We start from the raw sequence: 225,425 nt of genomic DNA on the forward strand, positions 1-225,425 counted from the left end.
GCGGCCAAGCCGGCTGCGGCCAAGCCGTCTGCCGCGGCTGATCCGGAGGATGCGAAGCCTGCGGCGGCGCCGAAGGCTGACCTGTCGAAGCCGAAGGCCGTTGCGGCCAAGCCGGCTGCGGCCAAGCCGTCTGCCGCGGCTGATCCGGAGGATGCGAAGCCTGCGGCGGCGCCGAAGGCTGACCTGTCGAAGCCGAAGGCGGCTGCGGCCGAGCCGGCCGAGGACAAGTCGTCTGCTCCCGCGGTCGAGCCGGAGGATGCGAAGCCCGCGGCGGCGGCCAAGGCCGACCTGTCGAAGCCCAGAGCGGCTGCGGCCGGGGACGGGCCCGCCGAGGCCAAGGGCGCTGCGGAAGCCGTCCGGACGACGTCCGGGAACCCCGTCATCGACAAGGCCGACGCCGTCGCCGCCGCAGTCAAGGCCGCGGCCGCCAAGGCCGCCGCGGCCGCCGGCGCGGAGGGCCGCCTCCTCGCGGGCCGCTACCGCCTCGGCCAGGTCCTCGGCAAGGGCGGCATGGGCACCGTCTGGCGGGCCGAGGACGAGACCCTCGGCCGCACCGTCGCCGTCAAGGAACTCCGGTTCGGCAACGGCGTCGACGAGGACGAGAAGCGCCGCCTGATCACCCGTACCCTCCGCGAGGCCAAGGCCATCGCCCGGATCCGCAGCGGCGGCGCCGTCACCGTCTTCGACGTCGTGGACGAGGACGGCCGCCCGTGGATCGTCATGGAGCTCATCGAGGGCCCCTCCCTCGCCGAGTTCATACGAGAGCAGGGCCCGCTGACGCCCCACCGCGCGGCCGAGGTCGGCCTCGCCGTGCTCGACGTGCTGCGCGCCGCCCACGACCAGGGCATCCTGCACCGCGACGTGAAGCCGTCCAACGTGCTCATCGCCTCCAGCGGCCGGGTCGTCCTCACCGACTTCGGCATCGCGCAGGTCGAGGGCGACCCCTCGATCACCTCCACCGGCATGCTCGTCGGCGCCCCCTCGTACATCTCGCCCGAGCGCGCCCGCGGCCAGAAGCCCGGCCCGCCCGCCGACATGTGGTCGCTGGGCGGCCTGCTGTACGCCGCCGTCGAGGGGGTGCCCCCGTACGACAAGGGGTCGGCCCTGGCCACCCTCACGGCGGTGATGACCGAGCCGGTGGACCCGCCCCGCAACGCCGGCCCGCTCACCGAGATCATCTACGGCCTGCTGGTCAAGGACCCGGCCCGCCGCCTCGACGAGGAGCGCGCCCGGGCCATGCTGACGGCCGTGGTCAACGCGCCCGAGCCGGAGCCCGCCGCCCCGGTCCTCGCCGCCGAGGTCGAGGAGACCCGTCAGATCTCCCTGTCCGCGGCCAAGGAGGCGGCGGCCAAGGCGGTGGCGGACAAGGCCGCGGAGAAGGCGGAGAAGAAGGAGCGCGAGCGGCGCGAGCGCGAGCAGCGCGAACGGGCCCGCGCCGCCCTCAAGGCGGCCCGCAAGGCCGCGGCGACGGCGGGCGCCGCCACGGTGGCGAACGCGTCGACGGCAGCCGCCGCCCCCGCCGGGGCTGCGCCGTCCGGCCGGACCGGGCCGGTCGCCGCGCCGCTCACCGACGTCATGTCCCGCCGCACCATCGGCCTCGCGATCGTCGGTGTGGTCGTCGCGCTCGCCGCCATCGGCTCGCTGCTCGTGTACGCGTTCAGCGGCGGCGGCCCGGGCGGCAAGAAGGACCAGGGCAAGACCGGTCAGGACACGAGGTCCTCCGGCAACCCGACCCCGGGCCCGTCCGGCAAGACGGGCGAGACCGCCGCCACCGCGGGCCAGACGGCCGGCGCGAGCACCGACCCGAACCAGGGCCAGACGCCGAACGGCCAGCAGAGCCAGGGCCAGGGCCAGACCCAGGGTCAGGACGGCGGCCAGACGAGCGGCGGCGGCCAGGGGCAGGGCCAGGGCAACGCGCCCGGCGGGCCGGCCGCGGGCCTCCCGGCGGGGTACGCCGTGGTGACCGACCTCGGGTTCCACTTCTCGATGGCGATGCCGCAGGGCTTCCGGCAGACGGACACCGCCGGCGAGAACTCCGGCGCCATATACAGCCGCGACGGCGGCTTCCCGCGCATCCAGGTCGACTTCACCGACAAGCCCGGCGACGATGCGCGCAAGGCCTGGGCGCTGCTCGCCCCGGCGGTGGCGGGCAGCAGCTCGGGCTACAAGCAGGTCCGGATCGACTCGGTGTCGTACCGGGACTACCCGACCGTCGCCGACTGGGAGTTCGAGCGGGACCAGAAGGGCATCCGGGTCCGGGTGCTCAACCGCGGCTTCAAGGTCGACGCGAAGCGCGGCTACGCCATCATGATCAGCTGCCCGGCGGACCAGTGGGACGGTCCGGAGTGCGCGACGATGCGGAACGTGGCGTTCCAGACCTTCCAGCCGCTCGCCTGACGGGGCTTCACCGCCTGACGAGCCTTCACAGGCCCGGGACGCGGGTGCCCCCGGCCACGTATCGTGTCAGCGGGGCAGCGGGGAACCTGCCCCCGCAGCGCACTCGGGGGAGGCGGAGTGGACGACTACGCGGGTCGGATCCTGGCCGGCCGCTACCGTCTGCCGCTGCCGCCGTCGGACGAGTACGAACTGGTCGAAACCCGGGCCTTCGACACGCGCAGCGGGCAGGAAGTGCTCGTACGGCAGGTGCCGTTACCCGAGATCGTGGACGCGGAACTGCTCGACGAGGAGTCGGGCGGGGCAGGTGCCGCCCGGGCCGGAGCCCGGGCCGGTGCCGGCGGCGGTGGCGTTCTTCCGGCGGGGGAGCTCCCGGCCGTGCGCAGGGCCATCGCGGCGGCGCAGGCCGCCGCGTCCGTCCCCGACCATCCGCGGCTGGACCAGGTCTTCGACGTGTTCGCCGAGGGCGGGTCGCTGTGGATCGTGAGCGAGCTGGTGCCGGCCCGGCCGCTGGCCGCGCTGCTCGCCGACGAACCGATGACGCCGTACCGGGCGGCGGAGGTCGCCGCCGACGTCCTGACCGCGCTGCGGGTGCTGCACGCGCACGGGTGGACGCACCGCAACATCACGGTCCGGACCGTCCTGATATGCGATGACGGGCGCGTCGTCCTGACCGGCCTGGCCGCCGGGGCCGCGGAGGACGCGCTGTGCGGGTACGACCCGGTCCCGCCGGAGGACGACACCGCGGACGCGGGACAGGGCTGGGGCACCCCGCCGCCGCCCGGCCGCGAGCCCGCCGGCCTGCCGCCGGTGGCCCCGGGCTACGAGACGGGCCCGCGCCGCGCCGACCGCATCCCCCTGGACGGGCCGCCCGCACCGGGAGCCGCCGACGCGCCCCTGGTGGCCCCGGGCTACGAAACGACCCCCCGGCACCCCGACGGCGCCCCGGCGGGCCCGCACCATGCCGACCACACCACCCCCGCCCGGCAGCCGGCCCCGCCGACCGCGGGCCTCGGGCACGGGTGGGAGACGGCCGACGGCGACGTGACCTCCCCGCACCCCGGGCCGCATGCCCCCGGTGCGGACGCCCCCGCCCGGACCGTCGGCCCGCGGTACGCCGACCGGATCACACCGGACCGGCAGCCGGAGCCCGTTGCCGCAGGGGACGGGTGGGAGGCGGCCGACGGCGATACGGCCTCCCCGGGCCCCGCGCCGGGCGACCCGGGTCCGGGCACGTCCGGGCTCGTCGGCCCGCGGTACGCTGACCACATCACCCCCGGCCGGCCGTCGGAGCCGTCGGCCTCGGGCACCGGGTACGGGCGGGAGACGGCCGAAGGCGGTGTCGCCTCGCCGCAGCCCGGGCCGGGTGCTCCCGGTACGGGCGCGCCCGGGCTCGTCGGGCCGCAGTACGCGGACCACATCCACATCACCCCCGGCCGGCCGGATCCCGCGGCGGCTGCGCGGGCCGGCGTGCTCGCCGCGTACCGGGCCGGGTCCCGGGCGGCCGTGGCGCGGGTCGCGGAGGAGCGCAAGGCCGCGGCAGCCGGTGCGGCGCCGGCACCGGAGCGGCAGCCGCAGGGGTCGAACCTGCCCCAGGGGTACTCGTACCCGTACGGCACCCCCGGGACGACCGGCCCCGCCCCGGGAACCGCCGAGGAGACCACCCCGGACACCGCTCCCGCCGCCGGCCGGGGCCCGGAGCCCGGTGCGGACTACGCGGCGCCGGAAGCGGGTCCGGGCGTCGCGACCGGTCCCGCGGAGCCGGTCGGCGACCTCGGCCACGCAGCCGGATCCGGCGTGGCCGGCCTCGCCGCCGCGGACTCCGGAGACGCCACGTCCAACGGCGTCGGCACGGGCGCGTACGCCGGGGCGGGGAGCGCGGCGGCAGTCGGCACCGGCGGGGGAGCCGGTGGCCAGGACATCCCGGACGGCGGGGTCGCCTGGCACGGTGCGACGCCGCGTCGGCAGGTCGCGGCCCTGCCCGCCGGGCAGCAGCGTCCGGAGGCGGGGCAGCCGGTGCTGCCGGCGCAGCTCGCCCTGCCGCAGGGGTACCGCCAGGCGGAGGACGCCACCGCCTACCTGCGCCCGGGCCAGCCGGGCCAGCCCCGGCCGGTGCCCGCGCACATCCCCGTCCCGAAGTCCCCGACTCCGCCCGCGCCGACGCCGAAGCCCGCGCCGCCCGTGCCCGCGCACATCCCCGTCCCGAAGTCCCCGACTCCGCCCGCGCCGACGCCGAAGCCCGCGCCCCCCGCCCCGCACCCCGTCACGTCCGCGCCCCCTGCCGCCCCGGCGAACCCGGCACGGTCCGGCTGGGGCGGGGGCGGGGGCGGGGGCGCGGGCTTCGGGCCGTCCGGCGGGCTTGATGCCGAGCGGGCTCGGCAGACGCGGATGGCGGTGGTCGGGGCCGTCACCGAGCGGTGGGCGCCGGAGCAGGCGGGCACGGTCAGCGGGCCCTGGCAGCTGGCGGCCCCGGTCGGGCCGGCCACCGACCTGTGGGCGCTCGGCGCGCTGCTCTACCGCGCGGTGCAGGGCCACGCCCCGTACCCGGAGGACAGTGTCGCCGAGCTCGTCGAGATGGTCTGCGCCGAGGCCCCGGCCTTCGCGGAGGAGTGCGGTCCGCTGCGCCCGGTCGTGGAGTCGCTGCTCCGCCAGGACCCCACCGAGCGCCCCGACTTCGAGGAGCTCCGCGGCTGGCTGCGCTCGCTGGTCCGCTCCGCCCCCGAACCGGATTCCGTCCTCGGTGCGGCCCTCGGCCAGGGGCACTGGCCCGGTGCGGCGGCCCCGCCCCCCGAGCCGGATCCCGCCCGCCTGCCCGTGGTGCGCCGCCGGGGCGAGCTGCACGGGCGGCACCGCAGCCCGGCCCCCGCCCGCAGGCCCCGAGCCCTCGGCCGGAACCTGCTGCTGGGGGTCCTCGTGCTGATGGCCGGGGCGGTGGCGTACGCGATGCTGTTCCTGCCCGGCGACAGGGGCGAGGGCGACCGCCGCCAGGACACGGCCTCCCGGACCCCGGTGGCCGGGACGCAGGCGCCCGCCCCGCAGGCTTCGCCGCCCGCGTCCGGGGGGTCCCGGCCCCCGTCCGGCGCGCCCGAGTCCCCGGCGGCCCCGCAGCCCGCGGCGCCCGCACCGCCCGGCTACACGATGCAGCAGGACCCGGAGCACTTCGAGATCGCGGTGCCCGCCGGCTGGGAGCGCCGCGGCATGAACGAGGCGGGCCAGGTCCGCTACACCGACGGCGCGTACGTCCTGATCGTGGTGCCCGGCCGGGACAAGGTCGAGGGCAACCCGGATCCGGCGACGTACCAGAAGGACAAGGAGCCGGAGCTGGCCCCGTACCGCTCGTCGACCTGGGCCAGCGGCGGCGATGTGAAGACCACGAAGGTGGGCCAGCAGCTCCGCGTCACCGGCCGGTACACGTGGATCGACGGCAACGGCCGCAGCGTCGTCGCCCGCAACTTCGTCGTGGCGCTCGGCGGCAGCTACCACATCGTCATGGTGACGGGCCCGCAGGACGGCGAGGGCAAGGTGACCGAGGTCTTCGAAAAGGCCACGGGGAGTTACAAGTCCGGTGGGTGAACGCGGACTGACGGTGACTCAGTACGGCAATTGCGTCACAGTGCTGCCCGATCCGCGCCTCTGCGGTACCGGCCGTGCCGGGCTCTTCGTAGTCTGGCCCGAAGTGCAAACAGTGGCGGGGATTCGTGGAACAGCAGACAGGTGCGGGCGCAGTGCTCGCCGGCCGGTACCGGCTCGTGGAGCCCATCGGCAGCGGCGGCATGGGCAAGGTGTGGCGCGCCCACGATGAACTCCTGAACAGGACCGTCGCCGTCAAGGAACTGACGGCGGCTCTGTTCGTCGCCCAGGCCGACCGGGACGTCCTGCACGCCCGGACGCAGAAGGAGGCCCGGGCGGCGGCCCGCATCCAGCACCCGGGCGTCGTCACCGTCCACGACGTGCTGGAGCACGACGACCGGCCGTGGATCGTCATGGAGTACATCGACGGCCCCTCCCTCGCCGAGGCCGCCAAGGCCGCCGGCCGCATCGAGCCCCGGGAGGCCGCCCGGATCGGGCTGCACGTCCTGGGCGCGCTGCGCGCCGCGCACGCGGTCGGCGTGCTGCACCGGGACGTCAAACCCGGCAACGTGCTGCTGGCCAAGGACGGGCGGGTCCTGCTCACCGACTTCGGGATCGCCGCGATCGAGGGCGACTCCTCCATCACGCGCACCGGCGAGATCGTCGGCTCCATCGACTACCTGGCCCCGGAGCGGGTCACCGGCGGCACCCCCGACCCGGCCTCCGACCTGTGGTCGCTGGGCGCCACCCTGTACACGGCGGTCGAGGCCCGCTCGCCGTTCCGCCGCACCTCGCCGATCTCCAGCCTGCAGGCCGTCGTCAACGACGAGCCGCCGGCGCTGCGGCAGTCCGGGCCGCTGGGGCCGGTCATCACCGCGCTGCTGCGCAAGGACCCCAAGGAGCGGCCCTCCGCGCAGGAGACGGAGCGGATGCTGCTGGAGGTGATGGAGGGCCGGGAGGCGAAGGCCGCGCAGGCGTACGTACCCACGCGCGCGGTGACCCCGCAGGAGCTGGCCGACGTGCGGGAGCCCGAACCGGACTGCGCGGCGCCGCCGGACCCCGCACGGACGTCCGAGCTGCCGGGCCGCCCGGAGCCGGCCGCCCGGCCGGGCCCGACCGCGGGCCGGATCAAGCGGGCCGCGGCGGTGGCGCTGGTGGCGGCGCTGGTCGGCGGCGGTGCGGTGTTCGGGCTGCTGAAGTACACCGGGGACGGCGACCAGGGCGGCGGATCCGACCAGAACGTGAGCGCCCCGGACCAGCAGAACGGCTCGGACGGCACGGGCGGCTCGGACGGCAAGGCGGGCAAGGACGCGACCCTGCCCGCGGGCTGGACCGAGGTCACCGACCCGGCGGGCTTCACGCTGTGGGTGCCGGACGGCTGGAAGCGCCAGCTGGACGGCAACCAGATCGACTACACCCCGGACAACGGCAAGCACTTCATCCGCATCGCCGTCGACCCCACGCCCGACTACGACACCGCGTACGCGCACGTGCTCGACCTGGAGAAGCAGGTGCGCCAGCGCACCGACTACAAGCGGCAGAAGCTGAACCCGAACACCTTCCGGGACAGCACCCGCGCGGCGATCTGGGAGTTCACCTGGACCGAGAAGGGGGTGCACGCCGGTCCGCGCCGGTCCATCGAGCAGATGTACATCGCCCCGGACGGCGCCGAGTACGCGGTGTACATGTCGGGGCCGGCGGCCGACTGGGCGACCACCCGGGCGCAGTTCGACACCGTGCTCACCGGCTGGGCCCCGTCCGCCAAGAAGGGCTGACCCCGCCCGCCCCAAGGGGCTGCCCCCGCCCGCCCCGCCCCCTCGGGCATCCTGCCAGCGTTCACTGGCAGATATGGCAAAATCCGGTTACCGACGGGTACCCAAAGGCCGCCGGGACCAATACGCTCACCGCCATGACGGACACGCAGGCCCCGGCCCCCCTCCGCAGCGCACCGCAGCCCACCAACCCGGTCGCCCCGGCCCCGGCAGGAGCCCGCACCGCGGCCGACGTGGTGACCCCCGACCTGGTCGCCCGGCTCACCCGCGGAGTGATCGGCTCGGGCCGCACCGCGAACCACACCCCCTTCACCGGGGACAAGCTCGCCGACCTGCCGGAGGCCACCCCCGAGGAGGTCGCCGAGGCCTTCGCCCGGGCCCGCGCAGCCCAGGCCGCGTGGGCCGCCGTCCCGGCGCGCCGCCGGGCCGCGGTCCTGCTCCGCTTCCACGACCTGGTCCTGGACCGCCAGGCCGAGGTGCTCGACCTGATCCAGCTGGAGACCGGCAAGGCCCGCCTGCACGCCCACGAGGAGGTCCAGGCCGTCGCGGTGGCCGCCCGCCACTACGGCCGCAAGGCGCCCGCGTACCTGCGTCCCAAGAGTCACACCGGTGCCATGCCCACCCTGACCAAGGTCACCGAGCTGCGCCAGCCGCGCGGTGTCGTCGGGCAGATCGCGCCCTGGAACTACCCCCTCGAACTCTCCGTCGGCGACGCCCTGCCCGCCTTCGTCTCGGGCAACGCCGTCGTGATGAAGCCCGACACCGAGACCGCCCTGACCGCCCTGTGGGCCCGCGACCTGCTGGTCGAGGCCGGGCTGCCCGCCGAGGTCTTCCAGATCGTCCTCGGGGAGGGGCCCGTCGTCGGCCCCGAGGTGGTCCGGCACGCCGACTACGTCTCCTTCACCGGCTCCACCCGCACCGGCCGCGAGGTCGCCCGGGGCGCGGCCGCCCGCCTCGTCGGGGTCTCCCTCGAACTCGGCGGCAAGAACGCCATGCTCGTCCTGCACGACGCCGACATCGAGAAGGCCGCCGCGGGCGCCGTCCGCGCCTGCTTCTCCTCCGCCGGCCAGCTGTGCATCTCGATCGAGCGGCTCTACGTCCACGCTTCGATCGCCGACGCGTTCGTGGAGCGGTTCGCCGCCCGCACCAAGGCGATGCGGCTCGGCAGCTCCCTCGCGTACGGCGCCGACATGGGCTCGCTGGTCGGCGAGCGCCAGCTGGAGACCGTCACCCGGCACGTCGACGAGGCCGTGGCCAAGGGCGCCGTCCTCGTCGCCGGCGGCACCGCCCGCCCCGACATCGGCCCGCTGTTCTACGAGCCCACCATCCTCGACGGCGTCGAGGCGCCGATGGCGGTGTGCGGCGAGGAGACCTTCGGCCCGGTCGTCTCCATCTACCGGTTCACCGACGAGGACGAGGTGATCGACCGGGCCAACGCCACCGCCTACGGCCTCAACTCCAGCGTCTGGACCAAGGACGCCCGCCGCGGCCACGCCGTCGCCGCCCGCCTGCGCACCGGCACCGTCAACATCAACGAGGGCTACGCCCCGGCCTACGGCAGCGCCCAGGCGCCCATGGGCGGCATGAAGGACTCCGGCCTCGGCCGCCGGCACGGCTCCGAGGGCATCCTCAAGTACACCGAGGCGCAGACCGTCGCCCACCAGCGGGTGCTGCCGATGGCCCCCTCGCTGGGCATGGACGACGAGCGGTACGCGGCGTTCATGACCCGCAGCCTCAAGGTGATGAAGGCCCTCCGCCTGCGCTAACAGCCCCCGTCCGTCCGCCAAGGAGGCGCGTCAGTGGCACAGCCGTCCGCCCGCGAGCACCACCACGACGTCGACCACGGCGTCGACTACGACGTCATCGTCATCGGCTCGGGCTTCGGAGGAGCGGTCTCGGCGCTCCGGCTGACCGAGAAGGGCTACCGGGTCGGCGTCCTGGAGGCAGGGCGCCGCTTCACCCGCGCGAGCCTGCCGAAGAACAGCTGGGACCTGCGGAACTACCTGTGGGCCCCGGCCCTCGGGCTCTACGGGATCCAGCGGATCCACCTGCTCGGCAACGTCATGGTGCTGGCGGGCGCCGGGGTGGGCGGCGGCTCCCTCAACTACGCCAACACCCTGTACGTGCCGCCGACCGCGTTCTTCGAGGACCGCCAGTGGGCCTCGATCACCGACTGGCGCGAGGAGCTCGCCCCGTACTACGACCAGGCCAAGCGGATGCTCGGGGTGCGCCTCAACCCGACGACGACCCCCTCCGACGTCCACCTCAAGGCCGTCGCCGAGAAGATGGGCGTCGGCGACACCTTCCACATGGCCCCGGTCGGCGTCTTCTTCGGCGACGGCGCCGACGCCGAGGGCGCCGCCGTGGCCAAGCCGGGCGCGGAGGTCCCCGACCCGTACTTCGGCGGGGCCGGGCCCGCCCGCCGGGCCTGCACCGAGTGCGGCGAGTGCATGACCGGCTGCCGGCACGGCGCGAAGAACACCCTGAACGAGAACTACCTCCACCTCGCCGAGCGCGCGGGCGCCGTGATCCACCCGATGACCACGGTCACCGCCCTCGCCGAGCACCCGGACGGCGGCTACCGTGTCCGCACCGTCCCCACCGACGGCCGCCGCCGCGGCATCGCCAAGGAGCTCCGCGCCCGGTACGTGGTCGTCGCGGCGGGCACGTACGGCACGCAGACGCTGCTGCACACCATGAAGGACAACGGGCTGCTCCCGCGGATCTCGGACCGCCTCGGCGAGCTGACCCGCACCAACTCCGAGGGCCTGGTCGGCGCGCAGACCGACGACCGCCGCTACCGCAGGCGGCACGGCGCGGTCCCCCGGCTACCGCTGGGAGGTGCCCCCGGGCGGGCCGACTTCACCCGCGGCGTGGCCATCACCTCGTCCGTGCACCCCGACGCCGACACCCACATCGAGCCCGTCCGCTACGGTCGGGGCTCCAACGCGATGGGCTTCCTGACCGTACTGCAGGTGCCCCACAGCCCCCACCGGGTCCGGGCCTGGCTCGCGCGGACCGCCAAGCACCCGGTGCAGCTGCTGCGCTCGCTGTCCAACCGGCGCTGGTCGGAGCGGACCATCATCGGCCTGGTCATGCAGTCCCTGGACAACTCGCTGACCACGTACCGCCGGCCCCGCGGCCCCGGCAAGGGCCTGCTCACCGCCCGCCAGGGGCACGGCGCCCCCAACCCGGTGCAGATCGCCGAGGCCACCCGGGCCGCGACCCTGCTGGCCGAGGAGATCAACGGCTTCCCCGGCAGCAACGTCGGCGAGCTGATGGGCACCCCGCTGACCGCGCACTTCCTCGGCGGCTGCCCGATCGGCGCCTCGCCCGAGCAGGGCGTGGTCGACCCGTACCACCGGCTGTACGGGCACCCGGGCATCTCGGTGGTGGACGGCTCGGCGGTCTCCGCGAACCTCGGCGTCAACCCGTCGCTGACGATCACGGCGCAGGCGGAGCGGGCGATGTCGTACTGGCCGAACAAGGGCGAGCAGGACCCGCGCCCGGAGCAGGGCGCGGCGTACGCGCGGCTCGCCGCGGTGGAGCCGGTCCGTCCGGCGGTGCCGAAGGAGGCGTTCGGCGCGCTGCGGCTGCCGTTCCTCGCGGTCCCGGAGGTCCCGCCGCGCACGGCGGCGCCGGAGGCCGGAGCCGGGACGGGAGCCGGGGCGGGGGCGGCCGACTGATACGCGGTACTGATACGCGGCGGGTACCGCGCTCCCCCTCCGAGCGCGGTACCCGCCGCGGTACATAGGTGACAGACGTTCGGCGCCGAAGGTTGTACCCGCGGGACACCCGCGCACATGTGGCGTCCGTCACACGTACGGGCATGCGAACGGCCGGCCCGGGGCGTCCCCTGGGCCGGCCGTCTTTTCGGGGTGACCGGGCTGCTGTCCCCTGCCGTCCGGTCACAAGGAGCGAGGTCCCACGACGCACGTCGCACGGGCCGTACGTCTCATCGCTCCGGTGGAGCCACGCGTGGTGCTGGTCCCGCGACTGGCTGACGCGGCCATCCACACCAACGAAGGCGCGCGGGGCCGGTCACGGGGCCGGACGGGTGAAGAACGGGCGTCAGACGCGGCCGCGGCAGAGCTCCAGCAGGGACATCGCGAGGGCGGTGCCGGGCCTGCCGAGGGCGTCCTTCCAGTGCGCGAGCACCTCCATCTCGCGCGAGAGGTGCACCCGGCGGCCGCCGGAGGCGATCCGGGTCTGCTGGATGACGGACGAGACGGCCATCCGTTCCTGGATCAGGCCGATGATCCGGTCGTCGATGGCGTCGATGCGCGCGCGGGAGGCGGCGATCAGCTCCTCGGGGGAGGCGGTCGCGGCGGCGGCGGCGGTCGTGTCGGCGGTGGCGGCGGTGGCGTTCATGGCGGGGTTCTCCTGTCGGGTGGGGCCGCAGGACCGGTGAAACGCCGCAGCGCCCGGGTCCTGGCGGACCGGGGCGCTGCGGGAAGTCAGTGGCTCGGAGCGAGCATCACGAGGACCCATGGCGGCCGGACCGTCCGGTGCCATAGGTAAAGAGGAAGCTCAGCTGCTTGCGCACGAAATGGATTATTGCCGTCCGCGCGGCTGTGGGCCAACCCGGTTCGGATGGTGAGACGAAAGCGGTCGGCGCGTCCCCCGTTAGAATTGACAAAACAGCCCCCTCTTCCGCCGGAAGGCCGTCCCGTGCCAGAAGCACCCTCCGCCGTCCACGACGCCGCCCCGGACACGGTTCTCGTCGTCGACTTCGGCGCCCAGTACGCCCAGCTCATCGCCCGCCGCGTCCGCGAGGCTCGGGTCTACAGCGAGATCGTGCCGAGCACGATGCCCGTGGCCGAGATGCTGGCCAAGAACCCCAAGGCGATCATCCTGTCCGGCGGTCCGTCCTCGGTGTACGAAGAGGGCGCGCCGCAGCTCGACCGCGCCCTGTTCGAGGCCGGCGTCCCGGTCTTCGGCATGTGCTACGGCTTCCAGCTGATGGCGACCACCCTCGGCGGCACCGTCGACAACACCGGCTCCCGCGAGTACGGCCGCACCCCGCTGGCCGTCAGCAAGACCGGCTCGACCCTGTTCGAGGGCACCCCCGAGCACCAGTCCGTGTGGATGTCCCACGGCGACGCCTGCTCCGAGGCCCCCGAGGGCTTCACCGTCACCGCGTCGACCGACGTCGTCCCGGTCGCGGCCTTCGAGAACGACGAGAAGAAGCTGTACGGCGTGCAGTACCACCCCGAGGTGATGCACTCCACGCACGGCCAGCAGGTGCTGGAGCACTTCCTCTACCGGGGCGCGGGCCTGCAGCCCACCTGGACCACCGGCAACATCGTCGAGGAGCAGATCGCGGCGATCCGCGCCCAGGTCGGCGACAAGCGCGCCATCTGCGGCCTGTCCGGCGGCGTGGACTCCGCGGTCGCCGCGGCCCTCGTGCAGAAGGCCATCGGCTCCCAGCTGACCTGCGTGTACGTCGACCACGGCCTGATGCGCAAGGGCGAGACCGAGCAGGTCGAGAAGGACTTCGTCGCGGCCACCGGCGTGCAGCTGAAGGTCGTCGACGCGCAGGAGCGCTTCCTGAACGCGCTGGCCGGCGTCTCCGACCCGGAGACCAAGCGCAAGATCATCGGCCGTGAGTTCATCCGCGTCTTCGAGCAGGCCCAGGCCGAGATCATCGCCGAGGCCGAGGGCGGCCCGGACGTGGCCTTCCTGGTCCAGGGCACCCTGTACCCGGACGTCGTCGAGTCCGGCGGCGGCACCGGCACCGCCAACATCAAGTCCCACCACAACGTGGGCGGCCTCCCCGAGGACATCGAGTTCGAGCTCGTCGAGCCGCTGCGCCAGCTGTTCAAGGACGAGGTCCGGATGGTCGGCCAGGAGCTCGGCCTGCCCGAGGAGATCGTCCAGCGCCAGCCCTTCCCGGGCCCCGGCCTCGGCATCCGCATCGTCGGCGAGGTCACCAAGGAGCGCCTGGACCTGCTGCGCGAGGCCGACGCGATCGCCCGCCAGGAGCTCACCGCGGCCGGCCTCGACCGGGAGATCTGGCAGTGCCCGGTCGTCCTGCTGGCGGACGTCCGCAGCGTCGGCGTGCAGGGCGACGGTCGCACCTACGGCCACCCGATCGTGCTGCGCCCCGTCTCCTCCGAGGACGCCATGACCGCGGACTGGACCCGGATGCCGTACGAGGTCCTCGCCCGGATCTCGACCCGCATCACCAACGAGGTCAAGGACGTCAACCGCGTCGTCCTGGACTGCACCAGCAAGCCCCCGGGCACGATCGAGTGGGAGTAGTCCCCAGGGACTGACCCCCGCCCGAGCCCGCGGCGAAGCCGCCACCCCCGTCCCGGGGTGGCGGCTTCGCCCGTTCCCGGGCCCCTCCGGCTCCCCTTCCGGTTCCGGCCCCCTCTCTGGCGGGTTGCGGGCCCCGCGGGTACCTTGCGCGCCAGCCGCCGACCGCTGCGACCGCCGCCGACCGAGGAGGGCCGCCATGCCGGACCAGCCCGCGCCCGTGCCCGTGCCCGTGCCCGTCCCCGAGGACCGGCTGCGTTTCGAGCTGCCGCCCGTCCACACCGATCCGGCGCAGGAGCGCGCGTACCGCAAGGAGCGGCTCGCCGGCGCCCTGCGCCTGTTCGGCCGGCTCGGGTACGAGGAGGGGGTCGCCGGGCAGGCCACCGCCCGCGACCCCGAGTTCGAGGACTGCTACTGGGTGAACCCCTTCGGGCGGGCCTTCGGCTCGCTGACCGCCGGGGACCTGCTCCTCGTCGACGGCGACGGGCGCGTGCTGCAGGGGGAGCGGCGGGTGAACCAGCTGGCCTTCGCCCTGCACGCGGCCGTCCACCGGGCCCGGCCCGACACGGTGGCCGTGGTCCGCGTGCACGGCCCGTACGGCAGGGCGCTCGCCGCGCTCGGCGAGCTGCTCGCCCCGGTCACCCAGGAGGCCTGCGCGTTCTACGAGGACCACGCCCTCGTCGACCAGTACACCGCCGGGGCGGGCGACCCGGCGGAGTGCCGCCGCATCGCCCGGGCCCTCGGCCCGTACAAGGCGCTCGTCCTGCGCAACCACGGGCTGCTGACGGTCGGGGACTCCGTGGACGCGGCCGCCTGGTGGTCCGTCGCGGCCGAGCGCGCCGCCCAGGTCCAGCTGATCGCGCGGGCCGCGGGCAAGCCGGTGCCGGTCGGCCACCGGGCCGCGCTCACCGCGCGGGAGCGGTTCGGGACGGACCTCGCGGCCTGGGCCGCCTACCAGCCCCTGTGGCAGTCCGTGGCGGGGGACCGGCCGGCGGGTGCGCACCGGACGCCGGGCGGGTGACGTCAACACCATGAACGGTCAATCACCTGCTCTGACATCGCGCGCAATCCGGAGCACTGCCGCAGTGGTGCACAATTCGCTGGCATTGCACCGTAGTTCAGAGAGGCGGCAGGCACGTGGCTGTCCACCCGATCTCCCTTGTGCCCCACGGCGGCGCATGCACCTGCGACGACTGCCCGCACGGCGCGCAGGAGGGCCACCGGCGCGCGGTCGCGGCGTTCCTGGCGAAGCGTGACGAGTACGCCGCGGGACAGGGGCTGCCCGCTGCGGTGGCCCGGTCCGCCGGGGCGTCCCGGCAGTGGGTCTCCGACGAGCTGGGCCTGTCGGCGCGCACCGTCGCCGACCGGGGGCGCGAGGCCGGCACCTCCTGGCTGTACGTGTTCTCGCGGCGGGCCGTGCTCGCCGTGTGGATCGCCGCCGGGGTGCTGCTGGTGGTGCAGGTCGGCACCGCGCTCGGCACCGGCTGGTCCCCCGCGCGCACCGCCGCCCTGCTGGCGGCCCTGGTGCTGGCCGGACTGCTCACGGTCGCCGCCCGCGCCCAGTCGGTGCGCGGCGGCCTGCTGGCACCGCTGGTCGGCGAGGACAACCGGCTGTCCACCTCGAAGGCGGTGCCGCTCGCCTGGCTGCTGCTGACCGCGTTCGCCGCGCTGCTGCCCGCACTGCGGCTGGCGGCGTCGGTATCCGGGCCGGAACGGCGGGCGCTGTACGAGGGGCTGGCCCTCGGGCGGGCCCTGCCGCTGCTGGCGGTGGTCGCGCTGACCTCGGCCGTGGCGGTGCTGGTGCGCCGGGTGGTCGCCGTACGGATCCTCGGGCAGCGCCTGCAGAAGCTGCCCGCGGACCGCCCGTGCGGGGCGGACCTGCTGACGGACGACGCGGGCCGGGGCAGTTTCCCGGACGCCCAGTACGTCCTGGTCTCCACGGTGGTGCTGGGCTACGCGGCGGTGTCGCTGGCCCGGTTCCCGGACCGGCTGCCGCGGCTGCCGTGGGCGCTGGCGCTGCTGGTGGCCCTGTCGGCCGTGGTGTACCTGGCGGCGAAGTACGCGGAGGTGGCCCGTCCGCTGGTGCTGTCGGTGGTCCGCAGACGCGAGCCCGGGGACCTGGACGCGGCTGTCCGGCCGGGGGACGACATCGAGATCCGCGGGGTGGGGTTCGTCCCGCCCGGGGCGCAGACGCCGGAGATGCTGGCGCGGCTGGTGGTGCGGATCGGGACGGTCCACGTGCACGTTCCGCTGGTGCCGGTGGCGGGCGGGTTCTCCAACCCGTCGGACACGGTGCTGACGGTTCCGGTCCCGGCGGAGGTGGAACCGGGGCGGGTCGAGCTCCAGGTGGTGACCGCGGCGGGGGTGGAATCCAACCGCTACGGCATCGACGTGGCCGAGTGAAGGGGGTGGGGAGCTGCTGGTTCGTGAGCTCACTCTTGTGAGTGATAGTGCACTTTGATGAGTGTTGTTACGTTCGGATGTATGAACCTCAAGGAGTGGGCGAAAGCGCAGGGCGTGCACCCGCAGACCGCGTATCGCTGGTTCCGTGAGGGGACATTGCCGTTACCGGCTCAGCAGGTCGGTCCGCGCACGATCCTGGTGGACACCGAGGCCGCCGCAACGCCCGAGGTGGTGGGTGGTGTCGGGCTGTATGCCCGTGTGTCGTCCCACGACCAGAAGGACGATCTGGCCCGTCAGGTGACGCGCCTTTCGGAGTGGGCGGCCAGGGCCGGGCACCGGGGACCGGCTTGGCCGCATGAACGTCGGACTCGTCGAAGCGGCCCTGTCCGCCACCAACCGCCGTCTGGTGGTTCTGGATGACGGCGAGGCCGATGACGACCTGGTGCAGGACATCGTGGACGTGCTGATCTCGTTCTGCGCCCGCCTGTACGGCCGCCGCTCGGCGAAGAACCGTGCCCGCAAGGCCCTTGAGGCGGCCGAGCATGGCTGAGCCCAGGAAGAAGCAACTGCGTTCCATCGCACTGCCGTTCGTTGTGCTCGGCCCCTCTGGTGTGGCGATACGGGACCGGCTGGGGCACCTCACCGCGCAGGATGAGAAGGTGCTCTGCCTGATCGGCGAGCACCTGGGCTCTCTGGCGTCCCTCGACCTCAAGCAGCGGTGCGCGGACGGCAACGACCACGACAACGACAGGTGGGCGGCCCGTAAGCAGGGCCTGACGGCCCGGTCGTCTTCCCGCTGGGCCGGGAGCATCACGAAAGCCACCCACGATCAGTGGGCACTGTCGCGTCGCTGTCAGCTCGCGCACATCCAGGGCCTTGAGGCCGGTGTCCGCACGTTGACGCACCGCCTGTCGCAGCCCATCGGGGAGAAGGGCACCAAAAAGGCGCCGGGTGGATACCGGTCGAAGGGCGAGTGGTTCCAAAAGTCCCGGCGCCTGCACACCCTGGAGCGCCGTCTCGAGACGGCTCGCGCCGACCGGGAGGCAGGTGTCGTACACGTCGTGCGGGGCGGGAAGAAGCTGGCCCGCAACCGTCACAACCTCCAGGCCGCCCAGCTCACCGAGCTTCAGTGGCGGGAACGCTGGGAAGCGGAGCGCTGGTTCCTCGCCGCCGATGGAGAGTCGGGCAAACGCTTCGGGAACGAGACGATCCGCGTCGCTCCCGACGGCGAGGTCTCCATCAAACTGCCCGCGCCGCTCGCTCACCTGGCCAATGCGCCGCGTGGCCGGTACGTCCTTGCCTCCACGGTGCAGTTCCAGCACCGTGGCGAGGAGTGGCGAGACCGCGTCCGCGGCAACCGCGCCATGGCCTACCGAATCCACTACGACACAGCGCGGGGCCGCTGGTACCTCACCGCTGCCTGGTCCCGCCCGGTGGTGAAGACGATCCCGCTGGAGGCGGCGCGCGCCCAGGGCATAGTCGGCGTGGACACGAACGCGGACCACTTCGCGGCCTACCTGCTCGACCCGCACGGCAACCCGGTCGGCGAACCCCAGCGCTTCTTCTACGACCTGGCCGGCACCGCCGACCACCGCGACGCGCAGATCCGGCACGCCATCATCCGCCTGCTGCACTGGGCCAAGAGGTGCGGCGTCAAAGCGATCGGCATCGAGGACCTGGACTTCACGCAGGAGAAGACCCGCGAGAAGCACGGCAGCCGCAAAGGGTTCCGTCAGCTGATCTCCGGCATGCCGACCGGGAAGCTCAGAGCCCGGCTGGTGTCGATGGCCGCCGAGCAAGACCTCGCGATCGTCGCCGTCGACCCGGCGTACACGTCGATATGGGGCGACCAGCACTGGCGCAAGCCCCTCACCAGCAACAAGCGAAAGATGTCCCGTCATGATGCCGCTGGCATCGCGATCGGGCGACGCGCCCTCGGGCACCCGATCCGGCGACGGACGGCACCGCCCCACGACGACCAGAGCGATCGTCGTGGGCATCGGACCGTCCAGGCCGATCGTGGTGCACGGGAGCGCGAGGGAACCCGCCCCCGCATCCCCGGACCACGGACACGATCCGCGCAACCGGACGCGGAGCGAAAGCGGGCGACCAGGGCACCCAAAACCGTTCGGGATGCCCGCAGCGACCAGGCATGGGTCCAAGACCCACTCCTGCTCACTGATTAGGAATGGTAGAGATGGGAGGGTGACCAGACCCGACAGCCCCGGCGCCTCCGACGGCTTCCCCACGCCCGACGACTCGCGCCCTCCCGGCGCCTCCCGTGCTCCTGGCGCCCCCGAAGTCTCCGGCACCCCCTCCGGCCACGCCGCCCTCGCGGGCCCCGACGCCCCCACCGGCGACACGGCCGCCTCCGGCCCCGAGGCCCCCTCCGGCCCCGAGGCCCCCTCCGGCCGTGCGGCCGCCGCCTCCACGCTGCAGGACCGGGCCGCCCGGTACGCGCTCCTGCCGCTGCGCGTCTTCCTGGGCGTGACCTTCGTCTACGCGGGCCTGGACAAGCTCACCGACCCCGCGTTCCTGTCCGCCTCCGGTCCCGGCTCGATCGGCGAGGTGATGCGCGGGGTCCGCGACACCTCCGCGATCCCCGGCCTCGTCGACCTGGCCCTGCTCTCGCCCGTCGGCTTCGCCGTCCTGCTGGCCGTCGCGGAGACCGCGGTCGGCCTGGCCGTCCTCGCCGGGCTGCTGACCCGGCTCGCGGCCGCGGGCGGGGCGCTGATCTCGCTCAGCCTGTGGCTCACGGTGTCCTGGCAGGTGACCCCGTACTACTACGGCAACGACCTCGCCTACCTGATGGCCTGGACCCCGCTGATCCTGGCCGGCGCGCCCTACTGGTCCCTGGACTCGCGGATCCGGTCGCGGCGCACCGCGTCGTCGTCCGGGCGGTCCCGGCGGTCGCGCCGCACCGCGTAGGTCACCATCCCCACCAGCGAGGCGAGCGCCAGCCCGCCCATGGCCATCGGGACCACCAGGAACCAGGGCGTGTCCACCTCTCCGGCCGCGTCGAGCAGGTACAACAGGCCCGCCGTCGTCAGGACCAGGCCCGCCAGCAGCCGTCCCGGCTGGAACTCATGACGCGGCACGTGCCACCTCCACCTGTCCCGCACCCGCGTGCAGGCGCAGTTCGATCGTGCCGCCGGGCTCGGTGCCCGCGGCCGGTTCCAGGGTCTTCTGCTCGGTTTCGCCGCCGCTCTTGATGCGGATCGTCTGCGAGTTGTCCCCGGGCATCTTGATGTCGCCGAGCCGCACCGACACGTCGGCCTGCGCGGTGACCTCGCGGGGCACGATCACCTTGAGGCGGCCCGCCTCGATGTCGGCCCGCACGGTCAGCGTGGTCCCCTTCGGCACGTCGAGCCGGCTCAGGTCCAGCGTGGCCAGCCCGGTGCCCGCCGTGTACTCCGGCCGTACGTCGGCCAGGGCGGCCGGCCGCCAGCGGACGTCCTGCCAGTCCGTGCCGATGTCCTCGGGCAGGGCGGACGCGACGGCCAGCAGCCCGGCCGTGGCCGTGGCGAGGAAGAACGTGCCGAAGCCGGTGCGCCCCTTGACGGAGCTGACCGCGAGGCCGAGGCCGAAGACGGCCAGGGCCGAGGCCAGGCCGATCTGCAGCGCGTACGAGAGGGTGCCGTCCTCCCACACCGCGGCGGTCGCGACCCCGCCCGCCAGCAGCGCGAGCAGGAACACCCGCCCGCCGATCCCGCCGCGCGGCCGCGGCCGGTCGAAGCCCGGCCCGGACCGGTCGCCCGCGCGGCCGTCCGTGCCGTCCGCCGCGCCGGGGGAGTCGTCCGGCCCCCACAGGTAGCCGGTGGACCCGACCGGGCCGGTGGTGCCGTCCTTGACCAGCGGGTCCCGCCACCAGGACGGGCTGCCCGGCGCGGGCGGGGCCTGCGTCTCCGGCGGGGCCGGGCGGTGCGCGGCCGGCGACTCCGCCTCGGGGTCGGCGGTGGTGCTCCGGCGGCGCTGGGAGACGTACGCGGCCCCGCCCAGGGCGAGCACGACCAGGACGGAGAAGGCCTCCAGCCCGCCGTTGTGCAGCATCGACAGGAACAGGGCGCAGCCCGCCAGCGCGGCGAACACCGCGGCCAGCGTGGTCCCTTCGACCCGGCCGGTCAGCAGCTTCTTCGCCTCGCTGTCCTCCTCGCCCTCGACGGGCAGCAGCAGCCATGCGAAGCCGTAGAAGATCAGGCCGAAGCCGCCGGTGACGGTGAGGACGCCGAGCACGATCCGGAAGATCACCGGGTCCAGGTCGAAGTAGCGGCCGAGGCCCCCGCACACGCCGGCGAGGACCTTGTCGCGCTTGCTGCGGCGCAGGGGCGGCCGCTCGGCGGCCCGCTCGGCACCGGTCCGTTCGGCACCGGTCCGTTCGGCGGTGGCCCGCCCTGTGGAGGCCTGACCGGCGTCGGACCGGTCGTCGGGCATGCCGCCCGGCGGCGGGGAGTCGTGCTTGGTCATGCGTCCATGGTGACGGGCCGTCGGAGCCCCCGGCATCGGGCCCAACCCTGGCACAACCCTGATATCCCCCGGTCACATCTGGGGGGATGCCCTGATGCCGGGCGCCCCGCGCGCGTGTGACCATCGGTGACATGCCCGTTTCCGCCGCCCCGCGCACCCCGCACGCCCCCGACCCCGACGAAGCACCGCAGCGCAGGCTCTACCGCAGCGCCGACGGCCGGATGCTCGGCGGTGTCGCGCGCGGCCTGGCCGGGCACCTCGGGCTCCCCGTGGTCTGGGTCCGGCTCGCCTTCCTGGGCCTGTTCCTGTGGGGCGACGGGCTCGGCGTCCTGCTGTACGCGGCGTTCTGGGTCTTCGTACCGCTCGGGGTCGGCGGGCGCGCCGCGCACCGCTCCTTCTTCGACAGCCTCACCGACGGCAGCGGGCGCCTGCGCCGGCCCGACAAGGGCCAGGTCGGCGCGCTGATCGCGCTGTGCGTGGGCACGGGCATCTTCATCGCCAAGGTCCAGGACGACGGCGCCTCCGGCCGGTACGTGTGGCCGACGCTGCTCGTCGGTGCCGGCGTGGTCCTCGTCTGGCGGCAGGCCGACAACGCCCGGCGGGCCCACTGGGGGGCTGTCGCCGACCGCAACGCGCGGATGCTGCACCTGGCCCGCAGCCTCGCCGGCGTCGTCCTCGTCGGCGTCGGCCTCACCGTCTTCATCGTCGTCCGCGGCTCGGCCGCCCAGCTCGGCAACGTGCTCACCGCCGCCCTCGCCGTCCTCGTCGGCATCGCGCTGCTCGCCGGCCCCTGGCTGATCCGGATGACCCAGGACCTCTCCGAGGAGCGCCTGATGCGCATCCGCGCCCAGGAGCGCGCCGAGGTCGCCGCCCACGTCCACGACTCCGTGCTGCACACCCTCACCCTGATCCAGCGCAACGCGGAGGACGTCGGCGAGGTGCGCCGCCTCGCCCGCGCGCAGGAGCGGGAGCTGCGGAACTGGCTGTACAAGCCCGAGGGCACCGGCAAGGACGAGGCCGAGGAGCCCGCCACCCTCGCGGAGGCCGTGAAGAAGGCCGCCGCGGAGGTGGAGGACCACCACGGCGTGCCCATCGAGGTCGTCGTGGTCGGCGACTGCCCCCTCGACGAGAAGCTGGGCGCGCAGATGCAGGCCGCGCGCGAGGCGATGGTCAACGCCGCCAAGTACGGTGGCGACGGAGGCCCGGTGCAGGTCTACGCCGAGGTGGAGGGGCAGCGCGTGTTCGTGTCCGTACGGGACCGGGGGCCGGGCTTCGACATCGACGCGGTACCGGACGACCGCATGGGCGTACGAGAATCGATCATCGGCCGGATGCAGCGCAACGGCGGGACCGCACGGCTGCGGTCCGCACCCGACGGCGGCACGGAAGTCGAGCTGGAGATGGAGAGGGCGGCGAAGGCGGCATGAACGGGCTGAACGGTCAGAACACAGACGCGGGCACGCAGGCACAGGGCCAGGGCCAGGGTCAGGGGCAGGGTCAGGACGGGGGCGCGGCGGACCGGCGGGTGCGGGTGGTCCTCGTCGACGACCACCGGATGTTCCGCGCGGGCGTGCAGGCCGAGATCGGGGACACCGGCCGCACCGGCGTCGAGGTCGTCGGCGAGGCCGCCGACGTCGACCAGGCCGTCACCGTCATCACCGCCACCCGGCCCGAGGTGGTCCTCCTCGACGTGCACCTGCCCGGCGGCGGCGGGGTCGAGGTGCTGCGGCGCTGCGCCCCGCTGATGGCGGCGGCCGAGCACCCGGTGCGCTTCCTGGCCCTGTCGGTGTCGGACGCGGCCGAGGACGTCATCGGCGTCATCCGCGGCGGCGCCCGCGGCTATGTGACGAAGACCATCACCGGCGGCGACCTGGTGGACTCGGTCTTCCGGGTGCAGGACGGCGACGCCGTGTTCTCGCCGCGGCTCGCGGGCTTCGTCCTGGACGCCTTCGCCTCGACCGACGCCCCGCCGGTCGACGAGGACCTGGACCGGCTGACGCAGCGCGAGCGCGAGGTGCTGCGGCTGATCGCGCGCGGGTACGCGTACAAGGAGATCGCCAAGCAGCTGTTCATCTCGGTGAAGACGGTCGAGTCGCACGTCTCGGCGGTCCTGCGCAAGCTCCAGCTGTCGAACCGGCACGAGTTGACCCGCTGGGCCACCGCCCGACGCCTCGTCTGAGGCGTTCCGCCTGGTCTGTGACGCATGCCGCAGGCGGGGCGGGGAACCCGGGCACTGCGCGCGGCCCTCTAGGCTGGCGTGATGAGCTTGACCGGGACCCCCCTCTTCGCGACGGTGATCGCCCTGACGGCGATCGCCGTCATCCTGCCGCTGGCCGTGTGGAGCAAGGTGCGCGGCCCGGCCGCCGTACGGGTCCTCACCCGCGCGCTGATGATGGTGTTCGCCCAGGTCACCGCCATCGCCGTGGTGTTCATCACGGTCAACCGGGAGCAGAACTTCTACACCAGCTGGGGCGACCTGCTCGGCACGAGCGACTACGTGCAGGCCGCCAACGACCTCGGTCCGGACGGCCTCGGCGGCAAGAAGATCGAGGAGGCGCCGAAGGTACTCCAGGAGTGGCAGCCGGTCGAGGGCCTCGGTGGCCGGGTCAAGAAGACCGAGCTCGACGGCAAGATTTCCGGGGTCAAGGGCGATGTCATGGTGTGGCTGCCGCCGCAGTACGACGACCCGGCCTTCAAGGACAAGAAGTTCCCCGTCGTCGAGCTGATTCCGGGCATACCCGGGACCGGCAAGTCCTGGTTCCAGGGACTCAAGGCGCACGAGGTGCTGGAGCCGCTGATGAAGAGCGGCAAGGTGGCGCCGTTCATCCTCGTCTCGCCGCGCGCCATGCTGCTGGGGAACGCCGACACCGGCTGCGCCAACCTCCCCGGCAAGGTCAACGCCGACAGCTGGTTCAGCGTCGACGTCCGCAAGATGGTCCTCGACAACTTCCGGACCACGGACGAGCCCCGCACCTGGGGCATCGCCGGCTACTCGGCCGGCGCGTACTGCGCCGCCAAGCTGGCGATCTCCCACCCCGACCGCTACAGCGCCGCCGTCTCCCTGTCGGGCTACAACGACCCGGGCCAGGAGCCGTCCTCGCTGGTCGCCCAGGACCCGGAGCTGCGCCGCACCCACAACCTGAAGGCGGTGCTCCAGGCCGCACCCGCCCCGCCGGCGGTCTCGCTGTGGATGTCGGGGGCCGAGCACGACGGCTACCTGTCCGGCACGGACCTCAAGGCACTCGCGAAGAGCCCCACCGTGGTGCACGCGGAGAAGGTCGTGGGCGGCCACAACCTCGAAACGTGGTCGAAGCAGCTGCCCCAGGCCTTCGGCTGGCTGAGCACCCAGGTCAAGACGCCGTAGCGGACGGCCGCGCCGGCTGCGCGGCCGCGCCGGCTACGCCGGGCGGGTCGCGCCGGCCCAGGGCATGGAGTCGACCGGGGCGACGCGGACCGTCGAGCCCGGGCGGGGGGCGTGGATCATCTGCCCGTCGCCGACGTACAGGCCGACGTGGGTGACCCCGGGGTAGAAGAACACCAGGTCGCCCGGGGCCAGCTCGCTCCGCGACACCCGCCGGCCGGCGTTGATCTGGGTGTAGGTGGTGCGGGGGAGGGAGAGCCCCGCCGAGCGGTACGCGGCCTGGGTCAGGCCGGAGCAGTCGTAGCCGCTCGGGCCGGTCGCGCCCCAGACGTACGGCTTGCCGATCGCCCCGCGGGCGAAGGCGATGGCCCGGGCGGCGCGGCTGCCGTCCGACGGGGCCGGCGGCGCCTGGGCGTGCGCGCCCGCGGGGGCCGCCTCGCCGGCCGGTGCCTCGTACGCGGCCCGCTCCTCGGCGGTGAGCCGGGCCAGCAGCCGCTTCGCGTCGTCGAGCTTCCCCTCGACGGCGGACTTCTGCGCGGCGAGCTCGGCCTGCCCGGCGCGGAGTTCGGCGAGGTGCCCGGCCGCCCGGTCGCGCAGTGCGCCGACCTCGTCGAGCTGCCGGCGTACGGAGGCGATGTCGGCGGCGCTGCGGTCGCCGGCCCGGGTCAGGAGCGCGGCCCGGTCCAGGTAGTCCTGCGGGTCGTCGGCCGTCGCCAGCTGCACGGCCGGGCCGAGGCCGCCGCTGCGGTACTGGCCGGCGGCCAGGGAGCCGAGTGCCCGGCGGGCGGCGTTGAGCCGGTCGGTGCGCCGTGCGGTCTCGTCGCGCAGCTCGTTCAGCGCGCGCTGGGCCTCGTCGGCCTTCTCCTTCGCCCCGTTGTACCGCTCGGTGGCGGCCTCCGCCTCCTCGTAGAGCCGGTCGACCTCCGCCTTGATCTGCGAGGGCGTCCGCTGCGGGTCGGCCTGGGAGGTGCCTTCGAAGGCGGTGGCGGTGGCAGCGCCCGCGAGGGCGAGGGTGGCGGCGGTGCGTACGGTGCCGCCGCGAAGCGGGCGCTGCCGGGGCTTTCGATGACTGGCCACGAGGGCCTCACGTCCTTCCTCCGTCGGGGCTCGGAGGAGGACGCTAGACCGCCGGGTAACGGTCGGATGACGAGATGAACGCAAATGCCCCGTCGTGATCCGGAGGTGTCGTCTTCGGATCAGGTCCAGAGGGTGGCGATGAAGATGTTGACCACGGTCAGGCCGCCGACCGCGCCGAAGAGCGCCTTGTCGACCTGCTCCTCGTCGCGCTTGACGTAGACGAGGGCGAGGATCACGAAGAGGACGGCGAGCTTCACGCCGATCTTGATGTGGTTGACGCTGCCGCCGTCCATCTCGCGGAAGCCGACCAGCAGGACGCCGGTGACCAGCATCGTCAGGGCACCGTGCAGCATCGCGGGCACGAAGCGGGCGGTGCCTGCGCTCATCGCCTTCATCTGGGTCAGGAAGCCGCCGAGGAGCGAGGCGATTCCGATGATGTGCAGGCCGACGAAGGCGTTGATGAGTACGTCCATGCGGTCGAGCGTACGGGGGCCCCTGCTCAGCCCAGGAAGCGGGTCAGCTCCTCCACGACCGCCTGCGGGTTTTCCTCCGGGAGGTAGTGCCCGCTGTCGTCGATGCGGACGACGCGGGTGTCGGTGCCGAGTGCCGGGACGTCCGCCACGAGGCTCCGGTGGTTGCTGTGCTCGCCGCCGAGGGCGAGGAGCGGGGCGGTCACCGGGGCGTACGTCGCCAGGTCGGCGATGTCCTGCCGGAAGGCGCGGTACCAGTCGTTTCCGGCGCGGATCGCCTCCGGGGTGTCGTAGGCGCGGGCGTACACGGCGCGGGCGTGCTCGTCGATGTCCTCCCGGCGGGTGGTCATGGCGCCGAAGAGCCAGTCCAGCAGGATGCGGGAGCGGCCGGCGAGCAGCTGCTCGGGCAGGCCGTGGACCTGGTTGAACGCGAACCACCACAGGTGCCTGAGGTCCTCGCGGGGCAGCAGTGGCATCGCGGCCCAGCCCTCGTGGGGGTGGGCGACGTCCAGGAGGGCGACCTTCCGGGTCGCCTCGGGGTGGTTGGCGGCGAACGCGTACGCCACCATCGCGCCGATGTCGTGGCCGACGACGTGGGCGGACGCGATGCCGAGCCGGCCCAGCAGCCCGTGGACGTCGCGGGCCAGCGTCTTCTTGTCGTAGCCGCCCTCCGGCTTGGCGGAGCCGCCCATGCCGCGCAGGTCGACGGCGATCACGCGGTACCGGCGGGCCAGGTCCGGGAGCACCTTCCGCCACTGCCACCAGGTCTGCGGCCAGCCGCCGAGCAGCACCAGGGGCGCGCCGGCGGGGTCGCCGCCCTCGACGTAGTGCAGGCGGATGCCGCCGACGTCGGCGTGGCGGCTGGTGAAGCCGCCGTCCAGGGAGGCGGCGAGGGCGGCGTCGTCGAGCGGGGCGGTGCGGGCGGCGTCGTCGAGCGGGGCGGTGCCGGGCATGGGGGTGTCCTCCGTGGGCAGGCGGGATCCAGCGATCGTTCGAAGATCTCGTACAGTCATGGCTGCGACTGTACGAGATCTCCGAACTGTCGCGCAATGGCCGTACGAGATCTGCGTACAGTGAGGGCATGGCCGCCGCTGCAGAGCTGACCCACCCCGACGCCGACAGCCTCGAACTCGCCGAGGTCCTCGCGGCCCTCGGGCACCCCGTCCGGCTGGAGATCGTCCGCAGGCTCTCCTCCGGCGAGGAGGCCTACTGCGGCGAGGTCGTCCCCGATCTGCCCAGGTCGAGCGTCACGCACCACCTCAAGACGCTGCGCGAGAGCGGCGTCATCTGCCAGCGCCCCCAGGGCCGCCGCCTCTACCTCGTCCTGCGCCGAGAGGACCTGGAGCGGCGCTTCCCCGGCCTGTTGGCGCTCGTCACAGGCTGATCAGGCCCCGGGTGTCCTTGCGGGCCCCTAGACTCGGAAGGCGATGAGCAGCCTCTTTGACGACAGCTTCCTGGCGGACCTCACCCCCTCCGACGAGGTCCCGCCGCCGCCCGAGGAGTACGAGGACGGGCCCGCCCCGGAGCCGGGCGCGGACGACCTCTTCGAGGGCCGCTTCGACGCGCCCATGAGCGGCGACGCCTACTACCGCGACGGCACGCCGAAGCCGGTCATCGACCCGGCGGCGCTCCTGGACGGGCTGAACGAGCAGCAGCGCGCGGCCGTGGTGCACGCGGACTCCCCGCTGCTGATCGTGGCCGGCGCCGGCTCGGGCAAGACCCGCGTGCTGACCCACCGCATCGGCCACCTGCTGGCCGCCCGCGGCGTCCACCCCGGCCAGATCCTGGCAATCACCTTCACCAACAAGGCCGCCGCCGAGATGAAGGAGCGCGTCGAGAACCTGGTCGGCCCGCGCGCCGGCGCCATGTGGGTGTCGACCTTCCACAGTGCGTGCGTGCGCATCCTGCGCCGCGAGTCCAAGCGGCTCGGCTTCACCTCGTCCTTCTCGATCTACGACGCCGCCGACTCCAAGCGCCTCATGGCGCTGGTCTGCCGCGACCTGGACCTGGACCCGAAGAAGTTCCCGCCGAAGTCCTTCAACGCCAAGATCTCGAACCTCAAGAACGAGCTCATCGACGAGGACGCCTTCGCCGCCCAGGCAGCCGACGGGTTCGAGAAGACCCTCGCCCAGGCGTACGCCCTGTACCAGGGGCGGCTGCGCGAGGCCAACGCGCTCGACTTCGACGACATCATCATGACCACCGTCCACCTGCTCCAGGCGTTCCCGGACGTCGCCGAGCACTACCGGCGGCGCTTCCGGCACGTCCTCGTCGACGAGTACCAGGACACCAACCACGCCCAGTACACGCTGGTGCGCGAGCTCGTCGGCCCCGGCGGGCCGGACCTGCCGCCGGCCGAGCTGTGCGTGGTGGGCGACGCCGACCAGTCGATCTACGCCTTCCGCGGCGCGACGATCCGCAACATCCTCCAGTTCGAGGAGGACTACAAGGACGCGACGACGATCCTGCTGGAGCAGAACTACCGCTCCACCCAGACGATCCTCTCCGCCGCCAACGCGGTCATCGAGCGCAACGAGAACCGCCGCGCCAAGAACCTGTGGACCGACGCCGGCTCCGGCGCCGTGATCACCGGCTACGTCGCCGACACGGAGCACGACGAGGCCCAGTTCGTCGCCGACGAGATCGACCGCCTCACCGACGCCGGCCGGGCGAAGGCGGGAGACGTCGCGATCTTCTACCGGACCAACGCCCAGTCGCGTGTGTTCGAAGAGGTCTTCATCCGCGTCGGCCTGCCCTACAAAGTCGTCGGCGGGGTCCGCTTCTACGAGCGCAAGGAGGTCCGCGACATCCTCGCGTACCTGCGCGTCCTCGCGAACCCGGAGGACAACGTCCCGCTGCGCCGCATCCTGAACGTGCCCAAGCGCGGCATCGGCGAGCGGGCGGAAGCGATGGTCGACGCGCTCGCCCTGCGCGAGAAGATCACCTTCCCGCAGGCGCTGCGGCGCGTGGACGAGGCGTACGGCATGGCCGCCCGCTCCACCAACGCCGTGAAGCGGTTCAACGTGCTCATGGAGGAGCTGCGCACGATCGCCGAGTCCGGCGCGGGCCCGGCGGTGGTGCTGGAGGCGGTACTGGAACGCACCGGCTACCTCGCCGAGCTCCAGGCCTCGACCGACCCGCAGGACGAGACGCGGATCGAGAACCTCCAGGAACTCGCGGCCGTCGCATTGGAATTCGAGCAGGCGCGCGGGGAGGACACCGCGACATCAGCGCCTGGCGGCGCGGGCGGCACCCTCGCCGAATTCCTGGAGCAGGTCGCGCTCGTCGCCGACTCCGACCAGATCCCCGACGAGGACACCGAGGGGTCGGGCGTCATCACCCTGATGACCCTGCACACCGCCAAGGGCCTCGAATTCCCGGTGGTCTTCCTGACCGGCATGGAGGACGGCGTCTTCCCGCACATGCGGGCACTCGGCCAGACCAAGGAGCTGGAGGAGGAGCGGCGCCTCGCCTACGTCGGCATCACGCGGGCCCGCGAGCGCCTCTACCTCACCCGCTCCTCGATGCGCAGCGCCTGGGGCACGCCCTCGTACAACCCGCCGTCGCGGTTCCTGGAGGAGATTCCGACGCAGTACCTGGAGTGGAAGCGCACGGGCGCCGCGCAGAAGCCGGCCGGCCCGATGCGGGGCTCCGGCTCCGGCTCCGGCTACGGGTCGGGCAAGGCCTCGTTCGGCACCTCCCCGGAGGCCTTCCTGTCCTCCTCCCGTACGCGGTCGGGGCCGTCCGGGTTCGCGACGCGCCGGGCCGCCGACAAGCCGGTCGCGGCGCTGGCGATCGGGGACCGGGTCACGCACGACCAGTTCGGGCTGGGCACGGTCCTGCAGGTCACGGGGGCCGGGTCGGACGCGCAGGCGACCATCGACTTCGGGGACGGCAAGCCGAAGCGGCTGCTGCTGCGCTACGCGCCGGTGCAGAAGCTGTAGCGGGCGTCAGGCCCCGCGGGCACCAGGCCCGCGGGGCCTGACGTGCGTACGGGGCCGTGCGTACGGAACGCGGGCGTGCGGGGCCGGGTTGCGGGTGCTCGGGGCGTCGCCGGTCGGCGCAGGACGCCGTTCGGCTCAGGGCTCAGTTCGGCGCAGGGCTCAGTTCGGGTTGAGGCCGTGGCTGCGCAGCCAGGCCGCGGGGTCGATCGCGGACCCGCCGCCGGGCCGGACCTCGAAGTGGAGGTGCGGGCCGGTGGAGTTGCCCGAGTTGCCCGAGTACGCGATGACGTCGCCGGCCTTGACCTTGCCGGACCGGATCTTGGTGCTGCCCAGGTGGCAGTACCAGGTCTCGGTGCCGTCGGGGGACGTCACTATCGCCATGTTGCCGTAGGCGCTGTTCCACTGGGTGCGCACGGTCCCGTCGGTGGCCGCCATGACCGGCGTGCCGTAGCCGACCGGGAAGTCGATGCCGGTGTGCACGGACATCCACATGCCGCCGGCCTGGCCGAAGCTGGCGCTCAGGCCGCGCTGCGCCACGGGGATCGCGAACTTGGGGCGGGCCGCCTCCTTGGCCGCCTCTTCGGCCAGCTTCCGCTTGCGCTCCTCGTCCTGGCGCTGGCGCAGGTCGATGCGCTCCTGGGTGCGGCTCGCGCGGTCCGCGAAGTCGCCCGCATCGGCGCTGAGCGCCTCCAGCTGGGTGTCGAGCTTGCTGTTGGCGGCCACGGGCTTGACCGACGCCGGGTCGGGCGCGGCCACCGTCGTGGTCTCCTCGGCGGGCTTCTCGCCGCCGGTGAGGCCGCCGACGGAGGCGGCCGCGACACCGGCGATGCCCATCACGCAGGCCGAGGGAACGGCCACCGTCAGCAGGGCGGAACGCTTCGCCGGGGTGCGGCGGCGGCTGTTGCCGGAAGGGTGCGGGGCCTTGGCGCCGGCGCGGCGCGAGGCGCGCGACCCGGACGACGGGCCGGCCGGGGAAGCCGCGGGCGTGATGGGCATGGCCTGGGTGGGCATGTCGTGCACCGGGCCGGCGAGGAGGCCGAGGTCCGACTCCGCATCGAGATCCAGGTCCAGATCCAGGTCCAGGTCCTCGTGGTCCGCTTCCGGGGCGGGGTCGGCGGCCTCGTCGACGAGGGCCTCGAAGACGGCCGTCTCGGTGTACGCGTCGGCGGCGACGGCGGCGGCAGGCTCCTGGTACTCGTACGCCTGCTGCGACTGAGCCTGCGACTGCTCGAAGTCGAACGAGAACGCCTGGGTCTGCTGCTGGTCCAGCGGAACCGCGTTCCAGGCGGTGGCGTCGTACGCGCCGGTCTCGGTGCCGGTGGTGCCGTAGCCCGGCGTCGCCCACTGGCCGGTCTGCTCGTAGCCGAACGCGGTGGCGGTGGACTGGTAGTCGGGAGTCTGCGCCGTCCAGGCGGTCGTGTCCCACTGGCCGGTTCCCGCGTTGTTGTCCACGGGGGCGCCCTGGGCCGGGACGGTCGACAGGTAGCCGTCCTGGGGGTAACTCGGCTGCGGAGCCCAGGCGGTGGTGTCGTACGAGCCGGTGTCGTACGTGCCGTACGAGGTGTAGGCGTACCCCTGGCCCTGCGTTTCGTAGGAAGCGTAGGACGAATCGCCGCCGAAGGTGGTGGTGGAGAGGCCGTCGTACCCGGACTCGGGATACAGGCCCGACGAGGGGCGGTCGTTCACCAACTTCTCTTTCGCCTCGGCAGTGGGGGCCTGGGTGGCCAGGGATCGGGGGTTCCCTGGGGAGAGCAGTGGCGTGACTGTACCCGGCGGTCACTGGCCACGACAATCTTCGGCGGGCTCCAAGCTGAGCGGAACCGGGCATTCGGCCGTGTTTCGGTCGCCTTCATGCACAGCCTTGGCCTTGAGTTCGAAATTCGTTCGACTCCGGTCCGGTGTGGGTTCACGCGACGGAGGCGGTGTCCTCCGGGGGTTCGACGGCCGCCGGGCCGGGCCCGTCGAGGGCGCGCAGGACGGCTGCCGCGACGGCCGGATGGGCCGCCAGCGCAAGATGCCCGACGCCCGTGACCTGGATGTTCTCGGCGCGCAGGTCCGGGTGCTCGATGCGCGCCGTCCCGGGCGGGTCCATCAGCTCGTCGAACTCGGTCCAGAACGCCACGCATCGGGTACGGCAGCCGGGCGCGGGCGCGCGCAGCTCGGCGATGACCGCGGAGTCCGGGCGGATCTGGCGGACCAGGGGGTGCGCGTCCATGAACGGCGCGATCCGCGTACCGGAATGCGGCGTGCCGAGCGTGACGAGGGTGCCGACACGGGCATCGCCGCCGAGGCACTGGACGTAGTACCGGCCCACGAGCCCGCCCAGACTGTGGCCGACCAGGTCGATCCGGTCCCGGCCGGTGCGCTCGCAGAGCTCCTCGACCCGCCGGGCCAGACTGCGGGCGGCGACCCGCAGATCGAGGGTGAGCGGCGAATAGTTGTGCGCCTCCACCCGCCGGCCGCCGCCGGCGAGGGCGCGGCGCAGCAGGACGAAGACGGACCGGTTGTCGCTGAACCCGTGCAGCAGCAGCACGGGCGGCCGGGCCCCGGACGGGGCGTCCCCGTCCGCGGGCCGCTCCTGCCGGACCCCGGTCGGGTAGTGCAGCAGATGGGCGCCGAACAGGATCGCCTCCAGCACCCCGGCCCGCAGCGCGGCGCCCGAGACCGGCGCTGATCCGTATACGGGTATGGACAGCCCCATCGACGGCCTCCCCTGGCCTCCCCATGACCGTGAACGGGACTGCGGCCGGCCGCGCCGCCGTGCCGTGCGGCTGCCGGTACGGTGGCGCGGCGATCCGGTGCGGTGCGGCTCCTGGCGGTGAATCACGCCGTCCCACGTGTGATTTCCCCCTCGTGCTTGACCGTGAAACGGGGGCGTGCGCGATGCTGTACTTAACGTTCGTTCACTCAGGAGGCAGTGCGATGGGTGTGACCGGTCCGATCCGTGTGGTGGTGGCCAAGCCGGGTCTCGACGGCCACGACCGCGGCGCGAAGGTGATCGCCCGCGCCCTGCGGGACGCCGGCATGGAGGTCATCTACACGGGCCTGCACCAGACCCCCGAGCAGATCGTGGACACCGCGATCCAGGAGGACGCCGACGCGATCGGCCTGTCGATCCTGTCCGGCGCGCACAACACGCTGTTCGTGCGCGTCCTGGAACTCCTCAAGGAGCGCGAGGCCGAGGACATCAAGGTGTTCGGCGGCGGCATCATCCCGGAGGACGACATCGCCCCCCTCAAGGAGAAGGGCGTGGCCGAAATCTTCACCCCGGGCGCCACGACGACCTCCATCGTCGACTGGGTCCGAGAAAACATCCGCCGCTGACGCCCCCGGCCGAATCCACCCCCGCCAAACCCACCCCCGCCAAACTCAGCCCCGCCAACCCCAGCCTCGCCGGCGTTTGAGGCGCGGGGGTGCGGGGGCGGAGCCCCCTCGGAAGCGGCGCCGCACCGGCACGCCTGCCCCGCCGAAACCAGCCCCGCCGGCGTTTGAGGCGCGGGGTGCGGGGCGGCGCCCCGAAGCGGCGGCGCGCCGGGGCATGGCGGGAGCCACCCGGCGGCGGAACCCCCGGCCGGAGGGGGCCGTCAGGCGGGTGGGGCCGGATCCAGCTCGGAGAGCATGGCGGCCCGCAACCGCAGCGTGGCGACGAGCCGCTGGAACGCCTCGGCCCAGTACGCCGCCGCCCCGGCAGCCCCGTCCTCGGGATACTCCGCGGCGGCGGTGAGCGCCTCCAGCCGGCCGGCCTCCGCAGGATCCAGGCAGCGCTCGGCCAGCCCCATCACCCCGCTGAAGCTCCACGGGTAGCTGCCCGCCTCCCGGGCGGTGTCCAGCGCGTCGATCACGGCCCGGCCGAGCGGCCCCGCCCACGGCACCACGCACACGCCGAGCAGCTGGAACGCCTCCGACAGCCCGTGCGCCCGGATGAACCGTGCGACCCAGTCGGCCCGTTCCCCGTCCGGCAGGACCGACAGCAGTTTGGCCCGCTCCGCGAGCGACGCGGTCCCCGGCGCGGTCGCGGGCGGTGCGGACGCCGCGCCGAGCAGGGCTCGGGACCATTCCGCGTCCCGCTGCCGCACGGCCGCCCGGCACCATGCCGCGTGCAGTTCCTCCCGCCAGCTCTCGCCGTCGGCCACGGGCAGTGCCACGATCCGCTCCGGGTCGAGCCCCCCGAAGCGTTCCCGCCAGCAGGACAGCGGTGCCGCCTCCACGAGCTGGCCGAGCCACCAGGCCCGTTCCCCGCGCCCGGCGGGGGGCCGTTTCGCCACTCCGTCGCGCAGCATCCCCGCATCGCATTCGGCCGGCGGGACCACACCTTCCGGTCCCACGCAGGCCACGGCCCGCCGTGCCATCCGCCCGGCCAGCGCCGAGCCGGGCAGCGCGGACAGGAGTTCGGCCGCCGTGGCCCGGACGTTGCGGCTCCGGTCGCCCAGGGCCGCCTCCAGGAACGGCTCGTCCTGCTCCGACAGCCCGACCCGCAGGGAGTCGAGGAACATCAGCCGGTCCTCGGCCCGCTCGGTGGTCCAGGTGCCGGACAGCAGCCGTACGGCCGCGGCCGGCTCGTGGGCCCGTACGGCCCCGAGCAGTGCGACCCGCTCCGCGAACAGCCCTTCCTGCCACAGCCGCTCCACCGCGGCCTCGTCCTCGGGGTGGGGCAGGGCTCCGCCGCCCGCCCCGCCGCGCAGGGCGAACCGCCATTCGGGGTTGAGGCGGGCGAGCCACAGTCCGCGCGGTCCGGCGAGGGCCACGGCCTGCGGGCGCAGGTCGGTACGGGCCCGGGCGGCATCGAGCAGGGCCGGCAGCAGCGCCGCCGGCGCCCGGTAGCCGTGGTGTCCGGCGGCTGCCAGCCACTGCGGCAGCAGTTCGGTCAGGTCCGGGGCGGCCCCCCGCCGCCCGCCGCTGCTGCCCGTGCCGGTCCGCCCGGCGAGCAGCTGGGCGAGCCGCCGCCGGGCCGCTCCGGGCGGCTCCGGCCGCGGGTCGGCCGGAGCCGGCTCCGGCCGCGGGCCCGCCTCGGCGGGCCGGAGCCCGGCGCGGCGGCGCACGGTCTGCACGGCCGCCGCGTCGAGCAGGGCCGCCGGATCGCCCTGTCGCCGCTCGGTGCCCAGGAGCGCGGCGCCGACCAGCTCCTCCCACTCCCCGCACCCCGTGTACTCGGCCGTGGTGGCCATCGGGTCCCTCCCTCTCGGTGCTGTTCCGTGCTCCGGTCCCGTCCCCTGTGCGGGACCGGAGCCGCTGTCGTTCCCTGTGCCCGGCCCTTCAGCTGGCGTGGTTGTCGTTCATGGCAAGCCCCCCGGCTTCTCTCTCGTTCACGTGGACGCCCCCGCGTCCGCGTGCCCCTCCTCGGCCGGCGCCCCCGCGCCGCCCGTCCTGCGTCCCCCTGGCCCCTGACCGGCGGCGGCCCGGTCCGGTCAGACCAGGGCCACCGGCTCCGGGCAGCCCGGCTGCCAGGCCGTCAGGGGGGTGAATCCGCGGTGGCCGCATTCGCCGAACACCGTCAGCGGCCCCCCGCCGGACAGTGCGGCGAGCTGCCACAGGCCCGACCGGGACCGGCTGCCCGCCCCGGACAGCGGGACCGGCAGCGCGGCGGCGCCCTCCGCGTCGGCCAGCTGCCAGCCGAGCTCTCCCGGTATCGGGACCACCGGGCCCAGCACGACCGGCCACGACTCCAGCCACGGGTCCTCCCGCAGCGCAGCCCCGTACGCCTCCAGTGCCGCCCCGGTACCGATCCCGGCCGGGACCCGGTGGCACGGCGCGGCCGGGGCCGACCTCTCCCCGAGGTCCGCCCGCAGCCCTGCCGAGCCGGGACGGAAGCGTGCTTCCGCCTCCACCGCCAGGCCGACCGGCAGCGCGAGCGCCGGCGGCCGCCCGGGCGGCCCGAAGTCCAGGACCAGGGCCGGGCGCCCGCTCTCCAGCCCGCGCAGCCATATCCGGCGGGTGGTGAGCCGGCCGTCCGGCGACACCGAGTCGTACTGGGACAGCACCAGCCAGCGGTCCCGTACGGCCTCCCCCTCCGCGGCGGCGTTCGGGAGCCCCACCCTGCTCCGTACCGTCGCGGCGAGCGGCTCCGGCAGGCCTGCCACACCGAGCCAGCCCCGGTTCAGCAGGTGCAGCAGCGCGCCCTCCTCCAGCATCCGGGCGGGCCAGCCGGCGCCGCAACCGGGTATCGTCCCCAACTCCCTCACGCGCGCCGCCAGTCCGGGCGCCTGTGCGTCGACCATGCGGGCCGCGGTCTCCTCCCAGGGCGCGTATCCGGACTGTTCCTGGCCGGCGAGTCCGCCGCGGACCAGGTCGGCGAGCCGCTGCTCCAGCTCCGCGACACCCGCGCCGATCCGGGCCGCCCTCCGTTCGGCCCGGCGGCGCGCCGCCTCCGGGTCGGCCGGTCCGGCGGCCGCGGCCGCCGGCCGGGCGGCCTTCGCGGCCCTCCCGGCCAGCCAGGAGCCGGCCCACTCCGGCGCCTCGGCGGGCTCGCCGAAGCCTTCGGCGGCCCACAGGAGCAGCAGTCCCAGTGCGTGCTTGCACGGGAACTTCCGGCTCGGGCAGGAGCACTTGTAGGCAGGGCCGGCGAGGTCGACGACCGTCCGGTACGGCGTGGCGCCGCTGCCCTTGCACAACCCCCACACCGCACCGGAAGCGGAACCTCCGGTCTCAGACCAGGGGCCCGCCCCGCCCAGCTTGACCCCGGCCTTGTGCGACGCGGCGTCAGGAGCCAGGGCCAGTACCTGTTCCGCTGTCCAGCGGACCTGCTGATCGGTCATGGGAACCACCGTAGGGACCCCCACTGACAATCGCCCTGACCTGCAACGACGTTATCGGCAGGGCCCGTTGTCAGTGGCGTGGTGCACCGTGGACAACAGCAGTCGGGAGCGGCTGCCGAGCATCGGAGGGGGACCATGACCACGCACGGGAACGGCACCGGCGCCGAGGCGCTGCGACCGCACGCCGAGGACGCCTTCGCACACGAACTGAAAGCCCTGGCAGCCGCCGACGACCGGCCGCGCCCGGCCCGCTGGAAGCTCTCCCCGTGGGCCGTCGCCACCTACCTCCTGGGCGGCACGCTCGACGACGGCACCGTCATCACACCCAAGTACGTCGGCCCGCGCCGCATCGTCGAGGTCGCCGTCACCACCCTCGCCACCGACCGCGCCCTGCTGCTGCTCGGCGTCCCCGGCACCGCCAAGACCTGGGTCTCCGAGCACCTCGCCGCCGCCGTCAGCGGGGACTCCACCCTGCTCGTCCAGGGCACCGCCGGAACCCCCGAGGAGGCCGTCCGCTACGGCTGGGACTACGCCCGCCTCCTCGCCCACGGGCCCAGCCGCGAGGCGCTCGTACCGAGCCCGGTCATGCGGGCCATGGCCGAGGGGTCGACCGCCCGCGTCGAGGAGCTCACCCGCATCCCGGCCGACGTCCAGGACTCCCTCATCACCATCCTGTCCGAGAAGACGCTGCCGATACCGGAGCTCGGCCAGGAGGTGCAGGCCGTGCGCGGCTTCAACCTCATCGCCACCGCCAACGACCGCGACCGCGGCGTCAACGAGCTGTCCAGCGCGCTGCGCCGCCGCTTCAACACCGTCGTGCTGCCGCTGCCCGCCTCCGCCGACGCCGAGGTCGACATCGTCGCCCGCCGCGTCGACCAGCTGGGCCGCTCCCTCGACCTGCCGGCCCCGCCCGAGGGCCTGGACGAGATCCGCCGCGTCGTCACCGTCTTCCGCGAGCTGCGCGACGGCGTCACCGACGACGGCCGCACGAAGGTCAAGTCGCCGAGCGGCACCCTGTCCACCGCCGAGGCCATCTCGGTCGTCACCCACGGCCTGGCACTCGCCGCCCACTTCGGCGACGGCGTGCTGCGCCCGTCCGACGTGGCCGCCGGGATCCTCGGCGCGGTCGTCCGCGACCCGGCCGCCGACCGGGTGGTCTGGCAGGAGTACCTGGAGGCCGTGGTGCGCGAGCGGGACGGCTGGAAGGACTTCTACCGCGCCTGCCGGGAGGTGACGGCATGAGCCCGGCGGCGCCCGCGCGGGGGCCGCTGCTGCTGGGGGTGCGCCACCACGGGCCCGGCTCGGCCCGCGCCGTGCGGGCCGCCCTGGACGCGGCCCGCCCGGCGGCCGTCCTGATCGAGGGCCCGCCGGAGGGCGACGCACTGCTCCCGCTCGCCGCCGACCCCGCGATGCGGCCGCCCGTGGCGCTCCTCGCGCACGCCGCCGACGACCCGGGCCGGGCCGCGTTCTGGCCGCTGGCCGAGTTCTCCCCGGAGTGGGCGGCCATCCGCTGGGCCCAGCAGCAGCCCGACCCGGTCCCGGTCCGCTTCATCGACCTGCCCGCCGCGCACACCCTGGCCCGACGGCCGCAGGGGGAGGGAGAAGGGGAGGAGGAGGGGGCCGGTGCGGGCGCGCCCGGCGCGGTACGGCCCGACCCGCTCGCCGTACTGGCCGAGACCGCCGGGTACGACGACCCCGAGCGCTGGTGGGAGGACGCCGTCGAACACCGCGGCGCGGGCCCGGGGGCGGCCCCGCGGGACCCGGCGGCCGCGTTCGAGGCGCTCGGCGAGGCCATGGCCGCGCTGCGGGAGACGTACGCGGACCGCGAGGACCCCCGCGACCTGGTGCGCGAGGCCCACATGCGGCAGCGGATGCGGGCCGCCCGCCGCGAGTTCGGCGACTCCTACGCCGTGGTGTGCGGCGCCTGGCACGTCCCGGCGCTGCGCGCCCGGACCACGGCGGCGGCCGACAGGAAGCTGCTGACCGGGCTGCCCCGGACCAAGGTGGAGACGACCTGGGTGCCCTGGACGCACCGGCGGCTCGCCCGGGCCGGCGGGTACGGCGCGGGCATCGCCTCCCCGGGCTGGTACGCGCACCTCTTCGCCGCCCGGGACCGGCCGGTCGAACGCTGGCTGACCAAAGTGGCCGGACTGCTCCGCGAGGAGGACCGGCAGGTCTCCACGGCGCACGTCATCGAGGCGGTCCGGCTCGCGGAGACCCTGGCCGCGGTGCGCGGGCGGCCGCTGCCCGGGCTGGCCGAGACCCTGGAGGCGGTCCGCGCCGTGATGTGCGACGGCTCCGACGTGCCGCTCGCGCTCGTCGAGGACCGCCTGGTCGTCGGCGACGTGCTCGGCCGGGTCCCGGACGGCGCGCCCGCCGTACCGCTCCAGCGGGACCTGACCCGGCAGCAGCGCTCGCTGCGCCTCAAGGCCGAGGCCCCCGAGCGCGAGCTGGAGCTCGACCTGCGCAAGGACACCGACGCGGCCCGGTCCCTGCTGCTGCACCGGCTGCGGCTGCTCGGCATCGACTGGGGCAGGCCCACCGCCTCCCGGGCCGGTACGGGCACCTTCCGGGAGACCTGGCGGCTGCGCTGGGAGCCGGAGCTGTCGGTGCGGGTGGCCGAGGCCGGGATCTGGGGCACCACCGTCCTCGCGGCGGCCACCGCCAAGGCGGAGGCGGACGCGGCCGCGGCGGGGGAGCTCGGCGAGGTCACGGCGCTGGCCGAGCGCTGCCTGCTGGCGGGGCTGTCCGAGGCGCTGCCCGCGGTCCTGCGGGCCCTCGCCGACCTGGCCGCGCTGGACACGGACGCGGCGCGGCTCGCCAAGGCCCTGCCGGCCCTGGCCCGCTCACTGCGGTACGGGGACGTCCGGGGCACCGACGCCTCGGCGCTGGGCGCGGTGGCGCGCGGGCTCGCGGAGCGGATCTGCGTGGCGCTGCCGCCCGCCTGCGCCGCCGGCCTGGACGCCGACGCGGCGGCGGAGCTGCGGGACCACGTGGACGCGGTGCACGGGGCGGTCGGGCTGCTGGAGGACGACGGCCTGCGCGAGCGCTGGTCTGCGGTGCTGAGGACGCTGGCGGGCCGCGAGTCGGTCCCCGGGCTGATCCGCGGGCGGGCGGCCCGGCTGCTGCTCGACGAGGGCCGGCTGCCGGCCGGGGAGACGGCACGGCTGATGGGGCTCGCCCTGTCGCCGGCGGCCGCCCCGGCCGACGCGGCCGGCTGGATCGACGGCTTCGCCGGGGGCGGCGCGGGCGGCGGCACGCTGCTGGTCCACGACGACCGGCTGCTCGGGCTGATCGACGCCTGGCTGGTCTCGGTGCCCGCGGAGGCGTTCACCGGCGTGCTGCCGCTGCTGCGGCGGACCTTCGGTGCGTACGAGCCGGGCGTCCGCCGGACCCTCGGCGAACTGGCCCGCCGCGGGCCGGGGGCCCGGCCGGGGGCCGCCGCCCCGGGCGCGGCTCCCGAGGGCTTCGCCCCCGAGCTGGACCCGGCCCGCGCGGACGCCGTCGTGGACCTGGTCCGCCTCCTCCTCACGGCAGCCGGCACGGGAGCCGCCGCCGCGGGCCCGTGACGGGCCGGGCCCCGGGCGGGGGCGGCACCCCGTACCCGGAGCCCCGTGCACGGCCCGGGCGTGTGCCCGGCGCGGAGGGGGCCGCGGCGAAGGGCGCCGGGGCGGTCGGATGGGCGGGGCGACGGGGCGGCAGAGCGGTCGGATGGGGCCGGGCGTGGTGGGTCGGGGGCGAGGGGCGCCGCCGAGGACGAGGACAGGAAGGGGACGGACGGATGAGCGGGACGGGGAACGCGGTGGCGGTGGACGGTGCGGCGGGGGAGGCGGAGCGGCTGCGGCGGTGGCGCCTGGTGCTCGGCGGGGGCGAGGCGGACGGCACCGGTTGCACCCTGACCGGCCGGGACGCCGGGATGGACGCGGCGCTCGGCGCGCTCTACGGCGGCGGCGGGGCGGGCAGCGGCTCGCGCCGGGCGGCCGGCGGGGAGCGGTCCGCCGGGCTCGGCGGCTCCGCGCCCTCGGTGGCGCGCTGGCTCGGCGACATCCGCACGTACTTCCCCGGCACGGTCGTCCAGGTCATGCAGCGCGACGCCATCGAGCGGCTCGGCCTGTCCGCGCTGCTGCTGGAGCCGGAGATGCTGGAGGCCGTCGAACCGGACGTGCACCTCGTCGGCACCCTGCTCTCCCTCAACAAGGCGATGCCCGAGACGACCCGGGAGACGGCCCGGGCGGTGGTCCGCAAGGTCGTCGAGCAGCTGGAGCGGAAGCTGGCCGCGCGGACCAGGGCCACCGTCGCCGGCGCCCTCGACCGGTCCGCGCGGACCAGCCGGCCCCGGCACGCCGACATCGACTGGAACCGGACCATCCGGGCGAACCTGAAGAACTACCTGCCCGAGTACCGCACCGTCGTCCCCGAGCGGCTGATCGGGTACGGCCGCGCGGCCCGGTCGGTGAAGAAGGAGGTGGTCCTCTGCATCGACCAGTCGGGCTCGATGGCGGCCTCCGTCGTCTACGCCTCCGTCTTCGGGGCGGTGCTGGCCTCGATGCGTTCGATCGCGACCCGGCTCGTCGTCTTCGACACCGCCGTGGTCGACCTGACGGATCAGCTCGACGACCCGGTGGACGTCCTGTTCGGGACCCAGCTCGGCGGCGGCACCGACATCAACCGCGCCCTCGCCTACTGCCAGTCGAAGATCACCCGACCTGCCGACACGGTCGTCGTCCTGATCAGTGATCTCTACGAGGGCGGCATACGCAACGAGATGCTGCGGCGGGTCGCGGCGATGAAGGCGGCGGGGACCGAGTTCGTGGCCCTGCTGGCCCTGTCCGACGAGGGCGCTCCCGCCTACGACCGGGAGCACGCCGCGGCCCTGGCGGCCCTGGGCGTCCCGGCCTTCGCCTGCACCCCCGACCTCTTCCCGGACGTCATGGCGGCGGCGCTGGAGAAGCGGCCCCTGCCGGTGCCCTGACCGGGTCCGGGCGGACATCGTCGTATCGCACGAATTTCCGGCTCGGTCGTGAGCAGATCTGTGACAGGTATCACCGTTCAGGTGTGATCTGCGATTTAGGGTCGCAGGTGTCCCGGGGATAACCTGCCGGACGGACATGCCGCGTCCACGGTCACCGTGTGCGCATCCCCTGTGACAGCGCCGTCACGTTGCCCTCCGCGGCACGCCCACGCAGACAACCGCGAATCACTGCGAATCTTTGAAGACAAGGGACGGACGCGCGTGGACCTGTTCGAGTACCAGGCGAGGGACCTCTTCGCCAAGCACGGTGTACCGGTGCTGGCCGGTGAGGTGATCGACACGCCTGAGGCGGCTCGCGAGGCCACCGAGCGGCTGGGCGGCAAGTCTGTCGTCAAGGCGCAGGTGAAGGTCGGTGGCCGCGGCAAGGCCGGCGGCGTCAAGCTGGCCGCCACCCCGGACGAGGCCGTCGCCCGCGCGACGGACATCCTGGGTATGGACATCAAGGGCCACACGGTCCACAAGGTGATGATCGCGGAGACCGCTCCGGAGATCGTCGAGGAGTACTACGTCTCCTACCTCCTGGACCGCACCAACCGCACCTTCCTGGCCATGGCCTCGGTCGCCGGCGGCATGGACATCGAGGAGGTCGCCGCGACGACCCCCGAGAAGCTCGCCAAGGTCCCGGTCAACGCCAACGAGGGCGTTTCCATCGAGAAGGCCCGCGAGATCGTCGCGCTGGCGCAGTTCCCGGCCGACGTCGCCGAGAAGGTGGCCGAGGTCCTGGTCACCCTGTGGGACACCTTCGTCGCCGAGGACGCGCTCCTCGTCGAGGTCAACCCCCTTGCCAAGGTCGTGTCCGGCGACGTCATCGCCCTCGACGGCAAGGTCTCCCTGGACGAGAACGCCGAGTTCCGTCAGCCGTCCCACGAGGAGCTCGTGGACAAGGCCGCAGCCAACCCGCTGGAGGCCGCGGCCAAGGAGAAGGGCCTCAACTACGTCAAGCTCGACGGCGAGGTCGGCATCATCGGCAACGGCGCGGGTCTCGTCATGAGCACCCTGGACGTCGTCGCCTACGCCGGTGAGAACCACGGCGGCGTCAAGCCCGCCAACTTCCTGGACATCGGTGGCGGCGCGTCCGCCGAGGTCATGGCGAACGGCCTGGAGATCATCCTGGGCGACTCGGACGTCAAGTCCGTCTTCGTCAACGTCTTCGGTGGCATCACCGCCTGCGACGAGGTCGCCAAGGGCATCGTCCAGGCCCTCGAGCTGCTCGAGAAGAAGGGCGAGAAGGTCGAGAAGCCGCTCGTCGTCCGCCTCGACGGCAACAACGCCGAGCTGGGTCGCAAGATCCTCTCGGACGCGAACCACCCGCTGGTCCAGCGCGTGGACACCATGGACGGCGCGGCCGACAAGGCCGCCGAGCTCGCTGCGGCTGCGAAGTAAAGGGACGAGGTCACAGACTCACCATGGCTATCTTCCTCAACAAGGACAGCAAGGTCATCGTCCAGGGCATGACCGGTGCCACGGGCATGAAGCACACCAAGCTGATGCTCGCCGACGGCACGAACATCGTCGGTGGCGTGAACCCGCGCAAGGCCGGCACCACCGTCGACTTCGACGGCACCGAGGTCCCGGTCTTCGGCTCGGTCGCCGAGGCGATGGAGAAGACGGGCGCCAACGTCTCCGTCCTCTTCGTCCCGCCGGCGTTCGCCAAGGCCGCCGTCGTCGAGGCCATCGACGCCGAGATCCCGCTGGCCGTCGTCATCACCGAGGGCATCGCGGTGCACGACTCCGCCGCCTTCTGGGCGTACGCGACCGCCAAGGGCAACAAGACCCGCATCATCGGCCCGAACTGCCCGGGTCTGATCACCCCCGGCCAGTCCAACGCCGGCATCATCCCGGGCGACATCACCAAGCCCGGCAAGATCGGTCTCGTGTCCAAGTCCGGCACGCTGACCTACCAGATGATGTACGAGCTGCGCGACATCGGCTTCACCTCCGCCGTCGGCATCGGTGGCGACCCGGTCATCGGCACCACGCACATCGACGCCCTGGAGGCCTTCGAGGCCGACCCGGAGACCGAGCTGATCGTCATGATCGGCGAGATCGGCGGCGACGCCGAGGAGCGTGCGGCGGACTTCATCGCGAAGAACGTCACCAAGCCGGTCGTCGGCTACGTCGCGGGCTTCACCGCCCCCGAGGGCAAGACCATGGGCCACGCCGGCGCCATCGTCTCCGGCTCCTCCGGCACCGCGCAGGCCAAGAAGGAGGCCCTCGAGGCCGCCGGCGTCAAGGTCGGCAAGACGCCGACCGAGACCGCGAAGCTGGCCCGCGAGATCCTGAACGGCGCGAAGTAACCGCTGCCGCTGTCCGGGTGACATGCGTACGGGCGTGGCCCGCATCCCTGAAGGGGTGCGGGCCACGCCCGTTTCCGCGCCTCGCCCGGTGCCTCACTCGGCGCGCGGGGCGAGCCGGGCGGGCCCGGCGGCCGGGTCGGCGCGCAGCTTGTCGTGGAGCTGCAGGTTCTCCTCGGTGAGCTGCTGGGGCCCGCTGAGCGGGGGCACCCCGGACACGCTGACGCCGGGCGCGACCGGGGCCTCGTACCGGGTGGGCGCGGTCGCCAGGGTGTAGGAGGTGGCTACGGCGATCATCGCGGTCACGCCGACGACCGCCTGCGTCCAGCGCCGGGTGCGGTGCTCGGCGGCGCGGCGGACGGCGGCCGGGGGGCGCGGCACCAGCGGCACGGGCGGTTCCAGGGCGCCGAGCCGCTGCTCCAGCAGGGCGAGCCGCTCCTCGGGGGGTGCGCCGGCCAGTTCGGGGACGCGGGCGGCGAGCTCGTCGTGGGCGTTCAGGAGTCGGATGCCGGCGGCGGGGGTGCTGGCCTCGGTCTCGGCGGCGGTGTCGGGGAGGTCGAGGCCGGCGCCGTGGTACAGCAGGACGGTGCGGCGGTGGGTCGGGGACAGGTCCAGCAGGGCGTCCCTCAGGATCCGGTCGGCCGGGTCGGCCGGGTCGGCCGGGTCGGTCAGGTCGGCGGCGGCCGGGTCCAGGCCCGGGTCCGGGTCCAGGTCCGGGTCCAGGTCCGGATCGGGGGCTTCCTGGACGCCGCGGCGGAACCGGTGCCAGGGGGAGAGGGCGTACTCGTACGCGGCCGCGCGCACCCACCCGGCCGGGTCGGGATCGGTGGCGACCTCGGGCCAGCGCGCCCAGGCCTGCTGGAACGCCCGCTCCACGGCCTCCAGGGCGAGGAAGCGGAGCCCGGTCAGCAGGTAGGTCTGCCGGACGAGCCCGGGGGCGGCCGCCCGGTAGAGCGCGTCGAACGCCCCGCGGGGGCCCGGCTCGGCAGCCGCGTCCGGTCCGGCAACGCGGGACGAGGGACCCCGGTCTGACGGGGTGTCCGCCGGAGGCGGGGTCAGGAGGCCGGTGTGCTCCGGCTCCTCGGCGCTTTCTGTCATGCCACACTCCCGGCGATGCCAATAAAGTACATAGTCATATCTTTATCGACACAACGGACATTCGCCTATTAACCGCACATATCGCGTGTCGTTGTGCACCATGGCCGGGTGACCCAATTGACCGGACGCGGGGCCCCGTTGCGTCCCGGCCCCCGCCACGCCGCGGCCCGGAGGCGCCGCCGCTCGCCCGAGGCCGCCGCCTGCGTGCTGGGCGGAGCCCTGGCCGCCGGGCTGGGGCTCGGCTTCCTCGCCGTGCTCGTCATCGTGCTGTGGATCAGCTCCCCGTACCCCGACAGCGGACCCGGCGGGGCCCTGCACCTCGCCGCCGGCCTGTGGCTCCTCGCCCACGGCACCGAACTGGTCCGCTACGACACCCTGTCGGGCGTGCCCGCCCCCGTCGGGGTGACCCCGCTGCTGCTCATCGTGATGCCGGCGCTCCTCATGCGCCGCGCCGGCCGCCTCGGCAGCGCCTCCGGCGACGCGGTCGCCGACACCGGGGGCGCCGACGCCGGCGGCGGGAACGGCGGCGGTGTGAGCGGCGGCCACGGCGGCGAGCCGGACGGCGGACTGCCCGCGAGCGCCGTCTTCTCCGCGGTGCTCTGCGGATACCTTTCCGTCGGCTCCTTCGCCACCGCCTACGCGGCCGACGGCCCGATGCCCGCCGACCCGCTCAGCGCCGCCTGGCACGTCCCGCTCGTCGCGGTGCTCGCCGCGGGCGCCGGGGTGTGGGCGGCCAGGGGCCGCCCGGTCGGACCGCTGCCGCCCCGCGTCCCCGCGGCCGTGCGCAGGGCCGTCGCACGCCCCCGTTACCCGGTCGCGCTGCGCGCCGGGGCGGCCGGGGCCCTCACCCTGACCGGAGGGGGCGCGCTGCTGGTCGGCCTCTCGCTGGCCTGGCACGGCCCGGAGGTCGAGGACGGGTTCCTGGCACTGACCGACGTGTGGTCGGGCCGGTTCGCGGTCCTGCTCCTCACGCTCGCGCTGCTCCCGAACGCGATGGTGTGGGGCGCCGCCTACGCCCTCGGGCCCGGGTTCTCCCTGGGCGGCGGCGTGAACGCCACCCCGCTCGGCTTCGCCGGATCGCCCGCACTGCCGGACTTCCCGCTGCTGGCGGCGCTGCCGCCGCAGGGGCCGGGAACCCTGCTGACCTGCGCGACCGCGGTGGTTCCGGTGGCGGCCGGGCTGATGGTCGGCTGGTTCGCGGTACGCCGGCCGCGCGAGGTCTCGTACGGGGAGACGGCCCTGACGGCGGCGCTCGGGGCGCTGGTGTGCGGGCTGGCGGCGGCCGGGCTGGCGGCGGCCTCGGGCGGCCCGCTGGGCTCGGGCGAACTCGCGCACTTCGGGCCGGTGTGGTGGGCGACGGGCGCGGCGGCCTTCGCCTGGACGCTGCTGCCCGCGGTGCCGCTGGCGGTGTCGGTGCACGCCTGGCGGATGCGGCCGGTCCGGCGGGCGGAGCCCGCGGCGGACGACGCATGGCACGCAACCGGGGTGCGGGAGATCCGCCGGGAGCCGCTGCGGAAGGCCGGGGGCACCCTGGTCCCCGACCTCTCCCAGGACCCGGCCCGGCCGGCACCCCCCACGGAGCCGGCCCGCCCCGCGCTCGACACCCCGGCGCCGCCCGCGCCCGCACGGGTACCCGATCGGGATCCGGGTGCGGCCAAACGGCCCCGGCCGGTCACGCTCGTGACGGGGCTCCAGCCGGACCTGGCCCGGCTCGCGGTCCCGGTCCGCCGCACGGCCGCCACGGCTGCGCCCGCCGCCACGGCCGCGACCGCCGCGACCGCCGCGTCCGCGCAGGCTGTCGTGGTGCCGCCTGTGGCGGGGGCCCGGGTGCTGGCCCGCCGGAGGCCGCCGGTCTGACCGGCCGCGCTCCGGCGGCAGTCCGGTCGTGACACCGCGGGCCGGTGGGGGCTGGTCGCGCAGTTCCCCGCGCCCCTGCGGGGCGCGACCGGGTCCGCGTCGCGTGGTTCCCCGCGCCCCCTGCGGGGTGCGGGGGCCGGTCAGGGGCGGACCTTGAGGATCTCGCCGAGGGCGTTGTCCGGCAGCAGCGTGTTGCACTGCAGCTCCGCCCTCTTCGTCAGGGCGTCGTCGCGGCAGATGTAGAAGTCCTTGTACGCGAGCTGCACCCCGTACGAGCTCAGCGCCAGCAGGATCGCCAGCGTGGCCGTGATCAGCCCGCTGACCGCCGCCGCCCGCTGGGGGCCCGCCGCGGGGCCCAGGGCGGCGAGTCCGCTCCCGGCGGCCGCCTGCTCCGGGTTCGCGCCGCCGGCCGCGGCCCCCTGCAGGGTTCCGGCGGAGCCCGTCAGGGCTCCCGCGGCGGTCGCGTCCGGCCGGGCCGGCGCGGGCCGGCCGCGCAGGCCGCTGATCCCCCAGTACACGGCGAGTGCGCCGAGCAGCAGTCCGACCGACGGGATCCCGAAGATCCCGAAGAAGAAGCCCCACATGCCGGCGAGCAGCGCGTAGCGGGCGCGCCGCTGGACCGGGTCCGTCGGGTCCCAGCGCGCCGGCCCGCCCGGCCCGCCCGGCCCGCCGGACTGGCCGGGCCCGGATCCCGGGTTCTGGCCGGGGCCGCCGTCGCCGCCGCGACGCGGTTGCCACGGCTGGTCGGGCCGGCCCTCCGGGGGAGCCGCGAAGGGGTTGTCGTCGGTGGAGGAGTCGGGCTGGCGGCGGTCCGGCATCGAGTGCGTTACTTCCCCTGTGTCGTGGACGCCGGCCGCGTCCGGCCGAGGCCGGGGCGGCGGTGTCGCATATGCGGCGCGGGTGGTCGTGCGAGGTGTGTCGGGGGGTTGCGCGGCCCCCCTCGCACCGCGCGGTTCGCGGCTTGTATGCCAGACGCTACCCCTCGGCCGTCCCCCCGTCCCGTGGGGGCTGTCCCGTGTGCCGGTATCGTTGCGTGCGGTCGGTGGCTTCGTAGGGTCCCCCGTAAAACAGGGCATCGAAGTTTTGTATGACCGCACAAGACGAACGACGATCTCCGTGAGAAAGGGCCTCCCATGGCCGCCTCCCGCCTGGTCGTGCTGGTCTCCGGTTCCGGCACCAACCTCCAGGCCCTGCTCGACGCCATCGACGCCCATCCCGGCGGAGCCGAGGGCTTCGGGGCCGAAGTCGTCGCCGTGGGGGCCGACCGCGACGGCATCGCCGGCCTCGAACGGGCCGAGAAGGCCGGGATCCCCACCTTCGTGTGCCCGGTCAAGGCCCACCCGAGCCGCGCCGAATGGGACGTCGCGCTGACCGAGGCGACCGACGCGTACGCGCCGGACCTCGTCGTCTCCGCCGGGTTCATGAAGATCCTGGGCAAGGCGTTCCTCGACCGCTTCGGCGGTCGCATCGTCAACACCCATCCCGCCCTCCTCCCCGCCTTCGCCGGAGCCCACGGCGTCCGGGACGCCCTCGCGTACGGCGTGAAGGTCACCGGCTGCACGGTCCACTTCGTGGACGCAGGCGTGGACACCGGACCGATCATCGCCCAGGGTGTGGTCGAGGTCGGGGACGAGGACGACGAAGCCGCTCTCCATGAGCGCATCAAGGAAGTCGAGCGCCAGCTGCTCGTCGATGTCGTGGGGCGCCTGGCCCGGCACGGCTACCGCATTGAGGGACGAAAGGTAACAATCCAGTGACCGCCGCAGAGCGCAGCACCACCTCGTCGAAGCGACCGATCCGGCGCGCCCTCGTCAGCGTCTACGACAAGACGGGACTGGAGGAGCTGGCCCGCGGTCTGCACGAGGCGGGTGTCTCCCTCGTCTCGACCGGCTCCACCGCCTCCCGGATCGCCGACGCCGGCGTGCCCGTCACCAAGGTCGAGGAGCTGACCGGGTTCCCCGAGTGCCTCGACGGCCGCGTCAAGACCCTGCACCCGCGCGTCCACGCCGGCATCCTCGCCGACCTGCGCCTCGACAGCCACCGCGAGCAGCTCGCCGAGCTGGGCGTCGAGCCGTTCGACCTGGTGGTCGTCAACCTCTACCCGTTCCGGGAGACCGTCGCCTCGGGCGCCACCCCGGACGAGTGCGTCGAGCAGATCGACATCGGCGGCCCGTCCATGGTGCGCGCCGCCGCGAAGAACCACCCGTCCGTCGCCGTCGTCACCAGCCCGGCCCGGTACGCCGACGTCCTCGCGGCCGCCCGGGCCGGCGGCTTCGACCTCGACGCCCGCAAGCGGCTGGCGGCCGAGGCCTTCCAGCACACCGCGGCGTACGACGTCGCCGTCGCCTCCTGGTTCACCGGCTCGTACGCCCCGGAGCCGGAGGCGGCGCTGCCCGAGTTCCTGGCCGGCGCCTGGGACCGCAAGGCCGTCCTGCGCTACGGCGAGAACCCGCACCAGGCCGCGGCCCTCTACTCCGACGGGCAGCCGGGCGGGCTCGCCAATGCCGAGCAGCTGCACGGCAAGGAGATGTCCTTCAACAACTACGTGGACACCGAGGCCGCCCGCCGGGCTGCCTACGACCACGACGAGCCCTGCGTCGCGATCATCAAGCACGCCAACCCGTGCGGCATCGCCGTCGGCGCGGACGTCGCCGAGGCGCACCGCAAGGCCCACGCCTGCGACCCGCTGTCGGCCTTCGGCGGCGTCATCGCCGTCAACCGCCCGGTGACCGTCCGGCTCGCCGAGCAGGTCGCGGAGATCTTCACCGAGGTCATCGCCGCCCCCGCCTACGAGGAGGGCGCGGTCGCGATCCTGGCCAAGAAGAAGAACATCCGCGTGCTGCGCGTCGACGGCAGCCCGCACCAGCCCGGCGACCTCAAGCCGATCTCGGGCGGCGCGGTGCTCCAGCAGAGCGACGTGTTCCAGGCCGAGGGCGACGACCCGAAGAACTGGACGCTGGCCACCGGCGAGGCCCTCGCCGCGGAGGAGCTCGCCGAGCTCGCCTTCGCGTGGAAGGCCTGCCGGGCCGTGAAGTCCAATGCGATCCTGCTCGCGAAGGACGGCGCCTCGGTGGGTGTCGGCATGGGCCAGGTCAACCGCGTGGACTCCGCGAAGCTGGCCGTCGAGCGGGCCGGCGCCGAGCGCGCGCAGGGCTCGTACGCCGCGTCCGACGCCTTCTTCCCGTTCCCGGACGGGCTGGAGATCCTGACCGCGGCGGGCGTCAAGGCCGTGGTCCAGCCGGGCGGTTCGGTCCGTGACGAGCAGGTCGTCGAGGCCGCCGAGGCGGCGGGCGTGACCATGTACTTCACCGGCACCCGCCACTTCTTCCACTGAGCCGCACCCGCTCCCTCCGGCACCGGAGGGAGCGGGCCCGGCAGACGGCGAAGGCCGCGCCCCGCAGCAGTGCGGGGCGCGGCCTTCGCCGTGCGCGGGGGCGGCGCCCCCGCAGGGCTTCAGTACTGCGGGCGGCCGAAGTAGGCGCTGGCGGCCGAGTTCGCCAGGCCGACGATGATCCAGATCCCCAGCGCCAGCGAGACCACCGCCATGATCATCGAGAGGACGATGGCGGGGGCTCCGTCGGCGCTGCCGAGCGCGGCCAGGTTGGTCAGCACGCTGAGCCCGGCGAAGAGCGACTGCACCACACCGAAGGCGATGCCGGAGCCGCGGACGCCGCCGCGGCCCTTGGCCATCTTGGCGGCGGTCAGGATCGGCCACAACGCGAAGGCGATGCAGATGATTCCGATGATGACGAAGAAGCCGCCCGCGACCGCCCCCGCGTCGCTCGCCGTGGAGCTGGAGGAGTCGGCGAACAACGAGGCGAAGAACGCCCCGCCCAGCAGGAGCAGCACGCCGAACAGGGCCTGCAGGATGCCGAGGACGTAGAGGATGACGCGGGCCGCCTTCACCCCGCCGGGCATGGGAACCTGCCCGGCGGGGGCCGGGTAGCCGCCGGCCGGGTAGCCGGGGTACGCCTGCTGGCCCTGCTGCGGGTAGGCGTAGCCGCCCTGCTGCTGCGGGTAGCCGTAACCGGGCTGGCCCTGCGGCTGCTGCCCGTACGGGTTGTTCGGGTCACCGAAGCTCATCTTGGGGTGTTCCTCCGTGGAAGTGCGGGGACGCACGGCACGCACGGAGGTGGTACAGCTGTTGCGGCCCGCCCCCCGGCACTGCCCGCGGCACTCTTTTTGCTCATCGTCGGCCGACCGGGCCCGACTTGTCCAGCGGCTATTGCGACCACACCGTCACTTGTTGTGCAAGTGCAACGATTGGTTCAAGCCTGTGACCGTACGGCAGCCCCTTGAGTGGAACCGGGGGCGCCCCATCCGGGAGGATGGACACATGACCGCCCAGATTCTCGACGGCAAGGCCACCGCGGCCGCGATCAAGTCCGAACTGACCGCCCGTGTGGCGGCCCTCAAGGCCCGGGGCGTCACCCCCGGACTCGGCACCCTGCTGGTCGGCGACGACCCGGGCAGCCGCTGGTACGTCAACGGAAAGCACAAGGACTGCGCCGAGGTCGGCATCGAGTCCATCCGGCGCGAACTGCCCGCCACGGCCACCCAGGAAGAAATCGAGGCGGTCGTCCGCGAGCTGAACGAGGACCCGGCCTGCACCGGCTACATCGTCCAACTCCCGCTCCCCAAGGGCATCGACACCAACCGGGTGCTGGAGCTGATGGACCCGGAGAAGGACGCCGACGGCCTGCACCCGATGTCGCTGGGCCGGCTGGTCCTGAACGAGCCGGGACCGCTGCCCTGCACCCCGTACGGCATCGTCGAGCTGCTGCGCCACCACGGCGTGGAGATCAACGGCGCCCACGTCGTGGTCGTCGGCCGCGGCATCACGGTCGGCCGCTCGATCGGCCTGCTGCTGACCCGCAAGTCCGAGAACGCCACCGTGACCCTCTGCCACACCGGTACGCGCGACCTGTCCGGGATCCTGCGCCACGCCGACATCGTCGTCGCGGCGGCCGGCGTTCCGCACCTGGTCAAGCCGGAGGACATCAAGCCCGGCGCGGCCGTCCTCGACGTGGGCGTCAGCCGCGACGAGAACGGCAAGATCGTCGGCGACGTGCACCCCGGTGTCGCCGAGGTCGCCGCGTGGATCTCCCCGAACCCGGGCGGCGTGGGCCCGATGACCCGCGCCCAGCTCCTCGTCAACGTCGTCGAGGCGGCCGAGCGGACGGCGACCAGTGCGGGCTGAGCACGACGCCGAGCCCGACACCGGGGCCAAGGCCGCCACCGGGGACCCCGAGGCCGGGACCGCGGCCGCCGGGGCCGGCGCCGGCGCCGAAGCACGGGCCAAGGCCAAGACCGAGCCCGGCAGCGGGGCCGCCGAGGCCGGCACCAAGGACGAACCGCGAGCCAAGGCCGAGGCCGGCCCCAAGGCCGAGGCCGGCGCCGAGGGGGCGGCGGTGCAGGGGGCGAAGTCGCGCCGCTTCCCCTCCGTCACCCAGGACACGGCCCGCCCCGAGGGCGCGGGCCGGGCAGGACCAGGGGACGCGCTCGCGGCCCGTCAGTGGCCGATGCTCAGCGTGCTCGCCGCGACCGCGATCGGGCTGCTGCTCACCGCGCTGGGCCAGGCGCGGGTCGGCTGCCTGGTCATCGGCGTGGCCCTGATCGCCGCCGCGGTGCTGCGGCGCGTCCTGCCGGACGTGGGCATGCTCGCCGTGCGCTCCCGGTTCACCGACATGATCACGTACGGGCTGCTGGGCGCGTCGATCACGCTGCTCGCGCTGGTGGTCGCCGCGCCCAAGCCGTGGCTGGACATCCCGTTCCTGGAGGACGCGGTCCGCTTCACCGTCCGCTGACCCCGCCGGGGGATCCGGTGGCCGCACCGGCACCGCCGGCACTGCGAACCCACCGGATCCACCCGTCCGGATGAGCCGGACGGGCGAATTGCGGGGGCGTGTACACCCGCTCGCCTTCGAACTCCCGGTCCGTGTGCCGCGGACCACACGGACCGGGGGGTTGGGGCCCTTGGGAGTCGGATAGCCTGACGCCGGATGTCTCTTCACGTCAAGATTTGCAGGGAAGCGGCGTCCGCCAGCACATGGGGCAGGGACGCCCCACCCACAGCTGTCTAACGGAGAAGGCCATGACCCGCACTCCTGTGAATGTCACCGTCACCGGCGCCGCCGGCCAGATCGGCTACGCGCTGCTCTTCCGCATCGCCTCCGGCCACCTGCTCGGCGCGGACGTGCCGGTCAAGCTCCGCCTGCTGGAGATCCCCCAGGGCCTGAAGGCCGCCGAGGGCACGGCCATGGAGCTCGACGACTGCGCCTTCCCGCTGCTGAAGGGCATCGACATCTTCGACGACCCGAACAAGGGTTTCGAGGGTGCGAACGTCGCCCTGCTCGTCGGCGCCCGCCCCCGCACCGCGGGCATGGAGCGCGGTGACCTGCTCTCCGCCAACGGCGGCATCTTCAAGCCGCAGGGCAAGGCCATCAACGACCACGCCGCGGACGACATCAAGGTCCTCGTCGTCGGCAACCCGGCCAACACCAACGCCCTGATCGCCCAGTCGGCCGCCCCGGACGTACCGGCGGATCGCTTCACCGCGATGACCCGCCTGGACCACAACCGCGCGATCTCGCAGCTGGCCGCCAAGACCGGTGCCGCCGTCTCCGACATCAAGCGCCTGACGATCTGGGGCAACCACTCCGCCACCCAGTACCCGGACATCTTCCACGCGGAGATCGCCGGCAAGAACGCCGCCGAGGTCGTGGGCGACGAGGCGTGGCTGGCCGACACCTTCATCCCGACCGTCGCCAAGCGCGGCGCCGCGATCATCGAGGCCCGTGGCGCGTCCTCGGCCGCCTCCGCCGCCAACGCCGCCATCGACCACGTCCACACCTGGGTCAACGGCACCGCCGAGGGCGACTGGACCTCCATGGGCATCCCGTCGGACGGCTCCTACGGCGTCCCGGAGGGTCTCATCTCCTCCTTCCCGGTCGTCTGCAAGGACGGCACGTACGAGATCGTCCAGGGCCTGGACATCAACGAGTTCTCCCGTGCGCGCATCGACGCGTCCGTACAGGAGCTCTCCGAGGAGCGCGACGCGGTCCGCGAGCTCGGCCTCATCTGAATACGGGCCTGACCACGGCAGAGGCCCCGGCGCACAGCGTGCGCCGGGGCCTCTCCCGTTCCCCGTTCCCCGCCCCGGTTCGGCCCGTTGCGGGTCGCCTCAGGCGTGCTTGCCCGGGGTGTAGTGCCCGGGGACCATACGGGTGGTGACGGCGAGGCGGTTCCACACGTTGATCGTCGCGATCACGGCGATCAGCTGGGCGAGCTCCTTCTCCCCGAAGTGCTTCGCGGCCTTCTCGTACACCTCGTCCGGCACGAAACCTTCCGTCAGGACGGTCACCGCCTCGGTCAGTTCGATCGCGGCGATCTCCTTCTCGGTGTAGAAGTGCCGCGACTCCTCCCAGGCGCTGAGCTGGACGATCCGCTGCACGCTCTCGCCCCCGGCGAGCGCGTCCTTGGTGTGCATGTCGAGGCAGAACGCGCAGTGGTTGAGCTGCGAGGCGCGGATCTTGACCAGCTCCAGCAGGACCGGGTCCATCCCCTTGCGCGTGGCCATCTCCAGGTTGAGGACGGCCCGGTAGATGTCCGGCACCTGCTGGGCCAGGTTCATCCGGGGGGTGTGCTCGTGGGCGTGGGCGGTACCGGCTTCGTTCGTGTGCTCGTGAGTGGTCATGGCCTCACCCTACGGAGCAGGCGGCCCGCCGATATGGTCCATATTCATGACGGAATCGTGGGCCACTTTCGGTGCCGACCTGCATCTGGACCTCTCCGCCGGACGCGGCCTGCGGGCCGGTCTCACCGAGGCGTTGCGCGAGGCCGTGCGCAGCGGCCGGCTCGCGCCGGGGACCCGGCTGCCGTCCTCGCGGTCGCTCGCCGCCGACCTCGGCATCGCGCGCAACACGGTCGCGGAGGCGTACGCGGAGCTCGTCGCCGAGGGCTGGCTGACGGCCCGCCAGGGCTCGGGCACCCGGGTCGCGGAACGCGCCCGGCCCCGCCGGTCCGCGGCGGCCGCCGCCCGGGTCCGGCCCCCGGCGCGGCGGGGACCCGCGTACAGCCTGCTGGCCGGCAGCCCGGACCTGGGCGGATTCCCGCGCGCGGCCTGGCTGTCGGCGGCCCGGCGGGCGCTGACGGACGCCCCGAACGAGGCCTTCGGCTACGGGCTCGACGCGCGCGGCCGGGCCGAGCTGCGCGAGGCGCTGGCCGGCTACCTGGCGCGGGCCCGCGGGGTGTACGCGGACCCGGACCGGATCGTGCTGTGCTCCGGATTCGTGCACGCCCTGTCGCTGCTGGCGCGGGTGCTGCGGGCGCGCCGGGTACGGGAGGTGGCGGTGGAGGGGTACAGCCTGGACGTGCACCGCGACCTGCTGACCCGGGCGGGGCTGCGGACGGCTCCGCTGACGGTGGACGGGTCGGGGGCCTGCACCCCGGAGCTGTCGTCGGGCGAGGCGGGGGCGGTGCTGCTCACCCCGGCCCACCAGTTCCCGACGGGGGTGGCGCTGACGGCGTCCCGGCGGGCGGCGGCGGTCAACTGGGCCCGCACCACGGGCGGGCTGATCCTGGAGGACGACTACGACGGGGAGTTCCGCTACGACCGCCAGCAGGTCGGCGCCCTGCAGGGACTGGACCCCGACCGGGTGGTCTACCTGGGCACGGCGAGCAAGTCCCTGGCGCCGGGGCTGCGGATGGGCTGGATGGTGGTGCCGCCGGGGCTGCTGGAGGAGGTCCTCGCGGCGAAGGGGCGGTTCGACTGGGCGTCGAGCGCCCTGGACCAGCTGACCCTGGCGGAGTTCATCCGGTCGGGGGCGTACGACCGCCACGTGCGCGGCATGCGGCTGCGGTACCGGCGCCGCCGGGACGAGCTGCTGGCGGCGGTGGCGGGGCGGGTCGCCGTCTCCGGCATCGCGGCGGGCCTGCACGCGCTGCTGGACCTTCCGGCGGGGACGCAGGACGCGGTGCTGCGGGCGGCGGCCTGGCACGACCTGGCCCTGGAGACCTTGTCGCGCTACGCCCACCCGGACGCGCCGGCGCCGCCGCGGGAGGCCCTGGTCGTCGGCTACGGCACCCCGCCGACGAGTGCCTGGTCCGCCACCCTGGCAGCCCTGTCGGCCACCCTGCCCTGACGGCCCCCGCCCCGGCGGGCGCCGCTACGGGGCGGCCGGGGCGGGGCCCCGCTACGGGGCGGTCCCCGTCGCCGGGTCCGGATCCGGGGGCGGAGTGGCCGGGAGTTCGCCGAAGCGGGCCAGGGCCAGGGCGCCGGCCACGGCCACGGCGAAGCCGAGGACCGCCAGCCAGGCCAGGCCCTCGCGGGTGCGGTCCCCGAGCCAGACGACCCCGACCACCGCCGGGCCGACCGTCTCGCCGAGCACCATCCCGGCCGTGGCCGCCGTGACCGAGCCGCGCTGCAGTGCCGAGGTCAGCAGCAGGAAGGCCGCGCCGCCGCCGAGCAGCAGCGCGTACAGGGCCGGGTTGCGCAGTTCGGAGGGGGAGAAGCCGTCGATGAGGCGGACGGCGACCTCCACCACCCCGAACCCCGTCCCGGCCGCGAGCCCCAGGACCAGTGCCCGCGGCCGGTCCGGCAGGCCGCCGCACAGCGCGCCGACGGCCAGTACCCCGCCCGCGGTCAGCAGCAGGCCCAGCTCCAGGGCGAACGACCCCTGCCCGGGCCCCTCCGGGCCCGCGGACAGCCCCAGCATCGCGAGTCCCGCGCACACCACCCCGACCGCGGACCACTCGGCCGCGCTCAGCCGCATCCGCAGCATCCGGGCCGCGACCACGGCCGTCACCGCGAGGCTCGCGGCCAGGGCGGCGCCCACCGCGTAGATCGGGATGTGCCGCAGCGCGACGATCTGGAGCACGAACCCGGCCGCGTCCAGTCCCAGACCGGCCAGATACCGCCACTGGCGCACGGCGCGCAGCAGCAGCGCGGCGTCCACGCCGGACCCGGACCCGGGCGCGACCGCCCGGGTGCCGACGGCCTGCAGGACCGATGCCGTGCCGAAGCAGACCGCCGCCCCGAGCGCGCAAACCATACCGATCAGCACGAATCGACTCTAGATCATGCAGTCTTGGTGACGGTTTCGACGGCCGGATTCCATCGCTTCGATGCCCCGTTCTAGTCTGTCGGCCATGGACAGCAGCAGTAGCAGCACCACCCGACGTATGCGTTCCGGCGGCGTCGCCCTCGGCGGCATGGGCCTGCTCGCCGCAGCCCTCGTCGCCTGCGGCAGCAGCAGCGAGCCGGACAAGCGCTGCGCCGACCGCGCGACCCTGGAGCATCTCAACACCAAGGAATGCCGGAGCGGCGGCCGCGGGTCGTACTACTACGGCGGCACGGTCACCAACAACAGGGTGCACGGCGGAAGCTTCAACAAGTCGGCCGTCAAGACCGGCGGCATCGGCGGCGGCTCCAGCTCCAGCGGAGGCTGAGCCCCGTGGAGCGCCACACCATCGAGCCGCGGCCGGACTGGCAGAAGACCGTCGAGGAGCAGGGGCTCATCTACCCCCTCACCCGCTACCCCGACGACTCCCTGCGCCCGTACTGGGACGAGAGCGCGTACTACTCCTTCTCGCTGCCCGAGGTCGAGGCGCTGGAGGACGTCGTCGAGGAGCTGCACGCCATGTGCCTGTCCGCGGCCGCGCACATCGTCGAACACGACCGCTTCGCCGACCTCGGCATCACCGACCCCCGGCTCGCCGCGCTCGTCGCCGAGTCCTGGCGGCGCCGCGCCGAGCAGCCCTCCCTGTACGGCCGCTTCGACCTGCGCTACGACGGCTCCGGCAGCCCCGCCAAGATGCTGGAGTACAACGCCGACACCCCCACCTCCCTGGTGGAGGCGGCCAGTCCGCAGTGGTTCTGGATGGAGGAGCGCTTCCCCGGCGCCGACCAGTGGAACTCCCTGCACGAGCGGCTCGTCGACGCCTGGCGCCGACAGGCGGAGCTGCTGCCGCCCGGCCCGGTCCACTTCGCGCACTCGGAGGCCGACGAGCTCGGCGAGGACCTGATGACGGTGGCCTACCTCCAGGAGACCGCCGAACAGGCGGGCCTGGCCACCGAGGCGCTGTCCGTCGAGCAGATCGGCTGGGACACCCTCTCGGGCCGGTTCGTCGACCAGCACCTGCGGTTCATCCGGGGCTGCTTCAAGCTCTACCCGTGGGAGTGGCTGGCCACCGACGAGTTCGGCCCGTACGTCCTGGACACCTACGACCAGGGCGGCGGCTCCGGCACCACCTGCTGGATCGAGCCGCTGTGGAAGATGCTGCTGTCCAACAAGGCGCTGCTGGCGATCCTGTGGGAGCTCTTCCCCGAGCACCCGAACCTGCTGCCCGCCTACCTCGACGGCCCCCGCGAGCTGGCGGAGACCACCGGTTTCGCCGCGAAGCCGCTGCTGGGACGCGAGGGCGCCGGCGTCAGCCTGCACACCCCGGGCGGCGAGCCGTTCACCCCGGCCGAGGGCGAGCGGTACGTCTACCAGGGGCTGGCCCCGCTGCCCGACTTCGACGGCAACCGGGTCGTGCTCGGCGCGTGGGTCGTCGAGGAGGAGGCCGCGGGCCTCGGCATCCGCGAGTCGGCGGGGCCGGTCACGGACGAGTACGCCCGCTTCCTGCCCCACGTCATCCTGTAGTCCCGGATTCCGGGGCCCGGGCCAACGTCGCCGCATGGGTATCGACATCACGGTCCTGGTCGTCGACTGGGCGCACCTCGTGCGGATCCCGCCGGACGAGCGGCTCACGGTGCTGCAGCAGCCGGCGTACGCGGACGACGACAGCGACGACTCTGAGACCGCGGCCGCCCTGCCGCGGCTGAGCGAGCCGTACGCACGCCTCGCCGCCGCCCCGGGGCGGCGGACCGCGGATTTCGAGGAGTTCACCGGGCTGCTGTCAGGCTGGGCGGAGGTGGTCCGGGAGGCCGAGCGGCGGCACTGGGGGCTGATCGGGCTGCCGCTCTGACGGCTCCCCGGCCGGGCGTGCCCGTACACGGTTCGCCTCCGCCGGCCGGCCCGGTCGGCGCGGTCGGCGCGGCGGGCGCGGCGGAACACCGCGCCCGCCGCGCCCGTGGGGAGGCCCGTCAGCCGGCGGCGAGGACCGCGCGCAGCTGGTCCAGGCCCCAGTCCAGGTCCTCCTTGCTGATCACCAGCGGCGGGGCGATGCGGATCGTGGCGCCGTGGGTGTCCTTGACGAGGACGCCCCGCTCCATCAGGCGCTCCGAGACCTCCCGGCCCGTTCCGTGCCCGGGCTCGATGTCCACGCCGGCCCACAGCCCGCGGCCGCGTACGGCGGTCACCGCGCCCCCGCCGACCAGCAGGTTCAGCTCCCGGTGCAGGTGGTCGCCGAGTTCGGCGGCCCGCTGCTGGTACTCGCCCGTCCGCAGCATCGCGATGACCTCCAGGGCGACCGCGCAGGCCAGCGGGTTCCCGCCGAAGGTGGAGCCGTGCTCGCCGGGCTTGAAGACGCCGAGCACGTCCCGGTCGGCGAGGACGGCCGAGACCGGCACCACGCCGCCGCCCAGCGCCTTGCCGAGGATGTAGACGTCCGGGACGACGTCCTCGTGCTCGCAGGCGAAGGTCCGGCCCGTGCGGCCCAGCCCCGACTGGATCTCGTCCGCCATGAACAGGACGTTCCGCTCGCGCGTGAGCTCCCGTACGCCCTGCAGGTAGCCGGGCGGCGGCACCAGCACCCCCGCCTCGCCCTGGATCGGCTCCAGCAGCACGGCCACCGTGTTGGAGGTGACGGCGTGGGCGAGGGCGGTGAGGTCCCCGTACGGGACGATCTCGAACCCCGGGGTGTACGGCCCGAAGTGGTCGCGGGCCTCGTGGTCGGTGGAGAAGCTCACGATGGTCGTCGTCCGGCCGTGGAAGTTGTCGGACGCCACCACGATCTTGGCGTGGCCGTCCGGCACGCCCTTGACCTCGTACCCCCACTTGCGGGCGGTCTTCACCGCCGTCTCCACGGCCTCCGCGCCCGTGTTCATCGGCAGCACCATCTCCTTGCCGCACAGCTCGGTGATCGCGGTGCAGAAGTCGGCGAACCGGTCGTGGTGGAAGGCCCGCGAGGTCAGCGTGACCCGCTCCAGCTGCGCCCGCGCCGCGTCGATCAGACGGCGGTTCCCGTGGCCGAAGTTGAGCGCCGAGTAGCCCGCGAGCATGTCGAGGTAGCGGCGGCCCTCGACGTCGGTCATCCACGCGCCCTCCGCGGTCGCCACGACGACGGGCAGCGGGTGGTAGTTGTGCGCGCTGTGCGCCTCGGCGGTGGCGATGGCATCAGCAGTGGTCGACACGGGGTCTCCGATCGTCGTCGGCGGGCCGGTTGGGGTGACAGGGTGGTGTCACCTTGTATACGGCTATACGTCGCTCGTATACCGGACGCGGAAACCTTTCCCGTGGCGTGCCCGCTAAGGTTGGCGGTACGCACGGCAACTGGCGCACGGAGAAAGAACTCCGGGGGAGTCGCGCGCGCACGACCGCACACAGGGCCGCTCGCCTGGGCCTCGCGGGGACGAGAACCCACATCGACCCCGGAGGAGCCGCCGTGACCGCGCCCCGCCATCCCGCCCTGACCACGACCGACCCCGAGCTGGCGTCCTTCGTCGCCGCCGAGGAACAGCTCCAGGCGCAGACGCTCCGTCTGATCCCCAGCGAGAACTACGTGTCGGCCGCCGTGCTCGAAGCCTCCGGCACCGTCCTGCAGAACAAGTACAGCGAGGGCTACCCGGGCCGCCGCTACTACGAGGGCCAGCAGAACATCGACCGGATCGAGGCGCTCGCCGTCGAGCGGGCGAAGGGCCTGTTCGGCGTGGACCACGCCAACGTCCAGCCGTACTCCGGCTCCCCCGCGAACCTGGCCGTGTACCTGGCCTTCGCCCGGCCCGGCGACACGGTGATGGGCATGGCCCTGCCGATGGGCGGCCACCTGACGCACGGCTGGGGGGTCTCGGCGACGGGCAGCTGGTTCCGCGGCGTGCAGTACGGGGTCTCCGCGGACACCGGGCTGATCGACTACGACGCCGTACGCGACCTCGCGCTCGCCGAACGCCCGAAGATCATCTTCTGTGGCGGCACCGCACTGCCCCGCACGATCGACTTCGAGGCCTTCGCCTCCATCGCCAAGGAGGCGGGCTCGGTCCTCGTCGCCGACATCGCCCACATCGCGGGCCTGATCGCCGGCGGCGCCCACCCCTCCCCGGCCGGCCACGCCGACGTCATCTCCACCACCACCCACAAAACCCTGCGCGGCCCGCGCGGCGCGATGCTGATGTGCCGCGACGAGCACGCCAAGGCCATCGACAAGGCCGTCTTCCCCGGCCTCCAGGGCGGCCCGCACAACCAGACGACGGCAGGCATCGCGGTGGCCCTGCACGAGGCGGCACAGCCGTCGTTCACGGCGTACGCCCACGCGGTCGTGGCCAACGCGAAGGCGCTGGCCGAGGCGCTGCTGGAGCGCGGCTTCGACCTGGTGTCGGGCGGCACCGACAACCACCTGATCCTGATCGACCTGACCCGCAAGGGCGTCCCCGGCAAGACCGCGGCCAAGGGGCTGGACCGGGCGGGCATCGTCGTGAACTACAACACGGTGCCGTTCGACCCGCGCAAGCCGTTCGACCCGTCCGGGATCCGGATCGGCACGCCGTCGCTGACGTCGCGGGGGCTCACCGCGGAGTACATGCCGGTGGTCGCCGACTGGATCGCGCGGGCCGTGGATGCGGCTGCGGGTGGCGACGAGCCGGCCCTTGCCGCGATCCGGGCCGAGGTCGCCGACCTCATGGCCGCCCACCCGGCCCCCGGCCTCCCGCTGTCCTGACCCGGCCCCGGCCCCGGCCCCGGCTGCCCCAGGCCCCGGCCTCCTGCCGTGCTGACCCTGCGGGCCGGCTTCCCGGGGGCTCTGCCCCCGGACCCCCGCGCCTCAAACGCCGGCGGGGCTGGTGTGGTCGGGCCTCGATCGTCGGCGGGCTGGTGTGGTCGGGCCTCGGTTGCCGGCGGGGCCGGGTGTCGGCGGGGCTGGTTTGGGCGGGGCTGGGGTTGGGGCGCCTCAAACGCCGGCGGGCTGGTTTGGGCGGGGCGCTACTGCCCGGTAGGTGGACGGGGGCGGGCCGGGTGGGGGCGCGGGGGTGTGGTTCGTGTCGCACCCCCGCGCGGACCGGGCGGCTTCCGGCCGGTAAACGGCCCGAGTCGGCCCGTGCACCTGAGAGAATGAAGCCATGGCTTCTGATCGTCCTCGCGCGCTCTCCGGCATCCAGCCCACCTCCGGTTCGTTCCACCTCGGGAACTACCTCGGAGCGATCCGCCAGTACGTCGCCCTCCAGGAGACGCACGACGCCTTCTACATGGTCGTCGACCTGCACGCGATCACCATGCCGCAGGACCCGAAGGACCTCCGCGCGAACACCCGGCTCTCCGCCGCGCAGCTGCTCGCCGCCGGCCTCGACCCGGAGCGCTGCACCCTCTTCATCCAGAGCCACGTCCCCGAGCACGCGCAGCTCGCCTGGGTCATGAACTGCATCACCGGCTTCGGCGAGGCCAGCCGGATGACCCAGTTCAAGGACAAGTCCGCCAAGGGCGGTGTCAACGCGGCCAGCGTCGGCCTGTTCACGTACCCGATCCTCCAGGTCGCGGACATCCTGCTGTACCAGGCGAACGCCGTCCCGGTCGGCGAGGACCAGCGCCAGCACATCGAGCTGACCCGCGACCTGGCCGAGCGCTTCAACCAGCGCTTCGGGCAGACGTTCACCCTGCCCGCCGCGCACATCGTCAAGGAGGTCGCGAAGATCTACGACCTCCAGGACCCGACGATCAAGATGTCGAAGTCCGCGTCGTCCCCCAAGGGCCTGATCAACCTCCTCGACGAGCCCAAGGCCACCGAGAAGAAGATCAAGAGCGCGGTCACCGACACCGAGACCGAGATCCGCTTCGACACCGAGAAGAAGCCCGGCATCAGCAACCTGCTCACGATCTACTCCACCCTCACGGGCGAGACCGTCCCGGCCCTGGAGGCCCGGTACGAGGGCAAGGGCTACGGTGCGCTGAAGACCGACCTCGCCGCGGTGATGGTCGACTTCGTCACACCGTTCAAGCAGCGGACCCAGGAATTCCTGGACGACCCCGAGACGTTGGACGCGATCCTGGCCAAGGGCGCGGAGAAGGCCCGCGCGGTCGCCGCCGAAACCCTGGCACAGGCGTACGACCGCCTCGGCTTCCTGCCCGCAAAGCACTGATCCGGCCCCGTCGGCGAGTCCGGCGGAGCAGAGGCGGACGAATGGCCCCTGGCATTCCGGGGGCCATCGGCCGCACACTGGGTCGGCACGGCACGCACACATCCGGCACACAGATGACCAAGGAGAGATACGTGGGGACCGTAACGCTCGGCGTTTCGATCGCGGTCCCGGAGCCGCACGGCACCCAGCTCCAGGAGCTGCGCGCCGGCTTCGGGGACGCCGCCGCGCACGGCATCCCCACGCACGTCACCCTGGTCCCGCCCACCGAGGTGGAAGCGGACCGGCTGCCGGGGATCCGGGCCCACCTCGCCGAGGTCGCGGCCGCCTTCGGGCCGTTCGCGATGCGGCTGGAGGGCACGGGCACGTTCCGCCCGCTCTCCCCGGTCGTCTTCGTGAAGGTCACCGAGGGCGGCGCGGGCTGCACCCGCCTGCAGGGCCTGGTCCGCGACCCCGCCGGGCCGCTCGACCGGGAGCTCGCGTTCCCGTACCACCCGCACGTCACCGTCGCCCACGGGATCTCCGAGGAGGCGATGGACCTGGCCTTCTCCGAGCTCGCGGACTACGTGGCCGGCTGGATGTGCACCGGCTTCGCGCTCTACGAGCAGGGCTCGGACGGGGTGTGGCGCAAGCTGCGCGAATACCCTTTCGGCAGCGGCGCCGCGGGCACCGTCCCGGCGCAGGCCGGAGCCCCGGCCGATGAGGTCGTGGACACCTCCGTACAGCAGCCCTGACGCGGCTCGTGCCGCAGCGGCCGCAGGACCCGGCGGGCCCGGTATCCGATCGAGCGCAGGACCAGCTGGTGGAACGGGCGAAGGCCGTGGCGGAAAGTCACAATCGACGACCGTAGTCCCCGAAAGCGGCAATCCCGGCTATTTACGTCGGCTCCTTTACGGTGAGCCCATGGACTGGCTGAAGAACCTGCCGGTGGTCGGGCCGGCCGCCACCCGGCTGATGCAGACCCACGCCTGGCGCTCGTACGAACGCCTGGACCGCACCCACTGGACCCGGCTCGCCGCCGCGATCACGTTCATCAGCTTCATCGCGCTTTTCCCGCTGCTCACCGTGGCCGCCGCCGTCGGCGCCGCCCTGCTCAGCCAGGAGCAGCTGGACCGGCTCCAGAAGACCCTCGCCGAACAGGTCCCCGGCATCTCCGGCCAGCTCGACATCGCCGGCCTCGTCGACAACGCGGCCACCGTCGGGCTCGTCGCCGGCGCCGTGCTGCTCCTCACCGGCATCGGCTGGATCGGCAGCATGCGGGAGTGCCTGCGGGCCGTGTGGGACAAGGACGACGAGGACGAGGGGAACGTCTTCGTCCGCAAGGGCAAGGACACCCTCGTCCTGCTCGGCCTCGGCGCCGTCGGCCTGGCCTCGGCCGCCGCCTCGATCATCGGCGCCAGCGCGGTCGGCCGGTTCGGCGGCTGGCTGGGCATCCCCCAGCAGGGTGCGGGCGGCGTGGTCCTGCGCACCGCGGCCTTCCTGGTCGGCGTCGTCGCCGCCTTCCTGGTGCTGCTGTACCTGCTGACCCTGCTGCCCGGGGTGGAGCCTCCGCGCCGCAGCCTCGTCCAGGCGGCACTCCTCGGCGCGGTCGGCTTCGAACTGCTGAAACTGCTGATCGGCGGCTATATGCGGGGCGTCGCCACGAAGAGCATGTACGGGGCCTTCGGCGTGCCGATCGCCCTGCTGCTCTGGATCAACTTCACGGCGAAGCTGCTGCTGTTCTGCGCGGCCTGGACGGCGACCCGCCCCCGCTCCGAGGAGGAGGAGAGCGGGGAGGGCGGGGAGGGCGGGGACGCGGACTCGGCCGGAAATTGACCCTGCCGGACCGGCGGCCTCAGGGCGTGTCGGTGTCGGCCTGCTCCTCGCGGCGGCTGCGCGCCCCCAGCGGCCAGCGGCGGTTGACGGCGTACGCCCCGGCCGCGACGAGGGCCAGCGCCCCGGCCGCGACCCCGAGCGCGGTGCCGAGCCCGCCGCCGGACTCGGCGCCGTCCGCCGACGGGTCCCGGTCGTGGGACTGGGCGGGGGAGCCGTGCGCGGAGGTGTCGGCGCTCTTGGGCGGCACCAGCTCCCCGACCGGCTTGACCTTCCCGGCCGCCGCGAAGCCCCAGTCGAGGAGCCCGGCGGTCTCCTCGTAGACGGAATTGGCCCCGCCCGCCGTGTTCATCACCGTGACCAGCAGCTTCTTGTCGCCGCGCTGGGCGAGGCCGGTGAAGGTGGCCCCGGCCAGCGTGGTGTTGCCGTTCTTCACGCCCGCGATGCCCTTGTACGGGGCGAGGCCGCCGGCGCCGGTCATCAGCCGGTTGGTGTTCTGGATCTCGAAGAACTCGCGCGGCTTGCCCGCCTCCTGCTGGCCGGGGAACCTGGCGCTGGCCGTGCTGCAGTACTCGCGGAAGTCCGCCTTCTGCAGGCCGGAGCGGGCGATCAGGGTGAGGTCGTACGCGCTCGACACCTGCCCGGGGGCGTCGTACCCGTCGGGGGAGACGACGTGGGTGTCGAGGGCCTGGAGTTCCTCGGCGTGCGCCTGCATGTCCCGTACGGTCTTCTCGATGCCGCCGTTCATGGCGGACAGCACGTGCACGGCGTCGTTGCCGGACCGCAGGAACACCCCGAGCCACAGGTCGTGCACGGAGTAGTCCAGCTCCTCCTTGACCCCGACCAGGCTGGAGCCGGACCCGACACCGGACAGCTCCTGCTCGGTGACCTTGTGGATCTTGTCCTTGGGGAGCCGGGTCAGCAGCGTGTCGGCGAACAGCATCTTCATCGTCGAGGCGGGGGGCAGCCGCCAGTGCGCGTTGTTCGCCGCCAGGACCTCGCCGGTCTCGGCGTCGGCCACGATCCACGACCGCCCCGTGAGGTTCGCCGGCAGGGCGGGCGCCCCGGCGAGCGGATTGACCTGCACGCCCGGCTGGCCGAGCAGGGACCCGCCGACGGTCGACATCGACGCGGGCGGCGCGGGCGCGCCCGGGGCCTGTTGCGGCTGCCCCTTTCCGTCGTCCGGGGGAGCGGGCGCGGCGTGCGCGGGCACCGCGAGGAGGGCGGGGACCAGCAGCGCGGCGGAAAGGACCGCCAGCGCGGTCTTCTTGGCAGACACGCAGGTGAACGTACATGTACAACGGCACGCCACCGCCCGGGACCGGCCAAGTCGGCTCCACCACCGCCGGGACAGCCCACCCCGGCGCGTCCGTCCTGGGGACCGAACCGATACTGGGGGCATGAAACTCAGCCGCTCCGCTTCCTGGTTCCTGCTCGCGTTCGGCGTGTGGAGCTGGTTCATCTGGGTGTCTTTCGTCCGGAACCTGTGGAAGGACAGCAGCGGCCTGGCATTCGACGCGGCGGGCGAGCCGACCGGGTATTTCTGGGTCCACCTTCTCCTGGCAGTGGCGTCCTTTCTCCTGGGGACGGCCGTTGGTGTGATCGGGCTGCGCGGGGTGCTGGCACTGCGGCGTGAGTCGCGCCGGGGGCCGGGGCAGTGACCGTCGTCCTCTTCGCCGTCGTCGCCCTGCTCGTCCTCGGCCTGTTGGGGCTGGTCCACCGCTGGCTGTGGGTCCGCCTGGTCCGCGACACCACCCGCCCCGGGGGCCCCGCCCGGCGGGTGGGCACCGTCCTCGCCGTCGCGCTGCCGCTGCTGTCGCTGGCCGCCCTGACCGCGGGCCGCGCCGGGGCCCCCTTCGCGCTCGAACAGGCGGTGGCCTGGCCGGGTTACCTGTGGCTGGCCGTCCTGCTGTACCTGAGCATGGCCATGCTGGTCGCGGAGCCGGTACGGGCCCTCCTGCTGCGCCGCGGCGGCCCGGCGCGCGGGCCGCAGCCGCGGCCGGAGCCCGAACCGGCGCGCGCACCGCAGCCGCAGGCCTCCGCCCCCGTGGGAGCCGCGGTGCAGGCCGCGTCCGGGCCGGCGCCCGAGCCGGAGGCGGCGCCCGAGCCGGCGGAGCCGGAGGAGCGGAAGGCCGAGGAGGCTGCGGACACGTCGGACGGGCCGGACGGGCCGGACGGGCCGGAGGGCGCCGGGATCGGCCGGCGGCTGTTCGTCGCCCGCGCCGTCGCCGGTGTCGCGGCCGCGGCCGCCGCCGGGACCGTCGGCTACGGGACGTACGGGGTGATGCGCGGGCCGCGCGTGAAGCGGGTGCAGGTCCCCCTCGCCAAACTGCCCCGCGCGGCCCACGGCTTCCGGATCGCCGTCGTCAGCGACGTCCACCTCGGCCCCGTCCTGGGCCGCGCGCACGCCGCCCGCATCGTCGAGACCGTCAACCGAACCCAGCCCGACCTCATCGCCATCGTCGGCGACCTCGTCGACGGAGACGTGGCCGACCTCGGCCCCGCCGCCGAGCCGCTGGCCGGGCTCCGGGCGCGGCACGGCGCGTACTTCGTCACCGGGAACCACGAGTACTTCTCCGGGGCGCAGCAGTGGATCGACCACGTCCGCGAACTCGGCCTGACCCCGCTGGAGAACGCCCGCCGCGCCCTGCCGCACTTCGACCTCGCCGGGGTCAACGACGTGCAGGGCGAGCGGGAGGGCAGCGGACCGGACTTCCGGGCCGCCCTCGGGGACCGCGACCGGTCCCGCGCCGCGGTGCTCCTCGCCCACCAGCCGGTGGTCATCCACGACGCCGTCCGCCACGGCGTCGACCTCCAGCTGTCCGGCCACACGCACGGCGGCCAGATGTGGCCCGGCGAGTACCTCGCCGACCTGGCCAACCCGACCGTCGCCGGCCTCGAACGCTACGGGGACACCCAGCTGTACGTCTCCCGCGGCGCGGGCGCCTGGGGTCCGCCGGTCCGGGTCGGGGCGCCGTCGGACATCACCGTCGTCGAACTCGCCTCGTACCAGGCCTGAACCGAAGGGGCGGCGGGACGGCCGGACGGCGGGACGGCGGGACGGCGCCTGGCGGCCCGCTCAGCCCGCCAGGCGCCGTTCGAGACCGTCCAGGATCAGGTCCAGCCCGTAGTCGAACTCGGCCGCGTAGTCGTACCCGGGCCGCATGACGTGCTCCCGGGCGAACTCGACCAGGTGCGGGTACTCCTCGGCCGGGAACTCGGCGAGGAAGTCCCCGACGGCCTCGCCCACCTCCTGCGGCTCGAACGGCAGGGCGGACTCCGTCAGGGCGAACCCGTAGACGTAGCTGTCCAGCAGCGAGAACGCGTGCGCCGCCAGCGGGAACGGGAAGCCGCCCCGGCGCAGGGTGGCGATCACCGCGTCGTGGTGCCGGAGCGTGGCCGGGCCGGGGTGGGCGCGCGAGTCCATCACCGCGGTCGCCCACGGGTGGCGGCGCAGCACGGCGCGGGCGGAGTGGGCGCGGCGGCGGAGCGCGGTCCGCCAGTCGGTGCCGGCCGCCGGGGGCAGTTCGATCTCGGCGAAGACGGTGTCGACGATGCCGTCGACGATCGCCTCCTTGTTGGGCACGTGGTGGTACAGGGACATCGGCTTGACGCCGAGCTCCTGCGCCACGGACCTGATCGTCAGGGCGGTGATGCCGCCCGCGTCCGCGACGCGGACCGCCGCGGCGAGCACCCGTTCGCGGCTGAGCGGAGCCTGCTTGGACATATCGCTTTCCGTCGGAGACCTCGTGTCTGCTGCTGCCCGCAGGGTACCGTACTAAGTAAGTCGTACTTAGTACGGAAGAGAGGGCGGGCTGGTATGGAGCTGATGAAGGCGGTCGTCCAGGAGGGCTACGGTCCCCCCGAGGTGCTGCGGCTGGCGGAGGTCCCCCGGCCCTCCGCCGGGAAGGGGGAGGTGCTGATCCGGGTCGCGGCGGCCGGCGTCGACCGGGGCACCTGGCACCTCATGGCGGGGCAGCCCTACGCGGTACGGCTGGTGCTCGGGCTGCGGCGGCCGCGGAACCCGAGGGTCGGGCTGGACGTGGCGGGCACGGTCGCGGCGGTGGGGCCCGGCGTGACCGGCTTCGCCGTGGGCGACGAGGTGTACGGCATCGCGGCCGGCTCCTTCGCCGAGTACGCGGCCGCCCGCGCCGACCGGATCGTGCACAAGCCGGCCCGGCTCGGCTTCGAGGAGGCCGCCGTGCTGGCGGTCTCCGGGCTCACCGCGCTCCAGGGCCTGCGGGACGTGGGCCGCGTGCGCCCGGGGCAGCGCGTGCTGGTGCTCGGGGCGTCGGGCGGCGTGGGGACGTTCGCCGTGCAGGTGGCCAAGGCCCTGGGGGCCGAGGTGACGGGGGTGTGCAGCACGGCCAAGGCGGAGCTGGTCCGTTCGATCGGCGCGGACCACGTGATCGACTACACCCGCAGCGACTTCGCGGCCGCCGGCCCGCGCTACGACGTCATCCTGGACATCGGCGGCAGCAGCAGCCTGTCCCGGCTGCGCCGGGCCCTCGCACCGCGCGGGACCCTCGTCATCGCGGGCGGCGAGGACGACGCGGGGGACTGGCTCGGGGTGCGCCGGCAGCTCCGTGCGGTCGCGCTGTCGCCCTTCGTGCGGCAGCGGCTGGCGATGCTCGTCGCGAAGACCCGGCGGGCCGACCTCGAAGCGCTGAACGCGCTCGTGGAGGCGGGCCGGATGACCCCGGTCGTGGGCGCCGCGTACCCGCTGGCCGACGTACCGGAGGCGGTACGCCGCCTGGCGGCGGGTCAGGCCCGCGGCAAGACCGCCATCACGGTCCGCGCCGTGGAACCGGAGCGCCCCTAGCGGGGCCGCCGGCCCCTCGGGGCGCGGCGGCCGCCCTAGTACTGGCCGCCGGCCCGGTGTGCCTCGGCCTCGGCTTCCGGGCCGGGATCCGGGTAGGGGGCGGCGGAGGCGCGCTTCTTCTTCGACACGGCCGTCTGCGCCATGCCCGGCAGGAAGTCCGCGAACAGCTCGTGCACTTCCCGCACCAGGGGGCGCAGGACCCGGAAGCGGGCCAGGATGATGCCGCGGGTCGTGAGCTGCGCGCCGCGCTCGGCGAGCCGCCGGGTCTTGACGCTGTCGGGGGACCGGTCGAAGACCCAGTACAGGACGAGCCCCATGTGCGAGAGCCACATCAGCTCGGGCAGTACGTCGGCCAGTTCGTCCGGGACCTTGGTCTTCGCGCCGGCGAGGACCTCGCGGTGCATGTCGATCGCGGCCTTGCGGGCCGGCTCGGACTCGGGGGAGAAGGGGCTGAGCGGGCTCTCGGGGTCCGCGGCGTTCTTGAAGAACTGCGAGGCGAACTCGTGGTAGGGCGCCGCGATGTCCAGCCAGGTCGTCAGTACGCCCGCGAGCCGCTTCTGCAGGTCGGTCTCGTTGTCCAGGAGGGGCCGGACCGCCGACTGGTGGGCCGCGCCGATCCGGTCGTAGAACCCCTGGACGAGGTGTTCCTTCGACTCGAAGTAGTAGTAGGCGTTGCCGACCGAGACTCCGGCCTCCTTGGCGATGGCCCGCATGGTCGTCTTGTCGAAGCCGCGCTCCTGGAAGAGGCGGAGCGCGGTTTCGAGGATGAGCGTGCGGGTCTGCTCGCTCTTGGGAGCCTTCTGATCAGTCACGGTGTCCGAGCCTATCGGGGTGCGGGGCAGTGCTCGCCACAGGCCGGTTCCTCCGCGTCCGGACCGGCCTCCGCGCCGGTCTCGGCGCCGGTCTCCGGGCCGGTCTCCGCACCGGTCTCCGCACCGGGTTCGGTCCGCACTGCCTGCCGCCAGGCGGAGGCGGTGTACATGGCGGCCCGGGCGAAGGGCCGGCCCGCCGGGGTGGCGAGCCAGTTCGCCTTCGGCCGGTGCTCGGCCAGCGCCCACAGGCAGACGATGAAGGCGTCGGTTCCGGTCCAGACCTGGCCCGAGTCCCCGATCACGGTGATCTCGCGGAGGGTCGAGGCGTGGTCGAGCCGGGGGAACCGCTGCTGTGCCTCCTGGGACCCGGCCGGCACGAGCCGGAGCGGGACCAGCCACCGCTGCCCGAGCAGCCAGTGCCGGATGTGGACGCACAGCGGGCAGTTCGCGTCGTACAGGACGGTCAGGTGCCGGGTGGCGGCGGTGCGCGCGGCCGGTGCCATCGGTCAGGCCCCGGCAGTCGGAGTGGTCCAGCCCTGCGGGGCGGCCGGAGCGGTCCAGGCGTTCGGGGCGACCGGCGGCGTCTGCTGGCGCTCCATGATCCCGCGGCGGCGCATCTTGTTCAGCACCCACACGTTGCCGAGGTGCATGACGCCGAGGACGAGCAGGACGACGCCGAGCTTGACCGAGAGCGCCTCGAAGAGGGTGCGGGCGGTGTCGATGGTGTCGGCCGACCGCAGGTAGAGGGTGACGAAGCCGATGTTCACGAGGTAGAAGCCGACCACGAGGAGGTGGTTCACGGCGTCCGCGAGCTTCTCGTTCCCGTGCAGGACGTCGGCGATGAAGACCCGCCCGTTGCGGCTGAGCGTCCGGGCGACCCAGACGGTGAGGCCGATGCTGATGATCAGGTAGATGACGTACGCGACGACGGTGAGGTCCATGCCCTCGCCCCCCTTGAACGTGTTCAACTCGTTGGCAGGACTGACTGTAGACCTCTTTTTGAACAGGTTCAAGCGTGGTGCGGGGGGTTGTGGGACGCCGGCCGCTACTCCGGCGCCTCGATCCACATCAGGCACTTGCCGTGGATGTTCCGCTTGATGCAGATCCGCGCGCGGGCCGCCCTGGAGCCGGGGGACTCCGGCGCCTCGCGGTCCTCGAACTCCGTGATGATCAGCCGGCCCTCCACACGGGAGACCCCGACCTGGCGGCCGAAGTCGACGCCCAGCTCGATCTCCTGCTCCAGGCTCGCATGTTTCCTTCGGGATCCGTGGTGATGTGTCATTCGTCGGTGTCATGCCGTGCGTCGGGGGCGGGTGCGGGTGTCGTTCGTGGGTTCGTGGATCGGATGCGTGACCCTTTCGTGGCGGTGTCGTTGGTCGGATGGCAGCACCACGGGCGGGCGGGAGGGGTGGCGGTGGGTCGGAGGCTGCCGCTGGGCGAGGGCGAGACGTCCCGTACCGCCTGCGTCCGCGTCCTTGTCCGGTCGGGCGTGGACGAGGAGACCGGCGAGGTTCTCGCCCCGGCCCCGCGCACTCTGTCGTCCGTCGTCATCGCTGGCTCCTGTTCAGCCGACACGGATCCGGCCGGCCCCGCGGGCCGCAGCCGCGGCGCACGCACGGCCGGTAGGGCCGTGGTCGCGCGGGGGCCGGAGGGGGCGTCGGCGCGGGCGTGTTCACCGCCGCCGGCCGCTCCCCTCCTCCAAACCTGGCACGCCCCCGGTGGGGCTGCCATCCGGCCGCCTCACGGGCGGCCCAGGAACTCCAGCAGCAGGGCGGTCATCTCCTGCGGGCGCTCCAGCGACGGCAGATGGCCGGCCCACGGCAGCTCCACGTGCCGGGCGCCCGGCACCGACTGCGGGACGGACGCGGCGATCCCGCGGAAATCGGGGTGGTCGTACGCGCCGCCGAACGCCAGCGTCGGAGCGGTGACGGCCGCGAGGTCGACCGGGTGCGCCGGGAGTTCGTGGTCCTCGGCGACGGTCCGCGCGACCTCGAAACCGCGGCGCTGCATGGTCCGTACGAACTCCTTGGCCTCCTCCGGGGCGGACGGCCCGAGCCAGGTGTCGACCATCAGCTCCACCGCCGCCTCGACGTCGCCGGCCTCCAGCAGCGCGTCCTCCCGCTCGCCGACCTCCCGCAGGGCCGGGCTCGGCGTGTGGCCGGGCAGGGCGGTGCAGACGAGGGCCAGCCGGGTCACCCGCCCCGGGTGCCGGGCCGCGATCTGCAGGGCGACACGGCCGCCGTACGAGGAGCCGACCAGGGCCGCCCGCTCGATGCCGAGGTGGTCCATCAGCTCCAGTACGTCGTCCTCGTCGCGGTAGGGCGCGGTCGCGGGCGGGGTCTCGCCGCAGGTGCGGAAGTCCATCCGGACCACCCGGAAGCCCGCCTCGGCCAGGGGCCCCCACTGCGCCTGCCACATCCGCCGGTCGCAGACGGAGGAGTGCAGCAGCACCACGGCCGGCCCGTCGGCGGGCCCGGCCACGTCATGGGCGGGGAGGGGGTCGGGCGGAAGGGGGCCGGCGGCGGCAGCGGCCGAAGAGGCGGCGCCCGAAGAGGCGGCGCCCGAAGAGGCGGCGCCCGAAGAGGCGGCGCCCGAAGAGGCAGCGGGCGGAGGGGCGGCGGGCGAAGGGACCGTGTTCGTCATGGGCGCATCCTGCCGGAGCCGGACCGCCCGCCGCCTGCGTAAATCCCCCGGACGGCCGCTGTCGGTGCCCGACAGTACGCTGTCGGACAGGGGGGTGACGGCGGGTCAGGGGCCGCCCCTCCCCGGACCGTACCGCTGACAGGGGGCACCATGGGGTACGACCCCGTACACACCGACGAAGTGCGCCGCATCATCGCCGAGGGCGGCGCCGCCGAGGGCATCGCCGCCGAAGAGCTTGCCGCCGCGCTGCTGAAGGCGCCCTTCCGCCGCCAGTTCAACTACCGGGACGATCTCGTGGCACAGGCGCTCGCCGACCTGTGCGCCCACCCCGCCCCGGCGCGCCGACGGGTCAGGGACGCCCTGGCCGGGCACTTCCGCACCGCGGACGCGGACACCGAGCCGGGGAGGCACCTGCTGGCCCTGGTCGCCGTCCTTGACCGGGACCTGTCCGGGGAGGTGCTCGTCGCCGAGCGGCAGCGGCAGCTCGACACCGTCGGCGTCCGGTGGCGCACGAGCTACCAGGCCTGGGAGCGGGCGCTGGTGGAAGGCGAACTGGCCGCCGGGCGGCCCCTGGCGCCCGCCGTCGTCGCCACCCTGCGCCGCAGCCACCTGTCGCCCTACCACTGCGAGGGCCTGGACGCGGTCGTCCCGAAGCTGGCCGGGCCCGTGCTCAACGTCGGCGAGGCCTGGGCGGACCGCGCCCTGGCCGACGGGGAGCGCTGGCAGCCGCTGCTGGCCCACGCGATGACCGCCACCGCCGTCAGGCCCTCCGCCCGCTGGGAGCGGACCGCCCGCACGCTGTGCGACGCCATCGGCGCCGGGCCGGTGCGCGAGCAGGTGCTCGGCTGGCTGGAACTCGTGGGCACGCCGCGCACCGTGCCGCTGGTCGAGGAAGGGGGGTACGAGCCCGACGCCAACGCGATGTGGGACCCGCACAACGCCACCGCCCTGCGCGGGCTGGCCTGGACGCTGGCCGTCCTGCCCCCGCACCCCGATTCCGTGCCCGCCCTCGGCCGCCTCGCCGAGGCCGCGCTGTGCTGGCTGGAATGCCACGGGGCCCTGAGCCCGAGGGTCGCGGGCGCCTGCATCACCGCACTGGCCCGCACCGACGGCGAGCCCGCCCTCGCCGAGCTGTCCCGGCTCGCCGGCCGTGTCACCCACAAGCCGACCCGCAAGCTCCTCGACGCGGCCCTGGAGTCCCGCACGGCATCCCGGGCTTCGGCCGGGAGCAGCTGACGAAGGGCTAGATGCTGAGCGAGCGCGCGAAGTTGACCTGCCCCATCACCCACTGGAAGGTGCCCGCGTCGGTCGCCGGGATCATCGCGGCGTGGTGGCGGCCGCCGCTGGTGACCGTGACCTGGATGTAGCCGGTCGTGGTCTTCTCCTTCATGAGGAGGAACAGCAGGCCGAGCAGGCAGAAGAGGAAGAAGACGATCGCGAGCACGATGGCGTGCGGCGGGATCTTCGTCTCGGTCCGGGAGAAGTCCGTGGCGTTCCACATGGCGCCCTTGAGCGGCATCGTCCCGGACGGGGTGATGATCTGGTCGCCGACGACGGTGATGTCACCGAGCGTCAGACCGCCGCCACCCATGGGCGGGGCCGGGACCGGGGCCGGGGCGTACGCGGGCTGCGCGGCGGGCGGCATCGCGGGCGGTATCGCCGGCGGCCGGCCGGGGGCCGGTATGCCCGCACCGCCGACGGTCGGCTGGTAGCCCGGCGCGGCGGGATAGGACTGCGGATAGCCGTAACCCGGGCTGCCGGCCTGCCCGTTGTCGCTCGCGTACGGATTCGGCTGCTGATCGCTCATACGGTCGATCCTTGCACAGAACCCGCCCGGCCCGGCCGTGCTCTCCGGTTCAGAACGCCGCCGCCACCAGGTCGAGGGCGCGGGTGCGCTGCACTTCGGGATCCCGGGTGACACCGGTGTACGCGTACGTGAGCACGCGGCGTCCGTCGGCCGTGCCGAACAGCCCGCTGGTGTAGGGCTCCATGGACCCGGTCTTGCCCCAGACCACCGTGCCGTCCGGCAGCTCCGCACGCAGGAGACCCGCCCGGCTCATGGGATCCCGGGCCCCCTGCGCCAGGGCCGGCATCGCGAACAGCTCCCGCTGCTGCGCGGGCGGCAGCAGCCGGCCCCGCAGCAGCGCTCCCAGGAACCGCTCCAGGTCGGGGGCATTGGAGATCATCCCGCCCTCGGCCCAGGCCCACGGCTCGACCTCGGAGGGCGCGGCCAGCGACGGGGCGGGCATCGAGGTGTCGCCGGCGGCGGGCAGGTAGGTGTGGCGCAGCCCGAGCGGGCGGACGATCCGCCGCTGCACCTCGTCCGCGTAGGAACGCCCGGTCGCCTTCTCGATCACCATGCCCGCGAGGAAGTGGTTGATGCCGTTGTACTGCTGCCGGGTGACCGGGTACTCGGGGGCGGGGCAGGCGGGGTCGGTGACGGCGGCGACGACCGCGGCCGGGGTCGGGGCCTGCGGGTTCTCGGGGGCGACGCACGGCCGGCCGAGGCCGCTGGTGTGGCTGAGCAGCTGGCCGACGGTGATGGGCGCCCAGTGGGCGGGCAGGGTTCCGGGGAGGATCCGCTGGACCGGGGTGTCCAGCGTGAACCGGCCCTCGGCGACGAGCTGCAGGACGACGGTGGAGGTGAACAGCTTGGTGACGCTGCCGATCCGGAAGGACGCCGCGGGATCCTGGGACAGCCCGCCCGTCACCCCGGTCCAGCGGACGCCGGGCGCCGAAACCCGCGCCATGGTCCCGGAGGCCACCTTGTCCGGCACCATCAGACCCTGCAGGGCCGCCTCGTCGAGCCGGACACGGACCTCGGCGCCGGCCGCGGCGTCGGGCGCCGGCCCCGCACCATCTGCCGCGGCGGCGGGCAGCGCTCCGGCCGTCAAGGACACCAGGGCCGCGCACCCGGCGGCGAGTCCGATCCAACGGCGGTGTGATGCGGGGGAGTTGGTGCTGAGGGAAGACTTCGTCATGCCGACGAGTCTGTCGCCGGGCAGGTCACACGGCCATCGGGGACGCCCCCGACACCACCCTGACCGCCCCCTGAGCCACTACTCGGCGCCGGCCTCCGGCTTGTGCGCCGCCGACGCGAGGATTTCGGCGACGTCCAGGGTGACCTTGGCGCCGATCGACTCGGGCAGGGTCACGAGCTCGCCGGGCGCGTGGACGCGGTGGGTCTCGTACCCGTCGGCCACCGGGTCGGTGAGGACGTGCAGGCGGTTGTGCCTGCGGTCGACGATCACGTACACGGGGACCTTGGCGTTGCCGTAGGCGGTGACCTTGGTCCGCAGGTCAGTCTGGTAGTTGCTGGAGGTGACTTCCAGGACCAGCCGGAATCCGACGGGGTCGTAGCAGTTGTTCTCGATGCAGTGATCCTCCAGGTCGGCATCGACCACGGAGAGATCCGGGATGGCGTAGTCCTCGTGCCCGTCAGGCAGCCAGATGCCGATGGCCTGGAGCACGTCTGCGTCTTCGCCGTGCAGCCCCGCATTGAGGAAGGGCAGCATGAGGCCGGTCAAGGCCCTGGCGTGGGCACGGTCCGCTGGTGGGGACACGAGGACTTGCCCTCCGATGATCTCGACTCGGTGGCCCGGGTACTGCTCCATGAGCCGGTTGGCCAGATCGATGAGTGGCCATTCGCTGTGGGGTTGCTCAGCGGGTGCTGTGGACATCACGTGCCTCCCGTGGGCTGCTGTCGAGGGCATCATCGTAGGACGCCGACCGGCCCGGCGGCCGGAAGCCGGGCGGTCACCCGAACGGCGGAAGGCCCCGCCCCCGGTGCGGAACCGGGGGCGGGGCCTTCGTCGTACGACCGGCTGACCGGGGGGGGTCAGAAGCGGCGGGTGATCAGGGCGCGCTTGACTTCCTGGATCGCCTTCGTGACCTCGATGCCGCGCGGGCAGGCATCGGTGCAGTTGAACGTGGTGCGGCAGCGCCACACGCCGTCCTTGTCGTTCAGGATCTCCAGGCGCTGCTCGCCGGCCTCGTCACGCGAGTCGAAGATGAAGCGGTGCGCGTTGACGATCGCCGCCGGGCCGAAGTACTGGCCGTCGTTCCAGAACACCGGGCACGAGGACGTGCACGCGGCGCACAGGATGCACTTCGTGGTGTCGTCGAAGCGCTCGCGGTCCTCGGCGGTCTGCAGGCGCTCGCGGGTCGGCTCGTTGCCCTTGGTGACCAGGAACGGCATGACGTCCCGGTACGCCTGGAAGAAGGGCTCCATGTCGACCACGAGGTCCTTCATCACGGTCAGGCCCTTGATGGCCTCGACGGTGATGGGCTTCTCCGGGTTGATGTCCTTGATCAGCGTCTTGCAGGCGAGCCTGTTCTTGCCGTTGATCCGCATCGCGTCGGAGCCGCAGATGCCGTGCGCGCAGGAGCGGCGGAAGGTGAGCGTGCCGTCCAGGTCCCACTTGATCTTGTGGAGACCGTCGAGCACGCGCTCCTTCGGGTCGATCTCGATCTGGAAGTCCTGCCACTCCGCCTGGTCGGAGACCTCGGGGTTGAAGCGGCGGATCCGGAACGTGACCGTGATGTACGGGGAGGAGGCGGCGGGCTTCGCCTCCTCCTTCTTCACGAGGGTCGGGGTGGCCATCAGTACTTACGCTCCATCGGCTGGTAGCGGGTGGTGACGACGGGCTTGTAGTCGAGCCGGACGGAGTCCTTGCCGTCGGCGGCCACCTCGCGGTACGCCATGGTGTGGCGCATGAAGTTGACGTCGTCGCGGTTCGGGTAGTCCTCGCGGTAGTGACCGCCGCGGGACTCCTTGCGGGCCAGGGCCGAGACGGCCATGACCTCGGCCAGGTCGAGCAGGTTGCCGAGCTCGATGGCCTCCAGCAGGTCCGTGTTGAACCGCTTGCCCTTGTCCTGGACGGAGACGTTCTTGTAGCGCTCGCGCAGCTCCGCGATCTTCTCGACCGCGGTCTTGATGGTCTGCTCCGTGCGGAACACCGACACGTTCGCGTCCATCGTCTCCTGCAGCTCGTTGCGCAGGTCGGCGACCCGCTCCGTGCCGGTGGAGTTGCGCAGCCGCTCGACCAGGTCGATGACGACCTCGGCCGGGTTCTCCGGCAGCTCGACGTAGTCGGCCTTGGCGGAGTACTCGGCGGCGGCGATGCCCGCGCGGCGGCCGAAGACGTTGATGTCGAGGAGCGAGTTGGTGCCGAGGCGGTTGGCGCCGTGCACCGACACGCACGCGACCTCGCCGGCCGCGTACAGGCCGGGGACGACGGTGGTGTTGTCCGACAGGACCTCACCCTCGACGTTGGTCGGGATGCCGCCCATGGCGTAGTGCGCGGTGGGCTGGATCGGGATCGGGTCCGTGTAGGGCTCGATGCCGAGGTAGGTGCGCGCGAACTCGGTGATGTCCGGGAGCTTGGCGTCCAGCTGCTCCGGCGGCAGGTGCGTCAGGTCCAGGTACACGTGGTCGCCCTCGGGGCCGCAGCCGCGGCCTTCGCGGATCTCCGTGTAGATGGAGCGGGAGACGACGTCACGGGACGCGAGGTCCTTCATGACCGGCGCGTACTTCTCCATGAAGCGCTCGCCGTCCTTGTTGCGGAGGATGCCGCCCTCACCGCGGGCGCCCTCCGTCAGCAGGATGCCCATGCGCCAGATGCCCGTCGGGTGGAACTGGAAGAACTCCATGTCCTCCAGCGGCAGGCCGCGCCGGTAGCAGGCCGCCTGGCCGTCACCGGTGAGGGTGTGCGCGTTGGAGGTCACCTTGAAGAACTTGCCGTTGCCGCCCGAGGCGTAGACGACGGCCTTCGCCTGGAAGATGTGGATCTCGCCGGTGGCGAGCTCGTACGCGACCACACCGGCGGACTTCTTGACGCCGTCGACCTCGGTGATCAGCTGGTCCAGGACGTAGAACTCGTTGAAGAACTCCACGCCCTCCTTGACGCAGTTCTGGTACAGCGTCTGGAGGATCATGTGGCCGGTGCGGTCCGCGGCGTAGCAGGACCGGCGGACCGGGGCCTCGCCGTGGTTGCGGGAGTGGCCGCCGAAGCGGCGCTGGTCGATGGTGCCGTCCGGGGTGCGGTTGAACGGCAGGCCCATCTTCTCCAGGTCGAGGACGGCGTCGATGGCCTCCTTCGCCAGGATCTCGGCGGCGTCCTGGTCGACCAGGTAGTCACCGCCCTTGACCGTGTCGAAGGTGTGCCACTCCCAGTTGTCCTCCTCCACGTTGGCCAGCGCGGCGGCCATGCCGCCCTGCGCGGCGCCCGTGTGGGAGCGGGTGGGGTACAGCTTCGTCAGGACTGCGGTGCGGCTGCGCTTCGTCGCCTCGATGGCGGCGCGCATGCCCGCGCCGCCGGCGCCGACGATGACGGTGTCGTACTTGTGGATCTTCATGAGATGTGTCGCCTCAGCCCCGTTGCCTAGCGGATGTTCGGGTCGAAGGTGAAGATCACCAGCGTGCCCAGAAGGATGGTGAACACCGTGGCGGTGTAGAGCAGGCCCTTCAGCCACAGGCGCGTGTTCGCGCGCTCCGCGTAGTCGTTGATGACGGTACGCAGGCCGTTGGCGCCGTGCAGCATGGCCAGCCACAGCATCAGCAGGTCCCAGACCTGCCAGAACGGGGACGCCCAGCGGCCGGCCACGAAGGCGAAGCCGATCTTGGAGACACCGCCGTCCAGCACCAGCTGGATGAGGAGGTGGCCGATGACCAGGACCACGAGGACGATGCCGGACAGGCGCATGAAGAGCCATGCGACCATCTCGAAGTTGCCGCGGGTCGAGCGCGGGGTCTTGCCGGTGCGCTTGCGCGGGGCCTCGATGAACGGCGCCGGGTTGTCCACGTCGTAGAGGCTCACGCCCTCCACGTCGCCGATGCCCTGAGCGGAAGAAGTGTCAGAGGACATGCGCGTCACTTCCCGAACAGTTCGAGGTAGGCGTGGCCGAGGACGGGGATCAGGGCCCCGATCATCAGCACCAGCCAGAGCACCATGACCGACCAGAGCATCTGCTTCTGGTAGCGCGGGCCCTTGGACCAGAAGTCCACTGCGATGACGCGGAGACCGTTCAGCGCGTGGAACAGGATGGCGGCCACGAGGCCGTACTCCAGCAGCGCGACGATCGGCGTCTTGTAGGTAGCCACGACATCGTCGTACGCCTCGGGGGAGACGCGGACGAGAGCGGTGTCGAGGACGTGTACGAACAGGAAGAAGAAAATGAGGACGCCGGTGACTCGATGAGCCACCCAGGACCACATTCCTTCCCGGCCGCGGTACAACGTTCCAGCCGGCACGGAAAACCCTCCGGAAGCGGGGCGGGGGCCTGCCGGCTTCGTTGTCGGTCGGGCCCGGCCGGGTACGGTCCACCGGCCCCGGACATCGTAGCGACGCTTTGTCGGTTCCTTCGCCCGGGGTCCTCCGGTGTGATCAAACAGGCACGGACGGCCTATCCCACAGGGGCGAATGGCCCTGTTTTCGGCCGTACGCACACCGTCCCGCGGGCCGGCCGGGTCCGTCAGGTCCGCCCCGCCCGGGTCGTCGGGGGCTTCGTCGGCGGCGGCCCGCGGGACGCCCGAGTCCGGGTACGGTCTGTGGGCACCCGGAAGTGAGCCGAAAGGATGGCGTGGTGAGGTCCACGAGAGGGAGGTGGAAGACGACCGAGGCCGCCACCCCCCACAGGAGAGGCCCCGGTCGCCGTCCGTACGGACTCGTGCGACAAGCCCGTACTCATGACAGCGCCGCGCGTGCGTTTTGTGTCACACCTCGGTTCGCGCACGATTGGTTGCTCCCCGTACAACTCGTGGACGAAGGTACTTGAAAGCCGTAACGTGCTGATTTGCGCCACACGTACAGGACAGTGAACGGGTTGGGGACTTTGCTGGGGGACGACGCGGAGCTGACCGCCGCGGTGCTCGCGGCACAGGACGGCGACGAGAACGCGTTCCGTGCTGTGTACCGCTCCGTGCACCCGCGCCTGCTCGGGTACGTACGCACGCTCGTCGGCGACGCCGACGCGGAGGACGTGACCTCCGAGGCCTGGCTGCAGATCGCCCGCGACCTCGACTCCTTCACCGGCGACGCCGACCGCTTCCGCGGCTGGGCCGCCCGGGTGGCCCGCAACCGGGCCCTGGACCACATCCGCATGCGCGGCCGCCGCCCCGCCATCGGCGGGGACGAGACCGAGCTGACGACCCGGGCCGCCGACAGCGACACCGCGGGCGAGGCGATGGAGGCCCTCTCCACCGGCCGGACCATGGCCCTGATCGCCCGGCTCCCGCAGGACCAGGCCGAGGCGGTGGTCCTGCGCGTCGTCGTCGGACTCGACGCCAAGAGCGCGGCCGAGACCCTGGGCAAGCGGCCCGGAGCGGTGCGCACCGCGGCCCACCGGGGCCTGAAGAAACTGGCGGAACTGCTGGGCGCCGAGGGCGTCCACGGACCGGAAGCGGAACCTGCGTCGGACCGGGCGCCGGGTGTCGGCCATAATGCCGGTGGCCAGATCCGGGAGGGCGGGGGGCAGCGCGATCTCGACGCCGTTCCCGCGCAGCGCGGCCGGGGCGGTGGCCTCGTGGAACAAACCGGTGTGACGCATTCACGTTGGCGGACGCAGAAGGACATGTGATGGCCGACGAGCGCAACAGGTGGTTGGACCGGGCGGCGGCAGAGCGGGTGCTGAACGGCATGCCGGCCGCCCCGGACGCCGATCGCCGCGCCCGGGATGCGGAAGACCGACTGCGGGCCGCCCTCGACATGCTGGTGCCGCCGCAGGCCCCCGCCGGGACGGAACTGCCCGGGGAGGCCGCCGCGCTGGCCGCGTTCCGCGCCGCGCGCGCGGGCGGCGCCCACACCGCCGGCACCGCCGACACCCCGGGATCCGCCGCCGCCGCGGCCGGGCCCGTGATGGACCTCGGCCCCGTCGTCCCCCTGCCCGCGCCCGCCCCGGCCGAAGCCGACGCCGCGTTCCGGCGGGGCCGCCCCGTGCGGTTCGCCCTGGCCGCGGCGCTGGCCAGCGTCGCCGTCGGCGGGCTCGCCGCGGCCGCGGGCGCCGGCCTGCTGGACCGCGCCACCCACACCTCCGCCGAACCCGCGCCCGCCGCGACGCTCAGCGCCCTGGAGACCCCGCCCCCGCCGTCCGGCGGCGTCGGCCCGACCTCCGCACCGCAGCTGCGCCCCGATCCGCTCCGCAGCGCCGGCGGCGGCACCGGCGGGCCCGCCGCCCCGGACGGCTCCGCGGCCGCGACGGGCCCCGCCGACGGCAGCGGGCCCGGACCGGACTCCCGCTTCGGCGGGAGCGCGGACAGCTCGTCCGGCGCGGCCTCCGCGGGTGGCACCGGCGGCACCGGAGGCACCGGCAGCGCCGGCAAGGAGACCCTCGGCGGCGCGAACGAGCTGCACAACCAGGACAAGGCGACCCGCCGGGCGGTGGACCTGTGCGAGGCGTACCGCTCGGGCAGCATGAACGCCGACCGCCGCGACAGGCTCTCCCGGCTGGCCAAGGGGCTGTCGCGGATCCCGCACTACTGCGAGGCGCTGCTCGACGGGCAGCGCGGCCCCAAGTCCGGCACCGCGCCCCGCAGCAGCGAGGTCCTGAAGGCCCCGCCCGCCGGCCGGGCGGCGCCGATGACGCAGCCGACCCCGGCGGTCGGAACCGCCTCCCCGGGCGGGCGCGCGCCGCGCTGACCGCCGCCCCCGTTCTTCCGAAGGCCCCGTGACGATGCTCCGCGCGGGGCCTTCGCGCTGTTCGCGGCGGGTGTCACGAACACCCTGTAACACTTTTCGAACCTGCGGCGCAGTACATAACGAGCCGACTGGTCATCGGCGGCGCATGAGCCGGGGTTCCCCCCGTACCCCTGGGCTCTGCGCACCCGGCGCGGGCGGGGTTCGTTCCCCCGGCCCTGCCCGCGCCCCCCTTTCCCTTCCCCGGCCGTTCGGCCCTCCGGCCCTCCACCCATCGGGCCGTTCGAGACCCATCGGGCCGTTCGAGCAGAGGGCGGCAGCACCCGGGCAAAGAAGAACGGCCCGAGTCCGGCCCCCCCGGGTCCGGACTCGGGCCGTCAGGCAGCCCGGCGGCTCACCAGTAGACGACGACCTTGTCGCCGACCTTCACCTGGTCGAACAGCGCAGCGATCTTGCCCTTCTCGCGGACGTTCACACAGCCGTGCGAGGCGCCGTTGTAGCCGCGCGCCGCGAAGTCCGCCGAGTAGTGCACCGCCTGGCCGCCGCTGAAGAACATCGCGTACGGCATCGGGGTGTGGTAGATCGTCGACGTCCAGTCCTTGGCCTTCCAGCCGACGCTGAACTCGCCCTCGCGGGTCGGGGTGTTCTCCGAGCCGAAGCGCACGTCCATGGTGGAGACGACCTTGCCGTCGATCATCCAGGCCAGGGTGCGGCTCTCCTTGCTGATGCACATGACGCGGCCCTGCATGCAGCGCGGGTCCGGCGCGTCGGCCTCGTTGACCTCCGGCGGGCGCAGCTCGTCCTTCGAAGGCTTCTTGCTGGCCTCCTGCAGCTTCTTCCAGGTGGCGGCATCGACCGAGCCGGTGGCGGGCAGGCCGTGCCTCGACTGGAACGCCTTGACCGCGGCGGTGGTCTTCGTCCCGTAGAAGCCGGTCGGCTTCGCCGACAGGAACTTGAGCTGCTTCAGGCGGGCCTGGAGCTCGCGCACCTGGTCGCTGTCGTCGCCGTTCGCCATGATCGGCTTGACCGCCGGGGACGCCGAGGCCGAGGCGGAGGCGGAGGCAGACGGGGAGGCGGACTGCGACGGCGACGCGGAGGGCGAGGCCGGCTTGTCGTCGGACGAGGGCGAGACCTCGGGGGAGGCGCCGGCCGGGGAGGCCGAGGCGACCGGGGAGGCGGCGCCGGCCGGCGTCGCCTTGGGCCCGCACGCGGTCGCGGCGAGCGCGACGGCGGCAGCCGCCCCGAGTGTGCGGACTATGGCTCTCTGGCGGTGCATGTGCTGTCCCCCCGATTTCTCTGTCGTGTGACTAGGTGATGCCTGGCGGGCGTGGAGAGTTGCACAGGGTGCAGGGATGTTGCGCCATTGTGACCAGCAGCCGTCAGGGAGACGGCCGTCGGCCGTCGCGGGGAAGGTTGTACCAGCCCCGGGTCCCTTTGCTCTACGGAGGGCTTGGTCACATGTCGAACACCGAGAGCGGCATCCCCATCGAACCGGTCTACGGGCCGGACGTCCTGACGGAGTGGGACCCGCACGCCAAACTGGGTCAACCGGGGGCGTATCCCTATACGCGGGGGATCTATCCCACGATGTACACCGGCAAGCCGTGGACGATGCGCCAGTATGCGGGCTTCGGGACGGCGGCCGAATCCAACGCCCGCTACCGCCAGCTCATCGCCGGGGGCGGCACCGGCCTGTCCGTCGCGTTCGACCTGCCGACCCAGATGGGCCACGACTCGGACGCGCCCCTCGCGCACGGCGAGGTCGGCAAGGTCGGCGTCGCCGTCGACTCGATCGACGACATGCGCGTGCTGTTCGACGGGATCCCACTCGACCGGGTGTCCACGTCGATGACCATCAACGCCCCGGCCGCCCTGTTGCTGCTGCTGTATCAGCTGGTCGCCGAGGAGCAGGGGATCGCGGGCGGGCAGCTGACCGGGACCGTGCAGAACGACGTGCTGAAGGAGTACATCGCCCGCGGGACGTACATCTTCCCGCCCGGGCCCTCGCTGCGGCTGACCGCCGACACCTTCCGCTACTGCCGGGCCGAGATCCCCCGCTGGAACACCATTTCCATCTCCGGCTACCACATGGCCGAGGCCGGGGCCTCGCCCGCGCAGGAGATCGCCTTCACGCTGGCCGACGGGATCGCGTACGTGCGCACCGCGTTGGACGCCGGGATGGCCGTCGACGAGTTCGCCCCCCGGCTGTCGTTCTTCTTCGTCGCCCGCACCACCCTGCTGGAGGAGGTCGCGAAGTTCCGTGCGGCCCGGCGGATCTGGGCCCGCGTCATGAGGGAGGAATTCGGGGCAAAGGACCCCAAGTCGCTGATGCTGCGCTTCCACACCCAGACCGCCGGCGTCCAGCTGACGGCGCAGCAGCCCGAGCTGAACCTGGTACGGGTGGCGGTGCAGGCCCTGGCGGCCGTGCTCGGCGGCACGCAGTCGCTGCACACGAACTCCTTCGACGAGGCCATCGCCCTGCCGACGGAGAAGGCGGCCCGGCTGGCCCTGCGCACCCAGCAGGTGCTGGCCCACGAGACGGACGTCCCGCACACCGTCGACCCGTTCGCCGGCAGCTACGCGGTGGAGCGGATGACCGACGAGGTGGAGGCGGCGGCGCTCGGCCTGATGCGCCGCGTCGAGGACCTCGGCGGGGCGGTGGCCGCGATCGAGGCCGGCTTCCAGAAGGCGGAGATCGAGCGCAACGCGTACCGCATCGCACAGGAGACCGACAGCGGCGAGCGGGTGGTGGTCGGCGTGAACCGCTTCGCGCTGGCGGAGGAGGAGCCGTACGAGCCGCTGCGCGTCGACCCGGCCATCGAGGTCCGCCAGCGCGAGGCGCTCGGCAGGCTGCGCGCCGGGCGGGACGGCGCGGCGGTCGAGGCGGCACTGGCCGCCCTGCGCGAGGCGGCGGAGGGCACGGCGAACGTCCTCTACCCGATGAAGGAGGCCCTGCGCGCCCGGGCCACGGTGGGCGAGGTCTGCACCACCCTCCGCGAGGTCTGGGGGGCCTACGAGCCGTCCGAATCCCGCTGGTGACCGCATGCTGGAACGCCGGTGCGACAGGAGCAACTGCGTGCGACACTCCTGCACATGCTGGGTGTCACCGATCTGCCGACCTACCTCGTCGGACTCGTCCTGATCATCCTCCTGCCGGGGCCGAACTCCCTCTACGTGCTGTCCGTCGCCGCACGGCGCGGAGTGCGTACGGGGTACAAGGCCGCGGCCGGGGTGTTCACGGGCGACGCCGTGCTCATGGCGCTCGCCGCCACCGGGGCCGGGGCCCTGCTCCAGGCCAGCCCGGTGCTCTTCGGCATCGTCAAGCTGCTCGGCGCCGGCTACCTGACCTGGCTCGCCGTCGGGATGCTGCGCGGCGCTCGGTCGCTGTGGCGGTCGCGGACCGCGCCCCAGGAGGATCCGGAGGCCGCCCCCGAGGGGGCGGCGGATGCGGGCGGGAGCGAGCGGCCGTACCGCCGGGCGGTGCTGATCAGCGTGTTCAACCCGAAGGCGATCCTGTTCCTGATCTCCTTCTTCGTGCAGTTCGTCGACCCGGCGTACGCCTACCCGGCGCTCTCCTTCCTCGTGCTGGGCACCCTGCTCCAGCTCGGCAGCTTCCTCTACCTCACGCTGCTGATATTCGGCGGCACCCGGCTGGCCGCGGCCTTCCGCCGGCGCAGGCGGCTCTCGGCCGGGGCCACCTCGGCCGCCGGCGTGCTCTTCCTCGGCTTCGCCGCGAAGCTCGCCACCGGATGACCGGCGGGCCCGGATGACCGGCGGGGCCGGGCGGCCGCCGGTCCCGGGCGGCCGCCGGGTGGCAGCCGGTCAGGAGCGCGCCGCGCGCAGGCGGCGCAGCCGGCGGACCACGCGGCGCACCGCCGGGTTCTGCGGCAGGAAAGCCAGGCCGGCCGGGACGCCGCCGGGCAGCCCGAGGGTGGTCAGGCGGCGGCGCGGGATGTAGCCGCGGGTGCGCCGGTCCGGGTGCGCGGCCAGGTGGCGCTCGGCGTCGGCGCGGCGCTCGGCCAGGATCTGCGGCTGCATGGCGTAGCCGACGGCGGTGACCAGCCCGGCCAGCCGGCCGCGGACCAGGTCGGGTCCGGGGGCGGCCCAGCCGGCGACGGCGGTCGCGTCCGCGAGGTCGGGCAGCAGCGCGTCCACCACCGTCAGCGGGATCCGGTTGCTGTTCTGGTACGGGGTCAGCCGGGCCAGCACGGCCTCGGTGCCGGTGCGCGCGACGGGCAGTCCGTACAGCGTGGCGGCCGTGAGCAGCCCGGTGGAGAAGCAGCCGACGACCAGGGCCGGGCGGAGCCGCCGGTACAGGCACTCGGCGAGGACCGGGGCGGAGGCGACGGTGAGCCGGGCGCCGAGCCGCTCGGCCTCGGCGGCGGCCCGCAGGGAGTACTCGGCGGGGGCGCTGGGGTGGGGCTTGAACACCAGCTCGCGGTGGCCGAGGGCGTGCGCCCCGCGGACCATGCCCACGTGCAGGTCCTCCTCCTCCCGCGGGGAGAGCAGGTCGAGCGCGGAGAGGTACTGGCCCAGCAGCAGCGCCGGCCCCTCCCCGACCCCGGCCAGCTCGGGCGCCTCGGCGGGGAGCCCGTCGAGGACCTTCAGCAGGGCCCCGGCCGGCAGCAGCTCCGAGGGCACCCCGAACTCGGTGAGCAGCAGCGGCTCCAGGCCGGGCACCAGGTCGGGGTGGAGCACCCGGCGCACGCGGGTGCCGAGCTGCGCGTCGAGGCGGAAGCGGGTGGGGCCGTAGCTCATCAGCCCGTCGGCGTACACGTCGACGGCGGCGCCGGGGAAGAGCTGGCACAGGGCGCGGGCGGGCGGCACCTGCAGGGACTCCACGATCAGCTCGACGCGGTCGTCGCCGAGCCCCCACAGGGCGCGCAGCTGCCGCTCCCACAGGGGGACGTCCTCGGGGCGCGGGGTCCAGGAGCTGGGGTGCAGCGGGGCGATGACCGCGTTCCAGTCGAGGACCTCGTCGAAGCGGGTGCGCAGTTCGGCGAAGCCGGGCAGGCCGGCCAGGCCGGGGGACACCTCGGCGGCGACGGCGTGGTTGCTGGTGAGCAGGATGCGGCGGTGGGCGGGCGGGAAGCAGCCCGCGTCGATGCCGGCGGCGAGGGTGGCCGTGCCGTAGAGGGTGGAGGCGAGGAAGACCTGCGTGCAGGGGACGGCGCCGGTGCCGGGGAGGGGGGCGGGCACGAGCCCGGGCAGGTGCCCGGGGGCGGGCAGGCGTCCGGGGGCGGGCATCAGGCGGCCCCCCTGCCGCTGCGCAGCCGGCGCAGGCGCCGCAGCAGGGTGCTGCGCGCCGGGTCCATCGCGTCCAGGGCCTGGTCCAGCAGCTCGGGGGGCATGCGCTGGAGGGCGCCCGCGCTCATGCGTCGGAGTTTTTCGGCCACGGGTGGTTCGAACCTTTCGATGGACCCGGCATGGTGCGCGATAATTGCACAATATGTTCGGACGGCTTTCGGGAGCAGGAGTTCGACATCGGGATCGGCCGCCGTGTCGTCCAATACCTGATCGAATGCCCGGATGAAATCGAGCTGCCGTTCGTCCTTGATCTGCGTCAACGAGGTAGAAATGCCGCGCCGGTAGAAGATCCCGGGCTGTCCGACCGCCGCGAAGGACCGCGCCCGGCGGTGCAGCCGCCAGATCCACGGCCGGTCCTCGGCCGTGCGCAGCCCGTCCGTGAAGTGCAGCAGCCCCTGGTCCAGCAGCCGCCGGTGGTACATGCCGGCCCAGGCGTACGGATAGTCCACGCAGGTCGACCGGGTGGCGGGCAGGATCCCGGCGCGCGGATCGGCGGGCACCAGCTGGGGCCCGTACGGCACGTGCCGGACCGCGCGCGTCCGGCCGGTGACCGTGACGTGGTCGGTGCGGACGAAATCGCAGCCCAGGGCCTCCATGGCGGCCAGGGTGCGGGCCAGGTGGCCGGGGGCCAGCCAGTCGTCGCCGTCCAGGAAGGCGAGGTACTCGCCGCGGGCCGCGTCCAGGCCCGTGTTGCGGGCCGTCGCCAGGCCGCCGTTCCGGTCGCGCACGAGGTGCACCGCCCCCGGCAGCTCGCGCGCCGCCCGCTCCAGGAGCGCGGGCGTCCCGTCCGTCGAGCAGTCGTCGACCAGCAGGAACTCGAAATCCTCGCGCGCATTGAGTTCGAGGCTTTTCAGGGCATCCGGCGCGTATGTCTGCACGTTGTAGAACGGCACGACAACAGAGAGCTTGGGCACCTGTGAGACATTAAGACGCCGCGTGGCATTCACCGTGACCCGTGTGCGTATTCCGCGTGAACGGCGCGGGGCGGGCGCGTTAACCGGCGCGGATTCTTATTTCGTCGACGGCCTGTTAACCCGATGTTGTGCGGTCGTTGGGCCTATCTGCGAAATCCACGAATAACTTCTGCCGGGTGCCAGTCAGCAATCGCGCAGACACCATCGCATCCCGTGCGTCCCGTGCGTCCCGTGCGTCACGCACGCCGCGCACCGGCCTCTCCGTCGCCGTCCTCGCGGATTCCGACACGCGCTGGAAATGGGGTGCGCTCACCGCCCGCCGCCTCGTGCCCGACCACGGCGAACTCACCGGGTACCTGCTGCGCGGCCGGGCCACCCCGACCGCGCGCCAGCTCGGCGAGGTCGGGGTCCGCGCCGACCGGCTCGCGGAGGTGACCTGCCCCGAGTTCCTGGCCGCCCTGGAGCGCGAACGCCCCGACGTGGTGGTCCTCGCCCTCGTCGGCGGCGCCGTCCAGGCCGTCCTGCACGGGGTCCGCGCCCTGTGGCCCGAGCCGGCCGCCCGCCCCGTCCTCGTCACCGGCTACGTCGGCGTCGTCTACGAGAAGCTCGCCGACGGACTGCTGCTCAGGCACGGCGCCGACCTCGTCCTCGCCAACTCCCGGCACGACGCCGAACGCTTCCGCGCGGTGTACGAGGGCGTCGGCGCGGCCGCGGACTCCGTCACCGAGACCGCCCTCCCCTTCCTCGCCGAAGCCGGCCCCGGCGGCCCCCACCGGTCGCAGGGCGCGGCGCCGAGCCGCGCGCTGCGGGTCGTCTTCGCGGTCCAGCCGTCGGTCCCCGAGACCCGCAAGGACCGCGCGTACCTGCTCGGACGGGCCGCCGGCCACGCCCGGCTGCACCCGGACCGCGAGGTGCTCGTCAAACTGCGCAGCCGCCCCGGGGAGCACACCACGCACCTGGAGGAGCAGCCGTACCAGCGGCTCGCCGAGCGGATCCCCGGCGGGCTGCCGCCGAACTGCCGACTGGCCTACGGGAACATGGGCGAGGTCCTCGACGGCACCGGCCTGCTGGTCACCGTGTCCTCCACCGCCGCGCTGGAGTCCCTGCACCGGGGCATCCCCACCGCGGTCCTCACCGACCTCGGCATCCGCGAAGCCCTCGGCAACCACCACTTCCTGGGCTCGGGCTGCCTCGCCTCATGGGACCAGCTCGACTCCGGACTGCTCCCGCAACCCGCCCCGTCCTGGCTGGCGGCCCACGGCGTACCGGCCGCCCACGGCGTACCGGCCGCCCCCGCCCCCACGGCGTCCGACACCCCCGGGCCCGGCCCCGACGGCCCTCGCCCCGACGGTCCCGGCGCCGGGGCCCCGCACACCGCCGGTCCGGCCGCGCCCCCCGACCCGTACGCCGCCGCCCGGGGCCGGGTCGCCGAGCTGGCCGCGCGGTCCTCGCTGCCGCCGGTCGACCCGTACTACACCCGGACCACCGCCCCCGGATACCTCCCCGGGATCCTCGCCCGCCAGCACCTCGACCCCGACGGGACCCCGCTGCCCGGCACCCTCCGCGACACGGCCGGCGAGTCCCGGCTGCGGCGCCTGCTGCGGCGGCAGCTGCGCGAGGCCGCCCGCGGCGCCTACCGGCACGGGGTGCAGCGCGTGGCCCCGGTGATCCGCCGACTGGGAGAGCTGTGAACACCCGAGCACCCGCCCCCGCCACCCCGCCCGTACCCCGCGCCGAGCGGGACCCCGGGCGGGCCGGCCCCCGCAAGCGGGTCCTCGCGGTGATCCCGGCCCGCGGCGGCTCCAAGGGGGTCCCCGGGAAGAACCTCGCCGAGGTGGGCGGCGTACCGCTCGTGGCCCGGGCCGTGGCCGCCTGCCGGGGCGCGGCCACCGTCACCGACGTGCTGGTCTCCACCGATTCCGAGGCCATCGCCGAGGCCGCCCGGGCCGCCGGGGCCGACCCGCTGCGCCGGCCCGCGGCCCTCTCCGGGGACACCGCGACCAGCGAGGCCGCCGTCCTGCACGCCCTCGACTCCTTCGAGGAGCTGCACTCCCTGATCGTGGACGTGGTCCTCCTCGTCCAGTGCACCAGCCCGTTCGTCACCTCCGCGGACGTCGAGTCGGTCGCCGCCGCCGTCGCCGGCGGCACGGCCGACACCGCCCTGACCGTGGCCCCCTTCCACGGCTTCCTCTGGCGGGAGACGCCCCCGCCGGCCCCCGGATCCGGCAGCGGCAGCACCCCCGACGACCCCGGCGCGACGGGCGTCAACCACGACCGGTCCGCCCGCCCCCGCCGCCAGGACCGGCCCCGGGACCTGCTGGAGACCGGCGCCGCCTACGCCATGGACGCCGCCGGCTTCCGCCGCGCCCGGCACCGGTTCTTCGGCCGCACCCTCCCCGTCGCCACGGACCCGGCCCGGGTCCTGGAGATCGACGACCCGCACGACCTGGCCCGCGCCCGCCTCCTCGCCCCGCTCCTCGACGACACCCCCTCCTCTTTCCCCTCCGCACCCCGCACCCCCGCCCCGAACGAAGGACCCCCGCTGCCATGACCCTCGCCACCGCCCTGCACCCCCGCCTGCGGACCCTCGGCTCGCGCATCGTCGGCCCCGACCGCCCCGTCTACGTCGTCGGCGAGATCGGCATCAACCACAACGGCGGCCTCGACACCGCCCTCGCCCTCGTCGACGCCGCCGCCGAGGCCGGCTGCGACGCCGTCAAGTTCCAGAAGCGCACCCCGGAGATCTGCACCCCGCGCGACCAGTGGGCCGTCGAGCGCGACACCCCCTGGGGCCGGATGGCGTACATCGACTACCGCCACCGCGTCGAGTTCGGCGAGGCCGAGTACCGGGCCATCGACGAGCACTGCAGGGAGCGCGGCATCGACTGGTTCGCCTCCCCGTGGGACACCGAGTCGGTCGCCTTCCTGGAGAAGTTCGACGTCCCCGCCCACAAGGTGGCGTCCGCCTGCCTCACCGACGACGAGCTGCTGCGCTCCCTGCGCGCGACCGGCCGCACGATCGTCCTGTCCACCGGCATGTCCACCCCGAGGCAGATCCGGCACGCCGTCGAGGTGCTCGGCAGCGACAACATCCTGCTCTGCCACGCCACGTCGACGTACCCGGCCAAGGCGGAGGAGCTCAACCTCAGGGTGATCAACACCCTCCGGGAGGAGTACCCGAACGTTCCGATCGGCTACTCCGGCCACGAGACGGGCCTGCAGACCACCCTCGCCGCCGTCGCCCTCGGCGCCGCGTTCGTCGAGCGGCACATCACCCTCGACCGTGCGATGTGGGGCTCCGACCAGGCCGCCTCCGTCGAGCCCGGCGGCCTGACCCGCCTGGTCCGCGACATCCGCACCATCGAGACCGCGCTCGGCGACGGCGTCAAGCGGGTCTACGACTCCGAGCTCGCCCCCATGCGCAAGCTCCGCCGCGTCATGGGCGGACCGGTCGCGGTCTGACCCGGATGCCCGCTGCGCGTGCGTACGAAGCCCCGCCCCAGCCCCGCTCCTGCCCCAAGCCCGTTCCCGAGCCCGTTCCTGACGAGGAGTGCACGGTGACCCCCTCCGCCACCACCCTGGCTTTCGTCGAGAGCCCCGTCCAGCTCCTGAACGTGCTGGAGTGGGCGTACGCGCACGGCACCCACCCGCCCGGCGGCGCCCCGCTGCTGGACGGCGTCCCGAGCCAGCCCGCCCGGACCGCGGGCCGGCCCGGGTCCCGGCCCGGCGGCGCGGCCGACGCCCCCGACGCCCCCGACACCCCCGACGCAGGCCCCTCGCGCGCCGCCGGCGCGGCGGGCGGGCTGCGGATCGTCGTCCTGCCGCCGACCGACCCGATGTCCCGCGGCCAGCTCCGCCGCATGGCGGCGCTCGCCCGGGACGAGGGGTACGAGGTCCGGTGGCAGGAGGCCCGCGGCAGCCGGCTCGCGCCGGTCGAGGCGCTCGCCGCGCTGGCCCGCGACGTGCGCGCCGCCGCGCGGGTCATCGTCGGCGACCCGTTCTCCCGGTACGTGCAGCTGCTGCTGACCCTGGTGCGCGCCGAGGAGCTCGTCGTCGTCGACGACGGCACCGCCACCATGGAGTTCGCCGCCCAGACCGCCCGCGGCGAACGCCTCGTCCGCTGGCACCGCATCGGCCGCGGCGGAGCGGCCGGCCGGCTGCGCGAGCTCGCGTACGCGCCGGTCTCGTCGACCGCCCGGCGCCGCTTCACCCCGGCGGCCGGCACGGGCCGCCGCGTCGAGGTGTTCACGTCGATGCCCGTCACCGTGCACGGCACGATGACCCTGCGGGTCAACGACTTCGCCTGGACGCGCGCCCGCTTCGGCCCGCCCCGGCTGACCCGCGGCACCGACCTGGTCGGCACCTCGCTCGTGGAGACCGGGGTGGTGGACGCGGCCGGCTACCTGGAGGCCGTACGCGCCCTGACGGTGTGCCACGGGGCCACCCGCTACTTCGCGCACCGCCGCGAGTCGGCCGAGAAGCTGCGCCTGCTGAGCGAGGAGACGGGCCTGGAGATCGTCCGCCCCGACCTGCCGCTGGAGCTGACGGCCCGCCGCGGACCGATCGGCCGAACGGTCGTCAGCTTCCCGTCCACGGTCGTCCACACGCTGCCGTACGCGTTGACCGGGACAGGGGTGACGGTTGCCGTATGCGACGTCGACCCGGCCTGGCTGACGGGCTCCGCGTCGCCGCGGGCGCAGAGCTTCCTCGCCGGCGTCACCGCGACCGCCCGTGGTGTGCGCAGAACCCACGCCCGTACGGTCCCGGCGGCCGGTTGAGCGCGCGAGTTTACCCCCGGCTGCATCCGGTCATGCGTCCAGAGGTCTGGTTTTTTTCCCCTGACGGCATGAACTTTTCCTGATCTCCATCCAGTTGGGCCATTCGTGCGCCTACCCTTCAACGGGTGAACCAGTTGATGTCCCGCGAGTCCCAGCCCGTCCTGCCCGGCACGCCCGCCCAGCCCGAGCTGCCCGGCACTCTTCCGGACCACCTGCGTGCCGAACTGATCGCCTTCCGCCGGGACTTGCACATGCACCCGGAGCTAGGACACCAGGAGTTCCGCACCACGGCGGCCATCAAGGCCCGACTGGAGAAAGCCGGCCTGCGGCCACGCGTACTGACGTCCGGGACCGGGCTGATCTGCGACGTGGGCACCTGGGACGGCGGGCGGCCGATGCTGGCGCTGCGCGCGGACATCGACGCCCTGCCCATCCCCGACGCCAAGACGCACGTCGCGTACCGCTCGACCTTCCCCGACCGGGCGCACGCCTGCGGCCACGACGTGCACACGGCGGTCGTCCTCGGCGCCGGGCTGGTCCTCGCCGAGCTCGACCGGCAGGGCCTGCTGCCCCGGCCGGTGCGGCTGCTCTTCCAGCCCGCCGAGGAGGTGCTGCCGGGCGGCGCGACCGACGCCATCGCGTCCGGGGTCCTCGACGGCGTGGGCAAGATCCTCGCGGTGCACTGCGACCCCCGGGTCGACGCGGGGAAGATCGGCTTGCGGGCCGGGCCGATCACCTCCGCCTGCGACCGCCTGGAGATCACCCTGGAGGGCCCGGGCGGGCACACCGCCCGGCCGCACCTCACCACCGACATGGTGACGGCCGCCGCCCGGGTCGCCACCGACCTGCCCGCGGTGGTCGCCCGCCGCATGGACGCCCGCTCGGGCATGTCGATCACCTGGGGCCGGATCGAGTCCGGGCACGCCTGCAACGTGATCCCGATGCACGCGGAGCTGTCCGGGACCATCCGCTGCCTGGACATCAAAGCCTGGCACGAGGCGCCCGACCAGATCCACGCGGCGATCGACGAGATCGCCGGGGTGCACCGGGCCAAGTCGGAGATCACCTACGTGCGCGGGGTGCCCCCGGTCGTCAACGACCCGGTGGTCACGGAGCTGCTGCGCGAGTCGATGACCGCCCGGCGGGGCGCGGAGTCGGTCGAGGACACCGAGCAGAGCCTGGGCGGGGAGGACTTCTCCTGGTACCTGGAGCACGTGCCCGGGGCGATGGCCCGCCTGGGCGTGCACCCGCCGGGCGCCAGTGTGAAGAAGGATCTCCACCGGGGCGACTTCGATGTGGACGAGGCCGCGATCGGTGTCGGCGTGGAGTTCTTCACGGCCGCCGCATTGATCGACGGGCACCGTGCATTGATCGACGGGCACCGTGCAAGGCCGACCACGTAGAAATCTTTACCTCATCTGAGCGAGGCTTGGCACACCTGTCCAGCCCTTGTGTCCCAAGGGCTGGGCGCCGGGCGCGTCACTGATCGGTCACTGTCCGGTTCGCGACGATCCGATAACGACTCATGAACGGGCCTTTAACTGACATCTACGCGCGTTACGATCGCCGCGAAAACCAGCGCCGGTCAGTAGGCGCTTTCGGTCAGGTTTTGAAGGAGCCTCCCCTTGCGCCGGATCACCAGGATCGCCACCGTGGGCCTCGCGTCCGCGGCGCTGGCCCTCTCGGCCACCGCCTGTGGCGGAAAGAAGTCGTCCGACACCGCCTCCTCCACGGAGTCCGCGGGTCAGAAGTCCGCAGCCATCGCCTATGACATCGGCGGCCGTGGCGACCAGTCCTTCAACGATGCCGCGTACGCGGGTCTGGAGAAGGCCGAGAAGGACCTGAAGATCAAGGGCGCCGAGGCGGAGCCCACCGAGGGCGAGAGTGAGGCCGACAAGGTCCAGCGCCTCACCGAGCTGGCCCGTAAGGGCAACAACCCGGTCATCGGCGTCGGCTTCGCCTACGCGCCGGCGATCAAGAAGGTCGCGGCGAAGTTCCCGAACACGACCTTCGGCCTCATCGACGACACGTCGGTGACCGACAAGAACATCGCGAACCTGGTCTTCAACGAGGAGCAGGGCTCGTACCTGGCCGGCGTCGCCGCCGCCAAGGCCTCCAAGTCCGGCACGGTCGGCTTCATCGGCGGTGTCGAGGTTCCGCTGATCAAGAAGTTCGAGGCGGGCTTCGCCCAGGGCGTCAAGGACACCAACCCGAACGCCAAGGTGCTGTCGACCTACCTGAGCCAGCCGCCGGACTTCTCCGGTTTCGCCAAGCCCGACCTGGGCAAGGCCGCCGCCAAGGGCCAGCTCGACGGTGGCGCCGACGTGGTCTACTCCGCCGCGGGCCTCGCCGGCTCCGGTGCGATCGAGGCCACCGCCACCGCCGGCAAGTGGGCCATCGGTGTCGACTCGGACCAGTACAACCAGGCCGGTCTGGCGAAGTACAAGGACAAGATCCTGACCTCGGTCACCAAGGACGTGTCCGGTGCCGTCTACAACCTGATCAAGTCGGTCCAGGACGGCAAGCCGCAGACGGGTGAGGTCCGCTACGGCCTCGACACCAACGGTGTGGGCCTGGCTCCGTCCAACCCGGAGTACAAGAACATGGCCGAGGTGATCGCCGCCGTCGAGAAGGCCAAGGCCGACATCATCGCCAAGAAGATCAACGTCAAGACCGCGCCGTAAGGCCGTCACCTGACGTGAAGTAAGGTCTCGGGGGTCCGGGAAGCGGTCTCTGCCGCTCCCGGGCCCCGAACCACATTCGTGATTCCTTGTGGCCACTTGGCCGCAAGTTTTCACTTTCGACAGTGCTACGCGCGTAGAGGCATCGTGGACGCGATACCTTCTCTCCCCGCCCTGTCCCCCCGCCCAGCGGCTCTTTCCAGCTCCTTTCGCGCCAAGGAGAGTGCGTCATCAACGCGTCCAGCCCCCCTGCCGTAGAACTGCACGGCATCACCAAGCGTTTCCCCGGCGTCGTCGCCAACAAGGACATCGCCATCACCGTCCGCAAGGGCACGGTCCACGCCCTGATCGGTGAGAACGGTGCCGGCAAGTCGACCCTGATGAAGATCCTCTACGGCATGCAGAAGCCGGACGAGGGCACCATCGCCATCGACGGGGAGCAGGTCTCCTTCAACAACCCGGGTGACGCCATCGCCCGCGGCATCGGCATGGTCCACCAGCACTTCATGCTGGCCGACAACCTCACCGTCCTGGAGAACGTCGTTCTCGGCGGCGAGAAGCTGTACGGCATCGGGGCCAAGGCCCGCAGGAAGATCCTGGAGATCTCGGACGCGTACGGCCTCGGTGTCCGTCCCGACGCCCTGGTCGAGGACCTCGGTGTCGCCGACCGGCAGCGCGTGGAGATCCTCAAGGTCCTCTACCGCGGTGCCCGCACCCTCATCCTCGACGAGCCGACCGCCGTGCTCGTGCCGCAGGAGGTGGACGCGCTCTTCGACAACCTGCGCGAGCTCAAGGCCGAGGGCCTGACCGTCATCTTCATCTCGCACAAGCTGGGCGAGATCCTGAAGGTCGCCGACGACATCACCGTCATCCGCCGGGGTACCACGGTCGGCACCGCCGACCCGAAGACCGCCACGACCAAGCAGCTCGCCGAGCTCATGGTCGGCAGCGAGCTGCCCACCCCGGAGACCCGCGAGTCGACGGTCACCGACGTCCCGATGCTCCGGGTCAAGGGCCTGACTCTGGCCGAGACGGGGGCGGCCGTCACCGCGCCGCTGACGAGCGCCGCCGAGGACCGCAACGAGGACGTGGACAACGTCCACGAGCACGTGCCCGCCGGCCGCCTGCTGCTGGACGACGTCGACTTCACGATCCACAAGGGCGAGGTCCTCGGTCTCGCCGGTGTCGAGGGCAACGGCCAGACCGAGCTGATCGAGGCCCTCATGGGCATGCTCACCCCGGACTCCGGCGTGATCACCCTCGACGGGCAGGACATCACCAAGCACCCGGTGCGCAAGCGCCGCGAGGACGGCATCGGCTACATCCCCGAGGACCGCCACCGCCACGGCCTGCTGCTGGAAGCCCCGCTGTGGGAGAACCGCATCCTCGGCCACGTCACCGAGGCTCCCAACTCCAAGCGCGGCATCCTCGACCCGAAGGCCGCCCGCAAGGACACCGAGCGGATCGTGCGCGAGTACGACGTCCGCACCCCGGGCATCGACGTGACCGCGGCCTCGCTCTCCGGCGGCAACCAGCAGAAGCTGATCGTCGGCCGCGAGATGAGCCACAACCCGAAGTTCCTCATCGCCGCCCACCCCACCCGCGGTGTGGACGTCGGTGCGCAGGCGCAGATCTGGGACGCCATCCGCGAGGCCCGCCGCGAGGGCCTGGCCGTGCTCCTGATCTCCGCCGACCTCGACGAGCTGATCGGTCTGTCCGACACCCTGCGCGTCATCTACCGCGGCCGCCTGGTCGCGGACGCCGACCCGGCGACCATCACGCCGGAGGAGCTCGGCACCGCCATGACGGGTGCCGCGCGCGGCCACCTGGAAGCCACTGACAACCACTCCGCTGCTGCCGACGGTGACACGACGGAGGACGAGGCCCGATGAAGAAATTCGACAAGGACCGGCTGCTGCTCGCGGTCGCCGGACCGGCGCTCGCACTGGTCAGCGCCTTCCTGCTGACCATGATCGTGCTGGCCGCCTCGGGCGTGGACCCGATCGAGCCGCTGCGCATCATGATCGAGCAGGCCGGCTACGAAGACGTCCAGGTCCTGATCCTGAACCAGGCCGGCATCTACTACCTGGCAGCCCTGGCCGTGGCCGTCGGCTTCCGGATGAACCTCTTCAACATCGGTGTCGACGGCCAGTACCGCCTCGCCGCGATGATCTCGGCCGTCGTGGGCGCCGCGGTTTCGCTGCCCGGTCCGCTGCAGATCCTGATGATCGTGGCCGTGGCCATGCTCACCGGTGCCTTCTGGGCCGGTATCGCGGGCATCCTCAAGGCCAGGCGCGGCGTGAGCGAGGTCGTCTCGACGATCATGCTGAACGCCATCGCGACCTCCGTGATCGCCTGGCTGCTGCTGCCCAAGAACCTGGGCGTCCAGCTGCCCGGCTCCAACGACCTGACCACCGGTGACATCCCGGAGTCGGGCTGGTTCCCGGCCGTCGAGATCGGCCCGGGCCTGGAGGTCTACGGCTTCACCTTCGTCGCCTTCGCGCTCGGCATCGTCTACTGGTTCGTCCTCAACCGCACCCGGTTCGGCTTCGACCTGCGCGCCACCGGCGCCAGCGAGTCCGCCGCCCAGGCCTCCGGTGTGGACGCCAAGAAGATGATCATGACCTCGATGCTCATCTCGGGTGCCATCGCCGGCCTCACCGGCATGCCGCTGCTGCTCGGCGAGTCCCACACGTACAACCTGTCGTTCCCGGCGGGCATCGGCTTCACCGGCATCACCATCGCCCTGCTGGGCCGCAACAACCCGCTCGGCATCTTCTTCTCCGCCCTCCTGATCGCCTTCATCGACAAGGCGTCCGCCGGTCTCGACACCGCGGGCTACGCCAAGGAGATCGGCACGATCATGCAGGGCCTGATCGTGATCGCGGTCGTCGTCAGCTACGAGTTCGTCCGCCGCTACGGCATCCGCCGCCAGCAGCAGAAGGTCGGCGAGGAGCTGGCCGCCGGCCACGCCATCAAGACCGACAAGGAGGTCGCGGCGTGAGCACCAGCACCGCTTCCGCGACGAGCGCCGCGCCCAAGGGCGGCCGCCGCAAGCTCACCCTGCCCTGGATCCTGCTGATCATCGCGGGCGGCCTCGTCCTGATCTCGCTGGTCCGGACGATCTCGGGCGCCAACGACCTGACCTCCATCGGCCAGGTCTCCGGCGCGCTCCAGCTCGCCGTGCCGATCGCCATGGCCGGACTCGGCGGCCTGTGGGCCGAGCGCGCCGGCGTGGTCAACATCGGCCTCGAAGGCATGATGATCCTCGGCACCTGGTTCGGCGCCTGGGCCGGCTACCAGTGGGGCCCCTGGACCGGTGTCCTCATGGGCATCGTCGGCGGCGCCCTCGGCGGCCTGCTGCACGCGATCATCACCGTCACGTTCAACGTCAACCACATCGTCTCCGGTGTGGCCGTGAACATCCTGGCCATCGGCTTCACCCAGTACCTGTCGAACTTCACCTTCGACAAGGTCCCCGGCGGCTCCTCCAAGCAGTCCCCGCGCATCGAGCCGATCACCGAGATCACCGTCCCCGGGTTGGCGGACTGGATGGCCACGCTCCAGGCCAAGCACTGGTTCCTGGTCTCGGACCTCGCCGGCGTCCTCGGCGGCCTGGTCACCAACCTGTCGCTGCTGACCGTCGTCGCGATCCTGCTGATCCCGGCCACCTGGTGGGTGCTGTGGCGCACCGCCTTCGGTCTGCGGCTGCGCTCCTGCGGTGAGAACCCGATCGCCGCGGAGTCCCTCGGCGTCAACGTGTACAAGTACAAGTACATCGCCGTGATCGTCTCCGGTGCGATGGCCGGCCTGGGCGGCGCGTTCCTCGCGATCGTCTCCACCGGCATCTACCAGGAGGGCCAGACCGGCGGCCGCGGCTACATCGGCCTCGCCGCCATGATCTTCGGCAACTGGATGCCGGGCGGCATGGCCCTCGGCTCGGGCCTCTTCGGCTTCACCTACAGCCTCAAGCTGCGCGGTGGCGCCGAGAACGTCCACGCGATGCTGCTGCTCCTGGCGATCCTGCTCGTGGCCGTCGTCGTCTGGCAGCTGTACAAGCGCAAGCACGTCCAGGCCGCGATCGCCGCCGCCTGCGCGGCGGGCCTGTTCGTCTGGTACGCGCTGGTCGACGCCGTCCCGAGCCAGTTCGTCGAGGCCGCCCCGTACGTCACGACGCTGCTCGTGCTCGCCCTGTCGGCGCAGCGCCTGCGGATGCCGAAGGCGGACGGCATGCCGTACCGCAAGGGACAAGGCAAGTGACGACGGCGCGCACCCCCGACTGGGAGGCCCTGCGCGAGGCCGCCCGGGACGCCATGTCCCGGGCCTACGCCCCCTACTCGGGCTTCCCGGTCGGAGTCGCGGCCCTCGTGGACGACGGGCGGGTCGTGACCGGCTGCAACGTCGAGAACGCGAGCTACGGGCTCGGCCTGTGCGCCGAGTGCGGCCTGGTGTCCTCGCTCCAGGCCACGGGCGGCGGCCGCCTGACGCACTTCACCTGCGTCGACGGCAAGGGCGACATCCTCGTCCCGTGCGGACGCTGCCGTCAGCTGCTGTACGAATTCGGCGGACCGGAACTGCTGGTGGAGACCCCGAACGGGATCCTTCCGCTGGCGGAGATGCTGCCGCAGGCCTTCGGGCCCGACCACCTGAGATAACCGTGCCGACGGCCCTTCGCCCCGCGAGGCGAGGGGCCGTCGCACTTCCCCACTTCCGTACTTCCGCGGAACTCCGCCTCCGCACCACCCTCTATGCGCGTAGAAGGAAGCACCACATGGACGTCATCTCCGTCATCCGTACGAAGCGTGACCGCGGCGAGCTGAGCCCCGAGCAGATCGACTGGGTCATCGACGCGTACACCCGCGGCATCGTCGCCGACGAGCAGATGTCGGCGCTGGCCATGGCCATCCTGCTCAACGGCATGAACCGGTCCGAGATCGCCCGCTGGACCGCCGCCATGATCGCCTCCGGCGAGCGGATGAACTTCGACTCCCTCTCCCGCCCGACCGCCGACAAGCACTCCACCGGCGGCGTCGGCGACAAGATCACCCTCCCGCTGGCCCCGCTCGTCGCCGCCTGCGGCGCGGCCGTGCCGCAGCTGTCCGGCCGCGGCCTCGGCCACACCGGCGGCACCCTCGACAAGCTGGAGTCCATCCCCGGCTGGCGCGCGCTGCTCTCCAACGAGGAGATGCTCCACGTCCTCGACACCACCGGCGCGGTCATCTGCGCCGCCGGCGACGGCCTCGCTCCCGCCGACAAGAAGCTGTACGCGCTGCGCGACGTGACCGGCACCGTCGAGGCCATCCCGCTGATCGCCTCCTCCATCATGTCCAAGAAGATCGCGGAGGGCACCGGCTCGCTCGTCCTCGACGTGAAGGTCGGCTCCGGCGCCTTCATGAAGAACATCGAGGACGCCCGCGAGCTCGCCTCCACCATGGTGGCGCTCGGCACCGACAGCGGCGTGAAGACGATCGCCCTGCTCACCGACATGTCCACCCCGCTGGGCCTGACCGCCGGCAACGCGCTGGAGGTCCGCGAGTCCGTCGAGGTCCTCGCCGGCGGCGGCCCGGCCGATGTGGTCGAGCTGACCATCGCCCTGGCGAAGGAGATGCTGGACGCCGCCGGCATCAAGGACGCCGACCCGGCCAAGGCCCTGGCCGACGGCTCCGCGATGGACGTGTGGCGCCGCATGATCCAGGCGCAGGGCGGCGACCCGGACGCGACCCTTCCGGTCGCCCGCGAGCAGCACGTGGTCACCGCGCCCGAGTCGGGCGTGCTGACCCGCCTGGACGCGTACGCGGTGGGCGTCGGCGCCTGGCGCCTGGGCGCCGGCCGCGCCCGCAAGGAGGACCCGGTGCAGGCCGGCGCCGGCATCGAGCTGCACGCGAAGCCGGGCGAGCAGGTCGTGGCCGGGCAGCCGCTGATGACGCTGCACACGGACACCCCGGAGAAGTTCGACTACGCCCTGGCCTCGCTGGAGGGCTCGTACGACATCGCCCCGACGGGCACGGCGTTCACCGCCAACCCGATCGTCCTGGACCGCATCGCCTGATCCGGACCGCCGCACACCCTGCCGGAACGCCGGCCCCGTACCCCGGGGCCGGCGTTCCCGCATGCGGGGGCCATGCCCCGGACGTAACCTGGCGGTGTGAGCGAGGGACGGTCCCACGAGCCGGCCGACGGTCCCGCACCGCACAGGAGAGGCGGCCGGGCCGCACGGCGGCTGGAGGAGTTCCTCGCCGCCCGGGAGCCGGCGGCGGAGCCCGAAGGGCCCGCCGGAGCGCCCGCGGACGGCGGGGACCGGGACCGGGGCAACGGCCGGGACACGGTCCGGGTCCGGGACGGGAGAACCGCCCGGGACCCGGACCGGGCCCGGCCGGACCCGCCACCCCCCTCCGCGCCCCCGCACCCCGGACCCGGCTGAGCACCGCGCCGGGGACCACGTGCGCTACGGACCGCAAGGGCTACGAACGGCCCGGGTCAGGGACTGCTGAGGTCGCGCCCCGAAGGGGCGCGGGGAACTGCGCGACCAGCCACAACGGGCCGATCGCCGACCCATCACAGCACCCCCCGCTCACGAACCGCCGGGTCATGGACTGCCCGGGTCGCGGGCCTCAGGGGTCACGGAACCGAGGGTCGGGGACTGACGGGGGGCTCCGATTCGGGTGCAGCGGGCTGCAGCGGGCCGGAAGGCGGCCCGTGTGCCCAGCGCCCGGGCGCGCCGGAGGGCGCCCGCGCCGAGAGAGGTGCAGCGATGCAGGATCCGACCGCTTCCGACGACCGCGGCACCGGCGGGCGCCGCTTCCGCTCTCCCGGCGGCAAGGCGCTGGCCCGGCTGCTCCAGGAGCTCGAACGCACGGGCCGTGGCGAGGAGGCCACCCGCGCGGTCGAGAGGGCCGTACCCGGGCTGGCGGAGAGCCGGCAGCAGGAGCTGATCACCGAGGCGGTGGGGCCGCCCGAGGCCCGGCCGCCCGCCCGGGACCGGGCGCCGCGGCCCCCGGCCGGGGAGGTCGGCCGGGAGGCGGGGGCCGGGGCCCCGTCGCCGCGGGAGGCCGCCGAGCGCACCAGGGCGGGCACCGCGGACGCGGAGTCCCTCGCCGTCGTGTACCGGGAGACGGCCGAACGGCTCGCCGAGCGGCCCCGCGCCCCCGGCCCGGTCTGGCGGTCCCTCGGCCCCTGGACCGTGCCGAACGGGCAGACGTACGGCCTGAGCCGGGTCAACGTCTCCGGCCGGATCTCCGCGCTCGCCGTCGACCCCGCGAACGCCGCGCACCTGCTGGCCGGGGCCGCGGGCGGCGGGATCTGGGAGAGCGCCGACCGCGGCGCCTCCTGGGCGCCCCGCACGGACGACGCGGCCACCCTCACCACCGGCGCCCTCGCCTTCGACCCCGCCTCCTCCGGCACCGTGCTCGCGGGCACGGGGGAGGGCAACTTCTGGGCCCGCCTGGGCACCGGAGTCATCCGCTCCACCGACGGCGGCACGACCTGGGCGCCGCTGTGCACCGACCCGTTCACCGGCCGGGGCTTCTACGACCTGGCCTTCGACCCCACCCGCCGGGGCACCGTCCTCGCCGGGACCACCGACGGCCTGTACGGCTCGGCCGACGGCGGCGCGAGCTGGACCCCGCGCCGGTCCTCCGCCACCTGGTCGGTCGCGGTGTCCGCGAACGGCGAGGCACTGGCGGCCTGCTCGGACGGAATGTTCCGCTCGGACGACGGCGGGGCCGTCTGGCACCCCGTCACCCTGCCCACCCCGGGCACCTTCCCGTACACCCGGTTCGCCGTGGCGATCGCCCCGTCCGACCCCGGCGTCGCGTACGCCTGGGCGGCCGACGCCGACGAGGTGGCCCGGCTGTGGCGCAGGTCCGGCGGCGCCGGCTGGGCGAGGGTGCCCGTGCCCCCCGGCCTGAACACCACGCAGGCCTGGTACGACTGGTTCCTCGGCATCGCCCCCGACCGGGCGGACCAGGTCTACCTCGGCGCCATCGACGTCTACCGCGGCGACCGCGCGGGGACGTCGTGGAGCTGGCAGTCCCTCTCCACCAGGGAGACCGGCGGCGACTCCATCCACCCCGACCAGCACGCCATCGCCTTCGAGCCCGGCGCCCCCGCCGTGGTGTACGTGGGCAACGACGGCGGCCTGTTCCGCAGCCCCGACCGGGGCGGGCACTGGGAGGACCTCAACCACGGCCTGGCCATCACCGAGTTCGAGTACCTGGCGCAGGACCACACCTCCGAGACCTGGCTGCTCGGCGGCACCCAGGACAACGGCACCAACCGCTGGACGGGCTCCCCGACCTGGACCCACGTCCAGGACGGCGACGGCGGGGACTGCGCGGTCAACCGCGACGACCCGGGCACCGTCTTCCACACCTTCTACGAGATGAACCTGGAACGCTCCGGCAGCCGCGGCGACTTCGGCACCTGGGACGAGGCGTCGCCGCCGGTGCCGTCCGGAGAGCGCTCGCTGTTCTACCCGCCGCTGGAGACCAGCGCCACCGCCGGGCGGACCGTCGCCTTCGGCGGCGGGGCCCTGTACGTCTCCCGGGACAACGCCGGCAGCTGGAAGCGGCTGCCGTTCCCCGCCACCGGCGTGGGCAGCGCCATGTGCATTCCGCACGCCGACGAGGTCCTGGTCGGCACCATCCGGGGCCGGCTGTACCGCACCCGGTGGCAGGGCGCCGCCTGGAGCCCGCTCGCCGCGCTGGCGACGCCCCGGGCCGACGCCTGGATCAGCGACATCTACGTCGACCCGGCCGACACCGACCGCATCTGGGTCACGCACAGCACCATCGGCGGCGGCCGCCTCTGGCACTCCGCCGACGGCGGCGCCACCTGGGCCGACCGCTCCGCCGGGCTGCCGCCGCTGCCGCTCAACGCGGTGGAGGTCGACCCGCTCGACCGCGACCGGCTCTGGGTCGCCGCGGACCTCGGCGTCTACCGGTCCGCCGACGCCGGCGCCACCTGGGAGCCCTTCGCCGACCGGCTGCCGAACGCGCTCGTCGGCGACCTCGTCCTGCACCCGGACGCCCGCCTCCTGCGCGCCGGCACCCGCAACCGCGGAGTCTGGGAGATCCCCGTCGACGGCTGAACCCCGCACCGGCACCGATGAGTTCCGCCGGCCGGCCCGGTCAGACAGGCATGACGAACCGGATTCTGGTCCTGACCGGGCCCGACGTGGCGGCGGGCGGCGCGGACGCCGCGTGCCGGCGGCTGGCCGAGCTGTACGCGGCGGGGGCGGGCGCCGTCGAGTGCGACGTCGGCGCGCTCGCCGGCCCGCCCGGCCTCGCCGCCGTCGAGACGCTGGCCCGCCTGCAGCTGGCCGCCCGCCGCCGGGGCCGCGCCCTGGCGGTGACCGGCGCGGGCCCCGAACTACGCGCCCTGCTCGGCCTCGTCGGACTGGGGCAGCTCCTCGGGGAGCCCGAAGAGGGGGAACCAGCGGTCGGTGTCCAGGAACGCGTTGAGCCCGGTGATCCGCCCGTCTGATATCTCCAGGACCTGGAGTGCCCACGGGACGTGCCCCGGGCGGCCGTCCTTCCGCGGCCGGTACTGGCCGAAGGCGGGCAGGCCGTTGGCCGTGGTGGGGAGCAGGCGGGAGCCCCTGCAGCCGATGCCCTGGTTCAGGTGCCACGCGGCGATGTCCGCGTGGCCCTGCAGCCACAGGTCGAACGGCGGCATGGACAGCACCGCGTCCTCGTGGAGCAGCGTGGTCAGCCGGGTGATGTCGTACGCCTCGAACGCGGACACGTACTGCTCCAGCAGCTTCGCCTGGTCCGCGTCCAGCGGGTCGGCGGGCTCGCTGTCACGGGCCGGGCGGGCGGCCAGCGTGGCCCGGGCCCGCTGCAGGGCGCTGTTCACCGAGGCGGTCGTGGTCCCCAGCAGGGCCGCGACCTCGTCGGCCTTCCAGGCCAGCACCTCGCGCAGGATCAGCACGGCCCGCTGCTTCGGCGGCAGGTGCTGCAGGGCCGCGACGAACGCCAGCCGCACCGACTCCTTGGCCAGCGCCGCCTCCGCCGGGTCGGCGGTCCGGGGCAGCACCCGGGCGTCGGGGACGGGCTCCAGCCAGGTCACCTCGGGCCGCTCGTTCAGCACGGCGGAGGACTGGTGCTGCGGCGCGCTGAGGTCCATGGGGCGGGCCCGCTTGTTGCCGGCGCTCAGCAGGTCCATGCAGACGTTGGTGGCGATGCGGTACAGCCAGGAGCGCAGCGAGGACCGCCCCTCGAACTTCCCGTGGCCGCGCCAGGCGCGGACGTACGTGTCCTGCACGGCGTCCTCGGCGTCGAAGGAGGAGCCGAGCATGCGGTAGCAGTAGCCGGTGAGCTCCACGCGGTAGCGGTCGAGCGCCGCGTCCAGTCCCGCGTCGGCGTCGGCGGCGAGGTTGGCGGTGTCCGTCATCTGCGCGATCCCCCTGGTCGTTCCCGATGCCACGGAACCTACCGGAGGGGTCTGACAGTCGCAGCCCGGCGCGGACACGGCGGGCGCGGAAACCGCCGGCGCGGAAACCGCCCGGTGCGCGGCGCGGGTTCAGCGCGCCGCGACCAGCCGCCGCTCCGCCCGGGCCGCGTGCGAGCCGTACAGGGTGATCGACACGACGCCCAGCACCGCCAGCAGCGCGATCCCGGCCGTGGCCGCCCAGCCCCCGGAGTGGTAGGCGAGCGCGCCCAGCGTGCCGCCCGCGCTGGAGCCGAGGTAGTACGCGGACTGGTACAGCGCGGAGGCCTGCGCGCGGCCCGTCACGGCGGTCCGGCTGACCGCGGCGGAGGCCACGGCGTGGCCCGCGAAGAAGCCCGCGGTGATCAGGACGAGCCCGGCGGTGATCGCGGCCACCGAGTCGGCCAGCGACAGCAGCAGCCCCAGGGCGGTGGTGGCCACCGCCAGGTACAGCGCGCCGCGCCGCCCCATCCGGGCCACCAGCTGCCCCGCGGCGGCGGAGGAGGCCGTACCGACCAGGTAGATCAGGAAGATCGAGCCGATCGCGCCCTGGCCGAGGGAGAACTCGTCGACGAGGCGGTAGCCGATGACGGTGTACACGGCGCCGAAGACGGTCATGAACAGGGCGCCGATCCCGTACAGCCGCAGCAGCAGCGGATTGCGCAGGTGCCCGGCGACGGCGGCGCCCACCGCGCGCGGGTCGAGCGAGGCCGGGCGGAAGAACCGCGCCCGCGGCAGCAGCACCCAGAAGGCGACCGCGCAGGCCAGCGCCATCGCGCCGACGGCCAGCAGGCCGGCCCGCCAGCCCCAGGCCTGGGCCGCCCAGCCGGTGACGAGGCGGCCGCTCATGCCGCCTATGGAGTTGCCCGCCACGAACAGGCCGATCGCGCCCACGAGGGCCTTGGGCTGCACCTCCTCCGCCAGGTACGCCATCGCGGAGGCGGGGATGCCGGCGATCGCCGCGCCCTGGACGGCGCGCAGCGCCACCAGCCACTCCAGGTTCGGCGCGAACGGCACGAGGAGCCCGACGGCGACGGCGACGGCCATGGACACCGTCATCATCCGGGTCCGGCCGAAGCGCTCGGAGAGCGCGCTGAGCGGCAGGACGAAGAGGGCGAGCGCGCCGGTGGCCGCGGAGACGGTCCAGCTGGCCTGACCGGCCGTCACCCCGAAGCCTTCGGAGACGGCGGGCAGCAGGGCCTGCGTGGAGTAGAGGAGGGCGAACGTCGCGAGTCCGGCGGCGAAGAGCGCGAGGCTCATCCGGCGGTAGCCGGGCCGGCCGGGGGCGTGGGCCTGCGGGGCCGGGGTTTCCTGCGGGGACGACGGGGTTTCCTGCGGGGACGACGGGGTGGAGGCACCCGTGATCACGGGTGCCCCGGTATGAACGGGAGGCATGCCACGACCGTAGACCCGGCCCGTTTCATGCGTCCAATGCACAAAATCGCGATAATCGATCCGCTGGTGCATCAGCAGAGCTCAGAGGGGTGCATGTCAATGAACCGTTACGAAGAAGACATGGCCGTGACAGCTTTGCTGGCCCCGCGGCTGGCGTACTTCGCCGCCGTCGCCCGGCACGAGCACGTCACCCGCGCCGCCCATGAGCTCGGCGTCCCGCAGTCCACCCTGTCCCGGGCCATGGTCCGCCTCGAACAGGACCTGGGCGTCGCGCTGTTCGCCCGCACGGGCCGTACCGTCGCGCTCACCACGGCCGGCCGGACCTTCCTCGCCTCGACGGAGAAGGCGCTCGCCGAGATCGCCCGCGCCGCCGGATCCGTCCAGCACGACGCCGACGCCGCCCACGGCAAAGTGGCGTTCGGCTTCCTGCACACCCTCGGCCCCGAGACGGTACCCGGCCTGATCCGCGCCTTCCGCGCCGACCACCCCGGCGTCCGCTTCTCCCTGGTCCAGAACTACGGCGAGGCGATGCTGGAGCGGCTGCGGGCCGGTGAGCTCGACCTCTGCCTGACCTCACCCCTCCCGGACGCCCCCGACCTGGTGGCCCGCAGGCTGGACGAGCAGCGGCTGCGCCTGGTCGTCCCCGACGACCACCGCCTCGCGACCCGCAAGCGCATCCGCCTCGCCGAGGCCGCCGAGGAAGCCTTCGTCACCCTGGAGCCCGGCTACGGGCTGCGCCGCATCACCGACGACCTGTGCGCCGAGGCCGGGTTCAGCCCCCGGGTCGCCTTCGAGGGCGAGGAGGCCGAGACCCTGCGCGGGCTGGTCGCGGCCGGCCTCGGCGTGGCCCTGCTGCCGCCGCCGGCGGTGCCCCGCCCGGGTGTGGTCGAGCTGACGGTGACGGCCCCGCGGGCGGTCCGCGAGATCGGCGTCGCCTGGCTCGACGGCCACCCCGACACGCCTCCGGTGGCTCAGTTCAAGCGGTTCCTGCTGTCCCGGCGCGGCCGGCTGATCCCCGAATGGCACGCACCCGCCCAGGAGACGCCCGCCTCCTGACGGCGGTCCGGCAGCGCCCCGAAGGGGGCGCGGGGAACTGCGCGATCAGCCACAACCGGGCCGCAGACGATCGAAGGCGCGCGGGTTCAGCCGCCGGCCGCCTTCGCGTAGTCGCCGAAACCGGTCCAGTCGACGGCGACGCACGGCTCGTCGCCCACGACCCAGGCGTCGTGGCCCGGCGACACCTGCATGAAGTCGCCGGGACCGTAGTCGTCGGCCTCCCCGTCGTCCATGACGACGTGCATCCGGCCGCTGACCACGTACCCCGTGTGCGCGGAGAGGCAGCTGTCGGTGCCGGCGAGCGGCTTGATGTGCTCGGACCAGCGCCAGCCCGGCTCGAACACGGCGCGGCCGACGGGCCCGCCATCGGCCTGGATGACGTCCAGTCGGCCCTTGCCGTCCGCGAACGGACGCGTCTCGTCGGCGTCGTCGAAGTTCCTGCGCACGATGGTCATGCCCCATCGCCTCCCGAACGGGTGCGGAGGTGGGCCCCGAGTCCACTTCTCACTTTAACGCCGGGGGCCCTCCTCAACCCCGCAGCGAGCGCCCGAACCCGGAGGCGAGCGGCATCCGCAGGCCCAGCGGCGGCGGGGCCGCCAGGGCGTCCGTCACGGGCCGCGAGTACCGGCCCGTGAACAGGGCCCCGAGGACGAAATCCACGGACAGCGCCACGACTTCCGCCTGGTGGTCCCGTAACCGGTGGCCGTCGGAGTGGACCTCGAAGCGGCACGTCGCCCGGTTGGCCTTCTTCGCCCGTGCCGCGAGGCGGAACGATGCCTCGGGGGCGCTGCGCGCGTCGTTCGTGCCGTGCACGATCAGCACCTGCCGGCCGGAGAGCTGCTTCACCGGTTCAGGTGTTTCCGGTCCGGCCGCCTCGTCCAGCGAAGGCGCGAGCGCCAGGACCGAGTTGACGGCCTCGTGGCCCGCGGCGAGCAGCGCCGCGCGGCCCCCCGCCGCATGGCCGGCGAGGCAGACCGGCACGTCGCCGTAGCGGCGCACCGCCTCGTCCGCAGCCCACCGGGCGTCCTCCTCCCGGAGGCCCTCCCCGCCGTACGCCACGGTGTGCGTGACCAGGCCTTCCGCCCCGCCCGCCCGGGCCAGGGCGCGGGCGAGCGGCCGTACCGGGCCGGGGGGCCACCGGGTCGCCCCGGGGAGCAGGAGGACGACCCCGCTGACCGTGGAGACCGGGCCGTGCGCGCCGGCCGCCCGCCCCAGGCGGGCCCCGCGCGCCGGGGGCGCATCATGAGACGCATCATGAGACATGGCGGAACAGTCTCAGACTGACAGGTGTACGCGACCCGTCCGTACGGTCTCTGTTGGATATCGGACGGGCGCCCTGCCACAGCTCTACGCGCGTAGGCGCTAGAGTGCGCAGATGACGAGCCAGACCACCGAACTGCCCACCCCGGAACAGATCCGCCGCGCCCCGAAGGTGCTGCTGCACGACCACCTCGACGGCGGCCTGCGCCCCGGGACGATCATCGAGCTGGCCCGCGCGGTCGGCTACGACAAGCTCCCCGAGACCGACGCCGACAAGCTGGGCGTCTGGTTCCGCGACGCCGCCGACTCCGGTTCCCTGCCGCGCTACCTGGAGACCTTCGCGCACACCTGCGCCGTCATGCAGACCAAGGAGGCGCTGTTCCGCGTCGCCGCCGAGTGCGCCGAGGACCTCGCCGAGGACGGCGTCGTCTACGCCGAGGTCCGCTACGCGCCGGAGCAGCACCTGGAGGCCGGCCTCACCCTCGAAGAGGTCGTCGAGGCCGTGAACGACGGCTTCCGCGAGGGCGAGCGCCGCGCGCGGGAGAGCGGCCACCGCATCCGCGTGGGCGCCCTGCTCACCGCGATGCGCCACGCCGCCCGCGCCCTGGAGATCGCGGAGCTGGCCAACCGCTACCGCGACAACGGCGTCGCCGGCTTCGACATCGCCGGCGCCGAGGCCGGGTTCCCTCCCACCCGCCACCTCGACGCGTTCGAGTACCTCAAGCGCGAGAACAACCACTTCACGATCCACGCGGGCGAGGCCTTCGGCCTCCCGTCGATCTGGCAGGCGCTGCAGTGGTGCGGCGCGGACCGCCTCGGCCACGGCGTGAAGATCATCGACGACATCGAGGTCGCCGAGGACGGCTCCGTGAAGCTGGGCCGGCTGGCCTCGTACGTGCGGGACAAGCGCATCCCCCTGGAGATGTGCCCGACGTCGAACCTGCAGACCGCCGCGGCCGCCTCGTACGCGGAGCACCCGATCGGCCTGCTGCGCAAGCTGCACTTCCGCCTGACGGTCAACACCGACAACCGGCTGATGAGCGGCACCAGCATGAGCCGCGAGTTCGAGCACCTGGTCGACACCTTCGGCTACACGCTCGACGACATGCAGTGGTTCACCGTCAATGCCATGAAGTCCGCGTTCATTCCTTTCGATGAACGACTGGCCATGATCAACGACGTGATCAAGCCCGGATATGCCGAGCTGAAGTCGGAATGGCTGTTCCGGCAGACCTCTTCCACCAGCGGTTCTGTTTCGGCCTAGGCCACGGCCTGACCGGAGGAAAGCGCCCGCGGGACACAATCCGCGGGCGCTTTCTCGTATTTGAGGATGTTTGCGGGCGGCGGTTTCGAGTGGCTAGGTTGCGGAGCCGCCCGATTCCCCCGTCCCAAGGACTTACCTTCATGAAGCAGTCAGCTGCCAAGACCCTCGGTGTCGCCGCCCTCGGAGCCGCCTTCGCCGCCGTCGCGGCCGGGACCGCCTCGGCCGCAGTCCCCGCCATCGGCGTCACCGACGCGCTGGGCACCGCGACCGGCGCGCTCCAGGGCCTCACCAGCCAGCAGCAGGTGAGGCCGGGCGGCCAGGACGCCAGCGACCCGGGCGCCGCGGTGACCCAGCTGACCGACACCGTCGGCCCGCTGGTCGGCGGCCTGCCGGTCGGCGCCCTCGGCGGCTCCTGACCCCCGCCCGATCCCAGCCCGATCTCCGTCCGGTCCCCGCCTGATCCACCCCGGGACCCGTGACGGTTCGTACGCGCGCACGCGGGGCGCACGCCGGTTCGACCGGGTGTGCGCCGCGCGGCGCCGTGTGCCAGGATCCCCGCCAACCGCCCGCCGACGTACGGGCGGGGGTACCGCCCGGCGGCAGCCGGGGGAGAGGTCACCGGTCATGCGCCTGATGCCCCGAAGCACGGCCCGAGCGGCCGGCGCCGCCCTGCTGCCCGCCCTCCTGCTGGGCGCCGTCGGCTGCGGTACGGACGCCCCCGCGGGCGGGAAGGCCCCGGACCCGAAGGGCTCCGCCCCGGCCGGGACACCGGCGGGCTCCCCGGACGCCGGATCCCCGTCCGGCGCCGCAGCCCCGGCGAAGACCGGCGGAACGAGGCTGGAGCGCGCCGCCCTCGCACAGGGCGACCTGCCCGGCTACCAGGTCTCGGCGCAGGCCAAGAACCCGAACGCCCCCGACGGCCAGCCCCAGGCCGATCGCAAGGCCTGCCAGCCGCTCGCCGACATCATGGGCGACGAGCCGGACCCGGCCGCGCGCGAGACCGTCAACCGCGGGATCGGCTCGCAGAGGGAGGTCGGGCTCGCCGTCTCCGCCTCCGTCAGCTCCTACGCCGAACGCAACGCGAAGGCGCTGGTCACCCGCCTCAAGGACGCGGTCGCCGCCTGCGGTACGGGCTTCACGGCCACCGTCGAGAAGCAGAGCGGCAGCTACCGCGACGTGCGGGCGACCGACTACCGGACCACCGGCGACGACGCCGTCAGCTGGACCACGACCGCCTCCGCCCAGGGCGTCTCGGCCCAGGTCCACGTGGTCGTCGTACGCCAGGGCGACACCGTCGTACGGCTGATGGCCCTCAACGTGGCGGGCGCGGGGCAGAAGGCCCAGGTTCCGCACGAGGTGACGGACAAGCAGCTGGAGAAGGTCCGCCGCACCGGCTGACCGCAGGCCCTGACCACGGGCCCTGACCACGGGCCGACGGGCCGGCGGCCCGACCGCGGGCCGGCGGAGGGTCGCCCGGGCGAGGTCACCAGGCGGCGGACGAGGGCTTCTCGTTCGGCAGCAGCAGCCACAGCGCCAGGTAGATCAGGAACTGCGGGCCGGGCAGCAGGCACGAGACGACGAATATCAGCCGCATCGTGTTCGCGGAAATTCCGAATCGGCGCGCCAGGCCGGCGCAGACGCCGCCGATCCAACGGCCGTCACGGGGGCGCGTAAGGGCGCTCATGGGGTCTCCTCTGTCGCATGCGCGGGGGTTTCCCGCGATGCCTCAATACTCCCGCGGCACCGCTGACAGAACGTCGGTCCAGGGTCCCAGCCCGACCCTGGTAATTCTCGGGGTGGATCCCTGAGGGAGCCGTGAATTCCGGGCCTGCTGCGAGCGCCGCAGCCGCGCCCGCAGCGCCGGTACGACGACCGCGTGCGCCAGCACCACGCCGAGCGTGTTCAGCAGCACCGAGTCCACGTCGGGGACCCGGCCCGGGACGGCGCTCTGCAGCATCTCGATGCCGATCGACACCAGCGCGCCCGCAGCGGCCGTCCGCGCCAGCGAGGACCACGCGGCGAGCGGCGAGGGCGCCAGGCTCCCGCCGGCCAGGGGCAGCAGGACACCGAGGGGGGCGAGTAGCGTCATGCCCTCGCCGATCCGGCGGGCGGCCGCCAGCGGCCCGCGTGCGAGATCGGCCCTGATTCCTTCGAAGGGGGTCAGGTTGGCGGCAGCAGCCCAGGGCACGTCCAGGGGGCGCAGGGTGAGCCAGCCGACGAGGAGCAGATGGGCGACCAGCAGGCCCCCGCCGAGGAGCCGGAGCCGCAGGTGTATGGCGGTGGCGGCGCGGGGGCCGACCTCATGACGCTGCACACAGGCGAGGACGCAGTGAGTGGTGGTTTCGGTTCCGAAATGCCCCGGCCGGTGGGGACTGATGAGAAGCCGATCGGATGAAAACACCGGGGCTACCGGGTTCGGCGTGGTCCTCGGCATGGTCCCGGCCGACGGCGAGAGCGGCACGAACGTCCGGCCGGCCTGCGGGATCCGAGGCGGGGGCTGGGCGGGACGTCACCCGTTCGGCCCACTGCCGGTCGCCGGGCGGGCAGGCGGACCGCACGCTCGAATGGCCCCCACCCATTCGAGCGAGAGGCGAGGTGGCGCGATGACGACCACCCCCACGCCCGCAGCCGCGGGCAAACCCGGCGCCCCACACCCCTGGGCGACCGGCGGCACGGTGCTCGCCGGCATCCTGATGGTGGTCAACGGTGTCTTCGCGATCATCGAAGGCATCTCCGCCATCGCCCAGGACGACATCTTCTACACCCGCATCGGCGACTACATCTACAAGTTCAGCCTGACCGGCTGGGGCTGGATCCACCTGATCCTCGGGATCGTGGTCCTGATCGTCGGCATCTTCCTGCTCAAGGGGGCGAACTGGGCACGGATCGCCGCCATCGTCCTGGCCTCGCTGACCGTGATCGTCCACTTCCTGTGGCTGCCCTATCAGCCGCTGTGGTCGCTCGTCGTCATCGCGGTGGCCGTGTTCATCATCTGGGCCCTGTGCACCGACAAGGAGCCCCTGGGCTGGTGAGCCGCAGCCGACGTGACCGGAAAGGCGGTCTAACGGAGGGCGAGCAGCACGATCAGGAGCACGGCTCCCACGACGGCCGGCGCGATGATCTCGTACGACCAGCGCACGCGCACACTGCCCTGCGCCCCGGCCCGCGAGGCACCGCGCTCGGCCAGCTCGCGCAGCTCATCCACCACCTGGTCCGCGTGCGCCCGCTGCGGTTCGGCGGGCGCCGCGGCGCCGTCCGTCCCGCCGGCGTCCTTGCCCCGACCTGTCATCCCCTTGCCGGAGAGCCCGCCGCGGCGGCTGAGCTGCTGCCGGTTCGCCTTCTTCCGCTCCCGCAGCGAGACGGGCACCGACCACAGCTGGTACTTCGCCCCCTCGGCCAGCACCTCGGCGGAGTACCCGGCCCGGACCGCGTCCACGGCGCCCCACGGCAGCTCGATGACCCGGAAGGGGTTGCGCACCCGCATCCGGTTCTCGTTGGCGAAGACGGCCGGGCGGATGGTGAACGCCACCGTCAGCGGCACGGCGCCCAGGGCGATCGCCGCGGCGAACCAGCGGGCGCCGCCCGATCCGCGCACCAGGGCGTCCCCGCACAGCCATGCGATCAGGGCCAGCAGCAGGACCCCTGTGACCACGGCCATGGGGGAGCGGTAGACCCGGTCGTCGTAGACCGGCTCGTCATCGGGCTGCTGGCTGCTCATGCGCCCGATTCTGCCTCACCGCGTCTCAGCCCACGAGATCGGCGTACAGGATGATGTTGTCGGGGCGGTGGCCGTCGGTGAGCTCCCCGCCGCAGGTGATCAGCCGCAGTTCCGGGCCGGCGGTGTTCCCGTAGACCTTGGCGGTCGGGAAGCTCTTCTTGCCGACCTGCTCCAGCTCCCGGACGCGGAAGACGGCGGCCTTGCCGTCCGCCCGGTCCACGGTGATCTCGTCGCCGGTGCGGATCCGCGACACGTTGCGCAGGACGGCCGGGCCGCGGGCGGTGTCGAAGTGCCCGATCAGCACCGCCGGGCCGGTCTGCCCGGGCGTGACGCCCTTGGTGTACCAGCCGATCCGGTCCGCCTCGGCGACGGAGGGCACCTCGATCGTGCCGTCGGCTTCCAGTCCCAGCGCGAGCAGCGGTCCGGTGTCCACGCCGGCCGCCGGGATCCGCACCCGGACCGGCTCGGAGGCGGGCAGGGCGGCCGCAGGCGGCCCGGCAGCAGGGGTGCCGCCGTCGGCGGAGGCCGCGGGCGCGGGCGCCGCCGACGCCGCCGCGATGTGCGGCGGGGGCGTGGCCGGGGCGGCCGGGGCGCCGGCGCAGCCGGTCAGCGCGGCCAGGCAGAGCAGGGCGGCCGGCCCGAGGAGGGCGGCGGCGCGCGGCGGGCGCGGGCGGTGGGCCATGGGGGTGCTCCGGGAAACGGCCCGGCGGGCCGCCACTGGGGCGGCCCGCCGGATGGGGTGTGGGTGGTGCGGTGTGGCCTGAGGAGGGCCGGGACGTTCTGAAGTGGTGCCGGTGGTGCCAGTGGTGCTGGTGGTGCCGTTGTTGTGAGGCGGTGCGGGTGATGCGGGTGATGCGGGTGGTGCGGGGAGGCGCGCGGGGCGTGCCTCCCGTCCGGTGGGCCGGCCGGGAGGCCGGCCGGCGTGTGGGTCAGGCGCGGTCGCGGGCGGCGCGGCTGCGGGCGATCCGGGCCGCGCCGAGCGCGGCGAGGATCGCGATCAGGCCGCCGCCGGCAGCCAGGGTGGTGCTGTTGTCGGTGTCCTCGGCGGAGATCTCGGCGCCCGCGGCGACCGCGCCCTGCGGCACGACCACCGTCTGCGCAACCGTCTGCGGCTTCACGTCGGCGCCGAGCACGACCGCGCCGTCGTTGCGGTCCGTGACCGTCGACGTCGGGGCCGTCGGGGCCGTCGGGGCCGTCGGGGTCTTCGGGGTCTTCGGGGCCTCGGGGGCTTCGGGGGACTTCGGGTTTTCCGGGGCCGGTTTGGCGGGGGCCTCCGGGGCCGCCGCCGGCGCCTCCGGGGTTCCGGCCTTCGGCAGCGGGTACGACGCGGTGGCCCCGTCCTTGGTGACGGTCAGCACCGGGGCGGAGGTGTCCGCCCCGGTGAGGGAGAGGAGCAGCCCGTTCGCGGTGTCGCTGAGGTGGGTCCGGTTCAGGACCGTGAGCAGGTGGGCCATGTAGGCGTCGCCGGGCTTCCACTGCGAGCCCGCGAACCGGATCCAGGCCTCGGGGCCCTCCGCCTTGTTCCGCAGCACGGCGACCAGACCCCCGCCGATGTAGACGGGCTCGCCCGCGTACCGGTCGTTGTCCGAGACGGTTCCGTACACCGAGGTCGCACCGTGTGCGCCGGCCGGGGCGGCGAACGCGCCGGCCGCGCCGGCCGCGGCGGGGGCCAGCAGCGCCCCGGCGAGGGCGGCGGTGACGATCGAGGTACGGACGGCGGTACGCATAACGACTCCTGGAAGCTGTGTCGCGGAGAGGTGGGAGAGTCGCATGCCGCGGTTTCTCTGTCGGGCTGTGAACCGGTGAGTTCTGGCGGGCTGCTGAAAAGAAATCTACGGATCTTGTGCAGCCGGAGCGTGGGATTCCTGTCATGGCCGTGTAACGGCTGTGACCAGCACATTCCGCTTCCGGCCCGCGGTCGCGCCCGGCACCCCTCCCCGCCCGAATGGGCCCCTCTCCGCACAGATGTGCACCGGAGGGGGGTGACAGGCCGCTACGCGCGTAGATATGCTCGTGTGGTGACCATGCCCACCACCCCCGCATTCGCCGACGTGACGACGTCCGACAGTGCGCTGCGCCGGTTCCTGCACGGGCTGCCCGGCGTGGACGCCGTCGGCCTGGAGGCCCGCGCGGCCGCCCTCGGTACCCGTTCGATCAAGACCTCGGCCAAGGCGTACGCCATTGACCTGGCCATCTCGATGATCGACCTGACCACGCTCGAGGGTGCCGACACCCCGGGCAAGGTCCGGTCGCTCGCCGCCAAGGCCGTCCACCCCGACCCCATCGACCGTACGACGCCCATGACCGCCGCGGTCTGCGTCTACCCGGACATGGTGGCCACCGCCAAGGCCGCGCTGCACGGCGCCGACGTGAAGGTCGCGTCCGTCGCCACCGCCTTCCCCGCCGGCCGCGCCGCGCTGCCGGTCAAGCTCGCCGACACCCGTGACGCCGTCGCCGCCGGCGCCGACGAGATCGACATGGTCATCGACCGTGGCGCCTTCCTCGCCGGCCGCTACCTGGAGACGTACGAGCTGATCAAGGCCGTCAAGGAGGCCTGCGTCCGCCCGGACGGCACGGCCGCCCGCCTCAAGGTCATCTTCGAGACCGGCGAGCTGTCGACGTACGACAACATCCGCCGCGCCTCCTGGATCGGCATGCTCGCGGGCGCCGACTTCATCAAGACCTCCACCGGCAAGGTCGGCGTCAATGCCACCCCCGCCAACACGCTGCTCATGCTCGAAGCCGTCCGCGACTTCAAGGCGCAGACCGGCATCCAGATCGGCGTGAAGCCGGCCGGCGGCATCCGCACCACCAAGGACGCCATCAAGTTCCTGGTCCTGGTCAACGAGACCGCGGGCGCGGACTGGCTGACCAACGAGTGGTTCCGCTTCGGCGCCTCCAGCCTGCTCAACGACCTGCTGATGCAGCGCCAGAAGCTGAGCACCGGCCGTTACTCCGGTCCCGACTACGTGACGGTGGACTGATCACCATGGCATCTGTATTCGAGTACGCCCCGGCTCCCGAGTCCCGCTCGGTCGTCGACATCGCCCCCTCGTACGGCCTCTTCATCGACGGTGAGTTCACCGACGCCGCCGACGGCAAGGTCTTCAAGACCGTCTCGCCGTCCACCGAGGAGGTCCTCGCCGAGGTCGCCGAGGCGGGCGCCGCGGACGTCGACCGCGCCGTCAAGGCCGCCCGCAAGGCCTTCGAGAAGTGGTCCGTGCTGCCCGGCTCCGAGCGCGCCAAGTACCTCTTCCGCATCGCCCGGATCATCCAGGAGCGCAGCCGCGAGCTGGCCGTCCTGGAGACCCTCGACAACGGCAAGCCGATCAAGGAGACCCGCGACGCGGACCTCCCGCTGGTCGCCGCGCACTTCTTCTACTACGCGGGCTGGGCCGACAAGCTCGACCACGCCGGCTACGGCGCGAACCCGCGCCCGCTGGGCGTCGCCGGCCAGGTCATCCCGTGGAACTTCCCGCTGCTGATGCTGGCGTGGAAGATCGCCCCGGCGCTGGCCGCCGGCAACACCGTGGTCCTCAAGCCCGCCGAGACGACCCCGCTGTCCGCCCTGTTCTTCGCGGACATCTGCCGTCAGGCGGGCCTGCCCAAGGGTGTCGTCAACATCGTCCCCGGCTACGGGGACGCGGGTGCGGCCCTCGTCGCCCACCCGGACGTCAACAAGGTGGCCTTCACCGGCTCCACCGCCGTGGGCAAGGAGATCGCCCGCACGGTCGCCGGCACGGACAAGAAGCTCACCCTGGAGCTGGGCGGCAAGGGCGCCAACATCGTCTTCGACGACGCCCCCATCGACCAGGCCGTCGAGGGCATCGTCACCGGCATCTTCTTCAACCAGGGCCAGGTCTGCTGCGCCGGCTCCCGCCTGCTGGTCCAGGAGTCGATCCACGACGAGCTGCTGGACTCCCTCAAGCGCCGCCTGAGCACCCTGCGCCTGGGCGACCCGCTCGACAAGAACACCGACATCGGCGCGATCAACTCCGCCGAGCAGCTCGCCCGGATCACCGCCCTCGCGGACACCGGCGAGGCCGAGGGTGCCGAGCGCTGGTCCCCGGCGTGCGAGCTGCCGTCCGCCGGCTACTGGTTCGCCCCGACGCTCTTCACGAACGTCAGCCAGGCGCACACCATCGCCCGCGACGAGATCTTCGGCCCGGTGCTGTCCGTGCTGACCTTCCGCACGCCGGACGAGGCCGTGGCCAAGGCCAACAACAGCCAGTACGGTCTGTCCGCCGGCATCTGGACGGAGAAGGGCTCGCGCATCCTCGCGGTCGCGAACAAGCTCCGCGCCGGTGTCGTCTGGGCCAACACGTTCAACAAGTTCGACCCGACCTCGCCCTTCGGCGGCTACAAGGAGTCGGGCTTCGGCCGCGAGGGCGGCCGCCATGGCCTGGAGGCTTACCTCGATGTCTGAGCAGAACCGTCTGAGCGTCTTCAAGACCTACAAGCTGTACGTCGGGGGCAAGTTCCCCCGCTCCGAGAGCGGCCGGGTGTACGAGGTGAGCGACTCCAAGGGCAACTGGCTGGCCAACGCCCCGCTGTCCTCCCGCAAGGACGCCCGTGACGCGGTCGTCGCGGCCCGCAAGGCCTTCGGCGGCTGGTCCGGCGCGACCGCCTACAACCGCGGCCAGATCCTCTACCGCATCGCCGAGATGCTGGAGGGCCGCCGCGAGCAGTTCGTCCGCGAGGTCGGCGAGGCCGAGGGGCTGTCGAAGTCCAAGGCCGCCGCGGTCGTGGACGCGGCCATCGACCGCTGGGTCTGGTACGCGGGCTGGACCGACAAGATCGGGCAGGTCGTGGGCGGGGCCAACCCGGTCGCGGGCCCGTACTTCAACCTCTCCACCCCCGAGCCGACCGGTGTCGTCACGGTCATCGCCCCGCAGGCCTCGTCCTTCCTGGGCCTGGTCTCCGTGATCGCCCCGGTGATCGCGACGGGCAACACCGCCGTCGTCATCGCCAGCGAGAAGGCCCCGCTGCCGGCGCTGTCCCTGGGCGAGGTGCTGGCCACCTCCGACCTGCCGGGCGGCGTCGTCAACATCCTGTCCGGCAAGGCGTCCGAGATGGGCCCGCACCTGGCGGCCCACCAGGACGTCAACGCGATCGACCTGGCGGGTGCCGACGCGGCCCTCGCCAAGGAGCTGGAGATCGCCGCCGCCGACAACCTGAAGCGCGTCCTGCGTCCACAGCCTGTGGACGACTGGACCGGCGACCAGGGCACGGCCCGCATGACGGCGTTCCTGGAGACCAAGACGGTCTGGCACCCCACGGGCTCGCTCGGCGCGTCCGGCTCCGCCTACTGAGGCAGCCCCACGAACCGACCCCGGCAGCAACCCCCGTGCTGCCGGGGTCGCCGCCTTTTTCGGGCTCGGTTCGCCTCCGGGGGCGCACTCGCCGGCGGGGGCTTCGGGCCGGGCGAAAGCCGGGGCCGGGCCTACTTGCCGCCGGTCAGGGGGCCGAGGAGGGAGCCCGCGGCTGCGTCGGGGAGTTCGGCGACCGACGGGCCCTGGGTGAGGGCGCCGGTGACCATGCCGGTGCCGACCGACGGGAAGTCCGCCACCTTCGTGGCGATGCCGTTGTCCAGCGGGTCCACGCCCGTCCGGGCGAGCGGGTTCACCTTGAGGTTCGCGATCGGGTCGACGACCCCGGCGACGGCCGCCGGAACGGACAGCTCGCCCGCCTGGGCGCCGCCCGCGGCCATCGCGAGGGCCGCGCCGGCCATGGAGACCGTGAGGCCCGCGGAGCGCAGTGCGGAGGAGGTACCGGGGGCTGCGTGACGTGCCATGGGGATCCCTTGTGGTCGTGTTCGCGTGTGCACGCAGCGTAGTGGAGGTGTGATCCTCGATACCAACGGGCACCGGATGGCATCCCACGCGCGGGGGAATGCGTCAGACTGGTGTTCCGTGAGCGCCTCCTCTCCTTTGCCTACGCGTGTCGTCCTGTTGACCGGACCTTCAGGTTCCGGAAAGTCCTCGCTGGCCGCCCGTTCCGGGCTGCCGGTCCTGCGCCTGGACGACTTCTACAAGGAGGGCGACGACCCGACCCTCCCCCTGGTCGAGGGAAGCTCCGACATCGACTGGGACTCCCCGCTGTCGTGGGACGCCGACGTCGCCGTCGAGTCCATCGCGCAGCTGTGCCGCACCGGCCGCACCGAGGTCCCCGTCTACGACATCGCCACCTCGTCGCGGACCGGCACGGAGACCTTCGACATCTCCCGGACCCCGCTGTTCATCGCCGAGGGGATCTTCGCGGCCGACATCGCGGCCCGCTGCCAGGAGCTCGGGCTGCTCGCCGACGCCCTCTGCCTGCGCGGCCGCCCGTCCACCACGTTCCGCCGCCGCCTGCTGCGCGATCTGCGCGAGGGCCGCAAGTCGGTGCTGTTCCTGCTGCGGCGCGGCCTGCGCCTGATGCGGGCCGAGCGGGGCATCGTCGCCCGGCACGTCGCCCTCGGCGCCCACCCCTGCGACCGGGACGAGGCCCTGGGCCGCCTCGCGGCCGCGGCCGCCGGCCGCCACCGCTCGCCGAGCGCCACCGCCGCGGTCTGAGCGCCCCCGAAGGGGCGCGGGGACCCGCGCGGCCGGCCGCAGACGGGCCCGCAGCCGAAAACAAACCCGCAGACGGGCCCGCAGGCGAAAACAAAAAGGTGCGCGGGATCAGTCGGACCCCCGACCGACTGATCCCGCGCATTCCCCCCATGGCCACCGCCCCACCCCCGTAGGACGGCCCCCCGGCCATTGGCTCTGTGATGGGCTCCGCGTGTTACGCGACGAGCTCCTCGAAGGACTCCGCCTCGTCGCGGCCGAAGCTCAGCGCCTCGTCGTCCCGCAGGCGGCGCAGCGAGCGCCAGATGCTCGACTTCACCGTGCCGACGCTGATCCCGAGGATCTCCGCGATCTCCGGGTCCGTCCGGCCCTCGTAGTAGCGGAGCACCAGCATCGTGCGCTGCGGCTCCGGGATCCGGGCCAGCGCCTGCCACAGCACCGCGCGCAGCTCCGTGCCGCGCATGGCGTCCGTGTCGGTCGCCGTCTCCGGCAGCTCCTCCGTCGGGTACTCGTTCAGCTTGCGCCGGCGCCAGGCGCTGATGTGCAGGTTCGTCATCGTGCGCCGCAGGTAGCCGCCGACGGCCGCCTTGTCGCTGATCCGGTCCCAGGCCCGGTACGTGGAGAACAGCGCGCTCTGCAGCAGGTCCTCGGCCTCGTACCGGTCGCCGGTCAGGTGGAAGGCCGTCGCGTACAGCGCGGCGCGCCGCTCCCGGACGTACGCCGTGAACTCCGCCTCCGAGTCGGAGGACAGCCGCGGCTCGGGCAGCGCAGCCGGAACCGGGACGGCCGGCCGGTACGTCTTCGCGTCGATGGCCACCGTGTGCGCCTGCCGGGGACGGGCGACCGTCACCGAACGGGCGCCTGCCCGGCGGCTCACATCGTGCAGCCGCGTGACAACCGCGCTGGTGGTGGTGCTGTGCAGCGTGTTCATCCCGCGCCCCCCGTCGTGGAGTCTGCTTTCGGTTTCTGGTTTCCGCGTCCTGCTCGGTGCGTTGGTTAAAGACTGCACGGCGGACTTAACCGGGGTGTCCGTCGACTGTCACAGGCCTGTCACAGCCACCCTGGCGAGAACGCCTCGTGCCCGACGGTCGAACTACCAACCGCACATGGGACAGAATGTGGCCGTGCCTTTCCTGTTGCTGATCGAGGACGACGACGCCATCCGCACGGCCCTCGAACTCTCCCTGACCCGCCAGGGCCACCGTGTGGCCACCGCGGCGACGGGCGAGGACGGCCTGAAGCTGCTCCGCGAGCAGCGGCCGGACCTGATCGTGCTGGACGTGATGCTGCCCGGGATCGACGGCTTCGAGGTGTGCCGGCGGATCCGCCGCACCGACCAGCTGCCGATCATCCTGCTCACCGCGCGCAGCGATGACATCGACGTGGTGGTCGGCCTGGAGTCCGGCGCCGACGACTACGTCGTCAAGCCGGTCCAGGGCCGGGTGCTCGACGCCCGGATCCGGGCCGTGCTGCGCCGCGGCGAGCGCGAGGCCAACGACTCCGCCGTCTTCGGGTCCCTGGTCATCGACCGGGCCGCGATGACGGTGACGAAGAACGGCGAGGACCTCCAGCTGACGCCGACCGAGCTGCGGCTGCTGCTGGAGCTCAGCCGCCGGCCCGGGCAGGCCCTGTCGCGGCAGCAGCTGCTGCGGCTGGTCTGGGAGCACGACTACCTCGGCGACTCGCGGCTCGTGGACGCCTGCGTCCAGCGGCTGCGCGCCAAGGTCGAGGAAGTGCCCTCCTCACCCACCCTCATCCGCACCGTACGGGGTGTCGGCTACCGCCTGGACTCCCCGCAGTGATCAAGGCTCTGTTCGCGGGCCGACGCTGGACCAGCCTGCGGCTGCGGCTCCTCATGGTGTTCTCCCTCGTCGCGCTGGCGGCCGCGGTGTCCGCGTCCGGCATCGCCTACTGGCTCAACCGCGAGGCGGTGCTCACCCGTACCCAGGACGCGGCCCTCGGCGACTTCCGGCAGGAGATGCAGCTGCGGGCGGCCGCCCTGCCCGCCGACCCCACCCCCGAGGAACTCCAGCGCACCGCCGACCTGATGGCGGGCAGCAGCCCCGGGTACAGCGTGCTGCTCGTGGACGAACGCGCCGACCACCGCATGGTGTTCGGCGCCGCAGGCCCCGACTCCTTCCGGCTGGAGGACGTCCCCGAGAGCCTCCAGCGGGCCGTCAACGACCGGCAGAAGCCGACCGCGGCGAGCGGATCCGAGTACCACATGTACTGGCAGCGCACGAAGCCGAACGGCAACCCGTACCTGGTCGGCGGCACCCGGATCGTCGGCGGAGGCCCCACCGGCTACATGTACAAGTCCCTCGCCCAGGAGCGCGACGACCTCAACGCGCTCGGCTGGTCCCTGACCATCGCGACCGGGCTCGCCCTGCTCGGCTCCGCGCTCCTCGCCCAGGCCGCGGCCCGTACGGTCCTCAGGCCCGTCCAGCGGCTCGGCGAGGCCGCCCGCCGCCTCGGCGAGGGCGAGCTCGACCACCGGCTCGACGTCTCCGGCACCGACGAACTCGCCGACCTGTCACGGACCTTCAACCGGACCGCGGAGGCCCTGGAGAAGAAGGTCGCCGACATGAGCGCGCGCGAGGAGGCCAGCCGCCGCTTCGTCGCCGACATGTCGCACGAGCTGCGCACGCCGCTCACGGCCCTCACGGCGGTCGCCGAGGTGCTGGAGGAGGAGATCGACGACCTCGACCCGATGATCGCGCCCGCCGTCACGCTGGTCGTCAGCGAGACGCGGCGGCTGAACGACCTGGTGGAGAACCTGATGGAGGTCACCCGCTTCGACGCGGGGACGGCCCGACTCGTCCTGGACGACGTCGACGTCGCCGACCAGGTCACCGCCTGCATCGACGCCCGGGCCTGGCTCGACGCGGTCGAACTCGACGCCGAGCGCGGCATCGTGGCCCGCCTCGACCCGCGCCGCCTCGACGTCATCCTCGCCAACCTCATCGGCAACGCCCTCAAGCACGGCGGCTCGCCGGTGCGGGTCTCGGTGCGCGTCGACGGCGAATGGCTCGTCATCGCCGTACGGGACAACGGGCCGGGCATCCCCGAAGAGGTGCTGCCGCACGTCTTCGACCGCTTCTACAAGGCCAGCGCCTCCCGCCCGAAGTCGGACGGCAGCGGCCTCGGCCTGTCCATCGCCGTGGAGAACGCGCACATCCACGGCGGCGAGATCACCGCGGCGAACGCCGAGGGCGGCGGCGCGCTGTTCACGCTGCGGCTGCCGGTGGACGTGGGGAAGGTGATCGCCGGTGGCGACGAGAACGCGTAGGGCGGCCGCCGCGGCCGCGGTGCTGTGGGGCCTCGCGTCCCTCACGGCCGGCTGCGGCATCCGGGCCACGACCGTGCCGGTCGACGTCGGCCCGGCGCCCTCCCGGGTGTCCTGCGACATACCGGCCCAGCAGGGCAGCGCACAGGGCTTCCGGGCCACCGTGGAGCTGGTGTGCGGCTCGCAGCTGGTCGGCGTCGAGCGGGTCGTCCCCATAGCCGAGAAGAAGCCGACGGGCGCCCCCGCGCTGCTGGCGGCCGAGGCGCTGCTGGAAGCCCTGGAGCGGGAGCCCTCACAGGAGGAGCGCGACGCGGGCTTCACCAGCGTCGTCCCGGGCGGGCTGACCGTCGCCCCGACCCGGCCGGGCGACCCGGCGGGAACGGTCCGGCTCAGCAAGAAGCCGGAAGACCTGCTGCCGGTGGCCCTGGCCCAGGTGGTGTGCACCCTCGCGGGCAGCGAGACCGTGTCGGCCGGCCCCGGGCCGGTGGTCCTCGGCGGGCCGGACGCGGACCCGCCGCGCGCCTGGGAGTGCACGGACACGGTCCGCTCCCGCCCGGAGTCGGTGCCGACGCTGGGCGAACTGGTCCGCTCGGTCCCGAGCCCGACGCCCGCGCCGTCCGGCTGAGCGCGCAGTTCCCCCCGCCCCTTCGGGGCGCTGCCGAACCGCCGTCGGCTTTGCGCGGCCGCCCAGTCCGGTCGCAGGCCCGTTCGAGATATAACCCGGCAGGGTAGTGCGCCGACCCGTACTCATCGATGAGTACGGGTCGGCGCGGGTGTGAGGCGTGGGCTTGGGTGGCAGTGCACGCGTATGCCACCGAGGAAGAGGCCGCCCCGGCCCAACGCCACCGCGATGAAGATGATCGGCTAACAGGTCGCCACCGGCCGGATCGCCAAGAAGCTCACCCAGAGCGGACTCGCCGACCTGGTCAACATGGACACGGAGACCATCGCCTCCATCGAGCAGGGCCGGCGCGTCCTGATGCCCGACGTTGCCGAGCGGATGGACCGGGCCCTCGGACTCCCCGGAATGCTCGCCGTCGCCGCCCTGCGGATGCCGGAGGTCGACATGATCCCGGCCTGGGCCGAGGAGTACTTCGAGCGGGAGCGCGAAGCCCTCGCGCTGTCCTGGTTCGACACGGTGATCGTGCCTGGCCTGCTTCAGACCGAGGCCTACGCCCGCGCGGTACTCGCCTGCCGCGTCCCGTACGTGGGGGAGGTGAAGGTCGAGCTCCAGACGGCGCGGCGGATGAAGCGTCAAGAGATACTGCGTCGGCCCGTGCCGCCGACCTTGTCGTTCGTCATCTGGGAGCCAGCTCTTCGGGACCGGATCGGTGGGGACGAGGTGTATCGGGAGCAGATTCGGCATCTGCGGGCGTGTGCGGACCTGCCGTCCCTGTCGGTTCAGGTGCTGCCGCTGGGGATCACCACCCACGCCGGGCTCGACGGCCCCTTCACCCTCCTGGAGACGCCCGAGTTCCAGCACCTCGCCTACTCCGAGACCCAGCGTGGCAGCCTCCTCGTACGCGACCCGAACGAGGTCAGCATCCTCACGCAGAAGTATGCGATGCTGCGGTCCCAGGCCCTCAACGTGACAGCGACCAAGGGCCTGTTGGACCGGCTGCTAGGAGATTCATGAGCACCGAACTCGTGTGGTTCAAGTCCAGCTACAGCGGCAGCGAGGGAGGCCAGTGCCTCGAAGTCGCCTACGACTGGCGGAAGTCCAGCCACAGCGGCAGCGAGGGCGGGGCCTGTGTCGAGGTCTCCGCCCCCTGGCGCATCTCCAGTCACAGCAGCGACGAAGGCGGCCAGTGCGTCGAGGTGGCCGCCTGCCCCCACGTCGTCCACGTCCGGGACTCCAAGGTCGAGGGCGGCCCGATCCTCGACCTCGCCCCCGCCTCCTGGTCCGCCCTCACCGGCTGGCTGCAGGCGGCCTGACGAACGCCGACGGGCCCCGGACCGGTGGTCCGGGGCCCGTCCGCGTCAGCGGGCAGTGCTGCGGCTCAGAGGCCCATGGCCGCCGAGAGGTCCTTCTTGACCGCGTCCAGGATCTCCTGGCCGCGGACCCGGGCGGCGTCGAGGTCGGAGGCCTCGGCCACCGGGACGACGACCTCCAGGTAGCACTTCAGCTTGGGCTCCGTGCCGGACGGGCGGCAGATCACCCGGGCCTTGTAGTCGCCCTCCAGGTAGTAGCGCAGGCCGTCGGTGGGCGGGAGGGTGGCCGTGCCCTGGTTCAGGTCCTCGGCGGAGACCACGCGCAGGCCCGCCAGGGAGGCCGGGGGCTCGGCGCGCAGTGCGGCCATCGCGTTCGCGATGACCGACAGGTCCTCCACGCGGACCGACAGCTGGTCGGTGTGGTGCAGGCCGTGGGCCATCGCCAGGTCGTCCAGCAGGTCGGTCAGGGTGCGGCCCTGCTCCTTGAGCTCCGAGGCCAGCTCCGCCACCAGCAGGGCGGCGGTGACGCCGTCCTTGTCGCGGACGCCCTCCGGGTCCACGCAGTAGCCGAGCGCCTCCTCGTAGCCGTAGCGCAGGCCGTCGACGCGGGCGATCCACTTGAAGCCCGTCAGGGTCTCCTCGTAGCCGACGCCGGCCGCCTCAGCGATCCGGCCCAGGAGGCTGGAGGAGACGATCGACTCGGCGAAGACGCCGGTCGCGCCCTTGTGCACCAGGTGGGCCGCCAGCAGCGCGCCGACCTCGTCGCCGCGCAGCATCCGCCAGCCGTCCGCGGTGGGGACGGCCACGGCGCAGCGGTCGGCGTCCGGGTCGTTCGCGATGACGATGTCCGGCTGGACCTCGGCGGCCTTGGCGAAGGCCAGGTCCATGGCGCCCGGCTCCTCCGGGTTCGGGAACGCCACCGTCGGGAAGGCCGGGTCCGGCTCCGCCTGCTCGGCGACGAGCACCGGCTCGGGGAAGCCGTGCCGGGCGAAGGCCGCCAGGACGACGTCCTTGCCGACGCCGTGCATGGCCGTGTAGACGGTCCGCACGCCCCGGGCGGAGCCGGGGGTCAGGACGGCGTCCGTACGGGCCAGGTAGGCCTGCAGGACCTCGTCGCCGAGGTCCTCCCAGCCGGAGTCGGGGCGCGGGACGGACGCGAGCGTCGTCACGCGGTCGATCTCGGCCGCGATCTTCGTGTCCGCGGGGGACACGATCTGGGAGCCGTCGCCGAGGTAGACCTTGTAGCCGTTGTCCCGGGGCGGGTTGTGGCTCGCGGTCACCTCGACGCCGGCGACGGCACCCAGGTGCCGTATGGCGTACGCGAGGACGGGCGTGGGCAGCGGACGGGGCAGGACGGCGGCGCGCAGGCCCGCGCCGGTCATCACGGCGGCGGTGTCGCGGGCGAAGTCCGCGGACTTGTAGCGCGCGTCGTAGCCGACCACGACCAGGCCGCCGGCGTGGCCCTCGGCCTTCAGGTACGCGGCGAGGCCCGCCGCGGCCCGGATGACCACGGAGCGGTTCATCCGCATCGGGCCGGCGCCGAGCTCGCCGCGCAGCCCGGCGGTGCCGAACTGGAGGGTGCCGGAGAACCGGTCGGCCAGCTCGGCGGTGTCGCCCGCCTCGATGATCCGCGCCAGCTCGTCCGCCGTCTCCTGGTCCGGGTCCTCGGCCAGCCACGCCTGGGCCCGGGTGATCAGGTCGTCCTGTTCCTGCACTACTTCCGCCTTACCTCTCGTACGGTGCCGGTGCCTGTGTCTCAGATGCGGGCGAGGACCTGGGTCAGCAGCGTGCCCATGCGCGCGGCCGAGTCACGGCCCGCCTGCAGGACCTCTTCGTGGTTCAGCGGCTCGCCGGACAGGCCCGCAGCCAGGTTGGTGACCAGGGAGATGCCGAGCACCTCGGCGCCGGCCTCGCGGGCGGCGATGGCCTCCAGCACCGTGGACATGCCGACCAGGTCGGCGCCCAGGACGCGGACCATGTTGATCTCGGCCGGGGTCTCGTAGTGCGGGCCGGGGAACTGGGCGTACACGCCCTCTTCCAGGGTGGGGTCGATCTCCTTGCACATCGCGCGCAGCCGCGGCGAGTACAGGTCGGTCAGGTCCACGAAGTTCGCGCCGACGATCGGCGAGGCCGCGGTCAGGTTCAGGTGGTCGCTGATCAGGACCGGCTGGCCGGGCGCCATGCCCTCGCGCAGACCGCCGCAGCCGTTGGTCAGCACGATGGTCTTGCAGCCCGCGGCGACGGCAGTGCGGACACCGTGGGCGACGGCGGCGACGCCACGGCCCTCGTAGTAGTGGGTGCGGCCGAGGAAGACCAGCGCGCGCTTGTCGCCGATCTTGTACGAGCGGACGGTGCCGCCGTGGCCTTCGACGGCGGCCGGCGGGAAGCCGGGCAGCTCGGTGACGGGGAATTCGGACTCGGGGGCGCCGAGCGCCTCCGCGGCGGGAGCCCAGCCGGAGCCCATGACGAGGGCGACGTCGTGGGATTCGGCGCCGGTGAGCTCGCGCAGGCGCGCGGCGGCGGCGTCTGCGGCGGCGTGGGGGTCGGTAACAGATGCGTTCACGCAGAAGAGCGTAGCCCGGAATCGCCTACGCGCGTAGATGGCGCTGCTCACGGTGTTCGGATCGTTGCCTTGTCGTTTCCGCCGAAACGTCCGGAGGGCCCGGAGGGCCCGGATCCTGCCGGCAGCCCTCAGCAGGGGCGCTTGCGCAGTTCCATCACGTAGTCGTGCGGCGCGCCCGCGGACTCGGCGGCGTCGGCGATCTCGCCCAGGTAGCGCGCGGACGGCAGGCCGCCCTCGTACCCGTTCAGCACGTAGCACCAGGCGGCTTCCTCGCCGTCCAGGGTGTGCACGCGGATCCGCATCCGGCGGTAGATGTCGAGTCCGACACCCTCCCACCGGTCCATGGAGTCCTCGTCCAGCGGCGCGATGTCGTAGAGGGCGACGAAGACCTGCTGGCGCGGCGCTTCCACGATCGTGGCGAGGGCGCCCTCCCAGCCCATCTGCTCGCCGCCGAAGGTCAGCCGCCAGTCGTTGATCCAGCCCGTTCCGCGCAGCGGCGAATGCGGGGCGCGGCGCGACATCAGCCGCGGGTCGAGGTTGCCGGCGTACGCGGCGTAGAGCGACATGCAGTCGAGGGTACGGGAGGGGCGGGTGAGTATGCGTGCCCGGATGCCGACGGATCCACGCCCGGCCGACAGCGAATCCGCACCCGCGCGGCGGGACCGGCGCCGCACCCGCGGCGACACCTGCGCCGCCCGAACGGCGCAGCCGGGGACGCCCGCGCGGCGCAGCCGGGGACGCCCGCGCGGCGCAGCCGGGGGCGCGTGGATGCCGCCCGTCACCGCCGCCACCGTCCCCGCTGCGCGTAGCCGTTTCCCCACCCCGCCCCTTCCCGAAACCGAGGCCTCCGGCCCCGGACCCCTGCCGCCTCAAATGCCGGCGGGGCTGGGCATTCGGGATCCGCCCCGGACCCCGTTACGGGCGCTTCGCGCCCGGTGCGCTCAAACTCCCCCAGCTACCGCTGGGAGGTGCCCCCAGCGCGGGCTGGAATATCCAGCCTCGCCGGCGTTTGAGGCGCCGGGGGAGGGCAGGACGGGAGCGCGCGGCAGGGTCGGCGACGCCCGCGCGGCGGGACCGGGGACGTATGGAGGGCGGGACGGGAGCGCGCGGTGGGGCGGCGACGCACGCGCGGCAGGGCCGGGGACGCATACGCGGTGGGGCGGGGACGCATGCGCGGCAGGGGCGGGGACGCATGCGCGGTGGGGCGGGGACGCATGCGCGGCAGGGGCGGGGACGCATACGCGGCGGGACACGCGGCGCGCACGGCGGGGCCAGGGGTGCACGGATGGCGGGACCGGGGGAGAAGCACCTTGAAGCGTGCGGGACAATGGAGCACGGAATGCATCCCCCGGGGAGACCCGGAAGCCCCGGCCGGGGCGGCGCTCGGCCGGGTAGACGTGAGGCGGAGTTTTCGTGACCCGGATCGTGATCATCGGCGGCGGACCCGGCGGGTATGAGGCGGCCCTCGTGGGGGCCCAGCTCGGCGCGGAGGTGACCGTCGTCGACTGCGACGGCCTCGGCGGAGCCTCGGTCCTCACCGACTGCGTACCCTCCAAGACCCTCATCGCGACGGCCGAAGTCATGACGAACTTCGACTCCTCGTACGAGGAGCTCGGCATCGTCGTCGCCGACGACACCCCGCCCATCGAGCAGTCCGCCCGCATCATCGGCGTGGACCTCGGCAAGGTGAACCGCCGCGTCAAGCGCCTCGCGCTCGCCCAGTCCCACGACATCACCGCCTCCGTGACCCGGGCCGGCGCCCGCGTCATCCGCGGCCGCGGCCGCCTCGGCGGCCCCCAGGGCATCGACGGCACCCGCGACGTCATCGTCACCGCCGCCGACGGCGCCGAGACCATCCTCACCGCCGAATGCGTGCTGATCGCGACCGGCGGCACCCCGCGCGAGATCCCCGACGCCATGCCCGACGGCGAGCGCATCCTCAACTGGACCCAGGTCTACGACCTCGACGAGCTCCCCGAGGAACTCATCGTCGTCGGCTCCGGCGTCACCGGCGCCGAGTTCGCCGGCGCCTACCAGGCCCTCGGCTCCCGCGTCACCCTGATCTCCTCCCGCGACCGCGTCCTCCCCGGCGAGGACCCCGACGCCGCCGCCGTCCTCGAAGACGTCTTCCGCCGCCGCGGCATGAACGTCATCGGGCGCGCCCGCGCCGAATCCGCCAAGCGCGTCGGCGACCGCGTCGAGGTCACCCTCTCCGACGGCCGCGTCGTCACCGGCACCCACTGCCTCATGGCCGTCGGCGCCATCCCCAACACCAAGGGCATGAACCTGGAGGAGTCCGGGGTCAAGCTCAAGGACTCCGGCCACATCTGGACCGACAAGGTCTCCCGCACCACCGCCCCCGGCGTGTACGCGGCCGGCGACGTCACCGGCATCTTCGCCCTCGCCTCCGTCGCCGCCATGCAGGGCCGCATCGCCATGTACCACTTCCTCGGCGACGCGGTCACCCCGCTCAACCTCAAGACGGTCTCCTCGAACGTCTTCACCGACCCCGAGATCGCCACCGTCGGCTACACCCAGGCCGACGTCGACGCCGGCCGGATCGACGCCGCCGTCGTCAAACTCCCCCTGCTGCGCAACGCCCGCGCCAAGATGCAGGGCATCCGCGACGGCTTCGTGAAGCTGTTCTGCCGCCCCGGCACCGGGATCGTCGTCGGCGGTGTCGTCGTCTCGCCGCGCGCCAGCGAACTCATTCACCCGATCTCGATCGCCGTCGACAACAACCTGACCGTCGAGCAGATCGCAAACGCGTTCACCGTGTACCCCTCCCTGTCGGGATCGATCGCCGAGGTCGCACGCCAGCTGCACACCCGGAAGACCGGCACCGAAGCCTGATCCGGGCCTCCCGAGGCCACAACCTCCCCTTTCCACAAGGGGACTTGAGGCAGGGCACCGGTGCGCGGCAGTGTGTTCACGCACTCGTCCGACCGCGTATACCACTAAGTGCCCTGCCTTACGGACAACTTCGGTATTCCGGCGCAAGGAGCTGAAACCAGACGGTCGCCCGGGTTACTGTCAGTTTCGTGTTCGCTGCAGAACGTCGCCAGTTGATTCTCGAAATGGTGCGGGCAAACGGAGCCGTGTCGCTCCGTGAGCTCGCCCGCGTGGTCCAGACCTCCGAAGTGACCGTACGCCGGGACGTGCGGGCACTGGAGGCAGAAGGACTCCTCGACCGCCGACACGGCGGTGCGGTACTGCCCGGAGGCTTCACGCGGGAATCCGGGTTTCCGCAAAAATCCCATCTCGCGACGGCCGAGAAGACCGCCATCGCCGACGTCGCGGCCGGCCTCGTCGAAGAAGGCGAAGCCGTCGTCGTCGGCGCCGGAACCACCACCCAGGAGCTGGCCCGCCGGCTCGCCCGGGTGCCAGGCCTCACCGTCGTCACCAACTCCCTGCTCGTCGCCCAAGCACTCGCCCACGCCAACCGGGTCGAAGTCGTCATGACCGGCGGCACCCTCCGCGGATCCAACTACGCGCTCGTCGGCAGCGGCGCCGAACAATCGCTGCAAGGCCTGCGGGTCTCCCGCGCCTTCCTGTCAGGCAGCGGCCTGACAGCAGAGCGGGGCCTGTCCACCTCCAACATGCTGTCGGCCAGCGTCGACCGGGCGCTCGTGCAAGCCGCCGCAGAAGTCGTGGTCCTCGCAGACCACACCAAGCTCGGCACCGACACCATGTTCCAGACAGTCCCCACCGACGTCATGACCCGCCTGGTCACAGACGAGCCGCCGGCGCACGACGACCGGGCCGCGACGGAACTCCAGGCGCTCGCCGACCAAGGGGTACAGATCACCGTGGCCGGAGCGGTTGCATCGCCCGCCGGGCCGCTGGACGCGGGGATGGCAGCCGGGCGACGGCCGCGGAGGGACACCGCGCCGCTGCCGGTGCAGCGGCGCGGAGCCCCCGGTCTGCGCAGTGCGCCGGCCGCCCTGCTGGACCCCCCGCCGGGCGACCGCCGCGTAGCCGACCTCCGCCGCCGCTGACCCCCGGCGGCCCGCCACCCCTGCCCTGGCCGGGCGCCCCTGCCCTGGCCGGGCGCCGCTGCCCCTTGGCCCGGCGCTGCTGCCCCGGGCCGGGCTCCACTGCCCCCGGCCCGGCGCCGCCGCCAGCCGGGGCCCACGCCGCCGCCAGCCGCGGCCCCGCGGGCCCATCGTCGTTGCCCTGGCCGGGACCTGCTGCCGCTGCGCGGAGCCTTTCCCCCACCCCGCCCCTTCCCGAAACCGAGCTCCGCCCGGACCCGCCGCAGGGGCTCCGCCCCCGCACCCCCGCGCCTCAAACGTCGGCGGGGCTGGATTTGCGCGGGGTGGGTGGGCCACCTCAAGCGCTGGCGGGGCTGGATTTGCGCGGGGTGGGTGGGTTGCCTCAAGCGTCGGCGGGGCTGGATTTGCGCGGCGTGGGTGGGCCACCTCAAGCGCTGGCGGGGCTGGATTTGCGCGGGTGGGTGGGTTGCCTCAAGCGTCGGCGGGGCTGGATTTGCGCGGGGTGGGTGGGTTGCCTCAAGCGTCGGCGGGGCTGGATTTGCGCGGCGTGGGTGGGTTGCCTCAAGCGCGGGCGGGGCCGGATTTGCGCGGCGTGGGTGGGTCGGCTCAAGCGTCGGCGGCGGCAACCCAGCCTCGCCGGCGTTTGAGGCGCGGGGTGCGGGGCAGCGCCCCGCGTGTCCGGGCGAAGCCCCCGGGTCACTTGCTGCGCTGGGCGTGCGCTCCCAGCCTCGCCGGCGTTTGAGGCGCGGGGGTGCGGGGGCAGCGCCCCGCGTGTCTGGGCGAAGCCGCTGGGCCACGTGTGGCGTCGGGTCGTGCACTCCCAGCCTCGTCGGCGTTTGAGGCGCGGAAGTGTGGGGTGGAGCCCCGCTTGGTTGGGTGGAGCCCCCGGGGCGGGGGGAGACGGCGAACGCCGGCGGCTGGGGGTCCAGCTCGCCGGCGTTCGGGGCGTCAGGCCGCGTTGGGCCGGGTCAGTCCTTGATTTCGCAGATCGTGGCGCCCGAGGTCAGGGACGCGCCGACCTCGGCCGTCAGGCCGACGATGGTGCCGGAGCGGTGCGCATTCAGCGGCTGCTCCATCTTCATCGCCTCCAGGACGACGACCAGGTCGCCTTCGTTGACCTGCTGGCCCTCCTCGACCGCGACCTTCACGATCGTGCCCTGCATCGGGGAGGCGAGGGTGTCGCCGGAGGCGGCGGGGCCGGACTTCTTCGCGACGCGGCGCTTCGGCTTGGCGCCGCCGGCCGCGGCCGTACGGGCCAGGGTCATGCCCAGGGAGGACGGGAGGGAGACCTCCAGGCGCTTGCCGCCGACCTCGACGACGACGGTCTCGCGGCCCGGCTCCTCGTCGGCCTCGTCCGCGACGGGGGCGGCGAAGGCCGGGATCTCGTTGACGAACTCGGTCTCGATCCAGCGGGTGTGGACCTTGAACGGGGTGCCGTCGACCGGGGCGAACGCCGGGTCGACGACGACGGCGCGGTGGAACGGGATGGCCGTGGCCATGCCCTCCACCTCGAACTCGGCCAGAGCGCGGGCCGCGCGCTGCAGGGCCTGCTCGCGGGTGGCGCCCGTCACGATCAGCTTGGCGAGCAGGGAGTCCCAGGCCGGGCCGATGACCGAGCCGGATTCCACGCCCGCGTCGAGGCGGACGCCGGGGCCGGACGGGGCGTTGAACTTGGTGACCGTGCCGGGGGCCGGCAGGAAGTTGCGGCCCGGGTCCTCGCCGTTGATGCGGAACTCGAAGGAGTGGCCGCGCAGCACCGGGTCGCCGTAGCCGAGCTCCTCGCCGTCGGCGATGCGGAACATCTCGCGGACCAGGTCGATGCCGGTGACCTCTTCCGTCACCGGGTGCTCGACCTGGAGGCGGGTGTTGACCTCCAGGAAGGAGATCGTCCCGTCGAGGCCGACGAGGAACTCGACGGTGCCGGCGCCGACGTAGCCGGCTTCCTTCAGGATGGCCTTCGAGGCGGCGTACAGCTCGGCGTTCTGCTCCGCGGAGAGGAACGGCGCCGGGGCCTCCTCGACCAGCTTCTGGTGGCGGCGCTGCAGCGAGCAGTCACGGGTGGAGACGACGACCACGTTGCCGTGGCTGTCGGCCAGGCACTGGGTCTCGACGTGGCGCGGCTTGTCGAGGTAGCGCTCGACGAAGCACTCGCCGCGGCCGAAGGCGGCGACGGCCTCGCGGACGGCGGACTCGTACAGCTCCGGCACCTCTTCGAGGGTGCGGGCGACCTTCAGGCCCCGGCCGCCACCGCCGAAGGCGGCCTTGATGGCGATCGGCAGGCCGTGCTCCTTGGCGAACGCGACGACCTCGTCGGCGCCCGACACCGGGTCGGGGGTGCCGGCGACGAGCGGGGCGCCGGCGCGCTGCGCGATGTGCCGGGCGGCGACCTTGTCGCCGAGGTCGCGGATGGCCTGCGGCGGCGGGCCGATCCAGGTCAGGCCGGCGTCCATGACGGCCTGCGCGAATTCGGCGTTCTCGGAGAGGAAGCCGTATCCGGGGTGGATGGCGTCCGCGCCGGAGTCGGCGGCGGCCTGCAGGACCTTGGAGATGTCCAGGTAGCTGGTGGCCGGGGTGTCACCGCCCAACGCGAAAGCTTCGTCGGCCGCGCGGACGTGCAGGGCGTCCCGGTCCGGGTCGGCGTAGACGGCTACGCTCGCGATCCCGGCATCCCGGCAGGCCCGAGCAACGCGGACAGCGATTTCGCCACGGTTGGCGATGAGCACCTTGCGCACGATGGCTCCCTCCTTGAAACAAGCTGAGTTTAGGGACTGCCCACACGGCCTTTCGACCCTTCCCCAGAGGTGACCTTGCCCACACGGAGTGTGATTCGAGGCTGCCTCTAGCGCGGAAAGTCCTTGTGGAGCCCCAGGTCAAGGGGATCCCCGACTGCACAGTAACCCCGTCAGATAGCCACGGTCTCTGTCCACCCGGTCAGCGGCCCCCGGCGATTCTTTGTGGATTCCCTACGAACGGCCCACAGATTCTTTGCGCGACCGCCGCCCGGGCGCCGCCCGGCCACCGCCCGGGCGCCCTTTCGCGTAACGAACGCGTGCGCACCCCTTGTCCGTACGTTTACCCGTTAGTAGCCTCCAGGCGTCGAACGGGCTTGTGCCCCGTGAGCCTTGGAGGGGTGGGGCGTCGTGGATGCCGTGCTGCGCAGACTCGTGGCCGGGCTGGCGGCCGCCGCGCTCGCCGCCGAGGGGGTGCTGCTCGCCCTCGTCCACTTCGTGCTGGGGCGGACCACGCACAACCAGTCGATGTCCATCGCCGGCTCGGACCCCGACGTCATGGCCGTGGGCACGTACGTGCTCGGGGCGGCCCTCGGGGGCTTCCTGCTGCTGTGCGCGGTGCTGCTCGCCGTGGCCGCCGTACGGGACCGCGCACCCGGCCGCTTCGCCCGCGCCGTCCTGATCACCGCCGCTGCCGTGCACGGGCTGCTCGGCGCCCTCGCCGTCTCGGCGGTGGGCTGGGACGCCTTCGCGGCGACGATGGTGATCCTGTGCCTGATCGTGCTGACCCTGACGCTCCACCCGGCCCGGGAAGGCCGTGCGGGTGGCCGTGCGGGCGATCCGGCGGACGGCCGCGTGGACGGCCCTCAGGGGCCGGCCGGGGGGTTCAGGCCCACAAGTCGGTGATGGACACGCCCAGTTCGCCCAGCAGGGAGCGCAGCAGCGGCATCGACAGGCCGATGACGTTGCCGTGGTCGCCGTCGATGCCCTCGATGAACGGCGCCGACAGCCCGTCCAGCGTGAACGCCCCCGCCACGTGCAGCGGCTCGCCGCTCGCCACGTAGGCCGCGACCTCCGCGTCCGTCGGCTCGCCGAAGTGCACCGTCGTCGACGCCGTCGCCGACACCCGGCGGTCCGTGGCCGTGTCGATCACGCAGTGCCCGGTGCGCAGGACGCCCGACCGGCCGCGCATGGCCTTCCAGCGGGCCGTGGCCTCCGCGGCGTCCGCGGGCTTGCCGAGGGCCTCGCCGTCGAGCTCCAGCACCGAGTCGCAGCCGATGACCAGGGCGCCCGCGGCCTCGTCCAGGCCGGCCACGACGGCCGCCTTGGCCTCGGCCAGGGCCAGGGCCAGCTCGGCCGGGGTGTCCGCGCTCAGCGAGTCCTCGTCGAAGTTGCTGACGAGCACGTGCGGGGCGAGCCCGGCCTGGCGCAGCAGGTTGAGCCGGGCGGGGGAGGCGGACGCGAGGACGAGGGCGTGGGCCGGGGCAGGGGCCGGGGCAGCAGTCATGCCCGCCATCGTAGGCGGCGGTCCGGAACCCCGGTCAGGGAACCGGGCGTCAGGGAACCCCGGTCAGGGAACCGGGCGTCAGGGAACCGGGCGTCAGGGAACCCGGCCGGGAAACCCGGTCTAGAACCCCACGCCCAGTACGTACACGACGACCACCATGGCGAGGACGAGTACGACGGTCATCCGCCGGAGCATCGCCTGCGTCTCGCGCATCTCCTCGGGCGGCTCGTTCTTCGGGTCGGACCAGAGCATGCCCCGATTCTGTTTCCGAAGGCCCGTGCGGCGCCTGAGTACGGGTACTCAGGCGCCACCACCGGATCGCACCATTCTTCCGGCCGGGTGCGGGCGGCCGGGGGCCTCAGCCCCGGCCGGGCCAGTACGTACGGGCCCACGCGCGCGGCCCCGGCTGCGGCAGCGTGCGCGACGCCAGCCGGCCCGGTGCCGCCCACGCGTCGGCCACCTGCGGCGCGCCCGACGGTGCCGAGGCCAGCACCGCCGCGCGCGCTTGGACCACCGCCAGGGCGGCGGCCAGCTCCTCCGGCGTCGGATTCCCCTTGACGACCTTGATCACCACAGGACTGGACCTCCCGGACCTAGAGGGGGATGTTGCCGTGCTTCTTCGGCGGCAGGGACTCGCGCTTGGTGCGCAGCTGGCGCAGGCCCTTGACGACGTGCGCGCGGGTCTCCGACGGCATCGTCACCGCGTCGACGTAGCCGCGCTCGGCGGCGGTGTACGGGTTGAGCAGGGTGTCCTCGTACTCGGTGATGAGCCGGGCGCGGACGGCCTCCACGTCCTCGCCGGCGGCCTCGGCCTCGGCGATGGTGCGGCGGTGCAGGATGTTGACCGCGCCCTGCGCGCCCATGACGGCGATCTGCGCGGTCGGCCAGGCCAGGTTGAGGTCGGCGCCGAGGTGCTTGGAGCCCATGACGTCGTAGGCGCCGCCGAATGCCTTGCGGGTGATGACGGTGATCAGGGGGACGGTGGCCTCGGCGTAGGCGTAGATCAGCTTCGCGCCGCGCCGGATGATTCCGTTGTACTCCTGGTCGGTGCCCGGCAGGAAGCCGGGGACGTCGACGAAGGTCAGCACCGGGATGTTGAAGGCGTCGCAGGTCCGCACGAAGCGGGCGGCCTTCTCGGAGGCGTTGATGTCGAGGCAGCCGGCGAACTGCATCGGCTGGTTGGCGACGACGCCGACCGGGTGGCCCTCGACGCGGCCGAAGCCGGTGAGGATGTTCGGGGCGAACAGCGACTGGGTCTCCAGGAACTCGCCGTCGTCGAGGACGTGCTCGATCACCGTGTGCATGTCGTACGGCTGGTTCGCGCTGTCCGGGATCAGCACGTCGAGCTCGCGGTCGGTGTCGGTGACCTCGGTGTCGGCCTCCTCGGGGAAGGCGGGCGGCTCCGAGAGGTTGTTCGACGGCAGGTAGGACAGCAGGGACTTGACGTACTCGATGGCGTCCTTCTCGTCCCCGGCCATGTGGTGGGCGACGCCCGAGGTGGCGTTGTGGGTGCGGGCGCCGCCGAGCTCCTCGAAGCCGACGTCCTCGCCGGTGACCGTCTTGATGACGTCCGGACCGGTGATGAACATGTGCGAGGTCTGGTCGACCATCACGGTGAAGTCGGTGATGGCGGGGGAGTAGACCGCGCCGCCGGCGCAGGGGCCGACGACCAGCGAGATCTGCGGGATCACACCGGAGGCGTGCACGTTGCGGCGGAAGATCTCGCCGTACATGCCGAGGGCCATGACGCCCTCCTGGATGCGGGCGCCGCCGGAGTCGTTGATGCCGACGACCGGGCAGCCGGTCTTCAGCGCGAAGTCCATGACCTTCATGATCTTCTGGCCGAAGACCTCGCCCAGGGAGCCGCCGAGCACGGTGAAGTCCTGGGAGAACACCGCCACCGGGCGGCCGTCGACGGTGCCGTAGCCGGTGACGACGCCGTCGCCGTACGGGCGGTTCTTCTCCATGCCGAAGTCGGTGGAGCGGTGCCGGGCGAACTCGTCCAGCTCGACGAAAGAGCCCTCGTCCAGCAGCAGGGCGATCCGCTCGCGGGCCGTCAGCTTGCCCTTGGCGTGCTGCTTCTCCACGGCGCGGGCGGACCCGGCGTGGGAGGCCTCGTCGATACGGCGCTGCAGGTCCGCGATCTTGCCCGCGGTGGTGTGGATGTCGATCGGCTCTGACGGTTGTGACATCGGGGTCGCGGCTCCCTGTGTGGTGTCAACTGCCTGGTCAATGAATGACTACTGCTGGCTACTGGTGCGTAGCGTATCGGCGGGCATGGCGCTCGGCAGTGCGGCGTTTGACACACCTAATGTGGCTTGCATGACGCCATCAGATGCTTCAGGAGGAACCCCTTCCGGGCCCTCCGCGGGTCGTTGGTCGAATCTCGACCGGCCGCCCCTGAATGCCGCCGCCCTGCAGCGCGCCCTCGTCGCCGGGCAAGGACTGTGGTCCTCGGTGGAAGTCGTCCCCACCACCGGCTCCACCAACACCGATCTCGCCGCCCGGGCCGCGCAGCTGCCCGAGGGGGCGGTGCTCGTCGCCGAGGAGCAGACCGCCGGGCGCGGGCGGCTCGACCGCAGCTGGGTCGCGCCCGCCCGGTCGGGGCTGTTCTTCTCCGTGCTGCTCAAGCCGGGCGAGGCCGTGCCGCAGGAGCGGTGGGGCTGGCTGACCCTGCTGGCCGGGGTGGCCACGGCGGCCGGGCTGTCCCGGGCCGCCGGGGTCGACACCGCACTCAAATGGCCCAACGACCTGCTGGTCACCGTGGAGGGGGCCGAGCGCAAGGCCGCCGGCATCCTCGCGGAGCGGGTCGCGGACGGGATCGTCATCGGGATCGGCCTCAACGTGTCGCTGACCGAGGACGAGCTGCCGGTCCCGGAGGCCGGGTCGCTGCTCCTGGCGAAGGCGGCCGTCACGGACCGCGAGCCGCTGCTGAAGGCCGTACTGCGGTCCCTGGAGGAGTGGTACGGGAACTGGCGCGCGGCCGCCGGCGATCCCGCGGCCAGCGGCCTGCAGGAGGCGTACGCGGCGCAGTGCGCGACCCTCGGCCGGCACGTGCGGGCGGACCTGCCCGGCGGGCGGTCGCTCACCGGGACGGCCGAAGCGGTCGACGCGGAGGGGCGGCTCGTCGTACGGACGGAGGACGGGGCGCACGAAGCCGTCGGCGCCGGCGACGTCGTGCACCTCAGGTCGGCTCGGTAGGGGCGGATCGCTGCGGGTCGCCACAGGTCACGGCAGGTCACGGCCGGTCCGGGCCCGGTCCGGGCACCCTCCGGGCCGGGCCGCCGGCCCCCGCCGGCCGCCCTGCGGGGCGGCCCGGGGCGCACGCCCGGCGGGGTCGCGGACCGGTCCGCGACCCCGCCGGGCGCCGGAGGTAACGGGAGTGGGGAGTGAGCTACGGCACACCTGCCGTATGGTTTAGGCGATCCCGGTCCCTGCCGGTGATCACCCGGCTCGGCAGGGCAGTGCGCACGGAATGGACAGGAGGCGGCCCTTGACCGTCGACGACTCTACGTCCGGTGCGTCCGCCCGCGGACCCGGCAACCCGGGCGGCCCGGGGAGCCCGGGCACGCCGATCGGGCGCGACCAGCACACCCCCCACCACGAGGTGGACCACACCGCCCAGCCGACGGCGGACCCGCTCGCCATCCGGCTGGAGCAGCTGATCCTGGGCGCCGAGCGCCGCTACACCCCCTTCCAGGCGGCCCGCAGCGCCGGTGTGTCGATGGAGCTCGCCTCCCGTTTCTGGCGGGCCATGGGCTTCGCGGACATCGGGCAGGCCAGGGCCCTGACGGAGGCCGACGTCCTCGCGCTGCGCCGGCTCGCCGGCCTGGTCGAGGCGGGGCTGCTCAGCGAGCCGATGGCGGTGCAGGTGGCCCGCTCGACGGGGCAGACCACCGCCCGGCTGGCCGAATGGCAGATCGATTCCTTCCTGGAGGGGCTGACCGAGCCGCCGGAGCCCGGGATGACCCGTACGGAGGTCACGTACCCGCTGGTCGAGCTGCTCCTCCCGGAGCTGGAGGAGTTCCTCGTCTACGTGTGGCGCCGCCAGTTGGCGGCGGCCACCGGCCGGGTCGTGCAGGCGGCCGACGACGAGGAGATGGTCGACCGGCGCCTCGCGGTGGGCTTCGCCGACCTGGTCGGCTTCACCCGGCTGACGCGGCGCCTGGAGGAGGAGCAGCTCGGCGAGCTGGTCGAGTCCTTCGAGACGAGCGCCGCGGACCTGGTCGCCGCGCACGGCGGCCGGCTGATCAAGACGCTCGGCGACGAGGTGCTGTACGCGGCGGACGACGCGGGGACGGCGGCCGAGATCGCACTGCGGCTGATCGAGACGATGGATGCCGACCCGCTGATGCCGGAGCTGCGCGTCGGCATCGCCTTCGGGACGGTCACGACCCGGATGGGCGACGTCTTCGGGACCACGGTGAACCTGGCCAGCCGGCTGACGTCGATAGCCCCGAAGGACGCGGTGCTGGTCGACGGGGCGATGGCCGAGGAGCTGGGCCGTACGGGCGCGGCGCCGCTCTCCGAGAAGGAGGCCGAGGCCGAGGAGGGCGGCGGCTCCTACCGGTTCGCGCTGCAGCCGATGTGGCAGCGGCCGGTGCGCGGGCTGGGCGTCGTGGAGCCCTGGTCGCTGACGCGGCGGAAGCCTAAGATCCCCGGGTAACGTTCGTTAACCGGGAGGGCCCTGTGTCGGTGGAGTCGGCGATGGAGTCGGAGTTCGTAGCGGTACGTCGGCACGGTGACGACGGGGTCGTGGAGCTGGTCCTCGACCGGCCGAAGGCGATGAACGCGGTGTCCACCGCGATGGCGCGGGCCATCGGGTCGGCCTGCGCGCAGCTGGCGGCGGACCCGTCGGCCCGGGTGGTCGTGCTCACCTCGACGGCGGAGCGGGCGTTCTGCGTCGGCGCGGACCTGAAGGAACGCAACTCGTTCAGCGATGCGGAGCTGGTGCGCCAGCGGCCCACCACGCGGGGCGCGTACGGGGGCGTGCTGGAGCTGCCGATGCCGACGATCGCGGCGGTGCACGGGTTCGCGCTGGGCGGCGGCTTCGAGCTGGCGCTGGCCTGCGATGTGATCGTGGCCGACGAGACGGCGGTGGTCGGCCTGCCCGAGGTGTCCGTGGGTGTGATCCCGGGCGGCGGCGGCACCCAGCTGCTGCCGCGGCGCGTGGGCGCGGCCCGGGCGGCGGAGCTGATCTTCACGGCCCGCCGGGTGGAGGCCGCGGAGGCGCTGTCGCTGGGCCTGGTCGACTCGGTGGTACCGGCCGGCCGGGACCGCGAGGAGGCCCTCGCCCTGGCCGCCCGGATGGCGGCGAACTCCCCGGTCGGCCTGCGGGCGGCGAAGCGGGCGCTGCGGCTGGGCCACGGGATGGACCTGGCGGCGGGCCTGGAGATCGAGGACGCGGCCTGGCGGACGGTGGCGTTCTCCGGCGACCGGGCGGAGGGTGTGGCGGCGTTCAACGAGAAGCGCCGCCCCAACTGGCCGGGCCGGTAGCCGCACGGTTCCCGGGTCCCCTGCGGGAGCCCCCGCCGGGCCCGGGTCCGGCGGGGGTGCGACCTGGCATATCGGGTGAAACTCCCTAATCTGGGGTGATGGGACTCGACGCGCGGCTCGGAGCCGTCGTGGGCCTGGCGCAGGCCATGGCCGCCGCGGGGGCGCCGCGGGACAGCATGCGGGCCGCCGCGCGGGGCGCGCGCCTGGCGATGGACGGGTCGTTCGCCGCGATCTCCGCCTGGGAGCGTGAGCGGGGCCGGCTGCGGGTGCTCGTCAACGAGGGCGGGCGCCGGGCGGACGAGGCCGAGTACCCCGAGGACGAGTCGTACCCCGTGCACGACTTCCCCGAGATCACCGAGTTCCTGCACGAGCGCTGGGTCGGCGGCGGGGGCCCGCACGCCTGGGTCGAGAGCGCCGCCGGCGCCCGCCCCGGCCGCCGCGGCGAGACCCTGCGCCGGCGCGGCCGCGGCACCTGCGTCGTGGCGCCCGTCGTGCTGAGCGGCCGCGCGTGGGGCGAGCTGTACGTGGCCCGGGACGACGGGCTGCCCGACTTCGGCGAGGACGACGCCGAGTTCGCGACCGTCCTCGCCGCCGTGATCGCCGCCGGGCTCGCGCAGAGCGACCGGCTGGAGGAGGCCCGCCGGCTGGCCTTCACCGACCCGCTGACCGGGCTGGCCAACCGCCGCGCCGTCGACATGCGGCTCGACGAGGCCCTGGAGGAGCACCGGCGCGGCGGTGTCGTCGTGAGCCTCGTGGTGTGCGACCTCAACGGGCTCAAACGGGTCAACGACACCCTCGGCCACGCCACCGGCGACCGGCTCCTGGAGCGCTTCGGGTCCGTGCTGAGCCTGTGCGGGGCCATGCTGCCCGGCGCGCTCGCCGCCCGGCTCGGCGGCGACGAGTTCTGCCTGGTCGGCGTGGGTCCCTCGGCCGACGAGGTGGTGCGGGTGACCGAGGAGCTGTGCCGCCGCGCCGACGGGCTGGAACTGGGCGAGGGGGTGGCCTGCGGGGTCGCCTCGACCGGGGACCCGATCGGCCCCGTGACGTCCTCCCGGCGGCTGTTCCGGCTGGCCGACGCCGCCCAGTACAAGGCCAAGGCCGCCCGCTCCGCACGCCCCGTCGTCGCCGGGCGGGACACGGCCGTGGTGCATCTGGCCGACACGGCCCAGCAGGAGGCCCCGGGCGAGCGGCGCCGCTTCCGCGGCCGGGCGTGACGCCGTACGGGCGGGCGTGACGCCGTACGGGCGCCGCTGACGCCGCGTAAGAGTTCCTCGTGAACGTCACTAGTGACATGAAGCGATTCAGTCCGTAGGGTGCTGAATATGGATATGCACACTGTCGTGGTGGGGACGTCCGGCACCACCCCCGAGGACGTCATCGCCGTCGCCCGCGGCAACGCGCGGGTCCAGCTGTCCCCCGAGGCCCTGGACGCGCTCGCCCGCTCCCGCGAGATCGTCGATTCGCTCGCCGCCAAGCCCGAGCCCGTCTACGGGGTCTCCACCGGCTTCGGCGCCCTGGCCTCCCGTCACATCAGCCCGGAGCTGCGCGCCCAGCTCCAGCGCAACATCGTCCGCTCGCACGCCGCCGGCATGGGCCCGCGCGTCGAGCGGGAGGTCGTGCGCGCCCTGATGTTCCTGCGCCTGAAGACGGTCGCCTCCGGTCACACCGGTGTCCGGCCGTCCGTCGCGCAGACCATGGCCGACGTGCTCAACGCCGGCATCACGCCCGTCGTCCACGAGTACGGCTCCCTCGGCTGCTCCGGCGACCTCGCCCCGCTCTCGCACTGCGCGCTCGCCCTGATGGGCGAAGGCGACGCCGAGGGCCCCGACGGGGTCGTCCGCCCGGCCGGCGAACTGCTCGCCGAGGCCGGCATCGAGCCCGTCGAGCTGCGCGAGAAGGAGGGCCTCGCCCTCCTCAACGGCACCGACGGCATGCTCGGCATGCTGGTCATGGCCCTCGCCGACCTCCGCCGGCTCTACACCTCCGCCGACATCACCGCCGCCCTGACGCTGGAGGCCCTGCTCGGCACCGAGAAGGTCCTCGCCCCCGAGCTGCACGCCATCCGCCCGCACCCCGGCCAGGGCGACTCCGCCGCCAACATGGCCGCCGTCCTGAAGGGCTCCGGGCTCACCGGGCACTTCCAGGAGGAGTCCGCCCCGCGCGTGCAGGACGCCTACTCGGTGCGCTGCGCCCCGCAGGTCGCCGGCGCCGGCCGCGACACCATGGCGCACGCCGCCCTGGTCGCCTCCCGCGAGCTGGCCTCCGCCGTCGACAACCCGGTGGTCCTGCCCGACGGGCGCGTGGAGTCCAACGGCAACTTCCACGGCGCGCCGGTCGCGTACGTCCTGGACTTCCTCGCCATCGCCGCCGCCGACCTCGGCTCCATCGCCGAGCGGCGCACCGACCGGCTCCTGGACAAGAACCGCTCGCACGGCCTGCCGCCGTTCCTGGCCGACGACGCCGGCGTCGACTCCGGCCTGATGATCGCCCAGTACACGCAGGCCGCCCTGGTCAGCGAGATGAAGCGGCTGGCCGTCCCGGCCTCCGCCGACTCCATCCCCTCCTCCGCCATGCAGGAGGACCACGTCTCGATGGGCTGGTCGGCCGCCCGCAAGCTCCGCACCGCCGTCGACAACCTGACCCGCATCATCGCCATCGAGCTGTACGCGGCCACCCGCGCCATCGAGCTGCGCCACGGGCTCACCGCCGCCCCGGCCAGCATCGCCGCCATCGCCGCCGCGCGGGCGGCCGGCGTCGAGGGCCCCGGGCCGGACCGCTTCCTGGCGCCCGACCTGGCCGCCGCCGACGCGTTCGTGCGCTCGGGTGCGCTGGTCGAGGCCGTCGAGGGGGTCACGGGCCCGCTCGCCTGAGCAGTCCGGAAACACGGAAACGGAACGGCCGGGGGCCGCTCCCGGGAGGAATCCCGGCGGGCGGCCCCCGGCCGTCGTGCTGCGGTGCCGCGGTGCCCTACTGGGCGCGGGTGCGGCGTACCGAGAACGCGACGAAGCCCGCGCCGACGCCCAGGAAGAGGGTGCCGGCCAGCAGGTACGGGGTGGTGTCGATCCCGCCGGTGTCCGCGAGCGCCAGGGTGGCGGCCCGGCTGCCCGGCGCGGCCCCGTCGGCATCCGCGGTGCCTGCGGCACCTGTGGCGTCCGTGACGCCTGCGGAGTCCGTGTCGCCCGCGCCGTCGGCTCTGGCGGCGGTCACCGTGACGGTGCCGGAGCCGCCGGCGTTCCCGGAGGCGGGCGCGACGGAAGCGGGGGCCGCGGACTCGGGTGCGGTCGCGTTCGCGGACGGAACGAACCAGAGGGCGGCGAGGAGAGTGGTCGCACCCAGCGAGGTGAGCAGGGGCGGGCGTGCGGACACGGGGCGATCCCCCTTGCGGAAGCAGCGAATTGACCGTGTGCGGTGATGCTACGGAAAGGGGCGGGTCGTGGGAAAGCCGGGGCGGGCGCGGGCTTACTCTCCGACGTATGAACCCTTCTGACACATCACGATACGTACGGCTTCGCGTGGATTTGGTGCTGGAGGTGCCGGACGCCGACGCCCTCACCGGAGCCGCACTCGACCACATCGCCGACGACGAGTTCATGCCGGACGACGAACGCGGCCACGCCGAGTCCGCGGTCCGGGAGGACGAATCGGAGGCCCTCGCGTACCTCGTCGACCCCTCTGACCTGGTCGTGGACATCCCCGGGGTGGAGCTCGTACAGGCCTCCTGGAGCAGCGAGCCCGTCGAATACGACCCCGAGTCGCTGGAGTACGAGCTGGACGAGGAAGATGGAGGCTTCGACAGAGAGACCGACAACGCCTGACCGTGCGGTAGCCCACATCCCAACGGAATGTGGAACCGATCCGAGCCGTCAACGCGTTGACTGGTGAGTGGCAGGGGGTGTGTCCCCCTGCCCGGGGATGCCCCCGGGGGGTTCAGCAGCGATGGAGTGGCGTGTGAGGACGGACAGCAAGCGGCGGAGAAGGTCCATGGCGGCCATATCCGCCGTGCTCGGCGGCGTACTGATGCTCACGGCGTGCGGCGGCGGTGACGAGGACAAGGCGAAGGGCGGCGGTGACGCCGCCAAGTCGCAGTCCGACGTCGACGCGGCGGCGGCCAAGGACGCGTCGAAGGCCAAGATAACGATCGCGCCGAAGGACGGCGCGACCAACGTCGGCATCGACACCACCGCCGTCAGCGTCGCCGACGGCACGCTCACCGCGGTCGAGCTCAAGACCTCCGAGGGCGCGGCCGTGGCCGGCAAGATAGCCGGCGACGGCAAGAGCTGGAAGCCGGACGCCCCGCTGAAGCGCTCCACGAAGTACGCGCTGTCGGCGACCGCCAAGGACGCGGGCGGCAAGGAGGCGCACGAGAACTCCTCCTTCACCACCGTCTCGCCGGAGAACAGCTTCATCGGCTCGTTCGTGCCGGAGGACAAGCAGACCGTCGGCGTGGGCATGCCCGTGTCGATCACCTTCAACAAGCCGATCAAGGACAAGAAGGCGGTCCAGGCGGCGATCAACGTCACCTCCAGCAGCGGTCAGGAGGTCGTCGGCCACTGGTTCAGCGAGCAGCGGCTCGACTTCCGCCCCGAGAACTACTGGCAGGCGAACTCCACCGTCACGATGAAGATGATGCTGGACGGCGTGCAGGGCGCCCCCGGCATCCAGGGCGTGCAGAACCGCACCGCCACCTTCAATATCGGCCGGAGCCAGGTCTCCACGGTCGACGCGAAGTCGAAGAAGATGACGGTCACCCGGGACGGTCAGGTCCTCAAGACCATCCCGATCTCGGCGGGCGCCCCGGCGAACCCGACGTACAACGGCCAGATGGTGATCTCCGAGAAGTTCAAGGAGACCCGGATGAACGGCGCCACCGTCGGCTTCACCGACGCCGACGGCAAGGGCGAGTACGACATCAAGGACGTCCCGCACGCGATGCGGCTGTCGAACTCCGGTACCTTCCTCCACGGCAACTACTGGGGCGCGGACTCGATCTTCGGCAGCGCGAACACCAGCCACGGCTGTGTCGGCCTGAACGACGTCAAGGGCGCGGGCGACCCGAACCAGCCGGCCGCGTGGTTCTACGACAACTCGCTCATCGGCGACGTCGTCACGGTCATCAACTCCCCGGACAAGACGATCAAGCCGGACAACGGCCTCAACGGCTGGAACATGAGCTGGGCGGACTGGAAGGCCGGCTCGGCCGCCTGACATCCCCGTCCCGCCGCACGGCGGGCCGGACCGTACCCGCGGATGGCGGGGCACCCCTCGGCGGGCGCCCCGCCATCCGGCGTTTCCGGCGGCGGCTCGGTGTCCGCCCGGCGGCTGGCCGGTGGCCGCAAACTCCGCGCGGGCGCCCGGGCCCCCGGACTAGGGTCCGGCGCATGACAAGCGACTCCGTGATCCGCCCCGTGATCCGCGCCCTCACCCCGCCGCCGTCCGACGCCGAGGCGGAGGCCTGGCGGACGGTCCTCGCCGACGCCCTGGCCGCCGACCTGCCGCAGCTGCCGGCGCCCTCCCGGGGGGAGGTGGCCGGACGGCTCCGGGTACGGCCCGCGCGCGGGCACGCCGCCCTGTGGGCGGCCGAGGACGGCGTCGCCGGGCTCCTGCTGTTCACCGACGAGGAGAACCTGCACACCGCGTTCCTCGACGTGCTGACGGTCCGTCCGCGGGCGCGTCGGCAGGGCCTCGGCACGGCCCTGTGGCAGCGGGTCCGCGAGGAACTCCTCACCCGGGGCCGCACCTCGGTCTCCGCCCAGATCGACCTCGGCGGCCCGGGCCAGGCCTTCGCGGAGTCGCTGGGCTTCACCAACGTCCTGTCGATGGCCTGGTACGTCCAGGACGTCCCGGAGGCGCGGCGCGCCCTGCCCGTCCGGGAGGCCGCCGCCCCGCCCGGCTACGAGCTCGTCTGCTGGCCCGGCCTGGTGCCCGACGCGTGGGCCGCCGCCGCGGCCCGGGCCCACTGCGCGATGGACGACGCCCCGGCGGGCGACATCGACGTGCAGGCCCTCGCCTGGACCCCGGACCGCCTGCACGCCTCCCAGCAGCTGATCCTCGACCGCGGGGGCGCGCTGACCACGGTCGCCGCCGTCACCCCGGAGGGCGAGGTGGCCGCGTACACGGAGCTCGTGCTGCCCGACCCGGACGGCCCGCGCGCCATCCAGTACGACACGGTCGTCCTCCCCGGACACCGCGGCCTCGGCCTCGGCCGCACCGTCAAGCTCCGCATGCTCGCCGAGACGGCGGACCGCCACCCGGCCCTGCGCGCCGTCGCCACGACCGTCGCGGACGAGAACGCCCCGATGCGCGCCGTCAACGAGGCCCTCGGCTACCGCCGCGAACGCGGCACGGCCCTCTTCCAGCTCACCCTTTAGCGGCGGCCGCCTGCGGAGTTCCTCGGCGAGCCGTGGCTGACGCTGGATGTGGACGTACGCCGCCCACTGGTGATGAAACGCTGGAGCGGGGCCAGGTCGGATCCCTGCCGGGCCTGGTCGGCCGCCTCGTCGAGCTCGCGCGTGAACGCGGCCCGCGCGGCGGGACCGGTCAGTACCCCGAAGGGTGTGCGGAGAGCCAGGCGGCGTGGCGGTCGCGCAGGCGGTCTCGGTCCTCGGGGGTGGGGAGGATGACGTCGGCGCCGCCGTCGTACGCGTGGTGGATGCGGGTGAGGTCCGGGTCCGTCACGAAGACCCCCGACAGGGCCGCGTCGGCGGCCTCGCGGAGCAGCGGGTCGAGGCAGCCGCGCACCCAGGGCCGCCGGTCGGCGTAGAAGTACCACCGGTTGTCCGGACCCGGGTCGGACGCCTCGTCCAGGACGGTCCACAGGGTGCCCGCCGGGTGGAGGGCCCTGCGCAGCACCGTCCATTCCGGCGGATCGGCCGTTTCGGCCGGGTCCGTCCAGTCGATGGTCACCACGTACACCTCGCCGCCCGCGAAGAGCTCGTCGAGGACCGTGTTGTACCGGTCGAGGAGGATCGCGTACTCGGCCTCGTCGTCCGCGTAGCGCTTCGACTCCGGCAGGCTGTGGAAGCGGACCCAGCGGCTTCCGTACACCGTTTTGAGGTCCCACGGCAGCAGCGGCCCGGCAGGCCGGTGGGCCTGCCAGAGCCGGGTCAGCCGCTCGTGCGCCGGGTCGGGGAGCAGGGCGCCGGTCACTTCCCGGGCGCCTCGGCGACGCCGATCGGGCAGGAGACGCCTGTGCCGCCTATGCCGCAGTACCCCGCCGGGTTCTTGTCCAGGTACTGCTGGTGGGGGGCCTCGGCGGGCCAGAACGGGCGGTCCTCGGCCGGGAGGACCGCCGTGGTGATCGGGCCGTAGCCGGCGGCGTTCAGGACCTGCTGGTAGGCGTCGCGGGAGGCTTCGGCCTCGGCCTGCCGGGCGGGGGAGTGGGTGTAGACCGCGGAGCGGTACTGGGTGCCGACGTCGTTGCCCTGGCGGAAGCCCTGGGTGGGGTCGTGGGACTCCCAGAACAGCTTCAGCAGGGTGGCGTAGGAGACGGCCGCCGGGTCGAAGACCACGCGGACGACCTCCGTGTGGCCGGTCAGGCCGGAGCAGACCTCCTCGTACGTGGGGTTCTGCGTGTGGCCGCCCTGGTAGCCGACGAGGGTGGTCCACACCCCGGGGGTCTGCCAGAACTTCCGCTCGGCGCCCCAGAAGCAGCCCAGCCCGAAGTCCGCGACCTCCAGGTGCTCCGGGTAGGGGCCGGCGAGGGGGGTGCCGAGGACGGTGTGCTGCGGCGGCAGGGCGAACAGGGGCTCCGGGCGGCCCTTGAGGGCCTGCTCGGCGGTGGGGAGCTCGGGCGTGCGGCGGTACGAGAACATGGACTTCCCTCCTTGGTACCTCCCTCAACGGACGGGGGCGGGCCCGGATTCCCCACCGCAGGGTGGAAGGAGATCCGGGCCCGCCCGTCGCCGGCTGCTGCCGCGCGTCCGGCGCCGGACGGCCGGCTGCTGCCGCGCGTCCGTCGCCGGCCGCTACTGCGCGTCCGTGGTCACGCGGACCGCCCAGTCGCGTGCGTACAGGTAGCGCCGCTTCGGCTGGGAGTGGTACGACCACGGGATGGTGCCGATGTACCCGTCGATGAGGCGGAACTGCTCCACCGCCTCGGCGTCCCGGTCCTGCCAGAACAGCATCCAGGCCAGCATGTGCCGCAGCCTGACCGCCCGCCGGTCGCCGGGGGCGGCCGCCGCCAGATCGGCGAGGGCGGCGTCGACGGCCGCGCGGACCTCGGGCTCCTTGTAGTAGTCCTCCGCCTGGAGGTCCTTGGTCCACGCCTCGTTCTCGAAGTAGGCGATCAGCGGCAGCAGCGACAGCAGTTCGCCGGGCTCGGCCGCGTCGGCCGCCTTGCGGGCGAAGCCGAGGGCCAGCTCGTGCGAGCCGCGCCATTTCGCCGCCCAGTACTGCATGCAGTGGGTGTGCGCGGTCAGCAGCCTGGGGGCGCGGGCCGTGATCTGCGCCCACAGTTCCTCGTACCGCTCGTGCGGGTAGCCCAGGCCCATCCCGATGGCCTGTTCCACCATGTACGGGACCGGGTCCGCGGGGTCGGCGAGCTTCTGGGCGGCGTGCGCGGTCCGCTCCGCCGTGAGCAGCAGCTCGCGGAAGAGCCGGAACTGCTCCTGTGTGGTGCGGGCCCCGGACTGGCTGCCGCGCACGTTCCACGCGACCTGTACGGCGGTGTCCGCCTCGACGACCGCCGCCGTCGGGTCCCCGGGCCGGGCCGCCTGCCAGGCGAGCAGCCAGGCGTCGTCCTCGGCGGCGGCCTCGGACAGGGTGCGTACCCGGTCCCAGCGCTCTTCCCAGTCCGTTCCGGCGGCGTCGATCCAGCCGGCGCCGGCCTGCCAGTCGCCGGCCCGGACCGCCGCCAGCGCGGCCGTCTCCTCCGGGGGCACGGGCCGGGCGTGCTCGGTGTCGAGGTCGGCTTCCGGGAGGAAGCCGAGCGCGACGACGGCTGCGGCCTGTTCCGCCTTGGTCTGCTCCTCCAGGGCCTCGGTGGTGGCCTGGGTGGCCGCGATCTCGGCCTCCAGGGCGTCCGACCGGGCGTTGAGCCTGCGCGCCTTGCGCACGTAGTACATGGCGCGCAGCAGTTTCAGGGCGCCCGCGAGCAGCAGGACGCCGAGGACGGCGAGTCCGATCATCACGGGGCAAGCACCAGCTTCCGCAGGGGTTCGGTGTCGCACTGGTCGGCGGCGGCCGCCTCCAGCGCGGATTCCAGCTGCTCCTCGAATTCCTCGGAGGGGTAGCGCAGCGCGGCCGGCTCGGACCAGGACAGCTCCCAGCGGGCGGTGGCGCGGGCCGTGAGCTCGACGGTGACGAGCCGGCCCAGGAGCCTTCGGACGACGGGGCGGGCGAATTCGCGGGCGGTGCGGCCGGTGGCGGCGGCGGCCTCCTCGGACTTGGGGAAGCGGTCGGCGACGCGCCAGCGCAGGGCCGGGTCGGCGTCGATGGCGTCCAGGACCGCCGCCAGGTCCAGGTCCGGGTGCGGGGTTGAGCCGTCGGTGGCGGCTGCGCCCTCCGCGGCGAAGGCGTCGCGGACGTCCTGGGCGCCGCGGTCCGCGTACGCGGTCATGCTCTCGTGGACCAGGTCCGGCCAGTCCACCCGCTTCAGGGCGAGCGCCTGCGGGGTCAGCACGGCCTGCTCCAGCGCGGCCTGGGCCGCCTCGGGGGCGGAGAGCAGGGCGAGCGCGGGGCGGGCGTCGGTGTGGCTGCGGCCGTCGTCGGGCAGGGCTTCGATGCGGGCGACGCGCTCGGCGAGCGGCGGGTGGGAGTCGTACGGGTCGGCGGGCTCGGTGGGCAGCTCGCGGCGCATCTCGTCCAGCTCGTCGGAGCGTGCGTCGAGGAGGCTGCGCAGGCCGCCGAAGACCTGTCCGGGCCGGGGCATCAGGTCGGCGCCGAGGCCGAGGGTGGCGTACGCGTTCATGTAGAACTCGTGGGCCGGGCCGAGCGCGTTCAGTTCGCGCAGGGCGGAGGCGGCGGCGTCGCGTCCGGCGACCTTGACCGAGGCCAGGTCGGCGGCGAGCTCCTGGCGGCGGGAGGAGGTGCGGGTGGCGCGCAGGTAGAAGCGGCCGTACGCGATGTAGATCCTGGCCATCGCACGGTAGGTGGCGCCCTCGCCGCCGGTGTCGACCTCGTGGGCCTTCTTGCCCTTGGCGATTCGTTTCTGCGCCTTCTCCTCCTGCCGGGCGCGCTCCTTGGCGACCTTGGCCGCGGCGCGCTCGTGGAAGTGGCCGACGGTACGGGTGAGCTGGGCGCGCCCGCGGGCGATCAGCGGGGTGAGCCGGGTGTCGAAGTTGGCGTAGTGGCCCATCTCGTGGGCGAGCACGGCGCGCAGCTGCATCTCGTCCAGGCCGGTCATCAGCGGCAGCCCGAGGTAGAGGCGGCGGGTGCCGGGGAGCAGGCCCAGCAGCCGGGAGTCCTCGCTGACGGCCGCGTTGACGTCGGCGATCAGCACGATCTCGTCGGGGGCGCGGGTGCCGACCTGCTCCGCGACCTCGCGGACGGTCTGCCACAGCACCGGCTCCTGCTCGGGGCCGACGGGCACTCCGGGTTCGGCGTCCCCCTTGGGGGTGCGGAGCATGAACATGCCGCGCACGATCGGGATGGCGAGGACGCCGGTGACGGCGATCAGTTTGAGCAGCGCGAAACCGCGCAGCCCGGCCGTGTACGCGCCGAAGTCGGCGCCGGCGAGCAGGGCCAGCAGGACGAGGCCGAGCAGATAGAAGCCTGCGAGCAGGACGAGCGCGCGCAACGCGCGCAGTGAAGCGCCCATATGGGACAGATCCCCCCGGGGGTGAAGACGGTGCGGTGGTGCCGGGCGCACCGTCCGCGCAGTCTGCCGGGGCTGGGCCGGGGCCGGGTACGGGAGACCCGGCCGCTGCTGCCGTGGCGGCGACGGTGCGGTGCGGTGCGTGCGGCACCTGCGGCCGCGCCGGGTCGGAGGCGGGCCGGTGGCGGAGCCGGAGTCGCCCGGACCCGCCGGCCGGCCCGACGGCCACGGGGGGATCATGCGGCCTCATGGTCACTTACGGCAACCTTATGGCCCGAAGGCGGCGCGCCAGCGGGGCGTCGACGGTGCGTCAGTGAGTCAGTGCCTCAGCGGTGCCTCAGTGGGGCAGGGTGGCCGGGGAACCGCCGTTGGCCTCGTAGCCGGCCACCGCCAGGGCGCGGTACACCGCGTACTCGGCGGCCGGGTCCTGCGACGCCGACCACGGCAGGGCGCCGACGCAGCCGTCCACGTGCCGCACCTGCTCCATGGCCTCCGCCCACCGCTCCATCGGCACCAGGAACGACAGCAGCAGGTGCCGTACGTGCGCCAGCATCGGGTCGTCGGGCCGCGCCTGGTGCACCGCGTACAGCGCGCCCTCCACCGCCCGGGTCACCACCGCGCTCTGCCAGAAGGCGCCCAGCACCAGGTCCGGCTTGTGCTCGTACACCGCGAACAGCGGCAGGGCCGCCAGCAGCGAGCCCTGCGGGGCGCGGGCCGCCGCCGCGTGGGCGAAGGCGTCGGCCTTCTCCCGCGAGCCGTGCCACTTCTCGCACCAGTAGTGCAGGGCGGCCAGGTGGGCGCCCATGTGGTTCGGGGCCACGTCGATGACCTTCGCCCACAGGGTGTCGAACTCCGCCTCCGAGTAGCCGAGCGCCCGCGCGACCGCCAGCTCCGTGATGTACGGGACCGGGTCGCCCGGCGCCAGCAGCACCGCCTTGCGGCAGGCCTCCCGGGCCTCCTCCAGGATGATCCGGTGGTCCTCGGAGCCCACGCCGCCCGAGTGCCGCCACGCCTGCTGCACCAGCAGCTCGGCGTGCACCTGGGCGCCGCCCGCGTCCTTCCCGTCCTGCAGCCGCCACGCCTTCAGCCAGGACGCGCCCACCCCGGGCTGCGACGGGGGCGCCTCCCGGCGGTGGCCGGGGGAGAGCTCCAGCGCCGCCGCCCCGGCGAAGGCCTGGACCCGCTGCCAGCGCAGCTCCCCGTCCTTGGGGGTGCCGGCCAGCAGCTGGGAGGCCGCCTGCCACTGCCCGGTCCGCTGCACGACGGCGAGCGCGTCCATCAGGTCCCGGTCGGGGCCGGGCACCCGGACGTCGAGCTCCTCCTGCAGGGCGAACCCGTAGTCCGCGGGGTCGGCGGCGTCGGGGCTGCCGGGCGGGACCAGGCGCAGGCCGCCCGCCCGCCTGCGCCGTATGAGCGGACCGAGGGCGGCCACGAGCAGGCCGACGGCGATCAGGAACCACAGAATCTCCATGCCCTCAAGCGAACCAGACCGACCCGTGCCGAGGCGAATGCGAACGCCGTGTTGCAGGACCCGCCCCCGGCGGCGGCCGCGGGGTGGCGCACGGCCGTACGGGCCTTAGGCTCTGCCCATGAGCGACGACAGCCACGAGCACCAGAGCTTCGAAACCCGCGCCATCCACGCGGGCAACACCGCGGACCCGCTGACCGGCGCGGTCGTGCCCCCGATCTACCAGGTCTCCACGTACAAGCAGGACGGCGTCGGCGGCCTGCGCGGCGGCTACGAGTACAGCCGCAGCGCCAACCCGACCCGCACCGCGCTGGAGGAGAACCTCGCGGCGCTGGAGGGCGGCACGCGCGGCCTGGCCTTCGCGTCCGGGCTCGCGGCCGAGGACTGCCTGCTGCGCACGCTGCTCGTCCCGGGCGACCACGTGGTCATCCCGAACGACGCCTACGGCGGCACGTTCCGCCTCTTCGCGAAGGTCGTCTCCCGCTGGGGCGTGGAGTGGTCGGTGGCCGACACCTCCGACCCGGAGTCCGTGCGCGCCGCCCTCACCCCGAAGACGAAGGTCATCTGGGTCGAGACCCCCTCGAACCCGCTGCTCGGCATCACCGACATCGCGGTGGTCGCCGAGATCGCGCGCTCGGCCGGCGCCAAGCTGGTCGTGGACAACACCTTCGCCTCCCCGTACCTCCAGCAGCCGCTCGCGCTCGGCGCGGACGTCGTCGTGCACTCGCTGACGAAGTACATGGGCGGCCACTCCGACGTCGTCGGCGGCGCCCTGGTCACCGCCGACGCGGCCCTGGGCGAGGAACTGGCCTACCACCAGAACGCGATGGGCGCCGTGGCCGGCCCCTTCGACTCCTGGATCGTGCTGCGCGGCATCAAGACCCTCGCCGTGCGCATGGACCGGCACGCGGAGAACGCGGCGAGGATCGCCGAGATGCTGACCCGCCATCCCAAGGTGCACAAGGTCCTCTACCCGGGCCTGGCCGAGCACCCGGGCCACGAGATCGCCGCCAAGCAGATGCGCAACTTCGGCGGCATGATCTCCTTCTGCGTCCTCGGCGGCGAGGAGTCGGCGGTCGAGGTCTGCAACCGGGCCAAGCTGTTCACCCTGGGCGAGTCCCTCGGCGGCGTCGAGTCCCTCATCGAGCACCCGGGCCGCATGACCCACGCCTCGGTGGCCGGTTCGGCGCTGGAGGTCCCCGGTGACCTGGTGCGCCTGTCCGTCGGCATCGAGAACGCCGACGACCTGCTCGCGGACCTGACCCAGGCCCTGGGCTAGGAACAACAGGGCGGCCCCGGGGCCGAGGGGCAACAGGGCGGCGGCGGACCCCGGTTCGCCGCCGTCACGTCACCCACGTCACCCACGTCACCGCCGGGCGGCGGCTACCAGCCCTCCAGGGGCGGGGAGACGTCGCTCGGCGGGACCTGCCACGGGTGGGTCAGGGCCGCCCACACCGCGAAGGCCACCGCCGCCGCGACCAGCAGCGTCCACCCGGCCCGGTGCAGGATGCGCCGGCGGCGCAGCAGCCGGTCCCCGCGGGCCGCGGCAGCGGCCGCCAGCCCGGCCGGGACCACCGGGTGCGGGCCCTGCATCAGCCGCCTGACCTGGGCTTCCTTGCGGTCCGGGATGCTGCTCATGCGGCCTCCTCCCGCCGGGCCCGCAGCACGTCCACGGCCCGCCCGGACAGCACCCGCACCCGCTCGACCGGCAGCCCGAGCTGCGCGGCCGCGACCTCGTGCGCCACGCCCTCGTACACGCACAGCACGAGCACGAGCCGTTCCAGCGGGGGGAGCGGGGCGAGGACGCCCCGGCCGCCGAGGTGGCGGCGCCCGGTGCGGGCGAAGGCGGCGCACAGCTCCTGGCGGGTGTGGTCGTACGGGTCGTCGCCGCGCAGCCGCTCCCAGCCGGCGTACGTACGGGCCAGCGCGCCGGCCAGCAGCCGGCGGGCGGCCGGGCAGTCGGCCCCGGACACGGCCCCCGAGGGGGCCCCCGCCGCGGCGCCTGACGCATCACCCGACGCGGCGCCCGACACGCCACGGGCCTCGGCCGTCAGCAGGACCGCGACATGCAGGAGCCGCCCCGCCGCGCCCGCGACGAAGGCCTCGAACTCGGCGTAGGGCCCCGCTCGGTGGTCCACACGGCCTATGGTGCGGCCAGGGGGACGGCCCCGGTCAAGGGGTCGGACACACCCGGTCCGGGCCGCCCGCGGGGTACCGCCTCAGGAGGCCGGGCCGGCCTCCGAAACGGTGCCCATCAGTTCCGACAGCGAGCCGTTGAAGCGGGTCAGCAGCCCGGTGAACGCCTCCCGCTCGTCCTCGCTCCAGCCGTCGGTGACCCGGGCCATCAGCTCGCGCCGCGACAGCCGGACCTCCTCCAGCCGCGCCAGCCCGCGCGGGGACAGCGCCAGGACCACGGCCCGCCCGTCCTCGGGGTGGGAGGTGCGCTTGACCAGCCCGGTGTCGACCAGCGGGGCGACCTGCCGGGTGACGGTGGAGGAGTCGATGCCCATGCCGCAGGCGAGGGCCTTGACGCCCATCGGGCCTTCCAGGTCGAGCCGGTTCAGCAGCAGGTACGCGGCGCGGTCCATCGAGTTGCGGGCCTGCCCGACCCCGCCCAGACGGGTCTGCTCGGCGCGGCGCGCGAAGACGGCCACCTGGTGCTGGAGCGCGTCCAGGAGACCCGCTTCGGGGCGTGTTTCGGCCGCCGCGGGCAGGTCGGAATTGGCCGGGTTGGAAGGCATGGCCGTGAGCTCTCTTCGCGTGGGGCCGACAGGATGGGGGACAGAGTACGCGGCCATACGGCGGCTCGTACGCCGCGTGGGAGAACTGGTACGACTGGTACGAGCCCGGTACGGAACCGGCGCGGGACACGGTACGGACCAAGCCCCCGCCCCCGTCCCGCATGGCCGGATTTCGCCCCTTCCGCACGGTCCGACCCGTCAGCCGGAACACGCCCGTGACAGGTGGGGGCTGCGAGACTGGCGGCATGAACTACCGCGTGCTGCAGCCCGTCCCGCCCGTCATCCTCGACGACGTCCTCGGGGCCCAGAAGATGCTCTCGGGCGTCGCCCGGGTCACCCCGATGGAAGGCAGCCGGCACCTCTCCTCCCTCACCGGCTCCCCGGTCCACTTCAAGTGCGAGAACCTCCAGCGCACCGGCTCCTTCAAGCTGCGCGGGGCGTACGTGCGCATCGCGGGACTGCGGCCCGAGCAGCGGGCGGCGGGCGTCGTCGCCGCGAGCGCCGGCAACCACGCGCAGGGCGTGGCCCTCGCGTCCGCGCTGCTCGGCGTCCACGCGACCGTGTTCATGCCGGTCGGGGCGCCGCTGCCGAAGGTCGCGGCGACCCGGGACTACGGGGCCGACGTGCGGATGGAGGGCCAGGTCGTCGACGAGACCCTCGCCGCGGCCGAGGAGTACGCGGACCGCACCGGGGCGGTGTTCATCCACCCCTTCGACCACCGCGACATCGTCGCCGGGCAGGGCACCGTGGGCCTGGAGATCCTGGAGCAGTGCCCGGAGGTGCGCACGATCCTCGTCGGGATCGGCGGCGGCGGACTCGCCGCGGGCATCGCCGTCGCGGTGAAGGCGCTGCGGCCGGACGTGCGGGTGATCGGCGTGCAGGCGGCGGGCGCGGCCGCGTACCCGGTCTCGCTCCGGGCGGGCCACCCCGTCTCGATCGACAACCCGAGCACCATGGCCGACGGCATCAAGGTCGGCCGCCCCGGCGACGTCCCGTTCCGGATCATCGGCGAACTGCTCGACGACGTTCGCACGGTGTCGGAGGACGAGCTCTCCAGCGCCCTGCTGCTCTGCCTGGAGCGGGCCAAGCTGGTCGTCGAGCCGGCGGGCTGCGCCCCCGTCGCCGCGCTGCTGAGCGAGCCCGAACTGTACGGGGCGGGCCCGGTGGTGGCGGTCCTGTCCGGCGGGAACATCGACCCGCTGCTGCTCCAGCGGATCCTGCGGCACGGCATGGCGGCGGCGGGCCGCTACCTGTCGCTGCGGCTGCGGGTGGCGGACGCGCCGGGGGCGCTGGCCGGGCTGCTGGCGGTGCTGTCGGTGGTCGACGCGAACGTGCTGGACGTGAGCCACGTACGGACCGACCCGCGGCTGGGGCTGACGGAGGTGGAGGTCGAGCTGCACCTGGAGACGAAGGGCCGGGAGCACTGCACGGAGGTCGCCCGCTCGCTGCACGCCGCCGGGTACACGGTGATCGGCTAGCCGGGCCGCGCGGTGGCCGGGCCGCGCGGCGCCGCCGGCCGGCCGGGGAAACGGCGGAGCCCCCTCCGTACCGTACCGATCGGTCCGAAGGGGGCTCCGCCGTGCTGTGCGCCTGTCGTGCGCCTTCCGGGGCGGTCAGCCGGTGAACGGCTTGACGTCGAGGATCCGGACCGAGGCCGTCTTGCCGTTCGGCAGCTCGTACTCGGCGTCCTCGCCGATCTTCTTGCCCAGCACGCCCGCACCCAGCGGGGACTGCGGGGAGTAGGTCTCGAAGTCGTTCGAGGCGTATTCGCGGGAGGCGAGCAGGAAGGACATCGTGTCGTCCTCGTCGCCGTCGAAGGCGATCGTGACGACGGTGCCGGGCGCGACCTCGCCCTCGGCCGACGGGGGCGTGCCGACCTTGGCGTTCTCCAGCAGCTGCGTCAGCTGGCGGACGCGGAGCTCCTGCTTGCCCTGCTCCTCCTTGGCCGCGTGGTAACCGCCGTTCTCGCGCAGGTCGCCCTCTTCACGGGCAGCCGCGATCTTGATGGCGATCTCCGTGCGTGCGGGACCAGAGAGGTAGTCCAGCTCGGCCTTCAGCTGGTCGTACGCCGCCTGGGTCAGCCAGGTGACGCTCTCGCTCGTCTGGGTCACGGGTGCTCCTCGTCGGTACAGGGGACTACTTGTCCGCCGGTGGCGGGCGAAACCACGAGCCTAACAATTCGGGAAGAAAAGGGGGAGGACACCGTGTGCACGAAGTGTGTCATCGGGCCCCTGAGCAGCAACGGGACCAAAGTGCCGCCCGGCCTCCGCCCTGGCGTGCCACCGGCGCTCCACCGGTGCTCCACCGGCGTTCCGCCGGCGTTCCACCCGGCGTGCGGTCAGCCCGCGGACCCCGCCGCCTGGCAGCCGGCCAGTTCGATCGCAGTGGCGCGGCCGGTGGTCTTCACCGTGACGACCTCGTCGACGCGCGACTCCTTCTGCCCGAAGGTGAAGTCCGCGCGGCCCACCTCGCCGTGCCCGGTGTCCTGCGAGATGAGCGTGCACACCCCGGTCACCGAGGCCTCCTTGCGCACCTCCAGGTGCACCTTCACCTCGGAGTCCGACACCACCTGGAACTTGATCACCTCGGCGCTGACGTCCTTGCCGGCCACGTAGCCCCAGCCGATCCAGCCGACGACGGCCAGCAGGCCGACGCCGAGCACCGAGCCGACGATCTTCAGCGTGCGGTCCGCGCGCTCGTCGGCCGACCGGCCGTAACGGCCCTCGGGCAGGCCCTCGCGCACCGTGCTCATGATCGTTCCTTCCCAGAGTGTCGGGTTCCGCTTGATTCCGGGCTCGACCCCGGAATTTTTCCGCCCCCCGATTCGGTCACTATAGGAGCCGTCCGCCTGACGAATCACAGAGGATCCTGTCTTGACCGAGCAGCTGCGATTGATGGCCGTCCACGCCCACCCCGACGACGAGTCGAGCAAGGGCGCGGCCACCATGGCCAAGTACGTGTCCGAGGGGGTGCCCGTGCTGGTGGTCACCTGCACGGGCGGTGAGCGAGGCTCGATCCTCAACCCCAAGCTCCAGGGTGACAAGTACATCGAGGAGAACATCCACGAAGTCCGCGCCAAGGAGATGGAGGAAGCCCGCCAGATCCTCGGCGTCGACCAGGAATGGCTCGGCTACGTCGACTCCGGCCTGCCCGAGGGCGACCCGCTGCCCCCGCTCCCCGAAGGCTGCTTCGCCCTGGAGGACGTCGACAAGGCGGCCGGCCGCCTGGTGAAGAAGATCCGCGCCTTCCGGCCGCAGGTCATCACCACGTACGACGAGAACGGCGGCTACCCGCACCCCGACCACATCATGACCCACAAGATCACGATGGTGGCCTTCGACGGGGCGAGCGACGCCGAGAAGTACCCCGAAGCCGAATTCGGGCCCGTTTACCAGCCGCAGAAGCTCTACTACAACCAGGGCTTCAACAAGCCGCGCACCATCGCCCTGCACGAGGCGCTCCTCTCCCGCGGCATGGAGTCCCCCTACGGGGAGTGGCTGGAGCGGTGGAAGGAGTTCGAGCGCAAGGAGCGGACGCTGACGACGCACGTCCCCTGCGCCGACTTCTTCGAGATCCGCGACAAGGCGCTCATCGCCCACGCCACGCAGATCGACCCCGACGGCGGCTGGTTCCGCGTCCCCATGGAGATCCAGAAGGAGGTCTGGCCCACCGAGGAGTACGAGCTTGCCAAGTCGCTCGTCGACACCTCCCTCCCCGAGTCCGACCTCTTCGCCGGCATCCGGGAGAATGCGTAGCCATGAGCGCTACACAGGCAGCACTGATCCAGCTCGTTCCGCTGGCGGGCGACACCTTCGACAAGAACAAGGTGACGCCCGGGATCCTGGGCTTCCTCGTCTTCGCCGCCCTCGCCCTGGGGGTGTGGGGGCTGATGAAGTCGATGAACCGGCACATGGGCCGGGTCGACTTCGAGGAAGCCCCGGAGCCGGGCACCGGCCCCAACCCGACCCCCTCGGCCTAGCCGACCCCCTCGGCCTGGCCGACCCCCTCGGCCCGGCCGCCCGCCCGGCGGCCCCGCCCCGCCCGCCCCGGCCCGGGCGGCCCCGTCCGGTGGTGTCCCACCACCGGGCGGGGCCCCGGCATGCCGCGACACGGGCTGCGGCGGCCCGGCGGGGTGCCGGCCGGGGTCAGCGGGAGTCGGGCAGCGGGACGCCCATGAGCTCGCGGGAGCGGAGGGTCGGCGTCAGGGCCAGGCGCCAGGCCTGCCAGCCTTCCGCCGGGTCCACACCCCGCCCCAGAACCACCGTGTAGGTGTCCAGGCAGTCGGCCAGCCGAGCGTCCCGCATCACGTGGGGCGAGTCCGCCAGGCGGGTCAGCTCGGCCCGCGCCTCCGCAACGCCGGCGCCCGGCACCGCGTACGGCAGCAGCGTGCACCGCAGGAACCGCGCCCAGTCCTCCCCGCGCCGGTCCCCGTACGAGATGAACAGCCGGGCGGCCTCCTCGCACAGGCCGAGCGCCTGCGCCACCCGCTCGTTGCCGGCGTCGACCACGGCCAGCTCGACGCAGGTCCACGCCTCGCCGTGGGCGAGCCCGATCCGCCCAAAGTCGGCCCGGGCGTCGACGAGCAGCTGCCGGGCGAAGCCGGAGTTCTTCAGGTTTCCGGTCTGTGCGGCCCGCTGGTCGCGGGTGACGCGGCCGGAGTGGTGCCGGGCGTAGGCGAGCCCGTACACGTCCCGCATCCGCGAGAACATGGTCCGGGCCCGTTCCAGCTCCCGTACCGCCTGGTCGAGGTCGCCGGCCTCCTCCAGCGCGTGCCCGAGGTAGTACAGCGTCCACGCCTCGCCGCGCGCGTCCTCGGCCTCGCGGTGCCGGGCCAGCGCGTCCCGCAGCTGCCCGGCCGCCGGCCCGGGGTCCCCGTCGACGACCCGCGCCCGGCCCAGCTGGGTCAGGGCCCAGGCCTGGCCGCGGTCGTCGCGGGTGCGCCCGTACAGGTCGAGGGCGAGCCGCAGCTCCTCCTCCGCCCGCGGCACGGCGCCGAGCCGCAGGTGGACCTGCCCGAGCTGGAAGTGGGCCCACGCCTCGCCGTGGACGCTCTCGTTCTCCCGGTGCAGGGCCAGCGACTGCTCCAGCAGCGCCATCGCCTCGGCGAGCCGCGCCCGGTCGCGTTCGACCGCGGCCAGGGCGTGCAGGCCCCACGCCCGGTCGCCCGCGAGCTTGTCCGGCTCCTGCAGCTCCAGCGCCTCCCGGATCCGGGCCGCGGCCTCCGGCAGCTGCCCCTGGTGGTGCAGGGTGATGCCGAGCGAGATCAGGGCCATGCCCGCGCCGGCGTCCTGCTGTGCCTCCCGGTACTGGTCGACGACCGACGCCAGCGTGGTGCGCGCCTTGTCGAGCTCGCCGAGCTGGCGTGCCGCGATGCCCGTACGCCACTGCACCGACCGGACCATCCGGCTCTGCCCCGGCTCGCCCCGGTGCGCCGCCTCGACGGTCTGCGTCAGTTCGTTGATCTCGCCGAGCCGGTACAGGTCCCCGCGCAGCAGGCAGAAGTCGCAGAGCGCGCCCAGCAGGTCCAGGACCGCCTGCTGGTCCACGTCCTCGGTGTGCCGCAGGGCTGCCGTGATGAAGCTCGACTCCTCGTCCAGCCAGCGCAGCGCCGCGTCGAGGGAGGGGAAGCCGTGGCCGCCGAAGTGGCCGGCGCGGTGCGAGGTCTTCCCGTCGACCATGCGGATCACCGTGTCCGCGAGCTGCGCGTAGCCGCGGATCAGCCGGCCGTGGGCCGCGGAGGCCGTGGCGCGGTCCTCGTCCGCGGCGAGCCGCGCCTCCGCGTACGCGCGCACCGCGTCGTGCATCCGGAACCGCTCGCCGCGTACGGGGTCCAGCAGGCCGGCCCGGGCCAGCTCGTGCAGCAGCCGCCCGGCCGCCGCCCGGTCCGTGTCGATCAGCGCCGCCGCGGCCGACGGGCCGAGCGAGGCCCGCCCGGCCAGGGTGAGGCGGCGCAGCAGCCGGCGCCGCTCCTCGGGCAGGCAGGCGTAGGCGAGGCCGAGGGCCCGCTCCAGCCGCGCGCCGGGGCCGGGGTCCTCCTCGGGGCCGCGGCCGGGGCCGGGGGCCTCCGCGCGTTCGGGGTCCGCCTCCGCGGCGGCAGGCAGGGCGGCCTCCGCGCGGGCGGGCAGGGCCTCCGCGGCGGCGGTCGGGGCCCCCACTCGGGCGGGCAGGGCCTCCGCGGCGGCGGTCAGGGCCTCCGGGGCCGTCGCGGCCACCGGGGCCAGGACGCGCAGGGCCAGCGGCAGCCCGCCGCCCAGGGCCAGCAGCTGCGGCAGCCCGGGCAGGGATCCGCTGTCCTCGGCGGCGGAGGGGGGCTCCGCCGTGTCGGCCGCCGCCCGGAGCAGCTCGGCCGCGTCCGGGTCCGCGAGGGGCTCCACCGGCAGCTGGTGCACCCACGCCCGTACGTCGGAGGGCAGCTCCAGCGGCTGCTGCGCCGTCACCAGCACCAGGCTCTCCGACCGCTCCGGCACCAGCATCCGGACCTGCTCGGCGTCGACCGCGTCGTCGAGCACCACCGTCACCGGCAGCCCCTGCAGGTGCTGGTGGTAGAGCTCGCCGAGCCGCCGCACCTGCTGCTCGCCCGAGGCCCCCTCGCGGAACAGCAGCTGCTCGCGGGGCGCGCCCAGCCGGTTCAGCAGGTGCAGCAGTGCCTCCCGGGTCGGCAGCGGCGCCTCCCCGCCGGCAGGGCCGCCGCCCCGCAGGTCCACCACGCACGCGCCGCGGAACTGGTCGCGCAGCGCGTCCGCGGCCCGCAGCGCCAGGGCCGTGCGGCCGGCTCCGGGCTCGCCGTGCAGGACCACGACCACCGGGCGGGTCTCCGTACTGGCCCGCGCCGCCTGCACCCACTGCGCGATCCGGGTGAGCTCCGCCCGCCGCCCCGTGAACGAGGCCGCGGACTGCGGCAGTTGCGCCCACGACTGCTCCAGCACCGTACGCCGCCGGGCCTCGGCGCTGCGGTCCCCGCCGCGCAGCTGCGCGCCGGCCGGGCGCGGGGCCTGCCGGGCGGCCTGGCGGGCCGCGGCCGCCACCGCGCGCTGCTGCTCCAGGAACGGGCGTATCCCGCGTACCTCCAACGCCGACAGCCACTGCAGTTTCAGCTGCTCCGGTCCGCCGGGCCGCCCCCGTTCGCCGGCCCGGCGGTTCGCGGCGGGCAGGTGCAGGGCCGTCACCTTGGCGACCGCGGCGGCAGCGCCGGCGATCCCGGTGACGGCCCCGGCGGTTAAGGCCGTCCCCGTCGCCACGCCCAGCGAGAGGTCCACACCGGCGGCCGCGACCGCCGCGACGGCGGTGACGAGCAGCGCCGTCGAGGTGTTCTGCCGCCGGAAGGCCTCGCCGAGGGACTCCTCCCCGTCGGCCGCCTCGTCCAGGGCCCGCACGTACGCCTCGTACTCCTCGGCGGCGCTCGCCGCGAGGGCGTCCAGCGTCTGGCGTCCGCGCGCCAGCAGCGCCTCCCTGTCGACCGGTGCCCCCGTCGCGGCGGCGCGCCGGTCCTCTTCGTCCACGGCCCGTTCCAGCAGTCGCTCGGCCTCACCGCGATGGCTGTCCCGCATCGGCATCCCCTCAAGAGAGCTCCGGCAACGTGCCCCAAGTGTGGGACCGCAGGCCTGTGCGCGACATAGAACTTGAGCTAGATCAGAGGGAGTTGCCCCACATCCGGGAAACCGCGTGCATATATGTGCGTTCCCGCCCCGCCCGGCCGGTGCACCGCCACCCACAGTGACGGACCGCGCGGCCCGTCAGACGAACGGCACGGTGATGCACGCGAGGCGCGGGCCCGCGCTCCCCGCGTGGCCGGACACGGTGTGGGTCGCGTGCTCGTGCACCACGACCGAACCGGCCTCGCCGGCCCGGATCCGCCAGCCGACGGTCGTCTGCGAACGGCCGTCGCCGCGCGCGTCCGTGGCCAGATCCAGCCATGCCTCGTTGCGCGGGTTGGCGTACACCGGATCGACGGAGGGCTGCACCGGGTCGACGGCGTCCTGGTAGTGCGCCCCGGCCGCCGCCGGATCCTTCCCGCAGGGCTTCCGGTGCACGTGGGCGCCGAAGGTCCGGCCGGCCTCGACGCCCTCCAGCCGGAGCTCGATCCGGGTGCCGTCGTCACCGGTCTGCTCCGTGACGCGGATCCGGCTGCCGACCGGCACGGACCCGGGGGCATAGGTGACCGCCCCGTACCCGGTGTCGTCGGCCGGCCGGAAGGCACCGGCCACGCTCACCGCGCCCTGTCCGGGGCTCGGGGTGGCCGCGCCTGCCGTCAGGGCCAGCGACGCGGCGAACACCGTCGTCATCAAGGCCATCTCGGCCCTCCTCGGTCGGGTGCCAGGCCGTAACCCATGCTGACCCACGATCCGCCGCCCCACGACTTCCGCGCGGCCGATCGTGCACCGGCCCGGCCCCCGCGGGGGCACTGCGGGCGCCCCGACCCCCGCCCCCGTACACTCCGGCAAGATCCAACTGCACACCTCGGGGGACTCGGTGACGGTACGAGAGATACGCACGGCGACCCGGCTCGTCGGCCGCCGCACCACCCTGCGCTACCTGGCGCTCGGCGCCGGCGCGGCCCTGCTGTCGGCCTGCACCGGCAAGGACAAGCCCGCCACCCCCGCCTCGCCCTCCGCCCCGGAATCCCCCTCGACCTCAGCCTCGGCCTCGCCCACGGCGTCGGCGTCAGCCTCGCCCTCGCCATCCGCCTCGGCTTCGCCCACGCCCGCCGCCACGGGGGTGGTGGGCCGGGCCTTCGCCGAGTTCATCAAGGGCGCCTGGACGATCCGCTCGACCCTGCCCGGCGGCGGCATCGGCGGCCGCAAGGACACCGGCCGGGCCGCGATCCGCGAGGACGGCACCTGGACGATCGTCTGGTCCGGCATCGCCGGCACCTGGACCGGCACCTGGTCCATGCGCCGCGGCCGACTGGACCTCCAGGTCCTCACCGGCCCGAAGGAGCTCACGGAACCGGACGTCTCCCATTCCTCCGTGGACAAGGTGCCCGAGACCGTGAAGGACAACCTGGGGATCATGCTCCCCTGGTTCCCGCTGGGCGCCCAGGACATGTTCGGCCGCCTGGAGGTCGCGTACAACGGCACCGAGCTGCGGATCCGCCACTTCGACATGTCCGGCACCATGTCCATCCACGTGTGCAACCGCGCCTGACGTCCGGCGTCCGGCGTCCTACCCCGACGCCTGCGCCGCCCCGTCCGCCGTCCGCGGGGCGCGGCCGCGCCCGGTGCGCAAGGATGGCACCGTGCCGAACCGCCTCGCGAACGAGACCTCGCCGTATCTCCTCCAGCACGCCGACAATCCCGTCGACTGGTGGCCCTGGTCGCCGGAGGCCTTCGCCGAGGCGCGCGAGCGCGATCTGCCGGTGCTGCTCAGCGTCGGGTACAGCAGCTGCCACTGGTGCCGATGAACTTACACAACCAGGTAGTCCTGACCTGGGGTGCTGCCAGCGGGTAGCCGCATGAGTACGTACGATGAGGAACTGGGCAGGAGCATAGACGCTTGGGTGGAGGCCGAACTGGCCGCTTCGCCCGAGTGGGGGCCCGAGAAGTACGCCAGCATCCGTCAGGCTCGGATAAGGCGGTCGGGCTCGGCGACACGGTCGTAGCGTTTGATGTTGTTGAGAGCAAGGTTGAGACGGCGCTCGTACTCCAGCAGGCCGACTCTGCGCTTGTGTAGGGCGTGGACCTGCCGCCAATGCTCGCAAGTGGTGGCGGCCTGTCTCCCCTCTGCCGGGGGCGAACCCGCTTTCGCCCAGCAGGTGTGCTGTGCGCGGCGACCTCTCCGTTCCCTACATGTCCCCAAGATCGACCGTGATGGAGAAAGGTGCGGTGGCCGTCACCGTGCCGGTGAACATCTCGCCGTCCCTGTAAGCCTTGGTGGCGGGGTCGAGGACGTAGGTGTAGACGATCGGGACACCGGTGGCGGCCTGCTCGACCCGCCAGCAGAAGGGGATGCCGGCCTTGGCGTACTGGTCCACCTTCACGACCCGGTCGGTTGTCTCCGAACCGGGCGACACCACCTCGACGACCAGGAGTACGTGCTCGGGGCGGGTGGGCGTGAGGTCGATGGTGTCCGCCCGGTAGACGATGACGTCAGGGCGGCGGTTGGTGAGTGGAACGTCCTGAAGACGGACGTCGAAGTCCGTGTCGGCGTTCCAGTCCGGGCCCGCGGCGGCGTCCAGGGCATTAGCCAGGAGCCGAGCCAGCCGGTTGTGCCGCTTGGAGGCGCTCGGGCCCACGACGACCATCCCGTCCACGATCTCGATGCCGGCGCACTGTTCCTCGGACCAGGATTCGTACTGCTCCGCGCTGATCTGCGAGTGCATCCACGCGGGCGCCACCATCTCGGCGGTCATGGTGTACCTCCTTCGAGAGGCCTCGGCAGGTCCGGCGCTGCTGCGCCAAGCCTACTGTTTCGAGGTGCCGGGCTGCCCGACTCGGAAGGGAAGGAGCCGCCCACCACGTCATGGCGCATAAGTGCAATTCGGCCAAGTGAGGCGGGCTCGTCGGTGTTTCACTGGTCGCGGTAGACGCTGTGAGAGGCTGGGCCGTATGAACCGGTTGGCTGGTATGACCTCGCCTTATCTACTTCAGCATGCCGACAATCCGGTCGACTGGTGGCCGTGGGGACCCGAGGCGTTCGAGGAAGCGAAACGGCGCGATGTACCCGTTCTGCTGTCGGTCGGATACTCCGCGTGCCACTGGTGCCACGTGATGGCGCACGAGTCCTTCGAGGACGAGTCGGCCGCCGCCTACCTGAACGAGCACTTCGTCAGCATCAAGGTGGACCGCGAGGAGCGGCCCGACGTCGACGCCGTCTACATGGAGGCCGTGCAGGCCGCCACCGGGCAGGGCGGCTGGCCGATGACCGTGTTCCTCACCCCCGACGCCGAGCCCTTCTACTTCGGCACCTACTTCCCGCCCGAGGCTCGCCATGGCATGCCATCTTTCCGTCAGGTGCTCGAAGGCGTGCACAACGCCTGGACGAGCCGGCGGGACGAGGTGGGAGAAGTCGCGGGGAAGATCACTCGGGACCTTGCCGGGCGGGAGCTGAGCACCGGGGACGCCGGAATGCCCACCGAGGAGACCCAGGCCCTTGCGCTCCTTCAGTTGACTCGGGACATTGACCCCGCGAGCGGCTGGTTCAAGGGAGATACCAAGTTCCCGCCGTCGATGGTGATCGAGTTCCTGTTGCGCCACCACGCGCGGGCCGGTTCCGTGGCGGCGCTGGAGATGGCAGAAGGGCTGTGCGGCGCGATGGCTCGTTCGAGCCTGTACGACCAGGTGGGAGGCGGGTTCCACCGGTACGTACTCACGCCTAGGGCTGGTGGACCTTTGGTACCCCACTTCGAGAAGATGCTCTACGACAACGCGCTGCTGTGCCGGGTGTACGCGCATCTGTGGCGGGCCACCGGGTCGGATCTGGCGCGGCGGGTCGCGTTGGAGACCGCCGACTTCATGGTCCGGGAACTGCGCACCCCCGAGGGCGGGTTCGCCTCGGCGCTCGACGCCGACAGCGAGGACCCGGACACCGGCAAGCCGGCGGAGGGCGCGTACTACGCCTGGACGCCCGACCGGTTGGCGGCGGTGCTCGGTGCGGAGGACGGGGCGCTGGCGGCGGCGTACTTCGGGGTGACGGAGGAGGGGACCTTCGAGCACGGTGCGTCGGTGCTGCAACTGCCGCAGGACGGGCCGGTCGTGGACGCCGGGCGGATCGCCGCCGTCCGGGAGCGGCTGCTCGCGGCGCGCGCCGGGCGGCCCGCGCCCGGCCGGGACGACAAGGTCGTCGCGGCGTGGAACGGCCTGGCCGTTGCGGCCCTCGCCGAGTGCGGCGCGTTCTTCGACCGGCCGGACCTGGTCGAGCGGGCCACCGAGGCCGCCGACCTGCTGGTACGGGTCCACTTCGAGGCGGCGGCCGGCCGGGCCCCGCGGCTCCTGCGCACCAGCCGGGACGGGCGGGCCGGCGGCAACGCCGGGGTGCTGGAGGACTACGGCGACGTCGCCGAGGGCTTCCTCGCGCTGGCGGCCGTGACCGGGGAGGGGGTGTGGCTGGAGTTCGCCGGGATCCTCCTCGACCTGGTGCTGGACCGGTTCACCGCCGAGGACGGCAGCCTCTACGACACGGCGCACGATGCCGAGCAGCTGATCCGGCGCCCCCAGGACCCGACCGACACGGCGGCCCCGTCCGGCTGGATGGCCGCCGCGGGCGCGCTGCTGTCGTACGCCGCGCACACCGGTTCGGAGGCGCACCGCACGGCGGCCGAGCGGGCGCTCGGCGTGGTGCACGCGCTGGGTCCGCGTGTGCCGCGCTTCATCGGCCACGGGCTGGCGGTCGCCGAGGCGTTGCTGGACGGTCCGCGTGAGGTGGCGGTGGCGGGCCACCCCGACGATCCGGCGCGCGCCGAGCTGCACCGGGCCGCGTTGCTGGGGACGGCTCCCGGGGCGGTGGTGGCGGTCGGGCTGCCGCACGGCGCGGACGGCAGCGGAGACGAATTCCCTCTTTTGGCGGAGCGCACTCTCCTGCACGACCGCCCCACGGCCTACGTCTGCCGGCATTTCGTCTGCGCGCGGCCTACGACGGATCCGGTCGAGCTGGGGGAGCAGTTGGGCACGGTTCGCCCGCGAATCTGATGGAGTGCCGTCAACTCCGGTTCCCTGAGTGCCGGTTCGGCGCCCCGGTTTTTCCCCGGCAGGCGGCTGAATGTCATGTTCACTGCCTACTCTCATGGCTTCGGATGTAACCCGGGGTAGCAGCAGCCGAACCGGGGGTGGTGGGGGTCGGGCGGGCCGGGGGGCCTGTCCCGACCCCCTCGGGGGGTTTTCGATGCCGTGGGGGATGCGGCATGTCTGTGGGGGGACGGTTTGTACGCCTCTGTGTTCATATCGGCAATTTCCATTGCCCTGTTCTGGATGGCCGCGTTCACGCTGTGGTGGCAGATGCACGCCTGGCGGACGCCCGAGACGCTCGCCTCCACCCGGTTCGACCGGCCCGACGGCGAGGGCCGGCTGGCCTTCTCGCTCCTGCTGCCGGCCCGCCACGAACAGGCCGTCCTACGGCACACCGTCGAGCGGCTGCTCGAATCGAGCCACACCGACTACGAGATCATCGTCATCGTCGGCCACGACGATCCCGAGACCACCGCGGTCGCCGAGGAGGCCGCCGCCCTGGCGCCCGACCGGGTCCGCGTCGTCGTCGACCACCACGAGGCCAAGAACAAGCCCAAGGCCCTCAACACCGCCCTCCCGCACTGCCGGGGCGACATCGTCGGCGTCTTCGACGCCGAGGACCAGGTCCACCCCGAGCTCCTCGCCCACGTCGACCACGCCTTCCGCGCCACCGGCGCCGACGTGGTCCAGGGCGGCGTCCAGCTGATCAACTTCCACTCCAGCTGGTACAGCCTGCGCAACTGCCTGGAGTACTTCTTCTGGTTCCGCTCCCGCCTGCACCTGCACGCCGAGAAGGGCTTCATCCCGCTCGGCGGGAACACCGTCTTCGTCCGCACCGGCGTCCTGCGCGAGGCCGGCGGCTGGGACCAGGACTGCCTCGCCGAGGACTGCGACCTGGGCGTACGGCTGTCGTCGGCCGGCAAGAAGGTGGTCGTCGCCTACGACTCCGACATGGTCACCCGCGAGGAGACCCCGGGCTCGCTGGTCAGCCTCCTCAAGCAGCGCACCCGCTGGAACCAGGGCTTCCTCCAGGTCTACCGGAAGCGGGACTGGCGGCGGCTGCCCGGCCGGGGCCAGCGCTGGCTGGCCCGCTACACGCTGATGACCCCGTTCATGCAGGCGGCCTCCGGGGTGATCATCCCGGTGAACACCGCCGTCGCCCTCTTCCTGGACGTCCCCGTCGGCGTCGCGATCATCACCTTCCTGCCGCTGATCACGGCGCTGGTGACCTTCGTCTTCGAGATCGTCGGCCTGCACGACTTCGGCCGCCAGTACGGGCTGCGCGTGCGCTTCGTGCACTACCTCAAGCTGATCGCGGGCGGCCCCTTCTACCAGGTCATGCTGGCGGGCGCGGCGATCCGCGCGGTCTGGCGCGAACAGCGCGGCCGCACCGAGTGGGAGCTGACCCGCCACACCGGCGCCCACCTCACCGGCTCCACGGACCCCACGGGTTCGACCGGCTCCACAGGCTCCACCGGCTCCGCAGGCTCCACCGGCACCGCAGGCTCCGCAGGCTCCACCGGCTCCGCAGGCTCCACCGGCCCCGCCGCCTCCGTCCCGTCCGCCGCGATCCGAGAGGACAGCCACAGGTGACCGCCACCCTGCCCACGGCCACGGAGCCCCAGCCCGAGGCCACCGCCGCCGAGGCCACCGCCGCCGAGGCCGCCGCGGCCGCGGCCGCCGTCACCACCCCGGCACCCGCCGGACCGCGCCCCGACGCCGGTCCGGACGCCGGCCCCGACGCCGGTCCGGGGGCCCGGCCGGCCGCCCCGACCGCCAGGCCGCCGGTGCGGTTCCGGTCCTCCCGCCCCGACCTGCTGCTCTGCGGGGCCCTGCTCCTGCTGATCGTGCTCGTCCAGGGCTGGAACATCACCGACTACCCCGCCCTGAGCGACGACGAGGGCACGTACCTCGCCCAGGCGTGGGCCGTCCAGCAGGGCGAGGGCCTCGCCCACTACACGTACTGGTACGACCATCCGCCGCTCGGCTGGATCCAGATCGCCGCCCTGACCTGGCTGCCGTCCCTCCTCGTGCCCGAGTGGATGACCGTGGCGCCGATGCGCCTGTCGATGGTCGTCGTCTCCGCCGCGAGCTCCGTGCTCCTCTACGTCCTCGCGCGCCGCCTGTGGCTGCCGCGCTGGGCCGCCGGCCTGGCGATGGCCCTGTTCGGGCTGTCGCCGCTGTCGGTCGTGCTCCAGCGGGAGATCTTCCTCGACAACCTCGCCGTGATGTGGATGCTGCTGGCCTTCTGCCTGGCCGCGTCCCCGCGGCGGCACCTGTGGCACCACTTCGCGTCCGGCCTGGCGGCCGCGACCGCCGTCCTGACCAAGGAGACGATGCTGGTGGTGCTGCCGGCGCTGCTGGTGACGATGTGGCGGCACAGCCACCCCGACACCCGCAAGTTCGCCGTCACCGGCGCCGTCACCGCCTGCGCCCTGATCGGCCTGTCGTACCCGCTGTACGCGCTCCTCAACAACGAGCTGCTGCCCGGCCCCGGGCACGTCTCCCTCATCGACGGCATCACCTACCAGATGAGCCGCCCGGGCTCCGGCTTCCTCCTCACCCCCGGCTCCGGCTCGAACGGCGTCCTGCGCTCCTGGCTCTACTACGACACCGTCCTCCCGCTCGGCGGGCTGGCCGGCGCGCTCCTCCTGCTCGCCACCACCCTCCCCCGAGCTCTCGGCTTCGCTCGAGCAGGGGGGACCCCCACGTCCGTCACCGCCCGCGCGCTCGCGGGCCCGGCCCTGGCCGCCGCCATCCTCGCGGCCGTCGCACTGCGGCCCGACGGCTACCTGCCGGCGATGTACGTCATCCAGGCGCTGCCGTTCCTCGCGCTCGTCCTCGCCGGGGGCGCGGCCGGCGTCACCCACGCGGTGCTGCGGCGCCGCCGCACGGCCGGGGAGCGCCGGGTGTTCACGTACGGGCGCCGGGCGCTGGTCGGCGTGCTCGCCGTCGCGGCCGCCGTGTACGTCCTGCCGCGCTGGTACGAGGGCAACCGCACCGCGCTCACGGCCGACGCCAACGCCCCCTACCGGCAGGCGGCCGCCTGGCTGGGCCGCGAGGTCGCCGACCCGGCGCACACCCGGGTCCTGCTCGACGACGCGCTCTGGCTGGACGCCGTCCACCACGGCTTCGAGCCGGGGCTCGGCGCCATCTGGTTCTACAAGGCCGACCTCGACCCGGCCGTCGCCGAGACCCTGCCGCGCGGCTGGCGGGACATCGACTACGTGGTCTCCTCGCCCACGGTCCGCCGGGACGCCCGGGACCTGCCCCGTGTCAGGGCGGCGCTGGAGCATTCGACGGTGGTGGCCGTCTTCGGCTCCGGCGAGGACCGCATCGAGATCCGCCGGACGGAGTCCGCCGGCCGCCAGGACGGGAGCTGAGGCCGGCATGAGCGAAGAACCGCGCACGCCGCATGCCGCACACCCCCGGCACGCTGCCCCGCACGCCCCGGTCCTGCTGGAGGCGGCCGAGGCACCCGCCCGCGGCGGCGTCACCCTGATCATCCCGACGTTCAACGAGGCGGGGAACATCACCGAGCTGCTGGACCGGCTCGCCGCCTCCCTCACCACGTCCCTCCCCGCCGGCCCGCCCTACAGCGTGCTGTTCGTGGACGACTCCACGGACGACACCCCGGAGGTCATCGAGAAGGCCGCCCCGGGCTGCCCGTTCCCCGTGGCCGTCCTGCACCGGGAGACCGCGGACGGCGGCCTCGGCGGGGCCGTGGTGGAGGGGATCAAGCGGGCGGCCGGGGACTGGGTCGTCGTCATGGACGCCGACCTCCAGCACCCGCCCCACCTGGTGCCCGAGCTGATCGGCGAGGGCGAGCGGACCGGCGCCGACCTCGTCGTCGCCTCCCGCTACCTCCCCGGCGGCAGCCGGGCCGGACTCGCCGGGGGCTACCGGGTCGCGGTCTCGCGCGGGGCGACCTGGCTCGCCAAAGGGCTCTTCCCGCGCGCCCTGCGCGGCATCAGCGACCCGATGAGCGGCTTCTTCGCCATCCGCCGCTCGGCCGTGACCGCCGAGGCCCTCCGGCCCCTGGGCTACAAGATCCTGCTGGAGCTGGCGGTGCGCCCCCAGCTACCGCTGGGAGGTGCCCCCAGCCGCCCCGCGAGGACCGCGGAGGTGCCGTTCGTCTTCCAGGAGCGGCACGCCGGCGAGTCCAAGTCCACCGCCCGCGAGGGGATGCGCTTCCTCGCCCACCTCGCCGCCCTGCGGTCCGCGACCCCGCTGGCCCGGATGATCGGCTTCGGGCTGGTCGGTCTCTCCGGCTTCGTCCCGAACCTGCTCGCGCTGTGGCTGCTCACCCGGGCCGGGATGCACTACCTGCCGGCCGAGATCGCCGCCAACCAGGCGGGGGTGCTGTGGAACTTCGCCCTCATCGAGGGGCTGCTCTTCCGCGACCGCCGCCGGCACCGCCACTGGGCGGACCGCCTCGGCCGGTTCGCCCTGCTCGCCAATGCCGACCTGCTCCTGCGCCTGCCGCTGATCGGCCTGTTCGTCGCCCGGTTCGGGCTGCCGGTGCTGCCGGCCACCGCCCTCGCCCTCGTCACCACCTTCGTCCTGCGGTTCGCGGCCACCGAGGCCCTCGTCTACCTGCCGCGACGCAGACCGCGACGCGGGCCGCGCAGGCCCCGTACGCCGCGCACCGCGCGCACCACCAAGAGCTGACCGAGCCGCACACCAGGAGCTGACCGAGCCGCGCAGAGCTGCACAGAACAGAAGGGAACTCGTCCATGCCAGCGAACATCCGGCGGCGGGCCGGGCGGCGGGCCGCCCTGGCCGCCGTCGGGGCGATGACCGCGGGCCTGCTGCTCACCGCACCGCAGCAGGCCGCGGCCGGACCGCCCAATCTGCTCACCAACCCCGGTTTCGAGACCGCCGGCGCGCCCGGCGCCGACATGCCGTCCTGCTGGGAGAAGTCCGGCTGGGGCGACAACGACTTCACCTTCGCCACCGTCGCCGACGCCCACAGCGGCACCAAGGCGATGCGGGTCTCGCTGACGCGCCGGGTGACCGGCGACCGCAAGGCCCTGGTCACGGAGAACGCCGCCTGCGCCCCGACCGTCGTACCGGGCCGCCAGTACGACCTGTCGGCCTGGTACAAGTCGGACACCCCGGATGTGTCGGTGACCGTCTTCCGGCACGACACCACCGCCGGCTGGCAGTACTGGACCGACCTGCAGAACCCGCCGGTGAGCGCCGGCTGGTCGCGTACGGAGGTGCGCACCCCGGCCGTCCCGCCGAACACCGACAAGATCAGCTGGGGGCTGTCGGTCTACGGGACGGGCTCCGTCACCTCCGACGACCACGCGATGGAGGAGGTCGGCGCCCCGCCCCCGCAGCCGTCCTGCTCCGGCACCGCGGAGGAGTGCGCGAAGGGCAAGTGGGAGGTGATCCCGGCGAAGAACCCGGTCCGCTCGATGCACGCCGTCGTACTGCACAACGGGAAGGTGCTGCTGATCGCGGGCTCCGGCAACGACATCTCCCAGTTCAACGCGGGCACCTTCACCTCGGCCGTGTACGACCCGGCGAACGGCAGCTTCAGGACGATCCCGACGCCGGTCGACATGTTCTGCGCGGGCCACGTGCAGCTGTCGGACGGCCGCGTCCTCGTCATGAGCGGCAACAAGGGCTACCCGTCCGCCGACGGCAAGATCGGCTACCAGGGGCTGAAGGACAGTTACGTCTTCGACCCGGCGACCGAGTCGTACACCCGGACCAACGACATGAACGGCGGGCACTGGTACCCGTCGGCGACGATCCTCGGCAACGGCGACGTGATCTCCTTCGGCGGCCTGAAGGAGGACTCGACGGGCAACGTGACCGCCGAGAAGTTCTCCGCGGCGCAGAACAAGTGGCTGCCGATGAACGAGGTCAACCAGACCTGGTCGTACTGGGGCCTGTACCCGTCGATGATCCTCATGCAGGACGGGCGGCTGTTCTACTCGGGCAGCCACACCTTCGGCAACGGCACCCCGGGCACCGGCGCCTCGATCTACGACTACGACGCCAACACGATCACGGACGTGCCCGGCCTGCGCAACAAGGACGAGCGCGACGAGTCGGCGAGCGTGCTGCTGCCGCCCGCCCAGGACCAGCGGGTGCTGACCGTCGGCGGCGGCAACAACGAGCGGAACCCGGCGGCGAACCGGCTGACCGACCTGATCGACCTCAAGACGCCGAACCCCGCGTACACGCCGGGCCCGGACCTGCCGCAGGGCCTGGTCGACACCGGCCAGGGCAAGCGCCCGCAGACCGGCGCCGAGGGCAAGATGTACGTCTCGGCCGTGCTGCTGCCGGACGGCAAGGTGCTGGAGACCGGCGGCGGGCTGCACGACCGGGCCGACCCGGTGTACGAGGCCTCGTTCTTCGACCCGGTGACCAACACCTACCAGGCGGGGCTGCCGGCCGACCCGGTGCCGCGGACGTACCACTCGGCGGCCTTCCTGATGCCCGACGGCCGGGTGATGGCGGTCGGCGACAACCCGGGCAACGGCACGTACAACCACAACGTGTCGGTCTACAGCCCGCCGTACCTGTTCAAGGGCCCGCGCCCGCGGCTCACCTCGGTCATCGACCGGCAGTGGACGTACGGGGACACGCAGCGGATCACCGTCGACCGGCCGATCGCCAAGGCGGAGCTGATCCGCCCGGCCGCGGTCACCCACTCCTCCGACCCCAACCAGCGGTTCGTGGACCTGCCGCTGAGCGTGGTCGGCGACACCACCGTCGACCTCAACGTCACCAGCAACCCGAACCTGGCCCCGCCCGGCTGGTACATGCTGTTCGGGGTCGACGCGAACGGCGTCCCGTCGGTGGCGACCTGGGTGCACCTGGGCGGCCCGTCGGCCCTCGCGGCCGCCACCGCCGACCAAGCCGCCCCGTCGCCGCACGTCCACGACTTCGCCGACGCGCCGCAGGCCGCCCCGAAGCAGAACCCGGGCAAGCGGGACTCGGTCCCGGTGCCGCCGAGCACGGCCGGCTGCGACCGGCACTACGGCACCGTCAACCAGTGCGTCCCGACCCGCTTCCCGGACGGGGTGCAGGAGACCACGCAGGCCCGCTGCGACTGGCTGGCCTCCCACCGCTACCCGAAGCGGATGAAGGTCCACGGCAGCGACCCGCTGCGCCTGGACCCGGACGGCGACGGCCGCGCCTGCTGAGCCCTGTCCCGGCGGGCCGCCCGCCCGCCGGGCGGCCCGCCCGTTCGCTCAGTGCCGGTACGCGGCGAGCGAGATGCCGACGTAGTGCGCGACGAACGCCGCGAGCGTCAGCGAGTGGAAGACCTCGTGGAAGCCGAAGAAGCGCGGGGAGGGGTTGGGGCGCTTGATCCCGTAGATGACCCCTCCCGCGCTGTACAGCAGCCCGCCGACGATGACCAGCACCAGGACGGCGATGCCGCCGGTGCGCAGGAAGTCGGGCAGGAAGAAGACCGCGGCCCAGCCCATCGCGATGTAGCAGGGGGTGTAGAGCCAGCGCGGGGCGCCGACCCAGAAGACCCGGAAGGCGATCCCGGCGGCGGCCGCGAGCCAGACCGCCCACAGCAGCGTCCGTCCGGTGGAGGGCGGGAGGAGGATCACCGTGAGCGGGGTATACGTCCCTGCGATGATCAGAAAAATATTGGCGTGGTCGAGGCGGCGCAGGATGGCCTCGCCCCGCGGGCCCCACGTGCCGCGGTGGTACACGGCGCTGATGCCGAACAGCAGGCAGGCCGTGAGGATGTAGACGCCGCAGGCGATCCGCGCCTCCGCCGAGTCCGTGAAGGCCATGAGCGCCAGACCCGCGACGACCACGGCGGGGAACATTCCGGTGTGCAGCCAGCCGCGCATGAGCGGCTTGGCCTCCGGTGCTGCTGCTGTGGCGGCCGGCCCGGCGGCGGCGGCCTCCGGCGTGACTGCGGCGGCCTCCGGCGTGACTGCGGCATCAGAAGTCATGGTCGTCATGCTACCTACGGGTCCGTAGCTACCTACGGGCCCGTAGGTTTTCGGCGATCTGCTTTACGGAAGATTGACGGGAGTGGCGATGCTCACGTGAGAGGCCCTCTGGACATATGCGCACATGCACCGGATGATCAGATGAGTGCGGTCGGCACCGGATGAGCAGAGCGCGAAGCGTCCGGGTCGCAGCCCCCACGGGGCATACACCAAACAAATCCCTCAACAAGGAGCAATCGTGGCGCGCGACAACGCGGCTCCCACTTCCGTCCCGACGAACCACAAGGACCTGATCGCCTGGGTCGACGAGATCGCGGCGATCACCGAGCCCGACAGTGTCGTCTGGTGTGACGGTTCCGAGGCCGAGTACGAGCGCCTGTGCGGGGAGCTCGTGGCCAAGGGCACCTTCAAGAAGCTCGACGAGTCGAAGCGCCCGAACTCGTACTACGCCGCCTCCGACCCGTCCGACGTCGCGCGCGTCGAGGACCGGACCTTCATCTGCTCCGAGAATGAAGAGGACGCCGGCCCGACCAACCACTGGATGGCCCCGGCGGAGATGAAGGACATCTTCGCGGGCGAGAAGGGCATCTTCCGCGGCTCCATGAAGGGCCGGACGATGTACGTCGTCCCGTTCTGCATGGGCCCCCTGGGCTCCGAGCTGTCCGCGATCGGCGTCGAGATCACCGACTCCGCCTACGTCGCGGTCGCCATGCGCACCATGACCCGCATGGGCAAGGCCGTCCTCGACGAGCTCGGCACCGACGGGTTCTTCGTCAAGGCCGTCCACACCCTCGGCGCTCCGCTCGCCGAGGGCGAGGCCGACGTGCCGTGGCCGTGCAACACCACCAAGTACATCTCGCACTTCCCCGAGACCCGCGAGATCTGGTCCTTCGGCTCGGGCTACGGCGGCAACGCCCTCCTCGGCAAGAAGTGCTACGCCCTGCGCATCGCGTCCGTCATGGCCCGCGACGAGGGCTGGCTGGCCGAGCACATGCTGATCCTCAAGCTCACCCCGCCGCAGGGCGAGGCCCGCTACGTCGCCGCCGCCTTCCCGTCCGCCTGCGGCAAGACGAACCTGGCCATGCTGGAGCCGACCGTCCCCGGCTGGAAGGTCGAGACGATCGGCGACGACATCGCCTGGATGCGCTTCGGCGAGGACGGCCGCCTCTACGCGATCAACCCCGAGGCCGGCTTCTTCGGCGTCGCCCCCGGCACCGGCGCGCACACCAACGCCAACGCCATGAAGACGATGTACGCCAACACCGTCTTCACCAACGTCGCGCTCACCCCCGACGGCGGCGACGTCTGGTGGGAGGGCATGACCGAGGAGCCCCCGGCCGAGCTGATCGACTGGAAGGGCAACCCCTGGACCCCGGCGTCCGAGACCCCGGCCGCCCACCCGAACGCCCGCTTCGCCGTCCCGGCCGCCCAGTGCCCGACGATCGCCCCCGAGTGGGAGGACCCCAAGGGCGTCCCGATCTCCGCGATCCTCTTCGGCGGCCGCCGCGCCTCCGCCGTCCCGCTGGTCACCGAGTCCTTCGACTGGAACCACGGCGTCTTCATCGGCTCGAACATCGCCTCCGAGAAGACCGCCGCCGCCGAGGGCAAGGTCGGCGAGCTGCGCCGCGACCCGTTCGCCATGCTGCCGTTCTGCGGCTACAACATGGGCGACTACATGGCCCACTGGATCAAGGTCGGCGCCGCCGCGGACGCCGCGAAGCTCCCGAAGATCTACTACGTGAACTGGTTCCGCAAGAACGACGCGGGCAAGTTCGTGTGGCCGGGCTTCGGCGAGAACAGCCGCGTCCTGAAGTGGATCGTCGGCCGCCTCGACGGCACCGCCGAGGGCGTCGAGACCGCGATCGGCATCCTGCCGACCAAGGCCTCCCTCGACCTCGACGGCCTCGACATCGCCGACGAGGACCTCGACTTCCTCCTGACCGTCGACAAGAAGGTCTGGCGCGAGGAGGCCGCCCTGGTCCCCGAGCACCTCAACACCTACGGCACGCACACGCCGAAGGAGCTGTGGGACCAGTACCACGCCCTGGTCGAGCGCCTGGGCTGAACCGAATGACCGCCCTGCCCCGGCAGGGCCGGCCATAACCGCCCTGCCTGACAGGGCCCGAAGATGTGGGAGCCCCCGACCAAGCGGTTTCCCACCGTAGTGGGAGCCCCCGACCAAGCGGTTCCCACCGCAGCCACGGCCTGCCTGTCAGGAGCGTCCGCGCTCCTCCAGGTAGGCCGTGTGCGTTTGCTGGCGGCGGGCCTCCGTCTCGCGGAGGTCCGCCGCCACCCGCTCCGCCTCCTCGTGCAGCAGCTCCAGCTGCCGCTCCAGGTGCCGCTCCGGCGACTCCCCGCCCGGGGTGAGCCGGGTCCACCACCGGGTCCGGTTGAAGGTGTCCACGCACTCCGGCACGTCCACCTCGATCGCCCGCGACAGCGCGTGCACCAGCTCCGGCTCCCCGGCCAGCACGTCCGCCACCCAGCCCGGATCCAGCAGGGCCGCGTACAGCTCGACGAGTTCGGCGAGCCGCCTCCCGGCCGGCTCCGGCAGCTCCACCGCGGCCAGGTACTCCCGCAGCCGCCCGAACTGCTCGCGCACCCCGTTCAGCTGCTCGGTGAGCCCCGCCGGCGGGGGCGGTGCCGGCCGCTCGGGCGGGGCGACCAGCGCCCCCGCCCCGTACAGACCGGCCACCACCAGCGGCCAGTAGGCCCCGGCCGCGCCCGTGAGGGCGAGGGCCACCCCGGCCACCCCGCAGGCGGAGCCGGCCAGGTTCTTCTTCGACTCCAGGCAGCGGAGCGCCCTGCTGGTTGTCCCGGCTCTGCTGGTTGTCCTATTGGTAGCCACGGATCTCCTCGAAGGCCCCGCGGAGCGAGTTGTTGCCGCCGGTGGCGTCGAAGAGGCGCCCGCCGGTCACCTCGGTGATCCGGGTGAGCTCCTTGCGGTCGGAATCCCCGAACAGCACCGCGAAGACCGGGGTGTGCCGCTGCGCCTCCGGCAGGGCCGCGTGGAAGGACTCGAAGTCCTTCGCCTTGTCCCCGCTCTGCCCGTCGGTCATCAGCACGATCGAGGTGAACGCGTCCGCGTTGCCCTTCCCCAGGTGCTCGTACGCCGCCCGCAGGCTCGCGTACACCGCCGTGCCGCCCTCGGGCCGCAGCGCGCCCGCGTCCTTGCGGATCCCGTCCAGCGCCGGACCGGGGTTCCCCGGCTCCACGACGTGGGTGAGGACCTGCTTCACCTTGTCGCCGAAGGGCAGCAGCGTCACCTCCTCGCGGTCCCGGAACCGCTGCCCGGGACCCGAGTTCCCGGTTCCCGTCAGCTCGGTGAGCGCGTCCCGCAGCCGGCCGATGCGGTTTCCCTCCGCCATCGAACCGGAGGTGTCCAGCACGTACACCGTCCGCGAGGGCCGGCGCAGCTCGTTCTCGTACGAGGCCAGCAGCCCGTCCGCGACCTGCCGGCTGCCCGGGAACGGCAGCTCGCGCCGCTTCTCCGGGTTCAGCCCGCCCGCCGGGGCCACCCCGGCCGCCACCGGCCGCCGGAAGGTCCTCTCCGTGATCAGCTTCTGCGCCTCGGTGCCGCGCAGCCAGTCGGTCAGGGACCGCCCGGACTCGCGGGCCCCGGCCGGCGCAGAGGTCAGCAGGGTCAGCGGGTAGGGGGCGGTGACGACCCCGTCGCGCGGCCGGACCACCGTCAGGTCCGTCTTCGCGTCCCGGTTCATCGCCAGCAGCACGGACTCGTAGTTGACGAGCGCGTCCACGTCCCCGCGCTTGGCGTACGCGGTCGCCAGCCAGCCGGAGGAGCCGGAGGTCAGCTTCTGCCCGGCGAAGAACTGCTTCAGCTTGGGCTGGGCCGTCTTCACGTCGGCGTCGGACAGCGCCGCCTGCGCCCCCGACAGCCCGGACGCCACCGAAACCAGCGCCGAGAAACCCGAGTTGGAGCGCACCGGGTCGGTCATCCCGTACGTCAGCCTGCCCGCGGCCACCGCCTCGTGCACCGCGGACCAGGTGACCTCCTCGGGCTTCCAGCCGAGCCGGGCCAGCGCGTCCGGGCGCACGCCGAGCGCGACCGGCGAGGACATCACCGGGGTCTCGCTGCCGATCTTCACGGCCGCCTCGGGCCGCAGCCGCAGGTAGTCGTTGGAGGACAGCCAGATCGCGTCGTACTTGCCGTCGGCCTTGCCGGAGGCGACCTCCTCGGCCGCGTCCAGGGTGCCCGACCAGGTCAGCTCGACGCTGATGCCGGTGGCCTTCTTCGCGGCCTTCAGCACCGGCTCCATGTCGGAGAGCTCGCTGGAGGCCAGCACGCGCAACGTGCCGTCCTTGTACGCGCTCGCGGTCTTCCCCGACCCGGCCGACTCGTCGGAGGTACACCCCGCCGCCCCCACCAGCGACACACAGACGAGCCCGACGAGCAGCTTCAGCCGACCCCGCCCCCGCCCCCGCCCCAGTCCCCGCCCCTGCCCCAGTCCCTGCTCCTGCCCCATCCAGCCCCGCCGGCGCTTGAGGCGCGGGGGTCTGGGGGCGGAGCCCACAGTTTCGGGAAGGGGCGGGGTGGGGAAGGGCCCCGCGCAGCGGCACACCCCGGCCCCGCTCACAGCGCACCCCCCTCGACGGCATCGGCCGCCCCCGCCCGCGCCCGCGCCCGCGCCAGATACGCGGAGGCCGTCTGCAGCTCCCCGCTCAGGGCGTCGACGGTGGCGGCCATGGTCTCGGCGGCCTCCACCTTGAACGTGTCGATCGCCTCCAGCGTCTCGTAGATCTGCCCGAACGCCGCCCGGAGGGTCTCGGCCCCCACGGCCGGGTCGGCGGCGATCCGCTGGATCTCCCCGCTCTGCGTGGCCAGCATCTCGGCGTTCCCGCGGATCAGGTCCTCGGTCGTCGAGCGCAGGGCGCTCACCTGCTCGGTCACCTTGCGCTGGTTGTCGAGGGCCGACGCGAGCATCACCGCGATGCGCAGTGCCGACACGGTGGTCGTCGCCGCCCGGTCCACCCCCTTGATCAGCTCTTCGTTGCTGCGCCGGACCACGTCCATCGCCAGGTAGCCCTGCGCGCACACGGCGAGCTGGGTCAGCAGGTCCTGGTGCTTCTGTCGGACGGGGAACAGCACGTCGGCGCGGAGCGCGTCGGCCGCCTGCGGGCCTGCCGTCTCCGGGTCGGCGTACGCGGCCTCGGCGATCCGCTGCTCGACGGCGGTGTCCAGGGCCTCGGTCAGCAGCGCGTACTCCTGGAGCCGGCCCATGGTCTCCCACAGCCGGGCCCGTTCCGTGTGCAGGGCCGCGTTGTCGCGGCGCAGCTCGTCCTGACCGCTGCGCAGTGCGCCGACGATCCGGTTGAGGGTGGCCTGTGCGGAGGCGTACTTCGCGACGTGGTCGCGGAACCGGTTCCCGCCGGGCAGCCTGGACAGCAGGCGGCGCGCGCCCCGGCCCGGGGTGTCCCGCGGGTCGAGGTCCTCGACGGTGCGGCGCAGCTCGACCAGCGAGCCCGCGACCCGCGCCTGGGGGTCGCCGCCCTCGGAGCCGAGGGCGCGCACGGCCCGCTCCAGCATCCGGTTGGACTGCCGGTCGGCGGTGCGCATGTCGGCCGCGCCGAGCCCGGTGACCTCGCCGATCCGGGCGGCGAACTCGGGGGAGCGCGGGTCGATCCCGGTGAGCGAGCCGGCGTACTCCGCGGCCCGGCGGGCCACTTCGGCGCGGACGGCGTCGTCGAGCGGGACGAGGCCGGAGGCCTGCTCCCGCCGGACGGCGGGCACGGGTTCGGGTGCGGTGAGGACGAGCGGGTCGTCCTCGGGAGGTGAGAGTGTCATGTGTGGGTCCCCCTAGCCCTTGGCGCGCTCGGCCAGCGCCGTGAGGATCTTGACGGTGGGTGCGCCGACCTGGCGGATGCCGGTCAGCTCCGGGTTGAGGTACGCGCCGTGCGCGGCGGTTGCGGCGGTGAACTCGGGCACGCCGTCCTGCGGCCGGAAGCCGTGCCGGACGGCCAGTTTGCGCAGCGCGGGGTCGGTGGCCAGGAGGGTGCCGAGCTCGCGGGCGGCCTCGCTGATCGGGACGAAGGTGTGCGGGGAGTTGACGGTGGTGTCCGGGTAGAGGACGACCATGTCGGCGGGGGCCTGCTTCTGCTGGACCAGGGCGGCGACCTGGGCCTCGTAGGCGAGGATGAGCGGCTCGCCGCTGCCGCTGATGAAGGAGCGGAACGGGTCGTCGGTGCTCGGTTCCAGGGCGCCCTGGACGGAGATCAGCTTCCGCATCAGCGGGGCCGTCCGCCCGATCGCCGTGTCGTCGGCGACGACCTTGTTGTCGTTGGCGACGTTGGAGGTGGCGGCGAGGAACAGTGCGCCGGAGTTGGAGGTGGCCGGGTCGGTGGTCTTGATGAACACGGTGCCGGTGAGTTCGGGGTGGGCGGTGGAGCCGGGCAGCTGCTGCCAGGTCCGGTCCTCCCCGGCGGCTTTGAGGTAGGGGCCCATCAGGAGCGTGCCGGAGTTCCTGCCGGTCATCCTGGCCAGGCCGTTGTCGGCCAGGACCTTCGCCGCGTTGGCGCGGGCGATGACGACGAGCGGGGAGAAGAACGGCCGCGTGGTCTGGGCCCCCTTGATGCCGGCCGCGGTCTCGATCTCCGGGGCGGGCTCGCTGCTGGAGGGGAACGCGAAGTCGTACTTCTTCAGCGGGAGCCGGTCCATGGCCCAGGAGCCGGACGTCTCGGTCTTCACGGTGTAGCCCTTGTTCTTCAGGGCCTTGACGACATCGGGGTCGCGGAAGAACTCCGCCTTCTCGGATCCGATGACGCCTTCCACGGTCTTCGTTGCCGTGGGCTCGGTGCCTTCCAGGAGGATGACGGCTGCTACGCCGCCGAGCAGGAGGACACCCAGCACGATTGCCAGGATGCGTCTCACGGGAGGCAGCCTGCTCACGGAAACCCACATTCCGCGAGGAGTTGGGTGAACGCCGGGTTACCGGGTGGTCCCACTTCGAAATGCCGTATGAATCCGTGGGTGCTGGCAGCGGGGGCGGCGGGCCGTCAGGATCGGGGCATGGCCGTGGCGTGAGCGGGAGCGTGAGCGTGAGCATGAGCATGAGCGCGGTGAAGTGGCAGGGCTGGGTCGTCGGCCTGTTGGCCGTGGCCGCCCTGCTGGTGTTCGCCCCGCTGGGCCTGTACGTGTGGGCCGGCGACGGCTCGGGCGGCGCGCCGCCGCCCCGGGCTGCGGTGGCGGACGTACGGGTCACCGGGTGCCGGGTCGACGCGGCGAGCCGGCGGGTGGTGGCGGCCGTGGAGGCGGTGGGCCGGCCCGAGGGCGTCGGCGCGTACGTCGTCACGGTCGAGTTCCGGGAGCAGGCCGAGCCGGTGCCGGGCGGGCGCGCGGCGCAGGCGCTGGTGAAGGTGCCCGGGGTGGCCCCCGGCGCGGTGGAGCGCGGGGAGGCGGTCGGCCCGGTGTGGCAGGCGGCGGCGGTGCCGTGGTGCGGGGTGGCGGCGGCGGAGTTCACGCGGGCGGAGCCCACGCCTGCGGAGTACACGCCCGCGGAGGTCATTCAGGATCGAGCTCAATTTTAGAATGAATCCAATGTAGGATGGTCTCCTGACCCGCAGGAGGCCACCTCATGTACGAGCCGATCCGGACCAAGCCGGCCGTCCACCGTGTGGGCGGCCATCATGCCGGCAGCCACGACGGCCGCCACGACGGCCGCGGCAGCTATCCGCACAGCACCCGGGCCGAAGCGCTGGACCACCAGCTCGCCGGCCACCTCTCCGCCCTGCTCACCGTCACCGACCAGCTGGGTCTCGACGGCGAGGGGGCCCGGATCGCCGCCCAGGTCACGCGCCTGCGCGGCAGCGAGCCCGTCCGTGCGCCCCGGGCGCAGGAGGCGGACCCTGCCGCCCTCCACCGGCGCGCCCACGACCTCGCAGGCCGGGCGCTCGTCGTGGCCGCGTCCCGTGCCGACACCACCGTCGCGATCCTCGCCGCCGAGCGGATGGACGCGCACGCCGCCGCCCTCGCCCCGGACCCGGCTCCCCGGGACCTGGCCGGGCGCCCCTGACCGGCCCCGGCCCGGGGCCGCGCAGGCTCCGGGCCGGGTGCCATGGTGTGGGGAGGGCGGGGTCTCCGTTTCGGCGGGCCGTTGCCGTCGCCGTCGGTTTCGGCTGGCCGTTGCCGTCCGTTACGGCTGGGCGTAGCCGTCCGTAGCCGTCGGTTACGGCTGGCCGTAGCCGTCCAGGAAGTTGCCGATCCGCGTCACCGCGTCCGCGAGGTCCGTCGCGTTCGGCAGGGTCACGATGCGGAAGTGGTCCGGCTCGCTCCAGTTGAAGCCCGTACCGTGCACCACCATGATCTTCTCGGCCCGCAGCAGGTCCAGGACCATCTGCCGGTCGTCCTTGATCTTGTAGACGGCCGGGTCGAGCCTCGGGAACAGGTACAGCGCGCCCTTCGGCTTCACGCAGGTGATGCCCGGGATCTGGGTGAGCAGGTCGTACGCCGTGTCCCGCTGCTCCAGCAGCCGCCCGCCGGGCAGCACCAGGTCCTCGATGGACTGCCGGCCGCCCAGCGCCGTCGCCACCGCGTGCTGCGAGGGCATGTTCGCGCACAGGCGCATGTTGGCCAGGATCGTCAGGCCCTCGATGTAGGACGCGGCGTGCTTCTTCGGGCCGCAGACCGCCATCCAGCCGGAGCGGTAGCCGGCGACGCGGTAGTTCTTGGAGAGCCCGTTGAAGGTGAGGGTCAGCAGGTCCGGGGCGATCGCGGCGGTGTTCGTGTGGGTGGCGCCGTCGTACAGGATCCGGTCGTAGATCTCGTCGGAGCAGACGATCAGGTTGTGGCGGCGCGCGATGTCGGTGAGGCCCCGCAGCATCTCGTCGTCGTAGACGGCGCCGGTCGGGTTGTTCGGGTTGATGATGACCATCGCGCGGGTGCGGTCGGTGACCTTGCGCTCGATGTCGGCCAGGTCCGGCATCCAGTCGGACTGCTCGTCGCAGCGGTAGTGGACGGCGGTACCGCCGGCCAGCGACACGGCGGCCGTCCACAGCGGGTAGTCCGGTGCGGGGACGAGGACCTCGTCGCCGTCGTCGAGCAGCGCCTGCATCGCCATCTGGATCAGCTCGGAGGCGCCGTTGCCGAGGTAGATGTCCTCGACGTCCAGCTCGATGCCCTTGGTCTGGTAGTGCTGCATGACCGCGCGGCGCGCGGAGAGCAGCCCCTTCGCGTCCCCGTAGCCGTGGGCGCTGCCCAGGTTGCGGAGCATGTCCTCAAGGATCTCCGGCGGGCAGTCGAAGCCGAAGGCTGCGGGGTTGCCGGTGTTGAGCTTGAGGATGCGATGACCTGCTGCTTCGAGCCGCATCGCCTCTTCGAGGACGGGGCCGCGGATCTCGTAGCAGACATTGGCGAGCTTCGTTGACTGGATCACCTGCATAACAGGAGCTTAAGGGTCCGGGGGGTGGGCGGCGGAGGAATTCGCGCTGCAGGATGGCGGTGGAAATGTCTGCTTTCCGTAACAGGTGGGTGGGGGTGCGGTCCGCCCTTGGAAACGCGGGCCGGGGTCCGGCTCCGCCTGCGGAATCCGCGGGTCGCGGCGGGTGAGCGCGGCGCGTGTTGCGCTCGTCACTTACTGGTGGGTGGGGTCTGTGGGCGGGCAGGCCGTGTGGATTACCTGAGTACGCCACCTGAGTACGCGGGCTCATGCGGGCCGGCTGTGTCCCGGCGGAGGCTGGACCTCCGGGACGGGGCGGGGACGGCACGGAGAGGTGGAGCGGTGGATTTCGCAGTAGGCGACATGACGATCACGACGGTGGGCACGGACGGCGACGACCGGGCGATCGAGTTCCTGGTACGGCCGCACCGGCCGAGCCGCGGGCCGGGGACCTTCGTGGACGGGCGCTTCGCGATCTACCGCGAGCACGGCCGCGGCTGGGAGGACGCCCGCCTCGCCCTCGACCCGGCGTCCGGCAGCGTCCCGATCGCCGCCGTGGAATGGGCGGTGGAGTTCGCCCGCGAGTACCTCTGACCGGCCGGGGCGGGGGCGGGGCCGGGCGGGGTGCCCGTCGGGCGGGGGCGGAGAGGTGTCCGGGGGTTTCCCGGCTGCCCATTGTCCTTCCGGTGCGGGCCGCCCTGTAAAGGGCGCTCCTCCTTCGTCGTCGCGTCGCTGAAGCGATGGCCTTCGGCCACCCTTGACAGACCGACCCGCCCCGGAATGCCAACAGACAGCCGGGAAGCCCCAGAGGAACGGCCAGGGGGGACGAGACCCGGAACGGCCCCGTCGGAGCAGCAGGCCCCGGCTGCGCCTTGCCAGGGCTTTGCAGCACCCCGACGGAAGGGGCGCGGGGAACTGCGCGACCGGCCACAACGAGCCCGCAGACGACCACCGGCCGATGTGGCCGTTTCCCGGGTCCGGCCCGGCCTGCGGTGCCAGGATGGGAGTCCGGTGGCATCCGGTGGCTTCCGGTGCACGACTGCCGGGCGGTGAATGAGGGGGATTCATGCGCATCGATCTGCAAGTCCGGGGTGATCGGGCCGAGGTGCGCTCGCTGTACAAGTGGCTCTCCCGCGATCCCGAGCTGCGCCGGACCGCCCGCATCGAGCTGGCCGGGCAGGAGCCCCGGCCGGGGGACATGGGCGACATCCTGGACCTGGTGACCCTGGTCGTCGGGAGCGGCTGGTCCGCCGCTTCGCTCGGGGTGGCCGTCGCGGCCTGGCGGGGGACGCGCCCGAACCCGCCGGTGGTCACGGTTCGGCGCGGCGATCTGGAGATCGTCCTTGCCGGTGCCGACGAAGCCCAACTCCGGCAGGCCGTGGCCCTGCTGGACCAGCCTGCCGCCCCTGCCCCAGTCGAAGGGGCCGATTCGACGGGCAGGCCCGCGGGGGCGGACATCACGGCCCGCCCTGCTGGGGCGGCCGACTCGGCCGAGGCTGCTGTGACCGTCCGGGCCGACGGGGCCGACGGGGCCGACACTGCAGCGGCTGACGCGGCAGGCGGGCTCGGTGGTACCGGCGAGCCGGGGGCGTAGGGCGGCCCATGCCGCTGCCAGACCCGGCCGCCTCCCGTGCCGTGCTCATCGGTGTCGGCGACTACCTCGACCTGCCGAAGCTGCCGCATGTCGCCTCCAACCTCGCCGACCTGCGGACGCTGCTGACCAGCCGCGCCTCCTGGAACCTGCCGGCGGCCCACTGCACCGTGCTTCCCGAGCCGTCCACCCCGGCAGAGGTCCTCGACGCCATCCGCGCGGCCGCAGCCCAGGCCACCGACACCCTCCTCGTCTACTTCGCCGGCCACGGCCTCTTGGACCCCGACACCGACGAGCTGTTCCTCGGGCTCCCCAGCACCCGGACCGGGGACCCGTACACCGGGATCGAGTACCGCCACCTGCGCCCCGCCGTCATGAAGGCCCCGTCCCTGCGCCGGGTGGTGGTCCTCGACTGCTGCTACAGCGGGTTCGCCGTCAACGCCATGAGCGGCGGCACGGACCTCGCCTCCCACGCGAAGGTCGAGGGCGTCTGCCTCCTCGCGGCCGCCCACGCCATCGCCAGGGCCGAGGAGGGTGCACGGAACACCGCGTTCACCGGGGAGCTGCTCCGTGTCCTGGAGCACGGCGTGGCCGACGGCCCGGCCCTGATCGACCTCAACACCCTGTACGAGCAGGCCCGCGCCCGGCTCGTCGCCCGAGGCCTCCCGGAGCCCCAGAAGAGCGACCTCAACACCGCGGGCAGTCTTGGAGTGGCCCGCAATCCGGCCTACCGGCCCAACCTGGCGAAGCCGGAGCGGGCGGCCCGGCCCGAGCCGGGCCCGGATCCCGACCCGGATGCCGAGGAGCCGGCCGTGCGATACGTCCGCCGCAAGAACGGCGGGCGCATGCTGTTGCTTGTGGCAGGCCTGTTCGCAGCCCTCGTCGCCACCTGGAGCCTCGCCGCCTACGGAGACGTCACGACCCTCACGGCGGAGCTGTCGCGGGCAGAGCGGAACGGGCAGTCGACCGAAGGGATTCAGGCGCGGATTGGAAACGCCATTGTCAGTTCCTCCCTGCTCCTTGTCGTGCTGGTCGGCTGGCTGGGTGTTCGGCGCTTCCTGGAGCCCTACGGGTTGGAGGTCTCCGCCGACGAGGTCGTGCTCGTTCGGGGGAAGCCCGGCCAGCCCCGCCGCCGCTACCGGTACGCGTGGCATCGGATCTCCGAAGCCCGGCTGGCCTGGTGCCCGCACCTGTTCTCCCGCACCCGCGGGACGTACTACCTGGTGCTGAACCTGCTGCCCGACACCCCGAGGCGCAGCTACCTGTTCCTCGGTCGTGCTCGGCGGTCCCGCCGCCTCGGCGGGGTGATCGCCGCCGACGTCTCGCGGCTCGACTGCACGCCGGAGCAGATCGGCAAGGTGCTGGAGCGGTTCGGCGGACCGGTGTGGAAGCCCGCCCCGGAGGCGGAGCGCCCGCCGCCGTACGCGGCTCGGCGGCGATTGCGTCGGACTTCCGCTCCCGGCCAGGGGTTCCACCGCACCACGCGGCGGGCGCGGCTCGCCGTGCTTGCGTTTCTGCTCGCCGCTGTCGCGGCGGCACCGGCGGTGCTGGTCCTGACCGACTCGACCCGGCACCTCGATGTCCTCGATGGGGTGCGCCTGCTGCTGTGGACCCTGTTCTTGTTCGTCCCTGTGCTTCCCCCGGTGTTCTGCCTCTGCTTCCCGGGTGCTCTCACCCTGGACGCGGAGGGCGTGACCTACGTGCATCGGGGTCGTACGGCCCACTGGCCGTGGAGCGCCGTCGCACAGGTGGGCGTCGTGTCGTGGCGGCGGGGCAAAGCGTCCAACGGGGCGCTGTTCGTGCGGCCGCTCGACCCGGGTGGTGCGGACAGGCAGGCCGCACGGTGGGGCCTGCCGTGGTGGGTCCCCCGGCTGGGTGGGGTGGTCGTGTGCGACCTGTTCTTCCTCGGCGCCCGGCGGGCCGAGGTCGAGTCGGCGCTGGAGCGCTTCGCCCCGCATGTTTGGGATCCCCATCCGCGTCCCGAGCACGGGATCGTCCGTGACGACGAGGACGGGGCTCGGTTCGAGGGCAGTGTGCCGGGCTGGCGCACCCTGGCCGTCGGGGTGGTGTCCTCTACCCTGCTGTTTGTCCTCTCCGTCAGTCTGCTGCCGGCCGGGCAGGGTAGTTTCCTGCTCCTTTTTTACTCGGACTTGCTCGTCGTCTTCACGATGCCGTTCCTCGCCCGGGACAGGTGCGCCCTGGTCCTGGACCGGCAGAACTTCACGCTGCAGATACGTGGCCGCAGCCTGGACATTCCGTGGGAGGACATTCACCTGGTGACCCGCAGGAGCACTGACCTGCGGGACCCCAGCCGACACCAGCTGGTCGTGTGGCTGCGGGAGGGTGCGGCCTCGCGGTACTCGCACACGTGGCGCTTCCGCGTGGCGGCGTCCGGCGGGGAGCTGAGGGTGCTCCTGCTGGACGCGAAGGATCAGTTCCTGCCGCTGCCACGGGCCCGGGTCGACGCGGCCCTGAAGAGGTTCGCGGGAGACCGGTTCAGGTAGGGGCGGTGCTGTCAGTGGTCCCGATTACGGTGGGGAGATGATGGCCATGACACCGCTGAGGATCATTGACGGGGATGCGACGAGCCCGCAGGCAAAGGGGCCGAAGATCATTGCCCATGTCTGCAACGACATCGGCGGCTGGGGCAAGGGCTTCGTCCTGGCCCTGTCGAAGCGCTGGCCGGAGCCCGAGGCCGACTTCCGGGCCTGGCACCGCGGCCGGGCGCAGAACGACTTCGGGCTGGGCGCGGTCCGGCTGGTCCGGGTCAAGGACGACACCTGGGTCGCCAACATGGTCGGCCAGCGCGGCATCCGCACCGGCAGCGCGGGCGTCCCGATCCGTTATGACGCTCTGGAGCGTTGCCTGGTCGCTCTCGGGGATCACGCCCTGGAGCTGGGCGCCTCCGTCCACATGCCGCGGATCGGGTGCGGGCTGGCCGGCGGCAAGTGGTCGCGCGTCGAACCGCTGGTTGCGAAGGCGCTGTCCGAGCGGGGCGTCGCGGTGACGGTGTACGACCGGAGTTGACGCCTGCTGGGCCGTTCGGGGGAGAGCGGAACGATTCGGCGCCGACCGGCAGTGACCTCCGGTACGCCCCGCCGGAAAGGTGGTTCCCGCACGTAGTTGCTTGCTCCTTGTGAGAGGAACCCCCAACCATGCGTCTTCGCAATGCTGCCGCCGCCGCGTTCGGTGCGCTGACCCTTGTCCTGACGATCCCCACGTCCGCCGTCGCCGCCACGGGCGAATTCACATACGTCTACTCCGGCCTCGACGGTCGCCCGCAGGTCGGCATTCTGGAGAACCCGGTGAGCCGCGAGTGCTTCACCCTGCCGGAAGTCGCCGACCCGGGCTCCAGCAGCCCCGCCCACTCACCGCGCAACCGGACGAACTCCACGGCGACCGTGTTCACCGAACCCGACTGCGAGGGCGACCGGTTCACCCTGCGGCCCTTCACCGGCTACGGCTCTGAGCGGCTGAAGCTGCGGTCCGTCGTCTTCAGCTGATCCGGCTCAGGAAGGCTTGCCAGGCCTCGGCGGGGACGGCGAAGGTCGGGCCGTCCTCGCCGAGCTTGGAGTCACGGACGTGGACGGCGTGGGCACAGGCCGCCACCTCGACGCAGAGCTGGCCCTCGTTGTTGCTGTAGCTCGACTTGTGCCAGTCGAGGGCGACTTCTATGCAGGCACTGCCTTGGACGTCGCTGTAGCTTGACTTGAGCCGCGCGAGTCGAGTGCTCATAGCTCCTCCGCGAGTCGTTTGATGAACTCAGCTGAGTCCGTGGCGCTGAGGGCGTCCGCGCGGATCCTCCCATGTGTCTGCCTCAGCTTGCTGACTTCCGCCGGAGACGCGTGCATCACACTCGTGTTCTGTCCTTCGCACCACGCCCATGTCTGGTGGTCCTGGGTCTCCAACAGGACCAGTGGTCCTCGAAGGGCGGGAGCGAAAGCGTGCCCCTGTGGCAGCACCTGGACACTGACATTTCGCGCTTCGGCCGCTTCGAGCAGGTGGAACAGCTGTCGTCGCATGGCTTCCGTGCCGCCGACCCCGGTGCGCAGGGCAGCCTCGTAGATGGTGAACCCGTAGTGAGTGGTCACGCGGCGGGCCATCGTCGCTTGCCGGTGAAGGCGAAAGCGGACCCGTTCCTCGATCGTCTCGTCATCCGCCGGTGGGCAGGCCTGGTTCATGAGGGCCCGCATGTACTCCTCGGTCTGCAGAAGGCCGGGAATGAACAGTGGCTCGTACGAGAAGAGGGCGAGGCAGTCGGCCTCGGTGGCCATGTACTCCTCGGGCGGATGCGTCTCTGTCTCCGGCCTCATGTAGTCCGCGCCGGCCGCCAGTTTGCCCCTGGCCGCAAACATGGAGTCCGCGATCTGGAACAGGTGGAGGCTCGGGCGGCGGCGGCCCTGTTCCATCGACTTCACGTACTCGGCGGCGTAACCGGCCTCCTCGGCCAGTTCCGCGCGGGACTTGCCCGCTTCCGTGCGCCAGAGCTTGATCTGGTTGCCGCCGTACCGCCATGCCTCGCTCATCGTGCCCCGCCCCTCGGCCTGCCGTTGCTCGCCCGGCCCATACCCGGCCGGGGATGCCCCGGACCATCGATCACACGATCGAGCGCACTTTGGCCGAAGTGCCGCGGGCGGCCTCAACTGCGTGCGTGCAGGACCTTCGTCAGGAGGCTGCCGCCGACGATCAGGGCCACGCCCAGCCACCACACGTTGGCGTCGAAGACCAGGACCGCGATGCCGACCGGCACCAGCAGGCCGGCCACCGGGAGCAGCAGCGAGGCGCGGTTCGGCGGTTCACGGCCCAGTCCCTTCGACTCGCGGGCGGCGCGGGCCCGTACGACGTCCGGGTACCAGACGGTGAACCGGAGGGCGGCGACGATCGCCAGGATCTGGATGATCCAGTTGGTCCACATGTTGTCCGGGCTGCGCAGGATGAGGTCGCCGTAGAGTCCGGCGAGGCCGGCCACCAGGAAGGCGAGCCCCCACGCCCCCGTGATCATGTAGTTGGTGCGGAGGAAGGCGGGCGTGTGCCAGATGGCCGGGTCGGTCTGCTCGCGGGCGTACTGGAGCGTGAACGGGACGCCCACGGCCATCGAGCCGAAGGCGATCGCGGTGAGGGTGAAGTTCGCGACCTCGCCCGCGTACGTCTCCAGCCAGGTGAGGGTGCCGTCGCTCGCCAGGGCCCCGATGACGGTCATCGCGCCGAAGAACACCACGTCGGCCAGCTCCAGCAGCTTCCAGGAGCTGCCCCGGTTGACCACGCGGCCCAGGACGACGAGGACGACGGCCGCCGCCAGGGACAGCCCGACCGCGAGCTCGAACCGTCCCGGTCCGACCAGCAGGGAGAAGACGATCCACGGCGACATCCCGACGACGGGGTTCTCCAGGAATCTGGAGAGCGCGCCGGTGGCCGTGTCGGGTGTCTCGGTACGCACCCTTCCAGCGTGCACGCACCTCGGCTGACGGGCCATTCGGCGCCGTACCCCCGCCGGGTACTGCGGGGGTACAGGGGGCCCGCCTCCGGGGCCGTGTCTCGTCGGGGTGCGGGGCCGGGCGGGAGGGTGCGGATCATGGACCACACCTTTGAGTACCGCTTCGTCCGAAGCCCCCGCAGCGTCCGCCTGGCGCGGGCCCTGTTCACCCACGAGGTCCGGGAGTGGAAGCTCCCCGAAGACACCCTGGAGACCGCCGTGCTGCTCGTCAGCGAGCTGATGACGAACGCCTGCCGGCACGCCCGGGTGCCCGCCGGGCGCGAGGTGTGGATGCGGGGCGGCTGGTGCGGCGACCGGCTGCGGGTGGAGTTCCTCGACGCGAACCGGTCCCTGCCCGCGCCGCGGGCGGCCGCGCCCGAGGACGAGGCCGGGCGCGGGCTCGCGATCGTCGCCGCGCTGGCCGCGGAGTGGGGTGCGTACCCGCGGGCCGGCGGCGTCGGCAAGGTGGTGTGGTTCGAGCTGTGCGTCAGCCCCGAGGGGCGTCAGTAGCCGGCGGTGCTGAGGAGCCGGTTGGGGGTGTTGTAGCTGAGGCGGGCCAGGATGTCCTTCGTCGACCGCTGCTCCAGGAAGCCGGCCACCTGGTCCGGGGACTCGGCGGGGTGCGCCGCCTTGTAGAGGGCGGCCACGCCGGTGACGTGCGGGGCGGCCATCGAGGTGCCGTCCAGGGACACGCTGCCGCCGGACAGGCGGGCGGAGACGATCTCCTGGCCGGGAGCGAAGAGGGCGACGCACTGGCCGAAGTTGGAGAAGTCCGTCTCCCGGTCGTAGCGGTCGGTGGCCGCCACCGTCACCGCGCGGGACGCCGAGGCGGGGGAGACGTTGCAGGCGTCCTGCGCCTCGTTGCCGGCCGCGAAGACGGGGAGGACGCCCGCGTCGAAGAGGGCGTCGGCGGCGGTGTTGACGGCGCTGGAGCGGGCGCCGCCCAGGGAGCCGTTGAGGACGGCGGGCTGCTTGGCGTTCTTCGCGACCCAGTCGAGGGCGGCGATGATCCCGGAGTACGTGCCCCTGCCGTCGCAGCCGAGGACGCGGACGCTGACCAGGTTCACCTTCGTGGCCACACCGTACGTACGGCCGCCGACCGTGCCCGCGACGTGCGTGCCGTGGCCGTGGCAGTCCAGGCCGCCCCGGCCGTCGCCGACGGCGTCGAAACCGGCCTTGGCGCGGCCGCCGAACTCGCTGTGCGCGAAGTCGATGCCCGTGTCGAGGATGTACGCGGTCACGCCCGCGCCGTTGCCCTGGACGGTGAACGCGTTGTCCAGCGGCAGCTGCTCCTGGTCGATGCGGTCCAGGCCCCAGGACGTGGCCGCGACCCGCGGCGCGGGCACGGCGGCGGCCGGGACGGGCGGGGCGGTCAGGGCCGCGTCCTCCTCCACGGAGGTCACGCCCGGCAGCACCCGGATCGCCTTGAGCTGGGCGGCGGTGAGGGGTGCGGCGAAGCCGTGCATCGCCTTGGAGTACGTGAACGACGGCTTCACGCCCGACACCGCGGCGACCGCGGCCGGGTCGGCGGTCTTGTCGAGGGTGACGATGTACTGGCCGGGGATCGCGTTCGCGGAGGTGTGCAGCGGGACCGGGACGGGCTCGGGGGTGTCCGCGGCGGCCGCCGGGCCGAGCGCGGCCGGCGCGAGGGCGAGCAGGGCGGCAGCGGTGGTCGTCAGGGGCGCGAGCAGGCGCATGGGCGGGGGCTCCTGGGGGTGGGTCCGGTGGGCAGGCCGTCACGAGGGGCCGTCACCCCGCCGGATACGGCGTCGGGCGGGGCCCTTCCCTGCATCGGTGGCCGCGCGGCCCCGACTTGAACGGCCCGCTCCGTTCGGCCGAGGGCGGCGCACGGGGGCGGGGGAGCGGGCGCGCGCCGGTCGGCAAAACGATTCCCCTGGGCTGGGGCGGGCTTCCCCGTCGCCTCCCGGGGGCTTGGCGGGTCCGGCGAATCCACCCGTACGGCCGGTGCCGCCGCCCGGGGGCGCACTCCGGGGTGTGCTCCCGGAGACCGCCGCCGCGCCGCCGGACGTCGTTGACCCGGGCCGGGCCGGCGTGATCGCCTCGGACCATGCGCACCAGCCTCGGGCGTGCCCTCCCGGCGGCGTTCGCCGCCGCCCTGGCCGCCGCAGCCGCCACCGCCCTGCCCGCCACCGCCGCCACCGCCCCGGCGGGCCCCGCAGCCCGCGAGGTCCGCGAGATCCGCGAGGTTCCTGACGTCCCGGCAGACTGGCCCACGTACATCGTGACCGTCGACCGGGCGCTCGACCCGCTCGACGTCGCGGGCCGGGTCGAGGGCGTCCACCCGCTCCACGTCTACCGCGACACCCTGAACGGCTTCGCCGCCCGCCTCGACCCGGACCAGCTGGAATCCCTCGCATCGATGCCGGACGTCGAATCCATCGAGGAAGACGGCACCGCCTCAGCAGACGGACAGTTCGGGTAGCCGGCTTGGCAGCCCGGCTCCCGGACGGATGCGGCCGGCGAATCGAGGTCAAGCCGAGATGCTGGGCAGCTCCGGCGGAGTGACGGACACATTGATGATCTGCGCGATCGCTTCCAGGCTCCAAGGACCGGAAATCGTGACCCACGCCATCTCGCACTCCAGGTCGACCTCGCCCCCCTTGCCTTCCCAGCCCCGAAGCTCGTGGATGCGCGCCTCGGCCGGCCAGTCGGATCGTGCGGCGGGCAGCACCGAGACGTGGATGCCATCGACAAAGCACGGTCCTGCCTCCCGGAAATCCTCCATGCGGAGGTAGCGGATCCGCGCAAGATGCAGCCACACCGGCGTATCCGGCGCGTCCTCCGCTGCGAAACCGAGTGTCAGGTCTCCCTCGTGCCAAGGTGCATCCATCTGGCACACCACTGTCTGAACACAGTGATCAGCCCATCGAGCGGTAATGCCGGAAATCGCCCGAACCTTCCGGGCGAACGAACTGCACGCGTCGGCCCCATCGAAACCATTCAACGTTTGCTCACCTTCGCGTGCGGTTACACGGATCGCGCGTATACCTGTGATCCTGCGCAGGAGAACAGGGAGTCGGTCGGCGTTCCAACGGTGCGTCCGATTCTTCGGGAGGCTTGATCAGCGCGGGAACGGTTGGCGGTCGCTGCGGAGGACCGTCACTTTGGGGTCCTCCGGGATCGGCTTGCCGGGGTCGGCGGCGGTGAGTTCGGTGGGCCAGTCCGTGTTGGGGTAGACGCCGACGGTGTCGGTGTCGAGGTGAAAGACGGAGTCGAAGCCGGCGGGGCCGGTGATGCGAAGGTCCACGGTGTAGAACGCTCGGTCCTCGCCGTGGTTCGTGATCTTCACCGGCGTGATGATTCCGCCGGGCTCCTTGCGCGGCCTGTAGACGGTGAGGTCCCCGTCGGTCAGGATCGGCACGCCGCGGTCCTCGCCGCCGTCCGTGCCCTGCGGTCCGGGCGTGATCGTGTCACCGCTCGGCGCCGCAGCGGCCCGTTCCTGCCGGGCTTGCTCCTGCGCCGCCTTGACGGGGTCGCCGGCCGCGGATGCAGAGGGGGAGGGGGAAGGCGGGGCGGAAGCGCCGATTGCCTGCTCGTGGCTGTTGACGGCGCCGTTCACCGAGTCCGGTGCACCACTGCATGCCGAGAGGGCGAGGAGGGCTACGGCGACGGTTGTCGCCTTGCCGAGGCGGGCGCGTTCCGCGGGGCGACGCGGTGGCTGCTCTGTCACGGGAGCGGCACCGCCAAGGCGCGGTCGATGAACGGCAACCCACGTGTGATGCATCTGAAGGCCCTCCTGGCACTTGTGGCGCCGGTGCCGGCAGTTGACCCACAAAGCGACTGTCGCTGTGGTCACGGTAGGCATGGGACGCGCCGACTGGACGCGGTGGCCGAACGATTGGCCGAAACGGGTGCGAACGGGAAGCTGTCCCGGCTTGCCTGTGGGGTCGCGGGGTCGCGGCTGCCGCATCGGGTCGGCGGACAACTGCCCTCTCGGAAACGGAGTTGTTGGATCCGGTGGGGTGGGGGACCCCCGTGCGTGGGACCAAGATCATCGCGTGCAGAATGACCGGTATGTCGAATGCGAACACCCCGCGGGCGGCTACGCCCGACGATGCGTCAACCGTCAGCACCACCCTCGCCCGTGCCTTCGGCGACGACCCGATGATGCGCTGGTTCTTCCCCGACGGCGCCTCCCGCGAGGACGGGATGCGCCACTACTTCGCCACCCTCTTCACCCGGCAGTACGGCCGCCACGGCGTCTGCGAGCTCACCGACGCGGCCGCCGCGTTCTGGGTGCCGCCGCACGCCCTCGACAAGGCCGCCCCCGACGCGGAGACCGTCGCAGAGCTCCAGGGCATCCTCGGTGACCGGGCCGGCCTGTTCCGTGACGCCGTCGAGGCGGCCGCCGCGGCCCCGCCCAAGGACCCCCACTGGTACCTGGCCGTCGTCGGCGCCGACCCGGCCGCCCAGGGCCAGGGCCACGGGGCCGCGCTGCTCCGCTCCGGCCTCGCCAAGGCCGACGCGGAGGGCATGCCGGTCGCCCTGGAGTCCTCCAAGCCGGAGAACATCCCGTTCTACGAGCACTTCGGCTTCGCCGTGGTCGCCGAGGTGGAGCTCCCGGGCGGCGGCCCCCGGGTCTGGGCGATGTGGCGCACCCCGCGTCCCGCCGCCGGCTAGCGCTCTGACCGGAGAGGCTCACCGCCTCACGACGCTCCCCCAGCCACCGCTGGGAGGTGCCCACCCAGGCACGGCACCCCGCTGCTTGTCGGACCGCGCGAGTGCGGCGAGATACGAGCTGCGGCCCTCCGCCATGCGATGCGTCCCCCAGGCCCTGCGGGCGGCCTGGGGAGACCCCAGGCACCGGACGCCGCGAGCCGGCGAGCCTTTCCGGCCGGAGCGCGCCGCCCCGACGGGTGGCGCGCCGCCGAGGGCCTGGCCCGCCGCGCCGTGGCGCTCGGCCACGGCGCGGACGGGTTCTCCCGGATCGCGGAGGTCCTGGCCCGCCGCCAGTAGCCGGTGGGCGGGGTCCATCCGGGCGGGGCGCCGGGTCCGTACGGCATGGCGCCGGGGGGCCGGGCGGCCCGCGGCGGATGCTGGGGCCTCCCCGCCCCCGCCGCCCCGGAGAGGCCCGTGAGCGATCCCAGCCGCCGAGGAAGCCCGGCTCACACCCGCGCGGCCCCGGGGTCGGCGTCCGGGGCCGCGTCCGCCGGAGCGGGCGACGACATCCCCGTCCCCGCCCCCGGGGTCATCGGGATCGGGCTCGCGGCGGTGCTCACGTTCGCCCTCGCCCAGGGCTCGTGGCAGTGGTTCGCCACCTTCATCGGGGTGACGCTCCTCGCGATCATGCTCGCCTTCCAGCAGCGGCCGCCGTGGACACCGGACCTCCGCTCCGGGTACACGCGCAGCCTGATCGCGTACGCGCTGGTCGTCGGCCTGTGCGTGGCGATCGCGATCGCCCCCGTGCTGCAGCGCCGGGCCTGGCTGTTCCCGATGCCGGGCACGCGCGGCAGCTGCGCGCTGGCGGGCCGGTACGCGGCCCTGCAGGCGGAGGCCGTGCTGGGCGGCCTGGCCGGCAGCGACCCCGCGGCCCTGGCCTTCGCCCGGCAGGACCAGGGCCGCAAGGCCGTCGCCGACTGCCTCGCGGCCACCACCACCCTGTGGCTGCCCGTGTACGCGGTGGCGGTGGCCCTGCTCGTGGGCGCGGTGGCGTGGACCCGCGACCGGGCCCGGGCGGCCGGGGCGGTCGGCGCTGCTAGTGGTGGGCGCGGGGGGTCGGGTCCAGGATGACCAGGGGGATCGCGCGGTCCGTGTGTTCCTGGTAGTCGTCGAACGCGGGCCACAGGGCCGCCAGGGCCGGCCAGTACACCTCGCGCTCCTCGGCCGTCGCCCGGCGGGCCACGGCCGGGCGGACCACGGGGCCCACCTGGATGCGGACCTCCGGGTGCGCGGTCAGGTTCCGGTACCAGGCCGGGTGCCGCCGGGCGCCCCAGCCGGCCGCCGCGACGACCAGGCGGCCCTCGTCCTCGGCGTAGATCAGCGGGGTGCGGTGGGTGCGGCCGGTGGCGCGGTCCAGGGTGGTGAGCAGGAGGGTGGGGACCCCGTGCCAGAGATGGCCGTCGATGCCGCCCGTGCGCACGTAGTCGCGTACGTGGGCCCGGGCGAGTTCCGGCGCGGGGTCGGCGGGGTGGTCCCAGTCGACGGTGATCGTCTGCATGCTGCCTCCGAGTAACGACCCCCGGTCGGCTTAACGATCCTTCAGCGCGCCCGGATACGGTCCGTCACACCCATGGCGCAACGCAGGTGGTCTGGACCAAGCTCGTGGCATGGATCTGGAGTTGAGGCACCTCAGGATCGTCAGGGCCGTCGCCGAGGCCGGAAGCCTGACCCGCGCCGCCACCGCGCTCGGGCTCGCCCAGCCCGCGCTCAGCGCCCAGCTCAAGCGGATCGAGCGGGGGCTCGGCGGGGAGCTGTTCGTACGCGGCCGGGACGGCGTCCGCAGCACCCCCCTCGGGGAGCTGGTGCTCGACCGGGCCCGGGTGCTCCTGCCCGCGGTCTGCGAGCTTCGGGAGGAGGCCGTCCGCCTCGCCCGCGAAGGCGCCGGGGGCGGCGGGGGCGGCCGGGTCGGCGGGGATACCGGCTCGGCGGCACGCACGGGCCGCTGCTCGGCGGGCTCGTCGACCGGCTCGCGCGCCGGGAGCCCGGAGTGCCCGTGACGACGTACACCTCCTGGTCGGAGCGGGAGATCGCCGGCGCCGTCGCCGCCGGACGGCTGGACTTCGCGCTGGTCGGGGCGTGCGGGGAGAGCGCGCCGCCCGAGCCGGGGCCGGGGACGGGGCCGGGATCGGGATCGGGATCGGGGTCCGGGGCGGCGTTCGCGCCGGGGGCCGGGCGGCCCGTGCTGGCCTGGACCGAGGTGGCGCGCGATCCCGTGCGCGTGATGCTGGCCGAGGACCACCCGCTCGGCAGCCGGACCGAGATCGAGCTCGCCGAGCTGGCCGCCGAGGCCTGGACCGACGTACCCGGCGACGGCTGCTCCGGGGACTGCTTCGCCGCCGCCTGCGTACGGGCCGGGTTCGCGCCGGCATGCGTGTACGAGGCCGACACCGCCTCCTGCGTCCACCTGGTGCAGGTCGGGCGGGCCGTCGGGCTGCGCCGGGCCACCTTCCCCGCCACGCCCGGACTCGTCACCCGTCCCCTCGCCGGGACCCCGCTCGTCTGGCGGCACCTGCTCGGCTGGCACCCCGCGGGGCGGGCGGCGGCCCGGGCCCCCGCCGTCCTGGACCACTCCCGGTCCGCCCACGCGGAGGCCCTGTCCCGCGCGGCGGCCGGCCCCGCTCCGGCTGCGGTTCCGGTTCCGGTTCCGGGCCCGGCTGCCGCAGCCGACCGGGGTTAGCCGACCCGTCAAGCCGTGTCGTATCGGGACATGCCGGGCGCAGCTGATGAGGATGGTCCGCCGGGGCGGTCGACGGCGTCGACGGAAGGTGTGGTGGCGGAGATGGCGGAGAGTCCGGGAGGCGGCGCGCAGGACGGCGGGAACGCCGTCGAGATGGGCGGCTACCAGCAGGAGCTGAAACGGACCCTCGGCTCCTTCCAGGTGTTCGCGATCTCGTTCGCGTTCATCTCGGTCGCGGTCGGGATCTTCGCCACGTACGACGACGTCCTGCTCAACGCGGGACCCGTCGGCATCTGGCTCTGGATCATCGCGGCCATCGGACAGGCACTGGTGGCGCTCGTCGTCGCCCAATTCGCGGCCCGCATCCCGCTCAGCGGCTCCTCGTACCAGTGGGCCTCGCGGCTGGCCAACCCGAAGATCGGCTGGGGGTTCGGCTGGCTGTCCTTCTGCTACCTGGCGGTCGCCGTCGTGGCGATCGCCAACGCGCTCGCCAGCCAGGCCTTCATGCCGCTCTTCGGCATGCAGCCGGACGAGGACACCGCGCGAGTGATCACCCTGGTGGTCCTGTTCCTCCAGACCGTGATCGCCGTGGCCTCCACGCGCCTCGTCAGCCTCATCAACACGGCGGCGGTCGCACTGGAAGTCACCCTCGTCGTGGTGGTCGCCATCGCGCTCGTCCTCGCCGTCGTGATCAGCGGCGACGGCGCCACCGGCAACCTCGTCTCGCGCGGCGTCACCGAGGACGCGCCGGGCTACTTCGCGATCGGCGGCGGGCTGATGATCGCCATGATCATGGGTCTCGCCACCCTCGTCGGCTTCGACTCCGCGGCCAACCTGGCCGAAGAGGCCAAAGACCCCTACCGCACCGTCCCCCGGGCGATCGTGGGATCGGTCGTCGCGGCCGGAATCCTCGGCATGCTGTTCCTGATCACCCTCACCATCGCGATCGACGACATCCCCAAGATCACAAAGAGCGGGTCGCCGGTCGCGGCGATCCTCCGCGACCAGCTGGGGCCGGAGGTCGAGAAAGTGCTGCTGGTCGCGATCACGATCGCGTTCTTCGGCGCCGGGGTCGTGGCGATGGTCGCCTGCGCCCGGCTCGTCTTCGCCATGGCGCGCGACGGGCGCTTCCCCGCGAACCGGCTGATGCGGCGGGTCGGCCCGCGCACGCACACCCCCATCCCGGCCACCGTCCTGATCTTCGCCCTCGGGGTGGTCCTGATGGTCGTCCTGCCGGGCTCGGCACTGCTGGAGCTGATCACGGCGTCGACCATCCTCCCGGCGCTCACCTACGCCGCCACCATCGTCCTGTACCTGGCGGTGCGGGGACGGCTGGGGCGCAAGGAAGGCGCGTTCGACCTCGGGCGGTTCGAGGTGCCGGTCGCCGTGTGCGCGCTGGTGTGGACCGTCATCGCGCTGTTCGTGCTGGTGGCACCGCGGGAGGCGCTGGTCTCCGTCGTGATCGTGGTCGGCCTGCTGGTTGCGGGCGGCGTGTTCTTCCTGGTCATGCTGAAATGCGACCGCGAGGCCCTCGAATCCGAACCGGGCCGGCTCCCGCTCTGACCGGTCCCCTCGCGGGGTGCAGGGCCGGGCCGGGGGCTGCCGCCGCCGGGTCCTGCGGGCCCGTTGTGGCCGATCGCGCAGTTCCCCGCGCCCCTGGCTTCCGGGACCGGATGCCGCTGCCCGGCTGGGGCTGTGCCGGGTCCTGGGGGCGGACGGCTGGTGGTCGGGTGCCGGTTGGCTGTGGCTGATCGCGCAGTTCCCCGCGCCCCTTGGCCTCCGGGAGCCGGGGTTCAGGGGCGCGGGGAACTGCGCGACCAGCCGTCGTCGGCCCGCGCCCGGCATCCGGCGGTCAGTACCCGGCCACAGGCACTCCGCATCCGGCCGCCGGTCTCGACCGGCATCCTGCATTCGGCCGCCGGTCTCGACCGGCACCCCGCAACCCCGGATCCGGTCGTCGGTCGCCGGTGTCGGGGGGTGGACGGCAAAGGGGGGCCCCGGGGCGGAGGGGCGCCCGGGGCCGACCGCAGCCTTGGTACGGGCTCCGTCAGGGGAGGAAGCGCTCGATGACCGCCATGCCCTCCTTCTCCATCAGCTTCCGGGCCTTTTCGACCCGCTCCGGAGTCGGGTCGGCGCCCGTCGCCATGACGAGGTCCTCGGGGTCGTACGCGCCTTCCCCGCCGGTGTTGAGCCTGACCGGCCGGGATGCGGCCTGGGGCTGCTGGTCCGATTCACTTCCCATCGGTGCCTCCATTGCAGTGCCCTGCTTGGTTGCCCCCATCCTCCGGCCGCCGGGTCATGAACGCACTTCGGCGGGCCGCCGCCCGCCGCCCCGGGCCGGGCATAACGCCGTGGGAGGGGTCAACTGGCAGTACCCGGGCTCCCGTTGGGGTTCCTACGGTGTCCGCATCCCCCCGCGGAATCCGAGGAGACCCCCATGTTCAAGCGACACGCCCGCGCGGCGTGTACCGCCCTGGCGGCCGCCGGACTGCTGCTCGCCGGCAGCAGCGGCGCCGGCGCCGCCCCCGCCCCCGCCGCGGCGCAGGCCCTGCGCACCGCCGAACGTCGTGGAGGAGGCCGAGCCGGGCGCCGCCGCCCGCCTGCTCGCCGCCACCGGGACCGACGCCTCCCTGGTCACCGTGGTCGCCACGGCCGAGGCCCCGCGCCCGCTGTACGACCTGCGGGGCGGCGACGCGTACTACATGAACGGCAGCGGCCGCTGCTCCGTCGGCTTCCCGGTCACCCGCGGCACCACCCAGGGCTTCGCCACCGCCGGCCACTGCGGCCGGGCCGGCACCACGATCACCGGCCACAACCAGGCCGCCCAGGGCTCCTTCCAGGCGTCGGTCTTCCCCGGCAACGACATGGCCTGGGTCGCGACGAACACCAGCTGGACGGCAACCCCGTACGTCAAGGGCAGCGGCGGCGCCAACGTGCAGGTCACCGGCTCCGTCCTGCAGCCCGTCGGCGCCTCCGTCTGCCGGTCCGGATCGACCACCGGCTGGCACTGCGGCACCGTCCAGCAGCACAACACCAGCGTCACCTACCCGGAGGGCACCATCTCGGGCGTGACCCGTACGACGGTCTGCGCCGAGCCCGGCGACTCCGGCGGCTCCTACATCTCCGGCAGCCAGGCCCAGGGCGTCACCTCCGGCGGCTCCGGCAACTGCTCCGGCGGCGGCACCACGTTCTTCCAGCCGCTGAACCCGATCCTGTCCGCGTACGGGCTCACCCTGAAGACCACCGGCAGCGACCCCGGCCCCGGCCCCGGCCCGGGCCCGGGCGAGCCGGAGCCCGGCGGCACCTGGAAGGCAGGCACGGTGTACGCGGCCGGCGCGACCGTCACGCACGGCGGTGCGGGCTACCGCTGCCTCCAGGGCCACCAGGCCCAGGCGGGCTGGGAGCCCCCGAACGTCCCCGCGCTCTGGCAGCGCCTGTGACCGCGTGAACCATCCGGTGGCGGCGCTACGCGGCGACGAGCGCCGCCACCCCCGTCGCGACGACGATCGCCCCGCAGACCACCAGGTTGACCAGCCGGTGTTCCCAGAACACGGCGACGAACTCGCGGATGGTGGCGCTCGGCCAGAAGTAGCGGGCCGTCGGCGAGCCCACGACCTGCCCGTTCACCCCGGCCTTGCGGGCGGTCATCGCGGCACGGAAGGCGTGGAAGTTGTTGGTGACGACCACGCACCGGTAGTCCGGCCCGGTCTCCTCCTCCATCAGCGCCCGGCTGAAGGCGAGGTTCTCGTCCGTCGTCCGGGACCGGTCCTCCAGCCGGATCAGCTCCGGCGCCACGCCCTGCGCGATCAGCCAGTCGGCCATCGCGCGCGCCTCCGCCAGCTTCTCGTCCGGGCCCTGCCCGCCCGAGACCAGCAGCAGCGGCACCTTCCCGCCGTTCCGCGCCGCCTGCGCGGCCTGGATCCGGCGGCCCTTCTCCAGTCGGGAGGCCAGGAGCGGGGGCACCCGCTCGCCGCCGACCAGACCGGAGCCCAGCACCACCACGTAGTCCACCTCGCTGCGCACATGGGTCCGCCCGTACAGGAAGGCGTACGCGAGGAAGCACGCGAAGAGGAAGGAGACGTAGCCGACGAGCAGCACCAGCCCGCCCACGGCCGCGTCCATCGCCGGCGAGCCCCGGTCGCCGGTGTAGGCGATCAGCGCGATCAGCCCGAAGATGCCCAGCCCGGCAGCCAGCGACAGCAGGTTGGCGGGGCGGCGGCCCTCCTTGCGGAGCATGGTGATGCCGTTGCGCACGAGGAACACGCCGAGCACGAGCGTGCCCAGTGCCGGCACCAGCAGGACCAGCACCACCGCGGCGATCGCGAGCACCGGCGGCAGCGAGGGGATCAGGAACAGCACCCCTATCGAGGCCCATATGAGGGTCAGCCCCAGCAGGACGGCATTGCGGAAGCGCCGGCGGTCCTTCCACATGCTCGCCAGGAACAGCAGCAGCAGGACGGCGGCCGGCGCGAAAGCGATCATGCGGTTCAGCGTATGCGCTCCGCTGGGAGTCCGGTCATGAAAGCGCGGGCCGGTGGGGGCTGGTCGCGCAGTTCCCCGCGCCCCTTAGCGTCCCCGGTGCGGGGTGCGGCGGACCGAGCGGCCCGCCAGGGCGTTCGTGCGGCGGCCGTCCCGCATCACGAAGCGGCCGTCGACCAGGACGTACGGGATCCCGGTCGGCAGGGCCCGCGGGCTGTCGTACGTCGCCCCGGCCGCGACCGTCTCCGGGTCGAACAGGACCAGGTCGGCGCGGTGTCCGACCCGTACGAGCCCCCGGTCGGGCAGCCGCAGCCGGGCCGCCGGCCGGCCCGCCAGGTGCGCCACGCACTCCTCCAGCGTCAGTACGCCCAGCTCGCGCACGTACCGGCCGAGGTAGTGCGGGAAGGTGCCGTACGCCCGCGGGTGCGGCTTCGCGCCCTGCAGGATGCCGTCGGAGCCGCCGGTGTGCACGGGATGCCGCATGACCGCCCGGACGTTGTCCTCGTGGCCGACGTGCTGCAGGACGGTCGGGCCCAGCCGGTCGGCGAGCAGCAGCCGCCGGGCCTCCGCCCAGCCGCGCAGCCGCCGGCCCACCCAGCCGCCGTGCGCCGGGTCCGCGGTCCCCGACACCTCGACCGCTGTCCAGTCCACGGGCACCCCGTGGCAGCCGTCCGACCCGGTCACCTCCAGCGCGTACCGGATCCGCTCGGCGGTCGCGTCGTCCCGCAGCCGGGCGAGCAGCGCCTCGGGGCCGCCCTCGCCGGCCCAGCCGGGCAGCAGCGCGGCGAGGGTGGTGCAGCCGGGCGTGTACGGGTAGCTGTCCAGGGTGATGTCGGCGCCCGCCGCCAGCGCCGCGTCCAGCAGGGCGAGGAGTTCGGGGGCGCGGCCCGCGTTCTCGGGGAAGTTCAGGGTGGCGTGCGCCAGGTGCAGCGCGCAGCCGGTCTCCCGGGCCAGGGCGACCATCTCGGCGTACGCGGCGAGCGCGCCGCGGCCGTACGAGCGGTGGTGCGGGCAGTGGTAGCCGCCGTACGCGGCGACGACCCGGCACAGTGCGGCCAGTTCGGCACGGGACGCGTACATGCCCGGGGTGTAGGTCAGCCCGGAGGACATGCCGACCGCGCCCTGCGCGAGCCCCTCGGCGACGAGGGCCCGCATCCGGTCGAGCTCGGCCGGGGTCGCGGGCCGGTCGGCCCAGCCGACGGCGTACGCGCGGACGGTGCCCTGCGGGACGAGGAAGGCGGCGTTGACGGCGGTGCCGGTGCGGTCGATCCGGTCGAGGTAGCCGCCGACCGTGCGCCAGGTGAAGTCGCCGTCCTCGCCGGGGCCGTTCCAGCCGGTGACGGCGGCCCGCACCGCGGCCAGGGTCCGGTCGTCGACGGGCGCGTACGACAGCCCGTCCTGGCCGAGGACCTCCAGGGTGATCCCCTGGGCGGCCTTGGCGCTGTGGTCCGGGTCGCGCAGCAGGGCCAGGTCGCTGTGGGCGTGCATGTCGGTGAACCCGGGGGCCAGGGCCAGTCCGTGCGCGTCGAGGACCGCCCGCCCGCCGGACCGGATCCGGCCGATGGAGGCGATGCGGCCGTCGTGGACGGCGACGTCGGCGCGGTGGGAGGGCCCGCCCGTGCCGTCGACGACGCGGGCCCCCCGGATCACCAGGTCCATCGGCCGCCTCCAGGGGCCCCGGCCGGATCGGCCGACCGGGTCGGCCGACCGGATCGGCCGGCCGGATCAGCCGACCCGTTCGGCCTGCCGGATCAGAAGAAGGTGCGCACGAACTCCGTGACCGTGCCGTCCGCCCGGACGACCGGGATCAGCGGCCACTTCTCGAAGATGGTGCACGGGTGGGACATGCCCAGCGCCACCCAGTCGCCCACCTCGACGGCGTCCGCGGAGTCGGTCTCCAGCCAGGCGTGCTGGTCGGACAGCTTCACCACCCGCACCCCGGCGGCGGGCCGCTCCTCGCCGGTCAGGGCGTCGCGGACCAGCTCGGCCTCCGGCAGGCCCAGGTCGTAGGCGACGTCCCGCTTGCCCGCGTTGACGAACGCCTGCGTGGGGGACGGCCGGGAGACGACCTGCGTCCACAGCCGGAACGCGGGCCGCAGCCCGCCCTCCTGCGGGACCCGGTTGAACGGGGTCAGGCGGGTGTACCAGCCGTGGTCGTGGGAGACGTACGCCCCGGAGCGCAGCAGCCGCAGCACGGGCCGGGACAGCTCGGGCAGTTCGGCGAAGACGTCGGAGACGGCGTCGAACCAGGCGGAGCCGCCCGCGCTGACGACGATCTCCTCCAGGTCGGGGGCGAACCGCCCGGCCTTGTCGAAGTCGACGGCCAGCGCGGTGAGCCGGCGCAGCCAGGCGTGCACCGACTCCGGGGTCGCGTCCGGCACCTCGGCCTCGTACCCGGCGACGCCGACCAGGCGCAGGGAGGCGGCGTCGGCGACCGCGTCGGCGACCGCCCGGCAGTCCTCCTCGGTCCGCGCGCCGGTACGGGCGCCCTCGCCGGCGCCGAGTTCGACGACGACGTCGACCACGGCCGCCCGGCCGCGCAGGGCCCGGTCCATGAGGTGGACGCCGCGCACGGAGTCCACGTAGCAGACGAAGCGGAAGTCGGGGTCGGAGGCGAGCTCCTCGGCGACCCAGTGCAGGGCGGCCGGGTCGACGAGCTCGTTCGCGAGGAAGATCCGGCGGATGCCGAAGGCCCGGTAGACGCGGGCCTGGTGGGGGACGGCCGCGGTGATGCCCCAGGCGCCGTGCTCCAGCTGCCGCTCGAACAGCTGCGGGGCCATGCAGGTCTTGCCGTGCGGGGCGAAGGCCAGGTGGTGGCGGGAGGCGTACTCGCCGAGCGCGGTGAGGTTGTGCTCCAGCGCGTCGGCGTCGAGGGTCAGGACCGGGGTGGTGAACCCGCCGGTGAACAGGTTCCGCTGCTGCGCCGCGAGCCCGCCGACGGTCAGGGCGGCCCGTTCGGCGTCCGGGGGCAGGCCCTTGAAGCGGTGGTCGACGAGCTCGTCGGCGAGCCCCCGGACTGCGTCGCTGCTGCCCATGCGGATCCTCCTCGCGTTGCACGCTCTGCAACGTTTGTTACGGGTAGTACCGACTGCTGTCTAACATCCCGGGTGGCGACGGGTCCACATCGGCCGTGTCGGCGGGGAGGCCGCCCCGCGGCAGAACGGGGCGCCCCCGGCCCTGCGGGGGCGCCCCGGAATCACCGGCGGTACGGGGCCGGCACTACGGCAGTACTGCGCGGTGCAGTACTACGCGGCGCAGTACTGCGCCTCCTTGCCGATCGAGCGGTACATGCAGTCCGCGTTCTCCAGCAGCTGGAGCACCGCGTCCTTGTTGCGCGCCGTCTCGCGGTCGATCACCTCGTCGGGCGGGTAGAAGCCGCCGCCGCCCGACTCCGGGTACATCTCGAAGGTGTACCCGAAGATCTTCTGGTCGCCCCACAGCCAGTCGTCGATGGTGCCGTCCGTGATGTACAGGTCGCTGGACTGCTCCGGGGTGTAGCCGTTGCTGCCGGCCATGCGCGTGCCGATGGTCTTGAACACGGCGAGGTCGTCCGCGGTCAGGCCGGGGGCGGTGTCGTTGTACGTCCACCCGTACGGCCACAGCACCAGTTCGCTGTAGGTGTGGAAGTCGATGGCGGCCTTGATCTGCTGCTTGCCGCCGACGATGCGGCTGCGCACGAAGTTCGAGACGGCCTTGACCTCGGGCGAGGACTCGGCGGCCGCGCCGCGGTAGGTCTCGGAGCCCTTGCTGCCGCTGGAGCCGCCGCAGCAGCCCCACTTGTAGTTCCAGTTGCGGTTCTCGTCCGTGCCGACGTAGGAGGAGCCGGCGTTCGGCTGCCGGTTCTTGCGCCAGGAGCGGTAGGAGCCGGTGGCGATGTCGTACTCGCCGCCGTCCGGGTTGAGGTCGGGGACGATCCAGATCTCCCGGGAGTTGACCATGCCGGTGACGCGGGCGTCGGTGCCGTAGCCGGCGCCGAACTCCTTGAGCAGGTACAGCGCCATCTCGACGGTGAGGTGCTCGCGGGCGTGCTGGTGGTGGGTGAAGAGGACCTCGGGCTCGTTCTCGTCCGTCGCCACGTTGTCGCTGATCTTGATGGCGACGATGTCGCGGCCCTGGTACGACTTCCCGATCACCCGCTTGCTCATGATCGAGGGGTACTGGGCGATGCGCTGGTCGATCTCGGCGCTCATCTCGGCGTGGTTGTGGTAGCGGGAGTCCGCGGACGGGAAGTCCATCGGGCTCGCCTTCGCGCCCCGCTCGGTCCGGTCCGGCGGGCCGGGCAGCGGGGTGAGGGTGTAGCCGAGCGCGCGCAGGGCCCTGGCCTGCAGGGGGTCGGCGCTGACGACGACGGAGCGGGCGTCGACCTCGTCGATGGAGACGCCCGTGCGGAGCAGTGCGGTGCGCTCCTGCGGGGTGGCCGGGCCCTGGATCTCGTACTGGGCGATGGCCTCGTCCTGGGTGGCGGTGGACGGCGCGGGTGGCGGGGCCGCCGTGGCGCTCATGCCGTAGGCGGGTGCGCCGAGCGCGAGAGCGAGCAGGGCCGCCGTGACGGCGGCCCTGCGTCGGGTGTGGAGCCGCATGCGTTCTCCTGGGTGGGGAGGTGGGGGTAGCCGTGCGGACGCGCACAGCGTGCTCTTGTGGCATGTCCCGGTCAAGGGCCTGGATTCGGCCAGATCCCGCGCCGGATCCCGTGCACGCCACCCCCACAGGTACCGCCTACGGCAGGCCGTGGACCTTCGGACCCACCGCAGCGGACCAAGCACCACCCGCCTTGGCGTCCCAGTTGGTCGACCAGGCCATCGCGCCGCGCAGCCCCGGGTAGGTCTTCGACGGCTTGAAGGACCCGCAGTTCACGCCCCGCGCCAGGCAGTCGAGCGCGTTGTTGACCACGCTCGGCGGGACGTACCCGCTGCCCGCCCCGCTCGGCGAGGCCGGCACGCCGATGCCCACCTGCGAGGGGTCGAGGCCGCCCTCCAGCTGGATGCAGGCCAGCGCGGTGAGGAAGTCCACCGAGCCCTGGGAGTACACCTTGCCGTCGCAGCCGTTCATCGAGCCGCTGTTGTAGTACTGCATGTTGACGACGGTGAGGATGTCCTTGACGTTCAGCGCGGTCCGGAAGTAGGCGCCCGATGTGGACTGCATGTCGATGGTCTGCGGGGCCATCGTCAGGACGAGCGAGGGGCCGGCCTTGGCGGACAGGGCGCGCAGCGCCTGCGTCATGTAGGTCGGGTCGATGCCGTTCTCCAGGTCGATGTCGATCCCGTTGAAGCCGTACTCCTGCATGAGCGCGTACGCCGAGTTCGCCAGGTTGGTCGCGGAGGCGGCGTCGCCCACGGTGATGGTGCCCTTCTCGCCGCCGATGGAGAGGATGACGGACTTCCCGGCCGCCTTCTTCGCCGCGATGTCCGCCTTGAACCGGTCCGTGGTGTAGCCGCCGAGCCCGGCCGAGTCGAGGTTGAACGTGATCGCGCCGGGCGTGGCGGTGGCGTCGGCGAAGGAGACGGCGATGATGTCGTACTCGGCGGAGACGTCGGAGATCCGCTGCACCGTCGCGCCGTTGTCGAAGTTCTGCCAGTAGCCGGTCAGGGCGTGCCTGGGCACGGCCGGGTCGGGGTTCGGGCCGCCGCCCCCGGTCGTGGTGCCGGTCACCGGCGCCGACCTCGGGCCCTCGCCCGCCGCGTTGTACGCGCTCACCTGGAAGGAGTACGAGGTGGACGGCGCGAGCCCGGTGATCCGGGCCGGGGGAGCCGTGACCGTCCGGACGCGGACGCCGTCCCGGTAGACGTGGTAGCCGCCGGCCCCGCCGACCGCGTCCCACGCAAGGGTCAGCGCGTCCTGGCCCTGGCCGGAAACGGCGGCCCCCGCCGGGGCGCCGGGCAGCGACGGGCCGGGATCGGTGGGGCCGCCGCCGTCCGGGCCGAAGACGCCGAACTCGTCCACGGTGTAGGCCGGCTGGCCGTACCAGCCGTGCGTCCAGACGGTGACCCGGGTGGTGGCCGGGCCGGTGGTGAAGGTCGTCGACAGCTTCTGCCAGCCGCCGCCCGAGCCGGGCGTCCAGGTGGACACGTCCTGGGTGCCGGTCCCGGTCGCGCCGAGGTACACGTACGAGCCCTGGACCTGCGCACCGATCGTGTACGTCGAGTTCGGCTTGACCGTGACGGTCTGGCTGCACTTCGCGTGGTCCTGGCCCGACGGGGTGGCCCGCAGGGCGGCCGTTCCGGAATGGACCGGCGAGGAGGTGACGGCCCCGCTGCCGGAGCTGCAGCTCCAGTGCGCGAGACCGGACTCGAAGCCTCCGTTGCGGACGACGTTGACGTCGGCGGCCTGCGCCGGGCCGGCCGTGAGGGCCGTCAGGCCGCCTGCGGTGAGGGCCGCGGCGACCGGGAGGGCGAGGGAGCGTATGCGGTTCACGTGGTCTCCGTGGGGGGAGGAAGGGAGGTGAACGGGGAGGGGGAAGGGGTGGCGCGGACGGCGGGGGAGGGGATGGGGGAGCGGGCCGTGGAGCCAAGTGGGGGACCCGGCACTCAAGTTGGTCCAGACCAATCCAGGTGTCAAGGGTCTTTGCAAAGTGGCTTGAACTGATCGGCCGTCCGATCCCGGTTGTCCGGGTTTCCCGCCACCTGTGCCATGCACTCACGGCACGGGAATTTCCAAGGCCCTGCCCTGCCAGCGGTGACGCGGATATGGTTCTGCGGCGAGGGGGAAGCGCGTCGGCTATTTGCGGTCGCGCAGGGTGTGCGCGTACGCGGGGCCGAGCGAACTGCTGCCGTGTACGGGGTGAACAGGGGGGTTCGCGTGCCGATCGCCATTGCCGTCACCAGCGCCGATCTGGTGCTGCCGGCCCCTGACCGGCACACCCCGACGGCCGCCGTCCTGCGCCCGCCGGGACAGCTCGACCTCGAAGGCGCCCTCGCCGAGATGGGCACCCTGCTGGAGCACCACAGCCACGTCCTGGCCGTCGTGCCGACCTGGCTGCCGCCCGCCACCGTCCGGCGGCTGCACACCGTACGGGCCATCCTGGAGACCGACCGGATCGCCCTCCTCGACGTCGATCTGCCGCCGCTCGGCACCGCCCTGCTGGTACGTCAGCTGCGGCAGCTCAGCGTCTGCGACTTCAGCCCCGGCGTCATCGCCGCGGCCGCCCGCCTGCTGTCCCACTACATCCACGCCGGGGCCTTGCTCGGCTCCGTCGCCCGCCTCGACCGGATCCCGGTCGGGCTCAAGGCGCACGCCCGGTCCTGGTCGCCCGGGGCCCAGTTCGCCGTCCTGGCCCACCCGACACCGCACCTGGCCCGGCTGGGGGCGTCGGGGGGATCGGGGTCGGGTTCGGGGGCGGTTTCGGGGGCCGGTGGTTCGGGGTCCGGGGCGGCCGGCGCGGAGGGGCGTGCGGGGCGTGCGGGGCGCGGGCGGCGGGCGCGCGGGGCGCGGGGCGGCGTATCGGGGACCGGCGGGGCTCAGGGCGGGGGCGTCCTGCCCCCGGGGCCCGCGTACGCCACCCAGCTCACCTTCGCCCGCGGCCAGCTCGCCTCCGACTGGGTCACGGCCGAACTCGCCCCCGCCTGGCAGGTCCAGGGCGTGATGGAGAACCCCCTGCCCGCCGACTCCGCCGCCTGGTGGGCCACGCCGAAGCTCGTCGAGTTCGCCGCCGGCATCCCCGACCTGTCCGTCCTCTACCAACTGGTCGCCTCCGTCCGCCGCGACGAGTGCCGCTGGTGCGGCCTCGAACTCATCGGCGACCGGTGCGGCTTCTGCTCCGCCCCGCTGAACCCCCCGCAGCCCGCCGCACCGCCGCCGCCGACCGAGGCCGCGGGTGGCTCCCGCCCCCGGTCCGGACGCTGACCCGACCACCCCGAACGAACGAAGAACGGCGAGGTAGTACGGCACATGAACTCACGCCAGCGCCGCGGCGTCATCCTGCTGCTCCTGTCGGTCCTGTGCGCCCTCGCGGCGTTCGGCGGGGTCCTCGTGGTGATCGGCGACGTCAACTCCAAGGTCGGGGCCGAGGTCGTCGCGTACCGGGCCAAGGCCGATATCGCCCCCTACAGCCCGCTGTCGGCCGGGCAGTTCGAGGAGATCAGCATCCCCCGGCGGTGGCTGTCCGAGACCGCCGTCACCGACCTCGGCGGACTCAAGGACAAGATCGCCCTGACCACCCTGAAGAAGGGCTCGCTGCTCCAGGCGGACATGTACGTCGACAAGCCGCAGCTCCAGCCCGGCGAGCAGGAGATCGCCATCATGATCGACGCGGCGACGGGCGTCGCCGGGAAGATCCACTCGGGGGCGAAGGTCAACATCATCGCCACCTTCAAGGGAGCCAAGGAGTCCGACCCCTCCCGCTCGGTGATCATCGTCGCCAACGCGCGCGTCATCAACGTTGGCAAGCTCACCGCCCTCGACAAGGACAGCGACCGCAAGGGCCCCGCCGAAGCCGTCCCGATCACCTTCGCCCTGAACACCAAGGACACCCAGCGCGTCGCGTACGCCGAGTCCTTCGCGGAGCACGTACGCCTGGCCCTGGTGGCCCCCGGCACCGACTCCGCGCCCAGCGCGGCCGACCGCTCGTACACCCTCGACGGGGACAAGTGAGGCCCGGATGACCACCCGAATCCTCCCCGCGGCCGGCGACCCGGACGCCGCCCGCGCCATCTCCACCCTCCTCGGCCGGCTCCCGGCCGCCGAACCGGCCGCCCCCGTCCCCGACTCCGCCGCCCTCCTCGACACCCTGGCCCGGCTGGCCGCCGAATCCGTCGACGAACTGCCCGAGGTCGTCCTCGTCCACGAGCGGATCGGCCCCGTCCCCGCACTCGACCTCATCCGCGAGGTCGCCCTCCGCTTCCCCGCGGTGGGGGTCGTCCTCCTCTCCTCGGACACCGGCCCGGCGCTCTTCTCCGCCGCCATGGACTCCGGCGCCCGCGGCCTGATCGGGCTGCCGCCCTCGTACGAGGAACTCGCCGCCCGCGTCCAGGCCGCCGCCCAGTGGGCCGCCGGCGTACGCCGCCACCTCGGCCGGCCCGCCGACGCGCCGACCGGGCCCGGCGGGCGGGTCGTCACCGTCGCCGGGGCCAAGGGCGGGGTCGGCACCACCTTCACCGCGGTGCAGTTCGCGCTCGCCGCCGCCGCGGCCGGGCGGCGCACCGCGCTCGTCGACATGGACCTCCAGGCCGGGGACGTCGGCTCCTACCTCGACGTGCAGTTCCGGCGCTCCATCGCCGACCTCGCCGGCATCCAGGACATCTCCCCGCGGGTGCTGCAGGACGCCGTCTACGACGACCGCACCGGCCTCGCCCTCCTCCTCGCCCCGGCCGACGGCGAACGCGGCGAGGAGGTCGACGACCGGGCCGCCCGGCAGGTCGTCGCCGCCCTGCGCAGCCGGTACGAGCTCGTCGTCATCGACTGCGGCACCAACGTGACCGGAGCCAACGCCGCCGCGGTGGAAGGCGCCGACACGGCGGTCCTGGTCACCACCCCGGACGTGGTCTCCGTACGGGCCGCCAAGCGGATGGTCCGGATGTGGGAGCGGCTCCAGGTCCGCAAGGCCGAGGACACGGCGATGGTCGTCAACCGCTGGAGCAAGCACACCGAGATCCAGCCGGCCCTGATCGAGAAGATCACCAAGACGCGGGTGGTGCGGACGCCGGTGCCGGCGGCCTTCAAGGAGCTCCAGGCGGTGGTCGACGCGGGCCGCGTCCAGGACCTCGACAACCGCTCCACGGTCAAACAGGCCCTGTGGACGGTCGCCGCCGAACTCGGCCTCCTCACCGCCCCCGCCACCCCGGGGCCCCCGGCCGCCGCCGGAGCGCCGGCCGCCGCAGGCACCGGGGCGGCCGCCCCCGGCGCGGCCCTCGTGGTCCGCACCCCCGGCCCCGTCGCCCGCCTGCGCCGCGGCGCGGGCGACCGCGGCTCCATCACCCCCTGGCTCCGCCGCAGCCGGGAGCACTGACATGCCCACCCCCAGACCCGCCACCGGGCCCCCGCCGAGCCGCACCGCCCCGCTCCCGCCGGCCGGGGCGGCCCCCAGCGGCCCCCGGGCCCCCCGCGGCCCCAGCGCCCTCAGCGCCCCCCGCGGCCGCCGCTCCGGCGCCGACCGCGGGCAGGTGGCGGTCGAGTTCGTCGGCATGGTCCCGCTGATCCTGCTCCTCGTCGCCGCGGTCTGGGAGTGCGTCCTGATCGGCTACGCCTTCTCCCTGGCGGGCAACGCCGCGGACGAAGCGGCCCGCGCGGGCGCGGTCAAGGGCGGCGGGGCGTGTGCGGCGGCCGCCGCCGAGCACATCGGCGGCGCCTGGAACATGACCTCGACCTGTTCTGAGGCGGGCCCGCTGTACAAGGCCACCGTCACGCTCGAAATCCCGGTGCTCCACCCGTCGCTGAGCTTCGGCCGCATCACCGGCGAGGCCGGTGCCGCCATGGAGAGGGAGGAGGACTGACATGACGGGCCACCCCCACTTCGGGCCCGGCCGTGAGCGCCGGCCCGCCCCGGCCGTCGGCGCGGGCCCGGCCCCCGCGCACCGGGCCGAAGGCCACGCCCCCGCGCCCGGCTGCCCGGGCGGAGGCCGCGGCAACGGCCCCCGGCGGCACGGCGCCCGCCGGCAGGCTGCGGGCCGCCTGCGCAGGCCGCGCGGCGATCGCGGGCAGGTGGCGCTGGAGTACATCGGGTTCATCCCGGTCCTGCTGTTCGTCGCGCTCTGCGGGATCCAGCTCGGCTGGGTCGCGTACGTGCACGAGCAGGCCGACACCGCGGCGCGGACCGCGGCCCGCGTCGAGGCCCGCAAGCCCGGGGCCGGCGAGGCGGCCGGTCACGCCGCGATCCGCTCCGGCCTCGACGCGAGCATCGACGTGGGCCCGAGCGGCGGCGACGCCGTCACGGCCACCGTTTCCATCACGGTGAGGTCCATCGTGCCGGGCCTGGACCTCGAACCGGCCAGGGCAACGGCCGTCATGCCCAACGACGACCCCGACCGCGACCTGAAGGGACCCCGACCATGAGCCTGCGCTCCCGGGTCGCGACGCCGGACGACCGGCACGGCCCCCGCGAGGACGGCCTCCTCGTCTCCTCCTACCGCGCCAAGCTGCTGGAGGAGATCGACCTCGCCGAGATGTCCGCGCTCAGCCCCGCCGAGCGGCGGACCCGGCTGGAGCGCGTACTCGGGCACATCATCAGCCGCGAGGGCCCCGTCCTCTCCACCGCCGAGCGGGCCCAGCTCATCCGCCGCGTCGTCGACGAGGCCCTCGGCCTCGGCGTGCTCGAACCCCTCCTCGAAGACCCCTCCATTTCCGAGATCATGGTCAACGGCCCGGACCAGATCTTCGTGGAGCGCGCCGGCCGGGTCGAGCAGCTCCCCCTCCGCTTCGCCTCGCACGAGCAGCTCATGCAGACCATCGAGCGGATCGTCTCCACCGTCAACCGCCGCGTCGACGAGGCCAATCCGATGGTGGACGCCCGCCTGCCCAGCGGTGAGCGCGTCAACGTCATCATCCCGCCGCTCTCCCTGACCGGCGCCACCCTCACGATCCGCCGCTTCCCGCGCGCCTTCACCCTCCACGAGATGATCGCGCTCGGCTCGCTCGACGAGCAGATGCTCCTGCTCCTGTCCGGCCTGGTCCAATCCAAGATGAACGTGATCGTGTCCGGGGCCACCGGCACCGGCAAGACCACCCTCCTCAACGCCCTCTCCGGCCTCATCCCGGAGGGTGAGCGGGTCATCACCATCGAGGACTCGGCGGAGCTCCAGCTCCAGCAGGCGCACGTCATCCGCCTCGAATCCCGCCCGGCGAACGTGGAGGGCAAGGGCCAGATCACCATCCGCGACCTCGTACGCAACTCCCTCCGCATGCGCCCCGACCGCATCATCGTCGGCGAGGTCCGCGGCGGCGAGACCCTCGACATGCTCCAGGCCATGTCCACCGGCCACGACGGCTCCCTCGCCACCGTCCACGCCAACAGCGCCGAGGACGCCCTCATGCGCCTGCAGACCCTCGCCTCGATGTCAGAGGTGGAGGTCCCCTTCGAGGCCCTCCAGGACCAGATCAACAGCGCGGTGAACGTGGTCGTCCAGCTGACCCGGTTCGGCGACGGCTCCCGCCGCGTCACCGAGATCGCCATCCTCGACTCCCACGGCCGCGAACCCTTCCGCATCACCACCGTCTGCCGCTTCGCGGCCCAGCCGATGGGCGCCGACGGCCGCGTCAACGGCTGGTTCGAGTACCACCCGCTGCCGCGCCGCATCGCCGAGCGCCTCTACATGAACAACCAGCCGATCCCGCAGGCGTTCGGGGTCGCCACGTCGGACGACCAGCTCGCCACCCGCATCACCCGGACCGCCCTGTGACCGTGAACCCACTCGTCCTCCTCACCCTCGGCGCCACCCTGCTGGCCTGCGTCCTCGTCATCGCGGGCGTCCACGTGTACACGGCCGGCCGGGCGCAGCGCGCCGCCCTCATCGAACGCCTCGCCGCCGACGGCGCGCCCGAACCACCCGGCCGCAGACGCCGCTTCACCGCCGTCGACCGGCGGCTGCGCAGGACCGCGCTCGGCAAGCGGATCGAGGTGAAGCTGGCCGTGACCGGCCTCGACCTCACCCCGGGCGAGTTCTTCGTCTACGTGCTGATGTCGGTCGCCGGCATCTGGCTGGTCGCGGCCAGCTTCCTCGCCCCGTTCTTCGGCCCCGTCGCCGGCCTGATCGGCCTGTGGGCGGCGGACGCGTTCCTCAACTGGCAGCGGGCGCGCCGCACCGAGCGGTTCATCAACCAGCTCCCCGAGCTCGCCCGCATCCTCGCCAACGCCACCCAGGCCGGGCTGGCCCTGCGTACGGCCATCGCCATCGCGGCGGAGGAGCTGGAGGCCCCGGCGGGCGAGGAGCTGTCCCGGGTCGCCGACCGGCTCGCCGTCGGCCACTCCATCGAGGAGTCCCTCGGCGAGATCGCCGACCGGCTCCCCTCCCGCGAACTGGTCGTCCTCGTCTCCACCCTCGTCCTGTCCGCGCGGGCGGGCGGCGCACTCGTCGGCTCCCTGCGCAACCTCACGGTCACCCTGGAGCAGCGCAAGGAGACCCGGCGCGAGATCCGCACCCAGCTGTCCCAGGTGACGGTGACCGCCTACCTGGTGCCGGCGATCGGCCTCGGCTCGCTGCTGCTGGTGAACCTGATGATGCCGGGCGCCCTGGACCGGATGACCGGCGCGTTCCTCGGCCAGAGCGCGGTGCTCGTCGCGATCGGGCTGTTCACGCTCGGGTTCGTGCTGATCCGCCGCCTGTCGAAGATCGACGTGTGAGAGGGGCGGACGACGACATGAACACGATCGCGATCCCGCCGGTCCTGGCCCTGGCCCTCGCCCTGGTCCTCGGCCTGTCCGTCCTCGGCGTCTTCCACGGCATCCGCCTCTACCGCGCCGAGACCAAACTCCCCTCCGACCTGGCCCTCGCCCTGGAGGTCGGCGCCACCCGCACCACGGCCGTCGGCTCCGCCGTCGACCGGCTCGGCATCCGCTGGGCCCCGCTCGTGCTGCGGCTGATGGGCCCCGAGCGGGTGGCGCGCAAACGCCGCCAGATCGACATGGCCGGCAACCCGGCCGGCCTCACCATCGACCGCTACGCCGCCCGCCGCGCCGTGTACGGCCTCCTCGGCGCGCTCGGCGCCTTCGCGATGCTGATCAACGGCCAGCTCGTACCGGCCCTCCTCATGGTCGCGTTCGGCCTGTTCTGGATCGAGGTCGGCCTGTGGTCCGCGATCCGGATCCGCCGCGACCACATCGAACGGACCCTGCCCGACTTCCTGGACGTCCTCGCCGTGGTCGTCAGCGCCGGACTCGGCTTCCGGCAGGCCCTGGAACGCGTCGCGGCCAAGTACGAGGGCCCCTGGTCGGACGAGATCCGCATCACCCTCCAGCAGATGGACATGGGCGTCAGCCGCCGCCAGGCCTTCGACGAGCTGCGCCGGCGCAACGACTCCGAGCAGGTCGCCCAGTTCGTCACCGCCCTCCAGCAGGGCGAGGAACTCGGCTCCCCGATCGTCGACACGCTGATCGCCATCGCCGAGGACATGCGCCGTACCGACGCGCAGAACGCCCGCCGCCGCGCCGCCCGCGCCGTCCCCAAGGCCACCTTCGCGGTGACCATGTTCATGCTGCCCGGGACACTGATCCTGCTGGTGTGCGGGTTCGTGTACGGGGCCGACGTCGACTTCGGCGCGCTGCTCGGGGGCGGGTGAACGCCGATGTCACTGCTGCCGGACACCACGACGCCCCTGCGCCTGCCTCTGCCCCTGCCACTGCCGTGGCCCCGTCGCGCGGGGGAGAGGCGGGCCCGGGGGGCGGGGGCGGTCGCAGGGGCGGAGGCGGGGGCTCCGGCGGGGGCTCGGCATGAGGTGGCCCTCCAGGCGAACGCCCTGCAGGCCCTCTGCCGCCGCGTCTTCGCCTTCCGCATGCTCGCCATCGCCCTCGGAGCCCCCGTGGCCCTCGGGCGTACCGCCCCCGGCGCCCCGACGTACCTCGTCGCGGGCGCGATCCTGCTCACCTTCATGCTCTCGTACGCCCTCTTCCGCGACTGGGAGCGCCTCGGCCCCCTGCTGCTGCGCCACCGCTGGCTGCTCGCCTGCGACATGGCGCTCAGCGGCCTGCTGCTGGTCACCGCCACCCCGGAATCCCCCCTCGGCTTCGTCTCGCTGTGCACCCCGCTGCTGGCCGGGCTCGTCTACGGCTGGCGCGGCTCGGCCGTCTACGCCGCCCTGCAGGCCGTCGCCGTCGCCGCCCTCGCCGGCGGGCTCACCCTGCCCGTGCTGTGCCTCGTCGCCGGGGCGGCAGGCTCCTCGCTGCGCGACCTCCTGTTCCGCTTCGGCGCGGCGAGCCGGGCCCTGACCGACACCCGGGCCCGCCTCGCCGTGGCCGAGGCCGTACGCGCCGAACGGGAACGACTGGCCCGCGACATGCACGACTCCGTCGCGAAGACCCTGCACGGCCTCGCCCTCGCCGCCGACGCCCTCGCCCGCACCGACGACCCCGACGCCGTACGCCGCCAGGCCGGCCTGCTCTCCGACGCCGCCCGGCAGGCCGCCGCGGAATCCCGCACCCTCCTCGCCGACCTCCGCACACAGCCCGACACCCCCGACACCCCCGACACCCCCGGCGTCCACCTCCCGCCCGAACTCCACCGCCTTGCGGAGACCCAGCCGGGGCAGGCCGGAGCCATCGGGGCCGAGGTCACCACATCCGGGACCCTGTCGCCGCTCCCGGCCCCGGTGGCCCGCCACCTCCTCGCCGTGGCCGCGGAAGCCCTCGACAACGCCCGCCGCCACGCCGCCGCCACCCGCATCCGCATCACCCTCACCGCAACCGCCGCCGACACCGACACCGACACCGCACACCTCACCCTCACCGTCGAGGACGACGGCCGCGGCCTCCCCGCCGACGGGCCCGACCTCGCCGCCCTGCGCGGCGCCGGCCACTACGGCCTGCTCGGCATGGCGGAACACGCCGCCGCCATCGGAGCCCGCCTGCACCTCGGGCCCGCCGGCACACCCGCATCCCCGGCCCGGCCCGGCACCCGGATCCGCGTGGACCTCCCGCTCGCGGCCCTCACCCCCGAAGGGAGCCCGTGATGGCGGCACCGCTGCGCATCCTCATCGCCGACGACAACCCCGTGGTCCGGGCCGGCCTGGCCGCCCTCCTCGGCACCGCGGACGGCCTCGACGTCGTCGCCCAGGCCGCCGACGGCCGCGAAGCCCTGAGCCTGACCCGCCGCCACGCCCCGGACGTGATCCTGCTGGACGTGCGCATGCCGGGCGTCGACGGCATCTCGGCGCTCCCCCACCTGGTCCGCCTGGCGCCCGTACTGATGCTGACGTACAACCAGGAAACGGAGATTGTCCGAGAAGCACTCCTCCTGGGCGCAGGCGGCTACCTGGTCCACGGCGAGTTCACGCCGGACGACCTGGTCAGAGCAGTCCACGACGTCCGCGAGGGCCGCGCCCATTTCACGACGACGGCGGCCAGCGCCCTCCTCGCCGAACTCCGCGCCTCTTCGCAACCGCAACGAACTGTGGCACAGTCTCCAGAGCGCCTGCACAACTCGGTTCTCTTCGGCTTGAGTTCGAGGGAGGTGGAGATCATGGATCTGATCGCTTCCGGGATGAGCAACCAGCAGATCGCGGCCACCTGCTTCATCAGCGAGAAGACGGTGAAGAACCACATCAACCGCATCTTCGCCAAGCTCCAGAGCGCCAGCCGCAGCGAGGCGATAGCCCGCTGGCTGGGAACCGCCCGCCCGGGGGTGACGGGACATGGGTAGACGGAGTGCGCAGTGGGTCCGTAATTGGGCCCCGGGACCCTTGGTGACGACCCGTAACGCGCCGTACGGTCCGCAAACCAACAGCGCCACCGGACCGGGAGGGACCCCTCATGAAGCAGAGCACGCTGGCGCGGCTGCGGAAGCGGTACGAGCAGACCGGCCGCGACCGCGGCCAGACGGCGTTCGAGTACCTCGGGATCATCCTGGTGGTCGTGGTCATCATCGGCGCCATCGTCGGCACGGGCATCGGTCAGACGATCACGGCGAAGATCACGTCTCAGATCGGTGCCATCACGGCCGGCAAGTGATTCGGAAGAAAGGCCTTGGCGATGGAGGGCAGGCCTTCCCCATCTATGTCGTGGTGGTGGCAGGCCTGCTCTTCGCTGCCCTGGCTTTCTTCGTCGTGGGCATGGCCAGCGCAACCCGTAGTAATGCGCAGGGCGCTGCTGATGCGGCGGCCTTGGCGGCCGCTCGTGAGGCCCGAGACAACGCCTTCCTGGGTCTGGACCTTCTCGCCCTTGAGCCTGCAGACTGGGAGAAGATCGCCAACGGGGATCTCCTCAAGTCGCAGGGCGCCTGCGCTAAGGCGGCTGAGTTCGCTGCGTTGAACGACGCCACGGCTGAGTGTCGAGCAACTGTGCCGGAGTTCGCCGTCTCGGTGAGAACCAAGGGTGTCGTCGGTCGCTCAGTGATTCCCGCGAGTGCGGATATGCATGGCGAGGCATCGGCTAGGGCTTTGATCGAGCCTCGCTGTTCCCTGCGCTCTGCCCCTACTCCCGCGCCGACTGCCACCACCTCTCCAAGTCCGACGCCGAGCCCGACGTCCTCTCCTGGAACTGGGGGTGTCACCTTCCTGTGCAGCGGGAAGCCCCTGAAGTTGGACCCGTCGAAGCCAGGCCCGCTGCGTCAATTGGCGAGGGCGCTGTTCACCGTACGGCTGGTCGACTGATAGCGAATGAGAGACAAGGAAGCGGCATACATGAGCATTCAGCACACGGTAAAACTCCGTCTGGGAGCGACCGTGGCTGCTACGGCAGTCCTTGCCTTGGCGGTGACCGGGTGTGGGGGCGGAGGCGACAACAAGGCGCAGGAGCCGCAGAAGCCTGCAGCGGGCAAGTCGCAGGACAATGCTCCCCAGCCGCCTGCGTCTGGTGGCACTGCGAGTCAGGCGCCGACGCAGGTTCTTGCCACGGTGAATGGTGAGGACGGAATGTTGATGACCATCAACTCTGCAACTCGCGAAGTGGGCGGCTTCCTAACCATTAGCGGCCAGTTCAAGAACGGCGGCGGCGGCGATTATGCGAAGACTCCTGCCTGGAGGGGCAACGAACTTACGCAAAGTGGCACATCGATCGCAGGCGCAAACGTGACCGACAAGGCGGGTAAGAAGCGCTACTACGTATTGCGTGACACTGACGGGAGGTGCCTGTGTACGACGGGCATCGCTCTCATCGAGCGCGGCGCCACGGTTCCGTTCTTTGCTCAGTTCCCCGCACCCCCCGCGAGCACTTCCGAGGTCGACTTCAACCTCCCCACCTTCGCCACGGCCACCATCAAAATCTCTGGGTGACCCCATGACAAAACGCCACCGCACCGCCGCGTCAGTAGCCGTCATCGGTCTGGTCATGGCCGGGGTCCAAGCCGTCGGGGTCGGCGTGGCGAGCGCCGATGGCGTCAAGCCGTCCGTACCCCCCGGCACGGAGCCCTCCGCCGCCGCCCCCGTCCCCATCGACTCCAAGGCCCCCG

Annotated in this window: 203 protein-coding genes and 6 pseudogenes (1 of these 209 only partly in view); 124 read left to right on the forward strand and 85 right to left on the reverse strand. The window is 73.2% G+C overall.

Features of this window, described 5'->3' with window-relative positions:
- The 5 genes from ACIQUT_RS11485 to ACIQUT_RS11505 all read left to right on the forward strand — a co-directional run.
- The coding region (locus tag ACIQUT_RS11485; protein WP_403561853.1) for a serine/threonine-protein kinase at window positions 1-2,397 on the forward strand (2,397 nt) is incomplete at its 5' end.
- 117 nt (window positions 2,398-2,514) lie between these two features.
- On the forward strand, window positions 2,515-5,967 hold the full coding sequence (locus tag ACIQUT_RS11490; protein WP_403561855.1) for a protein kinase: 3,453 nt from the start codon (window positions 2,515-2,517) through the stop codon (window positions 5,965-5,967).
- 125 nt (window positions 5,968-6,092) lie between these two features.
- Complete coding sequence (locus ACIQUT_RS11495; protein ID WP_403561857.1) at window positions 6,093-7,739, forward strand: protein kinase; 1,647 nt, start codon at window positions 6,093-6,095, stop codon at window positions 7,737-7,739.
- A 134-nt stretch (window positions 7,740-7,873) separates the two neighbouring features.
- Window positions 7,874-9,502, forward strand: a complete 1,629-nt coding sequence (locus ACIQUT_RS11500; RefSeq protein ID WP_403561859.1) for a succinic semialdehyde dehydrogenase — start codon at window positions 7,874-7,876, stop codon at window positions 9,500-9,502.
- Between the two features lie 33 nt (window positions 9,503-9,535).
- On the forward strand, window positions 9,536-11,422 hold the full coding sequence (locus tag ACIQUT_RS11505; protein WP_403561861.1) for a GMC oxidoreductase: 1,887 nt from the start codon (window positions 9,536-9,538) through the stop codon (window positions 11,420-11,422).
- Between the two features lie 385 nt (window positions 11,423-11,807).
- Here the strand turns inward: ACIQUT_RS11505 and ACIQUT_RS11510 are convergent, their stop codons facing one another.
- Window positions 11,808-12,107 (reverse strand): chorismate mutase, encoded by a 300-nt coding sequence (locus ACIQUT_RS11510; protein WP_403561863.1) that lies wholly within the window; start codon window positions 12,105-12,107, stop codon window positions 11,808-11,810.
- Window positions 12,108-12,407: 300 nt separating this feature from the next.
- Between ACIQUT_RS11510 and guaA the strand changes: the two genes are divergently transcribed.
- The 6 genes and pseudogenes from guaA to ACIQUT_RS11540 all read left to right on the forward strand — a co-directional run bounded on the left by guaA (window position 12,408) and on the right by ACIQUT_RS11540 (window position 19,328).
- A complete protein-coding gene (guaA, locus tag ACIQUT_RS11515; RefSeq protein WP_403561865.1) occupies window positions 12,408-14,000 on the forward strand; it encodes a glutamine-hydrolyzing GMP synthase in 1,593 nt (530 codons plus the stop codon).
- 196 nt (window positions 14,001-14,196) lie between these two features.
- On the forward strand, window positions 14,197-15,018 hold the full coding sequence (locus ACIQUT_RS11520; protein WP_403561867.1) for a class II aldolase/adducin family protein: 822 nt from the start codon (window positions 14,197-14,199) through the stop codon (window positions 15,016-15,018).
- A 116-nt stretch (window positions 15,019-15,134) separates the two neighbouring features.
- The gene (locus ACIQUT_RS11525) at window positions 15,135-16,400 is read left to right on the forward strand and encodes a hypothetical protein (RefSeq protein ID WP_403561869.1); all 1,266 of its coding nucleotides are present in this window, start codon (window positions 15,135-15,137) and stop codon (window positions 16,398-16,400) included.
- 81 nt (window positions 16,401-16,481) lie between these two features.
- Window positions 16,482-16,950: pseudogene (locus tag ACIQUT_RS11530) on the forward strand (recombinase family protein).
- Window positions 16,943-18,586, forward strand: a complete 1,644-nt coding sequence (locus tag ACIQUT_RS11535; RefSeq protein WP_403561871.1) for an IS200/IS605 family accessory protein TnpB-related protein — start codon at window positions 16,943-16,945, stop codon at window positions 18,584-18,586. The pseudogene ACIQUT_RS11530 and the gene ACIQUT_RS11535 overlap by 8 nt, the downstream one beginning before the upstream one ends.
- A 247-nt stretch (window positions 18,587-18,833) precedes the next feature.
- Window positions 18,834-19,328: a DoxX family protein gene (locus tag ACIQUT_RS11540; RefSeq protein WP_403562488.1), complete on the forward strand. Its 495-nt coding sequence runs from the start codon at window positions 18,834-18,836 to the stop codon at window positions 19,326-19,328.
- On the opposite strand, the gene ACIQUT_RS11545 is transcribed toward ACIQUT_RS11540, so the two are convergent.
- Together ACIQUT_RS11545 and ACIQUT_RS11550 are read right to left on the reverse strand one after the other, a co-directional pair.
- Complete coding sequence (locus ACIQUT_RS11545; protein WP_403561873.1) at window positions 19,244-19,498, reverse strand: hypothetical protein; 255 nt, start codon at window positions 19,496-19,498, stop codon at window positions 19,244-19,246. The genes ACIQUT_RS11540 and ACIQUT_RS11545 overlap by 85 nt on opposite strands.
- The gene (locus ACIQUT_RS11550) at window positions 19,485-20,864 is read right to left on the reverse strand and encodes a PspC domain-containing protein (protein ID WP_403561875.1); all 1,380 of its coding nucleotides are present in this window, start codon (window positions 20,862-20,864) and stop codon (window positions 19,485-19,487) included. Before ACIQUT_RS11550 ends, ACIQUT_RS11545 begins: the two co-directional genes overlap by 14 nt.
- Before the next feature lie 131 nt (window positions 20,865-20,995).
- Here ACIQUT_RS11550 and ACIQUT_RS11555 point away from each other — a divergent pair, with 131 nt between their 5' ends.
- From ACIQUT_RS11555 to ACIQUT_RS11565, 3 genes are all read left to right on the forward strand, one after another.
- Window positions 20,996-22,291 carry a PspC domain-containing protein gene (locus ACIQUT_RS11555; RefSeq protein WP_403561877.1) on the forward strand — a complete coding sequence of 432 codons (1,296 nt, stop codon included), beginning with the start codon at window positions 20,996-20,998 and terminating at the stop codon, window positions 22,289-22,291.
- Window positions 22,288-23,043, forward strand: a complete 756-nt coding sequence (locus ACIQUT_RS11560; RefSeq protein ID WP_403561879.1) for a LuxR C-terminal-related transcriptional regulator — start codon at window positions 22,288-22,290, stop codon at window positions 23,041-23,043. Before ACIQUT_RS11555 ends, ACIQUT_RS11560 begins: the two co-directional genes overlap by 4 nt.
- Window positions 23,044-23,124: 81 nt before the next feature.
- Window positions 23,125-24,228, forward strand: coding sequence for an alpha/beta hydrolase (locus ACIQUT_RS11565; protein ID WP_403561882.1), 1,104 nt, complete (start codon window positions 23,125-23,127; stop codon window positions 24,226-24,228).
- Between the two features lie 33 nt (window positions 24,229-24,261).
- Here the strand turns inward: ACIQUT_RS11565 and ACIQUT_RS11570 are convergent, their stop codons facing one another.
- The 3 genes from ACIQUT_RS11570 to ACIQUT_RS11580 all read right to left on the reverse strand — a co-directional run bounded on the left by ACIQUT_RS11570 (window position 24,262) and on the right by ACIQUT_RS11580 (window position 26,785).
- Complete coding sequence (locus tag ACIQUT_RS11570; RefSeq protein ID WP_403561884.1) at window positions 24,262-25,302, reverse strand: NlpC/P60 family protein; 1,041 nt, start codon at window positions 25,300-25,302, stop codon at window positions 24,262-24,264.
- 119 nt (window positions 25,303-25,421) lie between these two features.
- Entirely contained in the window at window positions 25,422-25,775 is a 354-nt protein-coding gene (locus tag ACIQUT_RS11575) for a hypothetical protein (RefSeq protein WP_403561886.1), read from the reverse strand.
- 26 nt (window positions 25,776-25,801) lie between these two features.
- The gene (locus ACIQUT_RS11580) at window positions 25,802-26,785 is read right to left on the reverse strand and encodes an alpha/beta fold hydrolase (protein ID WP_403561888.1); all 984 of its coding nucleotides are present in this window, start codon (window positions 26,783-26,785) and stop codon (window positions 25,802-25,804) included.
- A 68-nt stretch (window positions 26,786-26,853) separates the two neighbouring features.
- On the opposite strand from ACIQUT_RS11580, the gene ACIQUT_RS11585 reads away from it, so the two are divergent.
- Together ACIQUT_RS11585 and pcrA are read left to right on the forward strand one after the other, a co-directional pair.
- On the forward strand, window positions 26,854-27,156 hold the full coding sequence (locus ACIQUT_RS11585; protein ID WP_385684242.1) for an ArsR/SmtB family transcription factor: 303 nt from the start codon (window positions 26,854-26,856) through the stop codon (window positions 27,154-27,156).
- A 43-nt stretch (window positions 27,157-27,199) separates the two neighbouring features.
- Window positions 27,200-29,716, forward strand: a complete 2,517-nt coding sequence (gene pcrA / locus ACIQUT_RS11590; RefSeq protein WP_403561890.1) for a DNA helicase PcrA — start codon at window positions 27,200-27,202, stop codon at window positions 29,714-29,716.
- 159 nt (window positions 29,717-29,875) lie between these two features.
- Here the strand turns inward: pcrA and ACIQUT_RS11595 are convergent, their stop codons facing one another.
- On the reverse strand, window positions 29,876-31,402 hold the full coding sequence (locus tag ACIQUT_RS11595) for a M23 family metallopeptidase (RefSeq protein ID WP_403561892.1): 1,527 nt from the start codon (window positions 31,400-31,402) through the stop codon (window positions 29,876-29,878).
- Window positions 31,403-31,622: 220 nt separating this feature from the next.
- Window positions 31,623-32,417, reverse strand: coding sequence for an esterase/lipase family protein (locus tag ACIQUT_RS11600; protein WP_403561894.1), 795 nt, complete (start codon window positions 32,415-32,417; stop codon window positions 31,623-31,625).
- A gap of 221 nt (window positions 32,418-32,638) precedes the next feature.
- On the opposite strand from ACIQUT_RS11600, the gene ACIQUT_RS11605 reads away from it, so the two are divergent.
- Window positions 32,639-33,040 carry a cobalamin B12-binding domain-containing protein gene (locus tag ACIQUT_RS11605; protein ID WP_403561896.1) on the forward strand — a complete coding sequence of 134 codons (402 nt, stop codon included), beginning with the start codon at window positions 32,639-32,641 and terminating at the stop codon, window positions 33,038-33,040.
- Window positions 33,041-33,300: 260 nt separating this feature from the next.
- On the opposite strand, the gene ACIQUT_RS11610 is transcribed toward ACIQUT_RS11605, so the two are convergent.
- Together ACIQUT_RS11610 and ACIQUT_RS11615 are read right to left on the reverse strand one after the other, a co-directional pair.
- Window positions 33,301-34,881, reverse strand: a complete 1,581-nt coding sequence (locus ACIQUT_RS11610) for a DUF5691 domain-containing protein (protein ID WP_403561898.1) — start codon at window positions 34,879-34,881, stop codon at window positions 33,301-33,303.
- 240 nt (window positions 34,882-35,121) lie between these two features.
- Window positions 35,122-36,468 carry an SWIM zinc finger family protein gene (locus ACIQUT_RS11615; protein ID WP_403561900.1) on the reverse strand — a complete coding sequence of 449 codons (1,347 nt, stop codon included), beginning with the start codon at window positions 36,466-36,468 and terminating at the stop codon, window positions 35,122-35,124.
- Between the two features lie 135 nt (window positions 36,469-36,603).
- Between ACIQUT_RS11615 and ACIQUT_RS11620 the strand changes: the two genes are divergently transcribed.
- From ACIQUT_RS11620 to sucD, 5 genes are all read left to right on the forward strand, one after another.
- On the forward strand, window positions 36,604-37,710 hold the full coding sequence (locus ACIQUT_RS11620; protein WP_403561902.1) for an AAA family ATPase: 1,107 nt from the start codon (window positions 36,604-36,606) through the stop codon (window positions 37,708-37,710).
- A complete protein-coding gene (locus tag ACIQUT_RS11625) occupies window positions 37,707-40,037 on the forward strand; it encodes a DUF5682 family protein (protein WP_403561904.1) in 2,331 nt (776 codons plus the stop codon). The genes ACIQUT_RS11620 and ACIQUT_RS11625 overlap by 4 nt, the downstream gene beginning before the upstream one ends.
- A 212-nt stretch (window positions 40,038-40,249) precedes the next feature.
- Window positions 40,250-41,440 (forward strand): vWA domain-containing protein, encoded by a 1,191-nt coding sequence (locus ACIQUT_RS11630; protein WP_403561906.1) that lies wholly within the window; start codon window positions 40,250-40,252, stop codon window positions 41,438-41,440.
- Window positions 41,441-41,701: 261 nt separating this feature from the next.
- Window positions 41,702-42,883 (forward strand): ADP-forming succinate--CoA ligase subunit beta, encoded by a 1,182-nt coding sequence (gene sucC / locus ACIQUT_RS11635; protein WP_403561908.1) that lies wholly within the window; start codon window positions 41,702-41,704, stop codon window positions 42,881-42,883.
- Between the two features lie 23 nt (window positions 42,884-42,906).
- Window positions 42,907-43,797, forward strand: a complete 891-nt coding sequence (sucD, locus tag ACIQUT_RS11640; RefSeq protein WP_179173509.1) for a succinate--CoA ligase subunit alpha — start codon at window positions 42,907-42,909, stop codon at window positions 43,795-43,797.
- Window positions 43,798-43,890: 93 nt separating this feature from the next.
- Here sucD and ACIQUT_RS11645 read toward each other — a convergent pair whose 3' ends face one another.
- Window positions 43,891-44,892 carry a helix-turn-helix domain-containing protein gene (locus ACIQUT_RS11645; protein ID WP_403561910.1) on the reverse strand — a complete coding sequence of 334 codons (1,002 nt, stop codon included), beginning with the start codon at window positions 44,890-44,892 and terminating at the stop codon, window positions 43,891-43,893.
- A gap of 108 nt (window positions 44,893-45,000) precedes the next feature.
- Between ACIQUT_RS11645 and ACIQUT_RS11650 the strand changes: the two genes are divergently transcribed.
- Window positions 45,001-46,749 (forward strand): DUF6350 family protein, encoded by a 1,749-nt coding sequence (locus ACIQUT_RS11650; protein WP_403561912.1) that lies wholly within the window; start codon window positions 45,001-45,003, stop codon window positions 46,747-46,749.
- Between the two features lie 140 nt (window positions 46,750-46,889).
- Here the strand turns inward: ACIQUT_RS11650 and ACIQUT_RS11655 are convergent, their stop codons facing one another.
- Window positions 46,890-47,567: a hypothetical protein gene (locus tag ACIQUT_RS11655; protein WP_403561914.1), complete on the reverse strand. Its 678-nt coding sequence runs from the start codon at window positions 47,565-47,567 to the stop codon at window positions 46,890-46,892.
- Window positions 47,568-47,882: 315 nt separating this feature from the next.
- On the opposite strand from ACIQUT_RS11655, the gene purN reads away from it, so the two are divergent.
- Window positions 47,883-48,506, forward strand: coding sequence for a phosphoribosylglycinamide formyltransferase (purN, locus tag ACIQUT_RS11660; protein WP_403561916.1), 624 nt, complete (start codon window positions 47,883-47,885; stop codon window positions 48,504-48,506).
- Window positions 48,503-50,083 carry a bifunctional phosphoribosylaminoimidazolecarboxamide formyltransferase/IMP cyclohydrolase gene (gene purH, locus ACIQUT_RS11665; RefSeq protein ID WP_403561918.1) on the forward strand — a complete coding sequence of 527 codons (1,581 nt, stop codon included), beginning with the start codon at window positions 48,503-48,505 and terminating at the stop codon, window positions 50,081-50,083. The genes purN and purH overlap by 4 nt, the downstream gene beginning before the upstream one ends.
- Before the next feature lie 119 nt (window positions 50,084-50,202).
- Here purH and ACIQUT_RS11670 read toward each other — a convergent pair whose 3' ends face one another.
- On the reverse strand, window positions 50,203-50,832 hold the full coding sequence (locus tag ACIQUT_RS11670; RefSeq protein WP_403561920.1) for a hypothetical protein: 630 nt from the start codon (window positions 50,830-50,832) through the stop codon (window positions 50,203-50,205).
- Between the two features lie 253 nt (window positions 50,833-51,085).
- Here ACIQUT_RS11670 and ACIQUT_RS11675 point away from each other — a divergent pair, with 253 nt between their 5' ends.
- The 3 genes from ACIQUT_RS11675 to ACIQUT_RS11685 all read left to right on the forward strand — a co-directional run bounded on the left by ACIQUT_RS11675 (window position 51,086) and on the right by ACIQUT_RS11685 (window position 53,833).
- Entirely contained in the window at window positions 51,086-51,949 is an 864-nt protein-coding gene (locus ACIQUT_RS11675; protein ID WP_403561922.1) for a bifunctional methylenetetrahydrofolate dehydrogenase/methenyltetrahydrofolate cyclohydrolase, read from the forward strand.
- Window positions 51,939-52,556 (forward strand): DUF3017 domain-containing protein, encoded by a 618-nt coding sequence (locus ACIQUT_RS11680; RefSeq protein WP_403561924.1) that lies wholly within the window; start codon window positions 51,939-51,941, stop codon window positions 52,554-52,556. Before ACIQUT_RS11675 ends, ACIQUT_RS11680 begins: the two co-directional genes overlap by 11 nt.
- A gap of 287 nt (window positions 52,557-52,843) precedes the next feature.
- Window positions 52,844-53,833, forward strand: a complete 990-nt coding sequence (locus tag ACIQUT_RS11685) for a malate dehydrogenase (RefSeq protein ID WP_403561926.1) — start codon at window positions 52,844-52,846, stop codon at window positions 53,831-53,833.
- A gap of 99 nt (window positions 53,834-53,932) precedes the next feature.
- Here the strand turns inward: ACIQUT_RS11685 and ACIQUT_RS11690 are convergent, their stop codons facing one another.
- Window positions 53,933-54,445 carry a carboxymuconolactone decarboxylase family protein gene (locus ACIQUT_RS11690; protein WP_403561928.1) on the reverse strand — a complete coding sequence of 171 codons (513 nt, stop codon included), beginning with the start codon at window positions 54,443-54,445 and terminating at the stop codon, window positions 53,933-53,935.
- Window positions 54,446-54,491: 46 nt separating this feature from the next.
- Here ACIQUT_RS11690 and ACIQUT_RS11695 point away from each other — a divergent pair, with 46 nt between their 5' ends.
- Entirely contained in the window at window positions 54,492-55,892 is a 1,401-nt protein-coding gene (locus ACIQUT_RS11695; RefSeq protein ID WP_403561930.1) for a PLP-dependent aminotransferase family protein, read from the forward strand.
- A gap of 51 nt (window positions 55,893-55,943) precedes the next feature.
- Here the strand turns inward: ACIQUT_RS11695 and ACIQUT_RS11700 are convergent, their stop codons facing one another.
- Window positions 55,944-56,801: a hypothetical protein gene (locus tag ACIQUT_RS11700; RefSeq protein WP_403562490.1), complete on the reverse strand. Its 858-nt coding sequence runs from the start codon at window positions 56,799-56,801 to the stop codon at window positions 55,944-55,946.
- Window positions 56,802-56,898: 97 nt separating this feature from the next.
- On the opposite strand from ACIQUT_RS11700, the gene ACIQUT_RS11705 reads away from it, so the two are divergent.
- From ACIQUT_RS11705 to ACIQUT_RS11715, 3 genes are read left to right on the forward strand one after another with little or no spacing between them, the layout of a single operon-like run.
- The gene (locus ACIQUT_RS11705) at window positions 56,899-57,198 is read left to right on the forward strand and encodes a hypothetical protein (RefSeq protein ID WP_403561932.1); all 300 of its coding nucleotides are present in this window, start codon (window positions 56,899-56,901) and stop codon (window positions 57,196-57,198) included.
- A gap of 5 nt (window positions 57,199-57,203) precedes the next feature.
- A complete protein-coding gene (locus tag ACIQUT_RS11710) occupies window positions 57,204-58,394 on the forward strand; it encodes a glutathionylspermidine synthase family protein (RefSeq protein ID WP_403561934.1) in 1,191 nt (396 codons plus the stop codon).
- Window positions 58,395-58,428: 34 nt separating this feature from the next.
- Window positions 58,429-58,719, forward strand: a complete 291-nt coding sequence (locus ACIQUT_RS11715; RefSeq protein WP_403561936.1) for a hypothetical protein — start codon at window positions 58,429-58,431, stop codon at window positions 58,717-58,719.
- A 118-nt stretch (window positions 58,720-58,837) separates the two neighbouring features.
- Here ACIQUT_RS11715 and rocD read toward each other — a convergent pair whose 3' ends face one another.
- Window positions 58,838-60,046: an ornithine--oxo-acid transaminase gene (rocD, locus tag ACIQUT_RS11720; protein ID WP_403561938.1), complete on the reverse strand. Its 1,209-nt coding sequence runs from the start codon at window positions 60,044-60,046 to the stop codon at window positions 58,838-58,840.
- Window positions 60,047-60,297: 251 nt separating this feature from the next.
- Here rocD and glyA point away from each other — a divergent pair, with 251 nt between their 5' ends.
- From glyA to ACIQUT_RS11740, 4 genes are all read left to right on the forward strand, one after another.
- Window positions 60,298-61,566 carry a serine hydroxymethyltransferase gene (glyA, locus tag ACIQUT_RS11725; RefSeq protein WP_403561941.1) on the forward strand — a complete coding sequence of 423 codons (1,269 nt, stop codon included), beginning with the start codon at window positions 60,298-60,300 and terminating at the stop codon, window positions 61,564-61,566.
- Window positions 61,567-61,963: 397 nt separating this feature from the next.
- A complete protein-coding gene (gene trpS / locus ACIQUT_RS11730; RefSeq protein ID WP_403561943.1) occupies window positions 61,964-62,977 on the forward strand; it encodes a tryptophan--tRNA ligase in 1,014 nt (337 codons plus the stop codon).
- Between the two features lie 131 nt (window positions 62,978-63,108).
- Complete coding sequence (locus ACIQUT_RS11735; RefSeq protein ID WP_403561945.1) at window positions 63,109-63,708, forward strand: 2'-5' RNA ligase family protein; 600 nt, start codon at window positions 63,109-63,111, stop codon at window positions 63,706-63,708.
- 169 nt (window positions 63,709-63,877) lie between these two features.
- Window positions 63,878-64,789, forward strand: coding sequence for a YihY/virulence factor BrkB family protein (locus ACIQUT_RS11740; RefSeq protein WP_403561947.1), 912 nt, complete (start codon window positions 63,878-63,880; stop codon window positions 64,787-64,789).
- 19 nt (window positions 64,790-64,808) lie between these two features.
- On the opposite strand, the gene ACIQUT_RS11745 is transcribed toward ACIQUT_RS11740, so the two are convergent.
- The gene (locus tag ACIQUT_RS11745; RefSeq protein WP_403561949.1) at window positions 64,809-66,065 is read right to left on the reverse strand and encodes a D-alanyl-D-alanine carboxypeptidase family protein; all 1,257 of its coding nucleotides are present in this window, start codon (window positions 66,063-66,065) and stop codon (window positions 64,809-64,811) included.
- 121 nt (window positions 66,066-66,186) lie between these two features.
- On the opposite strand from ACIQUT_RS11745, the gene ACIQUT_RS11750 reads away from it, so the two are divergent.
- Both ACIQUT_RS11750 and ACIQUT_RS11755 read left to right on the forward strand, forming a co-directional pair.
- A complete protein-coding gene (locus ACIQUT_RS11750) occupies window positions 66,187-66,447 on the forward strand; it encodes an SCO4848 family membrane protein (protein ID WP_403561951.1) in 261 nt (86 codons plus the stop codon).
- Window positions 66,444-67,805 carry a metallophosphoesterase gene (locus ACIQUT_RS11755; RefSeq protein WP_403561953.1) on the forward strand — a complete coding sequence of 454 codons (1,362 nt, stop codon included), beginning with the start codon at window positions 66,444-66,446 and terminating at the stop codon, window positions 67,803-67,805. The genes ACIQUT_RS11750 and ACIQUT_RS11755 overlap by 4 nt, the downstream gene beginning before the upstream one ends.
- A gap of 60 nt (window positions 67,806-67,865) precedes the next feature.
- On the opposite strand, the gene ACIQUT_RS11760 is transcribed toward ACIQUT_RS11755, so the two are convergent.
- Complete coding sequence (locus tag ACIQUT_RS11760; protein ID WP_403561955.1) at window positions 67,866-68,513, reverse strand: TetR/AcrR family transcriptional regulator; 648 nt, start codon at window positions 68,511-68,513, stop codon at window positions 67,866-67,868.
- Window positions 68,514-68,615: 102 nt separating this feature from the next.
- On the opposite strand from ACIQUT_RS11760, the gene ACIQUT_RS11765 reads away from it, so the two are divergent.
- Window positions 68,616-69,608 carry an NAD(P)-dependent alcohol dehydrogenase gene (locus ACIQUT_RS11765; RefSeq protein ID WP_403562492.1) on the forward strand — a complete coding sequence of 331 codons (993 nt, stop codon included), beginning with the start codon at window positions 68,616-68,618 and terminating at the stop codon, window positions 69,606-69,608.
- 35 nt (window positions 69,609-69,643) lie between these two features.
- Here ACIQUT_RS11765 and ACIQUT_RS11770 read toward each other — a convergent pair whose 3' ends face one another.
- The 5 genes from ACIQUT_RS11770 to ACIQUT_RS11790 form a co-directional block, all read right to left on the reverse strand.
- Window positions 69,644-70,420 (reverse strand): TetR family transcriptional regulator, encoded by a 777-nt coding sequence (locus ACIQUT_RS11770; protein ID WP_403561957.1) that lies wholly within the window; start codon window positions 70,418-70,420, stop codon window positions 69,644-69,646.
- 11 nt (window positions 70,421-70,431) lie between these two features.
- On the reverse strand, window positions 70,432-70,923 hold the full coding sequence (locus ACIQUT_RS11775; protein ID WP_403561959.1) for a thiol-disulfide oxidoreductase DCC family protein: 492 nt from the start codon (window positions 70,921-70,923) through the stop codon (window positions 70,432-70,434).
- 3 nt (window positions 70,924-70,926) lie between these two features.
- Window positions 70,927-71,361, reverse strand: a complete 435-nt coding sequence (locus ACIQUT_RS11780; protein WP_403561961.1) for a hypothetical protein — start codon at window positions 71,359-71,361, stop codon at window positions 70,927-70,929.
- A gap of 104 nt (window positions 71,362-71,465) precedes the next feature.
- Window positions 71,466-71,702 (reverse strand): hypothetical protein, encoded by a 237-nt coding sequence (locus tag ACIQUT_RS11785; protein ID WP_403561963.1) that lies wholly within the window; start codon window positions 71,700-71,702, stop codon window positions 71,466-71,468.
- Window positions 71,703-72,160: 458 nt separating this feature from the next.
- Window positions 72,161-73,063, reverse strand: a complete 903-nt coding sequence (locus tag ACIQUT_RS11790) for an alpha/beta fold hydrolase (protein ID WP_403561965.1) — start codon at window positions 73,061-73,063, stop codon at window positions 72,161-72,163.
- Window positions 73,064-73,213: 150 nt separating this feature from the next.
- Between ACIQUT_RS11790 and ACIQUT_RS11795 the strand changes: the two genes are divergently transcribed.
- Entirely contained in the window at window positions 73,214-74,299 is a 1,086-nt protein-coding gene (locus ACIQUT_RS11795; RefSeq protein ID WP_403561967.1) for a hypothetical protein, read from the forward strand.
- A gap of 7 nt (window positions 74,300-74,306) precedes the next feature.
- Here the strand turns inward: ACIQUT_RS11795 and ACIQUT_RS11800 are convergent, their stop codons facing one another.
- From ACIQUT_RS11800 to sdhC, 7 genes are all read right to left on the reverse strand, one after another.
- Window positions 74,307-74,870, reverse strand: a complete 564-nt coding sequence (locus ACIQUT_RS11800) for a hypothetical protein (protein WP_403561969.1) — start codon at window positions 74,868-74,870, stop codon at window positions 74,307-74,309.
- A gap of 49 nt (window positions 74,871-74,919) precedes the next feature.
- Window positions 74,920-76,044, reverse strand: a complete 1,125-nt coding sequence (locus tag ACIQUT_RS11805) for a serine hydrolase domain-containing protein (protein ID WP_403561971.1) — start codon at window positions 76,042-76,044, stop codon at window positions 74,920-74,922.
- Between the two features lie 78 nt (window positions 76,045-76,122).
- On the reverse strand, window positions 76,123-76,743 hold the full coding sequence (locus tag ACIQUT_RS11810; RefSeq protein WP_403561973.1) for a Uma2 family endonuclease: 621 nt from the start codon (window positions 76,741-76,743) through the stop codon (window positions 76,123-76,125).
- 158 nt (window positions 76,744-76,901) lie between these two features.
- The gene (locus tag ACIQUT_RS11815; RefSeq protein WP_403561975.1) at window positions 76,902-77,666 is read right to left on the reverse strand and encodes a succinate dehydrogenase iron-sulfur subunit; all 765 of its coding nucleotides are present in this window, start codon (window positions 77,664-77,666) and stop codon (window positions 76,902-76,904) included.
- Window positions 77,666-79,420 (reverse strand): succinate dehydrogenase flavoprotein subunit, encoded by a 1,755-nt coding sequence (gene sdhA, locus ACIQUT_RS11820; RefSeq protein ID WP_403561977.1) that lies wholly within the window; start codon window positions 79,418-79,420, stop codon window positions 77,666-77,668. Before sdhA ends, ACIQUT_RS11815 begins: the two co-directional genes overlap by 1 nt.
- Before the next feature lie 26 nt (window positions 79,421-79,446).
- On the reverse strand, window positions 79,447-79,929 hold the full coding sequence (locus tag ACIQUT_RS11825; protein ID WP_403561979.1) for a succinate dehydrogenase hydrophobic membrane anchor subunit: 483 nt from the start codon (window positions 79,927-79,929) through the stop codon (window positions 79,447-79,449).
- Window positions 79,930-79,934: 5 nt separating this feature from the next.
- Window positions 79,935-80,315, reverse strand: coding sequence for a succinate dehydrogenase, cytochrome b556 subunit (sdhC, locus tag ACIQUT_RS11830; protein ID WP_385426220.1), 381 nt, complete (start codon window positions 80,313-80,315; stop codon window positions 79,935-79,937).
- 581 nt (window positions 80,316-80,896) lie between these two features.
- Between sdhC and ACIQUT_RS11835 the strand changes: the two genes are divergently transcribed.
- Together ACIQUT_RS11835 and ACIQUT_RS11840 are read left to right on the forward strand one after the other, a co-directional pair.
- Window positions 80,897-81,640, forward strand: coding sequence for an RNA polymerase sigma factor (locus ACIQUT_RS11835; protein WP_403562494.1), 744 nt, complete (start codon window positions 80,897-80,899; stop codon window positions 81,638-81,640).
- A complete protein-coding gene (locus tag ACIQUT_RS11840) occupies window positions 81,640-82,698 on the forward strand; it encodes a hypothetical protein (protein WP_403561981.1) in 1,059 nt (352 codons plus the stop codon). The genes ACIQUT_RS11835 and ACIQUT_RS11840 overlap by 1 nt, the downstream gene beginning before the upstream one ends.
- A gap of 391 nt (window positions 82,699-83,089) precedes the next feature.
- Here the strand turns inward: ACIQUT_RS11840 and ACIQUT_RS11845 are convergent, their stop codons facing one another.
- Entirely contained in the window at window positions 83,090-83,971 is an 882-nt protein-coding gene (locus ACIQUT_RS11845) for a peptidoglycan-binding protein (protein ID WP_403561983.1), read from the reverse strand.
- Window positions 83,972-84,153: 182 nt separating this feature from the next.
- Between ACIQUT_RS11845 and ACIQUT_RS11850 the strand changes: the two genes are divergently transcribed.
- Both ACIQUT_RS11850 and leuE read left to right on the forward strand, forming a co-directional pair.
- A complete protein-coding gene (locus ACIQUT_RS11850; protein ID WP_403561986.1) occupies window positions 84,154-85,734 on the forward strand; it encodes a methylmalonyl-CoA mutase in 1,581 nt (526 codons plus the stop codon).
- A gap of 54 nt (window positions 85,735-85,788) precedes the next feature.
- A complete protein-coding gene (gene leuE, locus ACIQUT_RS11855; protein WP_403561988.1) occupies window positions 85,789-86,448 on the forward strand; it encodes a leucine efflux protein LeuE in 660 nt (219 codons plus the stop codon).
- A gap of 69 nt (window positions 86,449-86,517) precedes the next feature.
- Here the strand turns inward: leuE and ACIQUT_RS11860 are convergent, their stop codons facing one another.
- Window positions 86,518-87,942: a polysialyltransferase family glycosyltransferase gene (locus ACIQUT_RS11860; RefSeq protein WP_403561990.1), complete on the reverse strand. Its 1,425-nt coding sequence runs from the start codon at window positions 87,940-87,942 to the stop codon at window positions 86,518-86,520.
- Window positions 87,942-88,916, reverse strand: a complete 975-nt coding sequence (locus tag ACIQUT_RS11865) for a glycosyltransferase family 2 protein (protein ID WP_403561992.1) — start codon at window positions 88,914-88,916, stop codon at window positions 87,942-87,944. The genes ACIQUT_RS11860 and ACIQUT_RS11865 overlap by 1 nt, the downstream gene beginning before the upstream one ends.
- Window positions 88,917-89,119: 203 nt before the next feature.
- Here ACIQUT_RS11865 and ACIQUT_RS11870 point away from each other — a divergent pair, with 203 nt between their 5' ends.
- The 14 genes and pseudogenes from ACIQUT_RS11870 to ACIQUT_RS11935 all read left to right on the forward strand — a co-directional run bounded on the left by ACIQUT_RS11870 (window position 89,120) and on the right by ACIQUT_RS11935 (window position 105,858).
- Window positions 89,120-90,607, forward strand: coding sequence for a DUF6716 putative glycosyltransferase (locus ACIQUT_RS11870; protein WP_403562496.1), 1,488 nt, complete (start codon window positions 89,120-89,122; stop codon window positions 90,605-90,607).
- 89 nt (window positions 90,608-90,696) lie between these two features.
- Window positions 90,697-91,425: pseudogene (locus ACIQUT_RS11875) on the forward strand (cytidylyltransferase domain-containing protein); the annotation flags it as partial.
- 38 nt (window positions 91,426-91,463) lie between these two features.
- Window positions 91,464-92,378 carry an N-acetylneuraminate synthase family protein gene (locus ACIQUT_RS11880; RefSeq protein ID WP_403561994.1) on the forward strand — a complete coding sequence of 305 codons (915 nt, stop codon included), beginning with the start codon at window positions 91,464-91,466 and terminating at the stop codon, window positions 92,376-92,378.
- Window positions 92,379-92,473: 95 nt separating this feature from the next.
- Window positions 92,474-93,694, forward strand: a complete 1,221-nt coding sequence (locus ACIQUT_RS11885; RefSeq protein ID WP_403561996.1) for a hypothetical protein — start codon at window positions 92,474-92,476, stop codon at window positions 93,692-93,694.
- Between the two features lie 137 nt (window positions 93,695-93,831).
- On the forward strand, window positions 93,832-95,097 hold the full coding sequence (locus ACIQUT_RS11890; protein WP_403562498.1) for an amidohydrolase: 1,266 nt from the start codon (window positions 93,832-93,834) through the stop codon (window positions 95,095-95,097).
- Window positions 95,098-95,319: 222 nt separating this feature from the next.
- Entirely contained in the window at window positions 95,320-96,378 is a 1,059-nt protein-coding gene (locus ACIQUT_RS11895) for a BMP family protein (protein ID WP_403561998.1), read from the forward strand.
- A 227-nt stretch (window positions 96,379-96,605) separates the two neighbouring features.
- Window positions 96,606-98,267: an ABC transporter ATP-binding protein gene (locus ACIQUT_RS11900; RefSeq protein WP_403562499.1), complete on the forward strand. Its 1,662-nt coding sequence runs from the start codon at window positions 96,606-96,608 to the stop codon at window positions 98,265-98,267.
- Entirely contained in the window at window positions 98,264-99,379 is a 1,116-nt protein-coding gene (locus tag ACIQUT_RS11905; RefSeq protein WP_403562000.1) for an ABC transporter permease, read from the forward strand. Before ACIQUT_RS11900 ends, ACIQUT_RS11905 begins: the two co-directional genes overlap by 4 nt.
- Complete coding sequence (locus tag ACIQUT_RS11910; protein ID WP_403562001.1) at window positions 99,376-100,635, forward strand: ABC transporter permease; 1,260 nt, start codon at window positions 99,376-99,378, stop codon at window positions 100,633-100,635. Before ACIQUT_RS11905 ends, ACIQUT_RS11910 begins: the two co-directional genes overlap by 4 nt.
- Window positions 100,632-101,030, forward strand: a complete 399-nt coding sequence (locus tag ACIQUT_RS11915) for a cytidine deaminase (protein WP_403562003.1) — start codon at window positions 100,632-100,634, stop codon at window positions 101,028-101,030. The genes ACIQUT_RS11910 and ACIQUT_RS11915 overlap by 4 nt, the downstream gene beginning before the upstream one ends.
- A 116-nt stretch (window positions 101,031-101,146) precedes the next feature.
- Window positions 101,147-102,424, forward strand: a complete 1,278-nt coding sequence (locus tag ACIQUT_RS11920; protein ID WP_403562005.1) for a thymidine phosphorylase — start codon at window positions 101,147-101,149, stop codon at window positions 102,422-102,424.
- 96 nt (window positions 102,425-102,520) lie between these two features.
- A complete protein-coding gene (locus ACIQUT_RS11925; RefSeq protein WP_403562007.1) occupies window positions 102,521-102,796 on the forward strand; it encodes a hypothetical protein in 276 nt (91 codons plus the stop codon).
- Window positions 102,797-103,126: 330 nt separating this feature from the next.
- Window positions 103,127-105,463: a hypothetical protein gene (locus ACIQUT_RS11930; protein ID WP_403562009.1), complete on the forward strand. Its 2,337-nt coding sequence runs from the start codon at window positions 103,127-103,129 to the stop codon at window positions 105,461-105,463.
- 50 nt (window positions 105,464-105,513) lie between these two features.
- Window positions 105,514-105,858 (forward strand): hypothetical protein, encoded by a 345-nt coding sequence (locus ACIQUT_RS11935; protein ID WP_403562011.1) that lies wholly within the window; start codon window positions 105,514-105,516, stop codon window positions 105,856-105,858.
- Here ACIQUT_RS11935 and ACIQUT_RS11940 read toward each other — a convergent pair.
- Together ACIQUT_RS11940 and ACIQUT_RS11945 are read right to left on the reverse strand one after the other, a co-directional pair.
- Window positions 105,745-106,767, reverse strand: a complete 1,023-nt coding sequence (locus ACIQUT_RS11940) for a sigma-70 family RNA polymerase sigma factor (protein WP_403562013.1) — start codon at window positions 106,765-106,767, stop codon at window positions 105,745-105,747. The two genes, ACIQUT_RS11935 and ACIQUT_RS11940, sit on opposite strands and share 114 nt — an antisense overlap.
- Window positions 106,768-106,896: 129 nt before the next feature.
- Entirely contained in the window at window positions 106,897-108,198 is a 1,302-nt protein-coding gene (locus tag ACIQUT_RS11945; protein ID WP_403562015.1) for an MFS transporter, read from the reverse strand.
- Between the two features lie 99 nt (window positions 108,199-108,297).
- Here ACIQUT_RS11945 and ACIQUT_RS11950 point away from each other — a divergent pair, with 99 nt between their 5' ends.
- Window positions 108,298-109,254 carry a LysR family transcriptional regulator gene (locus ACIQUT_RS11950; RefSeq protein WP_403562017.1) on the forward strand — a complete coding sequence of 319 codons (957 nt, stop codon included), beginning with the start codon at window positions 108,298-108,300 and terminating at the stop codon, window positions 109,252-109,254.
- An 86-nt stretch (window positions 109,255-109,340) separates the two neighbouring features.
- On the opposite strand, the gene ACIQUT_RS11955 is transcribed toward ACIQUT_RS11950, so the two are convergent.
- Both ACIQUT_RS11955 and ACIQUT_RS11960 read right to left on the reverse strand, forming a co-directional pair.
- Window positions 109,341-109,709, reverse strand: a complete 369-nt coding sequence (locus ACIQUT_RS11955; protein WP_403562019.1) for a cupin domain-containing protein — start codon at window positions 109,707-109,709, stop codon at window positions 109,341-109,343.
- A 73-nt stretch (window positions 109,710-109,782) separates the two neighbouring features.
- Window positions 109,783-110,517 carry an alpha/beta hydrolase gene (locus ACIQUT_RS11960; protein WP_403562021.1) on the reverse strand — a complete coding sequence of 245 codons (735 nt, stop codon included), beginning with the start codon at window positions 110,515-110,517 and terminating at the stop codon, window positions 109,783-109,785.
- 112 nt (window positions 110,518-110,629) lie between these two features.
- Between ACIQUT_RS11960 and ACIQUT_RS11965 the strand changes: the two genes are divergently transcribed.
- From ACIQUT_RS11965 to ACIQUT_RS11975, 3 genes are all read left to right on the forward strand, one after another.
- Complete coding sequence (locus ACIQUT_RS11965; RefSeq protein WP_403562023.1) at window positions 110,630-111,778, forward strand: adenosine deaminase; 1,149 nt, start codon at window positions 110,630-110,632, stop codon at window positions 111,776-111,778.
- Window positions 111,779-111,918: 140 nt separating this feature from the next.
- On the forward strand, window positions 111,919-112,194 hold the full coding sequence (locus ACIQUT_RS11970) for a hypothetical protein (protein WP_403562025.1): 276 nt from the start codon (window positions 111,919-111,921) through the stop codon (window positions 112,192-112,194).
- Window positions 112,195-112,411: 217 nt separating this feature from the next.
- Entirely contained in the window at window positions 112,412-113,176 is a 765-nt protein-coding gene (locus ACIQUT_RS11975) for a hypothetical protein (protein ID WP_403562027.1), read from the forward strand.
- 85 nt (window positions 113,177-113,261) lie between these two features.
- Here the strand turns inward: ACIQUT_RS11975 and ACIQUT_RS11980 are convergent, their stop codons facing one another.
- Both ACIQUT_RS11980 and ACIQUT_RS11985 read right to left on the reverse strand, forming a co-directional pair.
- Window positions 113,262-113,462: a PspC domain-containing protein gene (locus ACIQUT_RS11980; protein WP_403562029.1), complete on the reverse strand. Its 201-nt coding sequence runs from the start codon at window positions 113,460-113,462 to the stop codon at window positions 113,262-113,264.
- Between the two features lie 42 nt (window positions 113,463-113,504).
- Window positions 113,505-114,092, reverse strand: coding sequence for a VanZ family protein (locus ACIQUT_RS11985; protein ID WP_403562031.1), 588 nt, complete (start codon window positions 114,090-114,092; stop codon window positions 113,505-113,507).
- A 289-nt stretch (window positions 114,093-114,381) separates the two neighbouring features.
- Between ACIQUT_RS11985 and ACIQUT_RS11990 the strand changes: the two genes are divergently transcribed.
- Window positions 114,382-114,810: a hypothetical protein gene (locus tag ACIQUT_RS11990; protein ID WP_403562033.1), complete on the forward strand. Its 429-nt coding sequence runs from the start codon at window positions 114,382-114,384 to the stop codon at window positions 114,808-114,810.
- 29 nt (window positions 114,811-114,839) lie between these two features.
- Here the strand turns inward: ACIQUT_RS11990 and ACIQUT_RS11995 are convergent, their stop codons facing one another.
- The 3 genes from ACIQUT_RS11995 to ACIQUT_RS12005 all read right to left on the reverse strand — a co-directional run bounded on the left by ACIQUT_RS11995 (window position 114,840) and on the right by ACIQUT_RS12005 (window position 117,223).
- The gene (locus ACIQUT_RS11995; protein ID WP_403562035.1) at window positions 114,840-115,496 is read right to left on the reverse strand and encodes a PH domain-containing protein; all 657 of its coding nucleotides are present in this window, start codon (window positions 115,494-115,496) and stop codon (window positions 114,840-114,842) included.
- 25 nt (window positions 115,497-115,521) lie between these two features.
- Window positions 115,522-116,178, reverse strand: a complete 657-nt coding sequence (locus tag ACIQUT_RS12000) for a class F sortase (RefSeq protein ID WP_403562037.1) — start codon at window positions 116,176-116,178, stop codon at window positions 115,522-115,524.
- 247 nt (window positions 116,179-116,425) lie between these two features.
- A complete protein-coding gene (locus ACIQUT_RS12005; RefSeq protein WP_403562039.1) occupies window positions 116,426-117,223 on the reverse strand; it encodes a hypothetical protein in 798 nt (265 codons plus the stop codon).
- A 297-nt stretch (window positions 117,224-117,520) separates the two neighbouring features.
- Here ACIQUT_RS12005 and deoC point away from each other — a divergent pair, with 297 nt between their 5' ends.
- The 3 genes from deoC to ACIQUT_RS12020 are packed head-to-tail and all read left to right on the forward strand — an operon-like array spanning window position 117,521 to window position 120,808.
- Window positions 117,521-118,480 carry a deoxyribose-phosphate aldolase gene (gene deoC, locus ACIQUT_RS12010; protein WP_403562501.1) on the forward strand — a complete coding sequence of 320 codons (960 nt, stop codon included), beginning with the start codon at window positions 117,521-117,523 and terminating at the stop codon, window positions 118,478-118,480.
- A gap of 5 nt (window positions 118,481-118,485) precedes the next feature.
- A complete protein-coding gene (locus tag ACIQUT_RS12015; protein ID WP_403562041.1) occupies window positions 118,486-119,922 on the forward strand; it encodes an aldehyde dehydrogenase family protein in 1,437 nt (478 codons plus the stop codon).
- Entirely contained in the window at window positions 119,915-120,808 is an 894-nt protein-coding gene (locus ACIQUT_RS12020) for an aldehyde dehydrogenase family protein (RefSeq protein WP_403562043.1), read from the forward strand. The genes ACIQUT_RS12015 and ACIQUT_RS12020 overlap by 8 nt, the downstream gene beginning before the upstream one ends.
- 131 nt (window positions 120,809-120,939) lie before the next feature.
- On the opposite strand, the gene ACIQUT_RS12025 is transcribed toward ACIQUT_RS12020, so the two are convergent.
- Window positions 120,940-121,290 (reverse strand): hypothetical protein, encoded by a 351-nt coding sequence (locus tag ACIQUT_RS12025; RefSeq protein WP_403562045.1) that lies wholly within the window; start codon window positions 121,288-121,290, stop codon window positions 120,940-120,942.
- Between the two features lie 76 nt (window positions 121,291-121,366).
- On the opposite strand from ACIQUT_RS12025, the gene ACIQUT_RS12030 reads away from it, so the two are divergent.
- Window positions 121,367-122,050: a uridine kinase gene (locus ACIQUT_RS12030; protein WP_403562047.1), complete on the forward strand. Its 684-nt coding sequence runs from the start codon at window positions 121,367-121,369 to the stop codon at window positions 122,048-122,050.
- 214 nt (window positions 122,051-122,264) lie between these two features.
- On the opposite strand, the gene ACIQUT_RS12035 is transcribed toward ACIQUT_RS12030, so the two are convergent.
- Complete coding sequence (locus tag ACIQUT_RS12035) at window positions 122,265-122,978, reverse strand: SigE family RNA polymerase sigma factor (RefSeq protein WP_403562050.1); 714 nt, start codon at window positions 122,976-122,978, stop codon at window positions 122,265-122,267.
- A gap of 193 nt (window positions 122,979-123,171) precedes the next feature.
- Between ACIQUT_RS12035 and afsQ1 the strand changes: the two genes are divergently transcribed.
- The 5 genes from afsQ1 (at window position 123,172) to ACIQUT_RS12060 (ending at window position 127,268) form a co-directional block, all read left to right on the forward strand.
- Window positions 123,172-123,849 carry a two-component system response regulator AfsQ1 gene (afsQ1, locus tag ACIQUT_RS12040; protein ID WP_179177120.1) on the forward strand — a complete coding sequence of 226 codons (678 nt, stop codon included), beginning with the start codon at window positions 123,172-123,174 and terminating at the stop codon, window positions 123,847-123,849.
- Complete coding sequence (locus tag ACIQUT_RS12045; RefSeq protein WP_403562503.1) at window positions 123,747-125,336, forward strand: sensor histidine kinase; 1,590 nt, start codon at window positions 123,747-123,749, stop codon at window positions 125,334-125,336. Before afsQ1 ends, ACIQUT_RS12045 begins: the two co-directional genes overlap by 103 nt.
- Window positions 125,317-125,958, forward strand: a complete 642-nt coding sequence (locus tag ACIQUT_RS12050) for a hypothetical protein (RefSeq protein WP_403562052.1) — start codon at window positions 125,317-125,319, stop codon at window positions 125,956-125,958. The genes ACIQUT_RS12045 and ACIQUT_RS12050 overlap by 20 nt, the downstream gene beginning before the upstream one ends.
- 306 nt (window positions 125,959-126,264) lie before the next feature.
- On the forward strand, window positions 126,265-126,969 hold the full coding sequence (locus ACIQUT_RS12055; RefSeq protein WP_403562054.1) for a DUF5753 domain-containing protein: 705 nt from the start codon (window positions 126,265-126,267) through the stop codon (window positions 126,967-126,969).
- Window positions 126,966-127,268 (forward strand): DUF397 domain-containing protein, encoded by a 303-nt coding sequence (locus tag ACIQUT_RS12060; protein ID WP_403562056.1) that lies wholly within the window; start codon window positions 126,966-126,968, stop codon window positions 127,266-127,268. Before ACIQUT_RS12055 ends, ACIQUT_RS12060 begins: the two co-directional genes overlap by 4 nt.
- Before the next feature lie 65 nt (window positions 127,269-127,333).
- On the opposite strand, the gene ACIQUT_RS12065 is transcribed toward ACIQUT_RS12060, so the two are convergent.
- The 3 genes from ACIQUT_RS12065 to ACIQUT_RS12075 all read right to left on the reverse strand — a co-directional run bounded on the left by ACIQUT_RS12065 (window position 127,334) and on the right by ACIQUT_RS12075 (window position 130,394).
- Window positions 127,334-128,980 (reverse strand): phospho-sugar mutase, encoded by a 1,647-nt coding sequence (locus ACIQUT_RS12065; RefSeq protein WP_403562058.1) that lies wholly within the window; start codon window positions 128,978-128,980, stop codon window positions 127,334-127,336.
- Window positions 128,981-129,021: 41 nt separating this feature from the next.
- Window positions 129,022-129,828 (reverse strand): purine-nucleoside phosphorylase, encoded by an 807-nt coding sequence (locus ACIQUT_RS12070; RefSeq protein WP_403562060.1) that lies wholly within the window; start codon window positions 129,826-129,828, stop codon window positions 129,022-129,024.
- A gap of 128 nt (window positions 129,829-129,956) precedes the next feature.
- Window positions 129,957-130,394: a gamma-glutamylcyclotransferase gene (locus ACIQUT_RS12075; protein ID WP_385686990.1), complete on the reverse strand. Its 438-nt coding sequence runs from the start codon at window positions 130,392-130,394 to the stop codon at window positions 129,957-129,959.
- Window positions 130,395-131,241: 847 nt separating this feature from the next.
- On the opposite strand from ACIQUT_RS12075, the gene ACIQUT_RS12080 reads away from it, so the two are divergent.
- A complete protein-coding gene (locus ACIQUT_RS12080) occupies window positions 131,242-132,681 on the forward strand; it encodes an NAD(P)H-quinone dehydrogenase (protein ID WP_403562062.1) in 1,440 nt (479 codons plus the stop codon).
- 188 nt (window positions 132,682-132,869) lie between these two features.
- Window positions 132,870-133,826, forward strand: coding sequence for a DeoR/GlpR family DNA-binding transcription regulator (locus ACIQUT_RS12085; protein ID WP_403562064.1), 957 nt, complete (start codon window positions 132,870-132,872; stop codon window positions 133,824-133,826).
- 965 nt (window positions 133,827-134,791) lie between these two features.
- Here the strand turns inward: ACIQUT_RS12085 and ACIQUT_RS12090 are convergent.
- Window positions 134,792-136,555: an acetyl/propionyl/methylcrotonyl-CoA carboxylase subunit alpha gene (locus ACIQUT_RS12090; protein WP_403562066.1), complete on the reverse strand. Its 1,764-nt coding sequence runs from the start codon at window positions 136,553-136,555 to the stop codon at window positions 134,792-134,794.
- A 408-nt stretch (window positions 136,556-136,963) separates the two neighbouring features.
- Between ACIQUT_RS12090 and ACIQUT_RS12095 the strand changes: the two genes are divergently transcribed.
- Window positions 136,964-137,458 (forward strand): hypothetical protein, encoded by a 495-nt coding sequence (locus ACIQUT_RS12095; RefSeq protein ID WP_403562068.1) that lies wholly within the window; start codon window positions 136,964-136,966, stop codon window positions 137,456-137,458.
- Here ACIQUT_RS12095 and ACIQUT_RS12100 read toward each other — a convergent pair.
- The 4 genes from ACIQUT_RS12100 to ACIQUT_RS12115 all read right to left on the reverse strand — a co-directional run bounded on the left by ACIQUT_RS12100 (window position 137,439) and on the right by ACIQUT_RS12115 (window position 140,251).
- Entirely contained in the window at window positions 137,439-138,059 is a 621-nt protein-coding gene (locus ACIQUT_RS12100; RefSeq protein ID WP_403562070.1) for a Maf family protein, read from the reverse strand. The two genes, ACIQUT_RS12095 and ACIQUT_RS12100, sit on opposite strands and share 20 nt — an antisense overlap.
- Window positions 138,060-138,179: 120 nt before the next feature.
- Window positions 138,180-138,311 carry a morphogenic membrane protein MmpB gene (gene mmpB / locus ACIQUT_RS12105; protein WP_256987083.1) on the reverse strand — a complete coding sequence of 44 codons (132 nt, stop codon included), beginning with the start codon at window positions 138,309-138,311 and terminating at the stop codon, window positions 138,180-138,182.
- 106 nt (window positions 138,312-138,417) lie between these two features.
- The gene (locus ACIQUT_RS12110; protein WP_403562072.1) at window positions 138,418-138,633 is read right to left on the reverse strand and encodes an acyl-CoA carboxylase epsilon subunit; all 216 of its coding nucleotides are present in this window, start codon (window positions 138,631-138,633) and stop codon (window positions 138,418-138,420) included.
- 19 nt (window positions 138,634-138,652) lie between these two features.
- Complete coding sequence (locus tag ACIQUT_RS12115) at window positions 138,653-140,251, reverse strand: acyl-CoA carboxylase subunit beta (RefSeq protein ID WP_403562074.1); 1,599 nt, start codon at window positions 140,249-140,251, stop codon at window positions 138,653-138,655.
- 130 nt (window positions 140,252-140,381) lie between these two features.
- On the opposite strand from ACIQUT_RS12115, the gene ACIQUT_RS12120 reads away from it, so the two are divergent.
- The 5 genes from ACIQUT_RS12120 to hutH all read left to right on the forward strand — a co-directional run bounded on the left by ACIQUT_RS12120 (window position 140,382) and on the right by hutH (window position 146,425).
- On the forward strand, window positions 140,382-141,260 hold the full coding sequence (locus ACIQUT_RS12120; protein WP_403562076.1) for a biotin--[acetyl-CoA-carboxylase] ligase: 879 nt from the start codon (window positions 140,382-140,384) through the stop codon (window positions 141,258-141,260).
- 292 nt (window positions 141,261-141,552) lie between these two features.
- Window positions 141,553-142,725, forward strand: coding sequence for an adenylate/guanylate cyclase domain-containing protein (locus ACIQUT_RS12125; RefSeq protein ID WP_403562078.1), 1,173 nt, complete (start codon window positions 141,553-141,555; stop codon window positions 142,723-142,725).
- A gap of 41 nt (window positions 142,726-142,766) precedes the next feature.
- On the forward strand, window positions 142,767-143,555 hold the full coding sequence (locus ACIQUT_RS12130) for an enoyl-CoA hydratase/isomerase family protein (RefSeq protein WP_403562080.1): 789 nt from the start codon (window positions 142,767-142,769) through the stop codon (window positions 143,553-143,555).
- Window positions 143,556-143,653: 98 nt separating this feature from the next.
- Window positions 143,654-144,769, forward strand: a complete 1,116-nt coding sequence (locus ACIQUT_RS12135; protein ID WP_403562082.1) for a diguanylate cyclase domain-containing protein — start codon at window positions 143,654-143,656, stop codon at window positions 144,767-144,769.
- 114 nt (window positions 144,770-144,883) lie between these two features.
- On the forward strand, window positions 144,884-146,425 hold the full coding sequence (gene hutH, locus ACIQUT_RS12140) for a histidine ammonia-lyase (protein WP_403562505.1): 1,542 nt from the start codon (window positions 144,884-144,886) through the stop codon (window positions 146,423-146,425).
- 97 nt (window positions 146,426-146,522) lie between these two features.
- Here hutH and ACIQUT_RS12145 read toward each other — a convergent pair whose 3' ends face one another.
- Window positions 146,523-146,921 (reverse strand): LPXTG cell wall anchor domain-containing protein, encoded by a 399-nt coding sequence (locus ACIQUT_RS12145; RefSeq protein WP_403562084.1) that lies wholly within the window; start codon window positions 146,919-146,921, stop codon window positions 146,523-146,525.
- A gap of 146 nt (window positions 146,922-147,067) precedes the next feature.
- Between ACIQUT_RS12145 and ACIQUT_RS12150 the strand changes: the two genes are divergently transcribed.
- The 3 genes from ACIQUT_RS12150 (at window position 147,068) to ACIQUT_RS12160 (ending at window position 149,923) form a co-directional block, all read left to right on the forward strand.
- Window positions 147,068-147,370 (forward strand): hypothetical protein, encoded by a 303-nt coding sequence (locus ACIQUT_RS12150; RefSeq protein WP_403562086.1) that lies wholly within the window; start codon window positions 147,068-147,070, stop codon window positions 147,368-147,370.
- 121 nt (window positions 147,371-147,491) lie between these two features.
- Complete coding sequence (locus tag ACIQUT_RS12155; protein ID WP_403562087.1) at window positions 147,492-148,760, forward strand: Ig-like domain-containing protein; 1,269 nt, start codon at window positions 147,492-147,494, stop codon at window positions 148,758-148,760.
- 173 nt (window positions 148,761-148,933) lie between these two features.
- Window positions 148,934-149,923, forward strand: a complete 990-nt coding sequence (locus tag ACIQUT_RS12160) for a GNAT family N-acetyltransferase (RefSeq protein WP_403562089.1) — start codon at window positions 148,934-148,936, stop codon at window positions 149,921-149,923.
- A 169-nt stretch (window positions 149,924-150,092) separates the two neighbouring features.
- Here ACIQUT_RS12160 and ACIQUT_RS12165 read toward each other — a convergent pair whose 3' ends face one another.
- The 5 genes from ACIQUT_RS12165 to ACIQUT_RS12185 form a co-directional block, all read right to left on the reverse strand.
- The gene (locus tag ACIQUT_RS12165) at window positions 150,093-150,701 is read right to left on the reverse strand and encodes a hypothetical protein (RefSeq protein ID WP_403562091.1); all 609 of its coding nucleotides are present in this window, start codon (window positions 150,699-150,701) and stop codon (window positions 150,093-150,095) included.
- Window positions 150,698-151,366, reverse strand: coding sequence for a peptide-methionine (S)-S-oxide reductase MsrA (msrA, locus tag ACIQUT_RS12170; RefSeq protein WP_403562093.1), 669 nt, complete (start codon window positions 151,364-151,366; stop codon window positions 150,698-150,700). The genes ACIQUT_RS12165 and msrA overlap by 4 nt, the downstream gene beginning before the upstream one ends.
- Before the next feature lie 153 nt (window positions 151,367-151,519).
- Window positions 151,520-152,683 (reverse strand): hypothetical protein, encoded by a 1,164-nt coding sequence (locus tag ACIQUT_RS12175; protein WP_403562095.1) that lies wholly within the window; start codon window positions 152,681-152,683, stop codon window positions 151,520-151,522.
- A complete protein-coding gene (locus ACIQUT_RS12180) occupies window positions 152,680-154,311 on the reverse strand; it encodes a M48 family metallopeptidase (protein WP_403562097.1) in 1,632 nt (543 codons plus the stop codon). The genes ACIQUT_RS12175 and ACIQUT_RS12180 overlap by 4 nt, the downstream gene beginning before the upstream one ends.
- Before the next feature lie 334 nt (window positions 154,312-154,645).
- Entirely contained in the window at window positions 154,646-155,779 is a 1,134-nt protein-coding gene (locus tag ACIQUT_RS12185; RefSeq protein WP_403562099.1) for a hypothetical protein, read from the reverse strand.
- A 118-nt stretch (window positions 155,780-155,897) separates the two neighbouring features.
- Between ACIQUT_RS12185 and ACIQUT_RS12190 the strand changes: the two genes are divergently transcribed.
- Window positions 155,898-157,055: a cystathionine gamma-synthase gene (locus tag ACIQUT_RS12190; protein ID WP_403562101.1), complete on the forward strand. Its 1,158-nt coding sequence runs from the start codon at window positions 155,898-155,900 to the stop codon at window positions 157,053-157,055.
- A 104-nt stretch (window positions 157,056-157,159) separates the two neighbouring features.
- On the opposite strand, the gene ACIQUT_RS12195 is transcribed toward ACIQUT_RS12190, so the two are convergent.
- The 3 genes from ACIQUT_RS12195 to ACIQUT_RS12205 form a co-directional block, all read right to left on the reverse strand.
- Window positions 157,160-157,414 (reverse strand): hypothetical protein, encoded by a 255-nt coding sequence (locus tag ACIQUT_RS12195; RefSeq protein ID WP_403562103.1) that lies wholly within the window; start codon window positions 157,412-157,414, stop codon window positions 157,160-157,162.
- Window positions 157,411-157,914 (reverse strand): sigma factor-like helix-turn-helix DNA-binding protein, encoded by a 504-nt coding sequence (locus ACIQUT_RS12200; protein WP_403562105.1) that lies wholly within the window; start codon window positions 157,912-157,914, stop codon window positions 157,411-157,413. The genes ACIQUT_RS12195 and ACIQUT_RS12200 overlap by 4 nt, the downstream gene beginning before the upstream one ends.
- Window positions 157,915-157,995: 81 nt before the next feature.
- Window positions 157,996-158,517, reverse strand: coding sequence for a MarR family winged helix-turn-helix transcriptional regulator (locus ACIQUT_RS12205; RefSeq protein WP_403562107.1), 522 nt, complete (start codon window positions 158,515-158,517; stop codon window positions 157,996-157,998).
- A 245-nt stretch (window positions 158,518-158,762) separates the two neighbouring features.
- On the opposite strand from ACIQUT_RS12205, the gene ilvA reads away from it, so the two are divergent.
- Window positions 158,763-159,995, forward strand: a complete 1,233-nt coding sequence (gene ilvA / locus ACIQUT_RS12210) for a threonine ammonia-lyase (protein WP_403562109.1) — start codon at window positions 158,763-158,765, stop codon at window positions 159,993-159,995.
- A gap of 135 nt (window positions 159,996-160,130) precedes the next feature.
- Here the strand turns inward: ilvA and greA are convergent, their stop codons facing one another.
- Window positions 160,131-160,628, reverse strand: coding sequence for a transcription elongation factor GreA (gene greA / locus ACIQUT_RS12215; protein WP_403562111.1), 498 nt, complete (start codon window positions 160,626-160,628; stop codon window positions 160,131-160,133).
- A gap of 227 nt (window positions 160,629-160,855) precedes the next feature.
- Window positions 160,856-161,269, reverse strand: coding sequence for a DUF4307 domain-containing protein (locus ACIQUT_RS12220; protein ID WP_403562113.1), 414 nt, complete (start codon window positions 161,267-161,269; stop codon window positions 160,856-160,858).
- A gap of 121 nt (window positions 161,270-161,390) precedes the next feature.
- Here ACIQUT_RS12220 and mca point away from each other — a divergent pair, with 121 nt between their 5' ends.
- Window positions 161,391-162,272 (forward strand): mycothiol conjugate amidase Mca, encoded by an 882-nt coding sequence (gene mca / locus ACIQUT_RS12225; protein WP_403562115.1) that lies wholly within the window; start codon window positions 161,391-161,393, stop codon window positions 162,270-162,272.
- Between the two features lie 2 nt (window positions 162,273-162,274).
- Window positions 162,275-162,496, forward strand: a complete 222-nt coding sequence (locus ACIQUT_RS12230; RefSeq protein WP_403562117.1) for a hypothetical protein — start codon at window positions 162,275-162,277, stop codon at window positions 162,494-162,496.
- Window positions 162,497-162,662: 166 nt separating this feature from the next.
- On the opposite strand, the gene ACIQUT_RS12235 is transcribed toward ACIQUT_RS12230, so the two are convergent.
- Both ACIQUT_RS12235 and ACIQUT_RS12240 read right to left on the reverse strand, forming a co-directional pair.
- Complete coding sequence (locus ACIQUT_RS12235; protein ID WP_403562119.1) at window positions 162,663-166,064, reverse strand: tetratricopeptide repeat protein; 3,402 nt, start codon at window positions 166,062-166,064, stop codon at window positions 162,663-162,665.
- Between the two features lie 186 nt (window positions 166,065-166,250).
- A complete protein-coding gene (locus ACIQUT_RS12240; RefSeq protein ID WP_403562121.1) occupies window positions 166,251-166,808 on the reverse strand; it encodes a superoxide dismutase family protein in 558 nt (185 codons plus the stop codon).
- 178 nt (window positions 166,809-166,986) lie between these two features.
- On the opposite strand from ACIQUT_RS12240, the gene ACIQUT_RS12245 reads away from it, so the two are divergent.
- Complete coding sequence (locus ACIQUT_RS12245; RefSeq protein ID WP_403562123.1) at window positions 166,987-167,661, forward strand: hypothetical protein; 675 nt, start codon at window positions 166,987-166,989, stop codon at window positions 167,659-167,661.
- A gap of 91 nt (window positions 167,662-167,752) precedes the next feature.
- Window positions 167,753-167,911, forward strand: a pseudogene (locus tag ACIQUT_RS12250) (DUF255 domain-containing protein); the annotation flags it as partial.
- A gap of 387 nt (window positions 167,912-168,298) precedes the next feature.
- Here ACIQUT_RS12250 and ACIQUT_RS12255 read toward each other — a convergent pair.
- Window positions 168,299-168,865, reverse strand: a complete 567-nt coding sequence (locus tag ACIQUT_RS12255) for a Uma2 family endonuclease (RefSeq protein WP_403562125.1) — start codon at window positions 168,863-168,865, stop codon at window positions 168,299-168,301.
- Between the two features lie 196 nt (window positions 168,866-169,061).
- Between ACIQUT_RS12255 and ACIQUT_RS12260 the strand changes: the two genes are divergently transcribed.
- The 5 genes from ACIQUT_RS12260 to ACIQUT_RS12280 all read left to right on the forward strand — a co-directional run bounded on the left by ACIQUT_RS12260 (window position 169,062) and on the right by ACIQUT_RS12280 (window position 178,342).
- Window positions 169,062-171,140, forward strand: coding sequence for a thioredoxin domain-containing protein (locus ACIQUT_RS12260; protein WP_403562127.1), 2,079 nt, complete (start codon window positions 169,062-169,064; stop codon window positions 171,138-171,140).
- Between the two features lie 231 nt (window positions 171,141-171,371).
- Window positions 171,372-172,769 carry a glycosyltransferase gene (locus ACIQUT_RS12265; protein ID WP_403562130.1) on the forward strand — a complete coding sequence of 466 codons (1,398 nt, stop codon included), beginning with the start codon at window positions 171,372-171,374 and terminating at the stop codon, window positions 172,767-172,769.
- Complete coding sequence (locus ACIQUT_RS12270) at window positions 172,766-174,559, forward strand: ArnT family glycosyltransferase (protein ID WP_403562132.1); 1,794 nt, start codon at window positions 172,766-172,768, stop codon at window positions 174,557-174,559. Before ACIQUT_RS12265 ends, ACIQUT_RS12270 begins: the two co-directional genes overlap by 4 nt.
- A gap of 7 nt (window positions 174,560-174,566) precedes the next feature.
- Window positions 174,567-175,847, forward strand: coding sequence for a glycosyltransferase (locus ACIQUT_RS12275; protein WP_403562134.1), 1,281 nt, complete (start codon window positions 174,567-174,569; stop codon window positions 175,845-175,847).
- A 65-nt stretch (window positions 175,848-175,912) separates the two neighbouring features.
- Window positions 175,913-178,342 carry a galactose oxidase-like domain-containing protein gene (locus ACIQUT_RS12280; protein ID WP_403562136.1) on the forward strand — a complete coding sequence of 810 codons (2,430 nt, stop codon included), beginning with the start codon at window positions 175,913-175,915 and terminating at the stop codon, window positions 178,340-178,342.
- 48 nt (window positions 178,343-178,390) lie between these two features.
- On the opposite strand, the gene ACIQUT_RS12285 is transcribed toward ACIQUT_RS12280, so the two are convergent.
- Window positions 178,391-179,122 (reverse strand): hemolysin III family protein, encoded by a 732-nt coding sequence (locus tag ACIQUT_RS12285; protein ID WP_403562138.1) that lies wholly within the window; start codon window positions 179,120-179,122, stop codon window positions 178,391-178,393.
- 229 nt (window positions 179,123-179,351) lie between these two features.
- On the opposite strand from ACIQUT_RS12285, the gene ACIQUT_RS12290 reads away from it, so the two are divergent.
- On the forward strand, window positions 179,352-181,178 hold the full coding sequence (locus tag ACIQUT_RS12290; protein WP_403562140.1) for a phosphoenolpyruvate carboxykinase (GTP): 1,827 nt from the start codon (window positions 179,352-179,354) through the stop codon (window positions 181,176-181,178).
- A 147-nt stretch (window positions 181,179-181,325) separates the two neighbouring features.
- Here the strand turns inward: ACIQUT_RS12290 and ACIQUT_RS12295 are convergent, their stop codons facing one another.
- The 4 genes from ACIQUT_RS12295 to ACIQUT_RS12310 all read right to left on the reverse strand — a co-directional run bounded on the left by ACIQUT_RS12295 (window position 181,326) and on the right by ACIQUT_RS12310 (window position 185,999).
- Window positions 181,326-181,961, reverse strand: coding sequence for a hypothetical protein (locus ACIQUT_RS12295; RefSeq protein WP_403562142.1), 636 nt, complete (start codon window positions 181,959-181,961; stop codon window positions 181,326-181,328).
- Complete coding sequence (locus tag ACIQUT_RS12300; protein WP_403562144.1) at window positions 181,948-183,597, reverse strand: substrate-binding domain-containing protein; 1,650 nt, start codon at window positions 183,595-183,597, stop codon at window positions 181,948-181,950. The genes ACIQUT_RS12295 and ACIQUT_RS12300 overlap by 14 nt, the downstream gene beginning before the upstream one ends.
- 107 nt (window positions 183,598-183,704) lie before the next feature.
- Complete coding sequence (locus ACIQUT_RS12305) at window positions 183,705-184,916, reverse strand: toxic anion resistance protein (RefSeq protein ID WP_403562146.1); 1,212 nt, start codon at window positions 184,914-184,916, stop codon at window positions 183,705-183,707.
- A 12-nt stretch (window positions 184,917-184,928) separates the two neighbouring features.
- Window positions 184,929-185,999, reverse strand: a complete 1,071-nt coding sequence (locus ACIQUT_RS12310) for a hypothetical protein (protein WP_403562148.1) — start codon at window positions 185,997-185,999, stop codon at window positions 184,929-184,931.
- 167 nt (window positions 186,000-186,166) lie between these two features.
- Here ACIQUT_RS12310 and ACIQUT_RS12315 point away from each other — a divergent pair, with 167 nt between their 5' ends.
- Window positions 186,167-186,655 (forward strand): hypothetical protein, encoded by a 489-nt coding sequence (locus ACIQUT_RS12315; RefSeq protein WP_403562150.1) that lies wholly within the window; start codon window positions 186,167-186,169, stop codon window positions 186,653-186,655.
- Window positions 186,656-186,702: 47 nt separating this feature from the next.
- A complete protein-coding gene (locus tag ACIQUT_RS12320; RefSeq protein ID WP_403562152.1) occupies window positions 186,703-187,140 on the forward strand; it encodes a hypothetical protein in 438 nt (145 codons plus the stop codon).
- Window positions 187,141-187,293: 153 nt separating this feature from the next.
- On the opposite strand, the gene ACIQUT_RS12325 is transcribed toward ACIQUT_RS12320, so the two are convergent.
- Window positions 187,294-188,505: a pyridoxal phosphate-dependent aminotransferase gene (locus ACIQUT_RS12325; RefSeq protein ID WP_403562154.1), complete on the reverse strand. Its 1,212-nt coding sequence runs from the start codon at window positions 188,503-188,505 to the stop codon at window positions 187,294-187,296.
- 339 nt (window positions 188,506-188,844) lie between these two features.
- Here ACIQUT_RS12325 and ACIQUT_RS12330 point away from each other — a divergent pair, with 339 nt between their 5' ends.
- From ACIQUT_RS12330 to ACIQUT_RS12350, 5 genes are all read left to right on the forward strand, one after another.
- Window positions 188,845-189,096: a hypothetical protein gene (locus ACIQUT_RS12330; protein WP_403562156.1), complete on the forward strand. Its 252-nt coding sequence runs from the start codon at window positions 188,845-188,847 to the stop codon at window positions 189,094-189,096.
- A 472-nt stretch (window positions 189,097-189,568) separates the two neighbouring features.
- A complete protein-coding gene (locus ACIQUT_RS12335; RefSeq protein ID WP_403562158.1) occupies window positions 189,569-190,096 on the forward strand; it encodes a hypothetical protein in 528 nt (175 codons plus the stop codon).
- A gap of 8 nt (window positions 190,097-190,104) precedes the next feature.
- On the forward strand, window positions 190,105-192,597 hold the full coding sequence (locus tag ACIQUT_RS12340) for a caspase family protein (protein WP_403562160.1): 2,493 nt from the start codon (window positions 190,105-190,107) through the stop codon (window positions 192,595-192,597).
- Window positions 192,598-192,643: 46 nt separating this feature from the next.
- A complete protein-coding gene (locus ACIQUT_RS12345) occupies window positions 192,644-193,120 on the forward strand; it encodes a macro domain-containing protein (protein WP_403562506.1) in 477 nt (158 codons plus the stop codon).
- Between the two features lie 128 nt (window positions 193,121-193,248).
- Complete coding sequence (locus ACIQUT_RS12350) at window positions 193,249-193,596, forward strand: hypothetical protein (RefSeq protein WP_403562162.1); 348 nt, start codon at window positions 193,249-193,251, stop codon at window positions 193,594-193,596.
- On the opposite strand, the gene ACIQUT_RS12355 is transcribed toward ACIQUT_RS12350, so the two are convergent.
- From ACIQUT_RS12355 to ACIQUT_RS12365, 3 genes are all read right to left on the reverse strand, one after another.
- Complete coding sequence (locus ACIQUT_RS12355; RefSeq protein ID WP_403562164.1) at window positions 193,589-193,828, reverse strand: DUF397 domain-containing protein; 240 nt, start codon at window positions 193,826-193,828, stop codon at window positions 193,589-193,591. The genes ACIQUT_RS12350 and ACIQUT_RS12355 overlap by 8 nt on opposite strands.
- Entirely contained in the window at window positions 193,825-194,619 is a 795-nt protein-coding gene (locus ACIQUT_RS12360) for a helix-turn-helix domain-containing protein (protein WP_403562166.1), read from the reverse strand. Before ACIQUT_RS12360 ends, ACIQUT_RS12355 begins: the two co-directional genes overlap by 4 nt.
- 113 nt (window positions 194,620-194,732) lie before the next feature.
- The gene (locus ACIQUT_RS12365) at window positions 194,733-195,530 is read right to left on the reverse strand and encodes a hypothetical protein (protein ID WP_403562167.1); all 798 of its coding nucleotides are present in this window, start codon (window positions 195,528-195,530) and stop codon (window positions 194,733-194,735) included.
- Between the two features lie 135 nt (window positions 195,531-195,665).
- Here ACIQUT_RS12365 and ACIQUT_RS12370 point away from each other — a divergent pair, with 135 nt between their 5' ends.
- Entirely contained in the window at window positions 195,666-196,076 is a 411-nt protein-coding gene (locus ACIQUT_RS12370; protein ID WP_403562168.1) for an ATP-binding protein, read from the forward strand.
- Here the strand turns inward: ACIQUT_RS12370 and ACIQUT_RS12375 are convergent.
- On the reverse strand, window positions 196,070-197,263 hold the full coding sequence (locus ACIQUT_RS12375; RefSeq protein WP_403562170.1) for a S8 family peptidase: 1,194 nt from the start codon (window positions 197,261-197,263) through the stop codon (window positions 196,070-196,072). The genes ACIQUT_RS12370 and ACIQUT_RS12375 overlap by 7 nt on opposite strands.
- A 371-nt stretch (window positions 197,264-197,634) precedes the next feature.
- Between ACIQUT_RS12375 and ACIQUT_RS12380 the strand changes: the two genes are divergently transcribed.
- Window positions 197,635-198,009 (forward strand): protease inhibitor I9 family protein, encoded by a 375-nt coding sequence (locus ACIQUT_RS12380; protein ID WP_403562172.1) that lies wholly within the window; start codon window positions 197,635-197,637, stop codon window positions 198,007-198,009.
- A 48-nt stretch (window positions 198,010-198,057) separates the two neighbouring features.
- Here ACIQUT_RS12380 and ACIQUT_RS12385 read toward each other — a convergent pair whose 3' ends face one another.
- Together ACIQUT_RS12385 and ACIQUT_RS12390 are read right to left on the reverse strand one after the other, a co-directional pair.
- Entirely contained in the window at window positions 198,058-198,531 is a 474-nt protein-coding gene (locus tag ACIQUT_RS12385; protein ID WP_403562174.1) for a hypothetical protein, read from the reverse strand.
- 117 nt (window positions 198,532-198,648) lie between these two features.
- Window positions 198,649-199,257, reverse strand: coding sequence for a hypothetical protein (locus ACIQUT_RS12390; protein WP_403562176.1), 609 nt, complete (start codon window positions 199,255-199,257; stop codon window positions 198,649-198,651).
- A gap of 335 nt (window positions 199,258-199,592) precedes the next feature.
- Between ACIQUT_RS12390 and ACIQUT_RS12395 the strand changes: the two genes are divergently transcribed.
- From ACIQUT_RS12395 to ACIQUT_RS12405, 3 genes and pseudogenes are all read left to right on the forward strand, one after another.
- Window positions 199,593-200,207: a GNAT family N-acetyltransferase gene (locus tag ACIQUT_RS12395; RefSeq protein ID WP_403562178.1), complete on the forward strand. Its 615-nt coding sequence runs from the start codon at window positions 199,593-199,595 to the stop codon at window positions 200,205-200,207.
- 240 nt (window positions 200,208-200,447) lie between these two features.
- A pseudogene (locus ACIQUT_RS12400) lies at window positions 200,448-200,543 on the forward strand (NAD(P)-dependent oxidoreductase); the annotation flags it as partial.
- Between the two features lie 117 nt (window positions 200,544-200,660).
- A complete protein-coding gene (locus ACIQUT_RS12405; RefSeq protein ID WP_403562180.1) occupies window positions 200,661-201,317 on the forward strand; it encodes a hypothetical protein in 657 nt (218 codons plus the stop codon).
- On the opposite strand, the gene ACIQUT_RS12410 is transcribed toward ACIQUT_RS12405, so the two are convergent.
- Entirely contained in the window at window positions 201,283-201,744 is a 462-nt protein-coding gene (locus ACIQUT_RS12410) for a nitroreductase family deazaflavin-dependent oxidoreductase (RefSeq protein WP_403562182.1), read from the reverse strand. The two genes, ACIQUT_RS12405 and ACIQUT_RS12410, sit on opposite strands and share 35 nt — an antisense overlap.
- Window positions 201,745-201,853: 109 nt before the next feature.
- Between ACIQUT_RS12410 and ACIQUT_RS12415 the strand changes: the two are divergent.
- A pseudogene (locus tag ACIQUT_RS12415) lies at window positions 201,854-202,923 on the forward strand (LysR family transcriptional regulator).
- 102 nt (window positions 202,924-203,025) lie between these two features.
- Window positions 203,026-204,486 (forward strand): APC family permease, encoded by a 1,461-nt coding sequence (locus ACIQUT_RS12420; protein WP_403562184.1) that lies wholly within the window; start codon window positions 203,026-203,028, stop codon window positions 204,484-204,486.
- Window positions 204,487-204,970: 484 nt separating this feature from the next.
- Here ACIQUT_RS12420 and ACIQUT_RS12425 read toward each other — a convergent pair whose 3' ends face one another.
- Entirely contained in the window at window positions 204,971-205,165 is a 195-nt protein-coding gene (locus ACIQUT_RS12425; RefSeq protein ID WP_403562186.1) for a hypothetical protein, read from the reverse strand.
- Window positions 205,166-205,487: 322 nt separating this feature from the next.
- Here ACIQUT_RS12425 and ACIQUT_RS12430 point away from each other — a divergent pair.
- A pseudogene (locus tag ACIQUT_RS12430) lies at window positions 205,488-206,363 on the forward strand (carbohydrate-binding protein); the annotation flags it as partial.
- 25 nt (window positions 206,364-206,388) lie between these two features.
- On the opposite strand, the gene ACIQUT_RS12435 reads toward ACIQUT_RS12430, so the two are convergent.
- The 5 genes from ACIQUT_RS12435 to ACIQUT_RS12455 form a co-directional block, all read right to left on the reverse strand.
- Window positions 206,389-207,405, reverse strand: coding sequence for a YdcF family protein (locus ACIQUT_RS12435; protein WP_403562188.1), 1,017 nt, complete (start codon window positions 207,403-207,405; stop codon window positions 206,389-206,391).
- An 84-nt stretch (window positions 207,406-207,489) separates the two neighbouring features.
- Complete coding sequence (locus tag ACIQUT_RS12440) at window positions 207,490-209,061, reverse strand: amidohydrolase family protein (RefSeq protein ID WP_403562190.1); 1,572 nt, start codon at window positions 209,059-209,061, stop codon at window positions 207,490-207,492.
- Window positions 209,062-209,153: 92 nt separating this feature from the next.
- Window positions 209,154-210,437 (reverse strand): alanine racemase, encoded by a 1,284-nt coding sequence (locus ACIQUT_RS12445; protein WP_403562192.1) that lies wholly within the window; start codon window positions 210,435-210,437, stop codon window positions 209,154-209,156.
- A gap of 210 nt (window positions 210,438-210,647) precedes the next feature.
- The gene (locus tag ACIQUT_RS12450; protein WP_403562194.1) at window positions 210,648-211,982 is read right to left on the reverse strand and encodes a M14 family metallopeptidase; all 1,335 of its coding nucleotides are present in this window, start codon (window positions 211,980-211,982) and stop codon (window positions 210,648-210,650) included.
- Between the two features lie 136 nt (window positions 211,983-212,118).
- Window positions 212,119-213,813 carry a chitinase gene (locus ACIQUT_RS12455; RefSeq protein WP_403562196.1) on the reverse strand — a complete coding sequence of 565 codons (1,695 nt, stop codon included), beginning with the start codon at window positions 213,811-213,813 and terminating at the stop codon, window positions 212,119-212,121.
- A gap of 384 nt (window positions 213,814-214,197) precedes the next feature.
- On the opposite strand from ACIQUT_RS12455, the gene ACIQUT_RS12460 reads away from it, so the two are divergent.
- From ACIQUT_RS12460 to ACIQUT_RS12525, 14 genes are all read left to right on the forward strand, one after another.
- Window positions 214,198-215,241, forward strand: a complete 1,044-nt coding sequence (locus ACIQUT_RS12460; protein ID WP_403562198.1) for a hypothetical protein — start codon at window positions 214,198-214,200, stop codon at window positions 215,239-215,241.
- Window positions 215,242-215,286: 45 nt separating this feature from the next.
- Window positions 215,287-215,988: a Flp pilus assembly protein CpaB gene (gene cpaB / locus ACIQUT_RS12465; RefSeq protein WP_403562200.1), complete on the forward strand. Its 702-nt coding sequence runs from the start codon at window positions 215,287-215,289 to the stop codon at window positions 215,986-215,988.
- A gap of 7 nt (window positions 215,989-215,995) precedes the next feature.
- The gene (locus ACIQUT_RS12470; protein ID WP_403562202.1) at window positions 215,996-217,342 is read left to right on the forward strand and encodes a CpaE family protein; all 1,347 of its coding nucleotides are present in this window, start codon (window positions 215,996-215,998) and stop codon (window positions 217,340-217,342) included.
- Window position 217,343: 1 nt separating this feature from the next.
- The gene (locus ACIQUT_RS12475) at window positions 217,344-217,826 is read left to right on the forward strand and encodes a TadE/TadG family type IV pilus assembly protein (RefSeq protein ID WP_403562204.1); all 483 of its coding nucleotides are present in this window, start codon (window positions 217,344-217,346) and stop codon (window positions 217,824-217,826) included.
- 1 nt (window position 217,827) lies between these two features.
- Window positions 217,828-218,385, forward strand: a complete 558-nt coding sequence (locus tag ACIQUT_RS12480) for a TadE/TadG family type IV pilus assembly protein (RefSeq protein WP_403562206.1) — start codon at window positions 217,828-217,830, stop codon at window positions 218,383-218,385.
- A complete protein-coding gene (locus tag ACIQUT_RS12485; protein ID WP_403562208.1) occupies window positions 218,382-219,728 on the forward strand; it encodes a CpaF family protein in 1,347 nt (448 codons plus the stop codon). The genes ACIQUT_RS12480 and ACIQUT_RS12485 overlap by 4 nt, the downstream gene beginning before the upstream one ends.
- A gap of 2 nt (window positions 219,729-219,730) precedes the next feature.
- The gene (locus ACIQUT_RS12490) at window positions 219,731-220,669 is read left to right on the forward strand and encodes a type II secretion system F family protein (protein ID WP_403562209.1); all 939 of its coding nucleotides are present in this window, start codon (window positions 219,731-219,733) and stop codon (window positions 220,667-220,669) included.
- A gap of 44 nt (window positions 220,670-220,713) precedes the next feature.
- Complete coding sequence (locus ACIQUT_RS12495; RefSeq protein WP_403562508.1) at window positions 220,714-221,604, forward strand: DUF5936 domain-containing protein; 891 nt, start codon at window positions 220,714-220,716, stop codon at window positions 221,602-221,604.
- 156 nt (window positions 221,605-221,760) lie between these two features.
- Window positions 221,761-222,990: a sensor histidine kinase gene (locus ACIQUT_RS12500; protein ID WP_403562211.1), complete on the forward strand. Its 1,230-nt coding sequence runs from the start codon at window positions 221,761-221,763 to the stop codon at window positions 222,988-222,990.
- Window positions 222,990-223,679, forward strand: a complete 690-nt coding sequence (locus tag ACIQUT_RS12505; protein ID WP_403562213.1) for a response regulator — start codon at window positions 222,990-222,992, stop codon at window positions 223,677-223,679. Before ACIQUT_RS12500 ends, ACIQUT_RS12505 begins: the two co-directional genes overlap by 1 nt.
- 110 nt (window positions 223,680-223,789) lie before the next feature.
- A complete protein-coding gene (locus ACIQUT_RS12510; RefSeq protein ID WP_403562215.1) occupies window positions 223,790-223,987 on the forward strand; it encodes a hypothetical protein in 198 nt (65 codons plus the stop codon).
- A complete protein-coding gene (locus ACIQUT_RS12515; protein ID WP_403562217.1) occupies window positions 223,984-224,628 on the forward strand; it encodes a pilus assembly protein TadG-related protein in 645 nt (214 codons plus the stop codon). The genes ACIQUT_RS12510 and ACIQUT_RS12515 overlap by 4 nt, the downstream gene beginning before the upstream one ends.
- A 30-nt stretch (window positions 224,629-224,658) precedes the next feature.
- A complete protein-coding gene (locus ACIQUT_RS12520; protein ID WP_403562219.1) occupies window positions 224,659-225,249 on the forward strand; it encodes a hypothetical protein in 591 nt (196 codons plus the stop codon).
- Window positions 225,250-225,253: 4 nt separating this feature from the next.
- Window positions 225,254-225,425, forward strand: the start of a protein-coding gene (locus ACIQUT_RS12525; RefSeq protein ID WP_403562222.1) for an OmpA family protein. The gene runs 467 nt beyond the window's last position; 172 of the gene's 639 nt are visible here — the first part of the coding sequence; its start codon is at window positions 225,254-225,256; its stop codon lies off the right edge, out of view.

The organism is Streptomyces sp. NPDC090445 (assembly GCF_044769385.1).
In the GTDB taxonomy this organism is placed as follows: domain Bacteria; phylum Actinomycetota; class Actinomycetes; order Streptomycetales; family Streptomycetaceae; genus Streptomyces.

Bases quoted from the DNA above. Each gene is read 5' to 3' on its own strand.
- ACIQUT_RS11500 (WP_403561859.1), top strand. From the start codon at position 7,874: ATGACGGACACGCAGGCCCCGGCCCCCCTCCGCAGCGCACCGCAGCCC.
- ACIQUT_RS11510 (WP_403561863.1), bottom strand. From the start codon at position 12,107: ATGAACGCCACCGCCGCCACCGCCGACACGACCGCCGCCGCCGCCGCG.
- ACIQUT_RS11520 (WP_403561867.1), top strand. From the start codon at position 14,197: ATGCCGGACCAGCCCGCGCCCGTGCCCGTGCCCGTGCCCGTCCCCGAG.
- ACIQUT_RS11535 (WP_403561871.1), top strand. From the start codon at position 16,943: ATGGCTGAGCCCAGGAAGAAGCAACTGCGTTCCATCGCACTGCCGTTC.
- ACIQUT_RS11550 (WP_403561875.1), bottom strand. From the start codon at position 20,864: ATGACCAAGCACGACTCCCCGCCGCCGGGCGGCATGCCCGACGACCGG.
- ACIQUT_RS11555 (WP_403561877.1), top strand. From the start codon at position 20,996: ATGCCCGTTTCCGCCGCCCCGCGCACCCCGCACGCCCCCGACCCCGAC.
- ACIQUT_RS11560 (WP_403561879.1), top strand. From the start codon at position 22,288: ATGAACGGGCTGAACGGTCAGAACACAGACGCGGGCACGCAGGCACAG.
- ACIQUT_RS11565 (WP_403561882.1), top strand. From the start codon at position 23,125: ATGAGCTTGACCGGGACCCCCCTCTTCGCGACGGTGATCGCCCTGACG.
- ACIQUT_RS11575 (WP_403561886.1), bottom strand. From the start codon at position 25,775: ATGGACGTACTCATCAACGCCTTCGTCGGCCTGCACATCATCGGAATC.
- ACIQUT_RS11580 (WP_403561888.1), bottom strand. From the start codon at position 26,785: ATGACTGTACGAGATCTTCGAACGATCGCTGGATCCCGCCTGCCCACG.
- ACIQUT_RS11585 (WP_385684242.1), top strand. From the start codon at position 26,854: ATGGCCGCCGCTGCAGAGCTGACCCACCCCGACGCCGACAGCCTCGAA.
- pcrA (WP_403561890.1), top strand. From the start codon at position 27,200: ATGAGCAGCCTCTTTGACGACAGCTTCCTGGCGGACCTCACCCCCTCC.
- ACIQUT_RS11600 (WP_403561894.1), bottom strand. From the start codon at position 32,417: ATGGGGCTGTCCATACCCGTATACGGATCAGCGCCGGTCTCGGGCGCC.
- ACIQUT_RS11605 (WP_403561896.1), top strand. From the start codon at position 32,639: ATGGGTGTGACCGGTCCGATCCGTGTGGTGGTGGCCAAGCCGGGTCTC.
- ACIQUT_RS11610 (WP_403561898.1), bottom strand. From the start codon at position 34,881: ATGGCCACCACGGCCGAGTACACGGGGTGCGGGGAGTGGGAGGAGCTG.
- ACIQUT_RS11615 (WP_403561900.1), bottom strand. From the start codon at position 36,468: ATGACCGATCAGCAGGTCCGCTGGACAGCGGAACAGGTACTGGCCCTG.
- ACIQUT_RS11620 (WP_403561902.1), top strand. From the start codon at position 36,604: ATGACCACGCACGGGAACGGCACCGGCGCCGAGGCGCTGCGACCGCAC.
- ACIQUT_RS11625 (WP_403561904.1), top strand. From the start codon at position 37,707: ATGAGCCCGGCGGCGCCCGCGCGGGGGCCGCTGCTGCTGGGGGTGCGC.
- ACIQUT_RS11630 (WP_403561906.1), top strand. From the start codon at position 40,250: ATGAGCGGGACGGGGAACGCGGTGGCGGTGGACGGTGCGGCGGGGGAG.
- sucD (WP_179173509.1), top strand. From the start codon at position 42,907: ATGGCTATCTTCCTCAACAAGGACAGCAAGGTCATCGTCCAGGGCATG.
- ACIQUT_RS11645 (WP_403561910.1), bottom strand. From the start codon at position 44,892: ATGACAGAAAGCGCCGAGGAGCCGGAGCACACCGGCCTCCTGACCCCG.
- ACIQUT_RS11655 (WP_403561914.1), bottom strand. From the start codon at position 47,567: ATGCCGGACCGCCGCCAGCCCGACTCCTCCACCGACGACAACCCCTTC.
- purN (WP_403561916.1), top strand. From the start codon at position 47,883: ATGGCCGCCTCCCGCCTGGTCGTGCTGGTCTCCGGTTCCGGCACCAAC.
- ACIQUT_RS11670 (WP_403561920.1), bottom strand. From the start codon at position 50,832: ATGAGCTTCGGTGACCCGAACAACCCGTACGGGCAGCAGCCGCAGGGC.
- ACIQUT_RS11675 (WP_403561922.1), top strand. From the start codon at position 51,086: ATGACCGCCCAGATTCTCGACGGCAAGGCCACCGCGGCCGCGATCAAG.
- ACIQUT_RS11685 (WP_403561926.1), top strand. From the start codon at position 52,844: ATGACCCGCACTCCTGTGAATGTCACCGTCACCGGCGCCGCCGGCCAG.
- ACIQUT_RS11690 (WP_403561928.1), bottom strand. From the start codon at position 54,445: ATGACCACTCACGAGCACACGAACGAAGCCGGTACCGCCCACGCCCAC.
- ACIQUT_RS11695 (WP_403561930.1), top strand. From the start codon at position 54,492: ATGACGGAATCGTGGGCCACTTTCGGTGCCGACCTGCATCTGGACCTC.
- ACIQUT_RS11700 (WP_403562490.1), bottom strand. From the start codon at position 56,801: ATGGTTTGCGCGCTCGGGGCGGCGGTCTGCTTCGGCACGGCATCGGTC.
- ACIQUT_RS11705 (WP_403561932.1), top strand. From the start codon at position 56,899: ATGGACAGCAGCAGTAGCAGCACCACCCGACGTATGCGTTCCGGCGGC.
- ACIQUT_RS11715 (WP_403561936.1), top strand. From the start codon at position 58,429: ATGGGTATCGACATCACGGTCCTGGTCGTCGACTGGGCGCACCTCGTG.
- trpS (WP_403561943.1), top strand. From the start codon at position 61,964: ATGGCTTCTGATCGTCCTCGCGCGCTCTCCGGCATCCAGCCCACCTCC.
- ACIQUT_RS11740 (WP_403561947.1), top strand. From the start codon at position 63,878: ATGGACTGGCTGAAGAACCTGCCGGTGGTCGGGCCGGCCGCCACCCGG.
- ACIQUT_RS11750 (WP_403561951.1), top strand. From the start codon at position 66,187: ATGAAACTCAGCCGCTCCGCTTCCTGGTTCCTGCTCGCGTTCGGCGTG.
- ACIQUT_RS11760 (WP_403561955.1), bottom strand. From the start codon at position 68,513: ATGTCCAAGCAGGCTCCGCTCAGCCGCGAACGGGTGCTCGCCGCGGCG.
- ACIQUT_RS11765 (WP_403562492.1), top strand. From the start codon at position 68,616: ATGAAGGCGGTCGTCCAGGAGGGCTACGGTCCCCCCGAGGTGCTGCGG.
- ACIQUT_RS11775 (WP_403561959.1), bottom strand. From the start codon at position 70,923: ATGGCACCGGCCGCGCGCACCGCCGCCACCCGGCACCTGACCGTCCTG.
- ACIQUT_RS11780 (WP_403561961.1), bottom strand. From the start codon at position 71,361: ATGGACCTCACCGTCGTCGCGTACGTCATCTACCTGATCATCAGCATC.
- ACIQUT_RS11785 (WP_403561963.1), bottom strand. From the start codon at position 71,702: ATGACACATCACCACGGATCCCGAAGGAAACATGCGAGCCTGGAGCAG.
- ACIQUT_RS11790 (WP_403561965.1), bottom strand. From the start codon at position 73,063: ATGACGAACACGGTCCCTTCGCCCGCCGCCCCTCCGCCCGCTGCCTCT.
- ACIQUT_RS11795 (WP_403561967.1), top strand. From the start codon at position 73,214: ATGGGGTACGACCCCGTACACACCGACGAAGTGCGCCGCATCATCGCC.
- ACIQUT_RS11800 (WP_403561969.1), bottom strand. From the start codon at position 74,870: ATGAGCGATCAGCAGCCGAATCCGTACGCGAGCGACAACGGGCAGGCC.
- ACIQUT_RS11805 (WP_403561971.1), bottom strand. From the start codon at position 76,044: ATGACGAAGTCTTCCCTCAGCACCAACTCCCCCGCATCACACCGCCGT.
- ACIQUT_RS11810 (WP_403561973.1), bottom strand. From the start codon at position 76,743: ATGTCCACAGCACCCGCTGAGCAACCCCACAGCGAATGGCCACTCATC.
- ACIQUT_RS11815 (WP_403561975.1), bottom strand. From the start codon at position 77,666: ATGGCCACCCCGACCCTCGTGAAGAAGGAGGAGGCGAAGCCCGCCGCC.
- sdhA (WP_403561977.1), bottom strand. From the start codon at position 79,420: ATGAAGATCCACAAGTACGACACCGTCATCGTCGGCGCCGGCGGCGCG.
- ACIQUT_RS11825 (WP_403561979.1), bottom strand. From the start codon at position 79,929: ATGTCCTCTGACACTTCTTCCGCTCAGGGCATCGGCGACGTGGAGGGC.
- ACIQUT_RS11840 (WP_403561981.1), top strand. From the start codon at position 81,640: ATGGCCGACGAGCGCAACAGGTGGTTGGACCGGGCGGCGGCAGAGCGG.
- ACIQUT_RS11845 (WP_403561983.1), bottom strand. From the start codon at position 83,971: ATGCACCGCCAGAGAGCCATAGTCCGCACACTCGGGGCGGCTGCCGCC.
- ACIQUT_RS11850 (WP_403561986.1), top strand. From the start codon at position 84,154: ATGTCGAACACCGAGAGCGGCATCCCCATCGAACCGGTCTACGGGCCG.
- leuE (WP_403561988.1), top strand. From the start codon at position 85,789: ATGCTGGGTGTCACCGATCTGCCGACCTACCTCGTCGGACTCGTCCTG.
- ACIQUT_RS11860 (WP_403561990.1), bottom strand. From the start codon at position 87,942: ATGCCCGCCCCCGGACGCCTGCCCGCCCCCGGGCACCTGCCCGGGCTC.
- ACIQUT_RS11880 (WP_403561994.1), top strand. From the start codon at position 91,464: ATGACCCTCGCCACCGCCCTGCACCCCCGCCTGCGGACCCTCGGCTCG.
- ACIQUT_RS11890 (WP_403562498.1), top strand. From the start codon at position 93,832: ATGTCCCGCGAGTCCCAGCCCGTCCTGCCCGGCACGCCCGCCCAGCCC.
- ACIQUT_RS11905 (WP_403562000.1), top strand. From the start codon at position 98,264: ATGAAGAAATTCGACAAGGACCGGCTGCTGCTCGCGGTCGCCGGACCG.
- ACIQUT_RS11920 (WP_403562005.1), top strand. From the start codon at position 101,147: ATGGACGTCATCTCCGTCATCCGTACGAAGCGTGACCGCGGCGAGCTG.
- ACIQUT_RS11930 (WP_403562009.1), top strand. From the start codon at position 103,127: ATGCAGGATCCGACCGCTTCCGACGACCGCGGCACCGGCGGGCGCCGC.
- ACIQUT_RS11935 (WP_403562011.1), top strand. From the start codon at position 105,514: ATGACGAACCGGATTCTGGTCCTGACCGGGCCCGACGTGGCGGCGGGC.
- ACIQUT_RS11940 (WP_403562013.1), bottom strand. From the start codon at position 106,767: ATGACGGACACCGCCAACCTCGCCGCCGACGCCGACGCGGGACTGGAC.
- ACIQUT_RS11945 (WP_403562015.1), bottom strand. From the start codon at position 108,198: ATGCCTCCCGTTCATACCGGGGCACCCGTGATCACGGGTGCCTCCACC.
- ACIQUT_RS11950 (WP_403562017.1), top strand. From the start codon at position 108,298: ATGAACCGTTACGAAGAAGACATGGCCGTGACAGCTTTGCTGGCCCCG.
- ACIQUT_RS11955 (WP_403562019.1), bottom strand. From the start codon at position 109,709: ATGACCATCGTGCGCAGGAACTTCGACGACGCCGACGAGACGCGTCCG.
- ACIQUT_RS11960 (WP_403562021.1), bottom strand. From the start codon at position 110,517: ATGTCTCATGATGCGTCTCATGATGCGCCCCCGGCGCGCGGGGCCCGC.
- ACIQUT_RS11965 (WP_403562023.1), top strand. From the start codon at position 110,630: ATGACGAGCCAGACCACCGAACTGCCCACCCCGGAACAGATCCGCCGC.
- ACIQUT_RS11970 (WP_403562025.1), top strand. From the start codon at position 111,919: ATGAAGCAGTCAGCTGCCAAGACCCTCGGTGTCGCCGCCCTCGGAGCC.
- ACIQUT_RS11975 (WP_403562027.1), top strand. From the start codon at position 112,412: ATGCCCCGAAGCACGGCCCGAGCGGCCGGCGCCGCCCTGCTGCCCGCC.
- ACIQUT_RS11980 (WP_403562029.1), bottom strand. From the start codon at position 113,462: ATGAGCGCCCTTACGCGCCCCCGTGACGGCCGTTGGATCGGCGGCGTC.
- ACIQUT_RS11990 (WP_403562033.1), top strand. From the start codon at position 114,382: ATGACGACCACCCCCACGCCCGCAGCCGCGGGCAAACCCGGCGCCCCA.
- ACIQUT_RS11995 (WP_403562035.1), bottom strand. From the start codon at position 115,496: ATGAGCAGCCAGCAGCCCGATGACGAGCCGGTCTACGACGACCGGGTC.
- ACIQUT_RS12000 (WP_403562037.1), bottom strand. From the start codon at position 116,178: ATGGCCCACCGCCCGCGCCCGCCGCGCGCCGCCGCCCTCCTCGGGCCG.
- ACIQUT_RS12005 (WP_403562039.1), bottom strand. From the start codon at position 117,223: ATGCGTACCGCCGTCCGTACCTCGATCGTCACCGCCGCCCTCGCCGGG.
- deoC (WP_403562501.1), top strand. From the start codon at position 117,521: ATGCCCACCACCCCCGCATTCGCCGACGTGACGACGTCCGACAGTGCG.
- ACIQUT_RS12015 (WP_403562041.1), top strand. From the start codon at position 118,486: ATGGCATCTGTATTCGAGTACGCCCCGGCTCCCGAGTCCCGCTCGGTC.
- ACIQUT_RS12020 (WP_403562043.1), top strand. From the start codon at position 119,915: ATGTCTGAGCAGAACCGTCTGAGCGTCTTCAAGACCTACAAGCTGTAC.
- ACIQUT_RS12025 (WP_403562045.1), bottom strand. From the start codon at position 121,290: ATGGCACGTCACGCAGCCCCCGGTACCTCCTCCGCACTGCGCTCCGCG.
- ACIQUT_RS12030 (WP_403562047.1), top strand. From the start codon at position 121,367: ATGGCATCCCACGCGCGGGGGAATGCGTCAGACTGGTGTTCCGTGAGC.
- ACIQUT_RS12035 (WP_403562050.1), bottom strand. From the start codon at position 122,978: ATGAACACGCTGCACAGCACCACCACCAGCGCGGTTGTCACGCGGCTG.
- ACIQUT_RS12055 (WP_403562054.1), top strand. From the start codon at position 126,265: ATGGACACGGAGACCATCGCCTCCATCGAGCAGGGCCGGCGCGTCCTG.
- ACIQUT_RS12060 (WP_403562056.1), top strand. From the start codon at position 126,966: ATGAGCACCGAACTCGTGTGGTTCAAGTCCAGCTACAGCGGCAGCGAG.
- ACIQUT_RS12075 (WP_385686990.1), bottom strand. From the start codon at position 130,394: ATGTCGCTCTACGCCGCGTACGCCGGCAACCTCGACCCGCGGCTGATG.
- ACIQUT_RS12100 (WP_403562070.1), bottom strand. From the start codon at position 138,059: ATGACTGCTGCCCCGGCCCCTGCCCCGGCCCACGCCCTCGTCCTCGCG.
- mmpB (WP_256987083.1), bottom strand. From the start codon at position 138,311: ATGCTCTGGTCCGACCCGAAGAACGAGCCGCCCGAGGAGATGCGCGAG.
- ACIQUT_RS12115 (WP_403562074.1), bottom strand. From the start codon at position 140,251: ATGTCACAACCGTCAGAGCCGATCGACATCCACACCACCGCGGGCAAG.
- ACIQUT_RS12120 (WP_403562076.1), top strand. From the start codon at position 140,382: ATGACGCCATCAGATGCTTCAGGAGGAACCCCTTCCGGGCCCTCCGCG.
- ACIQUT_RS12130 (WP_403562080.1), top strand. From the start codon at position 142,767: ATGGAGTCGGAGTTCGTAGCGGTACGTCGGCACGGTGACGACGGGGTC.
- ACIQUT_RS12135 (WP_403562082.1), top strand. From the start codon at position 143,654: ATGGGACTCGACGCGCGGCTCGGAGCCGTCGTGGGCCTGGCGCAGGCC.
- hutH (WP_403562505.1), top strand. From the start codon at position 144,884: ATGCACACTGTCGTGGTGGGGACGTCCGGCACCACCCCCGAGGACGTC.
- ACIQUT_RS12155 (WP_403562087.1), top strand. From the start codon at position 147,492: ATGGAGTGGCGTGTGAGGACGGACAGCAAGCGGCGGAGAAGGTCCATG.
- ACIQUT_RS12160 (WP_403562089.1), top strand. From the start codon at position 148,934: ATGACAAGCGACTCCGTGATCCGCCCCGTGATCCGCGCCCTCACCCCG.
- msrA (WP_403562093.1), bottom strand. From the start codon at position 151,366: ATGTTCTCGTACCGCCGCACGCCCGAGCTCCCCACCGCCGAGCAGGCC.
- ACIQUT_RS12180 (WP_403562097.1), bottom strand. From the start codon at position 154,311: ATGGGCGCTTCACTGCGCGCGTTGCGCGCGCTCGTCCTGCTCGCAGGC.
- ACIQUT_RS12185 (WP_403562099.1), bottom strand. From the start codon at position 155,779: ATGGAGATTCTGTGGTTCCTGATCGCCGTCGGCCTGCTCGTGGCCGCC.
- ACIQUT_RS12190 (WP_403562101.1), top strand. From the start codon at position 155,898: ATGAGCGACGACAGCCACGAGCACCAGAGCTTCGAAACCCGCGCCATC.
- ACIQUT_RS12195 (WP_403562103.1), bottom strand. From the start codon at position 157,414: ATGAGCAGCATCCCGGACCGCAAGGAAGCCCAGGTCAGGCGGCTGATG.
- ACIQUT_RS12205 (WP_403562107.1), bottom strand. From the start codon at position 158,517: ATGCCTTCCAACCCGGCCAATTCCGACCTGCCCGCGGCGGCCGAAACA.
- ilvA (WP_403562109.1), top strand. From the start codon at position 158,763: ATGAACTACCGCGTGCTGCAGCCCGTCCCGCCCGTCATCCTCGACGAC.
- ACIQUT_RS12220 (WP_403562113.1), bottom strand. From the start codon at position 161,269: ATGAGCACGGTGCGCGAGGGCCTGCCCGAGGGCCGTTACGGCCGGTCG.
- ACIQUT_RS12230 (WP_403562117.1), top strand. From the start codon at position 162,275: ATGAGCGCTACACAGGCAGCACTGATCCAGCTCGTTCCGCTGGCGGGC.
- ACIQUT_RS12235 (WP_403562119.1), bottom strand. From the start codon at position 166,064: ATGCGGGACAGCCATCGCGGTGAGGCCGAGCGACTGCTGGAACGGGCC.
- ACIQUT_RS12240 (WP_403562121.1), bottom strand. From the start codon at position 166,808: ATGGCCTTGATGACGACGGTGTTCGCCGCGTCGCTGGCCCTGACGGCA.
- ACIQUT_RS12255 (WP_403562125.1), bottom strand. From the start codon at position 168,865: ATGACCGCCGAGATGGTGGCGCCCGCGTGGATGCACTCGCAGATCAGC.
- ACIQUT_RS12260 (WP_403562127.1), top strand. From the start codon at position 169,062: ATGAACCGGTTGGCTGGTATGACCTCGCCTTATCTACTTCAGCATGCC.
- ACIQUT_RS12275 (WP_403562134.1), top strand. From the start codon at position 174,567: ATGAGCGAAGAACCGCGCACGCCGCATGCCGCACACCCCCGGCACGCT.
- ACIQUT_RS12280 (WP_403562136.1), top strand. From the start codon at position 175,913: ATGCCAGCGAACATCCGGCGGCGGGCCGGGCGGCGGGCCGCCCTGGCC.
- ACIQUT_RS12285 (WP_403562138.1), bottom strand. From the start codon at position 179,122: ATGACGACCATGACTTCTGATGCCGCAGTCACGCCGGAGGCCGCCGCA.
- ACIQUT_RS12300 (WP_403562144.1), bottom strand. From the start codon at position 183,597: ATGGGGCAGGAGCAGGGACTGGGGCAGGGGCGGGGACTGGGGCGGGGG.
- ACIQUT_RS12305 (WP_403562146.1), bottom strand. From the start codon at position 184,916: ATGACACTCTCACCTCCCGAGGACGACCCGCTCGTCCTCACCGCACCC.
- ACIQUT_RS12320 (WP_403562152.1), top strand. From the start codon at position 186,703: ATGTACGAGCCGATCCGGACCAAGCCGGCCGTCCACCGTGTGGGCGGC.
- ACIQUT_RS12325 (WP_403562154.1), bottom strand. From the start codon at position 188,505: ATGCAGGTGATCCAGTCAACGAAGCTCGCCAATGTCTGCTACGAGATC.
- ACIQUT_RS12335 (WP_403562158.1), top strand. From the start codon at position 189,569: ATGCGCATCGATCTGCAAGTCCGGGGTGATCGGGCCGAGGTGCGCTCG.
- ACIQUT_RS12340 (WP_403562160.1), top strand. From the start codon at position 190,105: ATGCCGCTGCCAGACCCGGCCGCCTCCCGTGCCGTGCTCATCGGTGTC.
- ACIQUT_RS12345 (WP_403562506.1), top strand. From the start codon at position 192,644: ATGACACCGCTGAGGATCATTGACGGGGATGCGACGAGCCCGCAGGCA.
- ACIQUT_RS12350 (WP_403562162.1), top strand. From the start codon at position 193,249: ATGCGTCTTCGCAATGCTGCCGCCGCCGCGTTCGGTGCGCTGACCCTT.
- ACIQUT_RS12355 (WP_403562164.1), bottom strand. From the start codon at position 193,828: ATGAGCACTCGACTCGCGCGGCTCAAGTCAAGCTACAGCGACGTCCAA.
- ACIQUT_RS12360 (WP_403562166.1), bottom strand. From the start codon at position 194,619: ATGAGCGAGGCATGGCGGTACGGCGGCAACCAGATCAAGCTCTGGCGC.
- ACIQUT_RS12370 (WP_403562168.1), top strand. From the start codon at position 195,666: ATGGACCACACCTTTGAGTACCGCTTCGTCCGAAGCCCCCGCAGCGTC.
- ACIQUT_RS12375 (WP_403562170.1), bottom strand. From the start codon at position 197,263: ATGCGCCTGCTCGCGCCCCTGACGACCACCGCTGCCGCCCTGCTCGCC.
- ACIQUT_RS12380 (WP_403562172.1), top strand. From the start codon at position 197,635: ATGCGCACCAGCCTCGGGCGTGCCCTCCCGGCGGCGTTCGCCGCCGCC.
- ACIQUT_RS12395 (WP_403562178.1), top strand. From the start codon at position 199,593: ATGACCGGTATGTCGAATGCGAACACCCCGCGGGCGGCTACGCCCGAC.
- ACIQUT_RS12410 (WP_403562182.1), bottom strand. From the start codon at position 201,744: ATGCAGACGATCACCGTCGACTGGGACCACCCCGCCGACCCCGCGCCG.
- ACIQUT_RS12420 (WP_403562184.1), top strand. From the start codon at position 203,026: ATGGCGGAGAGTCCGGGAGGCGGCGCGCAGGACGGCGGGAACGCCGTC.
- ACIQUT_RS12425 (WP_403562186.1), bottom strand. From the start codon at position 205,165: ATGGGAAGTGAATCGGACCAGCAGCCCCAGGCCGCATCCCGGCCGGTC.
- ACIQUT_RS12435 (WP_403562188.1), bottom strand. From the start codon at position 207,405: ATGATCGCTTTCGCGCCGGCCGCCGTCCTGCTGCTGCTGTTCCTGGCG.
- ACIQUT_RS12440 (WP_403562190.1), bottom strand. From the start codon at position 209,061: ATGGACCTGGTGATCCGGGGGGCCCGCGTCGTCGACGGCACGGGCGGG.
- ACIQUT_RS12445 (WP_403562192.1), bottom strand. From the start codon at position 210,437: ATGGGCAGCAGCGACGCAGTCCGGGGGCTCGCCGACGAGCTCGTCGAC.
- ACIQUT_RS12450 (WP_403562194.1), bottom strand. From the start codon at position 211,982: ATGCGGCTCCACACCCGACGCAGGGCCGCCGTCACGGCGGCCCTGCTC.
- cpaB (WP_403562200.1), top strand. From the start codon at position 215,287: ATGAACTCACGCCAGCGCCGCGGCGTCATCCTGCTGCTCCTGTCGGTC.
- ACIQUT_RS12470 (WP_403562202.1), top strand. From the start codon at position 215,996: ATGACCACCCGAATCCTCCCCGCGGCCGGCGACCCGGACGCCGCCCGC.
- ACIQUT_RS12475 (WP_403562204.1), top strand. From the start codon at position 217,344: ATGCCCACCCCCAGACCCGCCACCGGGCCCCCGCCGAGCCGCACCGCC.
- ACIQUT_RS12480 (WP_403562206.1), top strand. From the start codon at position 217,828: ATGACGGGCCACCCCCACTTCGGGCCCGGCCGTGAGCGCCGGCCCGCC.
- ACIQUT_RS12485 (WP_403562208.1), top strand. From the start codon at position 218,382: ATGAGCCTGCGCTCCCGGGTCGCGACGCCGGACGACCGGCACGGCCCC.
- ACIQUT_RS12505 (WP_403562213.1), top strand. From the start codon at position 222,990: ATGGCGGCACCGCTGCGCATCCTCATCGCCGACGACAACCCCGTGGTC.
- ACIQUT_RS12510 (WP_403562215.1), top strand. From the start codon at position 223,790: ATGAAGCAGAGCACGCTGGCGCGGCTGCGGAAGCGGTACGAGCAGACC.
- ACIQUT_RS12520 (WP_403562219.1), top strand. From the start codon at position 224,659: ATGAGCATTCAGCACACGGTAAAACTCCGTCTGGGAGCGACCGTGGCT.